The organism is Saccharothrix ecbatanensis (assembly GCF_014205015.1).
Taxonomy (GTDB): Bacteria; Actinomycetota; Actinomycetes; order Mycobacteriales; family Pseudonocardiaceae; genus Actinosynnema; species Actinosynnema ecbatanense.
In genome coordinates, this window is record NZ_JACHMO010000001.1 from 7,059,197 (window position 1) to 7,281,999 (window position 222,803).

The 222,803-nt window shown below is 69.9% G+C and carries 236 protein-coding genes, 5 tRNA genes and 2 pseudogenes (2 of these 243 running past the window's edge); 92 read left to right on the top strand and 151 right to left on the bottom strand.

Annotated features, from left to right (window positions below; genetic code table 11):
* Window positions 1-238: the 3' portion of a membrane protein YczE gene (gene yczE, locus F4560_RS30480; RefSeq protein WP_184925929.1), read on the top strand. Its footprint begins 392 nt before the window's first position; 238 of the gene's 630 nt are visible here — the last part of the coding sequence; its start codon lies beyond the left edge, outside the window; it ends in the stop codon at window positions 236-238.
* Here yczE and F4560_RS30485 read toward each other — a convergent pair.
* Together F4560_RS30485 and F4560_RS30490 are read right to left on the bottom strand one after the other, a co-directional pair.
* Entirely contained in the window at window positions 207-740 is a 534-nt protein-coding gene (locus F4560_RS30485; protein WP_184925932.1) for a Clp protease N-terminal domain-containing protein, read from the bottom strand. The genes yczE and F4560_RS30485 overlap by 32 nt on opposite strands.
* On the bottom strand, window positions 737-949 hold the full coding sequence (locus F4560_RS30490; protein ID WP_184925935.1) for a helix-turn-helix domain-containing protein: 213 nt from the start codon (window positions 947-949) through the stop codon (window positions 737-739). The genes F4560_RS30485 and F4560_RS30490 overlap by 4 nt, the downstream gene beginning before the upstream one ends.
* A 65-nt stretch (window positions 950-1,014) precedes the next feature.
* On the opposite strand from F4560_RS30490, the gene F4560_RS30495 reads away from it, so the two are divergent.
* A complete protein-coding gene (locus F4560_RS30495; RefSeq protein WP_184925938.1) occupies window positions 1,015-1,767 on the top strand; it encodes a protein phosphatase 2C domain-containing protein in 753 nt (250 codons plus the stop codon).
* Window positions 1,768-1,809: 42 nt separating this feature from the next.
* Here F4560_RS30495 and F4560_RS30500 read toward each other — a convergent pair.
* The 4 genes from F4560_RS30500 to F4560_RS30515 all read right to left on the bottom strand — a co-directional run bounded on the left by F4560_RS30500 (window position 1,810) and on the right by F4560_RS30515 (window position 2,556).
* Window positions 1,810-1,886 (bottom strand) — tRNA-Phe (locus tag F4560_RS30500).
* A gap of 35 nt (window positions 1,887-1,921) precedes the next feature.
* Window positions 1,922-1,995, bottom strand: a tRNA-Asp gene (locus F4560_RS30505).
* 42 nt (window positions 1,996-2,037) lie between these two features.
* Window positions 2,038-2,110, bottom strand: a tRNA-Glu gene (locus F4560_RS30510).
* Between the two features lie 200 nt (window positions 2,111-2,310).
* Window positions 2,311-2,556 carry a hypothetical protein gene (locus tag F4560_RS30515; RefSeq protein WP_033436564.1) on the bottom strand — a complete coding sequence of 82 codons (246 nt, stop codon included), beginning with the start codon at window positions 2,554-2,556 and terminating at the stop codon, window positions 2,311-2,313.
* A 164-nt stretch (window positions 2,557-2,720) separates the two neighbouring features.
* On the opposite strand from F4560_RS30515, the gene F4560_RS30520 reads away from it, so the two are divergent.
* A complete protein-coding gene (locus F4560_RS30520; RefSeq protein ID WP_184925941.1) occupies window positions 2,721-3,299 on the top strand; it encodes a hypothetical protein in 579 nt (192 codons plus the stop codon).
* A 271-nt stretch (window positions 3,300-3,570) separates the two neighbouring features.
* The gene (locus tag F4560_RS30525; protein WP_184925944.1) at window positions 3,571-3,879 is read left to right on the top strand and encodes a hypothetical protein; all 309 of its coding nucleotides are present in this window, start codon (window positions 3,571-3,573) and stop codon (window positions 3,877-3,879) included.
* A 120-nt stretch (window positions 3,880-3,999) separates the two neighbouring features.
* On the opposite strand, the gene F4560_RS30530 is transcribed toward F4560_RS30525, so the two are convergent.
* The 4 genes from F4560_RS30530 to F4560_RS45025 all read right to left on the bottom strand — a co-directional run bounded on the left by F4560_RS30530 (window position 4,000) and on the right by F4560_RS45025 (window position 6,235).
* Window positions 4,000-4,203, bottom strand: coding sequence for a cold-shock protein (locus F4560_RS30530; RefSeq protein WP_015105489.1), 204 nt, complete (start codon window positions 4,201-4,203; stop codon window positions 4,000-4,002).
* A 214-nt stretch (window positions 4,204-4,417) separates the two neighbouring features.
* Window positions 4,418-5,245: a glutamate ABC transporter substrate-binding protein gene (locus tag F4560_RS30535; protein ID WP_184929490.1), complete on the bottom strand. Its 828-nt coding sequence runs from the start codon at window positions 5,243-5,245 to the stop codon at window positions 4,418-4,420.
* 145 nt (window positions 5,246-5,390) lie between these two features.
* Window positions 5,391-5,747 (bottom strand): oxygenase MpaB family protein, encoded by a 357-nt coding sequence (locus F4560_RS45020; RefSeq protein WP_376775362.1) that lies wholly within the window; start codon window positions 5,745-5,747, stop codon window positions 5,391-5,393.
* Entirely contained in the window at window positions 5,744-6,235 is a 492-nt protein-coding gene (locus F4560_RS45025) for an oxygenase MpaB family protein (protein WP_312869570.1), read from the bottom strand. The genes F4560_RS45020 and F4560_RS45025 overlap by 4 nt, the downstream gene beginning before the upstream one ends.
* A 146-nt stretch (window positions 6,236-6,381) precedes the next feature.
* Here F4560_RS45025 and F4560_RS30545 point away from each other — a divergent pair, with 146 nt between their 5' ends.
* Entirely contained in the window at window positions 6,382-6,903 is a 522-nt protein-coding gene (locus F4560_RS30545) for an excalibur calcium-binding domain-containing protein (protein ID WP_184925947.1), read from the top strand.
* A gap of 180 nt (window positions 6,904-7,083) precedes the next feature.
* On the opposite strand, the gene F4560_RS30550 is transcribed toward F4560_RS30545, so the two are convergent.
* The 5 genes from F4560_RS30550 to F4560_RS30570 all read right to left on the bottom strand — a co-directional run bounded on the left by F4560_RS30550 (window position 7,084) and on the right by F4560_RS30570 (window position 16,396).
* Window positions 7,084-11,925 (bottom strand): DNA repair ATPase, encoded by a 4,842-nt coding sequence (locus F4560_RS30550; RefSeq protein ID WP_312869571.1) that lies wholly within the window; start codon window positions 11,923-11,925, stop codon window positions 7,084-7,086.
* Window positions 11,922-13,919 carry an SPFH domain-containing protein gene (locus F4560_RS30555; RefSeq protein WP_184925950.1) on the bottom strand — a complete coding sequence of 666 codons (1,998 nt, stop codon included), beginning with the start codon at window positions 13,917-13,919 and terminating at the stop codon, window positions 11,922-11,924. The genes F4560_RS30550 and F4560_RS30555 overlap by 4 nt, the downstream gene beginning before the upstream one ends.
* On the bottom strand, window positions 13,920-14,495 hold the full coding sequence (locus tag F4560_RS30560; protein ID WP_184925953.1) for a hypothetical protein: 576 nt from the start codon (window positions 14,493-14,495) through the stop codon (window positions 13,920-13,922).
* Between the two features lie 80 nt (window positions 14,496-14,575).
* Window positions 14,576-15,796: a hypothetical protein gene (locus tag F4560_RS30565; protein ID WP_184925956.1), complete on the bottom strand. Its 1,221-nt coding sequence runs from the start codon at window positions 15,794-15,796 to the stop codon at window positions 14,576-14,578.
* A gap of 54 nt (window positions 15,797-15,850) precedes the next feature.
* Window positions 15,851-16,396, bottom strand: coding sequence for a TetR/AcrR family transcriptional regulator (locus F4560_RS30570; RefSeq protein ID WP_184925959.1), 546 nt, complete (start codon window positions 16,394-16,396; stop codon window positions 15,851-15,853).
* 56 nt (window positions 16,397-16,452) lie between these two features.
* On the opposite strand from F4560_RS30570, the gene F4560_RS30575 reads away from it, so the two are divergent.
* The gene (locus F4560_RS30575) at window positions 16,453-17,481 is read left to right on the top strand and encodes an FAD-dependent monooxygenase (protein ID WP_184925962.1); all 1,029 of its coding nucleotides are present in this window, start codon (window positions 16,453-16,455) and stop codon (window positions 17,479-17,481) included.
* On the opposite strand, the gene F4560_RS30580 is transcribed toward F4560_RS30575, so the two are convergent.
* Window positions 17,478-18,335, bottom strand: coding sequence for an exodeoxyribonuclease III (locus tag F4560_RS30580; protein ID WP_184925965.1), 858 nt, complete (start codon window positions 18,333-18,335; stop codon window positions 17,478-17,480). The genes F4560_RS30575 and F4560_RS30580 overlap by 4 nt on opposite strands.
* Before the next feature lie 136 nt (window positions 18,336-18,471).
* Between F4560_RS30580 and F4560_RS30585 the strand changes: the two genes are divergently transcribed.
* Window positions 18,472-18,547, top strand: a tRNA-Lys gene (locus F4560_RS30585).
* 201 nt (window positions 18,548-18,748) lie between these two features.
* On the opposite strand, the gene F4560_RS30590 is transcribed toward F4560_RS30585, so the two are convergent.
* On the bottom strand, window positions 18,749-19,192 hold the full coding sequence (locus tag F4560_RS30590) for a helix-turn-helix domain-containing protein (RefSeq protein WP_184925967.1): 444 nt from the start codon (window positions 19,190-19,192) through the stop codon (window positions 18,749-18,751).
* Window positions 19,189-19,563, bottom strand: a complete 375-nt coding sequence (locus tag F4560_RS30595) for a hypothetical protein (RefSeq protein WP_184925970.1) — start codon at window positions 19,561-19,563, stop codon at window positions 19,189-19,191. The genes F4560_RS30590 and F4560_RS30595 overlap by 4 nt, the downstream gene beginning before the upstream one ends.
* Window positions 19,564-19,740: 177 nt before the next feature.
* Here F4560_RS30595 and F4560_RS30600 point away from each other — a divergent pair, with 177 nt between their 5' ends.
* A complete protein-coding gene (locus tag F4560_RS30600; protein WP_184925973.1) occupies window positions 19,741-21,192 on the top strand; it encodes a hypothetical protein in 1,452 nt (483 codons plus the stop codon).
* A gap of 22 nt (window positions 21,193-21,214) precedes the next feature.
* Here the strand turns inward: F4560_RS30600 and F4560_RS30605 are convergent, their stop codons facing one another.
* Both F4560_RS30605 and F4560_RS30610 read right to left on the bottom strand, forming a co-directional pair.
* A complete protein-coding gene (locus tag F4560_RS30605; protein ID WP_184925976.1) occupies window positions 21,215-21,862 on the bottom strand; it encodes an HAD family hydrolase in 648 nt (215 codons plus the stop codon).
* Window positions 21,863-22,540: 678 nt separating this feature from the next.
* A complete protein-coding gene (locus F4560_RS30610; RefSeq protein WP_184925979.1) occupies window positions 22,541-24,922 on the bottom strand; it encodes an nSTAND3 domain-containing NTPase in 2,382 nt (793 codons plus the stop codon).
* A gap of 598 nt (window positions 24,923-25,520) precedes the next feature.
* Here F4560_RS30610 and F4560_RS30615 point away from each other — a divergent pair.
* Window positions 25,521-25,991 (top strand): superoxide dismutase, encoded by a 471-nt coding sequence (locus F4560_RS30615; RefSeq protein WP_184925982.1) that lies wholly within the window; start codon window positions 25,521-25,523, stop codon window positions 25,989-25,991.
* 307 nt (window positions 25,992-26,298) lie between these two features.
* Here the strand turns inward: F4560_RS30615 and F4560_RS30620 are convergent, their stop codons facing one another.
* Genes F4560_RS30620 through F4560_RS30630 form a run of 3 tightly spaced genes read right to left on the bottom strand, consistent with a single transcriptional unit; the run spans window position 26,299 to window position 27,584 of the window.
* Window positions 26,299-26,859 (bottom strand): hypothetical protein, encoded by a 561-nt coding sequence (locus tag F4560_RS30620; RefSeq protein ID WP_184925985.1) that lies wholly within the window; start codon window positions 26,857-26,859, stop codon window positions 26,299-26,301.
* Between the two features lie 15 nt (window positions 26,860-26,874).
* Entirely contained in the window at window positions 26,875-27,267 is a 393-nt protein-coding gene (locus tag F4560_RS30625; RefSeq protein WP_184925988.1) for a PIN domain-containing protein, read from the bottom strand.
* Window positions 27,264-27,584, bottom strand: coding sequence for a hypothetical protein (locus F4560_RS30630; RefSeq protein WP_184925991.1), 321 nt, complete (start codon window positions 27,582-27,584; stop codon window positions 27,264-27,266). Before F4560_RS30630 ends, F4560_RS30625 begins: the two co-directional genes overlap by 4 nt.
* A gap of 198 nt (window positions 27,585-27,782) precedes the next feature.
* Here F4560_RS30630 and dusB point away from each other — a divergent pair, with 198 nt between their 5' ends.
* The 5 genes from dusB to phoU all read left to right on the top strand — a co-directional run bounded on the left by dusB (window position 27,783) and on the right by phoU (window position 34,946).
* On the top strand, window positions 27,783-28,931 hold the full coding sequence (gene dusB / locus F4560_RS30635; RefSeq protein ID WP_184925995.1) for a tRNA dihydrouridine synthase DusB: 1,149 nt from the start codon (window positions 27,783-27,785) through the stop codon (window positions 28,929-28,931).
* A 1-nt stretch (window position 28,932) separates the two neighbouring features.
* Entirely contained in the window at window positions 28,933-29,382 is a 450-nt protein-coding gene (locus F4560_RS30640) for a hypothetical protein (RefSeq protein WP_184925998.1), read from the top strand.
* Window positions 29,383-29,562: 180 nt separating this feature from the next.
* On the top strand, window positions 29,563-30,426 hold the full coding sequence (locus F4560_RS30645) for a GGDEF domain-containing protein (protein ID WP_184926001.1): 864 nt from the start codon (window positions 29,563-29,565) through the stop codon (window positions 30,424-30,426).
* A 210-nt stretch (window positions 30,427-30,636) separates the two neighbouring features.
* Window positions 30,637-34,188, top strand: a complete 3,552-nt coding sequence (locus F4560_RS46320; protein WP_184926004.1) for an LCP family glycopolymer transferase — start codon at window positions 30,637-30,639, stop codon at window positions 34,186-34,188.
* Window positions 34,189-34,268: 80 nt separating this feature from the next.
* On the top strand, window positions 34,269-34,946 hold the full coding sequence (phoU, locus tag F4560_RS30655) for a phosphate signaling complex protein PhoU (protein ID WP_184926007.1): 678 nt from the start codon (window positions 34,269-34,271) through the stop codon (window positions 34,944-34,946).
* Between the two features lie 3 nt (window positions 34,947-34,949).
* On the opposite strand, the gene F4560_RS30660 is transcribed toward phoU, so the two are convergent.
* From F4560_RS30660 to F4560_RS30705, 10 genes are all read right to left on the bottom strand, one after another.
* Window positions 34,950-35,747, bottom strand: a complete 798-nt coding sequence (locus F4560_RS30660; protein WP_184926010.1) for an ESX secretion-associated protein EspG — start codon at window positions 35,745-35,747, stop codon at window positions 34,950-34,952.
* Window positions 35,744-37,309, bottom strand: coding sequence for a hypothetical protein (locus tag F4560_RS30665; protein WP_184926013.1), 1,566 nt, complete (start codon window positions 37,307-37,309; stop codon window positions 35,744-35,746). Before F4560_RS30665 ends, F4560_RS30660 begins: the two co-directional genes overlap by 4 nt.
* An 18-nt stretch (window positions 37,310-37,327) precedes the next feature.
* The gene (locus F4560_RS30670) at window positions 37,328-37,870 is read right to left on the bottom strand and encodes a DUF3558 family protein (protein ID WP_184926016.1); all 543 of its coding nucleotides are present in this window, start codon (window positions 37,868-37,870) and stop codon (window positions 37,328-37,330) included.
* Between the two features lie 12 nt (window positions 37,871-37,882).
* Window positions 37,883-38,284, bottom strand: a complete 402-nt coding sequence (locus F4560_RS30675) for a hypothetical protein (RefSeq protein WP_312869574.1) — start codon at window positions 38,282-38,284, stop codon at window positions 37,883-37,885.
* 173 nt (window positions 38,285-38,457) lie between these two features.
* Window positions 38,458-39,234, bottom strand: a complete 777-nt coding sequence (gene pstB, locus F4560_RS30680) for a phosphate ABC transporter ATP-binding protein PstB (RefSeq protein ID WP_184926019.1) — start codon at window positions 39,232-39,234, stop codon at window positions 38,458-38,460.
* Window positions 39,235-39,244: 10 nt separating this feature from the next.
* Window positions 39,245-40,159, bottom strand: a complete 915-nt coding sequence (gene pstA, locus F4560_RS30685) for a phosphate ABC transporter permease PstA (RefSeq protein WP_184926022.1) — start codon at window positions 40,157-40,159, stop codon at window positions 39,245-39,247.
* A complete protein-coding gene (gene pstC / locus F4560_RS30690; protein WP_184926025.1) occupies window positions 40,156-41,211 on the bottom strand; it encodes a phosphate ABC transporter permease subunit PstC in 1,056 nt (351 codons plus the stop codon). Before pstC ends, pstA begins: the two co-directional genes overlap by 4 nt.
* Window positions 41,212-41,245: 34 nt before the next feature.
* Window positions 41,246-42,364 carry a phosphate ABC transporter substrate-binding protein PstS gene (gene pstS / locus F4560_RS30695; protein ID WP_184926028.1) on the bottom strand — a complete coding sequence of 373 codons (1,119 nt, stop codon included), beginning with the start codon at window positions 42,362-42,364 and terminating at the stop codon, window positions 41,246-41,248.
* Window positions 42,365-42,556: 192 nt separating this feature from the next.
* Entirely contained in the window at window positions 42,557-43,435 is an 879-nt protein-coding gene (gene mshD, locus F4560_RS30700; protein WP_184926031.1) for a mycothiol synthase, read from the bottom strand.
* 146 nt (window positions 43,436-43,581) lie between these two features.
* Window positions 43,582-44,340, bottom strand: coding sequence for a response regulator transcription factor (locus F4560_RS30705; RefSeq protein WP_184926035.1), 759 nt, complete (start codon window positions 44,338-44,340; stop codon window positions 43,582-43,584).
* A 228-nt stretch (window positions 44,341-44,568) separates the two neighbouring features.
* On the opposite strand from F4560_RS30705, the gene F4560_RS30710 reads away from it, so the two are divergent.
* The 11 genes from F4560_RS30710 to F4560_RS30755 all read left to right on the top strand — a co-directional run bounded on the left by F4560_RS30710 (window position 44,569) and on the right by F4560_RS30755 (window position 53,506).
* Window positions 44,569-45,288 carry an alpha/beta hydrolase family protein gene (locus tag F4560_RS30710; RefSeq protein WP_312869575.1) on the top strand — a complete coding sequence of 240 codons (720 nt, stop codon included), beginning with the start codon at window positions 44,569-44,571 and terminating at the stop codon, window positions 45,286-45,288.
* Window positions 45,285-46,082, top strand: a complete 798-nt coding sequence (locus F4560_RS30715; protein WP_184926041.1) for an LmeA family phospholipid-binding protein — start codon at window positions 45,285-45,287, stop codon at window positions 46,080-46,082. The genes F4560_RS30710 and F4560_RS30715 overlap by 4 nt, the downstream gene beginning before the upstream one ends.
* A gap of 2 nt (window positions 46,083-46,084) precedes the next feature.
* On the top strand, window positions 46,085-46,510 hold the full coding sequence (locus F4560_RS30720) for a TlpA family protein disulfide reductase (protein WP_184926044.1): 426 nt from the start codon (window positions 46,085-46,087) through the stop codon (window positions 46,508-46,510).
* A 66-nt stretch (window positions 46,511-46,576) separates the two neighbouring features.
* On the top strand, window positions 46,577-46,654 hold the full coding sequence (locus F4560_RS46720; RefSeq protein ID WP_360462167.1) for a putative leader peptide: 78 nt from the start codon (window positions 46,577-46,579) through the stop codon (window positions 46,652-46,654).
* Window positions 46,655-46,760: 106 nt separating this feature from the next.
* Window positions 46,761-47,213: a DUF4395 domain-containing protein gene (locus F4560_RS30725; RefSeq protein ID WP_184926047.1), complete on the top strand. Its 453-nt coding sequence runs from the start codon at window positions 46,761-46,763 to the stop codon at window positions 47,211-47,213.
* 25 nt (window positions 47,214-47,238) lie between these two features.
* Window positions 47,239-48,084, top strand: coding sequence for a sulfurtransferase (locus tag F4560_RS30730; protein ID WP_184926050.1), 846 nt, complete (start codon window positions 47,239-47,241; stop codon window positions 48,082-48,084).
* Between the two features lie 2 nt (window positions 48,085-48,086).
* The gene (locus tag F4560_RS30735; protein WP_184926053.1) at window positions 48,087-48,386 is read left to right on the top strand and encodes a DUF1416 domain-containing protein; all 300 of its coding nucleotides are present in this window, start codon (window positions 48,087-48,089) and stop codon (window positions 48,384-48,386) included.
* A 206-nt stretch (window positions 48,387-48,592) separates the two neighbouring features.
* Window positions 48,593-49,228 (top strand): heme-binding beta-barrel domain-containing protein, encoded by a 636-nt coding sequence (locus F4560_RS30740; protein ID WP_184926055.1) that lies wholly within the window; start codon window positions 48,593-48,595, stop codon window positions 49,226-49,228.
* A 50-nt stretch (window positions 49,229-49,278) separates the two neighbouring features.
* Window positions 49,279-49,884: a 5-oxoprolinase subunit B family protein gene (locus tag F4560_RS30745; RefSeq protein WP_184926058.1), complete on the top strand. Its 606-nt coding sequence runs from the start codon at window positions 49,279-49,281 to the stop codon at window positions 49,882-49,884.
* Between the two features lie 68 nt (window positions 49,885-49,952).
* A complete protein-coding gene (locus tag F4560_RS30750; RefSeq protein ID WP_312869576.1) occupies window positions 49,953-50,795 on the top strand; it encodes a 5-oxoprolinase subunit C family protein in 843 nt (280 codons plus the stop codon).
* A gap of 149 nt (window positions 50,796-50,944) precedes the next feature.
* The gene (locus F4560_RS30755; RefSeq protein ID WP_184926060.1) at window positions 50,945-53,506 is read left to right on the top strand and encodes a glycosyl hydrolase family 18 protein; all 2,562 of its coding nucleotides are present in this window, start codon (window positions 50,945-50,947) and stop codon (window positions 53,504-53,506) included.
* A 62-nt stretch (window positions 53,507-53,568) separates the two neighbouring features.
* Here F4560_RS30755 and F4560_RS30760 read toward each other — a convergent pair whose 3' ends face one another.
* A complete protein-coding gene (locus tag F4560_RS30760; protein WP_184926062.1) occupies window positions 53,569-54,411 on the bottom strand; it encodes an aminodeoxychorismate lyase in 843 nt (280 codons plus the stop codon).
* A 34-nt stretch (window positions 54,412-54,445) separates the two neighbouring features.
* Between F4560_RS30760 and F4560_RS30765 the strand changes: the two genes are divergently transcribed.
* The 5 genes from F4560_RS30765 to F4560_RS30785 all read left to right on the top strand — a co-directional run bounded on the left by F4560_RS30765 (window position 54,446) and on the right by F4560_RS30785 (window position 58,810).
* Complete coding sequence (locus F4560_RS30765) at window positions 54,446-54,895, top strand: Fur family transcriptional regulator (protein WP_446692415.1); 450 nt, start codon at window positions 54,446-54,448, stop codon at window positions 54,893-54,895.
* Complete coding sequence (gene ygfZ, locus F4560_RS30770; RefSeq protein ID WP_184926064.1) at window positions 54,892-55,983, top strand: CAF17-like 4Fe-4S cluster assembly/insertion protein YgfZ; 1,092 nt, start codon at window positions 54,892-54,894, stop codon at window positions 55,981-55,983. Before F4560_RS30765 ends, ygfZ begins: the two co-directional genes overlap by 4 nt.
* 100 nt (window positions 55,984-56,083) lie before the next feature.
* Window positions 56,084-56,932 (top strand): beta-keto acid cleavage family enzyme, encoded by an 849-nt coding sequence (locus tag F4560_RS30775; protein WP_184926066.1) that lies wholly within the window; start codon window positions 56,084-56,086, stop codon window positions 56,930-56,932.
* A 60-nt stretch (window positions 56,933-56,992) separates the two neighbouring features.
* Window positions 56,993-57,574 (top strand): RsiG family protein, encoded by a 582-nt coding sequence (locus F4560_RS30780; RefSeq protein ID WP_184926068.1) that lies wholly within the window; start codon window positions 56,993-56,995, stop codon window positions 57,572-57,574.
* Window positions 57,575-57,619: 45 nt separating this feature from the next.
* Window positions 57,620-58,810, top strand: coding sequence for an MFS transporter (locus F4560_RS30785; protein WP_221483695.1), 1,191 nt, complete (start codon window positions 57,620-57,622; stop codon window positions 58,808-58,810).
* Here F4560_RS30785 and F4560_RS30790 read toward each other — a convergent pair.
* Complete coding sequence (locus F4560_RS30790; protein ID WP_184926070.1) at window positions 58,763-59,644, bottom strand: DUF8083 family protein; 882 nt, start codon at window positions 59,642-59,644, stop codon at window positions 58,763-58,765. The two genes, F4560_RS30785 and F4560_RS30790, sit on opposite strands and share 48 nt — an antisense overlap.
* Before the next feature lie 162 nt (window positions 59,645-59,806).
* Here F4560_RS30790 and F4560_RS30795 point away from each other — a divergent pair, with 162 nt between their 5' ends.
* On the top strand, window positions 59,807-59,992 hold the full coding sequence (locus F4560_RS30795; RefSeq protein ID WP_184926072.1) for a DUF3073 domain-containing protein: 186 nt from the start codon (window positions 59,807-59,809) through the stop codon (window positions 59,990-59,992).
* A 71-nt stretch (window positions 59,993-60,063) separates the two neighbouring features.
* Here F4560_RS30795 and F4560_RS30800 read toward each other — a convergent pair whose 3' ends face one another.
* Entirely contained in the window at window positions 60,064-61,128 is a 1,065-nt protein-coding gene (locus F4560_RS30800; protein WP_184926074.1) for an NADH:flavin oxidoreductase/NADH oxidase, read from the bottom strand.
* A gap of 324 nt (window positions 61,129-61,452) precedes the next feature.
* On the opposite strand from F4560_RS30800, the gene F4560_RS30805 reads away from it, so the two are divergent.
* Complete coding sequence (locus tag F4560_RS30805; RefSeq protein ID WP_184926076.1) at window positions 61,453-62,160, top strand: Crp/Fnr family transcriptional regulator; 708 nt, start codon at window positions 61,453-61,455, stop codon at window positions 62,158-62,160.
* Between the two features lie 106 nt (window positions 62,161-62,266).
* On the top strand, window positions 62,267-62,638 hold the full coding sequence (locus F4560_RS30810; RefSeq protein ID WP_184926078.1) for a hypothetical protein: 372 nt from the start codon (window positions 62,267-62,269) through the stop codon (window positions 62,636-62,638).
* An 87-nt stretch (window positions 62,639-62,725) separates the two neighbouring features.
* On the opposite strand, the gene iolD is transcribed toward F4560_RS30810, so the two are convergent.
* The 10 genes and pseudogenes from iolD to F4560_RS45760 all read right to left on the bottom strand — a co-directional run.
* Window positions 62,726-64,573 (bottom strand): 3D-(3,5/4)-trihydroxycyclohexane-1,2-dione acylhydrolase (decyclizing), encoded by a 1,848-nt coding sequence (gene iolD / locus F4560_RS30815; protein WP_184926079.1) that lies wholly within the window; start codon window positions 64,571-64,573, stop codon window positions 62,726-62,728.
* A complete protein-coding gene (gene iolB, locus F4560_RS30820) occupies window positions 64,570-65,472 on the bottom strand; it encodes a 5-deoxy-glucuronate isomerase (protein WP_184926082.1) in 903 nt (300 codons plus the stop codon). The genes iolD and iolB overlap by 4 nt, the downstream gene beginning before the upstream one ends.
* A gap of 16 nt (window positions 65,473-65,488) precedes the next feature.
* Window positions 65,489-66,448 carry a Cgl0159 family (beta/alpha)8-fold protein gene (locus F4560_RS30825; RefSeq protein ID WP_312869579.1) on the bottom strand — a complete coding sequence of 320 codons (960 nt, stop codon included), beginning with the start codon at window positions 66,446-66,448 and terminating at the stop codon, window positions 65,489-65,491.
* 19 nt (window positions 66,449-66,467) lie between these two features.
* Complete coding sequence (gene iolC, locus F4560_RS30830) at window positions 66,468-67,487, bottom strand: 5-dehydro-2-deoxygluconokinase (protein ID WP_184926084.1); 1,020 nt, start codon at window positions 67,485-67,487, stop codon at window positions 66,468-66,470.
* Window positions 67,484-68,287, bottom strand: a complete 804-nt coding sequence (locus tag F4560_RS30835) for an ATP-binding cassette domain-containing protein (RefSeq protein ID WP_184926086.1) — start codon at window positions 68,285-68,287, stop codon at window positions 67,484-67,486. The genes iolC and F4560_RS30835 overlap by 4 nt, the downstream gene beginning before the upstream one ends.
* A complete protein-coding gene (locus tag F4560_RS30840; protein WP_184926088.1) occupies window positions 68,284-69,330 on the bottom strand; it encodes an ABC transporter permease in 1,047 nt (348 codons plus the stop codon). The genes F4560_RS30835 and F4560_RS30840 overlap by 4 nt, the downstream gene beginning before the upstream one ends.
* Window positions 69,331-69,332: 2 nt before the next feature.
* Window positions 69,333-70,337, bottom strand: coding sequence for a sugar ABC transporter substrate-binding protein (locus F4560_RS30845; protein ID WP_184926090.1), 1,005 nt, complete (start codon window positions 70,335-70,337; stop codon window positions 69,333-69,335).
* Window positions 70,338-70,359: 22 nt separating this feature from the next.
* A complete protein-coding gene (locus F4560_RS30850) occupies window positions 70,360-71,223 on the bottom strand; it encodes a TIM barrel protein (RefSeq protein WP_446692416.1) in 864 nt (287 codons plus the stop codon).
* Window positions 71,220-71,906 carry a Gfo/Idh/MocA family protein gene (locus F4560_RS30855; protein ID WP_312869878.1) on the bottom strand — a complete coding sequence of 229 codons (687 nt, stop codon included), beginning with the start codon at window positions 71,904-71,906 and terminating at the stop codon, window positions 71,220-71,222. Before F4560_RS30855 ends, F4560_RS30850 begins: the two co-directional genes overlap by 4 nt.
* Window positions 71,883-72,236, bottom strand: a pseudogene (locus F4560_RS45760) (Gfo/Idh/MocA family protein); the annotation flags it as partial. The pseudogene F4560_RS45760 and the gene F4560_RS30855, both read right to left, overlap by 24 nt.
* Before the next feature lie 137 nt (window positions 72,237-72,373).
* Here F4560_RS45760 and F4560_RS30860 point away from each other — a divergent pair.
* The gene (locus F4560_RS30860; RefSeq protein WP_184926094.1) at window positions 72,374-73,369 is read left to right on the top strand and encodes a LacI family DNA-binding transcriptional regulator; all 996 of its coding nucleotides are present in this window, start codon (window positions 72,374-72,376) and stop codon (window positions 73,367-73,369) included.
* Here the strand turns inward: F4560_RS30860 and F4560_RS30865 are convergent.
* Both F4560_RS30865 and F4560_RS30870 read right to left on the bottom strand, forming a co-directional pair.
* Complete coding sequence (locus tag F4560_RS30865; protein ID WP_184926096.1) at window positions 73,356-73,664, bottom strand: DMT family transporter; 309 nt, start codon at window positions 73,662-73,664, stop codon at window positions 73,356-73,358. The genes F4560_RS30860 and F4560_RS30865 overlap by 14 nt on opposite strands.
* A 2-nt stretch (window positions 73,665-73,666) precedes the next feature.
* Window positions 73,667-74,407, bottom strand: a complete 741-nt coding sequence (locus F4560_RS30870; RefSeq protein ID WP_184926098.1) for an SDR family NAD(P)-dependent oxidoreductase — start codon at window positions 74,405-74,407, stop codon at window positions 73,667-73,669.
* An 82-nt stretch (window positions 74,408-74,489) separates the two neighbouring features.
* Between F4560_RS30870 and F4560_RS30875 the strand changes: the two genes are divergently transcribed.
* On the top strand, window positions 74,490-75,050 hold the full coding sequence (locus F4560_RS30875; RefSeq protein WP_184926100.1) for a TetR/AcrR family transcriptional regulator: 561 nt from the start codon (window positions 74,490-74,492) through the stop codon (window positions 75,048-75,050).
* Window positions 75,051-75,078: 28 nt separating this feature from the next.
* Here the strand turns inward: F4560_RS30875 and F4560_RS30880 are convergent, their stop codons facing one another.
* The 3 genes from F4560_RS30880 to F4560_RS30890 are packed head-to-tail and all read right to left on the bottom strand — an operon-like array spanning window position 75,079 to window position 78,144.
* The gene (locus tag F4560_RS30880; RefSeq protein WP_184926102.1) at window positions 75,079-76,614 is read right to left on the bottom strand and encodes a tripartite tricarboxylate transporter permease; all 1,536 of its coding nucleotides are present in this window, start codon (window positions 76,612-76,614) and stop codon (window positions 75,079-75,081) included.
* Window position 76,615: 1 nt separating this feature from the next.
* Window positions 76,616-77,167 (bottom strand): tripartite tricarboxylate transporter TctB family protein, encoded by a 552-nt coding sequence (locus tag F4560_RS30885; protein WP_184926104.1) that lies wholly within the window; start codon window positions 77,165-77,167, stop codon window positions 76,616-76,618.
* Window positions 77,164-78,144 carry a Bug family tripartite tricarboxylate transporter substrate binding protein gene (locus tag F4560_RS30890; protein WP_184926106.1) on the bottom strand — a complete coding sequence of 327 codons (981 nt, stop codon included), beginning with the start codon at window positions 78,142-78,144 and terminating at the stop codon, window positions 77,164-77,166. Before F4560_RS30890 ends, F4560_RS30885 begins: the two co-directional genes overlap by 4 nt.
* 134 nt (window positions 78,145-78,278) lie before the next feature.
* Here F4560_RS30890 and F4560_RS30895 point away from each other — a divergent pair, with 134 nt between their 5' ends.
* Both F4560_RS30895 and F4560_RS30900 read left to right on the top strand, forming a co-directional pair.
* The gene (locus F4560_RS30895; RefSeq protein ID WP_184926108.1) at window positions 78,279-79,826 is read left to right on the top strand and encodes a sensor histidine kinase; all 1,548 of its coding nucleotides are present in this window, start codon (window positions 78,279-78,281) and stop codon (window positions 79,824-79,826) included.
* Window positions 79,823-80,485: a response regulator gene (locus F4560_RS30900; protein ID WP_184926110.1), complete on the top strand. Its 663-nt coding sequence runs from the start codon at window positions 79,823-79,825 to the stop codon at window positions 80,483-80,485. Before F4560_RS30895 ends, F4560_RS30900 begins: the two co-directional genes overlap by 4 nt.
* 56 nt (window positions 80,486-80,541) lie before the next feature.
* Here the strand turns inward: F4560_RS30900 and F4560_RS30905 are convergent, their stop codons facing one another.
* Genes F4560_RS30905 through pdxR form a run of 5 tightly spaced genes read right to left on the bottom strand, consistent with a single transcriptional unit; the run spans window position 80,542 to window position 84,386 of the window.
* The gene (locus tag F4560_RS30905; RefSeq protein ID WP_184926112.1) at window positions 80,542-81,177 is read right to left on the bottom strand and encodes a class I SAM-dependent DNA methyltransferase; all 636 of its coding nucleotides are present in this window, start codon (window positions 81,175-81,177) and stop codon (window positions 80,542-80,544) included.
* A gap of 11 nt (window positions 81,178-81,188) precedes the next feature.
* Window positions 81,189-81,617 carry an alternative ribosome rescue aminoacyl-tRNA hydrolase ArfB gene (gene arfB, locus F4560_RS30910; protein ID WP_184926113.1) on the bottom strand — a complete coding sequence of 143 codons (429 nt, stop codon included), beginning with the start codon at window positions 81,615-81,617 and terminating at the stop codon, window positions 81,189-81,191.
* A 9-nt stretch (window positions 81,618-81,626) separates the two neighbouring features.
* On the bottom strand, window positions 81,627-82,421 hold the full coding sequence (locus F4560_RS30915; RefSeq protein ID WP_184926114.1) for a hypothetical protein: 795 nt from the start codon (window positions 82,419-82,421) through the stop codon (window positions 81,627-81,629).
* Window positions 82,418-82,909 (bottom strand): SigE family RNA polymerase sigma factor, encoded by a 492-nt coding sequence (locus F4560_RS30920; protein WP_184926115.1) that lies wholly within the window; start codon window positions 82,907-82,909, stop codon window positions 82,418-82,420. Before F4560_RS30920 ends, F4560_RS30915 begins: the two co-directional genes overlap by 4 nt.
* A gap of 22 nt (window positions 82,910-82,931) precedes the next feature.
* The gene (gene pdxR / locus F4560_RS30925) at window positions 82,932-84,386 is read right to left on the bottom strand and encodes a MocR-like pyridoxine biosynthesis transcription factor PdxR (protein WP_184926116.1); all 1,455 of its coding nucleotides are present in this window, start codon (window positions 84,384-84,386) and stop codon (window positions 82,932-82,934) included.
* A 46-nt stretch (window positions 84,387-84,432) separates the two neighbouring features.
* On the opposite strand from pdxR, the gene F4560_RS30930 reads away from it, so the two are divergent.
* A complete protein-coding gene (locus F4560_RS30930) occupies window positions 84,433-85,374 on the top strand; it encodes an aldo/keto reductase (protein ID WP_184926117.1) in 942 nt (313 codons plus the stop codon).
* Between the two features lie 74 nt (window positions 85,375-85,448).
* Here F4560_RS30930 and purM read toward each other — a convergent pair whose 3' ends face one another.
* From purM to F4560_RS30950, 4 genes are all read right to left on the bottom strand, one after another.
* Window positions 85,449-86,510: a phosphoribosylformylglycinamidine cyclo-ligase gene (purM, locus tag F4560_RS30935; RefSeq protein ID WP_184926118.1), complete on the bottom strand. Its 1,062-nt coding sequence runs from the start codon at window positions 86,508-86,510 to the stop codon at window positions 85,449-85,451.
* Window positions 86,511-86,605: 95 nt separating this feature from the next.
* The gene (gene purF / locus F4560_RS30940) at window positions 86,606-88,138 is read right to left on the bottom strand and encodes an amidophosphoribosyltransferase (protein ID WP_184926119.1); all 1,533 of its coding nucleotides are present in this window, start codon (window positions 88,136-88,138) and stop codon (window positions 86,606-86,608) included.
* 118 nt (window positions 88,139-88,256) lie between these two features.
* A complete protein-coding gene (locus F4560_RS30945; RefSeq protein ID WP_184926120.1) occupies window positions 88,257-88,988 on the bottom strand; it encodes a maleylpyruvate isomerase N-terminal domain-containing protein in 732 nt (243 codons plus the stop codon).
* Window positions 88,989-89,090: 102 nt separating this feature from the next.
* Window positions 89,091-89,840: a hypothetical protein gene (locus F4560_RS30950; protein WP_184926122.1), complete on the bottom strand. Its 750-nt coding sequence runs from the start codon at window positions 89,838-89,840 to the stop codon at window positions 89,091-89,093.
* Between the two features lie 160 nt (window positions 89,841-90,000).
* Here F4560_RS30950 and F4560_RS30955 point away from each other — a divergent pair, with 160 nt between their 5' ends.
* Together F4560_RS30955 and F4560_RS30960 are read left to right on the top strand one after the other, a co-directional pair.
* A complete protein-coding gene (locus tag F4560_RS30955; RefSeq protein WP_184926124.1) occupies window positions 90,001-90,315 on the top strand; it encodes a DUF2563 family protein in 315 nt (104 codons plus the stop codon).
* Window positions 90,312-92,294 carry an alpha/beta hydrolase gene (locus tag F4560_RS30960; RefSeq protein ID WP_184926126.1) on the top strand — a complete coding sequence of 661 codons (1,983 nt, stop codon included), beginning with the start codon at window positions 90,312-90,314 and terminating at the stop codon, window positions 92,292-92,294. The genes F4560_RS30955 and F4560_RS30960 overlap by 4 nt, the downstream gene beginning before the upstream one ends.
* 4 nt (window positions 92,295-92,298) lie before the next feature.
* On the opposite strand, the gene F4560_RS30965 is transcribed toward F4560_RS30960, so the two are convergent.
* The 6 genes from F4560_RS30965 to F4560_RS30990 form a co-directional block, all read right to left on the bottom strand.
* A complete protein-coding gene (locus F4560_RS30965) occupies window positions 92,299-92,640 on the bottom strand; it encodes a hypothetical protein (RefSeq protein WP_184926128.1) in 342 nt (113 codons plus the stop codon).
* Between the two features lie 14 nt (window positions 92,641-92,654).
* Complete coding sequence (locus tag F4560_RS30970; RefSeq protein WP_184926130.1) at window positions 92,655-93,032, bottom strand: sterol carrier family protein; 378 nt, start codon at window positions 93,030-93,032, stop codon at window positions 92,655-92,657.
* A gap of 58 nt (window positions 93,033-93,090) precedes the next feature.
* The gene (locus F4560_RS30975; protein ID WP_184926132.1) at window positions 93,091-93,897 is read right to left on the bottom strand and encodes an ESX secretion-associated protein EspG; all 807 of its coding nucleotides are present in this window, start codon (window positions 93,895-93,897) and stop codon (window positions 93,091-93,093) included.
* Between the two features lie 73 nt (window positions 93,898-93,970).
* Window positions 93,971-95,305 carry a PPE domain-containing protein gene (locus F4560_RS30980; RefSeq protein ID WP_184926133.1) on the bottom strand — a complete coding sequence of 445 codons (1,335 nt, stop codon included), beginning with the start codon at window positions 95,303-95,305 and terminating at the stop codon, window positions 93,971-93,973.
* A gap of 35 nt (window positions 95,306-95,340) precedes the next feature.
* A complete protein-coding gene (locus F4560_RS30985; protein WP_184926135.1) occupies window positions 95,341-95,733 on the bottom strand; it encodes a transcriptional regulator in 393 nt (130 codons plus the stop codon).
* A 109-nt stretch (window positions 95,734-95,842) separates the two neighbouring features.
* Window positions 95,843-96,430 carry a DUF3558 domain-containing protein gene (locus F4560_RS30990; protein WP_184926137.1) on the bottom strand — a complete coding sequence of 196 codons (588 nt, stop codon included), beginning with the start codon at window positions 96,428-96,430 and terminating at the stop codon, window positions 95,843-95,845.
* A 99-nt stretch (window positions 96,431-96,529) separates the two neighbouring features.
* Here F4560_RS30990 and F4560_RS30995 point away from each other — a divergent pair, with 99 nt between their 5' ends.
* A complete protein-coding gene (locus F4560_RS30995) occupies window positions 96,530-98,377 on the top strand; it encodes a glycoside hydrolase family 15 protein (RefSeq protein ID WP_312869580.1) in 1,848 nt (615 codons plus the stop codon).
* Window positions 98,374-99,396 (top strand): alcohol dehydrogenase catalytic domain-containing protein, encoded by a 1,023-nt coding sequence (locus F4560_RS31000; protein ID WP_184926139.1) that lies wholly within the window; start codon window positions 98,374-98,376, stop codon window positions 99,394-99,396. Before F4560_RS30995 ends, F4560_RS31000 begins: the two co-directional genes overlap by 4 nt.
* A 24-nt stretch (window positions 99,397-99,420) precedes the next feature.
* Here the strand turns inward: F4560_RS31000 and F4560_RS31005 are convergent, their stop codons facing one another.
* A complete protein-coding gene (locus F4560_RS31005; RefSeq protein ID WP_184926141.1) occupies window positions 99,421-101,580 on the bottom strand; it encodes a putative bifunctional diguanylate cyclase/phosphodiesterase in 2,160 nt (719 codons plus the stop codon).
* A gap of 84 nt (window positions 101,581-101,664) precedes the next feature.
* Window positions 101,665-102,486 carry an SAM-dependent methyltransferase gene (locus F4560_RS31010; protein ID WP_312869581.1) on the bottom strand — a complete coding sequence of 274 codons (822 nt, stop codon included), beginning with the start codon at window positions 102,484-102,486 and terminating at the stop codon, window positions 101,665-101,667.
* Window positions 102,487-102,631: 145 nt separating this feature from the next.
* On the opposite strand from F4560_RS31010, the gene F4560_RS31015 reads away from it, so the two are divergent.
* Both F4560_RS31015 and F4560_RS31020 read left to right on the top strand, forming a co-directional pair.
* Window positions 102,632-103,753 carry a pentapeptide repeat-containing protein gene (locus F4560_RS31015; RefSeq protein WP_376775364.1) on the top strand — a complete coding sequence of 374 codons (1,122 nt, stop codon included), beginning with the start codon at window positions 102,632-102,634 and terminating at the stop codon, window positions 103,751-103,753.
* Window position 103,754: 1 nt separating this feature from the next.
* Window positions 103,755-104,744, top strand: a complete 990-nt coding sequence (locus tag F4560_RS31020) for a pentapeptide repeat-containing protein (RefSeq protein WP_184926145.1) — start codon at window positions 103,755-103,757, stop codon at window positions 104,742-104,744.
* On the opposite strand, the gene F4560_RS31025 is transcribed toward F4560_RS31020, so the two are convergent.
* Complete coding sequence (locus F4560_RS31025) at window positions 104,688-105,572, bottom strand: LysR family transcriptional regulator (RefSeq protein ID WP_184926147.1); 885 nt, start codon at window positions 105,570-105,572, stop codon at window positions 104,688-104,690. The two genes, F4560_RS31020 and F4560_RS31025, sit on opposite strands and share 57 nt — an antisense overlap.
* Window positions 105,573-105,722: 150 nt before the next feature.
* Between F4560_RS31025 and F4560_RS31030 the strand changes: the two genes are divergently transcribed.
* Both F4560_RS31030 and F4560_RS31035 read left to right on the top strand, forming a co-directional pair.
* Complete coding sequence (locus tag F4560_RS31030; protein ID WP_184926149.1) at window positions 105,723-106,568, top strand: aldo/keto reductase; 846 nt, start codon at window positions 105,723-105,725, stop codon at window positions 106,566-106,568.
* A gap of 219 nt (window positions 106,569-106,787) precedes the next feature.
* On the top strand, window positions 106,788-107,582 hold the full coding sequence (locus tag F4560_RS31035; protein ID WP_184926151.1) for a lysozyme: 795 nt from the start codon (window positions 106,788-106,790) through the stop codon (window positions 107,580-107,582).
* Window positions 107,583-107,642: 60 nt separating this feature from the next.
* Here the strand turns inward: F4560_RS31035 and purL are convergent, their stop codons facing one another.
* From purL to F4560_RS31055, 4 genes are all read right to left on the bottom strand, one after another.
* Complete coding sequence (gene purL, locus F4560_RS31040; RefSeq protein WP_184926153.1) at window positions 107,643-109,904, bottom strand: phosphoribosylformylglycinamidine synthase subunit PurL; 2,262 nt, start codon at window positions 109,902-109,904, stop codon at window positions 107,643-107,645.
* Window positions 109,904-110,626, bottom strand: a complete 723-nt coding sequence (gene purQ / locus F4560_RS31045; RefSeq protein ID WP_184926155.1) for a phosphoribosylformylglycinamidine synthase subunit PurQ — start codon at window positions 110,624-110,626, stop codon at window positions 109,904-109,906. Before purQ ends, purL begins: the two co-directional genes overlap by 1 nt.
* Window positions 110,623-110,862: a phosphoribosylformylglycinamidine synthase subunit PurS gene (gene purS / locus F4560_RS31050; protein WP_033428368.1), complete on the bottom strand. Its 240-nt coding sequence runs from the start codon at window positions 110,860-110,862 to the stop codon at window positions 110,623-110,625. The genes purQ and purS overlap by 4 nt, the downstream gene beginning before the upstream one ends.
* Before the next feature lie 229 nt (window positions 110,863-111,091).
* Complete coding sequence (locus F4560_RS31055; protein WP_312869583.1) at window positions 111,092-111,574, bottom strand: hypothetical protein; 483 nt, start codon at window positions 111,572-111,574, stop codon at window positions 111,092-111,094.
* A gap of 347 nt (window positions 111,575-111,921) precedes the next feature.
* On the opposite strand from F4560_RS31055, the gene F4560_RS31060 reads away from it, so the two are divergent.
* Both F4560_RS31060 and F4560_RS31065 read left to right on the top strand, forming a co-directional pair.
* Complete coding sequence (locus F4560_RS31060; protein ID WP_184926159.1) at window positions 111,922-112,893, top strand: NAD-dependent epimerase/dehydratase family protein; 972 nt, start codon at window positions 111,922-111,924, stop codon at window positions 112,891-112,893.
* A gap of 51 nt (window positions 112,894-112,944) precedes the next feature.
* On the top strand, window positions 112,945-113,556 hold the full coding sequence (locus F4560_RS31065; protein WP_184926161.1) for an MBL fold metallo-hydrolase: 612 nt from the start codon (window positions 112,945-112,947) through the stop codon (window positions 113,554-113,556).
* Here F4560_RS31065 and F4560_RS31070 read toward each other — a convergent pair.
* Both F4560_RS31070 and F4560_RS31075 read right to left on the bottom strand, forming a co-directional pair.
* Window positions 113,478-114,197: a DUF2334 domain-containing protein gene (locus F4560_RS31070; protein ID WP_184926163.1), complete on the bottom strand. Its 720-nt coding sequence runs from the start codon at window positions 114,195-114,197 to the stop codon at window positions 113,478-113,480. The two genes, F4560_RS31065 and F4560_RS31070, sit on opposite strands and share 79 nt — an antisense overlap.
* A gap of 102 nt (window positions 114,198-114,299) precedes the next feature.
* Window positions 114,300-115,190, bottom strand: a complete 891-nt coding sequence (locus F4560_RS31075) for a phosphoribosylaminoimidazolesuccinocarboxamide synthase (protein ID WP_184926165.1) — start codon at window positions 115,188-115,190, stop codon at window positions 114,300-114,302.
* Between the two features lie 63 nt (window positions 115,191-115,253).
* On the opposite strand from F4560_RS31075, the gene F4560_RS31080 reads away from it, so the two are divergent.
* From F4560_RS31080 to F4560_RS31095, 4 genes are all read left to right on the top strand, one after another.
* Window positions 115,254-116,105 (top strand): ABC transporter substrate-binding protein, encoded by an 852-nt coding sequence (locus F4560_RS31080; protein WP_184926167.1) that lies wholly within the window; start codon window positions 115,254-115,256, stop codon window positions 116,103-116,105.
* Window positions 116,102-116,932 (top strand): amino acid ABC transporter permease, encoded by an 831-nt coding sequence (locus tag F4560_RS31085; protein ID WP_312869584.1) that lies wholly within the window; start codon window positions 116,102-116,104, stop codon window positions 116,930-116,932. Before F4560_RS31080 ends, F4560_RS31085 begins: the two co-directional genes overlap by 4 nt.
* Window positions 116,929-117,678, top strand: a complete 750-nt coding sequence (locus F4560_RS31090) for an amino acid ABC transporter ATP-binding protein (protein ID WP_184926171.1) — start codon at window positions 116,929-116,931, stop codon at window positions 117,676-117,678. The genes F4560_RS31085 and F4560_RS31090 overlap by 4 nt, the downstream gene beginning before the upstream one ends.
* A gap of 90 nt (window positions 117,679-117,768) precedes the next feature.
* Window positions 117,769-118,215, top strand: a complete 447-nt coding sequence (locus F4560_RS31095) for a hypothetical protein (RefSeq protein ID WP_184926172.1) — start codon at window positions 117,769-117,771, stop codon at window positions 118,213-118,215.
* A gap of 90 nt (window positions 118,216-118,305) precedes the next feature.
* Here the strand turns inward: F4560_RS31095 and purB are convergent, their stop codons facing one another.
* The 7 genes from purB to F4560_RS31130 form a co-directional block, all read right to left on the bottom strand.
* Window positions 118,306-119,739: an adenylosuccinate lyase gene (gene purB, locus F4560_RS31100; RefSeq protein WP_184926174.1), complete on the bottom strand. Its 1,434-nt coding sequence runs from the start codon at window positions 119,737-119,739 to the stop codon at window positions 118,306-118,308.
* A 49-nt stretch (window positions 119,740-119,788) separates the two neighbouring features.
* Window positions 119,789-120,592 carry a hypothetical protein gene (locus F4560_RS31105; protein ID WP_184926176.1) on the bottom strand — a complete coding sequence of 268 codons (804 nt, stop codon included), beginning with the start codon at window positions 120,590-120,592 and terminating at the stop codon, window positions 119,789-119,791.
* Window positions 120,589-121,119, bottom strand: a complete 531-nt coding sequence (locus tag F4560_RS31110; protein ID WP_184926177.1) for an RNA polymerase sigma factor — start codon at window positions 121,117-121,119, stop codon at window positions 120,589-120,591. The genes F4560_RS31105 and F4560_RS31110 overlap by 4 nt, the downstream gene beginning before the upstream one ends.
* A 45-nt stretch (window positions 121,120-121,164) precedes the next feature.
* Window positions 121,165-121,749: a TetR/AcrR family transcriptional regulator gene (locus tag F4560_RS31115; RefSeq protein WP_184926179.1), complete on the bottom strand. Its 585-nt coding sequence runs from the start codon at window positions 121,747-121,749 to the stop codon at window positions 121,165-121,167.
* A gap of 13 nt (window positions 121,750-121,762) precedes the next feature.
* Window positions 121,763-122,086: a DMT family transporter gene (locus F4560_RS31120; protein ID WP_184926181.1), complete on the bottom strand. Its 324-nt coding sequence runs from the start codon at window positions 122,084-122,086 to the stop codon at window positions 121,763-121,765.
* Window positions 122,087-122,182: 96 nt separating this feature from the next.
* The gene (locus F4560_RS31125; protein WP_184926184.1) at window positions 122,183-122,938 is read right to left on the bottom strand and encodes a hypothetical protein; all 756 of its coding nucleotides are present in this window, start codon (window positions 122,936-122,938) and stop codon (window positions 122,183-122,185) included.
* A 14-nt stretch (window positions 122,939-122,952) separates the two neighbouring features.
* On the bottom strand, window positions 122,953-123,471 hold the full coding sequence (locus F4560_RS31130; RefSeq protein ID WP_184926186.1) for a SigE family RNA polymerase sigma factor: 519 nt from the start codon (window positions 123,469-123,471) through the stop codon (window positions 122,953-122,955).
* A gap of 153 nt (window positions 123,472-123,624) precedes the next feature.
* Between F4560_RS31130 and F4560_RS31135 the strand changes: the two genes are divergently transcribed.
* Window positions 123,625-124,644, top strand: coding sequence for a threonine aldolase family protein (locus F4560_RS31135; protein ID WP_184926188.1), 1,020 nt, complete (start codon window positions 123,625-123,627; stop codon window positions 124,642-124,644).
* A 90-nt stretch (window positions 124,645-124,734) separates the two neighbouring features.
* Here F4560_RS31135 and F4560_RS31140 read toward each other — a convergent pair whose 3' ends face one another.
* The 8 genes from F4560_RS31140 to F4560_RS31175 form a co-directional block, all read right to left on the bottom strand.
* The gene (locus tag F4560_RS31140) at window positions 124,735-125,475 is read right to left on the bottom strand and encodes a potassium channel family protein (RefSeq protein ID WP_184926190.1); all 741 of its coding nucleotides are present in this window, start codon (window positions 125,473-125,475) and stop codon (window positions 124,735-124,737) included.
* A 70-nt stretch (window positions 125,476-125,545) separates the two neighbouring features.
* Window positions 125,546-125,719, bottom strand: a complete 174-nt coding sequence (locus F4560_RS31145) for a hypothetical protein (RefSeq protein ID WP_184926192.1) — start codon at window positions 125,717-125,719, stop codon at window positions 125,546-125,548.
* Between the two features lie 67 nt (window positions 125,720-125,786).
* Complete coding sequence (locus tag F4560_RS31150; RefSeq protein ID WP_184926194.1) at window positions 125,787-126,953, bottom strand: pyridoxal phosphate-dependent aminotransferase; 1,167 nt, start codon at window positions 126,951-126,953, stop codon at window positions 125,787-125,789.
* A gap of 194 nt (window positions 126,954-127,147) precedes the next feature.
* A complete protein-coding gene (locus F4560_RS31155) occupies window positions 127,148-127,753 on the bottom strand; it encodes an ESX secretion-associated protein EspG (RefSeq protein ID WP_184926196.1) in 606 nt (201 codons plus the stop codon).
* Between the two features lie 102 nt (window positions 127,754-127,855).
* Entirely contained in the window at window positions 127,856-128,623 is a 768-nt protein-coding gene (locus F4560_RS31160) for an ESX secretion-associated protein EspG (protein WP_184926198.1), read from the bottom strand.
* A gap of 1 nt (window position 128,624) precedes the next feature.
* A complete protein-coding gene (locus tag F4560_RS31165; RefSeq protein WP_184926200.1) occupies window positions 128,625-129,914 on the bottom strand; it encodes a PPE domain-containing protein in 1,290 nt (429 codons plus the stop codon).
* A 9-nt stretch (window positions 129,915-129,923) separates the two neighbouring features.
* On the bottom strand, window positions 129,924-130,502 hold the full coding sequence (locus F4560_RS31170; protein WP_184926202.1) for a DUF3558 domain-containing protein: 579 nt from the start codon (window positions 130,500-130,502) through the stop codon (window positions 129,924-129,926).
* A 7-nt stretch (window positions 130,503-130,509) separates the two neighbouring features.
* Window positions 130,510-130,962: a hypothetical protein gene (locus F4560_RS31175; RefSeq protein WP_184926204.1), complete on the bottom strand. Its 453-nt coding sequence runs from the start codon at window positions 130,960-130,962 to the stop codon at window positions 130,510-130,512.
* 239 nt (window positions 130,963-131,201) lie between these two features.
* Between F4560_RS31175 and F4560_RS31180 the strand changes: the two genes are divergently transcribed.
* On the top strand, window positions 131,202-132,476 hold the full coding sequence (locus tag F4560_RS31180; protein WP_184926206.1) for a hypothetical protein: 1,275 nt from the start codon (window positions 131,202-131,204) through the stop codon (window positions 132,474-132,476).
* Here F4560_RS31180 and purD read toward each other — a convergent pair.
* From purD to F4560_RS31205, 5 genes are all read right to left on the bottom strand, one after another.
* The gene (gene purD / locus F4560_RS31185; protein ID WP_184929499.1) at window positions 132,473-133,729 is read right to left on the bottom strand and encodes a phosphoribosylamine--glycine ligase; all 1,257 of its coding nucleotides are present in this window, start codon (window positions 133,727-133,729) and stop codon (window positions 132,473-132,475) included. The genes F4560_RS31180 and purD overlap by 4 nt on opposite strands.
* A 126-nt stretch (window positions 133,730-133,855) precedes the next feature.
* A complete protein-coding gene (locus tag F4560_RS31190) occupies window positions 133,856-135,001 on the bottom strand; it encodes an RNA-guided endonuclease InsQ/TnpB family protein (protein ID WP_246477904.1) in 1,146 nt (381 codons plus the stop codon).
* 114 nt (window positions 135,002-135,115) lie between these two features.
* Window positions 135,116-136,108: a TAXI family TRAP transporter solute-binding subunit gene (locus tag F4560_RS31195; protein ID WP_184926208.1), complete on the bottom strand. Its 993-nt coding sequence runs from the start codon at window positions 136,106-136,108 to the stop codon at window positions 135,116-135,118.
* On the bottom strand, window positions 136,089-138,086 hold the full coding sequence (locus F4560_RS31200) for a TRAP transporter permease (protein WP_184926211.1): 1,998 nt from the start codon (window positions 138,084-138,086) through the stop codon (window positions 136,089-136,091). Before F4560_RS31200 ends, F4560_RS31195 begins: the two co-directional genes overlap by 20 nt.
* A gap of 99 nt (window positions 138,087-138,185) precedes the next feature.
* A complete protein-coding gene (locus F4560_RS31205) occupies window positions 138,186-138,446 on the bottom strand; it encodes a UBP-type zinc finger domain-containing protein (RefSeq protein ID WP_221483699.1) in 261 nt (86 codons plus the stop codon).
* Between the two features lie 28 nt (window positions 138,447-138,474).
* Between F4560_RS31205 and F4560_RS31210 the strand changes: the two genes are divergently transcribed.
* Window positions 138,475-140,028, top strand: a complete 1,554-nt coding sequence (locus tag F4560_RS31210; protein WP_184926213.1) for a Na+/H+ antiporter — start codon at window positions 138,475-138,477, stop codon at window positions 140,026-140,028.
* A gap of 123 nt (window positions 140,029-140,151) precedes the next feature.
* Window positions 140,152-141,258 carry a glycerophosphodiester phosphodiesterase gene (locus F4560_RS31215; RefSeq protein WP_184926216.1) on the top strand — a complete coding sequence of 369 codons (1,107 nt, stop codon included), beginning with the start codon at window positions 140,152-140,154 and terminating at the stop codon, window positions 141,256-141,258.
* 68 nt (window positions 141,259-141,326) lie between these two features.
* Here F4560_RS31215 and F4560_RS31220 read toward each other — a convergent pair whose 3' ends face one another.
* Window positions 141,327-142,613 (bottom strand): adenylosuccinate synthase, encoded by a 1,287-nt coding sequence (locus F4560_RS31220; protein WP_184926218.1) that lies wholly within the window; start codon window positions 142,611-142,613, stop codon window positions 141,327-141,329.
* A 90-nt stretch (window positions 142,614-142,703) separates the two neighbouring features.
* Between F4560_RS31220 and F4560_RS31225 the strand changes: the two genes are divergently transcribed.
* The 3 genes from F4560_RS31225 (at window position 142,704) to F4560_RS31235 (ending at window position 144,413) form a co-directional block, all read left to right on the top strand.
* Window positions 142,704-143,381 (top strand): hypothetical protein, encoded by a 678-nt coding sequence (locus F4560_RS31225; RefSeq protein ID WP_376775432.1) that lies wholly within the window; start codon window positions 142,704-142,706, stop codon window positions 143,379-143,381.
* A gap of 108 nt (window positions 143,382-143,489) precedes the next feature.
* Window positions 143,490-144,146: an HNH endonuclease family protein gene (locus F4560_RS31230; protein ID WP_184926223.1), complete on the top strand. Its 657-nt coding sequence runs from the start codon at window positions 143,490-143,492 to the stop codon at window positions 144,144-144,146.
* A gap of 51 nt (window positions 144,147-144,197) precedes the next feature.
* The gene (locus F4560_RS31235) at window positions 144,198-144,413 is read left to right on the top strand and encodes a hypothetical protein (RefSeq protein ID WP_246477905.1); all 216 of its coding nucleotides are present in this window, start codon (window positions 144,198-144,200) and stop codon (window positions 144,411-144,413) included.
* 50 nt (window positions 144,414-144,463) lie between these two features.
* Here the strand turns inward: F4560_RS31235 and F4560_RS31240 are convergent, their stop codons facing one another.
* Together F4560_RS31240 and F4560_RS31245 are read right to left on the bottom strand one after the other, a co-directional pair.
* Entirely contained in the window at window positions 144,464-145,528 is a 1,065-nt protein-coding gene (locus F4560_RS31240; RefSeq protein ID WP_312869585.1) for an FUSC family protein, read from the bottom strand.
* 13 nt (window positions 145,529-145,541) lie between these two features.
* Entirely contained in the window at window positions 145,542-145,949 is a 408-nt protein-coding gene (locus F4560_RS31245) for a DUF3151 domain-containing protein (protein ID WP_184926229.1), read from the bottom strand.
* A 288-nt stretch (window positions 145,950-146,237) separates the two neighbouring features.
* Between F4560_RS31245 and F4560_RS31250 the strand changes: the two genes are divergently transcribed.
* The gene (locus F4560_RS31250) at window positions 146,238-147,356 is read left to right on the top strand and encodes a hypothetical protein (RefSeq protein WP_184926231.1); all 1,119 of its coding nucleotides are present in this window, start codon (window positions 146,238-146,240) and stop codon (window positions 147,354-147,356) included.
* Window positions 147,357-147,419: 63 nt separating this feature from the next.
* Window positions 147,420-148,583, top strand: a complete 1,164-nt coding sequence (locus F4560_RS31255; RefSeq protein WP_184926233.1) for a serine hydrolase domain-containing protein — start codon at window positions 147,420-147,422, stop codon at window positions 148,581-148,583.
* Between the two features lie 72 nt (window positions 148,584-148,655).
* Here F4560_RS31255 and fbaA read toward each other — a convergent pair whose 3' ends face one another.
* Window positions 148,656-149,690: a class II fructose-bisphosphate aldolase gene (gene fbaA / locus F4560_RS31260; RefSeq protein WP_184926235.1), complete on the bottom strand. Its 1,035-nt coding sequence runs from the start codon at window positions 149,688-149,690 to the stop codon at window positions 148,656-148,658.
* A 94-nt stretch (window positions 149,691-149,784) separates the two neighbouring features.
* Between fbaA and F4560_RS31265 the strand changes: the two genes are divergently transcribed.
* From F4560_RS31265 to F4560_RS31275, 3 genes are all read left to right on the top strand, one after another.
* The gene (locus tag F4560_RS31265; protein ID WP_184926237.1) at window positions 149,785-150,069 is read left to right on the top strand and encodes a DUF427 domain-containing protein; all 285 of its coding nucleotides are present in this window, start codon (window positions 149,785-149,787) and stop codon (window positions 150,067-150,069) included.
* Between the two features lie 114 nt (window positions 150,070-150,183).
* Window positions 150,184-151,116: an aldo/keto reductase gene (locus F4560_RS31270; RefSeq protein WP_184926240.1), complete on the top strand. Its 933-nt coding sequence runs from the start codon at window positions 150,184-150,186 to the stop codon at window positions 151,114-151,116.
* A gap of 71 nt (window positions 151,117-151,187) precedes the next feature.
* Entirely contained in the window at window positions 151,188-152,072 is an 885-nt protein-coding gene (locus F4560_RS31275) for an SDR family oxidoreductase (RefSeq protein ID WP_312869586.1), read from the top strand.
* A 43-nt stretch (window positions 152,073-152,115) separates the two neighbouring features.
* Here the strand turns inward: F4560_RS31275 and F4560_RS31280 are convergent, their stop codons facing one another.
* Window positions 152,116-152,394 carry a YciI family protein gene (locus tag F4560_RS31280; protein ID WP_184926244.1) on the bottom strand — a complete coding sequence of 93 codons (279 nt, stop codon included), beginning with the start codon at window positions 152,392-152,394 and terminating at the stop codon, window positions 152,116-152,118.
* 66 nt (window positions 152,395-152,460) lie between these two features.
* On the opposite strand from F4560_RS31280, the gene F4560_RS31285 reads away from it, so the two are divergent.
* From F4560_RS31285 to F4560_RS31305, 5 genes are all read left to right on the top strand, one after another.
* Entirely contained in the window at window positions 152,461-153,039 is a 579-nt protein-coding gene (locus F4560_RS31285) for a SigE family RNA polymerase sigma factor (protein ID WP_184926246.1), read from the top strand.
* A 264-nt stretch (window positions 153,040-153,303) separates the two neighbouring features.
* The gene (locus tag F4560_RS31290) at window positions 153,304-154,209 is read left to right on the top strand and encodes an ROK family protein (RefSeq protein WP_184926248.1); all 906 of its coding nucleotides are present in this window, start codon (window positions 153,304-153,306) and stop codon (window positions 154,207-154,209) included.
* Window positions 154,206-155,390 carry an N-acetylglucosamine-6-phosphate deacetylase gene (gene nagA, locus F4560_RS31295; protein ID WP_184926250.1) on the top strand — a complete coding sequence of 395 codons (1,185 nt, stop codon included), beginning with the start codon at window positions 154,206-154,208 and terminating at the stop codon, window positions 155,388-155,390. The genes F4560_RS31290 and nagA overlap by 4 nt, the downstream gene beginning before the upstream one ends.
* A 12-nt stretch (window positions 155,391-155,402) precedes the next feature.
* Window positions 155,403-155,588: a hypothetical protein gene (locus F4560_RS31300; protein ID WP_184926252.1), complete on the top strand. Its 186-nt coding sequence runs from the start codon at window positions 155,403-155,405 to the stop codon at window positions 155,586-155,588.
* 10 nt (window positions 155,589-155,598) lie between these two features.
* The gene (locus tag F4560_RS31305; RefSeq protein ID WP_184926255.1) at window positions 155,599-156,348 is read left to right on the top strand and encodes a DedA family protein; all 750 of its coding nucleotides are present in this window, start codon (window positions 155,599-155,601) and stop codon (window positions 156,346-156,348) included.
* A 159-nt stretch (window positions 156,349-156,507) separates the two neighbouring features.
* On the opposite strand, the gene F4560_RS31310 is transcribed toward F4560_RS31305, so the two are convergent.
* Together F4560_RS31310 and F4560_RS31315 are read right to left on the bottom strand one after the other, a co-directional pair.
* On the bottom strand, window positions 156,508-156,693 hold the full coding sequence (locus F4560_RS31310; protein WP_184926257.1) for a DUF397 domain-containing protein: 186 nt from the start codon (window positions 156,691-156,693) through the stop codon (window positions 156,508-156,510).
* Window positions 156,662-156,880: a hypothetical protein gene (locus F4560_RS31315; RefSeq protein ID WP_184926259.1), complete on the bottom strand. Its 219-nt coding sequence runs from the start codon at window positions 156,878-156,880 to the stop codon at window positions 156,662-156,664. Before F4560_RS31315 ends, F4560_RS31310 begins: the two co-directional genes overlap by 32 nt.
* Between F4560_RS31315 and F4560_RS31320 the strand changes: the two genes are divergently transcribed.
* Window positions 156,879-157,448: a DUF5753 domain-containing protein gene (locus F4560_RS31320; RefSeq protein WP_184926261.1), complete on the top strand. Its 570-nt coding sequence runs from the start codon at window positions 156,879-156,881 to the stop codon at window positions 157,446-157,448. The two genes, F4560_RS31315 and F4560_RS31320, sit on opposite strands and share 2 nt — an antisense overlap.
* Before the next feature lie 92 nt (window positions 157,449-157,540).
* Here F4560_RS31320 and F4560_RS31325 read toward each other — a convergent pair whose 3' ends face one another.
* Window positions 157,541-158,917, bottom strand: coding sequence for an FAD-binding oxidoreductase (locus F4560_RS31325; protein WP_184926263.1), 1,377 nt, complete (start codon window positions 158,915-158,917; stop codon window positions 157,541-157,543).
* Window positions 158,918-159,055: 138 nt separating this feature from the next.
* Here F4560_RS31325 and F4560_RS31330 point away from each other — a divergent pair, with 138 nt between their 5' ends.
* Window positions 159,056-159,730: a DedA family protein gene (locus tag F4560_RS31330; protein ID WP_184926265.1), complete on the top strand. Its 675-nt coding sequence runs from the start codon at window positions 159,056-159,058 to the stop codon at window positions 159,728-159,730.
* A 6-nt stretch (window positions 159,731-159,736) separates the two neighbouring features.
* On the opposite strand, the gene F4560_RS31335 is transcribed toward F4560_RS31330, so the two are convergent.
* On the bottom strand, window positions 159,737-160,372 hold the full coding sequence (locus tag F4560_RS31335; protein WP_312869587.1) for a nucleoside/nucleotide kinase family protein: 636 nt from the start codon (window positions 160,370-160,372) through the stop codon (window positions 159,737-159,739).
* On the bottom strand, window positions 160,354-161,175 hold the full coding sequence (locus F4560_RS31340) for a PfkB family carbohydrate kinase (protein WP_184929502.1): 822 nt from the start codon (window positions 161,173-161,175) through the stop codon (window positions 160,354-160,356). Before F4560_RS31340 ends, F4560_RS31335 begins: the two co-directional genes overlap by 19 nt.
* A 77-nt stretch (window positions 161,176-161,252) precedes the next feature.
* Between F4560_RS31340 and F4560_RS31345 the strand changes: the two genes are divergently transcribed.
* Together F4560_RS31345 and F4560_RS31350 are read left to right on the top strand one after the other, a co-directional pair.
* Entirely contained in the window at window positions 161,253-162,209 is a 957-nt protein-coding gene (locus F4560_RS31345) for a LacI family DNA-binding transcriptional regulator (RefSeq protein ID WP_184926267.1), read from the top strand.
* A gap of 28 nt (window positions 162,210-162,237) precedes the next feature.
* Window positions 162,238-163,008 (top strand): sugar phosphate isomerase/epimerase family protein, encoded by a 771-nt coding sequence (locus tag F4560_RS31350; protein ID WP_184926269.1) that lies wholly within the window; start codon window positions 162,238-162,240, stop codon window positions 163,006-163,008.
* Here F4560_RS31350 and F4560_RS31355 read toward each other — a convergent pair.
* The 5 genes from F4560_RS31355 to pyrE form a co-directional block, all read right to left on the bottom strand.
* The gene (locus tag F4560_RS31355) at window positions 162,989-164,068 is read right to left on the bottom strand and encodes a glycoside hydrolase family 76 protein (protein ID WP_184926271.1); all 1,080 of its coding nucleotides are present in this window, start codon (window positions 164,066-164,068) and stop codon (window positions 162,989-162,991) included. The two genes, F4560_RS31350 and F4560_RS31355, sit on opposite strands and share 20 nt — an antisense overlap.
* Before the next feature lie 25 nt (window positions 164,069-164,093).
* Window positions 164,094-164,786: a TrmH family RNA methyltransferase gene (locus tag F4560_RS46325; RefSeq protein ID WP_184926273.1), complete on the bottom strand. Its 693-nt coding sequence runs from the start codon at window positions 164,784-164,786 to the stop codon at window positions 164,094-164,096.
* A gap of 36 nt (window positions 164,787-164,822) precedes the next feature.
* Window positions 164,823-165,212, bottom strand: a complete 390-nt coding sequence (locus tag F4560_RS31365; RefSeq protein ID WP_184926275.1) for a DUF2784 domain-containing protein — start codon at window positions 165,210-165,212, stop codon at window positions 164,823-164,825.
* Between the two features lie 75 nt (window positions 165,213-165,287).
* Window positions 165,288-165,977: a hypothetical protein gene (locus tag F4560_RS31370; RefSeq protein ID WP_184926277.1), complete on the bottom strand. Its 690-nt coding sequence runs from the start codon at window positions 165,975-165,977 to the stop codon at window positions 165,288-165,290.
* Between the two features lies 1 nt (window position 165,978).
* Window positions 165,979-166,533 carry an orotate phosphoribosyltransferase gene (gene pyrE, locus F4560_RS31375; RefSeq protein WP_312869879.1) on the bottom strand — a complete coding sequence of 185 codons (555 nt, stop codon included), beginning with the start codon at window positions 166,531-166,533 and terminating at the stop codon, window positions 165,979-165,981.
* Window positions 166,534-166,586: 53 nt separating this feature from the next.
* Here pyrE and F4560_RS31380 point away from each other — a divergent pair, with 53 nt between their 5' ends.
* The gene (locus F4560_RS31380; RefSeq protein ID WP_184926281.1) at window positions 166,587-167,156 is read left to right on the top strand and encodes a hypothetical protein; all 570 of its coding nucleotides are present in this window, start codon (window positions 166,587-166,589) and stop codon (window positions 167,154-167,156) included.
* A 493-nt stretch (window positions 167,157-167,649) separates the two neighbouring features.
* Here the strand turns inward: F4560_RS31380 and F4560_RS31385 are convergent, their stop codons facing one another.
* The 6 genes from F4560_RS31385 to F4560_RS43795 form a co-directional block, all read right to left on the bottom strand.
* Entirely contained in the window at window positions 167,650-168,084 is a 435-nt protein-coding gene (locus tag F4560_RS31385; protein WP_184926283.1) for a hypothetical protein, read from the bottom strand.
* Window positions 168,081-168,974, bottom strand: coding sequence for a WXG100 family type VII secretion target (locus tag F4560_RS31390; RefSeq protein ID WP_184926286.1), 894 nt, complete (start codon window positions 168,972-168,974; stop codon window positions 168,081-168,083). The genes F4560_RS31385 and F4560_RS31390 overlap by 4 nt, the downstream gene beginning before the upstream one ends.
* Complete coding sequence (locus F4560_RS31395) at window positions 168,971-169,324, bottom strand: hypothetical protein (RefSeq protein WP_184926288.1); 354 nt, start codon at window positions 169,322-169,324, stop codon at window positions 168,971-168,973. The genes F4560_RS31390 and F4560_RS31395 overlap by 4 nt, the downstream gene beginning before the upstream one ends.
* Window positions 169,325-169,391: 67 nt before the next feature.
* Complete coding sequence (locus F4560_RS31400; protein WP_184926290.1) at window positions 169,392-170,171, bottom strand: SDR family NAD(P)-dependent oxidoreductase; 780 nt, start codon at window positions 170,169-170,171, stop codon at window positions 169,392-169,394.
* Complete coding sequence (locus F4560_RS31405; protein ID WP_312869588.1) at window positions 170,168-170,863, bottom strand: TtfA family protein; 696 nt, start codon at window positions 170,861-170,863, stop codon at window positions 170,168-170,170. Before F4560_RS31405 ends, F4560_RS31400 begins: the two co-directional genes overlap by 4 nt.
* 37 nt (window positions 170,864-170,900) lie before the next feature.
* Window positions 170,901-171,488, bottom strand: a complete 588-nt coding sequence (locus F4560_RS43795; protein ID WP_221483702.1) for a transposase — start codon at window positions 171,486-171,488, stop codon at window positions 170,901-170,903.
* Window positions 171,489-172,017: 529 nt separating this feature from the next.
* Here F4560_RS43795 and tnpA point away from each other — a divergent pair.
* A pseudogene (gene tnpA, locus F4560_RS46725) lies at window positions 172,018-172,299 on the top strand (IS200/IS605 family transposase); the annotation flags it as partial.
* A gap of 259 nt (window positions 172,300-172,558) precedes the next feature.
* On the opposite strand, the gene F4560_RS31420 reads toward tnpA, so the two are convergent.
* Complete coding sequence (locus F4560_RS31420) at window positions 172,559-173,203, bottom strand: class I SAM-dependent DNA methyltransferase (RefSeq protein WP_184926294.1); 645 nt, start codon at window positions 173,201-173,203, stop codon at window positions 172,559-172,561.
* A 25-nt stretch (window positions 173,204-173,228) separates the two neighbouring features.
* Window positions 173,229-175,811, bottom strand: a complete 2,583-nt coding sequence (gene clpB / locus F4560_RS31425; RefSeq protein WP_184926296.1) for an ATP-dependent chaperone ClpB — start codon at window positions 175,809-175,811, stop codon at window positions 173,229-173,231.
* Window positions 175,812-176,007: 196 nt separating this feature from the next.
* On the opposite strand from clpB, the gene F4560_RS31430 reads away from it, so the two are divergent.
* Both F4560_RS31430 and F4560_RS31435 read left to right on the top strand, forming a co-directional pair.
* Entirely contained in the window at window positions 176,008-176,388 is a 381-nt protein-coding gene (locus F4560_RS31430; protein ID WP_184926298.1) for a VOC family protein, read from the top strand.
* Between the two features lie 552 nt (window positions 176,389-176,940).
* Window positions 176,941-178,044: an FAD-binding oxidoreductase gene (locus F4560_RS31435; RefSeq protein WP_184926299.1), complete on the top strand. Its 1,104-nt coding sequence runs from the start codon at window positions 176,941-176,943 to the stop codon at window positions 178,042-178,044.
* A gap of 266 nt (window positions 178,045-178,310) precedes the next feature.
* Here F4560_RS31435 and F4560_RS31440 read toward each other — a convergent pair whose 3' ends face one another.
* The 5 genes from F4560_RS31440 to dnaK all read right to left on the bottom strand — a co-directional run bounded on the left by F4560_RS31440 (window position 178,311) and on the right by dnaK (window position 183,469).
* Window positions 178,311-178,988, bottom strand: a complete 678-nt coding sequence (locus F4560_RS31440) for an alpha/beta fold hydrolase (protein WP_184926301.1) — start codon at window positions 178,986-178,988, stop codon at window positions 178,311-178,313.
* Between the two features lie 118 nt (window positions 178,989-179,106).
* Complete coding sequence (locus F4560_RS31445) at window positions 179,107-179,532, bottom strand: heat shock protein transcriptional repressor HspR (protein WP_184926303.1); 426 nt, start codon at window positions 179,530-179,532, stop codon at window positions 179,107-179,109.
* Window positions 179,529-180,704 (bottom strand): molecular chaperone DnaJ, encoded by a 1,176-nt coding sequence (gene dnaJ, locus F4560_RS31450; protein ID WP_184926305.1) that lies wholly within the window; start codon window positions 180,702-180,704, stop codon window positions 179,529-179,531. The genes F4560_RS31445 and dnaJ overlap by 4 nt, the downstream gene beginning before the upstream one ends.
* Before the next feature lie 18 nt (window positions 180,705-180,722).
* Window positions 180,723-181,622 (bottom strand): nucleotide exchange factor GrpE, encoded by a 900-nt coding sequence (gene grpE, locus F4560_RS31455; protein WP_312869589.1) that lies wholly within the window; start codon window positions 181,620-181,622, stop codon window positions 180,723-180,725.
* Entirely contained in the window at window positions 181,619-183,469 is a 1,851-nt protein-coding gene (gene dnaK / locus F4560_RS31460) for a molecular chaperone DnaK (RefSeq protein WP_184926307.1), read from the bottom strand. Before dnaK ends, grpE begins: the two co-directional genes overlap by 4 nt.
* A gap of 210 nt (window positions 183,470-183,679) precedes the next feature.
* Here dnaK and F4560_RS31465 point away from each other — a divergent pair, with 210 nt between their 5' ends.
* Window positions 183,680-184,201, top strand: a complete 522-nt coding sequence (locus F4560_RS31465; RefSeq protein WP_221483703.1) for a DUF5655 domain-containing protein — start codon at window positions 183,680-183,682, stop codon at window positions 184,199-184,201.
* Here F4560_RS31465 and F4560_RS31470 read toward each other — a convergent pair.
* From F4560_RS31470 to F4560_RS31485, 4 genes are all read right to left on the bottom strand, one after another.
* Window positions 184,198-184,986 (bottom strand): DUF4097 family beta strand repeat-containing protein, encoded by a 789-nt coding sequence (locus F4560_RS31470; protein WP_184926310.1) that lies wholly within the window; start codon window positions 184,984-184,986, stop codon window positions 184,198-184,200. The two genes, F4560_RS31465 and F4560_RS31470, sit on opposite strands and share 4 nt — an antisense overlap.
* Window positions 184,987-185,250: 264 nt before the next feature.
* Entirely contained in the window at window positions 185,251-185,820 is a 570-nt protein-coding gene (locus F4560_RS31475) for a hypothetical protein (protein ID WP_184926312.1), read from the bottom strand.
* A 23-nt stretch (window positions 185,821-185,843) separates the two neighbouring features.
* Window positions 185,844-186,377: a TetR/AcrR family transcriptional regulator gene (locus F4560_RS31480; protein WP_184926313.1), complete on the bottom strand. Its 534-nt coding sequence runs from the start codon at window positions 186,375-186,377 to the stop codon at window positions 185,844-185,846.
* Window positions 186,364-186,696: a DMT family transporter gene (locus tag F4560_RS31485; RefSeq protein ID WP_184926315.1), complete on the bottom strand. Its 333-nt coding sequence runs from the start codon at window positions 186,694-186,696 to the stop codon at window positions 186,364-186,366. The genes F4560_RS31480 and F4560_RS31485 overlap by 14 nt, the downstream gene beginning before the upstream one ends.
* A 140-nt stretch (window positions 186,697-186,836) precedes the next feature.
* Here F4560_RS31485 and F4560_RS31490 point away from each other — a divergent pair, with 140 nt between their 5' ends.
* Window positions 186,837-189,110 (top strand): (Fe-S)-binding protein, encoded by a 2,274-nt coding sequence (locus tag F4560_RS31490; RefSeq protein WP_184926317.1) that lies wholly within the window; start codon window positions 186,837-186,839, stop codon window positions 189,108-189,110.
* Between the two features lie 87 nt (window positions 189,111-189,197).
* On the opposite strand, the gene F4560_RS31495 is transcribed toward F4560_RS31490, so the two are convergent.
* Window positions 189,198-189,575 carry a phage holin family protein gene (locus F4560_RS31495; RefSeq protein WP_184926319.1) on the bottom strand — a complete coding sequence of 126 codons (378 nt, stop codon included), beginning with the start codon at window positions 189,573-189,575 and terminating at the stop codon, window positions 189,198-189,200.
* A gap of 95 nt (window positions 189,576-189,670) precedes the next feature.
* On the opposite strand from F4560_RS31495, the gene F4560_RS31500 reads away from it, so the two are divergent.
* Window positions 189,671-190,654, top strand: coding sequence for a cation diffusion facilitator family transporter (locus tag F4560_RS31500; RefSeq protein ID WP_184926321.1), 984 nt, complete (start codon window positions 189,671-189,673; stop codon window positions 190,652-190,654).
* 26 nt (window positions 190,655-190,680) lie between these two features.
* Here the strand turns inward: F4560_RS31500 and dcd are convergent, their stop codons facing one another.
* Complete coding sequence (gene dcd, locus F4560_RS31505; protein WP_184926323.1) at window positions 190,681-191,262, bottom strand: dCTP deaminase; 582 nt, start codon at window positions 191,260-191,262, stop codon at window positions 190,681-190,683.
* 36 nt (window positions 191,263-191,298) lie between these two features.
* Here dcd and F4560_RS31510 point away from each other — a divergent pair.
* A tRNA-Gly gene (locus F4560_RS31510) sits at window positions 191,299-191,369 on the top strand.
* A gap of 82 nt (window positions 191,370-191,451) precedes the next feature.
* On the opposite strand, the gene F4560_RS31515 is transcribed toward F4560_RS31510, so the two are convergent.
* From F4560_RS31515 to F4560_RS31535, 6 genes are all read right to left on the bottom strand, one after another.
* The gene (locus F4560_RS31515) at window positions 191,452-191,613 is read right to left on the bottom strand and encodes a hypothetical protein (protein WP_184926325.1); all 162 of its coding nucleotides are present in this window, start codon (window positions 191,611-191,613) and stop codon (window positions 191,452-191,454) included.
* Between the two features lie 7 nt (window positions 191,614-191,620).
* The gene (locus F4560_RS31520) at window positions 191,621-192,277 is read right to left on the bottom strand and encodes a site-specific integrase (RefSeq protein WP_184926327.1); all 657 of its coding nucleotides are present in this window, start codon (window positions 192,275-192,277) and stop codon (window positions 191,621-191,623) included.
* Window positions 192,278-193,007: 730 nt separating this feature from the next.
* Window positions 193,008-193,139 (bottom strand): hypothetical protein, encoded by a 132-nt coding sequence (locus F4560_RS45775; RefSeq protein WP_281391966.1) that lies wholly within the window; start codon window positions 193,137-193,139, stop codon window positions 193,008-193,010.
* Window positions 193,140-193,257: 118 nt separating this feature from the next.
* Complete coding sequence (locus tag F4560_RS31525; protein ID WP_184926329.1) at window positions 193,258-193,905, bottom strand: HAD family hydrolase; 648 nt, start codon at window positions 193,903-193,905, stop codon at window positions 193,258-193,260.
* A gap of 278 nt (window positions 193,906-194,183) precedes the next feature.
* Window positions 194,184-195,227, bottom strand: a complete 1,044-nt coding sequence (locus F4560_RS31530; RefSeq protein WP_184926331.1) for a toll/interleukin-1 receptor domain-containing protein — start codon at window positions 195,225-195,227, stop codon at window positions 194,184-194,186.
* 311 nt (window positions 195,228-195,538) lie between these two features.
* Window positions 195,539-195,910, bottom strand: coding sequence for a helix-turn-helix domain-containing protein (locus F4560_RS31535; protein WP_184926333.1), 372 nt, complete (start codon window positions 195,908-195,910; stop codon window positions 195,539-195,541).
* Between the two features lie 742 nt (window positions 195,911-196,652).
* On the opposite strand from F4560_RS31535, the gene F4560_RS31540 reads away from it, so the two are divergent.
* Complete coding sequence (locus tag F4560_RS31540; RefSeq protein ID WP_184926335.1) at window positions 196,653-197,024, top strand: hypothetical protein; 372 nt, start codon at window positions 196,653-196,655, stop codon at window positions 197,022-197,024.
* Here F4560_RS31540 and F4560_RS31545 read toward each other — a convergent pair.
* Genes F4560_RS31545 through F4560_RS31555 form a run of 3 tightly spaced genes read right to left on the bottom strand, consistent with a single transcriptional unit; the run spans window position 197,021 to window position 198,842 of the window.
* A complete protein-coding gene (locus F4560_RS31545) occupies window positions 197,021-197,971 on the bottom strand; it encodes a phosphotransferase family protein (RefSeq protein WP_184926337.1) in 951 nt (316 codons plus the stop codon). The two genes, F4560_RS31540 and F4560_RS31545, sit on opposite strands and share 4 nt — an antisense overlap.
* 32 nt (window positions 197,972-198,003) lie before the next feature.
* Complete coding sequence (locus F4560_RS31550; RefSeq protein WP_184926338.1) at window positions 198,004-198,396, bottom strand: DUF5313 family protein; 393 nt, start codon at window positions 198,394-198,396, stop codon at window positions 198,004-198,006.
* On the bottom strand, window positions 198,393-198,842 hold the full coding sequence (locus tag F4560_RS31555) for a MarR family winged helix-turn-helix transcriptional regulator (protein ID WP_184926340.1): 450 nt from the start codon (window positions 198,840-198,842) through the stop codon (window positions 198,393-198,395). The genes F4560_RS31550 and F4560_RS31555 overlap by 4 nt, the downstream gene beginning before the upstream one ends.
* A gap of 52 nt (window positions 198,843-198,894) precedes the next feature.
* On the opposite strand from F4560_RS31555, the gene F4560_RS31560 reads away from it, so the two are divergent.
* The gene (locus tag F4560_RS31560; protein ID WP_184926342.1) at window positions 198,895-199,308 is read left to right on the top strand and encodes a PH domain-containing protein; all 414 of its coding nucleotides are present in this window, start codon (window positions 198,895-198,897) and stop codon (window positions 199,306-199,308) included.
* A gap of 22 nt (window positions 199,309-199,330) precedes the next feature.
* Here F4560_RS31560 and F4560_RS31565 read toward each other — a convergent pair whose 3' ends face one another.
* Together F4560_RS31565 and F4560_RS31570 are read right to left on the bottom strand one after the other, a co-directional pair.
* On the bottom strand, window positions 199,331-199,717 hold the full coding sequence (locus F4560_RS31565; RefSeq protein ID WP_246477906.1) for a hypothetical protein: 387 nt from the start codon (window positions 199,715-199,717) through the stop codon (window positions 199,331-199,333).
* 73 nt (window positions 199,718-199,790) lie between these two features.
* Window positions 199,791-201,305 carry a sodium:solute symporter family protein gene (locus F4560_RS31570; protein WP_184926344.1) on the bottom strand — a complete coding sequence of 505 codons (1,515 nt, stop codon included), beginning with the start codon at window positions 201,303-201,305 and terminating at the stop codon, window positions 199,791-199,793.
* A gap of 245 nt (window positions 201,306-201,550) precedes the next feature.
* Here F4560_RS31570 and F4560_RS31575 point away from each other — a divergent pair, with 245 nt between their 5' ends.
* Window positions 201,551-202,255, top strand: a complete 705-nt coding sequence (locus tag F4560_RS31575; RefSeq protein WP_184926346.1) for a response regulator transcription factor — start codon at window positions 201,551-201,553, stop codon at window positions 202,253-202,255.
* Between the two features lie 736 nt (window positions 202,256-202,991).
* A complete protein-coding gene (locus tag F4560_RS31580) occupies window positions 202,992-204,830 on the top strand; it encodes an acyl-CoA dehydrogenase (RefSeq protein WP_184926348.1) in 1,839 nt (612 codons plus the stop codon).
* A gap of 52 nt (window positions 204,831-204,882) precedes the next feature.
* On the opposite strand, the gene F4560_RS31585 is transcribed toward F4560_RS31580, so the two are convergent.
* The 4 genes from F4560_RS31585 to F4560_RS31600 form a co-directional block, all read right to left on the bottom strand.
* Complete coding sequence (locus tag F4560_RS31585) at window positions 204,883-205,692, bottom strand: DUF1206 domain-containing protein (protein WP_312869591.1); 810 nt, start codon at window positions 205,690-205,692, stop codon at window positions 204,883-204,885.
* Between the two features lie 44 nt (window positions 205,693-205,736).
* Complete coding sequence (locus tag F4560_RS31590) at window positions 205,737-208,094, bottom strand: VanW family protein (RefSeq protein ID WP_312869592.1); 2,358 nt, start codon at window positions 208,092-208,094, stop codon at window positions 205,737-205,739.
* A gap of 99 nt (window positions 208,095-208,193) precedes the next feature.
* The gene (locus F4560_RS31595) at window positions 208,194-208,487 is read right to left on the bottom strand and encodes a GroES family chaperonin (RefSeq protein WP_184929508.1); all 294 of its coding nucleotides are present in this window, start codon (window positions 208,485-208,487) and stop codon (window positions 208,194-208,196) included.
* 36 nt (window positions 208,488-208,523) lie between these two features.
* Complete coding sequence (locus F4560_RS31600; RefSeq protein ID WP_312869593.1) at window positions 208,524-210,359, bottom strand: NHL domain-containing thioredoxin family protein; 1,836 nt, start codon at window positions 210,357-210,359, stop codon at window positions 208,524-208,526.
* Window positions 210,360-210,484: 125 nt separating this feature from the next.
* On the opposite strand from F4560_RS31600, the gene F4560_RS31605 reads away from it, so the two are divergent.
* Together F4560_RS31605 and F4560_RS31610 are read left to right on the top strand one after the other, a co-directional pair.
* Window positions 210,485-210,736 (top strand): type II toxin-antitoxin system Phd/YefM family antitoxin, encoded by a 252-nt coding sequence (locus F4560_RS31605; protein ID WP_221483704.1) that lies wholly within the window; start codon window positions 210,485-210,487, stop codon window positions 210,734-210,736.
* A 3-nt stretch (window positions 210,737-210,739) separates the two neighbouring features.
* Entirely contained in the window at window positions 210,740-211,006 is a 267-nt protein-coding gene (locus F4560_RS31610; RefSeq protein ID WP_184926352.1) for a type II toxin-antitoxin system RelE family toxin, read from the top strand.
* 10 nt (window positions 211,007-211,016) lie between these two features.
* On the opposite strand, the gene F4560_RS31615 is transcribed toward F4560_RS31610, so the two are convergent.
* The 3 genes from F4560_RS31615 to F4560_RS31625 form a co-directional block, all read right to left on the bottom strand.
* Entirely contained in the window at window positions 211,017-211,394 is a 378-nt protein-coding gene (locus F4560_RS31615; RefSeq protein ID WP_184926354.1) for a PIN domain-containing protein, read from the bottom strand.
* Between the two features lie 421 nt (window positions 211,395-211,815).
* A complete protein-coding gene (locus F4560_RS31620) occupies window positions 211,816-211,962 on the bottom strand; it encodes a hypothetical protein (protein WP_184926356.1) in 147 nt (48 codons plus the stop codon).
* 255 nt (window positions 211,963-212,217) lie between these two features.
* Complete coding sequence (locus F4560_RS31625; RefSeq protein ID WP_184926358.1) at window positions 212,218-213,411, bottom strand: ATP-binding protein; 1,194 nt, start codon at window positions 213,409-213,411, stop codon at window positions 212,218-212,220.
* Window positions 213,412-213,534: 123 nt separating this feature from the next.
* Here F4560_RS31625 and F4560_RS31630 point away from each other — a divergent pair, with 123 nt between their 5' ends.
* Entirely contained in the window at window positions 213,535-214,158 is a 624-nt protein-coding gene (locus F4560_RS31630; RefSeq protein WP_184926360.1) for an SIMPL domain-containing protein, read from the top strand.
* A 103-nt stretch (window positions 214,159-214,261) separates the two neighbouring features.
* Here the strand turns inward: F4560_RS31630 and F4560_RS31635 are convergent, their stop codons facing one another.
* Both F4560_RS31635 and F4560_RS31640 read right to left on the bottom strand, forming a co-directional pair.
* On the bottom strand, window positions 214,262-215,392 hold the full coding sequence (locus F4560_RS31635) for an OmpA family protein (RefSeq protein ID WP_184926362.1): 1,131 nt from the start codon (window positions 215,390-215,392) through the stop codon (window positions 214,262-214,264).
* A 64-nt stretch (window positions 215,393-215,456) separates the two neighbouring features.
* Entirely contained in the window at window positions 215,457-216,725 is a 1,269-nt protein-coding gene (locus F4560_RS31640) for an acetyl-CoA C-acetyltransferase (protein WP_184926364.1), read from the bottom strand.
* An 87-nt stretch (window positions 216,726-216,812) separates the two neighbouring features.
* Here F4560_RS31640 and F4560_RS31645 point away from each other — a divergent pair, with 87 nt between their 5' ends.
* Window positions 216,813-218,120: a 3-oxoacyl-ACP reductase gene (locus F4560_RS31645; protein ID WP_184929510.1), complete on the top strand. Its 1,308-nt coding sequence runs from the start codon at window positions 216,813-216,815 to the stop codon at window positions 218,118-218,120.
* Entirely contained in the window at window positions 218,120-218,929 is an 810-nt protein-coding gene (locus F4560_RS31650) for a MaoC/PaaZ C-terminal domain-containing protein (protein ID WP_184926366.1), read from the top strand. Before F4560_RS31645 ends, F4560_RS31650 begins: the two co-directional genes overlap by 1 nt.
* Here F4560_RS31650 and F4560_RS31655 read toward each other — a convergent pair.
* Window positions 218,926-219,621, bottom strand: coding sequence for a TetR/AcrR family transcriptional regulator (locus F4560_RS31655; protein ID WP_184926368.1), 696 nt, complete (start codon window positions 219,619-219,621; stop codon window positions 218,926-218,928). The genes F4560_RS31650 and F4560_RS31655 overlap by 4 nt on opposite strands.
* A 102-nt stretch (window positions 219,622-219,723) precedes the next feature.
* On the opposite strand from F4560_RS31655, the gene F4560_RS31660 reads away from it, so the two are divergent.
* Both F4560_RS31660 and F4560_RS31665 read left to right on the top strand, forming a co-directional pair.
* Entirely contained in the window at window positions 219,724-220,383 is a 660-nt protein-coding gene (locus F4560_RS31660) for an SCP2 sterol-binding domain-containing protein (RefSeq protein WP_184926370.1), read from the top strand.
* Between the two features lie 7 nt (window positions 220,384-220,390).
* A complete protein-coding gene (locus F4560_RS31665) occupies window positions 220,391-221,605 on the top strand; it encodes an acyl-CoA dehydrogenase family protein (RefSeq protein WP_184926372.1) in 1,215 nt (404 codons plus the stop codon).
* A gap of 21 nt (window positions 221,606-221,626) precedes the next feature.
* On the opposite strand, the gene F4560_RS31670 is transcribed toward F4560_RS31665, so the two are convergent.
* Window positions 221,627-222,803 carry the 3' portion of a tyrosine-type recombinase/integrase gene (locus F4560_RS31670; protein WP_312869595.1) on the bottom strand. Its footprint extends 5 nt past the window's final position, so only the last 1,177 of its 1,182 coding nucleotides appear in the window; its start codon lies beyond the right edge, outside the window; it ends in the stop codon at window positions 221,627-221,629.

Sequence of the window (222,803 nt, forward strand, 5' to 3'; positions counted from 1 at the left end):
CATCGGAGCCCGCCTCGGCCCCGGCCCGCGCGACGGCCTGACGACCGGCTTCTGCGCGCGGACCGGGACCTCGTTGCGCCTGGTCCGAACCGTCGTGGAACTGACCGTGCTGGCGATCGGCTGGCTCCTCGGCGGCACGATCGGCGTGGGCACGGTCCTCTACGCCGTCACGATCGGGCCACTGACCCAGGCGTTCCTCCCCCTGGTCACCTGGGCGAACGAGCGACCCGCTTCCTGACCTCCGTGTAACTCACCCCGCGCGCCTCCAGCACCTCGGCCACCAACCCGCGCTCGGCCAGCAGCGCCAACAACAGGTGCTCCTGGCCGAGCGTGCCGTGGCCGAGCTCGCGTGCCTCGACCAGGCTGCGCACCAACGTGTTCTTCGCCGCTGCCGTGAACGGCAGGTGGTTGCCGAAGAACCGCCGCCGACGTCGTGGCGCACCGGCCAGCGCACCTTCACCGTGCGACCGTTCGACCGACGCCACGATCTGGTCGACGTCGATTCCCAGGCCTCGCAATGCCTCGGTGTCGGCGTCGCTGAGCCCGCCCTTGCGCCGTGCCGCCGCGAACGCGTCGACCACTTCGTCGCGTGGCAGCGCGAACTCGGCCAGCACGGGCGCGTCGAGCAGCGCCAACGCCAGGTGTTCGGGCCCGATCTCGGACGAGTCGAGCCGTTCGGCCTGCACCACCGCCTCGTGGACGGTCTGGCGCGCGGCCCTGGTGAACCGTTCCCCGATCATCGGTCTCCCCCGTGCTTCTTGTGGACGGCCTGCCGGGTGACCCCGAGTTCGGCCGCGATCTCCTGCCAGGACCAGCCGCGGGCACGAGCGTTGCGCACCTGCACGACTTCGAGTGTTTCCAGTAGTCGGCGCAGCGCGCTCACCGCTCGCAGCCCGACCCTGGGGTCTTGGTCGCCCGCCGCCGAGGCGAGCTCGGTTGCCTCCGTCATGCCGTCAACTTTGGTTGACAAGCGCCGGTTTGTCAACCCAGGTTGACGCACTAGGCTCGACGTCGATGCCGGAGATCACCACCGCCGAACGGCCCGGAGTGGGCCGGGACGGCTTGCCGCGCCCCACCGAGGACCGCATCGTCCGACTGTCGAACGCCGTGGTCCTGCTGGACGGCGCCACCTCGCCGACCCCGCGCGAACGGGACGGCGGCTGGCATTCGCGGCACTTGGCCGAGGAACTGGGAGCCGACCGGACCTGCCTGGACGGCGATCTCGCCGACGACCTGGCCCGTGCCATCGAACGCCTCGCCCGCCACCACGGCCTGACCCCGGGGGATTCACCGTCGAGCACGGTCGCGATCACGCGCTGGACCGACACCACCGTGGACGTGCTCGTGCTCGCCGACAGCCCGGTGGTGGTGTTCACCGACGCCGGCTTCGAGGTCGTCGCGGACAACCGGCTGCGTGACCTGCGCGGCAAGGTCGACCGGATCACGGACTGGCGCAACCGCGAGCACGGCTGGTGGGTGGCCGAGGCGGATTCGGCCGCCGCACATCGGGCGGTCCGCGCGAGTTGGCCGCGCGATCGGGTGCGGGCAGTCGTGATGGCGACGGACGGCGTGTCCTGCGGCGTGGACGACTACGAGTTGTTCGACTGGAAAACCGTGTTGGACGTCACAGCGAAAATGGGACCGGAAGCGGTCTTGGACGAGATTCGCGCGGCGGAAGTGCGAGATGCCGATCGGCAGAAGTGGCCGCGGCCTAAAGTCCACGACGATCAGGCGTTGGCCGTCATCCGATTTTCTGCGGAGAAATGAGAAAAGCCCCTCGCATCAGCAAGGGGCTTTCTCGAACGGGTCTGGTGGCCAGGGGCGGGGTCGAACCGCCGACCTACCGCTTTTCAGGCGGTCGCTCGTACCAACTGAGCTACCTGGCCAGGTAGCGGCTCGACCAACCGGCCGAACTGCCTTGCGACCCAGACGGGACTCGAACCCGCGACCTTCGCCGTGACAGGGCGACGCGCTAACCAACTGCGCCACTGGGCCTTGCTTTACTGCTTCTCACTGTACTCGACTAACTGTACTACGTGCCCCCAACGGGATTCGAACCCGCGCTACCGCCTTGAAAGGGCGGGGTCCTAGGCCGCTAGACGATGGGGACCTAAGTTCCTCCGGCAGCCCTTGGGCCACCATCTTCCCAGGCCCTCCACGCTGTCCGGTGGAAGCATCGTAAGCATAGGGCACGAGTGTCCACACCTCCAAAACGGGGGTGGCACAAGTTGTTGACCTGCGATTCCACCGCGCGCACGGTGGCATCGGCCCCTCTCGGACGGGTCCGGGAGGGGCCGACGGCCGCACGTCCTACCGCTGCACGGGCGGCGCGCCCCCGTCCTCGCCCGGTGACAACCCGAGCATGTCGAGCAGCAACCGGCAGTCCTCGGCACTGGTGGCACCGCGCGCCACCGAGAGCCTGGCCCGGTGCACCTGCTCGTCCGAGATCCGCGATGGCTCGCCTGTCCGCTGGGTCGGCACCCCACCGCCGCCCGGCCTGGACATCGTGTCGTCCTGGTTCCACAGGAACTGACGCATTTCTAGGGACCCGCTCATGACGCCTCCCCGACTTGAGGTTGGCGCGAGGCTAAGCGAGCCCGTCGGACCACCGCAGCCCCCCGCAGAGTGATTCGGGGGCAACGGAGCGTCACTTTCCGTGTAGGCCAGTCGGTGTCAAGCGTCCCGTGATGTGCTTGACGCGAACGAGGAGGGTGCAACCCATGACCGAACCGGTACCGGGGCAGACGCCGGAACCCGCCGTGACGGATGCCGCGGCCGTCACCCCGCCGGCCGCGGACCCGTCCGCGGCGGAACAGCAGCCGACCGAGCCGACCAAGACACCCGAGCGGTCCGATCAGCCCGAGACGCCCCCGGCGGACGCCGCGGCCACCGGACCCGAGCCGATGGACGCCGCGGCCACTGGACCCAAGCCGGCGGAGCCTGAGCCGGCGGAGTCCAAACCAGCACCTGCCGAACCGGCGGAACCCGAGCAGGCGGCGTCCGAGGCGGACGGAGCCGAAGCAACCGGGCCCGACGCGACTGAGCCAGACGCGACTGGACCCGAAGCGCAAGCCGAAGGCGGAGCGGGCGCGGGAACCGTGCCGCCGAACCCGCAGGAGTTGTTCGGCAGCCTCTCGCTGTCCGCGATCGAGGCGGACATCGACCGGTTGATGAACGACAAGATGAGCCAGCTCGACGGGATGCTCGCGGGCCTGGAGGACCTGGTGCAGCGACTCGAGGGCGAGATCACGAACCTGGAGCCCCCGCCGGACGATCCGACTACCCCGACTACCCCATAGGGGTATCACCGCCGGTGCGGTCCGAAGGGCCACATCGGGGCCGGGTACGGGTTTCCGCCATCGACTACCTGAAGATTTCGGTCCAACCCACTCCCCAGTCCCACCTGCGCGTGCAACAATCCGAATTGCTGACACACCCCCGGTCAGCGCCTGTGGAGATCCCCTCCGGCCCCCGCGTTCCTCCCCCTGGCGCGGGGGCCCCTCCATGCACACATCTGTGACCCAAGCCACAGTTTGAGCGGCTCCGCAATCCAACCGTTATCGTGACGCGGTGCCTCTTGGATCCCTTGGGCGGTCGAAGTCCGGCCGCCACCGCCCGTCCGACCGTGAAGACGAAGTCGTGCCCGCCGACGACGAGCTGGAGTCGTACCTCGCGGCCCTCGCGCCGGAGACGACCGACGCGGAGACGACCGCCGGCACCAGCTTCGGCAACGCGCAGGTCTACCAGCTCCGCCTCCAGCTGATGGCGAACGAGCAGCTGAAGGAACTGGCCGCCGAGCGGCAGACGTCCCCCCAGGCGCTGGCCACCGAATGGGTCATGCAGCGACTGGAGTGGGAAGCCCGCCAGCGCGGCTTCTAGAAGTTCCACACGCAGACAGGCCCCCGACCATCCCGGTCGGGGGCCTGCGTCGTGCTGGAACGTTGTGGTGCTCGAACGTTGTGGTGCTCGAACGTGGTGGTGCTGGAACGATCGCCGCGATCAGACCTTGCGCACGTTCTGGGCCTGCGGACCCTTGGTGCCCTGACCGATCTCGAACTCGACCCGCTGGTTCTCCTCCAGGGTGCGGAACCCCTGACCCTGGATCTCCGAGTAGTGCACGAAGACGTCCGGCCCGCCGTTCTCCTGCGCGATGAAGCCGAAGCCCTTTTCGGAGTTGAACCACTTGACAGTGCCCAGTGCCATGTACCTGCCTCCATCGCAGGGAAGCTTGGGGCTGCACCGTGCAGCCCCGGCCGTCCCGGGGCGTTTTCCCCCACCAACGGGAGCGGAGGCGGCACGCCCGCGTGTCGTTCCGCGAGCGTGAGACACGAACACAGAAACCACGGCCTGCGTGGCTGAGCGTATCGGTTGGCCACGCCCAGCACTACTGCCCGGAAGCCTTTGGTCCACCCAGGATCTACTTCTCGGTCACCTTGGGCGGTTCGGGCAGCTGCACGTCCGCTTGGCCGATGTTCCGCTCCAGCGCGGACCGCCATTCGCCGGAGCCGACCATCTTCTCGATGGCCGCGCTGACCTCCGCGCGGCCCTTCGCGTCGCTCTTGGCGAGGCCGATGCCGTACCGCTCGGTGGTGAACGGTTCGCCGACGAGCTTGAGCAGCTCGGGGTTCTCCGCCACGTACCCGGCCAGGATCACCTCGTCGGTGGTCACCGCGTCGACGTTCTCCGCGAGCAGCGCGACGACGCAGTCGGAGTACTGGCCGTACTCGACCAGCTGCACGTCCTGCGCGAACTGCTCCTTGACCTTCTGCGCGGACGTCGAGCCGGCGACCGAGCACAGCTTCTTGCCGTTCAGCGTCTCGGGACCGGCGATCTGGTCGTCGGTGTAGCGCACCAGCACGCCCTGGCCGGTCTGGAAGTAGGGGCCGGCGAACGACACCTGCTCCTTGCGCTTGTCGGTGATCGAGTAGGTGGCGACGACGAAGTCCACGGCGCCGTCCTCGATCAGCTTCTCCCGGTCGGCGGAGCGGGCTTCCTTCCACGTGATGCCGGATTCGTCGACGCCGAACTGGGCCGCCACGTACTTGGCGACGTCCACGTCGAAGCCGACGTACTTGCCGTCCAGCCTGCGCTGCCCCAGGCCCGGTTGGTCGAACCGGATGCCGATGGTGAGCTCGCCGTCGTCGGCCTTGCCGGCCAGGGTGTCGCCGCTCTCGCTGCCGCACGCGGCGGTCAGGGTGAGGGCGGTGACCAGCGCGGTCGCGGGCAGCATTCTTCGGAACAGCATGAGCTGGGGCCTCTCGGGGTGCTCGGACTCGGGCTCTCGGCGCAGGCGCGGATCGACGCACCGGACGTTGCCCATGCTAAGCAAAGTGACTGTGAAAACAGGTGCCGCAAAGGTCGCAGTGGCCCAACTCACTAGGCCGTTCAGTCTACCTGGGCAGCTGCGAACGCCTGGGCGCCACGTGGCAGCCGAGCCGGCGGATGGCCTTGTTCACGTGACCTTCGGGCATGCTCCAGCGGATCGGCGCGGGCACGAGCAGTGCGGCGGTCCGAAGTCCGCGCAGGAGGGCGGTGGCGGCCGGTTCGGGGTACGGGCGGTGGCCGTGCAGGGCGATGGCCCACGGGGGCAGCACGGAGTACGCGAGGTGGCCCAGCAGCGGTTCGTAGGCGTCCAGGCCAAGGCGCAGCACGCCGGTGACTGGCGGGCGGCGCAGGAACCGGTACACGGTCTCGGAGTCCTCGGTGCGCTTCAGCTCGGGGAGCATCGCGGCGAAGTAGTCGCTCATCTCGCGGGCGCTGCCGGGCACTTCGTCCTCGTGCAGGCCGACGAGGGCGGCGGTGCGGCGCTGCGGCGCTGTTCGTCGTAGTAGCGGTCGACCTGGGTGTCGGTGAGGCGGTAGCCGGCGCGGCGCAGGACCGTGACGAAGCTGTGGACCTCGGCGCAGTGGACCCAGAGCAGCAGGTGGGGGTCGTCGATGCGGAACGTCCTGCCGGTGGCGTCCTTCGCGCGGAGGGTGCGGTGCAGGTCGCGGACCCGTGCGGCGGCCCGTTCGACCTCTTCGGTGGAGCCGTAGCTGACCGTGCCGACGAAGCTCGCGGTGCGCCTTAGGCGGCCGAGCGGGTCCTGTCGGAAGTTCGAGTTCTGCACGATGGCGGCGACGGCGCGCGGGTGCAGGGCTTGGAGGTAGAGGCTGGCGATGCCGGCGACCCACATCGCGGGGTCGGCGTGCAGCTGCCAGGTCACCGTTCCGGGTCCGAGCAGCCCTGCGTCCACTCGGCCGATGGTGTCACGTGCGGCGGTTGACGTCACCCGTTCGAGGCGGCCTTAGCGGGCTGACGGCGTAACGGGCTGGGGCGTAACGCCTTTCGCCTGGCGAACGATTTCACGTGACACCGTGGAGCGTCGAAGCGGGTGCTGGGATGAGCAATGGCAAGAGCGTCGCCTTCGCCGGGGTCGCGCTGTTACTCGCGACCGGTGGACTCGTGTCCGTGGCGCTCACGGTCAACGAGCCCCGGCCGGTGGACGTGCGTCGGGTCGACGCGAGTCCCGCGGTGCCCGGAGTGCTGAGCGCGAGTTACACCACCACGATCCAGGCGACTCGTCCCACGACTCCCGCGGTGATCGCCATCCCGCCACCGCCGCAGCCTCGTCCCGTTCCGGCTACGACCACCGTCGTGCCGACGACCACCGAGCCGCCGCCGCCACCGTCGTCCAGCGTTCCGGAGGAGACCACGTCTTCCTCCCCACCGACTTCGGACGACCACTGCGACCCCGCGTACGTGACCGAGGGCCCGTGCGTGCCGAAGCGCTTCCCGCGTGGGGTGTGGCGCAAGTGCGAGTGGCTGTACGACCAGGGCACCACCAAGATCGAAGTGGTCGGCTGGGACCACCACTACCTCGACCGCGACCACGACGGCATCGCCTGCGAACGCTCCGACTGACCCGCGCCGCCGTCCTGAGCGTTGAATTCAGGGGTCCTGAACGTAGGACACGGTGGTCCTGAACGTACGACTCACGCGTTCTGAACGTAGGACTCACGCGGGTTGGGGGTGAGTCCTACGTTCGGTGCGGGTGAGTCCTACGTTCGGAACGACCGTGTCCTACGTTCGGAACGGGTGAATTCAACGCTCGGGAGGGGCCAGGCGGTCGAGGGCGGTGCCGACGCGGTCGGACAGGAGGGCTACGGCGCCCACCGCGCGGCTCATCGGGTCGTCGTCCGAGCCGCCCAGGGCCTGGGCGCGGAGGTAGCCCGACTTCACCTCCTGCCAGCGGGCGGACTGGGCGGGCGTCAGGGTCCCGCGCAGTTCGGCCAGCTTGAGCAGGTTCGCCTCGGCGCCGGACGTCAACGTCTGCGCTTCACCCACGTAGTGGTCGTCGATCACGGCGGCCAGCTCGGCGTCGTTCATCACCGGCACGACCTTCTCCGCCAGCTTGTTCATGTTCCGGTACGAGCCCTGCAACTGGAACGGCGGCTCGACCCGCGACGCGTCGGACTGGGCGGCCGAGGCGATGTACGCCTGGTTGTTCGCCAGCACGACCCCCTGCACGCGCAGCAGCTTCCGCAGCACGGACAGCACCTGTTCCAACTCCACCGACGTGTACGGGTGCGCCAGCCGGTCCGCCCGCACGTCCTCGCCCCGCGCCATCCGCACCAGCAGCTCGATGTCACCCCGGTCACGGGTGGACAGCGGCGCGAGCACCGGGTTCGACGTCAGCGCGTTCTCGATGTAGCTCAACGCGAACAGGTCCTCGCGCCCGGACAGCACGTCGCCCAGGTTCCACACGTCCGCGCGGTTGGCGAGCATGTCCGGAATCCGGAACCGCTGCCCCGACTCGGTGTACGGGTTGCCGGCCATGCACACCGCGAACCGCTTGCCACGCATGTCGTACGTGCGCGTGCCGCCGTCCCACACGCCTTCCATCCGCCGCTGCGCGTCGCACAGCGAGATGAACTTCTGCAACAGCTCCGGTGACGTGTGCTGGATGTCGTCCAGGTACAGCAGGACGTTGTTGCCGGCCTCCAGCGCGAACGAGATCTTCTCGACCTCCTGCCGCGCGGTGGCGTTGGGCGCGTCGGCCGGGTCGACCGACGTCACGTCGTGGCCCAGCGACGGGCCGTTGACCTTGACGAACACCAGCCCGAGCCGGTTGGCGACGTACTCCATCAACGTCGTCTTGCCGTAGCCGGGCGGTGAGATGAGCAGCAGCAGGCCCATCTGGTCGGTGCGCTTCGAGTCGCCCGCCGCGCCGAGCTGCTTGGCCAGGTTGTCGCCGATCAGCGGCAGGTACACCTCGTCCAGCAGCCGGTTGCGGACGAACGCGCTCATCACCTTCGGCTGGAACTCGTCCAACCTGAGCCGAGCCCGTTCACGCGCCACGACCTCGTTCCGCCGACGCTGGTACGCCCGGTAGGCGGGCACGCGTTCCTCCCGGAACACCCGCGTCCGCGTCAGCAGCTCGTCCAGCCGGATCCCCAACGTCCGGTCGGTGATCCGCGGGTGCGTGCCGAGCAGACCGTCCACAGTGGCCTGCAGCTGGGCGGACGACTCGTATCGCGGCAGGTCGCGGCACAGTTCCAGGGCCACCGCCTCCGGCAGGTCCGGTTCGGCCGAGCCCGCCAGGAACGCCTCGTACCAGCCCTCCACCAGCCGCCGCCGCACGGCGAGATCGCTGAACGCCCGCAGGTCCTCGTCGAACTCTTTGCGCCCGCCCAACGCCTGGTGGAACGCGTCCACCAGAGCGCGCGCTCCGGCACTCGTGGCGAACCCGACCGGCGCGCTGCACAGCTCCTCGAACAGGTACTCGCCGGCCAACGGATCACCGGCCAGCGACGACAGCTCCGCGCACAGCTCGTCGATCGCCGCCGTGTGCCCGAACGCCGACCGCGCCCGCCCCAACGACGCCGCCCGCCGCGACCACGAAGCCCGCGTCTCCTCGGCAGCCGAGGCCCAGAACAGCTGCCCCGCCGCACGGGCGCCGGGCGGGTACCGCAGCACGCCCGCACCAGCGTGCAACCGGAGCAGCACGTCCAGGATCCGGGCCGCGTCGTGGTCGTGCACGCCCCGCTCGTAGCCCTCGTCCAGCCGCGACTCGGCGACCTGCCGCACCAGGTCCGACAACCGCTCTTCGGTGACGGCGGCGTGCAGGTCGTCCAACGGGTGGGTGGCCAGGATCGACGCGGCCAGGTGCTCCGCCCGGTACACGTCGGCGGTCTCCGACACGACCAGCTGGTCCCAGAACGGCTGGGTGTCGGCGAACTCCGGATCACGCACCGGCGCGCGGAAGTCGGTGCCGGTGATGGCGAACGACAGCGCGCCGTCCTTCGGCACCAGCGTCAGGTCCATCGGCTGGGTGTTCACCGCGAACCGGTGCTTGCCGAGCCGGATCGTCTCGCCGTCGAACAGGTCGAGCCGGTCGCGCAGCGAGCGCCCGGCCTCCTGCCGCGCGGCGAGCACCCGGCCGTCCAGCTCCTCGGCCCGCACCTGGTCGCCCAACGCGCGCAGCTCGTCCGCCACCGAGCGGATCTTGGCCACCATCGGGTCGGACGCGAAGTAGGTGTTGACCTCGTCCAACGACGCCAGTGACGCCACCCGCCGGGTGACGCTGACCAGGATCCGGTCGGCGGACGAGGCGAGCCGGTCGGCGCGTCGGGCCCGGTCGTCAAGCAACGCCTGCTTGCGTGACGAGAACGCCTCGTAGACGTCGGTCCGCTTGTCGCCGAGCCGGGTCAGGAAGTCGTCGAACTCGCCGAACCGCGACTCCAGGTTCTCCAGCTGCAGCAGCAGCCGGCCCAGCTGCTCGTCGCACCGCTGGGGGGTGTCCGCGACCGCCAGCGCGCCCGTGATGGCCTGTCCGAGCAGCGCGAACTCGGCGGCGAACTCGGCCCGGCCCTCGGTGGCCAGCAGGGCACGCCTGCGACCGTCCACAGTGGCCCGTGCCCGGTTCAGCCCGCCCAGCACCTCGCCGATGCGTTCCAGGATCGACGTGCGCACGGTGGCGTCCGTGATGTCCAGCGAGCCGACGACCTCGGTCAGCACTTCGAGACCGCGTTGCTGCTCGCCCAGCTCCTCGACCAGCGGGGCGGCCTCGGCGACCGTGCGGATGCCGTCCGCCTTGCCGACCAGGGCCTCGACCTGCTCGTGGTAGCCGGCGAACGCGTCGTCCTGGCGCAGGTGCTCGACCGCGCGCTGCGCCGTCACCCCTAGCTCGTCGTCCAGCGACGACACCAGGGAGTCGATGCGCGCCACGTCGACGTACCGCATCTCCTTCAACGTGACCAGGTGCCCTTGCGCCTGCCGAAGGCCGGCCAGCTGCCGCACCCACGCGTCGGCGGACGTCGGCACCTCGCCGCGCACCCGGCGGACCATGGACGCGATCCGGTCGGCCGCCTCGGTCAACGCCGTGGACGCGTGGTCGGTCAGCGCCTGCACGGTCTCGAACTCGTCCAGCACCTGCTCGGCGGTGGCGCGCACCTCCGTCAACGGGGTGCGCAGGTCCTCCAGCGCCGCCTCGCCCAGCCAGTGGTAGGCGTCGAACACCCTGGTGCACGAGGCGATCAAGTCCTCGAACACCGGCACGGACGGCGCCATCTCGCCGACCATCCGGCTCACCGACAGGCAGTCGGAGATGCCGCGGACCAGGTCGGCGTTGCCCACCCGTTCCAACGGGCCGGTGCCGACGGGCTGCGCCGCGGTGTACGTGTCGGACAGGTACGGCGTCTGCCACACCTGCATCGGGTGCACGCGGGTCGGCTCGTCGCTCGACGCGCGGAACACGACCAGCGTGCCGTCGTCGAACAGGGAGAACCCGTGGCAGGACAACGGGTTCGACACTTCCTTGCGGATCACGTTGTACGGCAGCAGCAGCGACCGGCCGTCACGGCGGGCGTGGAAGACGTACAGCGCGTCCTCGCCGTTGGTGGACCGGATGACCCGCTCGAACTCCAGCTCGTCCACCGGGGTGTCGAACGTCTTGCTGATCCCCGTGGCCAGGTAGTAGCCGCCGGGGAAGATCAGGCCCTGGTCCTCGGGCAGCCGCTGGCACGCCTGGCCGATGCCGTCCAGCTTCACCACGGACCTGGTCCGGGTGTTGAACACCAGGTGCCGCCACGCGGTCTCGTTGTACGGGCGGATGCGCAGCAGGATCAGCGAGCCGACCCGCGCGTAGTGCACCTCGCCGTCCGCGAGCGACTGCAACGGCTCGTCCACCGGCTCCCGGTAGACGCCCTCGCCGGTCTCGGTGTTGTTCTCCACCTTGATGGTGAGGTCGCCGTTGATGGTCTCGACGAAGACCTCGTCCTCGATGGAGATGTGCGGGTGGCGGCCCAGCACGTGGTGCTCGCGGCCGGTCGGGATCCACTCGAAGTCGTGCGACGGCGGGAACACGTGGTCGCGTTCGCCCCGGTTGTCCAGGTACTTGACCGTGCCGTCCACGCCGACCTGCCAGCGCAGCACCCGGATGTCCTCGATCCGGGCGCCGGTCTGGAACACGGCCAGCAGCCTGCCCTCCAGCCGGCGCAGCTGGATCAGCCGGGTGTCCCGGTAGTACCGGTACAGCTCGGCGAAGTCCCGTTCGAACTGCGGGTCGCGGAGCAGGCCGGGCAGCTCGTCGTCCGCCGCGTCCTCGAACCGGAACGCGTCACCCTCGCGGGTGAAGCGGTGCAGCGAGAACACGTCGTCGACCGTCGTCTCCGGCTTGAGGCCGATGAAGACGTTGTAGCCGAACAGCATCAGCCCGGCCACCTGCACGACGTCACGCGGGACGCAGTTGTGCTCGGTGCGGATGCGTTCGGTGCCCAGCAGCGTCAGCTCGGCGCTGCCGAACACCTCCAGCCGGCGCGCGTTGAGGGTTTCCGCCCGGCGGGCGAGCCCGGCGGCCTGATCGGCCAGCCGGGCCCGCAGCACCTCGTAGGTGCCGGCCTCCAAGGTCGCTTCGACCGGCGGTGCCTCCACTGGAGCGGTCACGACAGCGAGGCGACCGGCCGCTCGGCCACACCCAGGTTCTGGGCGGCGGCCAACAGCTCACGCAGCTTGCCCTCGTCCGGACCGCCGGAGTTGATCAGCTTGAGCAGCAGGGCGGACACGGTCAGGTTCTTCACGTCACCGGTGTTCAGCGAGCCGAGCAGCCGGCCGATGTCGTCGGTGAAGCTCGCCGACCCGTCGAGCCAGGGCCCGGCCAGCGACTTCGCCACGTTCGAGTGCTCCATGAACCCGTCGACCTGCTTGCCGACCGTCATCGCGCCGACGATCCGGTCGAAGAACATGCTGTCGCCGCCGATGATGTCGATGTCGGCGTGCTCCAGGCCCGCGGCCAGCACCAGCGCCTGCGACTCCGCGATCTGCCGCTGCACGTCGATCCCGGCGAGCCGGATCTCCTTGTCGGCCTCCAGCCGGAGCCGGTACTCCTCGTGCTCGCGGGTGGCGTCGTCCAACGCGGCCATCGCGCCCGCCTTGTCGGCCAGGCCCTCCGCCTCGCCCTTCAGCTTCTCGCGGATCGCCAGCGCCTCGACCAGCGCCTTCTCCTTGCCCACCGCGGCCTCGGCGCGGCCGACCTTCTCGGTCGCCTCCGCGTCGCGCTCGCGCACCTGCACCGCGGCCAGCCCGGTCGCCGCCGCCTCGGCCTGCTTGCCCTCGGCGAGGCGGATCATGGCGCGGGTGTCCAGCTCGGCGGCCTGCTGGCGTGCCTCGGCGAGCACCAGCTCCTCGCGGGCCTTGTACTTCGCGGCCTGCTCGGCGGCCTCGGCGGCCTTGATGTCCTTGACGAGACCTTCCTGCGCCTTGGCCTCGGCGTGGATCACCATCGTCTGCCGGCTCCGCTCGGCCTCCTCGACCGCGCGCAACCGCTTGATGATCTCTTCCTGCTCGGCCACGGTCTTCTCCACCGCGATCCGCTCGCGCACCACCTCGGCGATGGCCCGCTTCTCGCCCTCGACCTCCTTGTCCGCGGAGATCCGGGACAGCTCGGTCTCGCGCTCGCGGCCGATGACCTCGAGCATCCGGTCCTTCTCGATGCGCTCGGTCTCGATCGCGATCACCCGCTCGCGGTTCTTCTCCGCGACGGCGATCTCGCGCGCCTTGTTCTCGGTCTGGATGCCCAGCTGCTCGTCGGTGCGGATGTGCGCGGTGTTGGCCTTGAGGCGCTCCTCGGCCTGCACCTTCGCGATCTCCGCCTCCTCACGGGCGCGCATCGTCTCGACCTCGCGGTGCTGCTTGATCTCCGCGTCCGCCTGGCGGCGCTCCAGCTCCAGGATCGCCTCGCGCGCCTCGACGTTCTGGCGGGTGATCTCCTTCTCCTCGTGCCGGGTGAACTCGTTCGTCCGGACGTGCTCGATCGCGGTCAGCTCGGTGATCTTCCGGATGCCCTGGGCGTCCAGGATGTTCGACGGGTTGAGCTGCGCCATCGGCGTCTGCTCCAGGTAGTCGATCGCCGCGTCCTCGAGGCTGTAGCCGTTGAGGTCGGTGCCGATGACCTGGATGATCCGGTCGCGGAACTCGTCGCGCTTGGTGTAGAGGTCGATGAAGTCGAGCTGCTTGCCGACCGTCTTCAGCGCCTCGGAGAACTTGGCGTTGAACAGCTCCTGGAGCGTGGTCTCGTCACTGGCGCGCGCGGTGCCGATGGCCTGGGCCACCTTGATGACGTCCTCGACGGTCTTGTTGACCCGCACGAAGAACGTGATGCGGATGTCGGCCCGGATGTTGTCCTGGCAGATCAGGCCCTCTTGGGCGGCACGGCGGATCTCGATGGTCTTCACCGAGATGTCCATGACCTCGGCGCGGTGCAGCACCGGCAGGACCACGGCGCCGGTGAACGTGACGTCCACCTTGCGCACCTTGGAGATGATCAGCGCCTTGCCCTGGTCGATCTTGCGGAACAGGCGGCTGACGAGCATTAGCAGCCCGATCACGACGACCAGGATGACGGCGACGAGAATGCCGAACCCGGTGGTGATGACATCCATCTAGTGGTCCCCCAGTGAGGTCGTAGGGCTTTCGTTCCAGAGGGCGGCGACCCAGAAGAACTCGCCGTCCGCGTCGTAGTCGAAGATCACCGCGGCGGTGCCCGCGGTCAGCGCGTCCCCGCCCGGCTGCCGCACCTGCACGACGGCCGACGAGCCGTCCTCGGCGGTGACCTCGGCCTGGCCGAACGTCTGCGTCACGCTGCCGGTCCGGATGACGCACCGGCGGCCGACGAAGTCCAGTCGGGACGCGGGCGGATCGGCCGGGAACAGCCGCTTCAACGGCGTCATCACCAGCCGGGCCAGCACCAGCCCCACGACGAGCGACCCGGCCAGCACGGCCGCGCCCACCGCCGTCGACGGTCGCAACAGGACGGTGCCCGCCAGGCACGCGAACCACGAGAACACGACCATCAGCGAAGCGCCGACCGTCGCGGGCACGCCGCCGATGTCCAGCTCGACCCAGTCCGTGTCCGCCACGCCGAAAGCGGCCAGCAGCCAGAAGACGAGGACGACGACCAGCAGGATGGTCAGCAGAACGACGGGAAAATCCAGTGCCGCCGTGAAGAACTGCCCCATGTGGCCCCCTTTCGCGGGACTTTAACCCGTTCCTGAGGGGAAACTGAGCGGAATCACGCAACGCGGTTGAAACAACCCGTTCAGTACACGAGCAGGCCGGACACCCTCGTCAACCCGTTGCCCGCGTAGCTGACCACCGCGCCGTCCTCGAACGGCATCGAGCGGATGCTCATGCCCGCGAACCCGCTGTCCGTCACGAACCAGCCCCACACGGTCAGCCACGGGCGGTCGTCACCGGGGACGACATCCGGCGTGGGGCGCACGCGCTCCTGCACGACGTACGGCTGCTTCTCGACGTCGTCGAGGAGTTGTGCCCACTCCTTGTCGGTCATCAGCCAGCCGGGGTGGATGCCGGTGCCCGCGAACTCGCCGGAGGCCTTGACGATCAAGTTCTCCCGGTTGCCGCGGACCTCGTCGCGCGGCACGTCCCGGAGGTAGCGGGTCCACGGCAGGAGCCGGTCCACCAACGCCTTCTCGTCGTCGGTCAGCTTCTCGCGGTGCTCCGACAGCAGCGCGAGGGTGGACTTGTCGCCGTACAGGTAACTGGAGAACGGCGTGTACAGCTCAGTCTTGTGGCCCTTCGCCAGGACGTCCGCCTTGCCGACGGCCTGCTTCGCGGAGAAGTACCGGACCACCACGTCGAGTTTCGTGCCGTGGAGGTACAGGTGGCCGTTGCGTTCGGTCAGCTCGTCCAGCTCGCCGAGCAGCACGTCGACGCCCAGGCGTGCACAGGCTTCCTTGATGCCGGCGAAGCCCTTGGCGAACCGCGCCAGCATGCCGCCCTCTTCGAGGAACGCGATGGTGCGGTCGCGGCCGACGGCGTCGAGCAGCTTCTCGACCGGGTTGAAGAAGCGCAGGTCGTGCTCTTGGACGAACGGCTGGAAGCCCGGGTTCTCGTGGATCGCGCGGGCCAGCTCGCCGAGGTCGGGGCCGCCGAGCGAGGAGCCCGCGTTGATCTCCAGCAGCCGGAAGTCGTCACCGACGCGGTAGATGTCCGCGCGGCCGTGCATCGGCGGGCGGTCGGAGCCCATCAGCGCGGCTTCGGCCGGCGGGATGCCGAGGGCGTCGGCGAAGCGGGTGAAGCTGCCGTCGAACATCTTCTTCGGCAGGGTGAAGAGGAGTTCGAAGAAGTCCATCATGTCGGCCGCGACGCTGTGCGCGGTGTGCTCGTCCAGGAAGAACGGCCGGCCGACTAACCGGTGGCCGTAGGCGGCTTCGAGGTGCGGTGGCAGGTCGAGCCGGCCCATCACCCCGTGCACGCTCTCGTCGTCCAGGTACGCCTGCGTCACGTGGTCGGTCACGTCTGCTCCTCGGTGCCGGGGCGGGTCGCGGCACATGATGTCGGAGCGGACGGGTCAGCCGGCGAAGATCCCCCGCAGCACCCTGCGGACGACCGCGGTGGGGTCGAAGTCCTCGCGCGGGTTGGCCAGGTGGTTCGCCAGCAGGCCGTCGACCAGGGCGAGCACCACGGCCAGGTCGGCCCGCGGGTCGGTCGAGCCGAGGCCGGCGATCAGGGGCACGGCCCAGCCGGCGATCTCGCGGTGCGCCCGGTCCACTTCGGGGCGCAGCTCCGGCCGTTGGGCCACTTCGACGAACAGCGCGTGACGGGCGAGGGTGACCGCGGGGTCGGCGGCCAGGCGTTCGACCAGGGCGCCGACGGTCCGGGCGAAGGCGTCGGGGGTGGTGACGTCGCCGGCGAGGCTGCCCCAGAGCTCGGTCTCCCGTTCGAGGAGGCGGTCGAGGACGCCGGTGATCAACGCGTCGCGGGTGCGGAAGTGGTTTGACGTCGAGCCCTGGGGGAGGCCCGCCGCGGTGTCGACGGCGCGGTGGGTCAGCTGGCGCATCCCACCGGAGCCCAACACGCGGATCGCGGCGTCGAGCACTTGCTGCTGCTTGGTCATCGATCGCCACACTACACCCGTAGTAGATTTACTACATCTGTAGTACGTTGGGACGCATGGGACTTCGACGTGCAGCGGTTATCGGTGGAGGGGTCGGCGGCCTGGCCGCCGCGGTCGGGTTGCGCCGGCACGGGTGGGAGGTGACCGTCTTCGAGCGTTCGGCGGCGCTGCCCGAAGTCGGCACCGGGCTGGGGATCTGGCCCGACGCGATGGAGGCGCTGGACCGGCTCGGAGTGGGCGGCGCCGCACGTCGGGTCGGTCGACGGCAGCCCGACGGCGCCCTGCGCAAACCGGACGGCACGCTGATCGCGGCCCTCGGCGCGAACTCGGTCCACCTGCTCACCCGGCCCGCGTTGCTCGGGGTGCTGGCGGACGCGTTGCCGGCGGGGGTGGTTCGGTTCGGGACGCCGGCGGGGTTGGCCGAGTGCGACGAGTACGACTTGGTCGTGGGGGCGGACGGCATCCACAGCGCGGTGCGCGGTGAGCTGTTCGATGCGGAGATCCGCACCTCCGGCGCGACCGGCTGGCGCGGCACGGTCGACTTCCCGGTCGCGACGGGCGGCGAGACGTGGGGCAAGGGCGTCAAGTTCGGCCTCACCCCGCAGGCCGACGGGCGCACCAACTGGTACGCGATGGGCGACGACCTCTCGCACTTCGCCGACTGGCACGACCCGATCCCGCGGATCCTCGCGTCGGCTTCCGACGTGCTGCGGCACGAGCTGCTGCACCTGGCGCCGCTGCGCCGCTATGTGTCCGGGACGGTGGCCCTGATCGGCGACGCCGCGCATGCCATGACACCGGACCTCGGGCAGGGGGCGTGCCAGGCGATCATCGACGGCACGGTGCTGGCCGAGTGCCTGACGGGTGACGTCGAGGCGGGTTTGCGCGAGTACGACCGGGTGCGTCGGCCCGTGACGCAGCGGCTGGCGGCGCGGTCGCTTCAGCTCAACCGGCTGGCACGGGTGCGTCGGCTGACCCGTGCCCGGGATGCTTGCCTGCGTTTGGCACTGACCCTGGCACTGCGCCGCCGGGCGCGCACCGAGCCGTGGAGTGCCGACCTCGAACCCGACGAGCTCGCGGGCTAGGACTGGGGCAGCTTCACGGACTTGCGGGTGCGGGGAGCGGACGGCGGCGGCACGACCGGGCCGATGTCGCCGTCCGGGGCCTCGTCCAGGTCGACGACCACCGGGGCGTGGTCGCTCGGCCCTGTGCCCTTGCGCGCGTGCCGGTCCACCCAGGCGGCCTTGACCCGTGCGGCGACCGGGTCGGACGCGAGGACCAGGTCGATGCGCATGCCGAGGTCCTGGTGGAACATGCCGGCGCGGTAGTCCCAGTAGGTGAAGACGCGTTCGGTGGGCCAGCGGTCGCGGACCACGTCGTGCAGGCCGGCGGCCTGGAGTGCGGCGAGCGCTTCGCGTTCGGGGGCGGTCACGTGCGTGTGGCCGACGTAGGCCGCCGGGTCGAACACGTCGGCGTCGGCGGGCGCGATGTTGACGTCACCGCAGACGACGACCGCCTCCGGGCCCGCGGCGACGACGTCCCGCAAGGCGGACAGCCAGGCCAGCTTGTAGTGGTAGTGGTCGGAGTCGGGCACCCGGCCGTTGGGGACGTACACCGAGTGCACCCGCACCCCACCGCACGTGGCGGCGACCGCCCGTGCCTCCGGGTGTGGGAAACCCGGGCCGTTCGGCAGGCCGTTGACGACGTCGTCCAGGCCGACGCGGGAGAGGATCGCCACCCCGTTCCAGCGACCCTCGCCGTGCGCCGCCGCCTGGTAGCCGCGGGAGGCCAGCTCGTCGCCGAGGAGCGCGGTGAAGGCGTCGTCGGCGAGTTTGGTCTCCTGGAGGCAGACGACGTCAGGTTGCCGCTGGTCGAGCCACGGCAGGAACCGCGGCAGGCGCTGCTTGACCGAGTTCACGTTCCAGGTAACCACCCGCACCCGTCCCACGGTAGCGCCGATGACCCCTGACCTGCACCGCAAGCCCGTTCGTGCGCACGTCACGTGACGGCACCCACACCGAACACCCCACCACCCCGCTCACCGGTGGACCGGGTCTCGGTAAGCTGTCGCCCGAGGGCTGCTAGCTCAATTGGCAGAGCAGGAGACTTTTAATCTTCGGGTTCAGGGTTCGAGTCCCTGGCGGCCCACCAAACGTGCTGGTCAACGCGGTAGTGGGGAATCAGGTCAGAGCCAAATCCCCCACTTACCCGCCGAATTAATTTCCATCGGTGCTGGTCACGGCCGTGAGCACGTCCGCTGCGGCGGGCAAGCAGCGAACTTGGCCACGGCATGTATGTCCCGCCAGTCGTCATCAGGCCACTTGTCGTCGCCGGCCACCGTGCCCCTGGTTGCTACTCGGCCCTCGCGGACCGCTGGTGAAGTGCCTCCGGCATGTGCCGCCGAGGAATGCCCGCGTAGAGCGCCAGGCCGTCCAGCGCCCGCATGTCCGGTGTCAACGTGGCGCGCAGCAGCGGGTCGAACGGGTCGACCATCTCCCGATGCATCCGCGCCACGTCCGCCAACAGGTCCAGCACCGGCACGCCCAGGACATCGCAGTACATGGCGAGGCTTGCCGGACTCGCCCCACGCCGACCGTTCTCGATCTTGGACAGCAACGCCTCCGACACGTCGAACCGGCTCGCGATCCTGGCAACGGGAATGCCTCGCTGCTCCCGCAACTTCCGCAGGTGCGCGCCCAACACCACGTGGTAGAGCGCCCGTCGTGCGGGCCTGCGCCGCGTCATCTGCCGTCCGACTTCCCCGGCCGCCGCGATCTCCTCACCCACTGCGGTCACCGGGGGTCCTCCGCAGACGTCCCGGTCTCGGCGAACGCCACCGAGTCGACCACGGCGGGCGGCTTGTCGTTCTCCCGTTCCACCGCCGCCGCGACTTCGTCAGGCGTGGTGCCCAGGGTGGCCGCGAGAGCGTCGAAGTCCAACGGCGCGAGCTTCGTCAACGCCTCGCACCGTTCGGCGAACACTCCTGCAGCTTCCTCCAGTTGGCGTGCGAACCGGATGGCCATCTCAGCGCCACCCTCGCGTCCGGCGATCTGCACCGTCATCCGCGCGTCGCCGGACGAGATCACCAAGGACGGATGTCCCTGCGCCCGCTCGACCACGCCCGCATCCGCGTCTTCCTCCGGCTGGAGAAGTACGTACAGCCCCATCGGCCTCACCTCCGCGTACACCTGGGACTTGCTCAACCAGATTCACGCGAACGGAAGGGCGATCCCATACGAATGCCCACTCGGAATAGTGGCGTCACCGTTAACCGCAGGTCAGCCGCGTAATCACCGGGCTACACTCCGACATCTTCAGAGCTTGCGCAGGGGGTGATCGAAGTAGTGACCACGTCCAAACGCCGCTGCCGCACATGCGACACCCTGCTTGCCCATGACAACCGGGGCACCCAGTGCGGAAAGTGCGTCGCAGCCTCTACGCTCCACGCCCCCAAGCTGCCGCCGGAGTTCTGGACGCAGCCCACCCTGCGCGAGGCTTTCGAGTCCCGCAGCATCGGCCAGGTCTTCCGCGCCTACCGCCAGGCCCAGAGCCCCACGGTGCCTCAAGCCACCCTGTCGACCTGGCTCGACCTCACCCAAGGCCGCGTCAGCGAGGTCGAGCGCACCCGCCGCCCGGTCACCGACCTCGAACGTCTCGAACGCTGGTGCAACGCCCTCCACGTGCCGCACCACCTCCGGTGGTTCAACGGCGGAGTGCGCGAAGTCCACGACGTCCAGGCGCTGTACGCCAGCCGCACGGTAGACCCAGCACCCGCCTACACAGCCCAGCCATCATGGGCGCCAGGCGACCAAGGCAGCACACCTCAAGTCCCCCAAGAACTGGACATCGTCCACGTCGGCATCCCACGCCTACGCCGCTCGCTCGACATCCTTGACCTACCCGACGACGGCCCCACGCGAGCCCTGACCGAGCTGCGCGCCGACGTCACCCGGATGAACGAGCACCGACTTGAAGCGCGCTACGGCGAACTCGTACGCCACCTACCCAGCCTGATCGGCGAACTGTCCCGCGCCCGCCAACTCCTCACCGCAGCCGACCGGCGTCACGTCGCCTCTCTGCTGACCCTGGCCCTACGCGCGGCTGACGGGGTGGCCTACAAGTACCGCTACTTCGACCTGTCCGCGCGCATCATCGACCTCATGCGCGTGACCGCCCAGGAGTCCGAAGACCCGTTGCTGCCCTCAGCGATGTCCTACGTGCGCACCGAAACGTTCTTCGCCAGCGGCGACCTACACACAGCCGCCCGAGCCCTCGACCAAGCCGCGGACCAGATCCCCACCCGTGACCTGAAACAGGCCCCGACCGCAGCAGCCTTCGGCGCACTCCACATGCGCGCCGCAGTCGTAGCAGCCCGAGCAGGCAAAGCCGACATCGCAGCCGACCACCTACTCACCGCCCGCTACGCCGTCCACGCCGCCCCGGAAGGCGTCTACCACGGAACCGCATTCGGCCCCGCTTCACTGCGCATCCACGAGCTGGCCGTAGCCGCCGAACTCCGCGACCCCGCAGGCATCCAACGAGCGTCCACCTGGCAGCCACCACAAGCGCTACCCGCCGAACGCCGCTCGCACTACTTCATCGACCTGGCGAGAGCCCAACTAGACCTGGGCCACCACGAAGACGCCTACCTCTGCTTGCAAGCCGCCCGCCAAGCAGCACCCGAACACACGCGCAACCATCCACAGGTCCGCCAAGCCCTATCGGTCCTACTGCGCACCCACCCGTCACTCAGCTCCGGCCTACTCGACCTGGCCGCGTGGGCTGGCGCTCGCTGAGCCGACACACCGGCCTATCCGCTCACGCCTTCACCAATAGCTCCGGCAGCTCGTGCAGCGAGTCGATCACCCAATCAGCATCACGACGCACCAACGGATCATCGGCCCACAGATGCCCCCACGGCCCCCGCCGGATCAACGCAGTACGCAGCCCAGCCGCCTTAGCCGCAACGACGTCGTTGTCACGGTGATCACCGACGTACAGCACATCACCCGCAGCCGCCGCAGGCGTCATGCCCACGACCCGCTCGAAGAACTCAGCCGCAGGCTTGGCCACACCCCACTCACCAGACGTAGCGATCCCGTCCACCGGCAGGCCCAATGCCCGCAGCAGCTCAGCCGCCCGAGCAGTTTGGTTCCCCGCCACCCCGACCCACAGCCCGACCTGCCGCAACCCCGCCAACCCGGTCCGCACATCCGGGTACAGATCCCCGCTCTCGATCTGCTCGCCCACCCCAGCCCGCTCCCGCAACTCCCGCTGGTGAACAACATCGAACCCAGGCCGGAAATACTGGAACGTCTCAGCGTTGTCCCGCCCCGCCGCAGTCACCGCGCCCAACACCGTCGAGAAGGTGTGCCGGGACACCCCGATCCAGTCGGCCCACGCCCCCCACTCTCGTGAGTCGTCCAGCAACGTCTCACCCACGTCGAACACCACCGCAGACACCATGACCTACTCCTACGGCATCAGCACTCGCCGCGCGACAACGACATCAGTCCCGCCCATGCTCAGGTGCCGCGACGTCGGTGTTCAGAGTTTCTTTTCTTCATCAAGGCGGCCCCCTGCGGGGGCTGCTGGCCGTTCGTGTCTGTTCGGGCTGTTGCGGGCAGCAGCCCTCGCAAGCAACCGCGTGAACAGACTTGTTCGTATGGAAGCAGGGCTTGTGGCTTCTGGGCTTGGGACGAGCGCCACGTGGTCACCCTGGTCGGGCTGGTCTTGGCGCTCGGCTGCCACGCTTGCGGACAGCTCGACGCCTCGACGGCATCGACCAGCCCACAAGCTTGCCATCGTCTCTTCTCGGAACTCATTGACATGTCAACAGGTAGAGAAGACCTACGCGCTAGCTTGTCCACGATTAACGTCGGCGAACAATTATAGTGGATGAGAAGCTGCAAATACCGTGCACTGTCAAGTGCACGAAATCTGGTATCAACAACTCGGGTGCACATAATTCAATATCGCGAAGAATCGCGGAAGACTTCAAGGTGTCAAGGCCTTCTTCATCGAGAAGGTTAACCAAACATTCCGTCCGCTTAAAGACTCTCCGAGTGTGACTGCACCCGCAATTGTTCTTGGCTGCAAGAAATCACCTAGACAGACTATGAAAAGATGCGACTAGTTCGACGCTCATTTACCCTCGCCCCCAAGGGTTCCAAAGAGATCCGAGATAGCGTCACCACGGCGTTCCGGATAACTTACAATATCGAAAGTTAGCTGACCTGATTTAATCTCGCGACTTACGCGATCATCCACCTCAGATTCAAGTTCGTATTCCGAGTCAAGAACTTCTTGGATCTCTTCAAAAATGTCGTCAAGAGAGCCATCGACAGTGTAACCCAACTCGTTTGCTGCCTCTTGTATCTCCTCATACGCAGTTGGCAGCTCACTAGGTTCATTCTCATAGAAGCTTCGCCAGTATTCATCGACAAAGTTTCGAAATTCGTCCAAGTACCACTCGGTGGAGTAACCGTGCAGCTCGATTGCGAGATTGACCAGGAAAACATGATCACTAGGTGTATCGAGCGAGGCTTGAAACCAACCTTCGACAGCATCCGCCAACGTGTCGAACGCGAAGCTTCCGCAGAGAGGCGGCCCCGATGAGGGTTGAATTAGTCTAACGGCGTCCAAGGCGCTCGCTTTATCAAGGCGACGTAGATGCGCATTAGACGCACCTGCGTCTAGAAAAAGTGCAAGCTCAATTACAATTGGGTCCATCTCTTCAGCCGAGAGTCCGATATCCAAACCGGCGCGAACTACTTCCTCAACTCTCTCACCTTGATCCACCGGCCACGGTGAGTGGACCATCCCAGATCCCGACACAGCGCAATCCGGCACCGGCAAAAGGCGTAGCATCGTACTTGTCAGCAGGTAGCGTTCGCGCACCAAAATCGCCCGCAGGTCAGGCATTACAACTTTACCATTTCTCGGCCACGACCTGAAGCGACCGTCATAGATCCACCGAGAAACTGCGACGGCCTGCTCAAACCGGACAGCCGACCTTAGAAGGGAATGCCCGATCTCCGGATTCTCATCGATGAACAGATGCAAGTAGTCGCGAAAAGACGGATTGTAGATCGATATCGCCGATTCTTCCTGAAAGAGAAAGATCCCTGTGTAGAGAGTGAGAAATACTCCGTCCAGGTCGGCGATAGCCCTACGGACAACGTGAGGTTCTGACGCAGCCCTCCTATAGTCAGCCTGGAAAGAAGCAAGTGCAGCCTTAAAGTCTTCGATACCGCAGTCTCGCGGCAAGCTCGCTAGTACAAGCAGGCAATCTTGAGCCACCGCAGAGATATGCCTGCTGAATGCGTGTTTCCAAAGTTCAACAGGGTTGTCGAGCACCTTCACAAAGAATTCCGCTAATGAGCCCTTTAGCTGACTAAGCTCAAGGCCAGCGAGCTGGATTGCCAGTTCAATTAAGCGAGGATTGTAATTCTTGTGGCGCACAACCTGACGGTATCGTCCATCTTGCAGCATGGTTCCAACTAGATAGGCCGGAAGGTTGGAATAGTAGAGATGGTTATAGAGAATGTGCGCTCGATGAAGCTCGTTGTAACTGGACAGGTTGAGTACAAATTTCTTGTCTCTCACCAAAGGTGAATCGATTTTCTCATGCACGTGCACGGCTTGTCGATATAGATATTCTCGGGTTGTCAAGATGAGGTAGTGGTCTTCCTCTCGCTGAAGTCGGGCCATAAAAGAAACGAGACGAGAATCTTCATTCTTTGCAAGTTTGTCACCATCTGCAGAGGTCTGGCCAAGGAAGTCGTCATAGTAAAAAACCTGTTTGCCTCCCGGGTTGAATGCCCGTTCAGCTTCCTCGATATCCTTGGAAACCGGAATGCATTCGTACCCCTTTTCGGCAAGTTCCAAGATCAAAACTTCAGCGAGAGTGGACTTTCCAGTTCCAGGCTCTCCCGTTATGATGCAAGACCGCCTAGACTTGAGGATCTCCTTGGCTTTACTCAATGCAGGGGTAGGCACAAACGTCCGAACGCGTTCGCGTGAATCCACGAACAGCCCTCGCTGCCGGAATAGGGTCTCGGCATACAGAAGTCTTTGCATCACCGAAGCGCTCGTCATGTATAGCTTGTAATTATTGATCTCCACCTGCGGGTATTGGTTGAGAAGGTTGTCAACATCTAATCCGGAGACGATTCTTTCGATCGGCAGGAACCCGGCCTCGAAGCAACCGGATAGTTCATCTTTGTTATGAAGCGTAAGATAGCACGACGTGACAAGCCAGTACTCGCCTTTACTGACAGCCTCGGATATGCTGGCCGCTTCTTTCTTTATCGCCGACTGCAACTTAGAGAAACCGCTAACCTCATAATGCTTGCACTGAATGTACACAGGTCGAACCGCAGACCTCAGAACACGCACGTCGATACCGCCATCGGGACCTGGAGGAAAAACTTCAACTGTTTGATCTGACCACTTACTCTGAAACAGGTCGCGCACCAGGCATTCGAAATCGAATGGCGACAGGTCCCTGTAGTTCCTCGACATCAAACACTCCAATCGCGCGTCATCTACGTCACTTACGTGAGACAGTATCGCGCAAGCTTCTCAACTCTGATTGCGGAATGGCCTCTAAAGGATCAAGGTGCTGCCGCTGGCGGCATGTGCGGTCTGGCACTGCACCAACATCCATCCCGCCCTCCCGGAATCCGCTTCGCTGCGGCGGTCGGCCTGGCGGCGCTACGCACCGAACCTCAGGCACTAGCTGACGGCCCACCCGACCCGAGCCCTGTTCGTCCACGACTCCCGACGAGCGCCAGCGCGGTCACCGCAGTCGGCTGTTTTGGCGCTCGACTGATCGACTCCCCCGGCTACCCCCAACTAACGACGACAGACGACCGCGTCATTCGCCCCACAGTGGTGGTTCGCGTTTGGGAATCTTGCAGGTAGTGGTAGGTGCTGGAAGGCGTCGACAGACGACGAGGCCGCAAATCCACAACCTTCGGGTTCAGGGTTCGAGTCCCTGGCGGCCCACAATTATCGGTATTGGCGAGCGCGCGCCCGGTTCGAATTCACCGGGAGGGGATTCCGCCGGACGGGTGACGTCCCTGGAAGTGTCGGCGCGCGGCCCGATAGGAAGATCACCATGCACCTCGCTGTGGCACTTGCTCTCGCGGCCTCGTTCACCCCCGTCTCCGGGGGACTGACCAGCTACGACCCACGCGTGCCCGCCGGGGCACGGGCTTCGGTCGTGTCCGCGCCCGTCGGCGACGGCACGGTCGTGCTCCTCGGCACCACCGGCTTGCTGCCCAACCGTGAATATGGCGCACACGCGCACGTCAACCCGTGCGGCGCGGCGCCGGCTGACTCCGGACCGCATTACCAGCACGTGCAGGGCGGAGCGACCGACCCGGCCTTCGCCAACCCCCGCAACGAGATCTGGCTCGACTTCACCACCGACGCGAGGGGGCGCGGCGTGGCGTTCTCGCGCGTCGACTGGCAGTTCGGCGAACGGCGGGCCCGTTCGGTCGTCCTGCACGAAGAGCACACCCACACCGAACCCGGCCACGCAGGCACCGCCGGCGCTCGCCTCGCCTGTATCAACGTCCCCTTCTGACCAGCAACAACACACCGCTGACGAGCTAGACGACCCCATTGACATCAGCGGTGTAGGCGGCCGGGTCGTTCCGGGTCGTCCGCCAGGCGCGCGCCGTCGATCCGGTTCGGCATCGGATCGGCGGCGCGAACCCGTTCGGCGTCACGCGCCGGCGCAGGCGTTCCGGCAGCTGTGCCGCGAGTTCGGCAGCCCCACCTCGCTCTACGTCTGAGATGGTCACCGCCCGCGCCATCGTCGCCGAGGACCGGGCCGACCACATCGACATGAACTTCGGCTGCCTGGTGTCAACACACTGACAATCTCGCCTTCAGCGTGGGCTGACCTTCGCCTGACGCCGCTGGTGTCGAGCGAGTGCGGACGACGTCTCGGGCGGCATCATCCGGAGGACCTGGTCCGGCTGTACGTAGAAGACGTGAGGGTTCCGGTTGTGCGGCCCCCATCCAGTCGACCCACGCACCAGGAGGATGCTCCCCGGCAACGGCCGGCTCCCCTCGAACCACGAGTCTTGTCGATAGCCGGTTTCCAGCCACACGATCACGGCCTTCGTGCCACGCCGCGCCCACTGGTACACCTGCGCAACCTGGACGAGGTCGGCACCTGGTGCTGCTGCTCGCACCGCGAGCATCTCTTGCCACCGGTTGCTCAGGACAGCATCGTTGGCTGCGCGTTGCCTGTTGATGATCCAGATGATGATCGGCACGATCGAAACAAGCACGATCGCGATCACAAGCTGCGCCAACACGGTCCCCCCTGCGTGTTCCATCACCTGCCCGCTCGGAACTTGACCTTGACCGAAACCGTGAAGATCATCTTCGCCGAAGACCTGGCCGATCACATCGACATGACTTCGACTGTCCGACATCGACACGCTGACGACAACAGTTCAGATGACCACGAGCGGCACACGGACTCCGGCCGCGTCCGCGAGCTTCCCCAGGTCGCCGGGATCGGAGGTCAACACGGCACAGCCGTGGCTGATCGCCCCGATGACGACCGCCGCATCCACGACATCCGCGGTGCCGGCCAAGGCGAGCAACCGGCCTACCGCCTCCGCGACATCTTCACTGAAGGGAACGGACCTGCACATTCGGCGCAGCATCGCGACCGGCGCCTGCCTAGGGCTCGCGCGCCAGACCTGCGCCAGTACCACCGTGGGCAGGAGGGCGGGCACCCCGGCGTCAAGCGCGTCACGACATGCCCCATAAACCCGCCCCCTGGGATTCGCCTCGACGTGGATCAACGCACCGGCATCAAGGATCAGGCCGCGAACGCTCAACCCACTCGCCTCTCGTTCGGCAAGCCAAGCAAACGGGCCAGCGCCGCCGTCCGGGCCGCCGTCTCCTCAGGCGACTCAATCGCACCGACGCCCGCCTCGGCGAGCCGGACGCGGATCTGTTCGAGCTCCGCCTCGTCCGGTTCGCCGAACCTCGCCGCGTACTCCTGAGCTGCGGCATGGGCTTCGGCGAGGTCCGCCGCGGCTTCGGCGGCCTCCGCCAGCCACGCGGACAACGGCATTCCGGCCCGCTCGGCAGCCCGGCGCGCTCGCGCGGCCACGATGTCCGGCAAGGACACGCTCAACTTTTCTACCGCCATGGTCCGATGATAGGCCTTTGAGTGCTACCACGGTAGCACCACACGTGGCTCATTGATGATCCGGGCAAGACTCGTGCCGACACCGATGCTCTCCTCCCGTAACGGCGTCACTTCCCGCGCCGGCGCAGGCGTGGAGGGTCCGGTCGATTCACCGGTGTGGCGACGAGCACTGACCGGGTTGGGTGACAATGGACGGCGATGTCCACCGCGCTGCACGCCACCCAGCCACTGAAGATCGGCCGCTTCCCGGTCGATCCCGCCGTCGTGCTCGCGCCCATGGCGGGCATCACGAACGTGGCGTTCCGGCAGCTGTGCCGCGAGTTCGGCAGCCCCACCTCGCTCTACGTCTGCGAGATGATCACCGCCCGCGCCATCGTCGAGCGCGACGCCAAGACCATGCAGATGATCACCTTCGGCGAGGGCGAACGACCCCGCTCGATGCAGCTCTACGGCGTGGACCCGAAGTCCATGGCCGAAGCCGCCCGGATCATCGTCGCCGAGGACCGGGCCGACCACATCGACATGAACTTCGGCTGCCCGGTCCCCAAGGTGACGCGCAAGGGCGGCGGGGCGGCACTGCCGTACAAGCGGCAGTTGTTCCGGCAGATCGTGCGGGCCGCGGTGCGTGCCGGGGAGCCCGCCGGGGTGCCGGTGACGGTCAAGTTCCGCATCGGCATCGACGACGACCACCTGACCTACCTCGACGCCGGGCGCATCGCCGAGGACGAGGGTGCGCAAGCGGTCGCGTTGCACGCGCGCACGGCGGCGCAGCGGTACTCCGGTCAGGCCGACTGGTCGGCCATCGCCCGCCTCAAGGAGGCCGTGACCGGCATCCCGGTGCTCGGCAACGGCGACATCTTCAGCGCGCAGGACGCGCTCGACATGGTCGCCAAGACCGGCTGCGACGGCGTCGTCGTCGGACGCGGCTGCCTCGGCCGCCCCTGGCTGTTCGGCGAGTTGCAGGCGGCGTTCCGGGGCGAGCCCATCCCGCCCGGCCCCCGGATGGGCCAGGTCGCCGCCATCCTCCGCCGCCACGGCGCGCTCCTCGCCGACTTCCTCGGTGAGGACAAAGGCATCCGTGACCTGCGCAAACACATGGCCTGGTACCTGAAGGGCTTCCCGGTGGGCGCGGAACTGCGGCGCAACCTCGCCATGGTGTCCACCCTCACCGAGCTGGACGACCTGGTCGGCAGGCTCGACCCGACGCTCGAATTCCCGGACAACGCCGACGAGCCGCGCGGCCGGCAGGGCTCACCCGGCAAGGTCGTGCTGCCCGAGGGCTGGCTGGACGACCCCGAGGACGCCACGGTGCCCGTCGGCGCCGACGAAATGCACTCGGGTGGCTGACATGGTCGTACGCGCCGTGACGGCGATGGCGTGTGTCCTCACCCTGGCCGGGTGCACGTCGACGATCACCGGCACCGCGCGTCCGCTGAGGGTCACCGACGTCGAACGGGAACTGGTGACCGGCTACTTCGCCGACCTGAACGAGGCCGGCGGGCAGGGCACGTCCGAGCAGCGCGACCTGCTCAAGGACACCCAGCACCCGGACTTCCGCGACGAGGACTGCGAGCTGCCCGCCGGCACCATCAAGGTGCAGCCGACGATGTCCACGCTCAGACTGGACCCACAGTGGGCGCCGCCCGGCGAGGACGAGCACCCGCGAGGGGTCGTGCTGGTCGTCGCGGTCACGCTGACGGTGGTGCAGGAAGGCACCGAGATCGGCAGCCAGATCGGGTCGCAGCACGTCGTCCTGCTCAACGGCAAGGCCTACGGCTTCGCCCCCTGCGTCAACTGAGGCACGGTTGAGCTGCTTGGACACGCTCGGCGCACGCTGAGGTGTGTTGATCACCGAACGTCACCGGTTCGGAGCAGTGCACGGTCAACCAGTAGAGGGAAATCCCCCGGTGACGTGTCCCGCCCGCTCAAGCGCCGCCTCGTATGAGACGACACCTTGGCAAGTAGGGAGGTGAGCGCGATGACCGCACTGCGACCCGAAGTCGCCGAGCCCGACCGCGACGGCCGGCCCGGGGTGACCCTGCCCGTGTCCGACAGCGAGGGCACCGGGCTGGTCCAGCTGCACGAGTCGATCGCGGCGCTGCTCGCCTCCCGCGGTCAGTGGCGGCAGGCCTACCAACACCTGCGATCCGCGTTCGACCTGGTCTACGCCGATCAGGACGACCAGCCGCAGGTCCCCGAACAGCTGCGCCGCGAGGTCGACCGGCTGCGCCGCGAGCACGCCGAGGCGCGCGAGCAGAGCCTCCGGGACAGCCTCACGGACAGCTACAACCGCCGATACCTGGACGAGCGGCTGCTCGACCTGGTCGCCCAGCGGGGCACGTCGGTGGCCGGGCTCGCCATCGCGTTGATCGACCTCGACTGGTTCAAACAGGTGAATGACACATTTGGTCACCTGTTGGGTGACCGTGTGTTGCAGCGCGTGGTCGAGCTGCTCCAGGAAGAGCTGCCGGAGGGCGGCTTCTGCGCCCGCTACGGCGGCGAGGAGTTCGTCCTCGTGCTGCCCGGTCTCGAAGCGTCGCCGGCGGTGGAGATCGCCGAGTCGGCGCGGCTGCGTGTCGAGCGTCACGCTTGGGCTTCCCTCGCGCCCGGTTTGCGAGTGACCGTCAGCATCGGTCTGGCCTACGAGCCGGCCGCCGCGGAGTCGCCGACCCGTCCGGCGGTCGCGCCCGAGCAGCAACTGCTCCGCGCCGACAGCCTGCTCTACACGGCCAAGCAGTCAGGACGCAACGCGGTCGCCTACCGCGAGAACGGCCGCGTCCGTCTGGCGGGTGCCGCTTCCGGGCGACGCGGAATCGCCGAATCTCGGGTAGTCGGTTACTGACACCTAACGTCCGCTCACCCTTTCGGGCGTAGCCTGCTGCGCGCAACCGAGTACTGCCGACCCCTGTATCACCGGGAGTGGTCGTCAGGACTGGCGGTCGTCCGTAGTATCGCCAAGGCAAGTGACACGCCGTTGGTGCAACCAATGTGTCCTTGCTGTCGTCAACTCGTGATGACGACCGACTATTGACCGAAGCTGAAGGGAGACCGGGTGCCCGACGAGCCCCGCCGTGGCGGCCCCGGACCCGGAGGTGACCAGTCCTCCCAGGAAGACCCGCCGACCGGACGACGCCGGAGGTCCCTGGACGCCGGTGGGCTGAGCGTGTCCGACCTGCTGGAGCAGCACAGCCGCACGAATATCCCACGTCCGGTGCCTCCCGGCCCGTCGGACACCGGCAGGCGTGCCGCGCCCGAGCCGGAGCCGCCCCGCAGACCCGCGCCGCCCCCGAACGGGCAACGCGCCGCGGAGAGCACCGGCCGCCGTGCCGCCCCCGAGCCGCCGCAGAGGCCCGCTCCACCACCGAACTACGCGCCACCCGCGCCTGAGGACACCGGCACGCGACCGAGGCCGACGAACGGCGCACCGCCCGCCGGCCGCCGTGCCGCCGCGCCGCCGCCTCCGAACGACTTCTTCGCCGCGACCGGCGAGGGCACCGGCAACCGGACGCCCCGGCCGATCCCGGAGGACACCCGCCGCCGGCCCGATGTCCCCGGTGACGCCCCGCGCCGTCCGGAAGACGGCGGACGACGCGGCAGCCCACGACCGGCGAACGGCGCGCCGAACGGTTACGCGGGCCGACCGGACGACGTGGACCCCCGACGCCCCGCGCCCACCTCGCGCCCTGACGTGCCGGGCGAGCCGAGCAGGCGAATCCCGCCCAACGGACGGCCCGCAGGCCCTCAAGACCCGACCGCGGCTCCGCGGCGACTCGCGGACACCGGCCAGCGCCCCGACGTCCCCGGCGCCGCGCCGGGTCGACGGCTCCCGGACGGCAGCGGCCCGCGACGGCGTCCCGAAGACCTCGCCCCTGACACACCCGGCCGCCTGGCGGACGGCAGTGGTCCGCGTCGGCATCCCGAAGGCTTGGCCCCGGACACACCCGGCCGTCGGGACGCACCTGGCCGCCGGACCGAAGGCGCGCCCGAGGGCGTCGGGCCGCGCCCGGACGCCCCGCGTCCCGGCGAGAACACCGGCCGGCGCCCGCACCCCGGCCCGCCACCGGCCGACGGTCCGCGTCGTCTCGCGGACGGCCCGCGCCCGGACGCCGGTGACGTCGCTCGCCGACTCGGGAACGGACCCGGGAACGGACCTGGGAACGGCAGTGGACCGCACGACCTGACCGGCGGCCCCCAGACCGGCCGACGGCCGCGGCCCGAAGACCCGGCCGCGGACCCGCGTCGTCCGGCCGACGGGCCGAGGCCCGGTATGCCGGTCGAAGACCCCGCGGGCCGACGTCTGCCCGATGGCAGCGGCCCGCGTCGCCTCGCTGAGAACGGCGCACCGGCCGAAGACGGCGGCCGATCCCGCGGCAGCGGTCCCCGCCGACTCGCTGAAGGCGGCGCTCCGGGTGACGAAGGTGGCCGACCTCAGGGCAGCCCACGCCGACTCGCCGAAGGCGGCGCGCCGGCTGACGACGGCGGCCGACCTCAAAGCGGCCCTCGCCGACTCGCCGAAGGCCCTTCCGGTCTGCCCGAAGACCCGAACGCCCGTCCACGCCGCCTCGCCGAAGGCCCGCCCGCCGAAGACCTCACCGGCCGCCGCCCCGACGGCAGCGGACCTCGTCGTCTCGCGGAGAACGGCGCACCGGTGGACGATCCCGCCCGCCCACGCCGCCTCGCCGAAACCGGCGAACCCGTCGACAGCACCGGCCGCCGTCCCGACGGCAGTGGTCCCCGTCCGGTCGGTGATGTGGCCGGTCGTAGGTTCGCCGCGGACAGCGCCGCCGCGCTCGACCAAGCCCCGCCGGTCATCGCCGACCGCCTCGCCAGCGGACGCCCGGAGCCGCGCGAGACCATCGATCCCTCCAGCCTCACCACGGAGATGGAGGCCATCAGCGACGACGTCAAGAAGCGCCGCGAGGTCGACCACACGCTGGCACGCTTCTCCGCCGTCCACGACGAACTGGCCGAGCAGGAGCGCATCCGCAAGGAACGCCGCCAGAAGCTCATGCCGTGGAAGCAGGAGGAGGACGAGGACGCCACCGAGTACGCCTCACCGGTCGACGTCCCCGACGAGGGCGGCCCCCGTCGCCCCGGTCGCACGGCCAAGCACACCAAGATCGTCCGCTCGATCAAGGCCGTCGCGCTGACCGCCGCCATCCTGGTGTTCGTGTCCACCGGCCTCGGCTGGGGCGCGATGCTCTACATCGACAGCAAGTTCACCGAGATCGACGCACTGAACACCAACTCCGCCGCCGTGCACGAGGCGGAGAAGCAGCTCGGCGACGAGAACTTCCTCATCGTCGGCTCGGACACCCGTGCGGGCGCCAAACCGGAAGACGGTGTCGGCGACCCGAACACCGAGAACACCCAAGGCGCGCGTTCGGACGTGCTGATGCTCGCGCACATCCCGGCCGACCGTAAGCGCATGGTCGTCGTCTCGGTGCCGCGCGACCTCCTCATCAAGCGGCCCAAGTGCGAGCGGTGGGATCCCACCAGCGGCCAGTACACCGGCGACATGCTCGACGCCGCCGAGGACGTGAAGGCCAACGAGCCGTACGCGGTCGGCGGGCCGAAGTGCGTCAGCGCGTTCATGACCGAGCTGACCGGGTTGGAGATCAACCACTTCATCAGCGTGGACTTCAACGGCTTCAAGGGCATGGTCGACGCCATCGGCACCGTCCCGGTGTGCGTGGCGAAGCCGATGGACGACGAAGAGCTCGGCATGCTCTTCGACAAGCCGGGCAAGTACGAGATCAACGGCACCAAGGCGCTCGACTACGTGCGGGCGCGCAAGGTCGAAGGCGAGAGCAAGACCGACTTCGACCGCGTCAAGCGGCAGCAGCAGTTCCTCTCCTCGTTGCTGCGCAAGGCTTTGTCGTCGGAGATCCTGCTGAACCCGGGCAAGCTCAACGGTTTCCTCAACGCGTTCGCCGCCTCCACCGTCGGCCAGAACATCGGCGTGAACGACATGCTCACGCTGGCGCAGTCGTTGCAGAGCCTGGAAGCGGGCCGGGTCAGTTTCGTCACCGTGCCGCACGACACGGCCGAGGGTCCGACGAAGAGCCACGACGACAACCTGGAGCTGTTGAAGGAAGCCGAGACCAAGGCTTTGTTCCAGGCCATCATCGACGGCACGCCGCTGCCGGACGAAACCCCGGACACCACGACGCCGGACCCGAACAAGGCGAGCCAGGCGGCGCCTCCGCCCGGCCCGAAGCAGGGCAAGATCATCGACCCCAAGGGCCTGAAGGTCCAGGTGCGCAACGGTGATCCGGACAACGGCGGCGCGGCGGGCGAGACCAGTACGACCCTGCGGCAGCTCGGCTACGAAGTGGTCATCAGCGACAACGCGCCGCCCGCCGACAAGACCGTCATCAAGTACGGGGTCGGCGGTGAGGACGCCGCGGCGACGTTGCAGTCCTCGGTGCCGGGCGCGACGCTGGTGTTCGACGCGGGCATGGGTGGCGCGGTGCTGCTGCTGATCGGGCCGGGCTGGGACGAAGAGGTCCGGGCGCCGCAACCCGCGGGCGCCGAGCCGAACAAGCCCGCGCCACCGCCGAACCTGGAAGTCACCAACGCGGGCAAGGATCCCTGCGCCTAGACCGACTGGACGTTTTGGGTTCACCACGGGTTCACCGGGGCGGGTCGCTACCGCGACGGCCTCACCGTAGGCTGACGCCCATGCGTGAGGCCTACCACGATCAGCTCGGACACCTCGCAGACCAGCTCGCCGACATGTGCGGGATGGCCGGCGTCGCGATGGAGCGTGCGACCACTTCGTTGCTCGGGGCGGATCTCGCCCTCGCGGAGCAGGTGATCGGTGACGACACCAAGATCGACGATGTGCGCGCCGACATCGAGGAGCAGGCGTACGCGCTGCTGGCGTTGCAGGCGCCGGTCGCCACCGACCTGCGGATCGTGCTCGCGGTGATCCACGCGGCGGAGAGCGTGGAGCGGATGGGCGACCTGGCGCTGCACGTGGCGAAGGCCGCGCGGCGCAGGCACCCGAACCCGGTGCTGCCGGACACGGTGCGGCCGTACTTCTCCGAGATGGGCCGCATCGCGGTCGAGCTGGCGCGTGAGGCGACCGACATCATCCGCACCCAGGACGTGGCGCGGGCGCGGTCGCTGGAGGACGCCGACGACGCGATGGACGACCTGCACCGGCACCTGTTCACGGTGATCATGGACAAGGACTGGGCGCACGGCGTGCCGGCCGCGGTCGACACCACGCTGCTCGGCCGGTTCTACGAGCGGTTCGCCGACCACGCGGTGTCGGTGGCCAAGCGCACCGTCTTCGTGGTCACCGGCCGGATGCCCGGCTACCACGGCAGCGGCAGCGGCGCCGAGTCGACCTGAGCGTCAGTTGAGCAGGCCGTTCAGCTCCTGCGCGAGCTGGGCGGCGATGCGCGCGTTGTCGGCGGGGGCGTGGGTGAGCCACTTCTGGCCGTCCGGCCCCTGCCGGGTCTGGGACATGTAGCGGCCCTGGTCGTTGTCGAACCAGGCGATCTGCGGCGCCCGCTGCTCCCGACCGTGCCTGCCGCGCACCGTGACGCCGAACTGGCCGACCCGCAGGCGCGGGCGTTCGAACACCGATTCCAGCGCGCGGACCTGCGTCGACGCGGTGGAGCGCGGCGCCATGGCCTGGGTGAACCTGGCCTGGCCGAAATCGTCGTCCCGGCGAGGGGGCGCCGGCGGTGCGGACGTGGGCATCGGCACCGTGATCGACTGGCCGGGGCCGGGTCGTGAGGGCGGAACGAGGTCCACGACCGTGCGCAGCACTGCGGCCGAGCGCATCAGGTCGACCTTGATCTGCCGGTCGTCCATCACCGCGAGGGCCGCGTTCTCACCGGCCGCGCCGGCGCGTGCGAGGAGCTGGCGCTCGACGTTGCGGGCGTCGAGCGACGCCACCGCGTTGAGGGAGAAGTCGAAGCGCACCAACAGGGTCAGCGCTTCCTCCACCTCGGGCGCGACCCGGCCGCGATTGGCCAGGCCGCGCGATTCGAGGTCGCGGTAGACGGCGTCGCGGATGCCGCGCCGTTCGTCGATCGTGTGCCCGAGGTACGGGAATTCGAACGGGTAGGGCCGGCTGCCGAGCTTCAGGTCTTCCCAGAGCATGTCGGCCGCCGCGAACGACAGGGCGAACGAGAACACGCTCACCCGCCGATGACGGGCGGGGCGACCATGGTGCCGTCGCCGAAGACGTCCTCGGTCTCGACCAGGTAGGACGCGGCCTTGTGCTCCTTGTCCTCGTCACCCTGACCACGACCGGCGCCCGCGCCGCCCATGCCTGCCGCACCCATGCCGGCCGCGCCGCCGCGACCCGCCGCACCGGCGCCACCAGGACCACCGCTGCCGCCGGGACCGAAACCGCCCGCGCCGGACCGGTGGGAGTCACCGAGCGTGCCCGCGCTGCCGCCGGGTCCGAACCCGCCGCCCATGCCACCGCGACCGGCAGCCGCGCTGCCACCGGGACCGCCACCCGGGCCGCCACCGGGACCGCCGCCTGGGAAGCGTCCGCCGCCGGAGCCGCCAGGACCACCGCCCGGACCGTTGGGGAAGCGCCCGGGGCCGTTCGGCCCGGTGGGACGTCCGTTGGGCGGCAGGTTCGGCCGACCGTTGGGACCGGGGGGCAGGTACGGGCCGCCGCCGGGCGGGTAGGGACCACCGCCGGTGCCGGGCGGGAGGTTCTGGCCGCCGCCGGGGCCGGGCGGGTACGTGGTGCCGCCACCGGTGCCGGGCCCGTTCACACCGGACTGGTTCGTGGTGCCGCCGGGGCCGGGGATGCTGCCGAAGTCGCCCGTGCCGGTACCTGTGCCAGTGCCGGTCCCGGTACCCGTGCCTGTGCCCGTCCCGACACCGCTCGGCATGGTCGGCCGGCCGCCGATCTCGGCCGTGCCCGGCTTGCCCGGTTCGCCAGTGCCGCCGCCACCCTCCATCGGCGGGGGCGGGGAGAAGGCGGGCATGGTCGAGCCCGACTCCTGGAAGCTCGTGGACATGGTCGTCATGACCTCGGCCGCCCGTTCGTGGGCCTGCTGCTTCTCCTCGAACTTCTGCTCGATCTGGTCGATCGTCGCGGCCCACTTGAGGGGGTTGGGCTCGGAGAAGAACATCTTGTAGGCGTCGGCGGTGCTGAACTCGACCGGTTCGGGCATCGCGTTCTTCGCCTGCTCGGCGGCCGTGCTCTGGGAGTAGAGCTTGTTACCCGTGAGCTGCGCGCCTTGCGCCGCGTTACCGGACCAGGTGGCGACGTTGGTGAAGTACCCCTGAGCCGACTCGGCCGCCGCACCCTGCCAGGCGCCCTTGCTGGCGTTGGTCGCGCTCGTGAGATCGGTCTGGAGCTGGGCCAGCGTGTTGCCGATCTTGGTCCAGGCCTCGCCCTGCTCGTTCGCGGTGCTGGGAGCCATGTTGTCGGTGACCATGCCCTTGAGGGCCTTGTGGTCGTGACCCATGTAGAACGCACCGGACGGCGTCAGCGGCGGCCGATAGGTCTCCACGACCTGCTCGAGCTGCTGCTCCTGCTGCGACTGGTACTGCGCGGACTGCGCCTTGTACTGGACGTAGTCGGCAATAGTGTCGAACATGCCGAAGAAGCTTGGATTGTCGCGCTGCCCCGCCACGAACTCGGCATGAAGTGCGGCCTCGTTCTCACCGGCGTAGGTGACCTGGGTCGCCTGGCTGTTGGGCTGCGGCTGCGGCGGCTGCGAATTCGGCGGCGTCACGACGTTCTCCCCCTCGGGTTACTTCGGCAGCTTCGGTTCGATGGCAGTGGCGACCTTGGTGGCGAGCTCGCAAGAGGTCTCCAACGAGCGGGAGGAAGCGACGACGTCGACCCTCGACGTCGGACCGACTTCCACCGCCACCAGGCACGACTTGTTGGTTCCCGGCGCCTCGACGAGCCTGGCCTTGCGCGGGCCGATGGGGATGTCGGACTTCTTGCCGTCACCCGCCGCGTCGGCGATCGCCAACTCGGGTTGAGCCTTGATCGTCACGCCACTGCCCGGCGAGGCGACGGCACCGCAAGCGCCGCGGCTTTCCTCCTCGACCTCGGTCAGGTTCAGCTGTGCCGCGACCGAGTTCAGGACCTCGCACGCGTCGAAGTCCGCGAGCGAGTCCCCGCCGCCGGAAGGCTTCGTCGTGGTGGTGCCCTTCGCCGTCTGCTCCGTCGTCGCCGACGTGGTGGTCGGCCCCGGCGTGGCCGTTCCGCCGGTGCTGCAGCCGGTGACAACGGCACCGAGCACCGTCAGCGACAAGACGACGCGGGCCGACAATCCCTTGATCAACTGCTTCCACCCTCAGTAGCGCTTGTAGGTGCTGGCGTTCGAGCTGTCGACCTCACGATAGTTCTCGATCGCCTTCTGCAACGCCTCACGTGCCTCGCTCAACGCGGACTGCAGTTGCTCGATCGCCGGCACGATTCCCGTCGTGCCCGCTCCACCCTCGACGTTCTCACGGTTGTAGCTCGTCAGAGCGGTGGCGTCGGGGCTGGTGCCGAGCTTGACCTCCTGGCGCAACAGGCTCATCTGGTTGTCGAGCTTGACCAGGTCCTTCTCAGCGGCGTCGATGGCCTTCAGGTAGGCCTGCGCGCCGTCCTCACTGATCGCGAACGAGCCCGACTCGGCGGCCTGCTTCAGGCCGACCATGCTGGCCGTCATCGCCTGCATGGACTGTGCGCTCCACGCACCTTCCACCGCCACGGTTACCCCCTGCGAGTCTGCCGATCCCAACCGTCACGGTACCCCCGAAAGGAGGACCCTGTCTCGATTTTGACGCTAGGGGCGAGCACCCGGTTCCCGTGTCACCCGAACGCGCAAAAGCCCTCCCACCGCAGGTGGAAGGGCTCCGCGGACAGAACCGGGTACCAGCCGGATCAGCCGAAACGGCCGGAGATGTAGTCCTCCGTGGCCTTCTGGCTCGGGTTCGAGAAGATCTTCTCGGTGTCGTCCACCTCGATCAGCCGACCCGGCTGACCGACGCCCAGCAGGTTGAAGAACGCCGTCTGGTCGCTGACCCGCGCCGCCTGCTGCATGTTGTGGGTCACGATGACGATCGTGTAATCCTTCTTCAACTCGGTGATCAAGTCCTCGATCGCCAGAGTCGAGATGGGGTCCAGCGCCGAACACGGCTCGTCCATCAACAGCACGTCCGGCTGCACGGCGATCGCCCGCGCGATGCACAACCGCTGCTGCTGGCCACCCGACAACCCGCCACCAGGCCGGTCGAGGCGATCTTTGACCTCGTTCCACAGGTTCGCCCCGCGCAACGACTGCTCGGCCAGGTCGTCGAGCTTCTTCTTGTTCCGCTCACCCGCCAGCTTGAGCCCCGCCACCACGTTGTCCCGGATCGACATCGTCGGGAACGGGTTGGGGCGCTGGAACACCATGCCGATGGTCCGCCGCACCTGCACCGGGTCCACGGAGGACGCGTAGATGTCCTCCCCGTCCAGCAGCACGGTGCCCTCCACCCGCGCCCCGGGCGCCACCTCGTGCATGCGGTTCAACGACCGCAGCACGGTGGACTTCCCGCAACCGGACGGGCCGATGAACGCCGTCACGTTCTTCGGCGGCACGGCGAGCGAAACACCGTCCACGGCGTGGAACTTGCCGTAGAAGAGGTTGAGGTCTTTCACGTCGATGCGCTTGGCCATGACCGCCCGCTCACTTCGTCTTCGGAGCCAGCCACCGCGAGATCACGGTAGCCAGCAGGTTGAACAGCGTGATGATGATGACCAGGGTGATCGCCGCACCCCAGATCCGCTCGAAACCGGCCTGCGTCGGGTTGTTCCGCTCCGACGTCATGAGCAGCGGCAGCGACGCCATCGGCCCTTCGAACAGGTTGTAGTTGATGTACGGCGCGTAAGCGGCGAGCACGAGCACCGGCGCGGTCTCGCCCATGACCCGGGCGAGGGCCAGCATGATGCCGGTGATGATGCCGGACAGCGCCGTGGGGATGACGACCTTCACGATCGTCTTCCACTTGGGGATGCCCAGCGCGTAGGACGCCTCGCGCAGCTCGTCCGGCACGATCTTCAGCATTTCCTCGGTGGTCCGCACGATCACCGGCACCATCAGCAGCACCAGCGCCAGCGACACCGCGAAACCGCTGCGGCCGAAGCCGAAGTACGTGATCCACAGCGTGTAGATGAACAGCGCGGCCACGATGGACGGCACACCGGTCAGGATGTCGACCATGAACGTGGTGGCCTTGGACAGCTTGGACCGGCCGCCGTACTCCACCAGGTACACACCGACGAACAGGCCGAGCGGCACCGACAGCACACCGCACACGAGGCCTTGCACCAGCGTGCCGTAGATCGCGTGGTAGACGCCGCCGCCCTGCTGGCGGGACAGCAGACCGGACAGCGACTTCTGCCACCAGTCAGCGTTCACCACCACCGGGAAACCGCGTTCGATCACCACGAACAGCACCCAGATCAGCGGCACGATCGCGACGAGGAACGCCAGGTACACCAGCGTCGTGGCGACCGCGTTCTTGAACTTGCGCCCGCCGCTGACGCTCTGGAACGTCGGCGGCGTGGCGAGGCGGTTCAGGTCCGCCGTGTCGGTCGTCATTCGTACTCCTTGTGACCGGCGACGATGGACCGGGCGATGGCGTTGACGCCGAAGGTGAGCACGAACAGCACCAGACCGGCGGCGATGTACGCGCCGGCCGTCCGCGGGTCGTTGAACTCGGGCGCGGCCAGCGCGATCTTCGACGCGAACGTCGCGCCGCCGTCGAACAGGCTCCACGCGAACGCCGCGCCGGTGCCGCTGAGGATGATCGTCAACGCGATCGTCTCGCCGAGCGCCCGGCCGAGGCCGAGCATGGAGGCGCTGACGTAACCGGCCTTGCCGAACGGCAGCACGGTGGTCCGCACGACCTCCCACTTGGTGGCGCCCAACGCGATGGCGCCCTCGACGTGGGTGACCGGCGTGCGGTCGAACACCTCGCGGCTGACCGCGGTGATGATCGGCAGGATCATCACCGCCAGCACGATGCCGGCGGTGAAGATGGTGCCGCCCAGCTCGATGCTGACGGTGCCCTCGGCGAACAGCGGGATCCAGCCGAGGTTCGAGGTCAGCCACTCGCCGACCGGGGTCAGCACCGGGCCGAGCACGAGCAGGCCCCAGAGGCCGAAGATGATCGACGGCACGGCGGCCAGCAGGTCGATGACGTACGCGAACGACCGGGCCAGCCGGCGGGGCGCGTACTGGGTGAGGAACAGGGCGATGCCCAGGGCGATCGGCATCGCGATGATCAACGCGAACGCGGCCGACACCACGGTCACCAGGAACAGGTCCAGGATGCCGTACCGCATGTTGTCGACGTCGCCGGTCGACCACTCGCGGCTGGTCAGGAAGTTGACCTGGTCCAGCGCGAGCGAGGGGATGGCCTGGAGCAGCAGGAAGACGCCGATCGCCGCGATCAGGACCACGATGAAGATGCCCGACCCGGTGGCCAGGCCTGCGAAGATCCGGTCACCCGGCCGGACGATGGTCTTCTGGTCGGCTTCCGTGGTCGGGGGAATCGGAGCCTCCGAGTCGGGTCTGGCAGCCGGAACGCCCGCGCGGGCACCGGTCGAACCGGTGCCCGCGGGGCGTGGGGCCACTGTGCGGTCGTTCATCGCAATGGCGTTCCCGAAGAGTGTGCCGGCCTGGTCAGGCGATCGCCTTGATGGCGGTCAGCAACTTCTCCTGGAAGGCCTTGGGCACGGGAGCGTAACCCGCGGCCGCCAGGCCTGCCTGACCGTCCGTCGCGGCGACCGTGAGGAACGCCTTGACGGCCTTCGCGGTCTCGGCGTCGTAGCCCTTCGAGCAGACGATCTCGTAGGTGGCGAGCAGCAGCGGGTAGGTGCCCGCCTCGGTGGAGGCGTAGATCGAGTCCAGGTCCAGCACCAGGTCGTTGCCGGAGCCCTTGATCTTCGCGCCGTCGATGGCCTTGCCGACCGAGGCGTCGTTCAGCTCGACCGCGCCGGCGCCGTTGTCGATCTTGGCGAGGGACAGCTTGTTGTCCTGCGCGAAGGACAGCTCGACGTAGGTGATCGCACCGTCGATGGAGCCGACGGCCTGCGCGACACCGGCGGACTTCTCCTTGGCCTCGCCGACACCGCCCTTGAACTGCTTGCCCGCGCCCTGCGTCCACGCGCCCTTCGAGGCGGCGTCGAGGTACAGCTGGAAGTTGTCCGTGGTGCCGGACTCATCCGAGCGGTAGACGACCTTGATGTCCTTGTCGGGCAGCGTGGCGCTGCCGTTCAGGGCGGCGATGGCCGGGTCGTTCCACTTCTTCACGGTGCCGTTGAAGATCTTGGCGATGACCTCGCCGGACAGCGTGAGGTCGGTGACGCCTTCCAGCTTGTAGCCGACCGCGACGGGGCCGAACACGAGCGGCAGGTTCCACGCCGGGTTGCCCTCGCAGCGCTCGGCCGCCTTGGCGACCTCGCCCTTGCTCTCGGACAGCGGCGAGTCGGAGCCGCCGAAGTCGACCTGACCGCCGATGAACTGCTTCACGCCGGCGCCGGAGCCGGACGCGTTGTACGCGAGGTCCGCGCCCTGGCACTTCTGCTGGTACGCCTGGACGAACGTGTCCATCGCGTTCTTCTGCGCCGAAGAACCCTCTGCGCTGAGCTTCGACTTGCCACCGCACTCGACCGGGGTCGACGACTCGCCGGTCGCCGGGGCCTGGCCCTGGGGGGTGTTCGCGTCGCTACCACACGCGGTGAGCAGAAGCGCACCGGCCGCGATCAGGCCGAGAACGGCGCCGTGTCGCTTGGTCTTCACCTGGAGTCCTCCAGCTACGGAACGGATGTCGCGGCGTACATCCGCCGCTCGACACGGACGGTAGGTAGCGAGGGTGGACAGGCACCCAGGAGAAGGTGAACGAGAGGTGAACTCCACACGGGAGGTGACCGAGTACACCGCCTTTTGGGTGTCTCGTGACCTGCACGTTTGCATGGCGTGATGGGTTTGTCACTACCGGGCGTATTGGACGTCCGCGTCCCACCGCGTGAAACCCAACCGGTTGTACACGGACAGTGCCGCACCGTTGTCGGCTTCGACGTACAACATGACCTGCTTGAGCCCGGCGTCACGGAGGTGCGCCAGGCCCGCGAGCGTGATCGCCTTGCCGAGCCCGCCGCCCTGCGCATCCGGGTCGACGCCCACCACGTACACCTCGCCGAGTTCGGCGGTGTGCGCCTTGGTCCAGTGGAAGGCGATGAGGCGTTCGTCGCGGTCGATCGCCAGCAGGAAGCCGGCCGGGTCGAACCACGGCTGCTCTTCCTTCTGCCGCACATCCTCGATGCTCATCGCGCTCTGCTCGGGGTGCCAGGAGAACGCGCGGTGGTTGACGTAGACGACAGCCGCCTCGTCCCGGCCGGGCACGAACGTGCGCAGCGTGACGCCGTCGGGGAGCACGGGCTCGGGCAGGTCGGCGTCCAGCAGTCTGCGCAGGCGCAGGAGTTCGCGGACCTTGCGGTAGTCGAACTTGGCGGCGAGGGCTTCGGCGCCGGGATGACCGCCGTGCGACCAGACGCGGAGCGGCTTGGGGCGATCGGCGACCGCTTCGACCAGCGCGGTGCCGACGCCACGACGGCGGTGGTCCGGGTGGACGGCGAGTTCGGCGACCTCGTTGCCGTCCGCGTCACCGAAGACGTCCACGTGCAGGTAGCCGACCAGCGCGCCACCGTCGTGGACCAGCAGGTGGTTGCTACCGCGTGCGCCGGGGTGCAGCCGCAGCACGACGGCCTCACCTACGGGGGCGACACCGTCAACGGCTTGGGCAGCCCCGAGCAGACCGGAGACCTCGCCGGCCTGCTCGGGGGACAACTCCTCGAACCAGCTCAATTCCACACGACAAACCTACTCAGCCGCGACGCGAGGTCGCGTCGGTAGGTCGAGACTCATTTCGCGGCGATCACGCTCTTCGATCGTCGCGAAATCAGGCTCGAACTGCCGACTTCCGGGCGACCTCGCCGCCGTCTGCGGAGCAGCGGCAATCAAGCACGGTAGATCAGCTCGGCTTCGTCGATCGTGGTCTCCGGGATGTCCAGCGCGGAGTGCTCGACGCGGCGGGCGCTGCCGGGGCGCGGCGGGCGGACGAACTTGTAGCCGACGTTGCGCACGGTGCCGATGAGGGACTCGTGCTCGGGGCCGAGCTTCGCGCGCAGGCGCCGGACGTGCACGTCCACGGTCCGCGTGCCGCCGAAGAAGTCGTAGCCCCAGACCTCCTGGAGCAGCTGCGCCCGGGTGAACACCCGGCCGGCGTGCTGCGCCAGGTACTTCAGCAGCTCGAACTCCTTGTACGTCAGGTCGAGCGGACGGCCGCGCAGGCGGGCCGTGTAGGTCGCCTCGTCGATGACCAGCTCGCCGAGCTGGATCGAGCCGTCGCCGCCGGGCTGCGTGGTGCCGCGACGGGAGCGCACCAGGCGCAGTCGGGCGTCCACCTCGGCCGGGCCGGAGGTCGGGAGCAGGATCTCGTCCACGCTCCAGTCGGAGTTCACCGCGACCAGACCACCCTCGGTGACGACCGCCACCACTGGCACGTCCACCCCGCTGGAGTCGAGCAGCCTGCACAGGCTGCGCGCGGCGGCCAGGTCGGTCCGCGCGTCCACCAGCACGATGTCGTGGGGACCGGCTTCCAGCAGCGCCGAGACCTCCGGGCGCAACGGGCGCACCTCGTGCGGGAGGAGCGACAGCGCGGGGAGAACCGCCTCGGGGTCGGAGTCGGTGGTCAACAGCAGCACGTCGATACTCATCGCGGCGCCCTCTCGTTCGGCCGGTGCTTGGTCACCGACCAGGCACAGCGAAGTACGGTGACCGGGCCCCGTTGCCTGCGGATGACGGAGACAATACCGGTGCACACCACGAAAGACCCAGGTCAGCAGGTCAGAGTCACAGTTGTTTCCACAAGCGTCACGCCTGTTACATCCATGTCACACGACGCTGTCCTCCTGCACGGTCTGCATGTGAGATCCACACCGTCCGTGACGGATCTCGCTTTCGTGGTGGGTCACGGCTTCACGAACCACGTCCGCAAACCTTTCGTCAGCCGGGTGTTGCGGCGGTTCGCGCACCACGGCGGAGTCGTCGCGCTCGACTTCCGCGGTCACGGCAGGTCCGCCGGACGATCTTCGGTGGGTAGTGACGAAATCCACGACCTGGCGGCCGGCGTCGCACTTGCGCGCGGGCTCGGGTACCGCCGTGTGGTGACGGTCGGCTTCTCCATGGGCGCGTCCATCGCCCTGCGCCACGCGGGCCTCCACGAGGACAAACCGGACGCCGTGGCGGCTGTCAGCGCGCCGTCACGCTGGTGGGTGCGCGACACGGTGGCCATGCGCCGCGTCCACTGGCTGCTCGAACAGCCGCACGGCAGGCTCGCCGCCCGCGCGCTGGGCGTCCGCCTCGGTCCGCCGTGGGTGACGACGCCGGAGAGCCCGCTGGAGGTCGTGCACCGCATCACCCCGACACCGCTGCTCATCGTGCACGGTGAGCAGGACCACTACTTCGGCCCCGCGCACGCCGTCGCTCTGCACAAGGCGGCGGGCGGCGACGCGGAGCTGTGGCTGGAGCCCGGCATGAGGCACGCCGAGTCCTCGATGACGCCCGCTCTGGTAGACCGGGTGGCGATCTGGCTGGACGAGCACACGCGGCCACTCGGGGGCAGCGACCACACCGCAGACGATCGGACAAAGGGCAGGCGATGACCGCGACCGAGACGAAGCGCCGTCCCACCAGGGGCCGCAAGCTGATCATCACCGCGCTGGTGGTGGGCGGGCTGCTGGTCGCGGCCGACTTCGGGTTGGCCGCGGCGGGCGAGTACCAGGTCGCCCAGAAGATGCGGCAGAAGTTCGCGCTGGACGAGGACCCGTCGGTCCGGATCAACGGCTTCCCGTTTGTCGCGCAGGCCATCGCGGGCGACTACCGGGACATCGAGATCAGCGCCACCGGCGTGCCCGTGCGCGACCAGCTGCGCGACCTGGAGATCCACGCCAACCTCCGCCACGTCCGCATCGGCCTGTCGGACCTGCTGGCCGGCAACACCCGCGGCGCGAAGATCGACCTGGTGCAGGGCAGCGTCAAGATCAAGGCGAACGACCTGAACCGGGTGGTCAACCAGGTCACGCCGTTCACCGACATGGCCATCGAGCCGGACACCCGCACCGAGCTGCCCCCGGGGCAGCAGGCGGACCCGGCGGTCGCGGCGGTGAAGCTCTCCGGCAACACCACGGTGGCGAGCCGCAAGATCCGGATCACCGCGTACGGCACGGTGACCCTGGTCAACGGCGACGTGGTGATCGCGATGAACGACGTCGAGCTGGACGACGCGTCGCTGGCCGGCCTGGACGCGGTGCTCGGCGTGGTGCGCGAGGCGTTGAGCGTGACCATCCACCCGGGCGAGCTGCCCTTCACGGTGACGCCGACCGCTGTCAAGGTGGAGAGCGGCGCGCTGACCGTGGAAGGCGCCATCAGCGACATCCCGCTGGACGAAGGCAGCTGACGATGACCGGGGTCTGGGCACTGCTCGGCGCGATCGCGGTGGTGGCCGTGATCGGCGTGGTGCTGCGCGCGCGGAACGGTCGTGTGCGAGCGGCCAGGCCGGGCGTCCGCCTGCCCGACCCGGTTCGCGCCCTCCTCGACCCGAACACGCACGTCACGCTCTTGCAGGTGTCCACGACGTTCTGCGCCACGTGCCGCCAGACCAAGGCGTTGCTCGAAGACCTCGCCCACCGCACCGAAGGACTGCGGCACGTCGAGCTCGACGTGACCGACCTGCCGGACGTCGCGGCCGAACTCGGGGTGCTGCGCGCGCCGACGACGCTGGCCCTGGACGGGACCGGCGCGGAACTGCTGCGCGTCGGCGGCCTGCCGAAGCGGGACACGCTCATTGCGGCTTTGCGACCACACCTGCCTGGACCGATCGGGTGAACCTGCCAACTCCCACCAGATGGACACCACTCCCGACAGCAGGGATGAGCGGCTAGTCTCGATCGCATGACCACGCTGCTGACCAAGCGACTCGCGGTGGACCTGTGCCGCGTGCGCAGCAGCCTGTGTCGCGCGGCGCGCTGACCGGGCGGTCTCCGGCAGTCCCCACGCCCTTGACGGACGTGTGCGCCTGCGCCTACCACCGCCTGAAGACGGACTACCCAGTCTTGTCCACCGTCAGGAGGTCGCCGTGCCGAAAGATGCCCCAGTGGACCCGCGCGGTCCGCGTTTCAGCGCCTGGATCACCACCGCCGTGCTGGCGGTAGTCCTGCTGACCGGGTCGTGGCGATTGCTCGCCGCACAGACCGTGCTCTTCGCGATGTGCGCGTTCATCTCGCTCAAGCTCAACCCGTGGGGCCACGTCTACCGGTACGTCGTCCAGCCGCGGATCACACCGACCACCGAGCGCGAGGAAGCCGCCCCGCTGCGGTTCGCGCAGGGTGTCGGGTTCGTGTTCGCCCTGGTGGGCACGATCGGGTACGCCTCCGGACTGACCGCGCTCGGAGTCGTCGCCACGTCCGCCGCACTGGTCGCCGCGCTGCTCAACGCCGCGCTCGGCCTGTGCCTCGGCTGCGAGATGTACCTGCTCCTGCGCCGCTTCGCACCCGCACTCGCCCGACCCCAGTCGACACCGTCGCAGTAAGTACGCAGAAATTGGAGCAGCTTCGATGAGCCGTGAAGACGTCCTGGTCTCGGCCGCTTGGGCCGAGGAGAACCTCGCCACGCCCGGCGTGGTGTTCGTGGAGGTGGACGAGGACACCTCCGCCTACGAGGGGGGCCACATCCCGGGCGCGGTGAGGATCGACTGGAAGACCGAGTTGCAGGACCCGGTGCGCCGCGACTTCGTGGACCGCGCGGGCTTCGAGAAGCTGCTGTCCGCCAAGGGCATCGCCAACGACGACAACGTCATCCTGTACGGCGGCAACAACAACTGGTTCGCCGCGTACGCGTACTGGTACTTCAAGCTGTACGGCCACGACAGCGTGAAGCTGCTCGACGGCGGCCGGAAGAAGTGGGAACTGGACGGGCGTCCGCTGGACAAGGAGCCGGTCGAGCGCGACGCGACGAGCTACACCGCGCAGGAGCAGAACCTGGCGATCCGCGCGTTCCGCGACGAGGTCGTCGACGCGATCGGCAACAAGAACCTGGTCGACGTGCGGTCGCCCGACGAGTTCTCCGGCAAGCTGCTGGCCCCCGCGCACCTGCCGCAGGAGCAGGCGCAGCGCGGCGGCCACATCCCCAGCGCGATCAACGTGCCGTGGAGCAAGGCGGCCAACGAGGACGGCACGTTCAAGTCGGACGAGGAGCTGGCCGAGATCTACGGCGAGGCCGGGTTCGACGGCTCGCGCAAGACGATCGCCTACTGCCGCATCGGCGAGCGCTCGTCGCACACGTGGTTCGCGCTGCACGAGCTGCTCGGCCACGAGGACGTGAAGAACTACGACGGTTCCTGGACCGAGTACGGCTCGCTGGTCGGCGTGCCGGTCGAGCTCGGCAGCGGCAAGGAGGCCTGACCATGAGCAGCAGCTGCGGTGCGCCCGAGCAGGGCGCGGAGATCCAGGTGGGCGCGAACGAGGTCGTGCTGACCGGCAAGGTCAGCGCCGAGGGCGCCCCGGTCGGTGGCGCGTTCGTGCGGCTGCTGGACTCGTCCGGCGAGTTCACCGCCGAGGTCGTGTCCTCCGCCGACGGCGACTTCCGCTTCTTCGCCGCGCCGGGCACGTGGACGATCCGGGCACTGCACCGGTCGGGCAACGGGCAGGCGTCGGTCAACGCGGACGGGCCGGGCGTGCACCCGGTCGAGGTCGCGGTGGCCTGAGCGGATCAGGACCAGGAGCGCACGGGCTCGCCCGGCGCTACCTCCCGACGACCCCGGTGGCGTTCGCCACCGGGGTCGTCGCTGTTCGGGGCGGATGCCTAAACTGGATGGGTGGAACACTTCTTCACAGCGCTCCTGGTCCTCGTGTCCTTGATGGTCGTGTGGTTCGCCGGGTACGTCGTGTACCGGCTGTTCTCCGACCAGCGATGAGCGGCGACACGCCGGTTCCCGGCAGTGGTGACGAGGCCGTCCGGGCCGCCGTTTCGCGCGCGGCCGTGACGGGCGCGCGGAACCTGCCGCAGTTCGACGACCTGCCGATCCCGGCGGACACCGCGAACCTGCGCAGCGGGCCTTCGCTGCACGACGGGTGCCTGGCGCTGCTGCCGCTCGTCGGCGTCTGGCGCGGCGAAGGCGAAGTCGTGTACCCGACGATCGACGGCCCGTACCGGTACGGGCAGCAGATCACCTTCGCGCACGACGGCCGGCCGTTCCTCTACTACGAGGCGAGGGCGTGGCTGCTGGACGAGAACGGCGCGGTGATCCGCCAGGCGGCCCGGGAGACCGGCTTCTGGCGTCCGCAGGCGGACGACACCATCGAGGTGTTGATCACGCACAACACCGGGATCGTGGAGCTGTACTACGGCAAGCCGCGCAGCCAGACGTCCTGGGAGCTGGGCACCGACGCGGTCATCCGCACGGCGACCGCCAAGGAGGTCACCGGGGCGCAGCGGCTGTACGGCATCGTCAACAACGGCGACCTGGCGTACGTCGAGGAGCGGGCCATGGTCGGCCAACCCCTCCAGCCGCACATCTCGGCCCACTTGCAGCGCATCGTCGGCTGAGAGCCGGCTCCGGGTTGGATTGTTGAACAATCCGAACCTACGCTGTGCCCATGCAACTGCGGCGGTGCGGCACGGACGCGGTGCTCGTCGAGGTCGACTCGCTCGACGAGGTGGAGGCCGTGCGCGCCGCGGTCGCGGCGGCCGGGTCGCCGGACGTGGTCGAACTCGTGCCCGCCGCCCGCACGGTCCTGATCGTCGCCAGGCCCGGTGGGCTGCCGTCGATCCGCAGGATCCTGGCCGGCGCCTCGCTGGTCCACCACCCGGGCACGGACTCGACCGAGGTCGTCATCCCGGTCCGCTACGACGGCCCCGACCTGGACCTGGTCGCCGACACCGCGGGCCTGACCACCGCCGAGGTGGTCGAGCTGCACACCGGCGCCACCTACCGGGTCGCGTTCTGCGGCTTCGCCCCCGGCTTCGCGTACCTGACCGGCCTGCCGGAGCCGCTGCGCCAACCCCGCCTCCCGTCGCCGCGCACCAAGGTTCCTGCCGGCTCGGTGGCCGTGGCCGGCGAGTTCACCGCCGCCTACCCCCGGGCCACCCCCGGCGGCTGGCGACTGATCGGCCGCACCGACGCGCCGCTCTTCGACCCGTGCCGCCCCACCCCGGCCCTGCTCGCCCCCGGCCACCGCGTCCGCTTCGAGGCCCTCCCGTGAGTCCTACGTTCAGAACGCGTGAGTCCTACGTTCAGAACCCCCGAATTCAACGCTCGCGCACCCTCACCGTGCTGAAAACCGGACCGCAGACCCTGATCCAGGACCTCGGCCGGCCGGGTAACGCGCACCTCGGCGTCCCGCCCTCCGGCGCCTTGGACAAGCCGTCGTTCACGCTCGCCAACCGCCTGGTCGGCAACCCCGAGAACGCCGCCGGCCTCGAAGTCATCCTCGGTGGACTGTCCTTGCGCGCCAACGCCTCCTGCACGATCGCCGTCACCGGCCCGGCGACCCCCACGTCGGTCAACGGCGTCCTGCGCGACTCGCCGCTTCACCTCGCCCCCGGCGACACGCTGACCCTCGGCACACCCCGAGGCGGCCTCCGGTCGTACGTCGCGGTCTCCGGCGGCATCACCGTCCCGGCCGAACTGGGCAGCCGGTCCACCGACCTGCTCTCCGGCCTCGGCCCGGCGCCGCTCCGTCCCGACGACGAACTACCCCTCGGCGACCCGACCGGCGTACCCATGGGCGTCGACGTCCTCGTGCCGGTCCAAGTGCCGGACGAGGTGGTCGTACCCGTGTTCCTCGGCCCCCGTGACGATTGGTTCCACGACCCGGCACGTCAACTACGCGCCGGCCGCTGGACGGTGTCCGACCGCAGCAACCGGGTCGGCATCCGCCTCACCGGCACGACCGTGGACCGGGTCACGGACCGCGTCGGTCAAGAGCTGCCGAGCGAAGGCCTGATCACCGGCTCGGTGCAGGTCCCGGCCGACGGCCACCCCGTCGTCTTCCTCGCCGACCACCCGACGACCGGCGGTTACCCGGTGATCGGCGTCGTCCCCCAGCACGCCCTCCCGCTGCTCGGACAGGCCGCGCCGGGCACACCGCTCCGCTTCGCACCCCAAGGCTGACCGCGGACCACAGGGCCGAACGGACGCAATTGGTCTAGACCCATTGTCAACGCCCGCCGCACGTCTTACGTTCGGAAGCGCCAGAAAGCTCGACCAAGCACAGGCCGCCGTGGTTCTCGACTGTCCCTGTCAGCGAGAGGCACACCCTGATGCGCCGAACGATCACCGTGCTCGTGGCCCTACTCCTGGCCACCGCCGCACTGTCCGCACCGGCCACCGCCGCCACCGGCCTGACCGCCACCTTCAGCAGAACGGGCGCCACGGCCAAGTTCGTGGTGGCCAACCCGACGACCACCGCCATCTCCGGCTGGTCGATCAAGTTCGACCTGCCCACCGGCGTCACGGTCAGCGGCGCCCAGCACGCCACCACCACGCAGACCGGCACGCGGGTGACCCTGACGCCCGCCTACTACATCGGCACCATCCAGCCGGGCCGCGACACCGAGCCGTACAGCCCGACGTTCACCCTCAGCCAGGCCGTCGACCCGACCACCTGCACGATCAACGGCGCGAGCTGCGACGGCAGCGGCCCACCGCCACCACCGCCCGCGCCGGTCACGGCCGACTTCAGCGTCACCGGGTCGGCCGGCAAGTTCGTGGTCAACAACAACACCGACGCGGTGCTGACGGACTGGTCGATCACGTTCACCCTGCCGGCCGGCGTCACGGCGGGCGGCGCGCAGCACGCCACGGTCAGCCAGACCGGCAACGCCGTCACGCTCAACCCGGTGCACTACAACCGGAGCGTGGGCGCACGCCGTTCCACCGAGCCGTACAGCCCGACGTTCACGCTCAGCAGCGCGGCCGAGCCGGTCACCTGCCGGATCAACAACGTCAACTGCGACGGCACGCCGGACACGCCGCCCACCCCGCCGGGCAACCTGCACTCGCCGGTGAAGACCACCAAGACCGTCTCGCTCGCCTGGACCGCCTCCGCTCCAGGCTCCCTCCCGATCGCGGTGTATGAGGTATACAACGGCGCCACCCTCGCCACCACGGTCACCTCCACGAGCGCCACCGTCGCCGACCTCATCCCGAATACTGCATACAGTTTTACGGTCAAGGCCAAGGACACCAAAGGCACACGGTCGACTGCATCCAATGTGCTGACCGTGACCACCAACAACCCGGCCGACGACACCCAGCCCCCGACCGCGCCGACGAACCTGCGCAGCACCGCGAAGGACGCCGGCAGCATCACGTTGAGCTGGGACGCGTCCACCGACAACCGCGGCGTGGCCAACTACGACGTCCAACTGGGCAACACCGTGAAGACCACCGTCCTCGGCACGACGGCAAAGGTCGACGGCCTCTCGCCGTCCACCGCGTACACGTTCACCGTCCGGGCCCGCGACCTGTACGACAACACGTCGACCCCGAGCAACGCCGTCACAGTGTCCACTTCGGACATCGTCAACGGCTACGCCCGGGTCGGCTACTTCGTCCAGTGGGGCATCTACGGCCGCCAGTTCTTCGTCAAGAACCTGGACACCAACGGCACCGCGGCCAAGCTCACCCACCTCAACTACGCGTTCGGCAACATCGACCCGACCAACCTGACCTGCCTGCACGGCGTCACCAAGGGCACCTCACCCAACCCCCAAGACCCCAACCAGGGCGACGGCGCGGGTGACGCGGAAGCCGACTACAGCAGGCCGTTCAGCGCGGCGCAGTCCGTGGACGGCGTCGGCGACACGGGCTGGGAACCGTTGCGCGGCAACTACAACCAGCTCCGCAAGCTCAAGGCCAAGCACCCGCACCTGAAAATCCTGATCTCGCTCGGCGGCTGGACCTACTCGAAGTACTTCTCCGACGTCGCCGCCACCGACGCGGCCCGCAAGAAGTTCGTCAAGTCCTGCCTGGACATCTACATCAAGGGCAACCTGCCCGTCTACAACGCGGCGGGCGGTCCCGGCACGGCGGCGGGCATCTTCGACGGCATCGACCTCGACTGGGAGTGGCCGGGCGCGGAGGGTCACCCGGGCAACCACATCGGCCCGGACGACAAGCGGAACAACACCCTCCTGATCGACGAGTTCCGCCGGCAGCTCGACGAGCTCGGCGGGCAGCACGGCCGACGGTACGACCTGACCGCGTTCACCCCGGCCGACCCGGCGAAGATCGAGGCCGGCTGGGACCTCCCGCAGGTGGCGAAGTCCCTGGACATCTTCAACGTGCAGGGCTACGACTTCCACGGCGCGGGCAGCGACAACTCGTGGGAGCCCAACCGCACCGGCCACCAGGGCAACCTGTACGCCGACGTGGACGACCCGTACCCGTTCCACTTCAGCGTGGAGAACGCGGTGAACGCGTACACGTCGGTCGGCGTGCACCCGCGCAAGATCACCATCGGGCTGGCGTTCTACGGCCGCGGCTGGCAGGGCGTGCAGGCCGGTGGGAAGAACGGCGAGTGGCAGTCCGCGACGGGCGCCGCGCCCGGCCAGTTCGCCGAGGAGGCGGGCACGCGCGGCTACTCGAACCTGCTGGCGAGCGTGCCGGGCTGCGCCGTCCACCACGACGAGGTGGCCGTGGCGACGTCGTGCTTCACCGGCAACGGCGGCCAGTGGTGGACGTTCGACGACGTCTGGGCGATCCAGAAGAAGACCGCGTGGCTCAAGCAGCGCGGCCTGCTCGGCGCGATGATCTGGGAGATGTCCGGTGACACCGCCACCGGCACCCTGATCAACGCCGTGGACGCGGGCCTGAAGTAGCGGGGTAGCCGGCCTGAAGTAGCGGGGGTGGCGGCCCTGGACAACCCCAGGGCCGCCAACTCCTAGTACTCGGACTCGTACAGGTCGGCGACCTCGGCGTGCAGCTCGGCCGAGTCGGGCAGCGTCTTGCCGTCCAACGTGTGCACTCGGGTGATCTTGCGGACGCTCGACACCAGGAACACGCCGTCCGCGGAGTACAGCTCCTCCACCGGGATCGGCCGCACCTCGACCGTCCAGCCCTCGCGCCCGGCGGCCCGGAACAGCGCGGCCTGCGTCGTGCCGGGCAGGATGCCAAGCTCGGCCGGCGGCGTGGTCAGGGTGCGACCGCGGGCCATGATCAGCGTGGACGTCGGGCCTTCCAGCACCGACCCGGACGACGTGGTGAACACGACCTCCGCCGCGCCACGCCGTTCCGCCTCACGGATCGCCGCCATGTTCATCGCGTACGACAGCGACTTGGCGCCCAGCAGCAGCCACGGCGCGCGGTCCATCAGGCCCGGCTCGATCCCCCGGTCCAGGGTGACCGCCGCGATCCCCTCGGCCCGCTGCGCCATCACCTTGGGCGAGATGTCCATCGCCAGCGCGAAACCGGTGGGTGTGCCGTCACCGCCTTCGACGCCGCGGGTGTAGACGAGCTTCAACGCGATCTCCGCGCCGCCCGTCCAGTTCGCCAGCACGAGGTCGACGGCGTGCTCGAACGCGGCACGGTCGGGCTCGGGCAAGTCGAGCATCGCCGCCGAGCGGGCCAGTCGGTCCAGGTGCGGACCGAGTTCCCGGGGCTTGCCGTCGACAACCAGGATCGTCTCGAAGACCCCGTCGCCGCGCATGAGGCCGAAGTCGTCGACCCGGATCAGCGGGGCGTCGGGGTCGGCCAGGGTTCCGTCCAGTAGTGCGAGCACGCGCATACCGTGAGACTACTCACGGCCTACCATCGAATTCGTGGACACCGCCAGCGCCCCGAAAGCCCTGCGCAAGACGCTGCACGACCGCGGTATGCGGATGACACCGCAGCGCCAGCTCGTGCTGGACGCGGTGCGCGAACTGGGCCACGCCACACCGGAGCAGATCTGCCAGCGAGTGCAGGTCACCGCGCCCACGGTCAACATCACCACCGTCTACCGCAACCTCGACCTGCTGGAGCGGCTCGGCCTGGTCCGGCACACGCACCTCGGGCACGGCGCGCCGAACTACTCGGTCGACGAGCACGAGCACGTGCACCTCGTGTGCCACCGGTGCGGGCGGATGGACGAGGTGCCGTGCGAACTCCTCTCCCCGCTGGGGGGAACACTCCGGGCGGAGTACGGGTTCGAACTTGATGCGAGCCACCTCGCGCTGTCCGGCACGTGCCGCGAGTGCCTGACCCAGAGTGCGTCGAAGGAGTCCGAGTGAATTCACCGCTGTTGACCGCTCCGGGTGCGGTAGCCCCGTTCGAGGGCGTCCCCGACCAGGGCGTGCCGTGGCACTTCGGCGACCCGTTCGCCGAACAGCGCTCGGCCGCGCGGTCGGTCGCGGTGTTCGACCGGTCGAACCGGGCCGTCGTCGCGGTGCCGGGTGACGACCGGCTGCCGTGGCTGCACTCGCTGACCAGCCAGCACTTCACCGCGCTGGGCGAGGACGAGGGCACCGAGGCGCTGATCCTGGACGTCCAGGGCCGGGTCCAGCACCACGTCGTGGTGGCGAACGTCGGCGGTGTCGTCTACCTCGACATGGAGCGGGAGCAGGTCGCCGAACTCCAGTCGTACCTGGGCAAGATGGTGTTCTGGTCGAAGGTCGAGCCGCGGGACGCGACGGCCGAGCTGGCCGTGCTGACCGTGGTCGGCCCGGAGATCGCCGGATTGTTCAACAAACTTGCCCTCCCCCTCCCGGACGGCCCGCACGGCGTCGTCGCGCTGGAAGGCGGCTTCGCCCGGCGCATGACGTGGCCCGGCCAGGACGCGGTCGACCTGGTGGTCCCGCGGCCGGACATCGCCGACTGGTGGCAGAAGCTCACCGACGCGGGCGCGCGCCCGGCCGGGAGCTGGGCGTTCGAGGCGTTGCGGGTCGAGTCCCTGCACCCGCGGCTGGGCGTCGACACGGACGAGAAGACCATCCCGCACGAGGTGAACTGGATCGGCGACGCCGTGCACCTCGACAAGGGCTGCTACCGGGGCCAGGAGACCGTCAGCAAGGTGCACAACGTCGGCCGCCCGCCGCGCCGGATGCTGCTCCTGCACCTGGACGGCTCCATGGAAGTGCAGCCGGAGACCGGCGACCCGGTGCTGGCCGGCGACCGCGTGGTCGGCCGGGTCGGCAGCGTGGCGCTGCACCACGAGCTGGGCACGATCGTGTTGGCGCTGGTCAAGCGGTCGATCACACCGGATACGGAACTGCTGGTCGGCGCCGAGGACCGCCGCGTGCAGGCGTCCGTCGACCCGGACTCGGTGCCGCCGGACACCCCGGGCCTGGGCCGTGAGGCGGCCCGCAACCTGGGCCGCTGATCCGGTCCGGAAAACCGGCGACTTCGCCTGCCTGCGGTTCCGTGCCGAACGGGTGTCGCCGAGGCGGTGGACCGGGCGGGTTGTGTGTCAGGATCACGGCATGTCCCGACCCGGATCCCACGGCACGCTGCTGACCGTCGCCCCCACCGGGGCCGAGCACGCGAAGGCCGACGTCCCCCAGCTGCCGGTCACGGTGGCGGAACTGGTCGGCACGGCCGAGGCGTGCGAGCAGGTCGGCGCCACCATGATCCACGTGCACATCCGCGGCGCGGACACCAAGCCGTCGCTGGACCTGGGGCTGCTCAAGGAGACGGTCGCGGCGCTGAGGGAGCGCACGAACCTGATCGTGCAGCTGTCCACCGGCGGCGCGGTGACCGACCCCGAGGCGGACCGGCTGCGGGTGCTCGACGCCCTGCCCGACTCGGCGTCCTGCACCATGGGCACGGTGAACTTCGGCGACGACGTCTTCCTGAACCGCTGGGAGTTCGTGGTCGCGTTGCACAAGGGAATGCAGGAGCGGGGGATCGTCCCCGAGTACGAGATCTTCGACATCGGCCAGCTGGCGTCCCTTCGGCGGCTGCTGGACCAGCACGGGCTGCCGGCGGGCGGCAAGGTGCACGTCGACCTGGTGATGGGCGTGCCGGGCGGCATGCCGGGTGACGCGGAGACGCTGGTGGCGGCGTTGCGGCTGCTGCCGGAGGGCGCGTCGTTCTCGGCGACGGGGATCGGGCGGACCACGCTGCCGGTGATGCTGACCGCGCTGGCCGCGGGCGGTCACCTGCGGGTGGGCATGGAGGACACCATTTCGTACGCGAAAGGCCAGCCGGTGCGGGACAACGCGCAACTGGTCGCCCGCGCCGCCGGGTTGGCGAAGATCGCCCAGCGTCCGCCGCTGTCGCCCGCGGACGCACGTGCGCTGCTCGGCGTGCGCAGTCCGGTACAGGTTTGAGACAACTTTGGAAGCAGGTTTGTGTTGGCGGGTGGACACGAACTACCGCAGGATGAGTACGTGATCGAGGTGCGCCCCGGCGGGCGCCGCCGTATCGACCGGGTGCTCGCCCCCGACTACGCGGAGGGGGTCGAGCGGCTTCCGCTCGCCGAGGTGCGCGCGTTGCGCGACGAGGCGGCGCAGGAGGAGACCGACCTGTCGTACCTCCGGAGACTGCTGCACGCGCGGATCGACATCGTGCGGGCCGAGCAGGAGCGGCGGACGTCGGGCGGTTCCGCGGTGGTCGATCAGCTCGCGACCATCCTGGCGTCGAACGCGGTCGGGCCGGCCACCGGTCTCGGCCGGTACCAGACGCAGGAGCCGTCCCGGGCGGAAGCGCACCGGCGGCACGTCGAGGCGCTGGTGTCGGACGTCGACCTGTCGGACGTGAGCGCGCTCTCGGACGACAAGCTGGACCTGGCGCTGCGCGTGTTCATCGGCGAGGAGGCCTCGGTGTCGTCACGGCGGCGCGAGGTGCAGGCCGTCGTCGACTGCCTGAACGCCGAGATCGCCGGTCGGTACCAGAACGGCAGCGCCTCGGTGGACGAGCTGCTGGCCGCGGAACGCGGTTGGCCGACCAACCCCGGTCGTTCCAAGCAGTAAGATCACAGTCCCAGATTCTGAACCGGCCGCCTAACGTGGCCGGTGATGGCACTACGACGATCCGCCGCGCCGAGGTACCGGTGGGTGGTGCTCGCGGTCGGCGCGGTCGCGCAGGGCACCAACGCCGCGGTGTTCCTGGGCCTGCCGGCGATCACCCCGCAGCTGCGGGCGCACTTCGGGCTGTCCCTGCCGCAGGTCGGGCTGCTGCTCGGCGCGGTCAACCTGGGCACGATGCTGACCCTCGTGCTCTGGGGCGCGGCGGCCGACCGGCGCGGTGAGCGGCTGGTCATGGCCATCGGCGGGTTCGGCGCCGCCCTCTGCCTCGCGTTGGCGGCTTTCGACGGTCCTGTGGTGGCCGGCCTGGCGCTGGTCGGCGTCGGGATGTTCGGTGCGAGCGTGAACGCGGCCAGCGGCCGTGCGGTGCTGACCTGGTTCCCCGCCGAACGCCGGGGGTTCGCCATGGGCCTGCGGCAGACCGCCACCCCGCTCGGCGCGGCTCTGGCCGCCGCGGTGCTGCCGGTGATCGCCCTCCAGGCCGGGGTGCCGGTGGCGTTCCTCGCGCTGGCGGGTTTCACCGGGTTCGTCGCGGTCGCCGTGGCCCTGTTGGTCCGGGAGCCGCCGTGGGCGGTGCGATCCGGCCGGGGTCGGCACGGGATCGTGCTCAAGGACCCGGCCCTGATCCGACTCAGCACGGCCAGCGGGCTGCTGGTCGTGCCGCAGTTCACCGCCGCCGCGCTGATGGTGGAACTCCTGCACGACCACCGGGGCGTCGCCGTGGGGCTGGCGGCCGGGTTGTTCGCCGCCGCCCAGGTCGCGGGCGGCGCGGGTCGGCTGGTGGTCGGGGTGTGGTCGGACCGGTCGGCCACCCGGGTCCAGCCGCTGAAGGTGCTGAGCGTGCTGGTCGCGGTCGGGTTCGTGCTGTGCGCGGCCCTCGACCAGGCGCCGGTGTGGCTGCTGGCGACCGTCCTCGTGCCGACCGCCGCCCTGGCGCTGAGCTGGAACGGGGTCGCGATCACCGCCGCCGGTGAGCTGGCGCCGCCCGGTGGGATCGCACTTGGTATGCAAAATACCGCCAACTACCTGAGCGCCACCGTGACGCCTCCGCTCGCCGGCTGGGTCGCGGTGACCATCGGCTGGCCCGCCGCCCTGCTGATGGCCGCCGCGGCGGCGGTGGCCGCCCGCGTGCTGCTAACCGTGCCGTTCCCGGCTCGCCAGCTCGCCCCAGAACTCCCGTAGCCGCTCGTAGCGGAGGGCGACCTCCTCGGCGTCACCGGCCTCCAGCGCATCGACGATCGCGTTCACGTCCGTCGCCGAGCTGTCCTCCAGCAGGTCCTTGTCGTCGATCAGCTGGACCAGGCCGCCGTAGTCGAGCTCCACCGCCGAGTCGGACGAGAAGTGGTCGAGCCAGCGCTTGGTGTCCGCGAGGACCTTGGCGGGGCCTCCCTCACCCAGGGACCGGGACACCACGCCGTGCGCCCGCGCCACCCGTTCGAGGGCGTCCGCCATGGACACCCGCCACGACACCTGACGCTCCGGGTCGTCCTTCGGCGCCAGCACGACCCGCCGCGAGGCCGGCTCGACCAGGGCGAACCAGGGCAGCGGCACCGTCCAGGTGGTGGAGATGACGTGCACCGCCCCGCCGGTCAGCTCGGCCATCACCGAAGACGCCCGCGCCCGGATCTCCTCGGGCTCGACCGCCACGGCTTCGTCCTGGAGCGGTCCGGTGGACGTGGCGAGGAAACCGACCAGCGCGGCGGCCGATCGGGCTCGGAGGTCGAGGGGGCAGACCAGGGGGCCGGGGCCGACTTCGCCCGGTACCTCGGCTGGACTGATGGTCATCACGTCGAACGGCGCGTCAGGGGAGACGCGTCCGTCCGACCGCTCACCGGGCAGGAGGCGACGCGGCCGGGCCAACTGTGATCGCAACCACAGCTCCCGTTCGCGCTCACCGACGTCCGCACGGCTCAACGCCCCGTTTTCCAGGGCTTTTCGCACCTGATCTGCCAACGGTGCGTCAAGAGCCGACAGCGGTTCGTACACCCTGAGGTAGGCGACGAACGGTCGAGGCACCCGCGCATCCTCCCATGGCGGGATTTGGCGGTACGTGTCACGCCTACCGCGTCGCGGGGAACCCCTTCGACACGGTACGGTAGTTACCAGGAACTAGTTGTCGAGACGAGTGGGGCCGCCGTTCCCCCGGCCGCCCCCGTCCCTGTGCGAGGGGGTCGAGCCATGGGGCGCGGCCGAGCGAAGGCCAAGCAGACCAAGGTGGCGCGGGAGCTCAAATACAGCTCTCACAACATCGACGTCGACGCCTTGCAACGCGAGCTGTCCAGCGGCGAGTCCGCCGCAGGTCGCCGAAGCGATGAACGCTTCGACGAACCGTCGGACGATGAATACGACGACTACCGTCGCTGACGTATCCACTACCCGCTGCTGAGGTTGGGCTGCCGGTGCTCTTGCCGGCAGCCCAACCTTTGCAGCGGGCCCTAGAACGCCCTGGCGTACTGCACGGGCGGGTCGACCTGCACCCCCAGCTGCCTTGCCGCGTGCAAGGGCCAGTACGGGTCGCGCAGGAACTCCCGCCCGAGCAACACCAGGTCGGCCGAGCCATCGGCGAGGACCTGCTCAGCCTGCCGGGCGTCGGTGATCATGCCGACTGCCCCGGTGGGCACGTCGGCCTTCCGTCGTACCGCCTCGGCGAACGGCACCTGGTAGCCGGGTCCGGTCGGGATGTCCGCCGCGGGCACGTTGCCGCCGGTGGACACGTCGATCAGGTCGGCGCCCAGGGCCGCGAGGTCGCGTGCGAGCTCGACGCTGTCCTCCGCGGTCCACCCGCCCTCGACCCAGTCGGTGGCGGACACGCGCACGAACACCGGCACGTCCTCGCCCACCTCGGCCCGGACGGCGGCGGTGACCTCCCGCGTCAGCCTGGTGCGGTTCTCCGCCGAGCCGCCGTACGCGTCGGTGCGGTGGTTGCTGAGCGGCGACAGGAACTCGTGCAGGAGGTAGCCGTGCGCGGCGTGCACCTCGACCACCCGGAAGCCGGCCGCCAGCGCGCGCCGGGCCGCCGCGGCGAAATCGGCGACGACCTCCGCGATGCCGGCGGCGTCCAGTTCGGCGGGCGTCCGGTAGGTCTCGTCGAACGGCACGGCACTCGGCGCGACGGGCGTCCAGCCGCCGTCGGCGTCCGCGACCCCACCCCGCTGCTCCGCGAACGGCGAGTAGGTCGAGCCCTTGCGGCCGGCGTGCGCGAGCTGCACACCGGCGACGGCGCCGTGGGCGTGGATGAAGTCCACGATCGGCCGCCACGACGCGATGTGCGCGTCGTCCCACAGGCCGGCGTCGTCGGGCGAGATGCGGCCGACGGCCTGGACCGCGGCGGCCTCCGTGAAGACCAGTCCCGCGCCACCGGCCGCGCGCGAGCCGAGGTGCACGAGATGCCACTCGTTCGGGTGGCCGTCCACGGACGAGTACTGGCACATGGGGCTGACCGCGACGCGGTTCGGCAGGGTGACGCCGCGGAGGGTCAACGGGGTGAACAGCAGGCTCACGTGAAGCTCCTCGGAACGGTCCGGTACCGGGACGGGGCCATCGGCCCGTCACCCGGTTCCAAGCCCTTGATCCGACGCCTTGTTCCCGGTGTGGTGTCCGTCCCACCCGACAGGAGCTGCGGAATTCCATTCGATTCGGTATTGCGCGTGCATTCGCACGTGATCTTCGCCGAGAGGTCGGTGACCAAAACACCGGAGAAGAGGCCACCAGTTACGCCCATTCGGGTGTACTGTCCGCACCACGTTCGGGGAGACCATCCACTTGCGCCCGACGCAGGTCGGCCCATTCGAAGTCCCGCCGGTCACGACAGTAACAGGATCCACATGCTGCCCATGCCGACCACGATGACACCGGATCCAGGGTGGCCCAGCAACAGCCTCCTGGGCCGACTCCGAGACAACACCCGACAAGAGCTGTTGAACATCGGCACGGTCGTGCGGTACACGGCCGACCGCGAGGTCATCGAGCAGGATGCGAAGGACACTCATGTCCTGTTGTTGCTCGAGGGCGTGGTCAAGGTGCAGACCACGGACGAAACGGGTGACACGGCGCTGCTCGCGATCAGGGTCGCGGGCGATCTCGTCGGCGAAATGGCGGCCCTGGACCAGAAACCCCGTTCGGCCACCGTCGTCACGTGTGGTGACGTCGTGGCGAAACTGATCACCAGCGGTGAGCTGATGACGTTCCTGCACCGGCGCAACGACGTGTTCGTCGAATTGATCGGGATGATCAACGACCGGTTGCGCTGGGCGAACCAGCGTCGGCGCGATTTCCTGTCCCACCCGGCCGCCGAGCGGGTGGCGCGGGTGCTGGCCGAATTGGTGCAGACCTACGGGCGGGAAGAGCCGCACGGGTGGACGCTGGGAATTCCGTTGACGAAGGTGGAACTCGCGTCCATTGCCGGGATGAAGCCCAGAACGGCCGAGAAGGCGTTCGCGGATCTGCGAAAAGCGGGGGTCGTGGTCAGCCACCTGAGGCGTGACGTGCTGGTGCCGGACCTCGACGGACTGCGCAAATTCGCCGGGTTCTGACGCGAAACCGCAATTCTGCGGAATTCGCGCGGGTGCGGCCGGGTTGGGGCACGGACGACCGGGGTTGGGGCGCCAGACGACCGGGTTGGGGCACGGACGAGAGGGCGTGAAGGTGCGCGAGGAACCGCTGAGACTGCTCGCCGGGGCGGCCGCGGGCGCGCTCGTCACCGCCGTGGACACCGAGCAGTGGCCCGATCTGCGGGCACGGGTGGCGGCGGTCGTCGCGCCCGGACTGTCCGACCTGGTCAGCGCGCGGTTGGACGAGGCGCGGCGGAGGCTCGTCGCGGTGCCGCGGGTGCGGCTGGACCTCGCGCGGTCCGAGTTCGCCACCGAGTGGCGCGGCTCGATCCACGCCATGCTCGGGGAACACCCCGAGGCCGCCGGCCCGCTGCGCGCGGTGTTGGCCGAGGTCAGCCCCGACCTGCCGCGGACGGCCGGGGATTTCGGCGTTCCGGACGTGACGTCAGCGGTCCCCTGACCTGCCCCCGGTCGGCCGGAGGGGTTTCGGCGTTCCGGACGTAACTTCAGCGGTGCCCTGACCTGCCCCGGGTCGGATTCAGGGCGTTCAGAGATAGCGGATTTGCTTGACCTTGCCGGTGGCCACGTCGTCGTGCGCGGCGGTGATTTGCGGTCGGTGCGCGACTTCCGGGACGCCGATTTCCCACCACGCGCCGGCTTCCGTCCACGCGTCCGGGTGAGTGCGAATCACGATCACGGCCGGGCGGTGTTCGGTCTTCGCCACCTCGCGGGCTTTGCCGTAGGCGTCACGGAGGCCTTCGAGGTCGTCCACCGGGAACGTCGCACAGCCCATCGAGGCGGCGTGCGCGGCGAAATCGGTGCGCGGCGGTCGGGCGTGAGCGGTCCGCACGTCGTCGTAGAGGTTGTTGAACCCCGCGCCGCCCTGGCCGGTCTGGAGGCGGTGGATCACCGCGTAGCCGTCGTTGTCGCACACCACGGCCACGAAACCGTGCCCGGCGAACGCCGCCGAGAACAGCTCCGAGTTGAGCATGAGGTACGAGCCGTCGCCGAGGAGCGTGGTGACCACGCCGTCCGGTCGGGCGATCGCCGCGCCCCACGCGCCGGCCAGTTCGTAGCCCATGCAGGAGAAGCCGTACTCGACGTCCATGGTCGCCTCGCCGACCGCGCGCCAGCCGCCGATCAGCTCGCCGGGCAGGCCGCCGGAGGCCGTCATCACGTAGTCCTCCGGCGTGGACAGCTCGTTCACCACGCCCACTACCTGCGCGTACGTCGGCATGTCGGTGGGTGCGCGCAGGCCGTCGACGTGTGCGTCCCACTTCGCCCGTTCCTCCACGGCTCGTGCGGCCCAGGTCCGGTCGGCTTGCCAGTCGCCCAGTTCGTCGGTCAGCTCGCGCAGGCCTTCGTCGGCGTCGGCGACCACGGACAGGGCGCCGTGCTTCACGGCGTCGTACCGGGCGGCGTTGAGCGAGACGATCCGGACATCCGGTGCGAACACCGTCCAGGAGGCGGTGGTGAAGTCCTGGAGGCGGGTGCCGACGGCGAGCACGACGTCGGCCTCGGCGGCCAGGGCGTTCGCGGAGGTCGAGCCGGTGATGCCGAGCGGGCCGGCGTGCAGCGGGTGGTCGTGCGGGACGAGGGTGCGGCCGGCGGTCGTTTCGGCGATCGGGATCGCGTGCTGCTCGGCGAAGCGGATCGCGCGGCCGGCGGCACGGGAGTAGCGCACGCCGCCGCCCAGGATCAGCAGCGGCTTGCGGGCCGCGCGGACGGTTTCGGCCGCTTGGGTGAGGGCGCGGGTGTCCGGGCGGGGGCGGGTCGGGCGGTGGACGACGGTCGCGAAGAGGCTCTCCGGGAAGTCGAACGACTCGGCCTGGACGTCCTGGGGCAGCGCGAGGACCACCGGTCCGCAGTCGGCCGGGTCGGTGAGGACGCGTGCGGCGTGCGGCAGGGTGTTGAGCAGCTGCTCCGGTCGGGTGATCCGGTCGAAGTACCGGCTGACCGCGCGGAACGAGTCGTTGACGGTGGTCGTCGGGTCGCCGAAGTGCTCCACCTGTTGCAGGACCGGGTCCGGCGCGCGGCTGGTGAACGTGTCGCCGGGGAGGAGGAGCAGCGGGAGGCGGTTGGCGTGGGCGACGCCGGCGGCGGTGACCATGTTGAGCGCGCCGGGGCCGATGGACGAGGTGGCGACGCCGACCTGGCGGCGGTGGGTGGCCTTGCCGATGCCGACCGCGGCCAGTGCCATGCCCTGTTCGTTCTGGCCGCGCCAGACCGGGAGTCGGTCGCGCACTTCTTCCAGGGCGTTCCCGAGACCGAGGACGTTGCCGTGGCCGAAGATCGCGAAGACGCCGGGGAAGAGCGGGCCTTCGGCGCCGTCGGGTAGTTCGGTGCGTTGCGCGAGCAGCCAGCGGACCAGGGCTTGCGCGGTGGTGAGCCTCATTCCACCCGTCCTTCCGCGGTGGTGACTGGACAGCGGGGGTCGAGTCGCTGCTTCGGCCAGGTGTCCCGGATCCAGGTGTGCGCGGGGTCGTCGCAGAACGCCATGGATCGTTGGTCGGCCGGGCCGGCGAGCACGTTCAGGTAGTACATGGGGTAACCGGGGGCGGCGACGCAGGGGCCGTGGTAGCCGCGGGGGATCAGGAAGACGTCGCCGTCGCGGACGGTGACGTCCTCGTCGATGTCGCCGTCGTCGGTGTAGGTGCGGTGGAAGCCGAACCCTTCACGCGATGGGGTGATCTTGTCGCGGCCGGCGATGCGGAAGTAGTAGATCTCCTCGTTGGCGACGTCGCAGGTGTGGTCGTGCTTGTGCGGCGGGTAGGACGACCAGTTGCCGTCCGGGGTGATCAGCTCGCAGGCCATGAGGCGGTCGGCGTGGTCCCAGACGCCGGGGACGCCGAAGTTGGTGACCTGGCGGGTGGCGTTGCCCGCGCCCCTCACCTCGACCGGGACGTCCTCGGCCGGCCCGTACTTCGGCGTGAGCCTGCGCTCGCAGCGGGCCATCGGCAGCGCGACCTCCACGCCGTCTTTTGTAGACAATCGGATTCGTGCATCCCGTGGAATGTATACAAAATCCGTAACGCGACTGAATACAGAATCCCGTCCACGAACGTCGAACCGCTCCCCGTCCACCTCCACCACACACCCGCCGGAGAGGGGCAGGACGAACGCCTCGCAGTCGCCGGTGTCGAACTCGGCCACCCCGCCAGGGTGCAACAACAGCACCCGCAGCCCGGCGCGTTGCCACCCGGAGGTGTCGGGCGTGAGCTTGACGGTGTCGGGGCTGAGCTCGACGGCGTTCTCACCGTCCGACAAGGTGCCCAACGGCCGATGCAGACTCATCCGCCCACTCCCCTTCTCATGCATGGGCTTCTCCCGCACGGGCTTTTGCACCGGCCCGCTCGCGCGTCTCGCGGGTCCCGTCCACTGACTCCCGCGCCGTGCGCAACACCTGCGCAGCCGCCTCGACCGCAGCGGCGACATCACCGTCCGGCGGGTACAGCAAGGCCCGCCCCACGACCAACCCGCGCACGGTCGGGTGACGGAGCGACCGTCCCCACGACGCCAGGTCGTCCTCCGGCCGCGCCGACGGCACACCGCCGAGCACGAGCGCGGGCAACGTCGTCGCGTCCAACACCTCGTCGGCCGACGCGGGCAACTTGAGCCACGTGTACGCCGACGTCGACCCCAGACCGGCCGCGACACTCGCCGCCCGTGCCAACGCGACGGCGTCCTTCTGCAACACCAGGCTTCCCACCGCGTTCCGCGCGTACGGCAAGGGCTCGACCATCGCCATCAGCCCGCGTTCCGCCAGCGCCGACACCGCCGCGGCGCAGCTCTCCAGCGTGGGCACGGTGCCGGCGTCGGCGTCGACCATCCGCAGCAGCATCTTGCCGCCGTCCAAGCCCTTGCCCGCGATGGCGGTGGGGTCGTAGGCGGTGAACCGGTCGTCGATCTCCCAGTCCGCACCGGCCAGGCCGCCGCGGTTCATGGAGCCGATGACGACCTTGTCGTGCAGGCCGTGGAGGAGCAGCAACTCCTCGATCACGTCCGGCGTCCCGAGCACCCCGTCCACCGCCGGGTTCGCCAGCGCGGTCAGCAGTCGGTCCAGCAGGGAGCGGCGGTCGGCCATCGCGAGCGGATCGGCGCCCACGCCCAGCGCACCGCGCGCGGGGTGGTCGGCCGCGACCAGGAACAGCGTGCCCTGGTCCGACAGCAGCCGTTGGCGGCGGCGGCGGGCTTGGTAGGCCCGGTGGACGGCGGCCGGGTTGGTCGCCCTGGTGTCCAGCAGCTGCCGCCACTGTTCGTCGGTGATCACGGCGCACCGCCAACGGTTTTCACAGGTGGGCCTCGATCTCGCTCGGGGTCGGCATGGCGTCCGCGCAGGCCAGGCGGCCCGCCACCAGGGCGCCGGCGACGTTGGCGTAGCGGGCGATCCGGACCGGGTCCCACGCCGACAGCAGACCGTGGGCCAGGGCGCCGCCGAACGCGTCACCGGCGCCCAAGCCGCACACGACGTCCACCGGGTGCGGCGGGATGGTCCACGACTCCTCCGCGGTGGCGAACAGGACGCCTTCCGCGCCCTTCTTCACCACCGCGAGCTCCACGCCTCTCGCCAGCAGGCGGGCAGCGGCTTCGTCGGGGTCGGACGTGCCGACGGCCACCTCGACCTCGGAGCGGTTGCCCACCGCCACCGTGACGTGGTCGAGCATCCAGCCGATCTCACGGCGGGCGGTCGGCACGTCCGGCCAGAACATCGGCCGGTAGTCGAGGTCCAGGACGGTGTGGGGACGGCGGGCCCGGTGTTCCAGGAGCTGCCGTTGGGTTTCACGGGCGGGTGATGCCGATACACCCGTTCCGGTCACCCACAGCAGGGGGACGGACTCGACCACGTCCCACGGCACGTCGGCCGGGGTGAGGGAGAGGTCCGGGGCCAGGGGCGCGCGGTAGAAGAGGAGTGGTGGGTCCTCGGGCGGGTCCAAGGCGCAGAAGACGACCGGGGTCTGGAGGTCAGGGGCGGTTCCCACGAACGATGACGAGACGCCGAAGGACTCCAGCGCGGAGCGGACGTACGGGCCGAAGCCGTCCGGGCCGACCTTGGTCAGCACCGCCGACGACCGGCCCAGCCGCGCGGCAGCGACGGCCACGTTCGTCGCGGTGCCGCCCAACGACTTGGCGAACGTCCGGACTTCCGCCAACGGCACGCCGCTCTGCTCCGGGTACAGGTCGACCCCGACCCTGCCGACGGTCAGGATCTCGACGGTCGGGCTGCCGGCGCTCGGGACCTCGGCGCTCGGGATCTCGGCGCTCGGGACCTCGGCGGGCAGGACCTCGGCGGTCGGGCTGTCGGCGGTCATTCGCCGACACCCTCGACGCCGCGAAGCTCGTGGGCCAGGGCCTCCAGCTCCGCCCCACCGGCCATCTGCCTGGTCAACTCCTCCAGGCTGATCTGCGACTTCTCGTACGTCCCCAGCGCACGCCCCCGCTTCAGCAGCAGGAACCGGTCACCGACGGGGTAGGCGTGGTGCGGGTTGTGGGTGATCAGCACGACCCCCAGCCCACGGTCCCGAGCCTGCGCCACGTACTTCAGCACCACTCCGGCCTGCTTCACCCCGAGCGCCGCCGTCGGCTCGTCCAGGATCAGCACCTTCGCGCCGAAGTGCACGGCCCGCGCGATCGCCACGCACTGCCGCTCCCCACCGGACAACGTGCCGACCGGCTGCTCCACGTCCCGCAGGTCGATGCCCATCTCGGCCAACGCCGTCCGCGTCACCGACCGCCCCCGCCGCCGGTCGATGAACCGGAACGGCCCGAACCCGACGGTCGGCTCCGACCCGAGGAAGAAGTTCCGCCACACGCTCATCAGCGGCACGACGGCCAGGTCCTGGTACACCGTGGCGATGCCCCGGTCGAGGGCTTCGCGCGGCGACGAGAACCGCACCGGCGAGCCGTCTACCAGGAACTCGCCGGCGTCGTGCTGGTGCACCCCGGCCAACACCTTGATCAGCGTGGACTTGCCCGCGCCGTTGTCGCCGAGCACGCACGTCACCTCGCCGGCGTTGACGACGGTCGAGACGTCCTTCAACGCGATCACGCTGCCGTACGTCTTGCCGATCCCGCGCACTTCGAGGAGCGCTTGTCCTTTCGCGGAACTCATCGCCGCACCCTCTCCGCCCGCCGACGCAGGGCGTTGTTGACCAGCACGGCGGCCAGCAGCATCACGCCGAGGAACAGCTGGAACCAGTCCGAGTTCCAGTTCGCGTAGACGATCCCCTGCCGGGCCATGCCGAAGATCAACGCGCCGATCGCGGCCCCGACCGCCGAGCCGAACCCGCCGGTCAGCAGGCACCCGCCGATCACCGCGGCGATGATGAACTGGAACTCCAGCCCGATGCCCTGGTTCGCCTGCACGCTGGTGAACCGCAGGATGTTGATCGACCCGACCAGCCATGCCGCGCCCGCCGTGGTCATGAACAGCAGGATCTTGGTGCGCACGACCGGCACGCCGACGGCCCGTGACGACAGCGCCGACCCGCCGACCGCGAAGATCCAGTTCCCGAACCGCGTGCGCACCAGGACGGTCGCCGCGATCACCGTGAACAGGATCCACCATACAATCGACACGTAGAACGACGTGCCGCCGATGGTGAACGTCGACGCGAACAGGTACCCGGCCGACGAATAGCCTTCTGCAGATCGCATACCGGATACCTGGACGGTTCCGGTCACCAGGCGGGTGATGCCGAGGTTCAGGCCCTGCAACGCCAGGAACGTCCCCAGCGTCACGATGAAGCTGGGCAGCCCGGTGCGCATCACCAGCCACCCGTTCAGCGCACCGACCGCCAGCGCGAACACCAGTGACACGAGCAGCGCGAGCCACACGTTCCAGCCGAGCTTGGTCGCGAGGATCGCGGTGACCAACGCGCTGGACGCGGTCATCACACCGGCGGACAGGTCGAACTCGCCGCCGATCATGAGCAGCGCCACCGCGACCGCCATGATGCCGAGCGTGGACGCGTCGTCCAGCCACGTCGCCACCCCGCCGGTGCTGAGGAACTGCTCGGTCACCGTCGAGAAGAACACGAAGACCAGCAACGCGCCGAGCAGCGCGCCGATCTCGGGCCGCAGGACCAGCCGGTCGAGCAGCCTCGGCGAGCCGACTCGCTCGTCCGCCGGTGGAGCCGAAGTCACGGGCGTCATCCTCAGCGGGTGCCGCGCTCGGCGTACTCGGCCACCTTGTCCACATTGGACTTGTCGACGAAGCCCGGCCCGGTGAGCACCGGCTTGCCGCCGCCGACGGTGTTGGCGTTGTCGCGGTAGAGCTTGAGCATCACGATCGGCAGGTAGCCCTGCTCGTACTGCTGCTGGTCCACGGCGAACAGCACGTCACCGGACTTGATCGCGGCGGTGACGTCCGCGTTCAGGTCGAACGTGGCCACCGCCGCCTTGGACGACGCGCCCTTGACCGCGCTCACCGACGACACCGCGACCTGCGGGTTCAGCGCGAGCACGGCGTCGACGGACGGGTCGGTCTGCAACGCGCCCTTGATCCGCGACTCCACGTCGGTCGGGTTGTTGATGTCGACCTGGAGGTTGCTGACGGCGCCGCCGAACCCGGTGCGCGCGCCGTCGCAGCGCTGGTTGAGGCCGACGTTCCCGGCCTCGTGGATCACGCACAGCAGCTTGGTCTTGCCGGCTTCCTTGAGCTTGCGGCCCGCTTCCTCGCCGGCGACGCTCTCCTCCTGCCCGACGTGCGCGAGCGCGCCGAACGACGAGCTCTTGTCCGACCCGGAGTTGATGGTGATGACCGGGATGCCGGCCTTGACCGCGTTCTCGATCGAGGTCTTCAGCGCGTCCGGGTTGGCCATCGACACGACGATGCCGCCGACCTTCTGCGACGCGGCGTTGTCGATCAGGGTGGACTGCCGGCCGGGGTCGCCGTCGGAGTTGTAGTCGACCGTGACGCCGAGCTGCTTGCCCGCGTCGGTGGCGCCGTTCTTCACCACGTTCCAGAACGCGTCGCCCGCGCTGCCGTGGGTGATCACGGCGACGCGCAGGTCGCCGGTCGGCGCCTGGGCGGCGGCGGTGCCGGTGTTGGCGCTCGTGTCCCCGCCGGGACCGCTGCACGCGGCCAGCAGCACGAGTCCGGACAGCGCAAGGCCGAGTCGAACGGGGCCGGTGCGCAGGCCCTTTCGAGTGGACGTCATCGTCTCTCCTCGCTGGGAATGATCAGGCGGTGGTGATCTGGGTGAGGTGCGCGAGGCTGCGCCCGGTGTCCCGCACGGGGGTGTCGAGCGGGCTGTCGTCACCGAGCGCGGTGTCCTGTTCGAGGACGTACCAGCCGGTGTAGCCGGCGTCCGCGAGGAACGCCACCAGGGCTGCCACGTCCACGTCTCCGTCCCCGAGCGGCACGTACATCCGCTGCTGGACGGCGGCCATGTAACCGATGTCCCCGGCACGCACGGTGACCGCGATGTCCGCCCGCACGTCCTTGAGGTGCACGTGCCCGATCCGCTCGGGGAAGCGGCGGGCCAGGTCGACCGGGTCCGTGCCGCCGATGAGGAGGTGGCCGGTGTCCAGGCAGAGCGGCAGGTCGGAGTCGGCGAGGAACCGCTCGACTTCGGCGGTGCGTTCGACGTGCGTGCCCACGTGCGGGTGCAGCACGGTGCGCAGGCCGTGGCGTGCGGCGTTGTCGCGGATGGCGGCGGCGGTGTCGATCAGGGTGCGCCACTCGTCGTCGGTGAGCGCCGGGCGTTCGTCGTAGCCGTCGAGGCCGGTGGCGGCGGCCAGCACCAGCACTTCCGCTCCGGCCGCGGCGAGGAGTGCGGCGACGCGGTCGGCTTCGTCCACTGTGGACTGCGCGCCGGTGTGCAGCGGGACGGCCAGGAATCCGCCGACCAACGACAGGCCGTGCTCGTCCAACACGGCCTTCAACGCCTGCGGTTCGGCCGGCAGGTAGTCGGGCGGACCGAGTTCGGTAGCCCGCAACCCGAGTGACGCCATTTCCGCCAGCACGGTCGCGGGTTCGAGCACGCGACCCCAGCCGGGCACTTCGCAGACACCCCACGAGATGGGCGCTCCGGCGATCTTCACGCGACGACCTCCGTGGTCACTCGAACCGGGGCGCCGGAACGCCGGGACTGCTCGCACGCCTCGGCGAGCCGGAGGCTGATCAAACTCTCCCGCGCGGGCGACGGGTTCGCCACCCTGCCCGCCACCACCTGCGTGAACACGGCCATCTCGTTCAGGTAGGCGCGGTGGAAGCGTTCCGGGAAGCCGGGGTACGCGTCGGCCGCGACCTTCGGCCCGTCGGGCTCCAACGACGTCAACGGCGTGCGCGGGTCGAGGCCGACGGTCAGCGAATCACGGCTGCCCATCACCTCGATGCGGTGGTCGTAGCCGAGGGGGTCGTGCCGACCGCCGGCCAACACGGCGTGCGCGCCGCCCGCGAACTTCAGCAGCACCACGGCGTTGTCGACGTCGTCGGCCTCGGCGAACGCCTGGTCCACCAGCACCGATCCCGACGCGTACACCTCCACCACCGGTTCCCCGACCAGCCACGGCACCGCGTCCAGGTCGTGGATCAGCAGGTCGCGGAAGATGCCGCCGGAGTGCGGCAGGTAGGAGAAGTCGGGCGGCTGGGCGTCGTTGCCGAGCGCCCGCACCAGGTAGACGTCACCGACGTCGCCGGCCCGGATGCGCCGGTGGAGTTCGGACACCGCGGGGTCGAACCGGCGCTGGAAGCCGACCAGGACCTCCACACCGGACGCCTCCACGTCGTCCACCAACGCCCGCATCTCGCCCTCATGACTGGCGATGGGCTTCTCGCACAGCGTCGGCACGCCCGCTGCGATGGCTTCGCGCAGCAACGCGGGGTGCGTGGTGGTGGGCGTGGCCAGCAGGATTCCGTCACTGGCGGTGAGCAGCGCGTCGAGGTCGTCCACGCTCCTGGTGCCGGGCAGCGCGGCGGACGCCTGTGCCGCGCGGCCGGGCACGGGGTCGAACAGCAGCACTTCGTCGACCTCGTCGAGGGTGGCCAGGTTGGTGGCGTGCATGGTGCCGATCCGACCGACTCCGGCAACTCCGATGCGCATCCCGCTGGTCTCCGTCCTGGTAGAGGCGGTCTCACGTTAGAGCGCTCTATTTGTTGGAGCGCTCTAAGGCTGTAGCGTCCGTCACACGGGTGTCAAGGGTGCGTTTCCCGCTCGTGACGTCCGGCGGCGGTCGCAGGAGGGGAGGGACGGTGGTCAGACCGACGATGGAGGACGTCGCGGCGCGCGCCGGGGTGTCCCGCGCGTTGGTGTCGCTGGTGATGCGAGGATCACCGAAAGTGAGCGATCAGCGACGGGCAGCGGTGCTGAAGGCGGCCGAGGAGCTGGGGTACTCGCCGCACGCCATGGCGCGGTCGTTGGCCAGCCGCACGTCGCACGTGCTCGGCGTGATGGTGTCCGACCTGCACAACGCGTTCTTCGCGGAGGTCGTGGACGGGCTCGACGCGGTGGCGAACGAGCAGGGCTTCGAGCTGATCATCAACACCGGCGGGCGCAGTCCGACGCGGGAACGGCGGGCGTTGCGGAGCCTGCTGTCGTTCCGGCCGGCGGGGTTGGTCCTGCTGTCACCGGTGGTGCCGGCGGCGGACATCGGGCAGGCGGCGGACCAGACGCCGGTGGTGCTGGTGGCGCGGTCGTCCCGGTTGTCCACTGTGGACACCGTCAACGACGACGGCGAGCGCGGCATCGGACTGGCGGTGGACCACCTGGTGTCGTTGGGGCACAAGCGGATCGCGCACCTCGATGGTGGCGAGGGCACGCAGGCCGCACCACGCCGACGCGGCTACCTCACCGCGATGGCGTCCCACGGCCTCCCGCCGCGCGTGGTGGGCAGCGAGTACACCGACGCGGCGGGGGCGCGTGCGGTGCAGGGACTGCTGGGCGACATGCCCACCGCGATCATCTCGTGCAACGACTTCAACGCGATCGGCGCGATCTCCGCCTTGGAGGAGGCCGGTTTCCGCGTTCCGCAGGACGTCTCGGTGGTGGGCTACGACAACACCTCGCTGGCCGCGTTGCGGCACGTCTCCCTGACCACGATCGACCAGCCGCGCAACGAGTTCGGCCGCCTCGCCGCCGAAGCCCTGCTGCAACGCGTGCGGGGTGAGCGCGACGAGCCCGTGCGCCACCTGCTCCACCCGTCCCTGGTCGTCCGCGCCACCACCGCCCCGCCGGTCAGGCCAGCTTGAGCCCGACCACCCCGAGGACGATCAACGCCAGGCACGCCAGCCGCAGCGGTGACGCGCTCTCACCTGCGGAGATGCCCACCAGGACCACGCCGACGGCGCCGAGCCCGACCCACACCGCGTAGGCCGTGCCGACGGGCAGGTCGCGCATGGCGATCGCGAGCATCACAAAACTCGTCACCGCCGCCGCGATCCCCACCGCCGTCGGCCAAGGACGCGTGAACCCGTCCGACCGGCCGAGCGCCGTGGCCCACACGACCTCCAGCAACGCCGCGCCGAGCAGCAGCAACCAGGCCATGGCTACGCCACCGCGCCCGCGTCCACGACGAGCGCCGCACCGGTGACGTTGCGCCCGCCGTCACCGACCAGGTACGCCACCGCCGCGGCCACGTCCTCCGGGTCGCAGTACCGGCCGAGCGCGGTGTGGCGGCGCTCCCCGTCGGCGTCCGGGCCGTCGGCCGGGTTCATCTCCGTGTCGGTCGAGCCGGGGTGGACCAGGTTGACCGTGATGCCGCGCGGGCCGAGGTCGCGGGCCAGGCCCTTGGTCAGCCCGATCAGCGCCGACTTGCTCATCGCGTAGAGGGCCCAGCCCGGGTCCGGCACCCGTTCGACCAGGCTGCTGCCGATGCCGACGATCCGACCGCCCGCCGTCATGTGCGGCACGACCGCCTGGACCAGCACGAACGCCGCGCGGGCGTGGATCGCCAGGATCCGGTCGACGTCCTCGACGGTGACGTCCTCGAACGGCCCGTAAGGGGCGATGCCCGCGTTGTTGACCAGGATGTCCACCCCGCCGAACGCGGTCGCGGCACGGTCGACGGCGGCGCGGAGGGCGGCGACATCGGTCGCTTCGGCTTCCACCGCGAGCGCCCGCACGCCCAGGGCCGTCATCTCCTCGACCACCGCACGGGCACGGTCGCCGGACCTCGCGTACGTGATCGCCACGTTCGCGCCCTCACGCGCCAACCGCTTGGCGATCGCCGCCCCGATTCCCCGGCTGCCGCCCGTGACCAGCGCGGACTTTCCTGCCAGCTGTCCCATCGCATCCCCCGTTAACCGGAACTGGTTCCGCTTCAGCTTAAGCGGAACCCATTCCGGTTGTCGAGGTCGTTAAGCTGCCGGCGTGACGCGCGAGCGGGCCGACGCCGCCAAGAACCGGGCGAAGATCCTGGCCGCCGCCGCCGACATCGTGGCCGAACGCGGCATCGAAGGCCTCGCCATGGCCGAGGTCGCCGCCGCGTCCGGGGTGGGCGTCGGCACCCTCTACCGCCGCTTCGGCGACCGTTCCGGCCTGGCCCACGCGTTGATCGACGCCTCGGAACGCGAGTTCCAGGCCGCGTTCCTGACCGGTCCGCCGCCCGTCGGCCCCGGCGCGCCTCCCGCCGAGCGGATCAGGGCGTTCCTGCACGCGTTGGTGGACCGCACGCTCGCCCAGCTCGACCTGCTCCTGATGGCCGAGACCGCCGGACCGTTCGCCCGCTTCGGCGGCGCGTACGACGCGCACCACCACCACCTGGCCTTGCTGATCGCGCGGGCCCGACCGGACGTGGACGCCGCGTTCACCGCGGATGCCCTGCTGGCCCCGCTGGCAGCGAACCTGGTCGCCCACCGCGACATCGGGTCCGCGGCGATCAAAACCGGCCTGGACACCCTGCTCGACGGACTGCTCGCCCCGACGGACTAGGCGGTGTTTCGGAAGTCCGAAACACCGACTAAGCGTCCACCTTCGGCCGTTCCACCTGCACGGGCGGTTCGGTGGGCGGTGCGGGCTTGCGGAACAGGCGGCTGATCAGCGGCCAGGCGAGCAGGACCACCACGATCGCGTAGACGACCAGCGAGAACGGGGTGTTGACCAGACCGGTCAGCGAGCCGTCCGACAGCTGCAACGCCCGGCGCATCTGCTGCTCGGCGGCCGGCCCGAGGATGACGGCGATGATCGCGGGCAGCACGGGCAGGCCGTACCGGCGCATCACGAAGCCCAGCACCCCGATCACGAACATCACCAGCAGGTCGAACACGTCCGCCTTCACCGCGTACGCGCCGACACTGGCGAAGAACAGGATCCCCGCGTACAGGTACGGCCGCGGGATGCGCAGCAGCTTCGCCCACACCGGCGCCAACGGCAGGTTCAGCACCAGCAGCAGGCACAGGCCGATGAACAGGGACGCGATCAGGCCCCAGACCAGCGCGGACTCCCGTTCGAACAGCAGTGGTCCGGGCTGGATGCCGTACTGCTGGAACGCCGCCAGCATCACCGCGGCCACCGCCGTCGTCGGCAGGCCGAGCGTCAGCATCGACACCAGCGTGCCCGCCGCGGACGCGCTGGCCGTCGCCTCCGGACCGGCGACGCCCTCGATCGCGCCCTTGCCGAACTCGTCCCGGTGGTTCTTGGACAGCCGCTTCTCCGCCACGTACGACAGGAACGTCGGGATCTCCGCGCCGCCGGCCGGCACCGCGCCGAACGGGAACCCGATCAGCGGACCGCGCAGCCACGGCTTCCACGCCCGCTTGAGGTCCGCCCGACCCAGGAACGCGCGGCCGACCGGGATCGCCGAGCCGGGCTTGCGCCGCAGGTGGGCGGCCACCCACAGGGACTCGCCGACGGCGAACAGCGCCACCGCGACCACCACCACGTCGATGCCGTCGGCCAAGTGCAGCGAGCCGAACGTGAGCCGCTGCTGGCCGGTCATCTCGTCCAGCCCGACCAGGCCGATGGTGAGGCCGATCAGCAGCGACGCGAACCCGCGCACCCTGGACGCGCCGAGCACGGACGTGACCGCGATGAACGCCAACACCATGATCGCGAAGAAGTCCGGCGCGCCGATGTCCACGGCGAGCTTCGCCACCGTCGGCGCGAGCAGCACGAGCAGCGTCGTGCCGATGATCCCGCCGATGAAGTGCCCGATGGCCGCCGCCGCGAGCGCTTGCGCACCGCGACCCTGGCGTGCCATCGGATTGCCGTCGATCGCCGCGACCACCGCCGCGCTCTCACCCGGCGTGTTGAGCAGGATCGACGTGGTCGAGCCGCCGAACATGCCGCCGTAGTAGATGCCGGCGAACATGATGAACGCCCCGGTCGGCTCCAGGCCGTAGGTGACGGGCAGCAGCAACGCCACCGCCATGGCCGGACCGATGCCCGGCAGCACGCCGATCGCCGTGCCCAGCAGCACGCCCAACGCGGCCAGCGCGAGGTGCGTCGGCGTCAGGGCGGTCGCGAATCCTTCGAGGAGGTTGTTGAACGAGTCCACGTCAGAACATCCCCACCAGAGGCCCGCCGGGCAGCGGCACGCCCAGGAGGTTGTTGAACAGGACGAACGTGAGCACCGACAGCCCCGCGGCGATCAACGGGTCGCGGACGAAGTTCCGGCTGCCCAGCGCGTACGCCGCGCCCCAGAACAGGATCGCCCCGGAGATCGGGAAGCCGACCACGCCGATCAGCGCCGCGTTGGCCAGGAACGCGCCGCACAGCAGCAGCACGGTCCGCCAGTCCGCGGGCGCGGTGAGGTCGACGTCCTCGCCGCCCTCCGCCTCACCGCGTCCACCGCGCAGCACGTCACGTGCGAGCAGCGCGGCGACCACGATCAACCCGACGCCGACCACCATCGGCACCGCCTTCGGGCCGACCGGCCCGCGCTGCGCGAAGTCGGTGTGGATCCGGATCGCGTCGACCAGGACCAGCACGCCCAACCCGACCAGCACCGCCGACACGCCCAGCTCCGACCGCTCCCGGAGCCATGCCCGGCTCAGGGTTCTGCTCGGCGGCTCGTTCACGACCTTGTGCACGTCCAACCCTCCACTCATGCCAGCCCCAGGTCCTTGAGCACGGTCGCCACCCGGTCGTTCTCCGCACGCAGGAACGCGCCGAACTCGTCCCCCGGCGCGAACGCGTCCGTCCAGCCGTTGCGGGCCAACGCCTCCCGCCACTGCGAGGTGCCGTGCAGATCGGTGAACAGGTCGACCAGCCGGGCCCGGTCGGTGTCGCTGATCCCCGGCGGCGCGACCACGCCGCGCCAGTTGTTGAACTCGACGTCCACGCCCGACTCGCGCAGCGTCGGCGCGTCCACACCGGACAGCCGTGAACCGCTGGTCACCGCCAGCACCCGGATCTGCCCGGCCTCGATCTGGTCCCGGTACTCGCCGACGCCGGACACGCCGAACGCGACCTTCCCGCCCAGCACCGACGCCAGCAGCTCGCCACCGCCGTCGAACGGGATGTAGTTGACCGTCCGAGGGTCCAGGCCGACCGCCTTCGCCATCAGCATCGGCGCCAGGTGATCCGGCCCGCCCGGCGACGAACCGCCGCCGACCTGCACCGCGCCCGGGTTCGCCTTCCACGCGTCGACCAGCTCGGCCAACGTCCGGTACGGCGAGTCCTTGCCGACCACGACGATGTCCGGCTCCTCGATGAGCTTCGCGATCGGCGTGGTGTCGAGCAGCGACGACGGTGCCTTGTTCGTGTAGACGCTGCCGACCACGCCCAGGCCCATCGACATCACCAGCTTGCCGTTGCCGCGCTCGCTGACGATCCGGCCGAGCCCGACCGTGCCGCCCGCGCCGGGCAGGTTGAACACCTCCGTGTTGCGGATCAGGTCGGCGTCCTCCATCACCTTCGCCGCCGTGCGCGCCGTGACGTCGTAGCCGCCGCCCGGCGAGTTCGGCACCAGCACGCGCAGGCTCCGCAACGACGCCGTGTCGCCCGTGCCGGACGTCAGCAGCGGCGGCACGAGGACGACGACCGCCAACGCGCCGACGACCGCGAGCCAGTTCGTGATCCGCACTGTGATCCCTGCCTCTCTTCCGCGTGGTTCGACATGTTGCTCTCGTGTAAACAGAGAAGTCCCGCTTGCGCGCCTAAGGGTTCTTTTGTTCTTTGTGGTCACGGACGGCGCCGATCCGCCAGGAGGTCTTCGTCATGGGGCGTCGCGGATCCCTGGCCCGTCAGCTGCTCGTGTGGCAACTGGTAGTGGTCGTGGCGCTGTTGTGCGCGGTGGGTGTGCTGTCCGTCGTCCAGGCGGGGAACAACTTCCGCACTACCGAGGGACGCCGGATGCTGTCCGTGGCCGAGGACGTGGGCGCGACGGCGGGCGTGCGGGTGTCGTTGGCCGACCCGCTGCGGCACTACGCGCTGGCGCCGTTCGCGGAGAGCGCGCGCAGCCTGTCCGGCGCCAGTTACGTGATCATCACCGATCCCGGCCGCAAGGTGCTGACCTCGCCCGATCCGAGCCAGGTCGGCGGCACGCTGGACGTCGGCGACAGCACCGCGTTGCAGGGCCGGTCGTGGGTCGGGGAGCTGGACGGCGCGACCGTGGCGCACGTGCCGGTGATCGGTGACGACGGCACGGTGATCGGGCTGGTCGCGGCCGGGCAGCAGGCGCCGGGGTTCTGGGAGGGTGTGCTGGACTCGCCGGACAACGCGCTGCGGCTGCTCGGCGTGGCGCTGGTCATCGGCGTCGCCGGGTCGCTGCTGCTCGCGCGGCGGGTGAAGAACCAGACCCTCGGCCTGGAACCGCACGAGATCACCGCGCTGGTCGAGTACCGGGAAGCGCTGCTGCACGGCATCAAGGAGGGCGTCGTGGCACTGGATCCGCAGCACCGGATCACGCTGGTCAACGACCACGCGCGCGACCTGCTGGCGTTGCCGCCGGACGCCGTGGGGCGGTCGCTGTCGGAGCTGGACCTGGACGAACGGCTGCGTGACGTGCTCACCGGGCGGGCGACCGGCGTGGACCAGCTCGCGCTGACCGGCGGCCGGGTGCTGACCCTGAACTACATGCCGCTCGACGTGCACGGCGCGGTGGTCACCCTGCGGGACCGGACCGAGTTGACGACGTTGCGGGACGAGCTGGACGCGAACCGGCACGCCACCGACACCCTGCGGGCGCAGGCGCACGAGTTCAGCAACCGCCTGCACACCATCGCCGGACTGGTGGAGCTGGGCGAGTACGACGAGGTGCGCGGGTTCATCAGCCGCATCAACACGGCGCAGGGCGCGTGGCGGGCCGAGGTCGGCTCGAAGGTCGCCGACCCGGCGGTGGCGGCGCTGCTGATCGCGAAGTCCAGCCTGGCCGCCGAACGCGGCATCGGGCTGCGGATGGCGCCGGACAGCTCGTTGGGCGCGGTGGACGAGGAGTTGTCCACGGACCTCGTCACGGTGCTCGGGAACCTGGTGGACAACGCGTTGGACGCGCTGTCGGAAGGCGGCTGGATCGAGGTGTCGGTGCGGTCCTCGCCGGACGAGGTCGTGGTCGTGGTGCGGGATTCCGGGCCTGGTGTCGCGGCCGGACTGGCCGAGGAGGTGTTCCGGCACGGGTTCACCACCAAGGCCGCCGAACAGGGTCAGCGCGGGCTCGGTCTGGCGCTGATCCGGCAGACCTGCCTGCGGCGCGGCGGAAGCGTGCGGGTGCGCAACGAGAACGGCGCGGTGTTCACCGCCAGGCTGCCCGTGGAGGTGCCGGTGTGATCAGGGTTCTGGTGGTAGACGACGACTTCATGGTGGCGAAGGTCCACAGTGGATACGTGGCGCGGACGCCCGGGTTCGAGGTGGTCGGCGTGGCGCACAACGGCGCGGAAGCGGTGCGGCTGGTGCGGGAGCTGCGGCCGGATCTGGTGCTGCTCGACGTCTACCTGCCGGACATGGACGGGTTGACCGTGCTGCGGGAGTTGCGCGGGTTGCGTGACGACGTGGATGTCATCGTGATCACGGCGGCGACGGACGTGGAGACGGTGCGCAGCGCCATGCGCGGCGGGGTGCTGCACTACCTGATCAAGCCGTTCGAGTACGCGGCGCTGCGGGACCAGTTGGCGCACTTCGCGGCGTTGCGCCGGCGGCTGGACCAGCTGGCGTCGGCCGGTCAGGCGGACGTGGACCAGGTGTTCGGGGCACGTCCGCGCAGTACGCCCGTGCTGCCGAAGGGGTTGACCGCGCAGACGGCCGCGCTGGTGGAGCGCGTGCTGCGGGAACGTCCCGTAACGGCGAGCGAGTGCGCGGACGCCACCGAGCTGGCCAGGGTGTCCGCGCGGCGGTACCTGGAGCACTTCGTGAGCACCGGCAAGGCGGAGGTGCGGCTGAAGTACGGCGGGACCGGGCGGCCCGAACGGCTCTACGTCTGGCTGGGCTGACCCGGTTCGCGCACGATCAGCCGGGTTTGCGGACGATCAGCCGGGTTTGCGGACGATCAGCCGGGTTTGCGCACGATCAGGTAACCCTGCGGCGTCTTCTCCGGCCCGGTCGGCTGACGCTCCAGCCGCGTGTGCGGTTCGAACCCGGCCTCGGTGAGCTGGGCGAGCACCCGGTCCGGGTTCAGGCGGTAGGCGTCCAGCGAGATGTCGTGCCCGTAGCCCTGCTCCAGCCGGCGGACGTCGTCGCCGACCTGGAACGCCATCAGCAGCAGGCCGCCGGGCGCGAGGACGCGGTGGAACTCGGCGAACACCGCCGGGTGCAGGTCCCACGGGACGTGGATCACCGAGTACCAGGCCAGCGCGCCGCCGAGTGAGGCGTCCGGCAGGTCGAGGTCGAGCATCGAACCGACCTCGAACCGCAGGTCGGGGTGATCGCGGCGGGAGACGGCGACCATCTCGGGCGAGAGGTCGAGACCGGACACGTCCACGCCGAGCCGCTTGAGGTGACCGGAGATCCGCCCCGGGCCGCAGCCGATGTCCACCACCGGGCCGCGCACCAGTTCCGCGAACAACCCGAGCACCGCGCGGTCCGCCGGGCTCTCGGCGAGGTTGTCCCGCAGCACGTCGGCGTAGCTGTGGGCGACGGTGTCGTAGGCGGTGCGCGTCGTGGTGAGGAACTCAGGCTCGGTCACGCCCTGGGACCTTAATCCCAGCCGCCGCCGCGACGACCGTGCTTCGTCTGGGCGCGGCGCTTCTTCTCCGCGATGCGGCGTTCCTGCGAGCCCTTGGTGGGCTTGGTCTTGCGCCGGACCGGCGGTGGAGCGGCAGCCGCGTCACGCAGGGTGTTGGTCATCCGCTCACGGGCCGCTTGACGGTTCTGGAGCTGGGCCCGGTGCTCGCTCGCGGTGATCGTGAGCACGCCGTCCACCAGGCGCTTCTCCAGCCTGGACAACATCCGGACGCGCAGCCACTCGGGCACGGACGGCGAGGCAGCCAGGTCGAAGCTCAGCTCGACCCGGCTGTCCGCCGTGTTCACGCCCTGGCCGCCGGGGCCGGAGGACCTGGAGAACCGTTCGCTCAACTCGGCCGCCGGTATCACCAGCGTCCGCGTCACGGTCAAGTCCTCAGCCACCCGTACAGGTTAGAAGACCAGACCCGGAACGGTCGCCAGCTTTACCACCTCGGGCACCGTCAGCGGCTGCGGCCCACCGCCCGGCATGGGCGTGGTGTCGTAGGGGCCGTTGCTGCGGTCCTCGATCCCTTGAGCCTGGACGTCGAGCATCTTCCCGTCCGGGAGCTTCACGGTGACCCGGATCATGTTCCCGGGAGTGTCCGGGGAGAGTTCTACCTTGTAGTCGCGGCCGTCGTGCGTGGTCCGCTCTTCGCACGACTTGGGCGGCGTCCGGTACTCGGACTTGTCGCAGCCCTTGTAGGGCCGCGGGACCAGCTGCAACGACACGATGGCGCTACCTCGCTCGTCGAACACCTCCGCGTGGCTGTTGTAGAACTCCCCCCACGCCTCGAACTCCCAGGGGACGGAGCCTTCCGGGCTGTGCGTCTCCATGGCGGGAAGCGCGCCCGAGGTGCGCAGGATCCTGGTCAGCTCGGCCGCACGCTCTTCCGACATGCCCGGACCGAGAGGGGTGGCGGTCCCGAGAGGGGCGGCGGTTCCGAGTGGGTCCGTGGTCCGCTGGACCAGGGTCTGGGACTCGGTCATGCTCGCCTGTCCCACGTCCGGACCGCCGCCGCCTCCACTGCCGAGGTTCACCATCGCCGGCACGGACACGACGACCGCCGTGACGAGCACCGCCGAGCCGATGGACGCGTAACGGGTGGTCACCTTGCGCCTGCCCGCCCGGTGGATGGCGTACTTGTCGATGGTCAGCGGCGGTTCGTCGGTGAACGCCGTGGCCAGGGTTTCCTTGATGTCGGTCATCGCTGCTCCTCCAGAACGTCGTGACCGAGAAGTTCGCGCAGTGCGGCCAACCCCTTGGCCGCCTGGCTCTTCACGGTGCCTTCGGTGCGACCGATGAGGCGTGCGGTTTCCGTGACGCTCAGGTCCTCCCAGTAGCGGAGCACCACCACCGTGCGCTGCCCTACCGGCAACGACGCCAGGGCGCCGCGCACGTCGAGATCGGACCCGGCGCCGGCGACCGCCGTGTCCGGGACCGCGTCGACCACCGTCTCCCGACGCCGGAACGCGCGCCGTGAGTCGTCGATGGACGCACGGACCAGCACTTTCCGGGCGTAGGCGTCCACCGATCCGTCCCGCCTGACCCTGGGCCAGGCGACGTACAGCTTGGTCAGCGCCGTCTGCACCAGGTCTTCGGCGCGGTGCCAGTCGCCGCACAGCAGGTACGCGGTTCTCCGCATCACCAGCGCGCGGGCGTCGACGTACTCGTCGAACTCACGATCGCGATCCACTCGGCCCCTCCTCGGTCGCCGCTTAGTACGGATCAGCGACCGCCGGAGGTTGCCGCGACGTCCCAACCGCAGAACGCAGTGCTTCCCGCAGGAGCGCGACGGCGGCGGGGATCTCGATGTCGCTGATGTTGCCGTACCCGAGGACGAGCGCGCGTTCCGCCGACCGCTCCACGCGGTAGTCGTCGAGGTCGGACAGGCGCAGACCGGCGGTGCTCGCGGCCTTGACCGCCGCACGGGTGTCCACGTCGTCCGGCAGGTGCAGCAGGATGTGCAGCCCGGCGGCGGTGCCGGACACCCGGCCCTCCGGCACCCGTTCGGCGAGGGTGCGGACCAGCAGGTCACGGCGGGAGCGGAACCGTCGTCGCGCCGCACGCAGATGGGCGTCGTACCACCCGCGGTCGATGAAGGTGGCGAGTGCGAGCTGGTCCAGCACGGGAGGCGCGGCGGCCACCGGGTTCGCGGCGCGGAGGGCCGTTGTCGTCACGGCGGGGGCGACGAGCCAGCCCAGGCCTAGGGCCGGCGAGAGCGTCTTGCTGACCGAGCCGAGGAGGAATACCCGGCTCGGGTCCATCCCCTGCATGACGGCCACCGGGTGGTGGTCGTAGCGGAACTCGGCGTCGTAGTCGTCCTCGATGACGAAGCCGTCCACCTCACGCGCCCAGCGCACCAGCCGTGCCCGACGGTCCGGGGACAACACCGTGCCGGTGGGGAACTGGTGTGCCGCGCCGACGACGACGGCCCTGGCGGGCGTGCGCGCGAGGTCGTCCACGCGGAGGCCGTCCTGGTCGACGGGCACGGGGTGCACGCGCAGGCCGGTGCTCGTCGCGGCGTCCCGCAGCCGCCCCCAGCCCGGGTGCTCAACGGCCAGGTCCGCGATCCCCCGGGCGACCAGCGCTCGACACGTGCGCACCAGACCGTCCGTGACGCCCGCGCACACCGACACCGACGCAGCGTCCGCGTCCGCACCGCGCGAGCGCCGCAGGTACTGCGCCACGGTCGTCCGCAGCACCGCGTGCCCGGCGGGATCGGGCAGGCCCAGGTCGTAGTGGACGGCCGAGCCGGTGACCGCCCGGACGGCGTCCGCCCAGCGGCGGCGGGGGAACGCCCGCAGGTCAGGCAGGCCGGGAGCGAGGTCGTACCGGATCGGTGCGGGCTCGGGTGCGCGCGGCGTCCGAGGAGGAGGCGGCGGCACGGTGTCCGGCGACCACGAGACCCGCGTGGCGGAACCCACCCGTGCGGCGAGATAGCCCTCCGCGATGAGCTGCCCGTACGCCTCCGTCACGACCCACCGCGAGCAGCCGAACTCCTCGGCGAGCGCCCGGCTCGGCGGCACGGCGGCGCCTTCCACCAGCCGACCCTCCCGGATCGCGGTGCGCAGCGCGTGGGCCAGGCGATCGTGCAGGCGACGTCCGCCGCGCTCCGGTGGACCGACGTCCAGCAGCGTCGCCCACGCGAAATTGGTCTGGGGAACAGCCATGGGATTGGAGCGTAATGCCGATCCGAATCGACCTACCGTGACGGACATGATGGACAACCTGGCTCTGGGCGCCATGCTCTTCGGCACGGTTCAGGACGAGCGCCGATCGTTCGAGCTCCTGGACCGCTTCGTGGACGCCGGCGGCGTCTGGATCGACACCGCGAACTGCTACTCGTTCTGGGAGGACCCGACCGGCTTCGGCGGGCAGAGCGAGACCGTGCTCGGGCACTGGCTGGCCGCCCGCCCCGGCGTCCGCGACCACGTCAAGATCAGCACCAAGGTGGGCTGCGAGCCGACCGTGGCCGGGAAGTTCCCGGAAACGGCCGAAGGGCTCTCCGCCGTGGTGATCAAGAACGGCATCGAGGGCAGCCTGCGCCGACTCGGCACGGACCACGTCGACCTGTACTGGGCGCACAAGCCCGACCGCGTCACACCGCTGGAGGAGACGGTCGCCGCCTTCGCCGAGCTGGTGTCCGCGGGCACGGTCGGCCGCCTCGGCTGCTCCAACTACCCCGTGTGGCAGGTCGAACGGGCACGGCAGATCGCGCGGGCCAATGGCGGCGCCGGCTTCACCGTCGTGCAGCAGCACCACACGTACCTGCAACCGCGCCCCGGCACCCGACCGAGCGTGGGGCACCGGTTCGGCGCGGTCACCGACGAGGTCCTCCACTACCTGGAGCACAACGCGGACATGGCGCTGTGGGCGTACACGCCCCTGCTGACCGGCCGGTACACCCGCGCCGACAAGCCGCTGCCGGCGGAGTACGACCACCCCGGCACCGCACGCAGGCTCGCCGTGCTGGACGAGGTCGCCGCCGAGACCGGCACGAACCGCAACCGGGTGGTGTTGGCGTGGCTGACCGGAGGGCACCCGGCCGTGACACCGATCGTCGGCGTCAGCACGGTCGCGCAGCTGGACGAGGCGGTCGCGGCGATGTCGCTGGAGTTGACCGCCGACCAGCGCGACCGCCTCGACGCCGCGGCATGAAATGGGACGGCCTCGGTGATCCGATTGGATCACCGAGGCCGTCTCGTCCCGTCTCGTCTCGTCCCGGAGCGGGACTAGAAGCGGGGGTGGTCGCCGGTCAGGGCGGCGCCCGGCTCGTCCGAGCGGACCACGTCACCCAGCACCCACGCGGGCACGTGGCGGGCGGTGAGCACGGCCAGGGAGCGGTCGACGTCCTCGGGCGCGACCACGGCGACCATGCCGACGCCCATGTTGAACGTCTTCTCCATCTCCTCGCGCTCCACCCGGCCGCGCTGGGCGATCAGGGCGAACACCGGGGCGGGCGTCCAAGTGCCCCGGTTCAGCTCGGCGCGCAGGCCCTGCGGCAGCACGCGGGCCAGGTTGGCGGCCAGGCCACCACCCGTGACGTGCGCGAACGTGCGCACCTCGGCCTCGGCGGCCAGCGCCAGGCAGTCCTTGGCGTAGATCCGGGTCGGCTCCAGCATCTCCTCGCCGAGGGTGCGGCCGAACTCCTCGACGTGACCCTCCAGCGGCATCCGGGCGATCTCCAGCAGCACGTGCCGCGCCAAGGAGTACCCGTTCGAGTGCAGGCCGGACGAGCCCATGGCGATCACCACGTCACCCGCGCGCACCCGGTCCGGGCCGAGCATCGCGGACGCCTCGACCACGCCGACACCCGTGCCGGAGATGTCGTAGTCGTTCGCGCCCATCAGGCCGGGGTGCTCGGCCGTCTCGCCGCCCAGCAGCGCGCACCCCGCCAGCACGCAGCCCTCGGAGATGCCCTTGACCAGCGCCGCGATCTTGTCCGGCACGACCTGGCCGATCGCGATGTAGTCCTGCATGAACAGCGGCTCCGCGCCGCACACCACGAGGTCGTCCACGACCATCGCGACCAGGTCGATGCCGACCGTGTCGTGCTTGTCCATCGCCTGCGCGACCGCGATCTTGGTGCCCACACCGTCCGTGGAGGCCGCGAGCACCGGCTCCTTCCAGCGGTCCAGCTTGAGCTGGAACAGCCCCGCGAAGCCGCCGATGCCGCCGAGCACTTCGGGACGCTGCGCCTTCGCCGCCCACGGCTTGAGCTTCTCCACCGCCTCGTCGCCGGCTTCGATGCTTACCCCAGCTGCGGCGTAGGTCGCCTTCGCGCTGTCCGTCACGTCTCTGTGCTCCACACTTTCAGGGCATCTGTGTTCTTACGGGCGCGGGTACGTGCGCGCACCCGGCTTACCGGCGCTCAGGGCCGTTGCCGCTCTCAGGGCCGTCGCAGAGCGTCTTCGGCACCGTACCCGTTCGTCAGAACAGGGGTGGCCGAGCCCGCGACGCCCCGGATTCCTTCGAGCAGGTGCTTGCCGATGAGCGCGTCGTCGGGCAGCGCGATCGGGTAGTCGCCGTCGAAGCACGCGCAGCAGAGCCGCGTCTTGGGCTGCTCACTGGCCGCGATCAGCTCCTCCAGCGACACGTAGCCCAACGAGTCCGCGCCCACCGAGCGGCGGATGCCGTCGGTGTCCAGGCCGTTCGCGATGAGCTCGGCCCGGGAGGCGAAGTCGATGCCGTAGAAGCACGGCCACTTGACCGGCGGCGACGCGATCCGCACGTGCACTTCGAGCGCGCCGGACTCGCGCAGCATCCGGACCAGCGCGCGCTGCGTGTTGCCGCGGACGATCGAGTCGTCCACCACCACCAGGCGCTTGCCGCGGATGACGTCGCGCAGCGGGTTCAGCTTCAGCCGGATGCCCAGCTGGCGGATGGTCTGCGACGGCTGGATGAACGTGCGGCCCACGTACGCGTTCTTGACCAGGCCCGAGCCGTACGGGATGCCGCTGGCCTGGGCGTACCCGATCGCGGCGGGCGTGCCGGACTCGGGCACCGGGATGACCAGGTCGGCCTCGACCGGGTGCTCCACCGCGAGGCGGCGGCCGATCTCCACGCGGGTGGCGTGCACCGAACGGCCGGCGATCGTGGTGTCCGGGCGGGCCAGGTAGACGTACTCGAAGATGCAGCCCTTGGGCTCGGGGGTGGCGAACCGGCTGGACCGGAGGCCGTTCTCGTCGATCGCGATCAGCTCGCCCGGCTCGACCTCGCGGACGAACGACGCGCCGACGATGTCCAGCGCCGCCGTCTCGCTCGCGACGACCCAGCCGCGCTCAAGCCGGCCCAGCACCAGCGGGCGCACACCCTGCGGGTCACGGGCCGCGTAGAGGGTCGATTCGTCGGAGAACGTGAGGCAGAACGCGCCGCGCAGCGTCGGCAGCAGCTGCAAGGCCGCCTGCTCGATGCCGATGTCGGCGGCCTGCGCGGCGAGCAGCCCGCAGATCAGGTCGGAGTCGGTGGTCGCGCCGTGGCTGGTGTCGACGCCCACCTCGCGGGCGCGGGCCATCAGCTCGGCGGTGTTCACCAGGTTGCCGTTGTGGCCGAGGGACAGGCCGGAACCGGTGGCCGTGGTGCGGAACGTCGGCTGCGCGTTCTCCCACGTGGTGGAACCGGTGGTCGAGTAGCGGCAGTGCCCGACCGCGACGTGACCGCGCAGCGACTGGAGCACCTGCTCGTCGAACACCTGGCTGACCAGGCCGAGGTCCTTGAAGACCACCACCTGGCTGCCGTCGCCGACCGACATGCCGGCGGCTTCCTGGCCGCGGTGCTGGAGGGCGTAGAGGCCGAAGTAGGTGAGCTTGGAGACGTCTTCGCCGGGTGCCCAGACGCCGAACACACCGCATTCTTCGCGGGGTTCACGTTCTTCCTGGGTTTCGGGGTCAGTGCGGCCGGTTTCGGAATGGTCGGTGACCACCGGGGTGCTCCCTAGCGACGAGGGTCGGGGCTGCACCATCGAGTGTACGGCTGATGGGGGTGGTACTACCCCCATCAGCACCCCCGCGACGTGACCAAACGCACCTTCAGCCGGGCCTTCAGTCCAGCTTGAGGGCATACCTGACCTGGTCGTCACCGGTGTGCTTGAGCGGCAGGCGACCCCACAGGCCGTAGTGGACGAGCTGGGCCTCGCCCGAGATCCGGAGGTCCGCCTCCTCGCCCGGCCACGACGACCGCACCTCCGGCACCACGCCGGGCGCGAACGTCACCATCCACGCCTCGGGCACGTCGGTGAGCTGGATGAGGGCGGTGCCCTTCGCGGTCGGCGGCACGTCGGTCGAGTGCTTGGCGGCGAGCAGGGTGGTCAGCGACTCGTCGATGCCGTCCACCGCGAAGTCCGCGTCGCCCGACACCAGCTCGCGCAGGGCCGCCTGGGCGTCCCAGCGGCGCAGGTCGAGCTCGTGCGCGATGCGGCGGTGCCAGACCCACGCCAGGTCCGGCGCGGCGGGGGAGAACGTCCAGGCGGTGCGGTTGCCGGGGACGGCGGGCAGCAGTTCGGCGGCCTTCGCCAGCTGGGCGTCCAGGTACTCCAGCGGCGCCGCGTCGGCCGGTGGGCGGGGCAGGCGCAGCTGCACGGTGCTGCCGGTGCGGAGGTACTCGAGCGACGTCTCCAGGAACCTCCCGACGTGCAGGGTCAGCTCGGTGAACGTCCAGCCGGGGCAGCTCGGCACCTTGGCGGTGGGATCGGCCTTGCCGACCGCCGCCCGGAACATCGCGGCCTGCTCGGTGAAGACCCCGGTCCACCGCTGGGTGGTCCAACCTCCTGGCACGTCCAGCCTCCCGCGTCGCGTCGATCGGTGCGGTCATCGTGCCGCACCGGCCGGCCCCGCGACGCACGAAGCCCGAGATTCGCCCGCTCGGCTCCCGCCCGGTCACCACGGACGTCGACCGGAGATGCCGCCGGGCGCCATGAGGCGCGCTTCGATGTCGTCGAACCACCGCGTGAGCTCACCCGGGGTGAACTCCCACGCTTCGGTGCCCCCGACCGCCGCGTGCACGGCAGTGGGTTCGTCGCAGTCCGCGAGGGAGCCGGCGATCCGCATCGCGTTCCGGACCCCCGGCGACGGGACGAAGTCCTCGGGCGGCCATTCGACGGCCGTGTCGCCGACGGGCAGCGGGTGGTCGACCGAAGGGTCGGCGAAGGCGGTGCCCTGGGCCGTTCGGGGTGACGGGTGGTCGACCGAAGGTTCGGCGAAGGCGGTGCGCTGGGCCGTTCGGGGTGGCGGGTGGTCGACCGAAGGTTCGGCGAAGGCGGTGCGCTGGGCCGTTCGGGGTGGCGGGTGGTCGACCGAAGGTTCGGCGAAGGCGGTGCGCTGGGCCGTTCGGGGTGGCGGGTGGAAGGAGTTCCAGGTGTCGGTGCGCGGGACGTCGAACGCGGGTGTCGCGGGTTGGGCCGAGTAGGCCGGGTACCGGGTGCGCTCGGCTGGCGGTGGTCGGACCGGGAGGCCCACGACGGCGGATTTCCATTGCCGCAAGCGGACTTTCAGCGGCGACGGCGCGCGGTGGCGTGCCCGGCACGTCGTCGGGGTCAGCATGGCGATGAGGAAGTCGAGGACTCTGGCAGTGGCTCGGCGGAGGGCGTGGAGAGCCACGATTTCCGGCGTGGGGACCATCGTTGTCATGTGTCTATGGTCGAACTGGCGTTCGACGCCGGCAAGGTCACCTTCGAGTGATCTCCAACGGGGGAGTTTTTTGGGCCTTTTGGCCAGTGGGGCGTGGGAACCGAAGATGATGAACGCGCGTCGCACTCGAAGCGGCTAGCGGCACGGAGGGTGGGAAATCGTGTTCGGTGTGCAACCAGAGACGCTGCGCGCGGCGTCGAAGCAGTTCCACGACGGCGCGGACGCGGCCGGGGACGGTGCTGAGCTGATCTCGATGCTCAGGCTGGACGCCGACGCGCTGGGGCAGGTGCCGGCGGCGGCGGAGTTCGTCGACGCGCTGGCCAAGTGGTCCGGTGAGCAGTCGGACGACCTGCGCCGCGGCAGCGCCTGGTACCACGACGCCGGTGACGGCCTCACCGAGAACGCCGACACCTACCAGCGCGCGGACGACGACTCGACCAGCTCGTTCCGCGGCATCGAAGGGGGCACGGCGTGAGCTACACCGACCCCGAGGTGCTGTACGGCCAACTGGCCGCTGGCGACGCCGGCCGTGTCGCCGCCGCCGCCGACCCCATCACCGGCGCGATGAGCGCCGTCAGCCGCGCGGGCGAGTCCGTGGCCGGCGGCGGCGCCACCGCGACGTCCAGCTGGCAGGGCGACACGGCGACCGGTTTCGGCGCCCGTGCCGAGCTGTCCGTGAAGTCCGCGACCGTGGCCGGTGAACGGCTCGGCGCGGGTGCGGACATCGTCCAGGCCGCCTCCCGCGCGTACACGCAGATGCGCGGCAGCGCGGACCAGCTGATCGACTTCTGGCGCGGCCGGTCGCCCGCGTTGGACGAGGCGCAGACCCGTGACCTGGCCAACCGCGTCAACCAGCAGCTGAACACCGTCAAGTCGAGCTACGAGGGCGTGCTGCGGCAGTACGCGAGCGCGCTGACCACCGTCCGGCCGGGGTTCGAGGAGACTGCGGGCAAGGACACCGGCTGGAGCACCGCCGTAGCCGCCACCCGCACCAACGCCACCGTGCCCGCGCCGGGGACCGACCCGAAGCAGGTCGCCGCGTGGTGGAAGTCGTTGACGCCGGAGCAGCAGGCCGAGCTGCTCCGCACCAACTTCCAGGAACTCGGCCAACTCCGCGGCCTCCCGTCCGAGGTCCTGGACCAGGCCAACCGCTTGCGCATCGACGATGACATCCAGCGGTTCGGCGAGCAGCGCGACCAGCTCGACGGGCAGATGGCCGAGCGGGCGCGGGAGTTGGGTCTCGACCCGAACAACTCCGACGACATGACCGCGCTCATGAACGACTCGCAGTACGCGTCGCTCAGCGAGCAGCGGCAGGAAGCCGCCACCAAGGCCGAGAACGCCGAGAAGGCCCAGGGCAGCCTTGCGAACGCGCAGGACATCGCCGGGGAAAAGGGTTGGCAAGCGAGCGACGTCCGTGTGCTCGCCTACGACCCGTACGGCCCGCGCGGTGACGGCGGCATGGCGATCGCGTACGGCAACCCGGACACGGCGGACAACCTCGCGGTCTGCGTTCCCGGCACCGGTTCCGACCTGGGCAGCTTCGGCCTGAGCCAGGCGGCGAACCTGCGCGAGCAGATGGGCGCCGACGGCAACGCCACGATCCAGTGGCTCGGCTACGACGCGCCCGGCTGGGCCGTCGGCGAGGTGGACAACCCGGCCCAGGCCCGTGAGGGCGGGGCGAACCTGGTCGCCGACGTCAACGGCTACCGCGCCGCCGCCGAGGCCGCGGGCAACGACCCGCACGTGACCGTGATCGGCCACTCCTACGGCTCCACGACCGTGGGCTATGCGGGCATGAACGGCTTGGCGGCGGACGACATCGCGTTCGTCGGCTCGCCGGGTGTGGGTGCTTCGAACGTCGACCAGCTCTCTGCCGGCCCCGGTCACGTCTACGTCGGCGCCACCGAGCACGACCCGGTCGTGCAGGGCACGAGTTCGGACTGGTTCACCGAGGACGGCTCCTCGACCGGCCCGTACGACGACCGGTTCGGCGCCACGACCTTCGGCACCACCGACGGGACTTCCCTGCTGGGCGCGCACTCGCAGTACTACGCGGAAGGTTCGGAGTCGGTGCAGAACCTCGCCAGGATCGCGACCGGCGACGGCGGGTCGGTGACCCGGCAGGAGTGGGACGAAAACCCGCTCGGCCCGTCGCTGCCCGGCTCGGACATCCCGGTCGTCGGCCCGGCGATCGACCTCGTCAGCGGCACGGCCGTGGGTGCGGCGGACCTGGTGGTCGACGCCGGAACCGGGCTCTACAACGCCGGCGCGGACCTGGTGAACGGCCGCTGGTCCGACGCGGGCAACGGTCTGGTCGACACCGGCACCGAGATCCTCAACGACGCCGGTGACGTGGTCGTCGGCGCCGTCGGTGACGTGACCGAGTTCGGTCGGGACGCGTGGGAGGGCGCCGGCAACGCGTGGGACAGCACCGTCGGGTCCTGGTTCTAGCCGCTCACGGCTTCCGGCACGGCCCGACTTCGGACTCGGGCTCAAGGCCGTCGAGGTTGTTCTTCTCGTCCTGGCGAACCTCGCAGATCACCACGTCACCGACCTTGATCCCCGCCGGGAACTGGTCGATCTCCGCGGACGCCTTGTTCAGCGGCACGAGGGCGTCCGGATCGTCTTGGTCGAGAGCCATCACGACGCGCGGAGGGGAGGTGTGTCCGGGCGTCACCTGTCGCTCAGGAGTGATGCTGGTGACCTTGAACCGGACTTCCTCTTCCCACGAGTTGCTGCAACCGACGAGGAGAGCCCCGGCCGCGAGAACCGCGACACACGCCTTGAGCGCCTTCACACGATCGAGCTTAGCTAGAAGCGGAGGACGGGGAGGAGGGTTGAGAGATCGGCCCTGCTGCCCGACGCGGTGACCCTGGCGGTGTCCAGGGCTTCCGTCCACCCCAACCTGCCCACGGCCAGCTCCAGCCACGTGCGCGGGTCGGTTTCGATCACGTTGGGTGGTGTCCCACGGGTGTGGCGAGGGCCCGCCACGCACTGCACGGCGGCGAACGGCGGCACCCGCACCTCCACGCTGCGGCCCGGGGCGACCTGCTCCAACGTCCGCAACGTCAAGCGCACCGCCGCGGCCAGGACAGGGCGGGACGGCTGGTCCGACTCGCCGGCCAGCCAGGGCAGCACGGCCTCGACCGCGGCGCGCAGTTCGTGGGGGTCGACGGGTTTGGACGGCATCCGCTCAGGTTAACGCCAACGGGCTGTCCATAATGGACAGAACAGGATCAGAACAGGATCAGATCTTCGCGGAACGCACGGCTTCGCCGAGCAGTTCTTCCAGCTGGTGCGCCAGCCGGCGGGAATCGGTCGGGGTGAACGTGCTCCACGGCTCCGACCCGCTCGTCGCACGCCGTTGCTGGAGGTAACGCCCTTCCTCCGTGTCGAAGAACGCGACCACGCGATCCGGTCGGCACCGTTTGCCGTACTTGTCCCGGGCCGCCGCGCCGAAGTTCCCCGTGTGCACGAGACCGGTGAACATCTTCACCAGCGTGACGGCGTCCTCCTGCCGCACCCCGAACTCCCGCAACGAGTTCTCCAGGCTCTTCGGCGAACCGTCGGACTTCTTGACCGCCGCTTCCAGATCGGCGCTGGGCATCGTCACCGAGTGCCCGGTCCCGGCCGGGTGCGCGGGCAGCGCGCCCAGCACGGCCGACGGCAGGCCACCGCCCGCCGCGCGCCTGAACGTCAACCGGTTGTCCGTCAACGTGGCCACCGCGCCGAAGTCGCCGTTCGCCACGGCCAGCACCCGCACGCTCTTGCCGATCCACACGCGACCGTCGAGCTCGCGCTCGGGCCGGGAGAACAGGCGCAGCAGGTAGTCCAGCTCCGGGTGCAGGCCGGTCGGCCCGCCGAGCCCCCGCGCGCCGATGTTCGCCCACACGCGCCGTTCCAGCTCGGCGCGCTCCTGGTGGGTCTTGCCGGGCGAGGGCACCTTGATGACCAGCGGCATCTGCCCGAGGTCCAGGCGCTCCCAGAGCACGTCGAACTCCTCGGCGGCGAGCTCGATCGGCTCCCGCTCGGCAGGCCCCCCGAAATACGTCACCCGATATCCCCGTCCCCTGAACACCGGACGACGGGCCCGCGCCGGAATCGACGCGAGCCCGTCCTCCGGACGATCACTGCTGCGGCGCTTCGCCGATCACCGGCGGCGCGACGAGCCGGTCGTCGCCGAACACGTCGTTCGTCTCGACCAGGTAGTCGGCTGCCTTGTGCTCGATGTCGTCCTCGCCGTTGCCGCCCTGGGCGCCGGCCATGCCACCGGCCATGCCCGCGCCGCCCGCACCCGGACGACCGGCGGCGCCGGGGCCACCCGCGCCGGGACCGAACCCGCCGGGACCCGCCACACCACCGCGACCGGGCAGACCGGCCGGGTTACTGGCGCCGGGCATACCGCCGGGACCACCGGGCATTCCGGGCATACCACCCGGCATACCGGGACGCATGCCGTTGGGACCACCGGGGCCACCGGGCATGCCCGGCATACCGGGACGCGGACCGTTCGGCACACCCGGACGCGGACCCTGGACAGGCCCGGTCGGAACCCTCGGCGGGACCTGCGGGCCGGTGGTCGGGGGCTTCGGCGGGGTCCAGGCCGGTGGCGGGAACGCCATGGGCGGCTTGGCGGTCGGGACGGGCTGGTTCACCGGCGGCGTGAACGTCGGTGGAGGCGTCGGCGGCGTGCCGGTCGGCGGGGGCGCCCACGAGGTGTGGGTGGTGCCGCCCGGCGTGCCGGGGATCTGGTTGACCGGGGCGACGGGCGTGCCGGTCGGCGGGGGCGCCCACGACGTGTTCGTGGTGCCACCCTTGTCGCTCGGCGACGTCCACGTCGGCGTGTTGTTGTAGCTCGCGCTCGTGTTGTTGTACTCGCCCGCGCCCGCCGGCGGCGGAGTGTCGACCACGACCTTCGGCGGCGGGACGAACTTGCCCAGCGTGTCGGCGTTCCACTCGCTGCTGGACTGGTAGTTGTTCATCACCTCGACGGCCTTGGCCTCGGCGTTGTCCTGCGCCGCTTCCTGCCGCTCGTGGTCCTGCTGCTGCTGGATGACGTGCATCATGCCGACCGGACCGGTCAGCCCGCCGACGATCGCGTCACCGATGGACGGCGCCTCGGTCGTCACCGGCAGCGGCTCGGGCATCTCCTTGCGGGCGTTCGCGATGTAGTCCGCCTGCAACTGGGCGGACGTCTCCATCGTGCTGGAACCCTGCTGGGCGTCCTCCGCCCACGCAGCGAGCGGCGACAGCGTGGCCGTCGTGGTGTCGGCGGCGTCGCCTTCCCAGCTCGCGCCGAGCTTGGCGAGCCCTTCCTTGATCGAGACGTCGATCTCGCCCAGGGCCTCGGACAACCCCTTCCAGGAGTCCTCCAGCGGCCGGGACGCGGCAACGCCCGGACCCTCGTTGATCATGCGGTGCAGATCGGGGTGGGCATACCCGCGCCAGCGGTGGTCACCCATAGTGCTCGCCCCCCTCGGGTGCGTAGGTCAGCAGGTCAGCCGTTGTGGACGCGTCCCCAGGACGCGGTGTTGTCGCCTTCGACGCGCCGGTAATCGGCTTCGATGGCGGTGAGCTGGTCGACCACGCCCTTGAGCTGCTCGCGGTACGCCTTGAGCGCCACCACGCCGGCCGTGTCACCGGACTGGAAAGTGTCCTGGTTGAACCGCTCGGCGGTCTCGTTGCTCACCGGGTCGCCTGCCCAGGGCCTGGCCTGGAGCTGCGTCATCGCATCGGAGAGCTTCGTGTCGAGCTGGTCCAACGCCCTGACGAACACCTCACGCGCGGCCGGGATCGCCGACGGATCGATGCTGAGCTTCCGCTGCGCACCGGCGTAGTCGGGCAGCGTCGTCGGCGTCGATCCTCCGCCACCACCATCCGCGATGAACACGGCACACCCCTCCTCAGTGCTGCACATACCCCAGCGTGTGCATCTGGGATGACTTTAGCTCTGATGTACGACACGAGTGAGCGGTTCCCTCTGCAAAGGGGAAAGTTTTCTACTTGCTCACATTGGCCACGACGGCCGCCGCGACCGGCTGGACGACCTGGCACAGCGTCGTCATGTCGGTCTCGCCCACGCTGCTCGCCCGCACGTCGACCACCTGGCCGTCGGAGACGTCCACCGCGACGGAGCAGGAGACGCCGAGCTCGGTGGTCGACTCGGTCATCAGCGCGGGGAAGCCGCCGACCTCCAGCTTCGTCACCTTGCCCGCGGACTTGGCGTAGTCGTCGACGCCCGCGGTGGAGTCGGTGATGAGGCCGACGAAGTACTTCCGGTCGTCGCGGCTGATCGTGCAGCTCTCTTTGTCCGGCACGCCACCCGGCTGCGGCGGCCGGTCCAGGCCGAACTCCAAGCGCTGCGGCTCAGTCAGCAGCGTGCACGGGTCGACGGCCTCGATGTTGATCGTCTTCGGGCGCTTGACCGGCTCTTTCGAGGTCGAGGACGAGGACGGCCTGCCCGACTTGGACGTCTGGCCGGCGGTGGTCGTCGGCGTCGAACCACCGGCGTTGGCGTTCCCGTCCGTGGATTGCGAGCAGCCCCCGAGCAGGGCCAGAGCGGCGATGAGCGGCACGACACGGCGCATGGGGCCTAACGTATCGGATCGACGTCACCCGTAAGACGACTTGCGGACAACGCGCTCGACAGCGCGCACGGTCAAACGCGGGTACGTAGCCTCGGCGAGGTGGGAGACACAGGACCTGGACGGATCGAGGATTACGCGCTGCTGTCGGATCTGCGGACGGCGGCACTGGTGGGGCTGGACGGGTCGATCGACTGGCTGTGCATGCCGCGGTTCGACTCGCCGTCCTGCTTCTCGCGGTTGCTGGGCACCGAGGACGACGGGCACTGGCGGATCGCGCCGACGGGCGAGGTGGTCTCGGTGCGACGGTCCTACCGGGACGGCAGCCTCGTGCTGGAGACGGAGTTCGAGACCGTCGACGGCGTGGTGCGCCTGATCGACACGATGCCGCCCGAGCAGGAGCACTGGGACGCCGACACGCGCGTGGTGCGGGTGCTGGAGGGCGTGTCGGGGCAGGTCGAGATGTCGATGCGGTGGGTGCTGCGGTTCGCCTACGCCGACTCGGTGCCGTGGGTGCGGCGCGGTGAACGGGACGGTCAGGAGTGCATCGTCGCCCTCGCCGGACCGTCGGCGGTGGCGCTCTACGGCGACCGGCTGCCGTTCCGGGTGCAGGGCCAACGGGCGCACGAGGCGGTGTTCACCATCTCCGCCGGCCAACGACTGTCCTGGGTGATGGAGTTCGCCTACTCGCCCGACGAGCCGCCCGCGCCGGTGGACGCGGTGGCCGAGGTGGCGCGGTCGGAGGCGTTCTGGCTGGCCTGGTCCTCGAAGATCGGGTACGACGGGCCGCACGCGGACGTCGTGCACCGGTCGCTGATCACGTTGAAGGGCCTGACGTACGCGCCGACGGGCGGGATCGTGGCCGCGCCGACGACGTCGCTGCCGGAGACGTTCGGCGGCGAGCGCAACTGGGACTACCGGTACTGCTGGCTGCGCGACGCGACGTTCACCTTGCTGGCGTTGGACAACTTCGGCTGCACGGACGAGGCCGCGGCGTGGCGGAAGTGGCTGCTGCGTGCCGTGGCGGGTGACCCGGCGGACCTCCAGATCATGTACGGCATCGGCGGCGAGCGGCACCTGGTCGAGTGGGAGGTCGACTGGCTGCCGGGGTACCGGGGCGCGAAGCCCGTGCGGGTCGGGAACGCGGCCTACCGGCAGTTGCAGCTGGACGTCTACGGCGAGGTGATGGACGCGCTGCACCTGGCACGGGAGCGCGGGCTGGGTGAGACGCCGGACTCGTGGGCGATGCAGCGCGGCATGATGCGGCACCTGGAGAAGGTGTGGGAGCAGCCCGACAAGGGGTTGTGGGAGGTGCGCGGGCCGGACCGGCACTTCACCCACTCCCGGGTGATGTTGTGGGTGGCGTTCGACCGGGCGGTGCGGGCGGTGGAGGAGTTCGACCTGCCGGGTCCGGTGGAGCGGTGGCGCGAGCTGCGCGACGTGGTGCACGCCGAGGTGCTGGCGAAGGGCTGGAACGCCTCGCTGGGCGCGTTCACCCAGTACTACGGCGGCACGGCGTTGGACGCGGCCACGTTGCTGATCCCGGCGGTGGGCTTCCTGCCGGGTGACGATCCGCGGGTCGTCGGCACGATGGACGCGATCGCCGGTGTGCTCAAGCGGGGCGATCTGGTCGACCGGTACGAGACGGAGGTCGGCGAGTCCGAAGTGGACGGGTTGGCCGGTGTCGAGGGAAGCTTCCTGGCGTGCTCGTTCTGGTACGTCGACGCGCTCGCGTTGGCCGGGCGGCGCGAGGAGGCGGTGGCGATGTACGACCGGCTCGTGGATCTGTGCAACGACGTGGGGTTGTTGGCCGAGGAGTACGACGCGGATACCGGGCGGATGTGCGGCAACTTCCCGCAGGCGTTCAGCCACCTGGCCCTGGTGAACAGCGCGGCCGTGCTGTTCGGCGGCCACACCCGTGACGAGCGGCACCGGGGCGGGGCGGCGTGAGGGCGGCGGAGGTCGTGCCGGGCAAGCCGGAGGCGTGCCGGGTGGTGGACCGCGAGGATCCCGACCGCCCGGACGAGCTGCTGGTCGAGGGCCTGCTGGTCGGCATGTGCGGCACCGACGTGGAGATCATCCGGGACGGTTTCGGTTGGCTGCCGCCGGGCCGGGACGCCATCGTGCCGTTCCACGAGTCGCTGGGCCGGGTGATCAGCAGCCCGACGCCGGACTTCGCGCCCGGTGACCTGGTCGCCGGTGTGGTGCGCCGGCCGGACCCGGAGCCGTGCCCGGCGTGCGCCGTGGACGCGTGGGACTTCTGCCGCAACGGCAAGTACACCGAGCGCGGCATCAAGGAGATCGACGGCTACGGCATGCAGCGCTGGACCGTGCCGCCCAAGTTCGCGATCAAGCTGGACCCGACGCTCGGCGACGCCGGTGTGCTGACGGAGCCCGCGTCCGTGGTGGCGAAGGCGTGGGCTCAGGCGTCGGCGGTCGCCGCGCGGTCCCACCTGCCGGTGCGCTCCGTGTTGATCACCGGCGCCGGGCCGATCGGGCTGCTGGCGGCGTTGCTGGGCGTGCAGCGCGGTCTGGAGGTGCACGTGGTCGACCGGGTCACCGAAGGCCGCAAACCGGACCTGGTCACCACGTTGGGCGCGACGTACTACTCCGACCTGGCCAAGGTCACGGCCGAGGTGGACGTGGCCATCGAGTGCACCGGGGTGGCCCAGCTGATCTGGGAGTGCACGCGCCGGGCGTCCGTCACGGTGCTGGCGGGCATCTCCGGCGAGCACGACCCCGTGCCGCTGGACCCGAGCGTGTTCGACGGGATGGTGCTGGGCAACAAGACGATCGTCGGCACGGTCAACGCGGGCCTGCCCGACTACGTCGCGGCGGCCGAGGCGCTGTCCGACGCCAGCCGGCCGTGGCTGAACGGCCTGATCACGCGGCGGGTGACGTTGGACCGGTTCACCGACGCGCTGGTGCGGGAGAAGGACGACGTGAAGGTGGTCGTGGACCTGGCCTAGCGGCCTGGCGGCCCGGCGTTCCGCTCAACGGCGCAGCAGTTCGTCGATCGACTCCGGCTTCATGGGCTTGGCGAAGAACCAGCCCTGGCCGGTGTCGCAGCCGAGCCGGTGCAGGCGCTTCGCCTGCGCCGGCGTCTCCACGCCCTCCGCGGTGACGCCGAGCTGCAACGCGTGGGCCAGCTGCACCAGCGTGGACACGATCTGGACGTCCACCGCGTCCTCTTCGTCCGCCGCACGCAGGCCTTCCATGAACGAGCCCGCGATCTTCAGCTCGTGCACCGGCAGGTGCTTCAGGTACGCCAGGTTCGAGTAGCCGGTGCCGAAGTCGTCGATCGCGATCCGCACGCCCATGTCCGACAACGCCCGCAAGGCCTCCAGCGGCTCGTCGGCGGTGCCCATGATCGCGCTCTCGGTCAGTTCGAGTTGCAGCTGGTGCGGCGGCAGGGCGCACTCGTCCAGGATCCGCTTCACGTCCCGCACCAGCTCCGGGTCGCGGGACTGGCGCACCGCCAGGTTGACGCTGACGAACGGCGCGGACTCGCCGAACTCCGCCCGCCACCGCTGCGCCTGCTCGCACGCGCGCCGCAGCACCCACCGTCCCAAGGGGACGATCAGCCCGGTCTCCTCGGCCAGCTCGATGAACCGGTCCGGCGCGAGCCGCCCGAACTCCGGGTGCTGCCAGCGCACCAGGGCTTCCACGCCCACCACTTTGCTGTCGTCGAGCCGCACCAACGGCTGGTAGTCCACGTAGAACTCGTCCCGCTCCAACGCCGCCGGCATGGTCGCGGACAGCGTGAACCGGGCGACCTCCTTGGCGTTGCGCTCGGGGTTGTACAGGGCCCAGCGCGACTTGCCGTCCGCCTTCGCCCAATACAGCGTGATGTCCGCGTCGCGCATCAGGTCGGCGGCCGTGGTGCCGGACAGCGCGCGCTCCACGATGCCGATCGACGCCGACACGGTCAGCTCGTGCCCGCCGATCCGGATCGGCGACTCCAGCTCCCGCAGCACCCGGTCGGCGACGTTGACGATGTCCTGGGTGTCCTTCGAACCCTCCACCAGGATGACGAACTCGTCCCCGCCCATCCGCGCGACCAGCTTGCCCTCACCGGACACCGAGTGGTCCAGCCGCCGGCCGACCTCGACCAGCAGCTGGTCGCCGATGTCGTGGCCGAGGCTGTCGTTGATCACCTTGAACCCGTCCAGGTCCAGGTAGCAGAGGCCCGCGCGGTGGCGTGCCTTGTTGTTGAACACGCGGCCGAGGCGTTCCAGGAACAGCGCCCGGTTCGGCAGACCGGTCAGCGGGTCGTGCAACGCCTGGTAGCGCAGCCGGTTCTGCAACAGGTGGCGGTCGGTGACGTCCTCGATCATCGCCACCTGGTACTGCGGGTCGCCGTGGTCGTCGCGCACGAGCGACAGGGTCAGGTGCGTCCACACCTGCTCGCCGTCGGCCCGGCGGAACCGCTTCTCGGCCCGGTAGTGGTCGCACTCGCCCGCGGTGAGCTGGTCGTACAGCCGCCAGACGCTGCCGCCGTCCTCCGGGTGCATCAGGTCGCGGATGTTGTACTGCCGCATCTCCTCGACGCTGAACCCGAGCATGTCCTGCAACGCCTGGTTCACGTCCAGGATGCGGCCCTCGATGTCGGCGATGCCGATGCCGATGGCCGCCTCGGTGAACATCGCCCGGAACCGCGCCTCGGACGCGCGCAGAGCGGCTTCGGCCTGGTCACGGGCGTCCAGCACGGCCGCGCGGATCGCCTCCTGCTCGGCCAGCGTCCGTTCACGCAGGGCACGCGCGTACCCGGCGGCCAACGCGCCTTGCAGCGCCGCCAGGCGGGACCGCATCAGCTCGTCGGGCCGGATGCCCAGCTCGCCCAGCAGGTCGTCGCCGAGCAGCTGCACGGTGCGGCCCAGCGTGTCCGTGCCGGTGAAGTGCGCCTCGACCAGGCGTGCGCCGATCTCGTACCCGGGCGCGGTGCGGAACGGGGTGGCGTGCAGCGCGTGCACCAGCACCTCGGTCAACGCCTGGAGGTGGTCGGCGACCTCGGCCCTGGTCATCGGCACGTAGCTGCTGCCGATCACCGCGGTGGCCCAGGTGCGGGCGAAGGCCTCCGCCCCGGCCAGTACGGCGGGGTCGAGGTTCGATCGGCCCGGTGCTGCCACCCGATGGTCAACCTGTTCCGTCATGTCCGCCGGCCTACCGCCACAACCGAGAGGATACGGCCGGTCGCCGACCGGGGTCGACAGCGGCGTTCCCGTTCAGGCCCGTCATCAGGGCTTCCGCCCGACTCCAGCGAAGCCGAGGAAGTGCGCGGCGCCCTCGTCCACGTCGTCCGGCGACTCGGGATGCCACAGCGGCAGCCGCGCCACACCCGGCTCCACCAGGTCGAATCCGCCGAACAGGTCCTCGACCTCGCGCTTCTTGCGGTACCGCATCTCGCCGACGCCGCGGTTGTACGTCGTCTTGGCGTCGTCCCAGGCGGGATCCCACTCGCCTTCCTCGTACCCGGCGTGCGAAATGGCCAGGTAGCTGCCGGACGGGACGGCCTCGCGGTAGGCGGCCACCACGCCGTTGGGGTCCTCGGAGTCCTGGACGAAGTGCAGCAGCGCGACCATCAGCACGCCGATCGGCCGGTCGAAGTCCAGCAAGCCCTGCACCTCGGGCGACTTCAGCACCCGCTGCGCGTCCCGCACGTCGGTCTGGAGCACGCCGACCAGCTCGTTCCCGGTCAGGATGGCCCGGCTGTGCGCGACCGCGACCGGGTCGATGTCCACGTACACCACGCGGGCGCCCGGGTCCGCGGCCTGCGCGATCTCGTGCACGTTGCCGACCGTGGGGATGCCGGAGCCCAGGTCCAGGAACTGCCGGATGCCCTGCGACAACATGTACCGCACCGCCCGGCGCAGGAACGCGCGGTGGTTGAGGATGTTGGTCCTGAGCACCGGCACGTCCGCCAGCACCTTGTCGCCCACGGCCCGGTCGACGGCGAAGTTGTGCGCGCCGCCCAACCAGTAGTCGTAGACCCGCGCGATGCTCGGGCGGCTCAGGTCGATGTCGCCTGGCGCCCAGGTCGGCCGCTCCACGCTGTCCACCCGACTCACTCCTCGGCCACTCGTGTCCCACCGTTGCGGTGACACCCACATCATGGGCCAATCCGGTGAGTTATCACACCGTTCCGTCACCGCGAGTTCCGAATCAGCCCTCCCCGACGTGATCACCGGTAAGAATGACCGCCTTGTGGGGTACCTGTGGATCGCGGGCGCGGTCGTCGTGGTGGTCGCGGTCGTGCTGCTGGTGGTGCAGCACCTCCGCAAGGGCAGCCTGCTGATGCCGACGCTGGCCGGGGCCATCGGGGCGTTCATGCTGGTCGCGGGCTGGTTGGTCCTGGTCGATCCCACCGCGCCGAAGAACGAGGCGGTCAAGACCGGTGGGCTCGCGGGCGGTGCGCTGGTGGCGCTGTACGCGCTCTGGCTGAACGACCGGCGGCGGCGCACCGACGAGGAGCGGCAGCGGATCGAGGTCGCCCGGCAGCAGTTGGAGGACGCGCGGGCCGACCACGACCGGTCGAGGGTCGCCGACGAGAGGTTCGCCCGATCGGTTGAATTGCTCGGGCACGACGCCGAGCAGGTGCGGGTGGGCGCGATGCACGCGCTGGCCGGCCTGGCCCGGTCACGCGGCGAGTACACCCAGACCGTGCTCGACGTGCTGTGCGCGTACCTGCGGCGCCCGTTCGCCGAGAAGGACTCGATCAACCCGAAGTCCAAGGACGAGCGTGAGCTGGAGGTCCGGCTCACCGCCCAGCGGTTGATCGCCGACCTGCTGCCCCACGACGACGCGAAGGCCGCCGGGACCCCGCACTACGACCTCGACCTGACCAGGGCGTACCTGGAGTACTTCGACATCTCCCACCGCCAGGTCGGCAGCCTGACCCTGCGTGCGGCGCACCTCAAGCAGTCGAACTCGTTCCACCACACGGTCGTGCACGGCGGCGCGTGGTTCACCGACGCGACGAGCGACGGGCGGCTGTACCTGCACCACATGGTCTTCCACGGCAAGGCGTGGTTCAGCCGGTTCACGTGTCACGACAACATCGACTACACCGCCACGAGGTTCCTCGGCCCCAACAAGTTCGCCGGGGTGGAGTTCACCGCGCCGGTGAGCTTCGAGGGCTGCGAGTTCGCCGAGCCGATCGACTTCGAGAACGCCCGGTTCAGCGGGGGCCTCAAGCTCGACCTGGCGAAACACGCGGTGGCGCGCACGCACGCCATGTACGTGTCGCTGGAGCACGAGAACGTCCTGCCCGATGGCTGGGTGGTGGAGCGCCGCGAGGGCGGCGTCGTCGGACTGGTCAGGAGCTGACGTGCGCGGACGCTGGTTGTTGGTCGCGAGCGTGCTCGCCGCGATCCTCGTGACGATCGTGACGACCGCCGTGCTGATCATGGTGGACCCGAAGCAGCCCAAGGCGGAGGCGATCAAGACCGGCGGGCTGGCCGGTGGCGCGATCGTCGCCCTGTACGCGCTGTGGCTCAACGACCGGCGGAGGCGCACCGAGGAGGCACGGCACGAGCTGGAGGGGCAACGGCTCGGGCTGGAGAGCGAGAAGGTCGCCGACGAGCGGTTCGCCCGTGCGGTCGAGCTGCTGGGCCACGACGCCGACCAGGTCAGGGTTGGTGCGATGCATGTCTTGGCCGGGCTGGCCCGCACCACGCCCCGGTACAAGCAGACCGTGTTGAGCGTGCTGTGCGCGTACCTGCGGCGGCCGTTCACGCACCCGTCGTTCGACGAGAAGGCCGACGACCCGGACCAGGCCTATTTCGGCGAGAAGGAGCGCGGCGACGTCGAGCCGGAGGACGACCGGGAGATGACGGTCCGGATGACCGCGCAACGGCTCATCACGGACCTCCTGCCGTGGGGCAGCGATCCGGACGAGACCCAGTACCACCTGGACCTGACCGCGGCGAACCTCTCGTACTTCCGGCTGGAGGGCCGCCGGTTCGGCCGGCTCGTCGCCCGGCGGGCCCAGTTCTACGGGATCACCGCGTTCCGCGAGATCGTGCTCACCAAGCCCGCGCTGTTCTCCGGCGGCACGTTCCACGGCCGGGTGGACTTCCGGGACGGCCGGTTCGAGGGCGGCATCTCGTTCCAGGACACCACGTTCAAGTCGAAGGTGGACGTCACCGGCGCGAAGGTCGGCACGTTCCTGCACGTCGCGCCCCAGCCGCCCGACGTGCAGATCGGCGACCTGGAAGTGCTGGCGGGCACCGCGTTCCGCGTCGACCCGGCGGGCTGGCGGCTAACCGGCGACGGGCAGGCCCCGGCCGGCCTCGACGACCATGTCCAGCAGGACTGACGCGGCAGCGCTCACGGTGGACGCGGTGACGACCGCGGTCTCGGCCATCGGGGCGTCGACCAGGTCCACGAACACCGCACGGGTCGGCTTCCCGGCGAACGACCGGGGCACCAGCGCGACGCCGAGGCCGAAGCCGACGAAGTCGAGCAACGAGTGCACGTCGTTGACCTCGACCGCGACCTTGCGGTCCACCCCGGCGGTGGCGAGCGCGCGGTCCACGTCGTCGCGGGTGCCCCAGTCCGGGTTGAAGTCCACGAACGGCTGACCGGCCAGCTCGGCGAGCCGCACCGACTCGCGTCCCGCCAACGGCAGCTCCGGCGCGCACGCCAGCACCAGCGGCTCACTCGACAGGGTGGACACCTTCAGGTCGTCACCCACCCGCCCGGCCGTGACGAACGCGAGGTCCAGCCGTCCGGCTCGGACGAGGTCGACCAGCTCGCCCGACCCGGCCTGGCGGAGCCGGAGCTCCACGCCGGGGTGCAGTTCGTGGAACCTGGCGAGCACGGCGGGCAGGTGCACGGCGTGCAGGCACTGGATGCTGCCGACGGACAACGTGCCGCGGAGCAGCCCTTGCACCGCGGCGACCGCGTCACGGGCCGCGTCGATCGTGCCCAGCGCACGCCGTGCCTCGACCAGCAACGCACGGCCGGCCTGGGTCAGCTCCACCTGGCGCGTGCTGCGCACGAACAGCGGCGCGCCCAGCTCGACCTCCAGTGCCCGGATCGAGGCGGAGAGCCCCGATTGGGCGACGTGCATCCGCCGGGCCGCCCGGGTGAAGTGGCACTCCTCGGCCACGGCCACGAAGTACTCAAGCTGTCGAAGCTCCACGATTCATCACCCATACTGCTGAATGGCATCAGGTCCTTCTGTTGGACAGCTTAATGCGTACCGCCCAAGCTGGTGGGGCACAAGTTGACCGCGAGGTCGCGGAGCAGCGGCAATCCAACACGGGCAATCCACCACAGGAGGGACTTACAGATGCTGACTCGTCGTATCGGAGGAGTCGAGGTCAGCGCCATCGGCCTGGGCGCGATGCCGATGTCGCTCGAAGGCCGCCCCGACCGCGCCCAGTCGATCGAGACGATCCGCACCGCGGTCGACAAGGGCGTGACGCTGATCGACACGGCCGACGCGTACTCGGCCGACGACAGCGACTTCGGGCACAACGAAGAGCTGATCGCCGAAGCCCTGAAGGGCGTCGACGGCGTCATGGTCGCCACCAAGGGCGGCCACACCCGGACGTCCGGCGGCGGCTGGGACGTGAACGGGCGCCCGGAGTACCTGAAGGCGGCGTGCGACGCGTCGTTGCGCCGGCTGGGCGTCGACGCGATCGACCTGTACCAGTTCCACCGGCCGGACCCGGCCGTGCCGGTCGCCGAGTCGGTCGGCGCGCTGGCCGAGCTGCTCGACGCGGGCAAGATCAAGCTCGCGGGCGTGTCGAACTTCGACCCGACGCAGATCCGGCAGGCGAACGAGATCCTGGGCGGTCGGCTGGCGAGCGTGCAGAACCAGTTCTCGCCCGCGTTCCGGTCCAGCGAACCGGAGCTGGAGCTGTGCGCCGAGCTGGACATCGCGTTCCTGCCGTGGAGCCCGCTGGGCGGCATCAGCGCGGCCGGTGAGCTGGGCGCCCGGTTCACCGCGTTCGCCGAGGTCGGCCGGGCGCACGGCGTCAGCCCGCAGCAGGTGTGCCTGGCGTGGATGCTCGCCAAGGCGCCGCAGGTGGTGCCGATCCCCGGTTCCTCGCGGCCGGCGAGCATCTCCGACTCGGCCGACGCGGTGCACCTCGAGCTGTCCGAGGAGGAGTTGCGGCGCCTGGACGGGTGAACAGCGGATGCGGAACCGGACGAATGGCCTGACGATCCAAGCCTGACGTATCAGTACCGCCGGCCGAATGGGGTGCGTTGATGGCGACGCAGGGTGGCACTGGGCCAGTCGGGGTTGCTCCGTTTTCGTGACCAATTCACATAAAGCTTGGCGAATTGGTTAGAGGTGCAGCACACTGCCCAACGAGTCAACACCCTGCACTGGCTCAAGGAGTAACCCATGAAGAAGCTCGCACGCTCCGCCACCGTCCTCCTGGCCTGCGTCGGTCTGGCCCTGCCCGGTTTAGCCGGCACCGCGCAGGCCGCGCCCGTCGTCGAGGACCACGCCATGGGTTCGCAGATCGCCAAGCACGAAGGACGCGGCGACCAGCGGATCGTCATCAACACCGACCCGAGCGCCCAGGCCGTCGTGTACGGCATCGACGTCAGCGGGCACCAAGGCAACGTCAACTGGACCTACTGGTGGGGCCAGGGCAAGCGGTTCGCCTACGTCAAGGCCACCGAGAGCACCACCTACCGCAACCCGTACTTCGCCCAGCAGTACAACGGGTCCTACAACGTCGGCATGATCCGCGGCGCCTACCACTTCGCGCTGCCGGACCGGTCCGCCGGCTCGACCCAGGCCGACTTCTTCGTCAACAACGGCGGCGGCTGGTCGCGTGACGGGAAGACCCTGCCCGGCGCGCTGGACATGGAGTACAACCCTTACGGCTCAACCTGTTACGGGTTGTCGAAGGCCAGCATGACGACGTGGGTCCGGTCGTTCAGCGACCGCTACCACTACCGCACCGGGCGCTGGCCCGTCATCTACACGTCCACCAGCTGGTGGAACCAGTGCGTGAGCGGCGACTTCAGCTCCACGAACCCGCTGTGGATCGCGCGCTACTCGTCCACCGTCGGCACGCTGCCATACGCGTGGGGCTACTACACGTTCTGGCAGTACTCGTCGTCGCCGATCGACCAGAACCAGTTCAACGGCGCCTACGACCGTCTCCAGGCGCTGGCCAACGGCTGACGCTCGCCGAGGTGTGGTTGAGGAGCACTTGGCCGTGCTCCTCAACCACCTCCATCGGACTCAGTCGAACAGCGCGGGGAGGGTGCCCTCCCAGGCCTCGCGCAGCTCGGCCAGCGGCAGCGAACCCAGCTCCTGGAACTCCAGCGCGTCGGACTCCGGGTCCACCACGCCCACCTTGTGCCACGGCAGACCGCGCGCCGTGCACATGTCGGTGAACCGCAGTTCCTCCGTGCGCGGCACGGCGACCAGCACGCGGGCCGTCGACTCGCTGAACAGCTCGGTGAACAGGTCGCCCTCCAGGAAGACCCGGGCGCCGACCTCGCCGATCAGGCACGTCTCCACCAGCGCCTGCGCCAGGCCGCCGTCGGACAGGTCGTGCGCGGCGGACAGCATGCCGTCACGCGACCCCGCCACCAGCACCTCACCCAGCAGCTTCTCCCGCTGGAGGTCCACCTTCGGCGGCAGACCGCCCAGGTGACCGTGCACCACGTGGGCCCACTCCGAGCCGCCGAACTCAGCGCGCGTCTCGCCGAGCAGCAGCAGCGTCTCGCCCGCTTCCGCGCCGATCCCGGTGGGGATGCGGCGGCGGACGTCGTCGATCACGCCGAGCACGCCCACGACCGGCGTCGGCAGGATCGCCGTGGCGCCGGTCTGGTTGTAGAAGCTGACGTTGCCGCCGGTGACCGGGATGCCCAGCTCGACGCACCCGTCCGCGAGGCCCTTCACGGCCTGCTCGAACTGCCACATCACCGCCGGGTCCTCGGGCGAGCCGAAGTTCAGGCAGTTGGTGACGGCGACCGGCGTGGCGCCCGTGGTCGACACGTTCCGGTACGCCTCGGCCAGCGCCAGCTGCGCGCCCGCGTACGGGTCGAGCTTGGCGTAGCGGCCGTTGCAGTCCGTCGACAGCGCCACGCCCCGGTTGGTCGACTCGTCGATCCGGATCATGCCCGAGTCGGACGGCTGCGAGAGCACCGTGCCGCCGCGCACGTAGCGGTCGTACTGCTGGGTGACCCACCGCTTCGACGCCAGGTTCGGCGACGCGGCCATCGTCTTGACCAGGTCGAGCAGCTCTTCCCGCGCGGGCTTCGCCAGCTTGTCCGGCGTGTCGGCCTGGAGCGCGTCCTGGTCGGCCGGGCGCTCGATCGGCCGGTTGTACACCGGGCCCTCGTGCGCGACGGTGCGCGGCGGCACGTCCAGCACGATCTCGTCGTGCCAGGTGATGACCAGCCGGTCGCCCTCGGTGACCTCGCCGATCTCGGTGGCGATGACGTCCCACTTCGCGCAGACCGCCATGAAGGCGTCCAGGTCCTCCGGCCGCACGACCGCGCACATGCGCTCCTGCGACTCGCTGGACAGGATCTCCGCCGGCGTCATGCCCGTGGCGCGCAACGGCACCCGGTCCAGGTAGACGTGCATGCCGCCGTCACCGGCGCTGGCCAGCTCCGACGTCGCGCACGCCAGGCCCGCGCCGCCCAGGTCCTGGATGCCGACCACGATGCGCTCGGCGAACAGCTCCAGGCAGCACTCGATCAGGACCTTCTCGGTGAACGGGTCGCCCACCTGCACGCTGGGCAGCTTCTTGCGCTTGCCCGCCGTGTCGTCGAACGTCTCGCTCGCCAGCACCGACACGCCGCCGATGCCGTCGAGGCCCGTGCGCGCGCCGAACAGGATGACCTTGTTGCCGGTGCCCGAGGCGTGCGCCAGGTGCAGGTCCTCGACCCGCATTGCACCCACGCACAGGGCGTTGACCAGCGGGTTGCCCGCGTAGCTCGCGTCGAACACGACCTCGCCGCCGATGTTCGGCAGGCCAAGGCAGTTGCCGTAGCCGCCGACGCCGGCCACGATGCCCGGCAGCACGCGGCGGGTGTCCGGCGCGTCGGCCGGGCCGAACCGCAGCGGGTCCATCACGGCCAGCGGACGCGCGCCCATCGCCAGGATGTCCCGCACGATGCCGCCCACGCCCGTCGCCGCGCCCTGGTACGGCTCGACGTAGGACGGGTGGTTGTGGCTCTCGGCCTTGAACGTGATCGCCCAGCCGTCGCCGATGTCGACCACGCCCGCGTTCTCGCCGATGCCCGCGAGCATCTTCTCGCGCATCTCGTCGGTCGTGGTGTCGGAGAAGTACTTGAGGTGCACCTTGGAGGACTTGTAGGAGCAGTGCTCGCTCCACATCACCGAGTACATGGCCAGCTCGGCGTCCGTGGGGCGGCGGCCCAGGATGTCCTTGATGCGGGCGTACTCGTCGTCCTTCAGGCCCAGCTCCTTGTAGGGCTGCTCCTGGTCGGGCGTGTTCTCCGCGTTCTTGACGGTGTCGACGGTCATCACGCCTTCACCACCGAGTCGACGAGGGACAGGAAGATGCCGAGCCCGTCGTCGGTCGGCCCGGTGAGCGCGTCGATCGCGTGCTCGGGGTGCGGCATCAGGCCGACGATCCGGCCGTTGGCGCTGGTGATGCCCGCGATGTCGTTGCGCGAGCCGTTCGGGTTCTCGCCGACGTAGCGGTTGCGATCCCCACCAGCCTCGCCCGGCTGGTGCTGGTCCACAACGTAGCGGAACACGACCCGGCCTTCGCCCTCAAGTTCGTCCAAAGTGGACTGATCGGCCTGGTAGCCGCCCTCGCCGGACTTGAGCGGGACGAGGATCTCCGCGCCGTTGTCGTAGCGGGACGTCCACGCGGTGGCGTTGTTCTCGACCTTCAGCCACTGGTCGCGGCACACGAAGTGCAGCTTGTGGTTGCGGATGAGCGCGCCGGGCAGCAGGTGGGCCTCGCACAGGATCTGGAAGCCGTTGCAGATGCCGAGGACCGGCATGCCCTTCTTCGCCGCGTCGATCACTTCCTGCATGACCGGGGCGAACCGGGCGATCGCGCCGCAGCGCAGGTAGTCGCCGTAGGAGAACCCACCGGGCACGATGACCGCGTCGACGTTCTTCAGGTCGTGGTCGGCGTGCCAGAGCCTGACCGCCTCCCCACCCGCGTACTCGACCGCGCGGGCCGCGTCGACGTCGTCCAGCGTGCCGGGGAACGTGATGACCCCGACCCTCATGCCTCTACCCGCCTCACGACCCAGTCCTCGATCACCGGGTTGGCGAGGAAGGTCTCGGCGATCTTGGCGAGTGTGGCGTCGTCGACGTCGTCGGCGACCTCCAACTCGAAGTGCTTGCCCTGGCGGACACTGGTGATTCCGTCGAACCCGAGACGGGGCAGCGCGTTGGCCACCGCCTGTCCTTGCGGGTCGAGGATTTCGGGCTTCGGCATGACGTCGACGACGACTCGGGCCACGACAGGCTGCTCCAAGCTAGGAGGGCTGGCGGTACTCGCGGAGCCTACCTGACCTGGGTGTTCATCATCTTCACAGGTGGCGGGCAGCACACGTTCACCTAGGATCACCCGATCGTGATGCGGCGTTTCGGAGCAGGTTCCTGCTAACCTGATCTCGCCAAGGCCCCGTAGGCCGAGGAAGTGAGCACGGCACCCGTCCGGACGGTCGGCGGCCGTGCTTCGCGCTTTCCTAGGGCCAGTCGAGCCGGATCACCGAACCGATCACCGGGGTGACGCGACGCGTCCAGTCGCCACCTGCGCCGTAGCTCCATGCTGCGATATCGGCCAACCACACCAATGGATCACTCGCACTGTCGAAGTGCTCGTACAGCAGGCCGCTCTCACGCGGGCGCTTACCCAACACGTCCCGAATGGTTCGGATGTCATGCTGGTCTCGGCCCGACCTGCTGTCGAGCACAAGCCGCCGGGCATCGACGTCGAGCAGGTCGTCCACCAGCCGCGTCAGGCAGATTCGGCGGGCGATCTCCTCGCTTCGGCGACAATCGGCCCGATAGATGTCAACGCGCACTTCGAGTTCCACCACGCGCGACAGGATCAGCTTCCGCCGCTGCGGTGTCTCTCGCTGAAAGTGCAGCTCGCGCTGGCCGGGAAAGAGCAGCCCTCGCAGCGCTTTGCGCAGTGGGGCCAGATCACCGAGGTCCACCAATGCCACAGCCAGGAGGTAGGTGTCGTTTCGACGGGACTCGTCAACGAAAGCTTGCACACTCACGGCGGTCTATCGGCACCTCTGCTGCGCACCTGGAACAGTTCCGCCCGAACGTGTGTTCGGTCGCCCCAGTGGTCCCATATCAAGGCAGCTTCACCCGTCGGGAATTGGATTTCCGGCGCATTCCTTCGCTAAGGTCAACGCAGCCGAGGCCCGTAAGCCGAGGAAGTGAGCACGGTCCCCCTCCCGGACGGTTGGGCGGCCGTGCTCGCGCTATTTCCGGACAGTGTTCGGGTGTTCGCTTTCGGCGGACGCGGTGGCGGGCGGGGCTGGGGCGACGCAGGGTGGGGATCATGCGCATCCTGGTGCTCGGTGGCACGGTTTTCCTCAGCAAGGCGACTGCCGTCGAGGCGGTCCGGCGCGGGCACGAGGTGGTCTGCGCGGCGCGTGGGGAGTCGGGGCGGGTGCCAGACGGCGCGACGCACGTCGCCGTCGACCGGAACGTCGGGCTCGGCCCGCTGGTGGGCTCCCACTTCGACGCGGTCGTGGACGTGGCCAAGATGTCCGTCACCTGGGTCCGGGACGCGCTGAGATCGGTCACCGCCGACCACTGGACCTTCATCTCCAGCTGCTCCGCCTACGCCGACCACTCCACCCCCGGCAGCACGGCCACCTTCGCCCCGCTGGAAGACGACGCCGACGCTCCTTCGTCCCCCGACCGCTACGGCGCGATCAAGGTGGCAAGCGAGAACGCCGTCCATGACGCGCTCGACGGCCGCGCCTTCATCGTCCGCGCGGGCCTCATCACCGGCCCCGGCGACCCGAGCGACCGGTTCGGCTACTGGCCCAACCGGCTCGCGCGGGGCGGCCGGGTCGCGGTCCCCGACGCGCCCGACCAGGCCGCCCAGCACATCGACGTGCGCAACCTCGCAACCTGGATCGTGGACGCCGCCGAACACCGCGTCACCGGCACCTACGACGCCATCGGCCCGGCCAACCCGCTGTCCCTCGTCCTCGGCGAGATCGCGGGCGCGGTGGCGCCGCAGGGCACCGAATTGGTCCGCATCCCCGAGCCCGTCCTCCAGCGGCACGGCGTCGCGCCGTGGGTCGGGCCGCGTTCACTGCCGCTGTGGCTGCCGCCGACCCACCGCGCGATGATGTTCCGCGACGCGGGACCGGCACTGGCCGCCGGCCTCCGGGTCCGCCCCACGTCCGACACGGCGCTGGACACGCTGGAGCACGAACGCGCCCTCGGTCCCGACCGCACCCGCCGCGCGGGGCTGACGCCGGACGTCGAGGACGCGCTCCTGCTGGACGTCGGCTGAGCGAGCACCCGCCAACCCGGGTAGAACGACACGCAGAGGAGGTCCACCCCCATGCTGATCATCCACTTCGGACACTCGTGCCTGCTTGTCGACACCGGCGAGGCCCGGCTGCTGTTCGACCCCGGCACGTTCTCGACGGGGTTCGAGCTGGTCGAAGAGCTCGACGCGATCCTGATCACGCACGACCACCCCGACCACGTCGACACCGGGAAGCTGCCCAGCCTGCGCGCGGCCAACCCCGGCGCCCGGCTGATCGCGCCGTTCGACCTCGAAGGCGCGGAGATCGTCAAGCCCGGCGATTCCCTCGACATCAAGAACACCGCGGTGAACGTCGTCAACGCGCCGCACGAGGTCATCCACCCGACCATCGAACGGCCGTTGAACGTCGGCTACCTGGTCGACCACGGCGCGTTCTACCACCCCGGCGACTCGCTGACCGTGCCCGACCAGCGCATCGACATCCTCGGCCTGCCCACCGCCGCACCGTGGATGAAGGTCTCCGACGCGGTGGACTTCCTGGCAAAGGTCGGTCCGCGCAAGGCCGTGCCGATCCACGAGGCGATCCTGGCGAAGACGGAGCTGTTCTACCGCGTCCTCAAAGGCACCGCGCCGGAAGGTGTGGACGTCGTCGTGCTGCCCCGCGGTGAGGCGATCGAGTTGTAGGTGGTCGGGGACGCGCCGTGGTGCAGCGCCAGGTCGACGGCTTCCAGCAGCACCTCGCGCTGCCCGATGTGGTCGAGCGACGCGGCGTCCACCCCGATCCGCACGAGCCCGCCACGCCGCGCCGCCCGGCCGACGCCGAGCAGGTAGCTCCAGTGCTCGCTGACCATCCGCACCCGCCCCGGCTGGACCGAGCCGGTGCGCAGGTTCCGCACGCCCGCCATGTCCGCGCACACCACGAACCGGTGCCGGCGCAACGCGACCACCGTTCCCGGTGAGGCCAGCCAGCACGGCGGCGCGAACACGTCGGTGGCCAGCCCCAACCGTTCCAACCCGGTCCGCGCGGCGACCAGCCGCAGGCCGGCCTCGTGCGCGGGCAGCGCGGAGAACTCGGCACGGCGGCGCAGCGACACCGCCCGGTGCGTCGGGTCCGGCTGGTGGTCGAAACCGTGCAGGACCAGCGCATCGCCCGCCGCCACGCGGTGGCGGACCCAGGTCAAAGCGTCACCGGGCACGGCCTTGCGGGGCGCGAGGAGCAGCGACAACGGCACCCGCCGCCGGTCCAGTTCGTCGGTCAGGTCGGCGCATCGGGCGAGCGTGCTCGGTCCGATGCCGGACAGCGAAACCACGAGGTCGGCGACCATGCCACCCAGTGCGCCGCACCGGCGTGTCGGCCGCTCTACGACCAGGTGACCAGCCGATGCGGAACCGGCGAACTTATGCCGGACCGGGCCTCGTCCGGGGCCTTATTCCGGGCTGGGCCACTCGGCGAACGAACGGCCGGTGATCCGCTCGTACGCCTCGACGTACCTGGCCCTGGTGGCGGCGACCACGTCGTCCGGCAGCGGTGGCGGCGGGGTGTCGGAGGCGCGGTCCCAGCCGGAGGCGTCCGAGGTGAGCCAGTCGCGCACGTACTGCTTGTCGAACGACGGCTGCGCGCGCCCCGGCTCGTACCCGTCCGCGGGCCAGTACCGCGACGAGTCCGGCGTCAGCACCTCGTCGCCGAGCACCAGCGTCCCGGACCGGTCCAGCCCGAACTCGAACTTCGTGTCGGCCAGGATCACGCCGCGCGACCGGGCGTACTCGCGCCCCGCGCCGTAGACCTCCAGCGTGGTGTCCCGCAGACGGGTGGCCAGGGAAGCGCCCACCGCCGCCTCGACGTGCGCGTACGACACGTTCTCGTCGTGCGACCCGAGCTCGGCCTTGGTCGCCGGGGTGAAGATCGGCGGGGTCAGCTCGGACGCCTCGACCAGGCCCGACGGCAGGTCGATGCCGCACACCGACCCGGTCTGCCGGTACTCGGCCATCCCCGACCCGGTCAGGTAGCCGCGCGCCACGCACTCCACCTGGACCATCTCCAGCCGACGCACCAGCAGCGCCCGGCCGCGCACCTCGGCGGGGATGCGCGGGTCGTCCCACGCCACCAGGTGGTTGGGCACCAGGTCCGCGAACTTCTCGAACCAGAACACGCTCATCGCGGTGAGCACCCGACCCTTGTCGGGGATCTCCGTGGTCAGCACGTGGTCGAAGGCGGAGATCCGGTCGGACGCCACGAACAGCAGCAACTCGTCGTCCACCTCGTGGATCTGACGGACCTTGCCTGCGGCGACCTGCCGGTATTCAGCGAGCTTGGGCACGGCCCGAAGAGTACTTGTCCCATCACGCCGATGGCCCTTCCCTCCTGGTGCAAGATTCGTGCCATGCGCGCACCCGGACTGATACTCGCCGTCACGGCCGCCCTCGCGGTCGCCTGTGCCCCCGCGGACCAGCCGGCGCCGCCCACCAACCAGGTGGACGGCGTGGACTGCACGAAGGACAAGCTCGCCACGCTGACCTCGGGCAAGATCACCTTCGGCACGGACCAGCCGGTGTACGAGCCGTGGTTCGTGGACGACGACCCGGCCAACGGCAAGGGCTTCGAGTCGGCCATCGCCTACGCGCTGGCGGACGAACTGGGCTACGCGAAGACCGACGTGGTGTGGACGCGGGTGCCGTTCCTCGCCGCCATCCAGCCGGGCAAGAAGACCTACGACATGGACCTGAACGAGTTCTCCATCACCGAGGAGCGCAGGCAGGCGGTCGACTTCTCCGCGCCGTACTACGACGTGGACCAGGTCGTCATCACGCTGAAGTCGGCCAAGGCCGCCTCGGTGAAGACGCTGGCGGAGCTGAAGGCGGTCAAGATCGGCGCGCAGGTCGGCACCACCAGCTACGAGGCCGCGCTGCGCCTCCAGCCGGAGGAGGACGTCGCGGTCTACAACACGAACGAGGACGCCAAGGCCGCGCTGCGCGCCGGGCAGATCGACGCGCTCGTGGTGGACCTGCCGACCGCGTTCTACATCACGTCCGCCGAACTGGAGGACGGCGTGATCGTCGGCCAGATCCCGCGCGGCGACGGCAAGCCCGAGCAGTTCGGCATCGTGCTCGACAAGGGCAGCCCGCTCACGGCGTGCGTGTCGACGGCGGTGGAGAACCTGCGTGCGGACGGCACGCTGGCCAAGATCGAAGAGGAATGGCTGTCCGCCGCGGGCACCGCACCCGAGCTGAAGTGACGAGCGAGCTGCAACGGGAACGCCTGGCCTACAAGCGTTCCCGTTCGCGGCGGTCCACGCTGGTCGCCCTGCTGTCGACCGCCGTGTTCGCCGTCGCCGCCACGGTCACCGTCACCGGTGCGCCGGGCTGGCCGCGGGTGCGGCAGTCGTTCTTCAACGCCGAGGTCGCGTGGCGCTCGCTGCCCGCGATCCTCGAAGGGCTCTGGCTGAACCTGCGCGTGCTGGTGGTGTGCGGCGCGGTGATCCTGGTGCTCGCGCTGGGCATCGCGGCGTTGCGCACCCTGCGCGGCCCGGTGTGGTTCCCGTTGCGCGTGTTGGCGACGGGGTACGTGGACCTGTTCCGCGGCCTGCCGTTGATCATCCTGCTGTACCTGGTCGGTTTCGGCCTGCCCGCGTTGCGGCTGACCGGCGTGCCCAACGACTTCGTCGTGCTCGGCGGGGTGGCGCTGGTGCTCACGTACACGGCGTACGTGGCGGAGGTGTTCCGCGCCGGGATCGAGTCGGTCCACCCCTCGCAGATCGCGGCGGCACGGTCGCTCGGCCTGAGCCCGCGCAAGACGCTGCGGCTGGTGGTGCTGCCGCAGGCCGTGCGGCGGGTGATGCCGGCGCTGCTGAACGACTTCGTCGCGCTCCAGAAGGACTGCGGGCTGATCTCCGTGCTGGGTGCGGTGGACGCCGTGCGTGCCGCGCAGATCGAGCAGGCGCGGGCGTACAACTTCACCCCGTACGTGGTGGCGGGACTGCTGTTCGTGCTGCTCGCGGTGCCCACGGCCCGGTTCGCCGACGCCATGGGCAGGCGGGCGCAACGCCGTCAGGGGGGACGATGACCGACCCGGTGCTGAGCGTGCGCGAGGTGGTCAAGCGCTACGGGACCAACACAGTGCTGGACGGGATCAGCCTGGACGTGCACGAGCACGAGGTCGTCACGGTGATCGGGTCGTCCGGGTCGGGCAAGTCGACCCTGCTGCGGTGCGTGAACCTGCTGGAGGAGTTGGACGACGGCCAGGTGCTGCTCGACGGCGTGGACGTGTCCGACCCGCGGGCGGACGTCGACGTGGCCCGGCGCGGCATGGGCATCGTGTTCCAGGCGTTCAACCTGTTCCCGCACATGAGCGTGCTGGACAACATCACCCTCGCGCCGCGCGTGGTGCACGGCGTGCCGCGCGACCAGGCCGAGCAGAATGCCCGTGACCTGCTCGAACGGGTCGGGCTCGCGGGCCGGGCGGGCAGCTACCCCGAGCAGTTGTCCGGCGGGCAGCAGCAGCGGGTGGCGATCGCCAGGGCGTTGGCCTACTCGCCCCGGTTGCTGCTGCTGGACGAGATCACCAGCGCGTTGGACCCGGAACTGGTCGGCGAGGTGTTGGCGCTGGTCAGAGAGCTGGCGGAGGCGGGCCGGACGATCCTGATGGCGACCCACGAGATGGGGTTCGCGCGGCAGGTGGCGGACCGGGTGGTGTTCCTCGACGGCGGTCGGCTGGTCGAGTCGGGGCCGCCCGAGCAGGTGCTCGGCGAACCGGTGCACCCGCGCACCCGGCAGTTCCTCCGGCGGATCATCGACGCGGGCCGTCTGTGAGTCGGCGTGAGGCCCTTGGAGGGGGCAGGCCTTAGGCCACTCGGGAGACGCCACTTGGGGTATCGGACGAGTGGCCCTAGTCTGCTTGCCGTGGTCCATCGGAAGGCATTCGCAGCACCGGTCGCGGCGAGCGGCGGGCTGCTACTGCTGCTGCTCACCGGCGCGTGCGGCAAGCCGTCGGCGAACCCGGAGCCGGTCGTGATCCCGACGATCTCCAGTTCCGCGTCCGCCACCCCGACGTCGATCCCGGCGGTGGCCAACATCTCGGTGCGACCGATGACGACCACCACGCTGCCGCCGACCGTGGACGCGACAACGGAACCGCCGCCGCCCCCACCGCCGCCACCTCCGGTGCAGGTCGAGCCGGTGCCCGAGCCGACCATCGCGCCGCCGACCACGACCACGCCCCGGTACGACGAGGTGGCCCTGGAGGGCTTCCCGTGCGACGAGCAGGGCGCGAAGGCAGTCGACCCGGCGGGCCGCAAGCTGGTGTGCAAGCAGACCCGCCGGGGCTGGCTCGTCTGGGATCGGGACTGAGTCTGATCGCCGCTGCTCCGCAGACGGCAGGCTCAGTCGCCTACGCCGACCACCACGCGAGGTCGCGTCGTCTGCGGAGCAGCGGCCATGTCACAGGATCGGTTCTGGGGCGTAGCCCGCGGCGGCGGGGTGCTTCGCCACCACGTCCTCCACCTGCCGGACCACGTCCGCCACCTGCTGTTCCGCCACACCGGTGAACGACAGGCGGTCGGCCAGCAGCGCGTCCAGCGCGGCCCGGTCCAGCGGCAGGCGGTCGTCGGCGGCGAGCCGGTCCAGCAGGTCGTTCCGCGCCAGGCCCTGCTCGCGCATGGCCAAAGCCACCGCGACCGCGTGCTCCTTGATCGCCTCGTGCGCCGTCTCCCGCCCCACACCCGCCCGGATCGCGCCCATCAGCACCTTCGTGGTGGCCAGGAACGGCAGGTAGCGGTCCAGCTCGCGGGCGACGACGGCCGGGTACGCGCCGAACTCGTCCAGCACCGTGAGGAACGTCTCCAGCAGCCCGTCGAACGCGAAGAACGCGTCCGGCAGCGCGACCCGGCGCACCACCGAGCACGAGACGTCGCCCTCGTTCCACTGGTCGCCCGACAGCTCGCCGACCATGGACAGGTAGCCGCGCAGGATCACCGCGAACCCGTTCACCCGCTCGCACGACCGGGTGTTCATCTTGTGCGGCATCGCGCTGGAGCCGACCTGGCCCGGCTTGAAGCCCTCGGTGACCAGCTCGTGGCCCGCCATCAGGCGGATCGTCTTGGCCAGCGACGACGGCCCCGCGGCCAGCTGCACCAGCGTGGAGACCACGTCGAAGTCCAGCGACCGCGGGTAGACCTGGCCGACGCTGGTCAGCACCTTCTCGAAGCCGAGGTGGCCCGCGACGGTCCGCTCCAGCTCCACCAGCTTGTCCCGGTCGCCGCCGAGCAGGTCGAGCATGTCCTGGGCGGTGCCGACCGGGCCCTTGATGCCGCGCAGCGGGTAGCGGGCGATCAGCTCGTCCAGCCGCTGGAACGCGACCAGCACCTCGTCCGCGGCGGACGCGAAGCGCTTGCCGAGCGTGGTGGCCTGGGCGGCGACGTTGTGCGAGCGGCCCGCCATGACGAGGTCGGTGTGCTCGGCGGCACGGCGCGCGAGGCGGGCGAGGACGGCGGCCGTCTTGCCGCGCACGTGCTCCAGGGACCGCAGGACCTGGAGCTGCTCGACGTTCTCGGTGAGGTCGCGCGAGGTCATGCCCTTGTGCACGTGCTCGTGCCCGGCGAGCGCGTTGAACTCCTCGATGCGCGCCTTCACGTCGTGCCGGGTGACCCGCTCGCGCTCGGCGATGGACGCCAGGTCGACCTGCTCGACCACCCGCTCGTAGTCGGCGACGGCCGCGGCCGGCACGTCGATGCCGAGGTCGGCCTGCGCCCGCAGGACGGCGAGCCACAGCTGCCGCTCCAGCACGATCTTGTGCTCGGCGGACCACAGCGTGGCCAGCTCGGTGGAGGCGTAGCGACCGGCGAGGACATTGGCGATGCGGGGCTTGACCGTCACGTGACCAGCATATTTGGCCCGGGTGGCGGGCCGTGCGCCGGGGAGCGCGTCACCAGAGGGACAGCTTCGGGTCCTTGGCCAGCTGCAGCAGCTGTTCCGTGCTCACGGCCACCTCGGGTCTCCAGTCGCCGCCCGTGGTCGGGTCGTGGTTGTAGCTGCTGACCCGCACCACCGACCCGTCGGCGCGGAGGTGCACCACGGTCCGGGTCGTCACGTTCGTCTCCGCTTCGGTGACCGTGGTGGACACCAGGTGGCTGCCGTCCGCCTGCGGCAGGAGCTTGCCGCACTCGGTCGTGCCGCAGAACTCCTCCGGGGTCAGCCGGAGCGGGGGTGTGCTGAGCTGCACGACGACCGCGCTGGTGGCGACGCGGTCCTGGAAACGCACGATGCCGGTGAGGTACCCCGCCCGATCCTGCTCGTACGGCTCGGTGAAGTCGACCTTCACGACCTTCACCTCCGGCACGACCTCGGGGAACCGCGCGGCCAGGTACGTCATGAGGTACGTCCCGGCATCCTGCGGCCTGGTGGTGATGGGCGGCGGCGCGAACAAGGTCGACGGCGCCACCTGGGCCCGCGGCGTGGACGGGGCGGTGGACTGGTCGGCGGACGGCGACGCGGTGATCGTCAGCACCGGCCCGCGGGCCGCGTCGATCCCCGGCCCCCGGTCGAACACACCGGGCAAGGACAGCACCGTCCCGGTGAGGGCGAGCGTCGCCACCGCCACGGCCACCAGCGCACGACGGCGCCGACGCGCGTGCTCGGCCCGACGGATCAACTCGTCCGCGTCGAAGTGCAGCGGCGGCTCGTCACCGACCGCCGCCCGCAGGCCTTCCCTCAGGTCCCCTTCGCTCATGACGCCACCACCACCCCACGCTCCAGTTGCTCGACCGCCGCCCGCAGCGCCACCAGGCCCCGCGACGTCTGGCTCTTGACCGTGCCCTCGGTGCACCCCATCGCCACCGCGACGTCGCTCACCGGCAGGTCCTCGAAGTACCGCAGCACGAGCACGGCCCGCTGCCTCGGCGGCACCCGCAACAACGCCGCGTGCACCAGGTCGCGCGCCCACAGCCGCTCGCCCGACCGTTCCGGGTCGGCGGACGAGTCGGCCACGTCCGGCAGCTCGCCGTCGCGCTGCTCCACCCGCCGCCACGGTCTGCGCTTCTCGTCCAGCCACGTGCGCAGCAGCACCTTGCGGGCGTACCCCGAGGCGTTGTCCCGCCACTCGATCCGGTGCCACGCCTGGTAGAGCTTCAGCAGGCTCGCCTGCATCAGGTCCTCGGCCATGTGCCAGTCGCCGCAGAACAGGTACGCCGTGCGCCGCAACGAAGCGGCATGGCCCACCGCGAACTCACGGAAGCCCTGCTCCTCGGCCTTGCGCATGCGATCCCCTTCCGCGCCCTCCACCCCTTCAAACGCGGTTGGGGGTCAGCGGGGTTGCATCGCTTTCCGGAGCATGCGCCGAGCGGCGGCCCTCGGGTCCGGGCTGATCTCGATGAGCGCGTTCACCACCGCGCCGTCGACCAGCGCGATCAGCTCCTCGACGCGTTCGCGGCTGACCCGCTGACCGGCTCGGGCGAAGATGTCGAACAGCAGGGAGTGCAGCTCGCCGGACATCTTGCGCATCAACGGCCGCAGGTACGGCCGCCGACCGGTGGCGACCAGGCGTTCGTACCGCAGCAGCACGGCTTCCGCGTCACGGTCGCCCGCGGGCCCGAGCAGCAGGTCGAGCACGAGCTCGATGAACGCGTCGCCGCCGCACTCACGCGGGTCCAGCTCGTCCAGCCGGGCCTTGCCGTAGGCCAGCTCACCGTTGCCCTGGAACTCCAGCGCGGCGGTGACCAGCTCGTCCAGCGAGTCGAAGTAGTACGTGGTGGAGGCCAGCGGCAGGCCCGCGCGCTCGGCGACGGCGCGGTGCCGGATCGCGTCGAAGCCGCCGTCGACCAGGAGGCCGGCGGCGGCTTCGACCAGCGCCTGGCGCCGGCGTTCGCCCTTCGGCGTTGCGGCTGTCATTGCAGGAAAGGTACTAGTGCGTGCCGCCGGCCAGGTTGAGGCCGACGACACCGCTGACGATGAGGGCGATCGAGACGAGCTTGAGCGTGCTGACGCCGTCGCCGAGCCAGAGCATGCCGATCACGGCGGTGAGCGCCGCGCCGATCCCGGTCCACACCGCGTACGCCGGTCCGGCGGGCAGCTGCTTCATCGCCCACGCCAAGCCGGCGAAGCTGACCAGCGCCAACACGGCGAACGACACGGACCACCACAACTTGGTGAAGCCGTCCGACAGCTTCAGTGAAACCGCCCACCCGGCCTCGAACACGCCGGACACGATGAGCACGATCCACGCCACGTGGACCACCTCCCCAATCTGGCACGAGCGTACCAAGTTACTGGTACACCTGTACCAGAATGGGTGGTGATCCTGATCTCCGCCGGCCGGGGCGCTTCAGAGCCGCGCCGCGAGCCGTTCGGCCAACGCCTGGAGCCGGTTCGCGAACGGCTTGTCCGACGAACCCTCGGCCGCCTGGCTGACCACGTGCAACTCCTCGCCGTCGGACGTCTTCACGCCCGCGTAGCTGAAGGTGTCGTCCGGTGCCGGACCCATCGTGCCGAGCGGTGCGACCACGACGGAAACAGTGCCGTAGACCGCGCCGTCCCGCACCAGGAAGCTCGCTCCGCGCCCGCCGGTCGGGCACTCCGCGGTCGCCGGCGCCGCCTGCGAGGCGTTGGCGACCGAGAGCTCGTCGGCGAGGGCGACGGCGAGCTCCCGGTCCACCTCAACGCACCCGCGTTGGGCGCTGCCGACCCGTGGGTCGGCACTCCCCGATGGCTCGTCCCCCTGCGTAGACGGGTCTTCGGGGATGCTCTTGGGCGGAATTCCACCGCTCCGGTCAGGTGACGCGTCCTTCGGGATCATTTCCGGTTCGGCGGCGGTGAAAGGAGAGACGTTAGGGGACGAGGAGTCCTGGAAGGAACCCACCGCCGCGGTATCGCCGCCCGAATCCGACTGCACCAGGTTCGTCGTGGCGACGACGCCACCGAGCACCAGCACGAGGGCCATGGTGGAGCCGAGCGCGAACGCCGACCGCCGCTTCGCGGTCGCCCGTGCCGACGCCGACCGCACGCCGTCCACGTCGAAGGACGGGGGCGGCGCGTCACTGGCCGCGTCGCGGAACAGCTCCGTGAGCTTCTGCTCGTCCACCTACCTCCTCCTGCTCACGACGCCGGCCGCAAGTCTTCGATCGAGTCGCCCAGCGCCTCGCGCAGGGCTTCCAGTCCCCGTGAGGTCTGGCTCTTCACCGTGCCCTCGGAGCACCCCAACGCCTCGGCCGCCGCCGCGACGTCCAGGCCCTCCAGGAACCTGAGCACGAGCACCGCCCGCTGTCGTGGGGGCACCCGCCGCAAACCCGCGACCAGTGCCTCGCGCGTCGCCACCGAGTCCCCGATCTCGCCGTCACCCGAGGGCGTCTCCGGGACCTCGTCCACGAAGCGCTCCCGCCGCCACGGCCGCCGCGACTCGTCGATCACCGCGCGCACCACGGTCCGGCGGACGTAGGCGTCCAGGGCCTGCTTGTCCCGGACCTTGCGCCACCTGCGGTGCAACGCGACGAACGCGGTCTGCGCGAGGTCGTCCGCCCGGTGCCAGTCACCACAGAGCAGGAACGCCGTTCGGCGCACGGCCTCCCGGCGAGCCACGAAGTACTCCGCGAACTCCTGCTCGTCGCGCTGATCCACGCGGACTCTCTCCGCTCGTCGTGCTTGCACTTACCGGACGGAACCAATGGCGCTCACGGTTGCACGCCCGTTCCGGGAGACTTGGGTCACCCCCCATCGTGGTACCGCCGGCGCGACCGGGACAGGGCTTGCCCGGTGTGATGTGATCCATTCGTGACCCAGCTCGCACCGCTCGACTTCCGCTCCGACACCGTCACCCGGCCGGACGAGGCCATGAGACTCGCCATGTCGGCCGCCGAGGTCGCCGACGACGTGCTCGACCACGACCCCACCATGAAGCTGCTCGAAGAGCGCGTCGCGGACCTGTTGGGCGTGGAAGCGGCGTTGTGGGTGCCGTCCGGATCGATGGGCAACCTGATCGCGTTGACCGTGCACCTGCGTCCCGGCGACCGGTTCCTGGCGCCGCGCGGCGCGCACGTGCTCGACAACGAACTCGGCACGGCCGCGTGGATCGCGGGCGGTATGCCGCATCCGCTGGAATGCGACGCGGGACCTGGCCGTGTGTCTCCCGATGCGGTGCGTGCGGCTGCGGGCACGTCCGGGCCGTACTACACGCTGCGCACCACGCTCTTGTGCCTGGAGAACACGCACAACGCGTCCGGTGGGTCGGTGACGCAGCCCGATGAGCACGCCCTGCTGGTGTCGGCGGCGCGGGAGACCGGCCTTCGGGTGCACCTGGACGGCGCGCGGTTGTGGAACGCGGCCGTGGCGCTGGGCCTGCCGCCGGCGGCGTTGACGGTCGGGGTGGACACGGTGCAGGTCTGCCTGTCCAAAGGGCTCGGTGCGCCGGTCGGATCGGTGGTGGCCGGGTCGTCGTCGTTCGTGGCGGAGGCGCGGCGGGTGCGGAAGATGCTCGGCGGCGGCGTCCGGCAGGGTGGCGTGCTGGCCGCCGCGGGCCTGATCGGGCTGGACCGGATCGACGACTTGGCGCAGGACCACGCGAACGCCCGCACGTTGACCCAGGGCCTGGTGGAGCTGGGCTGGCTGGTGGACCCGCCGGAGACGAACATCGTGCTGGCCGGCGTGCCGGACCTGGAGAGGACGTTGACCGGGTTGCGGCACTTGGGCGTGTACGCCGGGCCTATGGCGGGCAAGGTGCGGTTCGTGTTGCACCGCGACTTGCGCACGGAGGACGTGACGGAGGCTTTGCGGCGGATCGGGTCGGCGAGCTGAAGTTCTTCGGCCCTGGGTCTTCGCCTCAGGTCTTCGCCTCAGGTCTTCGCCTCAGGTCTTCGCCTCAGGTCTTCGCCTCAGGTCTTCGCCTCAGGTCTTCGTCGCCCGCAGTTCCTCGCGCAGTTCGGCCAGCTCCGCCCGGACCAGGCGTAGTTCGGCCAGCGTGGCCTGCTCGGCGTCGGCCACCGAGTCCTCCACGCCGCTCATCCGCTCGACCAGCCAGGACGCGATCGTGCCGGTGATGACACCCAGCAGGGCGATGCCGCCGATCATGAGCAGCGCGGCGACCAGGCGACCCTCCCAGGTGAGGGGGTAGCGGTCGCCGTAACCGACGGTGGAGATCGTGGTCAGCGTCCACCAGGCGGCGTCGCCGAAGGTGGTGATGGTGGCGTCCGGGTGGTTGCGTTCCGCGTCCAGCACGGCCAGTGACGCGCACACGCCGACCAGGAGGGTGATGCCCGCGGCGTAGACGCCGACGCGTTGCCGGAAATTGCCCGCGATGCGGCGGTTGAGCACCTTGAGGACGCTGATCAGCCGCAGCACCCGCAACTGGCGGACCATCGGCAGCAGCACCGCGAGCAGGTCGAACCAGTGGGTCAGGAGGAACTTCCGCTTGTCCACGGCGAGCTTCAGCCGAACGGCGTAGTCCACCGCGAACACCAGCCAGACCAGCCAGAGGACGACCTCCAGCACCTGGTGCAGGCCGGACGTCGCGCGGTTGTCGAGGACCTGCCACCCGTAGACGAGCAGGAAGACGACGGCGAGGGCGGTCAGCGGCCACTCGGCCCGCTGCTCCCATCGGGCGAGGCGGCGGTCATCGGTCTCGAACACCGACCCATGGTGCGGCCCAGGTCGGCGATTTACCACCTCGGGGCGGAAATCCCGGCCCGATCAGGCCTTGTCAGGGCCCTTTGATGCCCTTCGGGCGCTTGCCGCTCTTGATCGCGCCGTACGCGGCGGTGCCGAGGAACAGCACGCCACCGACGACGGCGAGCCAGAAGACGCCTTCGATGACGGCGCCGAGCACCGTGATCACGAGCCAGATCCCGAGCAGCCACAGGATTATGCGCACCATGCCACCCGAACGTGTGGCACCCGTGATCAGTTCCCCCAAACCCGGCCGATCACGGGTACAACTGTCATCATGATGACGACAACCAAGGCCCCAACCGCCGCAACGCCTCCTCGATGTCGTGGGCCGCGCCGGCGAAGGACAGCCGGATGTGCTCGTGCCCGCGCACCGGGTCGAAGTCGATGCCCGGCACGATCGCGACCCCGGTGTCGTCAAGCAGGCGGCGGCAGAAGTCCATCGAGTCGTCGGTGAGGTGCGAGATGTCGGCGTAGGCGTAGAAGGCGCCGTCGGCGGGGGCGACTTTGTCGATGCCGAGGTCGGCCAGGCCCTTGAGCAGCACGTCCCGGTTGAGGCGGTACCCCTCGACCAGGCGCTCGGTCTGCGCGTACGACTCGGGCTCGAACGCCGCGACGGCCGCGTACTGGGCCAGCGCGGGCGGGCAGAGCGTGAAGTTGCCCGTCAACCGGTCCACCGCCCGGCGCAGGTCGGCCGGCAGCACCATCCACCCCAACCGCCAGCCGGTCATGGCGAAGGTCTTGGAGAAGGAGTTGACCACGATGGATTCCCGGGAGGTCTCCCAGGCGCACGCGAGCGGCGTGCCGTAGCTGATGCCGTGGTAGATCTCGTCGCTGACCAACCGGACGCCGTGCTCGGCGCACCAGCCGGCCAACCCGGCCAGCTCGTCGGGCGCCAGCACCGTGCCCGTCGGATTGGCGGGACTGGCCACCACCAGCCCGGCTAGCGGCCCGGTCTCGCGCACCACGTCGTCCAGCATCGCCACGGTGGGCTGGAAGCGGGTCTCCGGCCCGCAGGGCAGTTCGACCACGTCACACCCCAGCGCCCGCAGGATGTTGCGGTAGGCCGGGTAGCCGGGCCGGGCCAGCGCGACCCGGTCACCGGCCTCGAAGGAAGCGAGGAACCCCAACAGGAACGCCCCGGACGACCCGGTCGTCACCACGACGTCGTCAGCCGAGATCTCCAGGCCGTACTGCCGGAAGTAGTGGCCCGCCAGGGCTTCGCGCAGCTCCACGATCCCGAGCTGCTCGGTGTACCCGAGGGTCTGCTCCCGCAGGGCGCGCTGAGCGGCGGCCAACACGGGCGCGGGCGCGGGGCTGGACGGCTGACCGGCCGCGAGCGACACCACGTCCCCGACCGTCCGCTGCCGCCGGGCCGCGGCGGACAACACCTCCATGACGTGAAAAGGAGGCACATCCGCCCGCCCGGCAACACTCAGCATGCAGGTCAGGCTAATAGACGGGCTGACGGACACCGGCCCGGCCAACCGCCGCCCGCACCGGAACCCGTCCGTCCCGTCCCCGCCTCGTCCCCGTCCGTCCCGCCTCGTCCCCGTCCCGTCCCGTCCCGTCCCGTCCCGTCCGTCCCATCCGTCCCGTCCCCGTCCCCGTCCCGTCCGTCCCTTGCGGACCATCCCTAGAGGAGTTGATCAAGCAGCGCGGTGATCCTCGCCCGGAGCACGTCGGGATCGGCGGGGCCGTGGAAGTCGACCACGTCCGCCGCCCGTGTCCGCCGTCCACTCCGGTCGATCGCGGCGGCGCCGAACTGGCCGCGGAGGTCCGGCGCGCCGACCCGACCGTCCGGCAGGCGCGGCAGCAGCCCGACGAGCGCGGTGGCAAGGTCGACGTCCACCTCGCTCACGGTGAGGACGTCACCGGTGAGGACGGCCAGCAGCGACCCGGTGCTGCCCGTGGACGCGGTGGTGCTGGACGTGGTCGCGCTGGGCGCGTTCGCGCTGGACGTGGTCGCGCTGGGCGCGTTCGCGCTGGACGCTGCTAACGCCCTGACCGCCGATCTGCCGATGCCCAGCCGCAGGTCGGCCGAGCGCGGCGGGTACGCGATGAGCTTGAACGCCGCGCCCAGCCAGGGGTCCAGTTCACCGCCGCGGGCCAGTCCCGGTTCGGTCAGGTGGCTCCACGGCGCGGGCTCGTCCTGGACGTGCAGGACGATCGGCATGGCGCCGAGGTCCAGGTGTTCCCAGGCGGTGCGGAACGCGGTAGCGCTGAGGGTCGCTTTGGTCACCAGACGTCACTCCCGGATGACAGCGGGCATTGCTCCGGCCCCCCAGGCCCGCACGGAACAGACGTACTGGAGGACGTCCGGGTTCCGTATCTGCCGGGGAACTCAAATTTCTTGCAGCAACTCCCACACGCAGCCGGCAAGCCGGGCGTTGTCGATCGGGGTGATGGTGCTCCAACTGCGACCGTCCGAACTGGGCCGGACCTGGTGCAGGTAGCGACCGGACGGGGTGTCGTGCCATGCGACCACCCGGCCGGCACGCACGGGCGGCCCACCGCGTTGGGCGCGTTCGACCCCGAGCTGGCCGCGGGTGCTCATCCCGTCGCACATGCCGGCCAGTTCCTGCGCCTCGTGCAACGGCAACCCGTGCCGCTCCAACGCGAGGACCAGTTTCTCCGCGTCCCGGCCGGCCTCGTCGGACGCCGTGCGCAGCAGGTCGTTCGGCAGGCTGATGGACCGTCCCTGGCCGGCGGGCATGTCACCGGCCACCGACACGGCCGCCTCGGCCAGCGCGCCGGCGCGTGACTCGATCAGCCACACCTCGTCGCCGTCCACCACCGCGAGCATGCCCGCGTCACCGGCCGCCGCCGCAAGACCCTTGATCTTGCGGCGGTCGACCCAGATCCAGAGGTCGATCGACATCTGCGGGTTGGCCAGCAGGGAGAACGCGTCGGCCAACTCGGGCGTCAGCCGCCGGTTCTCCGCCAACCCGCGCGACGCGAGCGAGTGCCAGGCCTGGTCGACCAGCACCGCCCGCTCGGTGTGCGTGATGCCCGGGCTCGGCACGTCCAACGCGACGTTGCGCCGGGCAAGCCGCTCTCCCTCCCACGCGACGTCGAACTCCAGCGTGGAGAGGACAACCGTGCCGCTCACTTCACTTCTTCTCGGGCTCGTCGCCGATGACCGACTGCACAACCATCCGCTCGTCGCCGAACACGTCGTCGGAGTCCACGCCGTACTTGCGGACGTGCTCGCCGTCCTCCTCGCCAGGGCCGCCCTTGGCGGTCGCGGCGGGCTGCATCATCGAGCCGCCGACACCGGCCTTGCCCGCCGCGGCGCCCGCACCGCCACGACCGTGCAAGCGCTCGTCGGGGTCGATGGCGCCGATGGTCGCGGAGATGCCGGACTTGCCCGTCAACGGGATGGGAGCCCCCGGAGCGCCACCCTTGCCGCCGCCGGCGCCACCGGTACCGCCGCCAGTGCCCTTGCCACTGCCAGGACCGTCAGGCGCCTTGCCGCCACCGGGCACGGCCGTGGACGGGTTGCGCACCAACCGCGACCCACGCGCCTGAGTGGCCGCGAGGCCCAAGCCCAAGCCGGCGGTCAGACCGAGCCCCAGCCCCAACCCGAGGTTGGAGGGAACGGCCTTGCCCAGCGCGGTGGGCGGCACGACCGGCGGGACACCCGTCGTGCCGGGCGGCAGGAGACCGGTGGAGCCGCCAGGCAGCTGACCGGGCACCTGCGGCGGCAGCCCGACCGTGCCACCGGGCGTGTACCCCGTGCCACCCGGCACCCCGCCGCCGGGCAGGCCACCGGTGACCCCGGGCACCCCGCCGCCGGGCTGGACGACCGGCGCGACCGGCGTGCTGACGCTGGAAGCCGTCGTCACATCGAACTGCGGCGGCTTGTTCATGCCCTGGTACTGGTTGAGCGCGTCACGACTGGCATCGGTGTACTGATCGAGCCCGCGGATCGTCTGCTCACGCGCGGCCTGCGTCGCCTTGACTTCCTGGGCGTGATCGGTCTCGTACCCGAAGAAACCGCCGACGTCGTCCATGAAGTTCGTATCCGTGTCACCACGCAACTTCTGCGGCTCAGGCATACTATTGCGCGTTTGACTGTGGTTAGCGCCCTGCACCGCAGTCGCCTGCGAATTCTGCTGGGCCGCTTCGGTGCCGGTGGTCGCCACGTCAGCCGAAACGGTGACCGCCTGCCCCGCGTTCTCGCCCGCCGCACCCTGCCAGTCGATGCCGAGCTTCTTCAGCTCGGTGCGCAAGGTCTCGTCGGTCTCGTCCAAGGTCGCGGCCAACTGGCGCAGCGCGTGCGAGGCGCTGCTGAACTTCTGCGCGGCGTCTCCGGACTTGAACTGCTCCACCAAGGCGGCGAGCCCCGGGTTGTCATACCCCTGGAAGCGGAAATCCTTGATCTCCCTGAAGCCGGTCACAACTCCCCCTCACTTCAGCGTTTGCAAGGTCGCAAGCGCCAACTCAGCGCCCTTGGCGGCGTTCTGACACATCTGGTCCTGCGTGAAGCCATCACCGATCGGAAAGAACTGAACTACGAGTTGCTGCTTGTCCGCCACGTCGACGGCGTAGGAGCAATAGGCCTCGGAAGTCCCGGCCAGCTTGTACTGGTAGGCCGCAAACCCGGCGACAGTCTTGGCAACGACATCGAGGTTGCTACCGCCTTCCCAGTGATCGATCCCCACTCCGGAGATCAGGGAGACGTTGTAGCTGGACATCGTGTCGCCATCGGCCCGGTTACGACAAGTCGGCACCGGCTTGTCGTTGGTCAGCACATCGAGCGGCTTGGTCGACGTCTCGTTGATCTTCAGTTCACTCCGCTGTGCGGCTGTGAACGTCGCGCAGGGATCGATTCCATCGACCTTGAGTTCCTTCGGCCGCGCCGGCTTGGACGTGGTCGGCTTGACCGACTCGCTGGTCGTGGATCCGGTTGACGGAACAGGCTGGGCTTCACCAGGCTCACCGGTCGAGCACCCGGCGAGCACGGCGATCAGGACACCGGCCGACACCACCGCACTACTTGGACGCACCAGCAGCCCCCAGAGCAGCGGTCACTTCTTCTTCGGTGAACTTGTACTGGATGGCCGCACCACGCAGCTGCTTTACCAGGCCGCCGAGGCTCAGCGTGTACTGCTCGATGCGCGCCGCGTACGAGTCGTCGCCGTCGACCAGGCGGGAGTTCCACGCGGCGGCGATGTCGGCGTTCACTTCGTCGGGGTTGTTCAGGTTCACGGTCAGATCTGTGACCGCGCCCTCGAGCGCTTCACGGAGCGCCACTCTCTGATCATTGATGATCCTTGCGGCCTGGAGGACGGTTTCCTCGGTCACTTCGAACTTCTGGCCGGAGCCGGGACCGGCGGCCATCGTCGCGCCCAGTCGCTTCTCAGCCGCGAACATGTCGCCGACTGCCTTGCCGATGGTCCCTCCCACCGCGGCGACGGCTCCTAGTAGGCCGCTCTCCTGTTCCACGACGTCCTACCCCCGTACGGTCGGTGACGGATCGAACCCGGTCCGAGGCTACCAACGACCACGTGAGCCGAGCCTGAGGTTGGACGAAGAAACCCCCACGATGGTTCCCGCCGGGTCCGCGGCCGCCTGTTGATCATCCGTTGGCGAGAACCACTGGCCAAAGCGCTGCGCGAAACGCGGGCTGTTCGCCATGATCGCCGCACCTGCCGGGGGGCAGGCCGTGTCGCACAGGGGGTCGGATGAACGCACCGCAGTACTACCAGCCGTTCAACTACGGACCGCCGCCACCGCCACCGAAGAAGAAGGCCGGGAAGATCGTCGCGGCACTCGTCGCAGTCGTGGTGCTGGCGGCTGGGATCACCGCCGTCATCGTGCTCCGGTCGTCCGACGACCCGAAAGCCACACCCACCACCACACCGGTGGAGGACGTGCGACCTCCGGAACGGAACGTGCTCGTCCAGCGCATCGAAGAAGGACCCGTCACCTACGGCACCACGCCGGCGTTCGACGCGTGCGCCGTCCTCCCGCGCGCCGGGCTGGCCGATCTCGGCTTCCCGGAAGACACGACCGACTACCGCGAAGCGGCCTACCTGCCCACCTCGCTCACCCCGGACCGCGCCACGCTCAGCAAGGTCCACGACCTCGATCCGCTGACCGACTGCGGCTACTGGATCCGCACCGGGGACCGCGACGACGCCTACATCACTCTCGCCATCGCGCAGCTGCCCTTCAACAGCATGCCGAGCCGCCGGCCGGGGGAAACACCGCGCTCCTCCGGGCTGGACGTGGTCGCCGAACACGAGGACGACCAGTTCTTCGCCGAGATCGGCAACGTCGACTCACGGTTCGCCGCGACCCTGATCATGGGCCGGATCACCGGTGACGTCGCGGGTGTCCCCGTCGCGACGGTGTTCGGCAAGCTGACCGACCTGGTCGCCGCCGCCCTGGCCAAGGGCCCGAGCAGCCACAGCTCCTACGCCTTCACCGGCGGCTACGAAGCCCTGCCGTTCGCCTGTGACGTGCTCACAGCGGAACTGTTCACCGAACTGACCGGCAAGCCGGACTCGGGCCGGGTCGAGGTCGACGACACCTCGGCGCACGAGACCGCCCGCGACTACCACGGCATCGGCCGCCTCCCGGCGATCGAGCAGCAGTGCACCCGCAGCTCCAGCGACCGCTTCTCCACCAGCCGGGACGCTTCGCGCATCCTCACCGTCACGTTCGAGACGTTCCGCACGGACGCACAGGCCAAGTCGGCCCACTCCTACCAGTGCGACCCCGACAACCCGGCCGGCGCGATCCTCGGGGAGCCGGTGCCGGTGGACCAGGAGATCGGTGACGCCAAGCCGTGCGTGCGGCCGATCGAATACCTGAACTACACGTTCCTGATCGGCCGCACGTCGGTGCGCCTGCGACCCAACGAAAGCTGGGCGGGCACGGACCCCGACGACTTCGGCCGGGAGTTCGCACCTGTGGCGAAGAAGCTCGCCGAGGAAGTCCGCGAGCGGTTCTAGGGGACGTCGATGTCGCCGGTCGCCGCACGCAACGCGATGTCGGTGCGGTGGTGCGAGCCGGTCAGGTGGACGCCTTCCAACCGGCGGTAGGCGTCTGTCCGTGCCTCGGTCAGCGTCGCGCCCGTGCCGACGACCGACAGGACCCGGCCACCGGTGGACACGACGGCGCCGTCCTCGCGGCGACGGGTGCCGGCGTGCAGCACGCCGTCCGCCTCCGCGCCGGTCACCACGTCACCCGTGCGCGGACGGCCCGGGTAGCCCTCGGCCGCCACCACGACCGTCACCGCGTAGCCCTCTGCCCAGTCCAGCGCGGGCGCGGTGCCGAGAGTGCCGGTCGACGCGGCGTGGAAGAGACCTGCCAGCGGGGTCCGGAGCAGGGCCAGCACGGCCTGGGTCTCCGGGTCGCCGAACCGGCAGTTGAACTCGATGACCTGCGGCCCGGTCGTGGTCAGGGCCAGGCCCGCGTACAGCAGGCCGGTGAACGGGGTGTCGCGGCGCGCCAGTTCGTCCACGACCGGCTGCACGCAGGTCGCCACGATGGAGTCCACCAGATCGGGTGAAGCCCAGGGCAACGGGCAGTACGCGCCCATGCCGCCGGTGTTCGGGCCCGAGTCGCCGTCGCCGACGCGCTTGAAGTCCTGCGCGGGCAGCAGCGGGACCACGGCGGCGCCGTCCACCAGGCAGAACAGCGACACCTCCGGCCCGTCCAGGAACGACTCCAGCAGCACGGGGTGACCGTGGTCGAGCAGCGTCATGGCGTGCGCGCGGGCCACGGCGCGGTCGGTCGTGACCACCACGCCCTTGCCGGCCGCCAGACCGTCGTCCTTCACCACCCACGTCGGGCCGAAGCGGTTCAGCGCCGAGTCGAGCCGCGCCGGGTTGTCCACCACCTCGGACGTCGCCGTCGGCACGCCCGCGGCGGTCATGACGTCCTTCGCGAACGCCTTGGACCCCTCGATCCGGGCCGCCGAGGCCGACGGGCCGAAGCAGGGGATCCCGATCGCGCGCACGGCGTCCGCCGCACCCGCCACCAGGGGCTGCTCCGGCCCGACCACGACCAGGTCGGCGTTCCACTCCTTGGCCAGCGCCGCGACGGCCGCCGCATCGGTGACGTCGACCCCGTACGTCTCGGCGACCCCGGCGATACCGGCGTTGGCCGGCGCACAGGCCAACGCGACCACCGAAGGATCCCGCGACAAAGCGAGGACAAGGGCATGTTCACGGGCGCCAGACCCGATGACCAGGACACGCAGCGACAGCACGGTGCGGAAGCCTAGTTGACTCCTCCTCTCCCTGACGGGAGGGGATTGCCCATCGGGCTCGCGCCCGGCAGTTCCTGCTTCTTCTCCCGAGGGAGGTTGTGACGGTTGCCTCGCCGACTAGCGTCGGGTCGGTCTGACACCGTCTCCACAGGCGGTGACCGCCAGCCCGGCGGCCAGGACGTTCTTCGCGGCGTTGACGTCGCGATCGTGCAGTGCCCCGCAGTCGCAGGCCCAGACCCGGACGTGCAGCGGCAGCGTGTCGAGCAGATGCCCACAGTCCGAGCACGTCTTCGAGCTGGGCAGCCAGCGGTCGACCACGACCAGGTCACGGCCGTACCAGTCGCACTTGTACTCCAGCATCGACCGCAACTCCGACCATGACACGTCGGAGATCGCACGGGCCAACGACCGGTTGCGCAGCATGTTGCGGACCGCCAGATCCTCGATCACGACCAGTTGGTTCTCCCGGACGAGTCGAGTGGTCAACTTGTGCAACAAATCCCGACGCCGGTCGGCGATACGGGCATGGACACGCGCCACCCGCAGCCGCGCCTTGGCCCGGTTCGCGGAGCCCTTCTCCTTGCGGGCCAGCGCCCGCTGCGCGCGGGCCAGGCGTTCCCGATCCCGCCGCTCGTGCCTCGGGTTGGTGATCTTCTCCCCGGTGGAGAGGGTGACCAGGGAGGTGATCCCCGCGTCGACGCCCACGACACGGTCGACGGGTGGGGCGTGGGCGACGGTGGTCTCGACCAGGATCGACACGTGCCACCGCCAGGCCGGGTCACGCGACACCGTCACCGTGGACGGCTCGGCACCCTCCGGCAACGGCCTGGACCACACGATCTCCAGCGGCCCGTCCATCTTCGCCAACGTCAACGGCCCGTCACGCCAACGGAACGCCGACCGCGTGTACTCCGCCGACGCCCTGCCCCGCTTACGGGACTTGAACCGCGGATAGCGGGACCGCTTCTCCCAGAACGCCGCGAACGCCGACTGCAAGTGCCGCAACGACTGCTGCAACGGCACCGACGACACCTCGTTAAGAAACGTCAGCCCTTCGGTCTTCTTCCACTCCGTCAGCAGCGCCGACGTCTGCACGTAATTCACCCGACGGTGCTCGCCGAACCACGCCGCAGTGCGGGCCTCCAACGCCCGGTTGTACACCACCCGCACACACCCGAACGTCCGCAACAACTCCACTTCCTGCGCCGAAGTCGGATGGAAGCGGAACCGGAACGCCCGCTTCACCACCGACCCCGCCACCATGCTTCACACACTAACGTCGTAACTGCTGAAGCGACGCCACGGGTTCAAGGCGCCGGCTTCCTCCTCGGCATGGACGCCGAGGTACGTGCCGACGTGAACCGATGACCCGGCCGGTCAGCCGCCCAGTGCGTCCAGCGAGCCGGGGTGCAGCGGCACCGGGTCGGTCATCCCGGCCTTCTCCTCGCGGATGTCCTTCGCCGCCGGGTGCACCGCTTCCAGCTCCGACTTCTTCGCGTAGATGAGCTTGGTGACGGCGCACGCGTTGGCCTCCGGGAAGTCCGACCGCACGAGCAGGACGTTGGGCACGACCACGGTCGCCACGCCCTCCGGCTGCCCGTAGGTGGTCGCCGGGATGGTGCCCCGGTCGTACACCTCGTTGACCTTCTTCAACGCGTCCAGCTGCGGCGTGATGTCGATGAACTTGACCTTGTCCTTCAACGACGTGGTGAGGTCGGTGATCTGCGCGGTGGGCAGGCCGCCGGACCACACGAGCCCGTCGATGCTGCCGTCCTTCATCCCGTCCGCGGTCTTGGCCAGGTCGAGCCGCTGCGCCTGGACGTCGGTCTCCGGGTTCAGCCCGGCCGCGGTCAGCAGCCGGTTGGCGATCACCTCGGTGCCCGACTTGGGCGATCCGGTGGAGATCCGCTTGCCGCGCATGTCGGCCACCGAGTTGATCCCGGCGTCGGCCCGCACGAGGACCTGCGTGTAGTTCGGGTAGAGCCGGGTCAGCGCCTGCACCTGCTGCGGCTTGCCCTCGAACGACCCCTTGCCCGCGACCGCGTCCGCCGCCGTGTCGGCCAGCGAGAACGCCATGTCGTAGTCGCCGGCGACCAGCTGCTGGATGTTCTGCACGGACGCGCCGGTCTCCGCGGCGGTCGCCTTGAGCTTGGTGTTCTCGCTGATCAGCTTCGCCAACCCGCCGCCGACGACGTAGTACACGCCGCCGGAGTTGCCGGTCGCGATGGTGATCCGCCCGTCCGCCGCCTCGCAGGCGGGTCCGCCGGCGTTGCCGTTGTTCGCGGCAGGCGTCTGCTTGCCACCGCAACCGGCGGCGAGCAGGCCGACCGAGAGCACGCCGACGGCGGCTTTAAGCGTCCAGCTGCGCATGCTGTTCCTTTTCCGGTTTGACGATCTTGGGTAGGACGATGTGCACCGCGACGGCGACCACGAGGAACCCCAGGCCGACGGCGATGGTGACGGGTTGCAGGTAGAGCAGGGCCACGGCGGCGGGCACGCACAGCACGCGCTCCGGCCACCGGGCACGATGGAACAGCCATCCGCCGGTGACGACGGCCAACGCCGCCACCCCCAGCGCGGAGACCGCGAACACCCACAGCGCGTCGACGAGCGACGTGCGCAGCAGCAGCCCGGCGCCGTTGTCGGACAGCACGAACGCGAGCGGCACGAGGAACGCGGGCAGCGTGTACTTCCACGTCCGCCACATCGTCTTCATCACGTCGCCGCCGGTGATGGCGGCGGCGGCCACGGCGGCGAGCGCCGTCGGCGGCGTGACCTCGGACAACACCGCGTAGTAGAAGATGAACATGGCCGCTTCCTCGGGCGCCACGCCCACCTCCATCAGCGCCGGCCCGATGACGACCCACGAGATGATGAACGACGCGGTCACCGGCACGGCCAGCCCGAGCAGGCTCACCGCGACCGCCGACAGCACCACCGTGACGAACAGGACCACGGTCGGGTCGGACGAGATCGCGGCCGCCAGGTCCACCAGCGCCGACGCCAGCTCCAGGCCCAGCCCGGTCCTGGTGATGGTGGACGTGATCACGCCCGCCGCCGCGCACACCGCGATGACCGGCAACGCCGACCGCACGCCCGCCGACAGCGAGTCCGCCATCGCCCGCAGCCATTCCCGCACGTCACCGCGCTTGGCGATCAGCGCGAACAGCGCCGCCACACCGGTCGCGTAGACGACGGCGGAGAACACCGGAATGTCCAGCGCCAGGAACACCACGATCACCGCGAGCGACAGGAAGTGGTACCCGCCGCGCTTGAGCAGCGCCCACGGGCTCGGCGAGTCGATGTCCACCGGCTTGGCGCCGAACTTCCGCGCGTCGATCTCCACGGCCAGCGCGATGCCCAGGTAGTAGAGCAGCGTCGGCAGGATCGCCCAGATCAGCACCTGGAGGTAGGACGTCTCCAGGAACTCGGCGATGATGAACGCCGCCGCGCCCAGCGTCGGCGGCGACAGGATCGCCCCGATGCCGGCGGCGGCCAGCAGCCCGCCCGCGTTCTCCTTGGGGTAGCCCGCCTTCTTCAGCATCGGCCACGTCACCGCGCCCAGCGACACGGTCGTCGCGGTGCCGGAGCCGGACACGGTGCCGAGCAGGAAACCGGCCGTGGCGGCGGTGCGGCCGGGCGCGGTCCGCGACTTGCGGAACGCGGAGAAGCTGATGTCCACGAAGAACGCCCCGGCGCCGGACGCGTTCAGCACCGACCCGTAGATGGTGAACAGCACGATGTACGTGGCGGCGACGTCCAGCGGCGTCCCGTAGAACCCGGTGGCGGCGTTGTAGAAGCCGCTGATGATCTGGCTGAAGTCCACGCCCGCGTGCGAGATCGACCACGACTGCGGCAGGAACCCGCCGTAGTAGGCGAACGCGATGAACCCGAGGCAGACGATCGGCAGCACCCAGCCGGTGGTCCGCCGGCACCCCTCCAGGATCAGCACCAGCAGCACCGACCCGGCGATGACGTCCAGCGTGGTGAGCTGCCCCTGCCGGTCGAGGAACGCGTCGAACCCGCCGAACAGGGGGTACGCGCCCACCACGAACGCGAGGGCCGCCGCCACCCAGTCCACGACGCCGGGGTCGTCACCCTCGCCACGCCGCCCGCGCGGCCGGTAGCAGAGGAAGACCAGCGGCAGCGTGACCGCCAGGAAGATCACCAAGTAGTACTGGCTGCCCTTGCTGAACGGCCAGAACACCTGCTTGAGCACGAGCACCGCGATGACGAGACCCGCCACCCACACGCCCAGCTCCCACCGGCGGGACAAAGCGCGCGACGGGCGCTCCTCGTCCAGCTCGGCGAGCAGTTCATCGACATCGACCTGTGGTTTGGTCGCCACGCGCACCCCTTCGTGTCGCGCTGGTTCAAGCGCACCCGAAGCTACTTGTGTCGCGGTTCACAGCCATAGACCGACCGTCTAAAGGGACTGTAAAGACGTTCAGACGACCCTTGAGTCGAGGAAGCACCAGCGCCAGTCCTCGCCCGGCTCGAACGAGCGCATCACGGGGTGGCCGGAGGCGGCGAAGTGCGCGGTCGCGTGCCGGCGGGGGCTGGAGTCGCAGCACGCCACGTGCCCGCAGCCGAGGCAGATCCGCAGGTGCGCCCAGCTGCGCTCGCCGGCGGCGAGGCAGTCCCCACAGCCCTCGGGGTTGTCCGGGTCGACCGACGGCGGCAGGTCTGAGACGTGAGGACAGGTCATACCGGCCATCATCACGCAAGATTGCGCCATGCACGGACCGGAACTGCTCCTTCTGCTCGTGGGCGCGCTGCTCGTCGGGGCGGGGGCCAAACGGCTCAACTGGTCGGCGCCGCTGGTGCTGGTGGGCGTGGGGCTGGCGGTGTCGTTCATCCCCGGGCTGCCGGAGTTCGCCCTGGACCCGGAGCTGATCCTGGTCCTGGTGCTGGCGCCGCTGCTCTACTCGGCCGCGCTGGACAGCTCGTTCCACAACATCCGGGCCAACCTGCGGCCGATCGGCCTGCTCGCGGTCGGTCTGGTCCTGGCCACCACGCTCGCCGTGGGCTGGGTCGCGCACCTGGTCCTGCCGGGACTGTCGCTCCCGGCGGCCCTGGTGCTCGGCGCGGTGGTGGCGCCGCCGGACGCGGTGGCGGCGGTCGCGATCGGACAGCGGCTCCACCTGCCGCGCCGGGCGATGACGCTGCTCACCGGCGAGAGCCTGATCAACGACGCGACCGCGTTGACCGCCTACAAGGTCGCCGTGGCCGCTGCCGCGGGCGCCACCGCGACCTGGCTCGACGGCACGCGCACGTTCCTGATCAGCGCGGGTGGGGGCGTGCTGGTCGGGTTGGTGATCGGCTTCGGCGTGCGGTGGATCCGGGACCGGCTCGACGACGGGGTGATGGAGAGCGCGCTCGGGATGCTCGTGCCGTTCGGCGCGTACATCTTCGCCGAGGAGCTCCACGCCTCCGGTGTGCTCGCGGTCGTCATCGCCGGCCTCTACATCGGACACCACGCCACGCGCAGCTCGTACTACACGCGCCTCCAGGACACCGCGGTGTGGCGGTCGGTGGACGTGGTGCTGGAGTCGTTCGTGTTCGCGCTGATCGGCTTGCAGCTGAGGAACGTGGTGCGGGACGTGGACATCACCGCCGGGCTGCTGTGGGCGGCGGCGGCCGTGCTGGCGGCGACGATCGTGGTGCGGTTCCTCTGGATGTACCCGGCGGCGTACCTGCCGCCGCTGCTGTCCCGACGGATCCGGGAACGCGAGGGTTCGCCGGGGTGGCGTGGCGTGACCGTGCTGTCGTGGGCCGGGATGCGGGGCGTGGTGTCGCTGGCCGCGGCGAGCGCGCTGCCGCTCGACCTGCCCGGCCGGGACGTGATCGTGTTCTGCGCGTTCGTGGTCACGGTGGGCACGCTGCTGATCCAGGGACTCTCGCTGCCGTTCGTGATCCGCAAGCTCGGGTTCCGGGGCGACGAGGAGCGGACCGACGCGCTGGCCGAGGCGCAGGTGCAGCACGCCGCCGCGCAAGCCGCGGTGCGGACCCTGGACGAGGTGATCGGCGGCGAGAGCGGCACGCCGGAGCACGTCGTGGAACGCCTGCGGATCATGGCCGAGCACCGGGGCAACGCGGCGTGGGAGCGGCTCGGCCGGCAGGAGGACGAGAGCCCGGCCGCGTCGTACCGGCGGTTGCGCCGCACCATGCTGGCCGCCGAGCGCAAGGTGTTCGTCCAGGCCCGCGACGACGGGCAGATCGACGACGAGGTGCTGTACCGGGTGCTCCGCGAACTCGACCTGGAGGAAGCGGCCATATCCAGGGAGTGACGATCACGCCTTCGGCCCCACGCGTTCACCGTGACGTGGCCTGCACTTCCCCCTACGGTGACCAGGACGTCGCGGTGCGCGACGAGGCTGCCGCGCGTTCAGGTATCTCTGAGGAGGTCGTCGATGGTGCGGACGAAGATCGTCGGGGCAGCGCTCGCGGCGCTTGCGGTAGCGGCAGCGGTGGTGGTGCTGCCTTCGGCTTCGGCGAGCGGTGACGCCGAGGTGGCGTCGTCCCGCAAGGGCCCGCTGGTGATCGGCCACCGGGGCGCGTCGGGGTACCGGCCCGAGCACACGCTGGCCGCGTACGAGCTGGCGGCGCGGATGGGCGCGGACTACATCGAGCCCGACCTGGTCGCGACCAAGGACGGCAAGCTGGTCGCGCGGCACGAGAACGAGATCGGCGGCACCACGGACGTGGCGGCGCACCCGGAGTTCGCCGCGCGCAAGGCCACCAAGGTCATCGACGGCGACGCGATCACCGGCTGGTTCACCGAGGACTTCACGCTCGCCGAGCTGAAGACCCTGCGGGCCAAGGAGCGCATCCCGCAGGTCCGGCCGCGCAACACGCTCTACGACGGCCGGTTCCAGGTGCCGACGCTGGAGGAGGTCATCGACCTGTCCCGGCGGCTGTCCCGCGAGCTGGGGCGCGACATCGGCCTCTACCCGGAGACCAAGCACCCGACGTACTTCCAGGAGATCGGGCTCCCGCTGGAGCAGCGCCTGGTCGACGTGCTGACCCGGGCGGGCCTCAACCGGCCCAACGCGAAGGTGTTCGTGCAGTCGTTCGAGGTGGCGAACCTCAAGCAGCTCAAGTCGAAGCTGCGGGTGCCGCTGGTGCAGCTGATCAACTCGTCGGGCGCGCCGTACGACTTCGTGAAGGCCGGTGACAAGCGCACCTATCGCGACCTGGTGACGGTCGAGGGCCTGCGGGAAATCCGTTCGTACGCGTCCGGCGTCGGCACGGCGAAGGACCTCGTCATCCCGCGTGACGCGGCGGGCTTCCTCCAGCAGCCGACCACGCTGGTGCGTGACGCGCACGCCCAGGGCCTGGTCGTGCACGCCTGGACGTTCCGCAACGAGAACACGTTCCTGCCGGCCGACTTCCGCTCGTCGACCGACCCGGCCGCGTACGGCAACGCGTTCGGCGAGTACGCGAAGTTCTACGCGGCCGGGCTGGACGGCGTGTTCGCCGACAACCCCGACACCGCCGTCGAAGCGCGCAACGGCTGACCTCTGAACGGGAAGTGCCCCCGACCGCTTCGGCGTCGGGGGCACTTCCCGTTCAGAGGTCAGCAGGGTCAGATGATGTCGTGCCGCACGATGGTCTGCTCACGGCCCGGCCCCACACCGATCGCGGACATCCGGGCGCCGGAGATCTGCTCCAGGTGCTCGACGTACGCACGGGCGTTCGCGGGCAGTTCCTCGTACGTGCGGCAGTGCGTGATGTCCTCGAACCAGCCCGGCAGCTCTTCGTACACCGGCACGGCGTGGTGCACGTCGGTCTGCGTCATCGGCATCTCGTCGACCCGCTCGCCGTCGATCGTGTAGCCGACGCAGACCGGCACCTTCTCCAGCCCGGACAGCACGTCCAGCTTGGTCAGGAAGTAGTCGGTGATGCCGTTGACCCGCGCCGCGTAACGGGCGATCACGGCGTCGAACCAGCCGGTGCGCCGGGACCGACCGGTCGTCACGCCGAACTCGCCGCCGGTCTTGCGCAGGTGCTCGCCCATGTCGTCGTTCAGCTCGGTCGGGAACGGCCCCGAACCCACCCGCGTCGTGTACGCCTTCAGGATGCCGATCACCGTGGTGATCTTCGTCGGCCCGATGCCCGAACCGGCGCTCGCGCCGCCCGAGGTCGGGTTGGACGACGTCACGAACGGGTAGGTGCCGTGGTCCACGTCGAGCAGCGTGCCCTGCGAGCCCTCCAGCAGCACCGTCTCGCCGCGCTCCAGCGCCTGGTTCAGCAGCAGGCGGGTGTCCGCGATCCGGGAGGTGAACTTGGTGCCGTGCTCCAGCACGCTGTCCACCACCTGCTCGGGGTCCAACGCCTTGCGGTTGTAGACCTTGACCAGCACCTGGTTCTTGAAGTCCAGCGCCGCTTCGACCTTCTGCCGGAGGATCTTCTCGTCCAGCAGGTCCTGCGCGCGCACGCCGACGCGGGCGATCTTGTCCTGGTAGCACGGGCCGATGCCGCGACCGGTGGTGCCGATCTTGGCCTTGCCCAGGTACCGCTCGGTGACCTTATCGATCGCCACGTGGTAGGGCATGATCAAGTGCGCGTCCGCGGAGATGAGCAGCTTGCTGGTGTCGACGCCCTGGACTTCGAGGCCCGCCAACTCCTCCAGCAGCACGCCCGGGTCGACCACGACGCCGTTGCCGATGACGCTGGTCACACCGGGGGTGAGGATGCCGGAGGGGATCAGGTGCAGGGCGAACTTCTGCCCGGTGGGCAGCACGACGGTGTGACCCGCGTTGTTGCCGCCCTGGTACCGGACGACCCACTGCACCCGGTCACCGAGCAGGTCCGTTGCCTTGCCCTTGCCCTCATCGCCCCACTGGGCACCGATCAGCACGACGGCCGGCATGTGAAACTCCAAGCGGTTGGGACGGACAGAGAGCCGAATGCCTGCGACGGCCGAGCCGTCAGTGGACGGCTGTTGAGGGTAGACCAGGAGATGATGGTGCGCGGAATCGTGCTGGCCTGCGGAAACTCGCAGTCGCCAATGATCACTGACGGTGACCGTTTCGAGGTCCGCCGGGTGGCCACACGGCCGGGAAAGGCCGAAGTAGACCCGATTTTCGCCGATTCGGGTGACAAACGTCTCGTCGTCAACGGTACGGACGCCGACCTCAACGCCGTCGTGCTGAGGCTGCTGCGGACCGAGCGGCTGGCCGACGTCCCGCTCGGGTACGTGCCGACCGACCCGCGTTCGGAGGTGGCCGCGCTGTGGGGCCTGCCGACCGATCCCGGCCGCGCGCTGGACCTCGCCCTGTCCGGTGAGCCCGACCGGGTGCCGCTCGTCCGGGACGACGTCGGCGGCGTGCTCGTCGGCCTCGGCTCGCTCGGTCCGGTGCGCGGTGTCGGGTACGGCGACGACACCGTGGTGCTGCGCGGCCAGGCGAGCCGGGTGGAGGTGACGCCGGACCCGGACGGCGGACCGGGTCTCGTCGTGCGGGTCATCCACAAGCGGCTGTTCGGCCGCAAGGTGACCAGCACGCCGGCGCGCGCGTTCCAGCTCGGCTGCCTGCCCGTGCAGGTGAACTCGGACGGCATCGCGCACCCGCGGCCGATGGGCAAGTGGACCTGGTACCGCCACACGGAGGATTTGCGATTGGTCCGCGGAGTCCAGTGACGGAGGAATTTTCTCCCCCGCCATTCAGGCGTCACTCGAAAGCGTTGTAACCGCAGCAGGATTGACCCAAGGTAATTCCGAAAGCTTCCAACTAGGAAGGTCGGAATTATGTCAACGGTCAACTTAGCCGGGCGATTCCGCTCAGTGCGACTTCCGGCTTTTTCCCTGCTCCTGGCTGGTGTGCTGGCAGTCGGCCTGGCCTCCCCGGCCCAGGCGACGCCGCCGAACATCCCGAGCACCACGACCGCGCTCTCGGAGCTGGCCGCGCTCAGGGTGGCCTCCGAGGGTTCCATGACGGGCTATTCGCGGGACAAGTTCCCGCACTGGATCACCATCTCGGGCGCCTGCAACACGCGGGAGACGGTGCTCAAGCGCGACGGCACGAACGTGGTCACGGATTCCAGCTGCGCCGCCACCTCCGGCCGCTGGTACAGCCCGTACGACGGCGCCACCTGGACGCTCGCGTCCGATGTGGACATCGACCACGTCGTGCCGCTGGCCGAGGCGTGGCGTTCCGGCGCGTCCTCGTGGACCACGTCCCGGCGCCAGTCGTTCGCCAACGACCTGTCCAACCCGCAGCTGATCGCGGTCACCGACAACGTGAACCAGTCCAAGGGCGACCAGGACCCGGCGTTGTGGAAGCCGCCGCTGAGCGGTTACTGGTGCACCTACGCGAAGATGTGGACGCATTCGAAGTACCGCTGGGGTTTGACGGTGAACTCCGCGGAGAAGTCCGCGCTGCAAAGCATGCTCGGGAGGTGCTGACGACCGATGGCTGACCGCTCGTCCCTCTTCGTGGCCGGACCCGGTGGCGTTATGACCGACGAAGTCGGTGTGGTGACCGGAGACCTGGAGCTGCGCACGTCGCTGGTCGACGGCGAGCTGCGCGCGACGGTGCGCTACGAGGGTGCGGAGGAGTGGTACGCCATCACGGGCGCGTCATACCGCCTGGCCGACCCCGCCGAGCAGGACGCCGTGCATGAAGCCGTGCACACCGTCCTGCTCGGCGTCCTGAACCGACCAGAAGGTTGACCCACCCCGCGAGGTCGCGTCGAGCCCGCCGTCTGCGGAGCAGCGGCAATTCAATACGGCGGTAGTGATTCTGCGGCCTCTGCCCGTGATAGACCCGTGGCCTGCAACAGGTCCACCGCCACTGACCGGACCTGGGCCAGCACCACCTTGGTCGAGAAACCCTCGCCGCCCAGCTGGTGCGTAGTGGCCGAGGCCACCGCGTCCCGGACCGCCGCACGGGCCTCCTTCGGCTCGTCACCCCGCGCCAACTCGGTGCGCAGCACGTCCACCGCCGCCGCGTACTGCCGCAGCACGGCGGGCAGCACGTCCGGCATCCGCTCGTCGTCCCGCAACGCCGCCAACGCCCGCCGCGCGAGCACCCTGGTGTTGCGCAGCGCGTAGTCCATCGGCACGGCGGCCGTCTCGTACCGGCCCAGCTCGTGCCGCCGACGCCAGCGGATCGGCGCGATGGTGGCGATCTCGCCGCCGGTCTTCAACGCCGACGCGAACTCGTCCACCGCCTCCTGGCTGGTGCGCAGGCGCGCCAACACCCCGGCGGCCTGCACCGCGTCGTGATCGGCCACCGCCGTCGCCACACCGCGCAACGCCTCGGTCAGCTCGCCGAACACCACCTTCGCCTGCCGTTGCGCCACGGTCAGCGGGTTCGCCGGCAGCAACGCCGTCACCGCGAGCCCGACCAGGCCGCCGATCAGCGCGTCCACCATCCGGTCCAGCCCGCCGCCCTCGCTGGGCGGCAGCAGCGTCGCCACCAGCACCGCCGACGAACCGGACTGGAGCGCGATCACCGCGCCACCGTCCAGCAGCACCGCCGTCGACATCGCCAACGCCACGACGAGCGCGATCTGCCACGGCCCCGAGCCGATCATCGAGATCAGCACGTCACCGACGCCGACGCCGACGGACACGCCGACGACGAGTTCGACGACACGCCGCAGCCGCTGCCCCAGTGACACACCGAGGCAGACGACGGCGGCGATCGGCGCGAAGAACGGGTGCGCGTGGCCGACCACCTCGGTGGCGACCAGCCAGGACAAGCCGGCGGCGAGCGCGGCCTGGCCGATCGGCAAGGCCGTGCTCTGCCACCGCTTCAGCCTGCGCGCGATCTCGTCGCGCACGGCTCCCACCCGGTCAGCTCAGACCGAGAGCGGCGGGCGCCGAGGGGTCGCTGTCGCCGAGGAACTTCTTGCAGCGCTCGTACTCCTCGGTCTCGCCGATCTCGTCGGCCGCACGTGCCAGGGCCGCGAGCGCGCGGAGGAAGCCCTGGTTGGGGCGGTGCGACCACGGCACGGGACCGTGGCCCTTCCACCCCGAACGGCGCAGCTGGTCGAGGCCGCGGTGGTAGCCGGTGCGCGCGTACGCGTAGCCGGCGACCGGGTCGCCGGTCTGCAACGCCCGCTCCGCGAGCAGCGCCCAGGCCTCGCTGAAGTCGGGGTACGCGCGAACGATCTTGGCCGGGTCGGTGCCCGCCTCGGCGGCGGCCTGCGCCTCCGGGCGGTCTGGCAGCAACGTGGGTTCGGGCCCGAGCAGGTTGTCCATGTGGTCAGCTTAGGAAGACCCGGGCCACGGCAGCGACCAGTGCCAGCACCAGCGCGGTCACGATGACACCGGCCACGACCTTCTTGCCCATGAAAGTGCTCCTCGGGTTCTCAGCCGACTCTCAGGGCGGCACCTTGCCGGGCTGAGCCATCCAGAGCAATGAAGCTCACCCGTTCGCATGAAAAACGAGGAAAAGGCCTGGTCACCACGAGCCCTTAGGGGTCGGTCCGCGAAACACCAGGGAGGGTCACCCTTCCAGGGGATCCGATCGAGCCGCATCATGGGCGGGTGAACACGGGGGTAACCAAGCGCGTCGCACATTTCCGCGACCAGTACTGGGAGCGAGGCGAGCCGGGACGCGAGGCGCCGCCCGCTCTCGTCACCGCGCTCTACCAGCTCTGGCTGGTCGGTCTGCTGCTGAAGCTGATCGGCTCGACGTGGGACGTGGCCTGGCACTTCAAGTGGCTGCGCGACGAGCTGGCGCCACCGCACCTGCTCAACACCGCGGGCACGGTGATCGTGGTCGGGCTGACCCTGTTCCACACCTACACGGGCTACGGCGCGGACAAGACCTCGTTGCGGCTGATGCAGGCGGGCACCGGCGTCTTCCTGATCGCGCTGCCCATCGACCTGATCAACCACCGGATCAACGGCCTGGACATCACGTCGTGGAGCGGGTCGCACGCCCTGCTGTACCTGGGCACCGCGATCATGCTGGCCGGCGCGATCCGGGGGTGGATCAAGCTGTACCCGGCCGGCCGGTGGCGGCTGCCCGGCCTGGCCGCGCTGTGGTTCTTCTTCCTGGAGAACATGTGGTTCCCCAACCAGCACCAGGAGTACGGGGTGCTGGAGATCGCCTCCTGGGACCGGGGCGAGCCGTACGCGGAGCCGATCCTGCTCCAGTTCGCGGCCGACCAGATCGGCCGCCCGGTGGACCGCGAGTCGATCGTCCAGTTCTCACTGCCCATCCCGGACTGGGTCTACCCGGTCTGGGGCCTCGTCGCGGCGGCTCTCGTGCTGGTGATCGCACGGCGCACGCTCGGCACGAAGTGGGCCGCGACGGCGGTGGCCGGCGGTTACGTCGCCTTCCGCTGCCTGGCCTGGCCGCTGCTCGCGGGCGCCGACTTCCCGCTGTCCGCCGTGCCGCTGTTCCTGGTGCTCGTCGGCCTCGCCGTGGACGCCGCCCACCTGGGCCGGGTGCCCGCGCCGGTGGCCGCGATCCTCGGCTCGGCGGCCGTCACCGGGCTCGGCTACGGCGGGATCTGGGCGCAGCAGGCGTTGGACGCCGCCCCGCCGATCCTCTACCCGTCGGCGGCGGTGACGTTCGTGGTCCTCGCCGTGCTGTGGGTGCTGGCCGACCGGATCAAGGTGGGGCAGGCCCCCGCACAACCACTGGTGACTGCCTGATTCACCCGAAGGCGACTTCCCCGAAGGATTGATCACGTCAGATCAATCCTTCGGGGGAGTCGAATGCGGACACTTCTACGCACCACGACGGCGGCCGTCGTCGCCGCCGCGCTGCTGACCACGGGCGCCGTCACCGCGTCCGCCACGGACCGGCTCACCGGCCTCGCCGACGGCCTCGTGGCGGCGGGCGCGCCGGGGGTCATCGTCCGGGTGGACAACGGCCGCCGGGTCACCGAGCTGGCCCGCCAGGCGCGCTGGACCGTCCAGGACCACCGCCTGCGCCCGACCGACCAGTTCCGGATGGCGTCGAACACGAAGACGGTGACGGCGACGATCGCCCTCCAGCTCGTCGCCGAGGGCACGCTGGCGCTGGCGGACCCGGTGGAGAAGTGGCTGCCGGGCGCCGTCCCGAACGGCGGGGCGATCACCGTCGAGATGCTGCTCAAGCAGACCAGCGGCCTGTTCGACTACCTCGACGACCCGCGGCTGGTACCGCTCATCATCGGCCGGGAGCAGCACGACTGGCAGCCCGCCGAGCTGGTCGCCGTCGCCGTCGAGCACCCGCCGCTCTTCGCCCCGGGCGAGCGCTGGGACTACAGCAACACGAACTACACGCTCGCCGGCATGGTCCTGGAGAAGGCGTCCGGCCGGACCTACGCCGACCTGGTCGGGCAGCGCGTCATCAGGCCGCTCCGGCTCACCGACACCCGCGTGCCGACCGACGCGACGTTCCCCGGCAGGCACGCGCACGGCTACGAGCCGGACGCCGAGCACCTGGCGCCGCACCTGCCGCCCGGCACGCCTCCGGGCACCGGTTTCGCCGGTCCCGAGCACGACGACCACGTGGACGTCACCGGGATCGACATCAGCCCGGCGTGGGCGGCGGGCGGCATGACGTCCACGGCCCGTGACTGGCAGCGCTTCCAGTCCGCCCTGTTCTCCGGCCGGCTGCTCCCGCGCGAGCAGCTGCGGACCATGCTCGCGACCGTCCCGCAGGACCAGGGCGCCGACCGCTACGGCCTCGGCGTGATGGAGATCAGCACCCCGTGCGGCACGGTTTGGGGCCACACCGGCGGCCTGCCGGGCTACTCCAGCTACAACTTCGCCGACCGCACCGGCGCCCGCACGGTCTCCGTCCTCACCACGAGGATGGAACTCTTCGCCCCTGAGAACACCGCGGCCGAAAAGGCTCTCTTCGAGGCAGCGGTCTGCCGCATGTACTCCTGACAAACGCGCGTACAGCACGTGAAACGGCCCCCTCCGAATCCCGGAGGGGGCCGTTCCAGGTCTCGCGGAACGTCAGCCGGCGATCATGCGGCCGGACGACTTCAGGTGCTCGCACGCCTGCGCGATGCGGGCGGCCATGCCCTGCTCGGCGGCCTTCAGGTACGACCGCGGGTCGTAGGCCTTCTTGTTGCCGACCTCGCCGTCGATCTTCAGCACGCCGTCGTAGTTCGAGAACATGTGACTCACGATCGGCCGGGTGAACGCGTACTGCGTGTCCGTGTCGATGTTCATCTTGATCACGCCGTACGTCAGCGCCTCGTGGATCTCCTCCAGCAGCGAGCCGGAGCCGCCGTGGAAGACCAGGTCGAACGGCTTGGAGCCGGCCGGCAGGCCCAGCTTCTCGGCCACCACGTCCTGACCCTGCTTCAGGATCTCCGGACGCAGCTTCACGTTGCCCGGCTTGTACACGCCGTGCACGTTGCCGAACGTCGCCGCGACCAGGTAGCGGCCCTTCTCACCGGCGCCGAGGGCTTCCACCGTCTTCAGGTAGTCCTCGGGCGAGGTGTACAGCTTCTCGTTGATCTCGTGCGCGACGCCGTCCTCTTCGCCGCCGACGACACCGACCTCGATCTCCAGGATGATCCTGGCCTTGGCGGTGAGGTCGAGCAGCTCCGAAGCGATCTTCAGGTTCTCGTCCAGCGGCACGGCCGAGCCGTCCCACATGTGCGACTGGAACAGCGGGTTGAGCCCGCGGTCCACCCGCTCCTGGCTGACCGCGACGAGCGGGCGCACGTAGCCTTCGAGCTTGTCCTTGGGGCAGTGGTCGGTGTGCAGCGCGATGTTCACCGGGTACTTCTCGGCGACCACGTGCGCGAACTCCGCCAGCGCAACCGCGCCGGTCACCATGTCCTTGACCTTGGTGCCCGAGGCGAACTCGGCACCACCGGTCGAGACCTGGATGATCCCGTCGCTCTCGGCTTCTGCGAAACCACGCAGGGCCGCATTGAGGGTCTCGGACGAGGTGACGTTGATCGCGGGGTAGGCGAACTCGTTCGCCTTCGCGCGGTCGAGCATCTCGGCGTAGACCTCGGGGGTTGCGATGGGCATCGGTGGGTCCTCCTCGGGTGCCCGGAACGCGGTGTCGGCAGCATCCTACGGGCACCGCCCGGCGAGAGAAGTCGATCAACGGCATAGTGGTCCCATGGCGATCGCACGATGGAACGGCGAGATCATCGCCGAGAGCGAGAAGACCGTGGTGGTGGAGGGGAATCACTACTTCCCCCCGGAGTCGGTCCACGCCCAGTACCTCAGGCCGTCGGACACGATCTCGATCTGCCCCTGGAAGGGCACCGCTAGCTACTACACGCTGCACGTGAAGGGCGAGGACAACACCGACGCCGCGTGGTTCTACGCGGAGCCGAGCGCGGAAGCGACGAACATCAAGGGCCATGTCGCGTTCTGGAAGGGCGTCGAGGTCTCCGCGTAGGAGACCGCCCGACCTGTGACCGACTTCACCCTGTTCAGCCGGTGTCCCGACACCGGCATTTAGCCCTGACTGCTCCATTCGGCACGGGCGAGCCGCCGGTTCTAGCTTCGCGGCATGACGAAACTCGGAACCAGCGACCTCGAAGTGTCGCGCCTGTGCCTGGGTGGCAACGTCTTCGGCTGGACCGCCGACGAGGAGACCTCGTTCGCCGTGCTGGACGGGTACGCCCGAGCCGGCGGCACCTTCGTGGACACCGCCGACTCGTACTCGGCGTGGGCGGAGGGCCACTCCGGCGGCGAGTCGGAGACGATCATCGGCAAGTGGCTGCGCAGCTGCGGCAACCGTGACGGGATGGTCGTCGCCACCAAGGTCGGGATGCTCACCGGCATGGACGACCTCAAGGCGGCCACCATCGAGCGGGCCGCCGAGGACTCCCTGCGCCGCCTCGGCGTGGACCACATCGACCTGTACTACGCGCACCGGGACGACCCGGACACGCCGCAGGAGGAGACGCTGGCGGCGTTCGACCGGCTGGTGCGCGCGGGCAAGGTCCGGCACGTCGCCGCGTCCAACTACACCGCAGAGCGCCTCACGTCCGCGCTCGCCGTGTCCGAGCGCGAGGGCTTCGCCAAGTTCGTCGCGCTCCAGCAGGCCTACAACCTGGTCGACCGCTCCTACGAGGGCGAGCTGTCCCGGGCGGTCGCTGACCACGGTCTCTCGTCCGCGCCGTACTGGGGCCTCGCGAAGGGCTTCCTCACCGGCAAGTACCGGCCGGGTGTCGCGGTGGAGAGCGCACGGGCCGTCGGCGCCTCCAAGTACCTGGACGAACGCGGTCTGCGGATCCTCGACGCGGTGGACGAGGTCGCCGGGAACCACGGCACCACGCAGGCGGCGGTCGCGCTGGCGTGGCTGGCCGAGCAGCCCACGGTCGCCGCGCCCATCGCGTCGGCACGCACCGCGGAGCAGCTCGCTGACCTGGTGCCGGCCCTCGACCTGGAGTTGAAGGCGGACGAGATCGCGGCCCTGAGCGCCGCGAGCCGAGTTTAACTCTCCAGTAGCTTACTCACGGTAAGTTGCGTTACGGTGGCCTCCCGGCACAGCAGCCTGAGGAGGCCACCGTGGACGTTGCGGGCAAAGTCGTCCTGATCACCGGCGCGGCGAGGGGCATCGGCGCGGAAGTGGCGCGGCGCCTGGCCGCGAAGGGCGCGAAGCTCGCCCTGGTCGGCCTGGAGGGCGATCGGTTGCGCGAGGTCGCCGAGGAGTGCGGCGGCAGGGCGTGGGAGGCCGACGTCACCGACTGGGCGGCGTTGGAGACCGCGGTGAACGGGGTGGTCGACCACTACGGGGGCATCGACGTCGTCGTGGCCAACGCGGGCATCGCCGCGACGGGCTTCGTCCGCTCGATGGACCCGGCCGCGTTCGAGCGGGTGATCGAGGTCAACCTGCTCGGGGTGTGGCGGACGGTCCGGACGTGCCTGCCGCACCTGATCGCGAGCCGGGGCTACTGCCTGGTGGTGTCGTCGCTGGCGGCGATCGTGCACATTCCCGGCAACGCGGCCTACTCCGCCGCGAAGGCGGGCTGCGAGGCGTTCGCGGACAGCCTGCGGGCCGAGGTGCGGCACCTGGGCGTGGACGTCGGCGTCGCGTACTTCTCGTGGATCTCCACCGACATGGTCGAAAGCGCCGACAAGCACCCGGTGTTCGGGCCCCTGCGCAGTGCGATGCCGGGGCCGGCGGGCCGGAAGTACCCGGTGTCCGACGTCGGCAAGGCCGTGGTCCGGGGCATCACGCGGCGGTCCAGGGCGGTGCACGTGCCGGGTTGGGTCGGCGGCCTGAAGCTGTTCCGGGCGTTCACGCCGAAGGTGGTCGACCGGCAGTCGACCAAGTCGGTGGCGGCCGCCGACCGGGAGATGGCGGCGAACGACCTGTCCGGTCTGGTCGGACCGGGCGGCTCCGCCGCTTCCGCCGCTTCCGCCGCGAAGAACTCCGACCCGGCCGCTTAGGTCCGGGCGCGCTCATCTCCGGGCGCTTGGATCCCTCGCGCGCTCAGACCCAGGCGCCCATCAACGTCTGCCACTCGTGCACGCGCGTCTCGGCGATCACGCCGGCGGCCGTGTACGGGTCGGCGGCGATGATTTCCCGCAACTCGTCCTCGTCCGCCGCCTCGTAGACCAGCAGGGCGCCGGTCTGGTCCGCGTAGGGGCCCGAGACGAGCAGCGCACCCCGTTCCACCAGCGACGCCAGGTACTCCCGGTGCGCGGGCCGGACCTCCAGCCGCGCGCCCTCGTCGTGCCCGTAAACCAACTCGACCGCGAACCTGGCCATCGAAACCTCGTCTCCGTTGTGCAGCGCCGCGCCGAAGCTACCCGGCGAGGAGGTAACGTCACGTTCGTGGTCGGTCCGGAGGCGAACAGCGGCGGCATCGCGCGTGTGCAGGACACGCTGACGAACCTGCGCATCCAGGACGGCGCGGCCCCGGCCCCGACCGGCCCGCTGACGCTGGAAGACCTGTACCGCCAGCACCGGATGCGGTTGGTCAGGCTGGCGCTGCTGCTGGTCGACGAGCCGGCGACGGCGGAGGACGTGGTGCAGGAGGCGTTCACCGGCCTGCACCGGAACTGGTCCAACCTGCGGGACGCGCAGGCGGCCGTCGGCTACCTGCGGACAGCGGTGGTCAACGGGTCGCGCAGCGTGCTCCGGCGCCGCAAGACGGCCCGCGACTACACCCCGCCGCACGTGGCCAACGCGAGGTCGGCGGAAAGCCTCGCCATGCTCACCGCCGAGCACCAGGCGGTGGTGGCGGCGCTGTCCCAGTTGCCGCCGAGGCAGCGTGAAGTGCTCGTGCTGCGGTACTACGGCGACCTGTCCGAGGCGGAGATCGCCGAGGCCACCGGCATCAGCAAGGGCACCGTGAAGAGCACCGCCAGCCGTGCCCTGGACGCCCTCCAGAAGATCATGGCCGGCCGCTGACCCGGTAACGCCTGCCAGGGGTCCCCTCGATCGGGGATCCCCTCGCGGCATAGCCAACCACAAGGGTCGGACGTTGCGCGGCTGCGAACGCGCGCCTGTGGATAACTCCCGTTGCGGCGTTCCCGCGCGCTGACGGCACTGCCCACCGCGGCCTTCCAGACCCTTCCGACGCCACCCGTCTCGACGTGTGCCGCCGCACTGGACTAGCCCAATCCGCTACTTGGTATAGACCAATGGCGGTCGCATGCCGCACTATCGGTCCTCGTGGCGCGCACTAGACACGTAATAGCCGTCGACGTAGGCGGAACCGAGACCAAGGCCGCTCTGGTCACCGGCACCCCCACCGGGGTGCGGCCGGTGAAGCAGCAGCGCCGTCCCACCAGGCACGGCGGCGACGCCGTGGTCGAGGACGTCACCGCCTTGGTCGACGAACTGCGCTCCGCGTCCGAACACCCCGTCGACGCGATCGGCGTGGTGGTGCCGGGCATCGTGGACGACGCCACCGGCACCGGCGTCTACTCGGCGAACCTGGGCTGGCGGAACTACCCGTTCAGGTCACGCCTGGAGGCGAGCACCAACCTGCCCACCGCCTTCGGCCACGACGTCCGCGCCGCCGCCCTGGCCGAACTCCGCCAGGGCGGTGCCCAAGGCCTGCTCAACGCGGTGATCATGCCGATCGGCACCGGTATCGCCGCCGCGCTCGTCCTGGACGGCCGGGTCTCCACCGCGCCGGGCGAGATCGGGCACGTGGACGTCGGCCACGGCGACCCGTGCGGCTGCGGGCAGACGGGGTGCGTGGAGGCGAGGGCGAGCAGCGCGGCCATCGCCCGCCGCTACACCCAGCGGACCGGACGGCCCGTCAAGGGCGCCGCGGACGTAGCCCGGCTGCTCGATTCGGGCGACACGGACGCGGCGGCGGTGTGGGGAGAGGCCGTGGACGCGCTGGCTAAGGGCATCCTGCTGCTAGCCGCATTGTTGGGACCGGAAGCCGTGGTGCTGGGCGGTGGCCTGGCACTGGCGGGCCCGTTGCTGACGGACCCGCTGGGCGGACGACTGGACGAGTTGACCACGTTCCAGCGACGCCCGGAACTGCGGCCGGCGGCGTTGGGCGACGAGGCCGGGTGCCTCGGAGCCGCGCTGCTGGCCATCGACATGCTGGAGGACAGATGAGCACGTGGGGTGGACCCGTGGACGTGACCCTGACCGGTGGTCGGGTCGTCACGCCCGACGGGGTGCTCGAACAGGGGTGGGTCGCGGTGCGCGACGGCCTGATCGCGGCCGTCGGCGACGGGGTGGCGCCGGACGGCCCGACCCGTGACGTGAACGGGGGGTGGCTGGTACCGGGCTTCGTCGACATCCACTGCCACGGTGGCGGCGGTGAGGCGTTCACCAGCGCCGACCCGGCCCGGGTGATCAAGGCGGCGAACGCGCACCGCAGGCACGGCACCACCACCATGCTCGCCAGCCTGGTGTCCCGACCGATCCCGGAACTGGCCGACCAGGTCAAGGCGCTGACCGAACTCGTGCGGGACGGCGTCGTCGCCGGCATCCACCTGGAGGGGCCGTTCCTGTCCGCCGCACGCTGCGGCGCGCACGACCCGGCCATCCTGTGCCCGCCGGACCGGGCGTCGATCGACCGGCTGCTCGACGCGGGCGACAACACCGTCCGGATGATCACCGTCGCACCCGAGCTCGAACACGGGGTGGACGCGGTACGCCACCTGGTGGAAAGCGGTGTCCTGGCCGCGATCGGCCACACCGACGCGACCGAGGCGCAGATCCGCCCGGCGGTCGAGGCCGGCGCGACCGTCGCCACCCACCTGTTCAACGGGATGCGCCCGCTGCACCACCGCGAGCCCGGCCCGATCGGCGCGCTCCTGGACGACGAGCGCGTCACCGTCGAGCTGATCTGCGACCTGGTGCACCTGCACCCGACCGCCGTCCGCCTGGCCGCACGGCACGCGGGCGTCGGGCGGACGGTCCTGGTCACGGACGCGATAGCGGCGGCGGGCGTGGGCGACGGCGTCTACGACGTGGGTGGCCTGGAAGTGCGGGTGGTGGACGGTGTGCCGACGCTCGCCGGCGGCGCGGCCCTCGCGGGCAGCACGCTGACCATGGACGCCGCGTTCCGCAACGCGGTCCAGTCGTGCGGCCTCACCATCGAGGAGGCCGTGCACGCCACGTCCACCCGGCCGGCGCGGCTGCTCGGCCTGGAGGAGCAGACCGGTGAGCTGCGGGCGGGTCTGGCGGCGGACATCGTCGTGCTGGACCCCGAGCTGAAGCCGCGCGAGGTCATGGCCAGGGGCGCGTGGGTAGCCTCGGGTGGAGCAGGCGTCCAGGTGAAGGACTGAGAGACCGATCACGTGCCAGATGACCACGAGAAGCTGGTGGCCGACGCCCTCCGCGCGCAGGCCACCAGCTCCGGCGCGCACCCGCACCAGCCCGTCCGCGAGGCCCGCCCGTCGCTCGGCGCGGGGTGGGTGCTGTTGCTCGCGGTGCTCCTGGGACTGGCGGCCGGCACGGTCGTCGCGGTGATTACGCTCAGTTGATGCCTGTAACGTGGTCGCCGTGACGGTCGCGCCCACTTCCACGGTTGCCCTCGGCCCGGACTGGCTGGACCCGCAGATCCTGCTCCAAGGACTCGGGCCCTACATGCTGGTCGGCCTGTGCTTCATCATCTTCGCGGAATGCGGCCTGCTGGTGGGCTTCTTCCTGCCCGGCGACTCGCTGCTGTTCACCGCGGGCCTGTTCGTGTCCACCGGGTTGATGGACTACCCGTTGTGGCTGGTGTGCGTGCTGCTCACGGTGTGCGCGCTGGTGGGCAACGTGGTCGGCTACTGGATCGGCTACCGGGCCGGCCCGGCGCTGTTCAGCAGGCCCGAGTCGAAGATCTTCAAGAAGGAGTACGTCGAGAAGACGCAGGAGTTCTTCGAGCGGTACGGCGCCCGCGCGATCGTGATGGCCCGGTTCGTGCCGATCGTGCGGACGTTCATCACCGCGATGGCGGGCGTGGGCAGGATGGACCAGCGCCGGTACTTCACGTACTCGCTCATCGGCGGCATCGTGTGGGCCGCGGGCCTCACGGTGCTGGGCTACTTCCTCGGCCAGATCCAGTTCGTGCGCGACCAGCTCGAAGTGATCGTCGTCCTGATCGCGTTCCTCTCGATCGTCCCGATCATCATCGAGGTGATCAAGTCGCGCCGGGAGAAGAAGGCGCTGCTCGCCCAGGAGGCGGACGACATCACCCAGATCATCGACATGGTGGACGACCGGATGGACGAGACCCAGCAGATCAAGCGGATCGACTAGCGCTCCGGCTCGAACATCGAGCCGGGTTGCACCGATGATGCCTGTCATGCGCTCGAACCATGGTCGTGGGACTCAGGTGGGATGTCCTGCCATAGCGAACGGCCCCCGGCGTCCGAAGATGCCAGGGGTCGCTACGTTCGCACCGGGGTGCGCGCCGTTCTAGCCATCGCGCCGGGCGGTCCGCGCCACCGTGAGGAACGCATCGAACTTCTCCGGCGCGAACGACAGGGTCGGCCCTGGGTGCTTGCTGTCGCGCACCGCTGCACGCCTCGCGCTGCGGTCCACCTCTACGCAGTCGGACGTCGAGCCGGACCTAGTCGACTTCCTCCACCGCGTTCCGTCCATCCGCTCGGCCCTCCATCGCCTCGGCCATCGCGACGATGACCCGGAGCGATTCTGTCTCGGTCATCGAAACAGCGAGCAGCCGGGTTGCGGCGAGATCGGCGCGCTGCTCGGCCGCCTGGGCACCGCCCCGCCCACCCGCGACCGGATCCTCGCCATCGCCCGGCGAGCCCGCCACCGGCAGCTTCATGCGACTGCACGGCCCCGCCCCGGACACCCTGGTCGCCCTGGCGTTGCACGAGCGGATGGCGCGGACCATCACCGGCTACGAACCGTTCACCGTCCCCAGCCTGGCCCAGACCGAGGACTACGCCCGCGCCCTGACCGGTGACAGCGCGATCGCCGCCGCCCGGATCGCCCGACAGGAGGCGCTTCACACCCTCAACCGGCCGGACACCGTCCTTTACGTCCTCGAGGCCGCAGTGCGCGGGGTGGTCGGCGGCCCGGCGGTCATGCGGGACCAGATGCTGCGACTGGCCATGATGTGCGAGACGACACGGGTCACGCCGCGACTCGTCCCGATGGATGCCCCGTTCGACGATGCCGTCGTGCGCAACGGCGCACTACTGACCTTCACAGAGCCGATCAAGCCGTTGGCCTACGCGGAAACCGACACCGCAACCGTGTTCCACGAGGCCCCACAGATCGTCGCCCACTACGAGACGAAGATGCGGCGTCTCGATGCGCTGGCGTTGCCACCGGCCCAATCCAGGGCGATCTTCACCCACTGGGCCGACGTGTACGACCGCCTCGTGTGAAGTATCCGTCCCGCCGGCTCTACGCAAGGGCGCCAACGGTGCCTCATGGACACCTTCACGGTCCACGAGGCTCGTTCAGTCAACGTCTCAGGTCACAACAGCTCGAACATCGAGCCGGGGTTGAACAGGTTCTCCGGGTCCAGCGCGCGCTTGATCCCGCGGTGGACCCGCAGGCCGACCGGCCCGATCTCCTTGGCCAGCCACTCGCGCTTGATCTTGCCGACGCCGTGCTCGCCGGTGATCGTGCCGCCGAGCGCGAGCCCCAACCCCAGGATCTCGTCGAACGCCCGCTGCGCCCTGGCGAACTCGTCCGCCGACGACGGGTCGTAGACGATCGTCGGGTGCATGTTGCCGTCACCGGCGTGCCCGACCACCGCGATCCGCAGCCCGACCGACTCGCTGATCCGCTCGCACCCGGCGATCAGGTCGGCGATCCTGGTCCGCGGCACGCACACGTCGTCGGTGAGCCACGCCCCGTAGACCTCCAGCGCGGTCAGCACGGCCCGCCGCGCGGTCAGCAGGTCACGGCCCTCGCTCAGGTCCTCGGTCGCGTAGACGAGATCCGCGCCCGCCGCCACGCACGCCTGCTCGATCGCGGCCAGTTCCCGGCGCCCGGCCTCACCACCCGAGTCGGACTGGCAGAGCAGGAGCGCCGCGTCGGCGTTCAGGTCGGTCTTGAGGTACTGCTCGACGGCCTTGATGGACGTCCGGTCCATGATCTCCATCAACGACGGCACGATGCCCTCGGTCACCACCCGGCTCACCGCCACGCCGGCGGCGGCCGTGCTGCCGAACGCGGCCACCAACGTCGCCGGAGCCTGCGGCAACGGCCGCAACGCCAGGGTCGCGCGGGTGATCACGCCGAGGGTGCCCTCGCTGCCGACGAACAGCTTGGTCAGGTCGTACCCGGCCACGCCCTTGACGGTCCGCCGGCCGGTCCGCAGCAGCTCGCCGTCCGCCAGCACCACGTCCAGCCCGAGCACCGAGTCCGTGGTGACGCCGTACTTCACGCAGCACAGCCCGCCGGCGTTGGTGGAGAGGTTCCCGCCGATCGTGCACCAGTCGTAGCTGGACGGGTCCGGCGGGTAGAACAGCCCGTGCTTCTCCACCGCGTCACGCAGGTCGAGGTTCACCACACCGGGCTCGACCACGGCCAGCCGGTTGTCCGGGTCGATCTCCAGGATGGCGTTCATCTTCGTGGTCACCAGGACCACGCAGCCCTCGACGGCGTTCGCGGCGCCCGACAGGCCACTGCCCGCCCCGCGCGGCACGATCGGCGTCCGGGCCGCCGCACACGCCCGGACCACCGCCTGGACCTGCTCGGTCGACGTCGGCAGCACGACGGCAAGCGGCTGCCCGTGAGGCGCCAACGGCATCATGTCGCGCCGGTAGCTCGCGGTGACGTCGACGTCGGTCAGCACCGCGCCGGCGCCGACGGCGGTGCGAAGTTCGGCGAGCAGGGGCTCCATCCGTCCACGCTAACCCCGGAACGGCGATGGCTCCAGCACGTGTTCGGGCCCGTACGGAGTGCCACGACTTCGAGGCTTCGGCAAGGCGTTATCCCCATGTCGCCCAGACGACACCGCGGTCCCACGTAGGCTGCCCTTGTGGTGTTGTCCGCATCGAGCGAAGCAGCAGCGTTCATCGACCTGGATTCCGCAGGCCCGTTGGCCGTGTGGCTGATCACGCTGAGCTTCATCTTCTTCGAGTGCGCGTTCATCTTCGGCCTGTTCCTGCCGGGTGACTCGCTGCTGTTCGCCGCCGGTGTGGTGCTCGCATCGCACGACGGTGAACTGTCGGCTTGGTTGCTGTCGCTCGCCGCGCTCATCGTGGCCGTCGTCGGCAACCAGATCGGCTACTACATCGGCCGGCACACCGGGACGCGACTACTCGCCCGGCGCGGTGGCAAGGTGCTCAACAAGGAGAACCTTGCCAAGGCCCGGGACTTCCTGGACCGACGCGGCTTCTGGGCCATCGTGCTGGCCCGCTGGATCCCGTGGGTGCGCACGCTCGCCCCGATGATCGCCGGCGCGGCCCGGATGGACCCGAAGCGGTTCATGCTGGCCACGACCATCGGCGCGATCGCCTGGGTGCCGACGCTGGTGCTCGCGGGCTACTACGGCGCCGGCCTGCTGACGGCCGTGCCGTGGCTGGAGACGGCGGCCGTGGTCATCAGCATCGCCTTCTTCGTCGGCGGCACCGGCTACGGCTTCTACCGCTACCGGCAGGAGATGAAGAAGCCGGTGGACGAGGACGCCGTCGTCGTCGTCCCGCAGAACTGACGGGGCTCACAGCACTTCGGTGATCAGCAGGTCCGCGGCGGACTTGGACGCGTTCACCATGAGCGCGTTCACGTGGTCGGTCCCGTGCAGCACGCGTTCACGGGCGTCCTCCTCCGACCGCCCGTAGCGGACGTGCCGGTCGATCAGCCGGGCCACCCGCAGCTCCTCGTCGATCATCAGGAACCACGCCTCGTCCAGCACGACCCGCACGCGCTTCCACCGGTCGTACTGGAGCAGCAGGTAGTTGCCCTCGGTGACGACCAGCGGCACGGACGGGTCGACCGGCACCGCGCAGGCGATCGGTTCCTCGATCTCCCGGCGGAACTCCGGCGCGTACACGACGTCCGGCCCACATGCCTTCAACCGGCCGAGCATGTCGACGTACCCGGGGATGTCGAACGTGTCCGGCGCGCCCTTCCGGTCGGCGAGGCCCAGCCGCTCCAGCTCGCGCTGGGCCAGGTGGAAGCCGTCCATCCCGACCAGCACGGCGTCCTCGCCGAGCGCGTCCGCCAACCGGCGGGCCAACGTCGACTTGCCCGAGCCCGGCGCGCCGCCGATGCCGAGGAGCCTGCGTTCGCCGGTGTCCACCAGCCGTCGCGCCCGGTCGACCAACTCGTCGAACCTCACCCGCTGTCCCGCCACCGTCCCAGCTCCTCCACCCAGTCCCACGCGGTGTGGCGCACGCGCACCGCGGCAACCTCGTTCGCCCAGCGGACGGCTTCGTCCACCGCCAGCCCTTCGGCGACCGCGACCGCCAGCGCGCCGTGCCACACGTCGCCCGCGCCGTTCGTGTCGCGCACCTCGACAACAGGTACCGGTCGCGCGCCGGTGACACCACCGCGCGACCAGGTGACGGGACGCGGGCCGTGCGTCCGGATCACCAGCGGCACACCGCGGGCGTGCACCTCGGTCTCGGACAGCTCGAAGGCGGCCGAGCACGCGGCGACGTCCACCAGGGGCAGCAGGTCGTCCAGCACAGGCTTCCAGCTGCCCGCGTCCAACACCACCGGCACGCCCGCGCGTCGGGCCAGGCGGGCGGCTTGCAGGGCGAGCGGCCCGAGGTGGCCGTCCACCAGCACCACGTCCGCCGCTTCGACCAGCGCCGGGTCCACCTCCCCGGTGAGTTCGGACTCCGCCGCGTTGCGCGAGATGACGGTCCGCTCACCGTCCCGCTCCCGCACCGCGACCATGCTCAACGCCGGACCGGCCCCGAGCGAGCGCACCTCCACCGGGTGCAGCCGGGACCGCGCGAACCCGCCCAGCTCACCGTCCAACGCGGTCAGCAGCACCGCCCGGTGCCCCAGGGCCGCCACCGCGCGGGCGGCGTTCGCGGCCGGGCCGCCGGGCGCCAGGTGCACGCCGAGCGACTGCACCTTCTGCCCCGGCCCCGGGAACTCCGCCACCCGTTGGCTGACGTCCACGGTGGTCAGCCCGACACACAGCACAGAAGCCACGGCACGCCCCTCCTACCAGGTAAGGTCCCCACGCAATCGCTTGCGCCAGCCCGAACGGGGACGAGTCCATGGTCACCATGAAGGAGGTCGCCAGTCTCGCCGGCGTCTCCATCACCACGGTCTCACACGTGATCAACGAGACCAGGTCGGTCGCCGCCGCCACCCGGGAACGGGTGCTGAAGGCGATCGAGGAGACCGGCTACACCGGCGACGCCATCGCGCGCTCGCTCGTCACGGGCGGCACGAAATCGCTCGGCCTCGCCGTGTCGCTGGTGTCGCACCCGTACTTCGCCGAGCTGATCGCCGCGATCGAGAGCGAGGCGGCCAGGTCCGGCTACACGCTGGTGCTGATCGACACCCGGGACACCGCCGAGTCGGAGCAGGCCGCGGTCCGGATGCTGCGCTCGCGCCGGGTGGACGGGGTGCTGCTCACGCCGACGTCCGGTTCGGCCGCGCTGCCCGAGTTGCGCCGGCTGGGCGTGCCGACGGTGCTGGTGGACCGGCTCACCGTGGCGCAGGAGGTGGACCAGGTCGGCCCGGAGAACGTGCAGGCCACGTCCACGCTCGTGCGGCACCTCGCGGAGTTGGGGCACCGGCGGATCGGCCTGGTGTGCGGCCCGACCGGCGTGCCGACCACGGACGAACGCGTGCTCGGCTACCGGCTCGGTCTGGGCCGGGCCGGGTTGGCGTGGGACGAGGAGCTGGTCCGGCCGTCGCTCGACCCGCTGCTCGGGCGCGTCACGGGCGTGGTGGTGAGCGACCACCAGGTGCTGATGGACGTGCTGCACACGGCTCGCGCGCGGGGCGTGCGGTTCGGGTCGGAGTTGGCGCTGGTGACGTACGGCGAGGTCGAGTGGGCCGAGCTGGTCGACCCGCCGCTGACCTCGATGGCCCAGCCGGTGGAGGAGATCGGGCGCACGGCGGTGCGGCTGCTGCTGGCCCGCATCGAGGACCCGACCCGGCCGCCGGAGACGAGCCGCCTGCCGCCGACGTTGCGGCACCGCCAGTCCTGCGGCTGCCACTGACCTCCGCGCCGCGGGTAGCGTGGCCCTCGTGCTGCTGCCCGGCCTGGTCTCGGTGACTTTCCGCGCGTTGTCCGTCCCCGAAGTGGTGGCGCTCGCGCGCGACTGCGGTCTTCGGGCCGTCGAGTGGGGCGGTGACGTGCACGTGCCGCTGAACGACCTGGCGGCGGCACGGGACGCGCGGCAGCGGTGCGCGGACGCCGGGTTGACCGTCTCCTCCTACGGCTCGTACTACCGCGCGGGCGTGACGGAACCGGCCGAGTGGGACGCCGTGCTGGCGACGGCCGTGGAGCTGGGCGCGCCGCAGATCAGGGTGTGGGCGGGCAACACCGGGTCGGCCACCACGTCCGGTGGGCAGCGGGCCGCCGTGGTCGACGCGATCCGTGCGGCGGCGGACGCTTCAGAGGCGGCCGGAGTGCGCGTGGCGTTGGAGTACCACCCGGACACGTTGACGGACACGTTGGAGTCCGCGAAGCGCCTGTTCGCCGAGATCGGGCACGGGTCGGTGGTGCCGTACTGGCAGCCGGGCGGCGCGCAGGACGTGTCGGACGCCGTCGAGGAGGTGCGGGCGCTGCTACCGGCGTTGACGACCGCGCACGTCTTCTCGTGGGGTCCGGGCGGCTGGTCGGACCGGCTGGCGTTGGCCGCGCGCGACGACCTGTGGTCGCCGGTGCTGCGGGAACTGGGTCGGGACGGCGTGGACCGGTTCGTGCTGCTGGAGTTCGTCGCCGACGACTCGCCCGAGGTGTTCCGCGCCGACGCCGCGACGTTGCTGGTGTGGCTTAGCTCCGCGGCGGCGTGATCCCGTTGCGCTCCAACAGGGCGGCGGCCTCCAGCGCCATCCACCCGCCCAGTTGGACGGACAGGTCCCGTTCCGGTCCGCCGCGCGCGGGCCGGACCGCCGGCTTCGTCCACTCCGGACCGAACAGCGGCCCGCTCACCACCGCGGTCCGGTTCGCCCACACCGCCTCGGCCGAGCTGAACACGATGTCCGCCGCCCGTGCCGCCTGGGGTCGGTCGAGCCGCAGCGCCGCCTGTGCCAGGTACCGGGTGAGGATGCCGCCGAACAGGCCGCCGTCACCGCCGCCGTGGCCGCGCAGGACGCCGTCGGTGGCGAGGTGCTTGTCCACCGCGTCGACGATCCGCGCCGCGGTGTCCCGGTAGTGGGCGGAGTCCAGCTCCACGCACGCGCCGAGCAGCACGCCCTGGCAGTAGGTGTAGACGTTCTTCTCGACCTCCCGGACCGAGCCGTCGGGGTGGACGTGCAGGCCGTCCCACGCCAGCCCGGTCTCGTCGTCCACCAGGCAGTCCTCGATCCAGTCCACGACGGACCGCGCGCGGCCGACGTCCGCCCGGGTGCCCAGCCTGGCGAACAGGATCGCCGCCGGGCCGTTCGCCGGGACGTTCTTGAAGTCGTCGTTCCGCTTCCACCAGATCCCGCCGCCGCCGTGGTCGGTCCAGCCCGCGCGGAGCCGGTCCGTGATGGCGGCGACGGCCTTCGGTTTCCCGATCCCGGCTTCCCGTTCGGCGCGGAGCAGCGCCAGCCCCAGCCACGCCACGTCGTCGTAGTAGTCGTTGGTCCAGCCGACCAGGTTGCGCACCCGGATGCCGCGCACGAGCCGCTTCACCAGCGCCAGCCGTGCCGGACGGGGTGCGCGGAGCTGGGCGTCGAGGACGCAGTCGAGCAGGTGCGCCTGCCACCAGTAGCTGAACCGGACGTGCAGCCGGGCGGCCCAGTCGACCGGCCACCCGACCGCGCCGAGGGCCGTGCCCGGCACTCCCCAGACCCGGCGCAGGTGCCGGGACTCGACCGCACGTTCGGCGACACCGGCGCGTGCGGCGAGGAGCTTCGGCGTAGTCACCCGACCAGCCTGCCTACTGAACCGTTCAAGAAGCTCGTCGGAACAGTTCCCAGTGGTAGAGGCCCATGGCGACGCTGGTGGTCAGGTTGTAGCTGGAGACCTTCGGCCGCATCGGCAACGAGACCACCAGGTCGGCCCGCTCCCGCACGTCGTCCGAGAGGCCGTGCCGTTCCGACCCGAAGGCCAGCACCGCGTCGTCCGGGATCCGCACGTCCCGCAGGTCGTGCCCGTCGGCGTCGAACGCGATGACGGTCCCCTCGACGTCCCCGACCCCGTCCAACCGGCCGACCGGCAACGCGAAGTGCAGCCCCGCGCTCCCGCGCAGCACGTTCGGGTGCCAAGGGTCGACGTCGCCGAGCGAGACGACCCCACCGGCGCCGAGCCCGGCGGCCACCCGGATCACCGCGCCGAAGTTGCCCAGGTTCCGCGGGTTGTCCAGCAGCACCAACGGCGCGGACCGGTCGGTGGTCACGACGTCGGGCCGTGCGGCGAGCCCGCCGACCCCCGTCGGGTGCGACCGCCCGATCACCCGCAGGAACTCGGCGGCGTCCACCACGTCGGCCCGGTCTTCGAACACGCCGACCAGGTCGGGCGCGTGCGACCTGGTCAACCCCAGCGCCTTCGCCCGGTCGAGCACCACCACCCGGTCGACCGCGGCCCCGAACCGGACCGCGTGCTTGACCGCGTGAAACCCTTCGAGGACCACTCGCTCGGCCACGTCACCCCCGGCGTTGGAAGACCGGGGCGATCGTAGTCAGGCCGACTCGGCGCCGCGGTGGCCCGGTGCGGTCTGCTCGACGCGGCGTTTGACGTGGTAGCCGACCCAGGACGTGATCACGACGAGCCCCACCAGCACCTGCACCAGGCGTGCGGCGGAATCCGGGTACAGGACGCCGTCGATGTAGGTGTCGATGAAACCGGACGCGAGGGCCGGCTGGCCGGCGGCCGTGCGGAGGGTGTTCTCCAGCCAGGTCAGGGGGCAGGCGATCGGGAACATCACGACCAGCAGACCCCACGTCGCCATCGCCAGGTGGAACCGCAGGACCTTCGGCCACCGCCAGGCCATGAAGCCACCGGCGACCAGGAACAGCAGGACCCCGAAGTGCACCACCATGACGAGCTCGGCTAACGCGCGCGCGTTCATAGCGACCTCCCTGTTTCCCAGAGTAGGCCGGTACGCGATCACACGCCCCTGAAATACGCAGGTGTGACGCAGTGGTCAGCCGCGGGGCAGTGCCTGCCAGGGCACCCGGCCCGCCACGTCCAGCAGCAGGTCCGCCAAGTGGGCCAGCGGAGCCTGCAACAGCGGGCCGGGCACGGCGGCGGCGAGGTTGTGCTCGTCGAACGCGATCGCCACCCCGTTCGCCCGCGGGTCGTGCAGCAGCGCCTGCGGCAGGCCGGAGCCGAACAGCGCCGTGGCGAACGCCGGATTCCGCCGGCGCACCTCGTAGCGCTCGTCCAACGCCGGGTCGCCGCTGGGCACAGGCTGCTCGAACAGACCCCACACGGTGTCGTCGCGCGGGCTGATCAGCACCCACGGCCCCGGCATCGGGCGCGGCACGACGACCACCGTGTAGGTCCGGTACTCCGACGTCACCACGTTGTCGGCGCGGAACACCACCTCGACGGCCAGCACCGGCACACCGCGCCAGTGGCCGACGAGCTGGGCCTTCACCCGGCTCCGGTCGGCCTCCAGCATCCGGCCGACCTGCGGCACGCGTTCCTGGAACCCCTGGTCCTCGGCGACGAACCGCCAGCCCAGGGACGCCTCCAGCGCCCGCATCTGCTGCTCCCACGGGCTCACGAACTGCCGGTCCGCGAACGGTCCCCGCTTGCGGCGCGACAGCCCCACCGCGACCCCGACACCGAGGATCGCCATGATCACCAGGAGCAGGACCAGCGAGAGCATGTCAGGCCAGGCCCAGGTCGGCGAGGTCGAGCAGGTACCGGTACGGCAGCCCGGCGTCCTCGATCACCTCGCGCGCGCCGGTGCCCCGGTCCACGACGGTGGCGACGCCGATCACCGTGGCGCCGCCCTCGCGCAGGGCCTCGACGGCGGTCAGCACGCTGCTGCCGGTGGTGGACGTGTCCTCGACCGCCAGCACCCGCTGCCCGGCCACCTCGATGCCCTCGATGCGCCGCTGCATGCCGTGCTGCTTGGCCGCCTTGCGGACCACGAACGCGTCCAGCACCTCACCAGCACCGGCCGCGGCGTGCATCATCGCGCACGCCACCGGATCGGCCCCCAACGTCAGACCGCCCGCCGCGACGTAGTCCCAGTCGGCGGTGAGCTGCCGGAGCAGCCTGCCGATCAGCGGGGCGGCGGCGTGGTGCAGCGTCGCCCGGCGCAGGTCGATGTAGTAGTCGGCCTCTTTGCCCGAGGACAGCGTGACCTTGCCGTGCACCACGGCCAACTCGCTCACCAACCGCGCCAATTCGGCTTTCGCGTCGGCGTCCAGTACCACTTCAGCTCGCACAGGTCCCAAGAGTGTCATACCGGGCCGTACGCTGGCACACCGTGACCCTTCCCGGCACCGACACCCTCGTCATCGAGCAGCCCTGGGGCGTGCTGCGGCACGTGCTCAGCACCAAGTACCGGAACGACGTGTACGACGGGCGCGGCGGGCAGATCGCGACGGTCTCCGAACGCAAGTTCCTGGGGCCACTGCGGAAGCTGTTGCGCGCCACGGCGTTCTCCGGCCGCACCCAGTTCGACCTCGTCCTGTCCGGGCACGGTCAGGAGCTGCTGCTGATCCGCAAGGGTGCCGGGAAGCCGCCGACGCAGGTGCTGTGGCCGAACGGCGTGGTGGCCGGTTCGGTGCGGCACGAGGGTCATGGTGCGTACGGGCTGCTCGACGCGGGTGGGCAGCGGTTGTGCCTGCTGCACGAGGTGGCTTCGTTCAGCCCGGGAGCCGTGGTGAAGCGCGACGGGCGGCGGGTGCGGCGGGACGTGCTGAACATCCGTCCGGGCACGCCGGACCCGGTCCGGTCGTTGGCGATCGCGGCGGCGGTGGCGTACGACGTGGTGCGGGGGATCGGGACGAACCACACCAGCGGCGGCAGCTTCGACTTCCCCACGCTGACCTGATCCAGGTTCACGCACCCTGACCTGAACCGGGTTCACGGATCACGCGCGCGTGATCAGCCGCAGTCCACGGGCCGACCACGCACGCACACCCGCCACCCAGACCACGGCGACGCACACCGCCACCCAGACCACCGCCAACCGCCACGGCCACGGGGCCACAGGCCACAGGCGCGGGCCACGGGCGCGGGCCACGGGCGCGGGCCACAGGCGCGGGCCACAGGCACAGCCAACCGACCACGGGCCACGGCTACCGACCCACCCGGACCATGGCCAACCGCCACCGACCGCCCCGGACCACGGCCAACCACTACCGCCGCCGCCCGCCCGGACCACGGCCACAGGCCGCCCAGATCACCGGCTACGCAGGCGTCCCCGCCAAGGGGACCCCTGCTTTAACCCTGCCACAAGGGTCCGACAATGTCGGGGCCTGTGGACAAGTCCGGCGGGGCTGGGCGGCCCCGGCACCAGCAGTCGGCTGGACACCAGCAGCCGACTACCAGGCGTCCTCGCTGAACTTGTTCGGCTCGTCGTCGTCATCGTCACGTCGCCCACTCGGCCGAGGCGTGCCCGCCGAGGCGACGTCCTCGGGGTCGTCGCCCGCCTGGATCGCCGAGTACGCGCGCTGCAAGTCCGGCACACCGGTCTGCAAAGCCTGCTGCACGCCCTCGTCGTCCACCGCGCGCCCGGACGCGATGTCCTCCCAGGACATCTCACCCGCGTCCACCCGCCGAGCCAGTTCCTTCAACTCCCGGGGCGCACCGGGGCTGTTGGCGAACCGCGAGATCTCCGCGAAATCGGCCTGCGTCAGCCCACGCGACCGCATCTGCACCTGGCTCGCCGCCCGAGCGGTCTGCTCGACGTTCGCCATGCGCTGTTCCACATCGGCGACCAGCGCGTCCAGCCGGGCCTTGTCATACGGGAACGTCACTGCCCTCCACCTCCACCTGAGCCCGTGGGCGCGGGTGCCGGCGCTGTCGGCGGAGGCGTGCTGGAGCGGCCGTTCGCCGCGTTCCCCGCCTTGCCGAGGCCGTAAGCGCCCAACCCGACACCGATCGCGCCGGACTTCGCCGCGGCCACGCCGTTGTCGTACTTCTCCTTGCCGTCCTGGTACCCGTCGACCACGTCCAGCAGGTCGCCGACGTCGCGCACGTCCTTCAGCTTCGACAGCGCGGTGCCCATGGCGACGACGCCGTCGATCATGCCCTGGACGCCCTCGATCAGCGTCTCGATGGCGATGATGATCTTGCGGATGGCGTCCACGATCTGGATCGCGTCGTACACCATCCACACCGCGCGGCCCCAGCCGACAACCGGGATCCACGCCGTCATCGCGGCTTCCATCAGCTTGCCGACCAGCATGTCCAGCAGCGTCAACGCGAGACCGCACGCCGTGCGGCACGTGCTCGCGGTCGACCGGAACTGGTTGCCGATGATCCGCGCGATCTGCGAGTCCGCCTCGATGGCGATCACCCACATGGTGCCCATGCGCGTCTCGAACGCCTTGGCCGCGTCACCGTCCCAGTGCGACGCCAGCTGCTCCGCGCCCGCGTCCACGTTGTGCCGCACGGAGTCCAGTGCCTTGGCCACCCGGTCCCACGAGTTGGCGTTCTCGTCGATCTTCTCGAAATCGCCGAGCAGCGGCTTGATCAGCGCGTCCAGCAGGTTCTCGCCGGTGACCTTCTCGTAGATCCAGTTGACGCCCTGGATCTTCCAGCCGGCCTTCTCGATGAGCTCCTTGGTCGACTGCCGACCCGGCCGGTCCTCCGCCCCCGCGCTGAGCGCGACCGACGGGTCTTCGACGTCCGCGTACGCGGTCATCGGCCACCTCCGAGCGAGGGCGCCTCGGCGACGGTGTGGAGCTCGGCGAGCACCTTGTCGATCAGGGTCATGACCTGCTGTTCGCCCTTCTCGTACATGTCGGCGGCCTGGTTGAGCGATTCGGCTTCCTTGACCATCATCTGGTTCGCGAAGTCGAGCGTCTCCCCGTAGAGGGACGCGACGCCGGTGACGATCGGCTGCAACAAGGAGAGAAGACCGGTGAAACCGGAGGTGTCGCCGCCCTTGGTGACAGCGTGCTCCTTGATCGTCATGAAGTGCTGCGCGTTGCGTGCCAGCAACTCGCCGTACCCGCGGAGCTCCGGCGGCTCCACTTTGAACTGTTCGCCCATGGACGGTTCCTCCCTGTTCCAACTAGTGGAGTGGGACGGGCCGAACCGGGTTCAGGTTCCCAACGATCTAAGTGCGACCTCGGCCGCCCGCTGCGCGCGAGGCCAGCCGCCGCAGCAACGAGCGCGGGACGAAACGTGAGAGCACGGTGATGGCCTTGTACTGGGCGCCCGGAATGGACAGCGGCTTGCCCGCGCGGAGGTCGGCGAGCGCGTCGTGCACCACGCGGTCCGCGTCGAGGTAGAGCAGGCCGGGCGTCCTGGACATGTCGATCTTCGCGCGCTCGTGGAACTCGGTGCGCACGAAACCCGGGCACAACGCCATCACGCGCACACCCGTGCCCGCCGTGGCCATCGCCATGCCTTCGGAGAACGCCGTCACCCACGCCTTGTCCGCGCTGTACGTCGTGCCTCGGCCAGGCAGGAAACCGGCCACGCTGGACACGTTGACCACCGCTCCGCGGCCGCGCGCCACCATGCCGGGCAGCGCGGCGCGGGTGAGTCGGAGCACGCTCGTCACGTTCACGTCGAGCTGGGACTGGAGCGCGAGCGGGTCGGCGGCGAAGAACTCGGCCGAGAGGGCGAAGCCCGCGTTGTTGACCAGCAGGTCGACCTCGCGCTTGGCCAGGAAGTCCTCGACCGCGGCACGGCCGTCCTGGCTCGCCAGGTCGGCGGGCAGCACCTCGGCGGTGATGCCGTGCGCCGCGCGCAGCTTGGCCGCCGTCTCCTCCAGCCGCTCCACCGTGCGGGCGACGAGCACCAGGTCGTGGCCCTCGGCGGCGAGGCGGCGGGCGAACGCGGCGCCGATGCCGGACGTCGCGCCCGTCACCAGGGCGGTCGGCGGCGTCACGGCTTGCGCCCGAACTGCGGGCGGTGGACTTCGCCGCCGGTGTCCGATTCGGGGTCCACCTCGAACGGGTCGATCACGTCGGCGAGTTCGCCGAGGTCGCGCAGCAGGCGTTCCAGCCGGGCGGGGGTCGAGTTCGGCGGCGCGGCGGCCAGCACCCAGTCGTCCTCCAGCCAGACCACGGTGACGTCCCCGCCGATCTCCTCGGCGGCGTCGACCAGGTCCGGGGTGATGAGCTTGCGGGCGGCGGGCAGTTCGCTGACGAACGCGTACCGCGAGCCGACCGGGCCGAGCAGGTCGGGCATCTGGTCGCGCTGGAACGGGACGCTCGGCAGCCACAGCTCGATGACCACCGACAACGCACGCCGGCAGCGCACGCCGACCAGCACCGAGTTGACCTTGCCGCCGGTTTCGTGGTCGAGCACGTAGACCTGGCGGCGGCCGTCCGCGGTGAAGGTGGAGCCGGCGACCACGTCCTTGGCGACGCCGGTGCCGTAGTAGGCGATCGCGCCGCTCTCCCAGCGGGTGGGCAGCACGTGGTCGGTCTCCTCGAACTGCCAGCCGCGCAACGCCGCCCATCGGCGACGTTCGCGGTTACGCGCGGTTCGTTGCGCCCGGTCGGTGGCGAGCAGGGCGAACCCCGCGACGCCCGCTACCGCGGCGACGGTGAACCAGACCCACGCCGGTATGCCCACGGTGCGAGAGTAGCGGGCTGCGGGGAACAAACGAAGATCACTTGGGGCGTGGTTCGCGCAAACGGATCAAGCTGTTACCCGGATCGCGGAGGTCTGCCGGCGACGTCAGGGCGTGCCTCAGTTGTCCACAGGCCCGAACCTTGTCCACAGGGCAGCCCCGGACAGCTCGGGCGTGTCGGCCCCGCATGGCAGTGGTCAGCTTCTCGGCGTTCCATGCGACTTCGGCGGCGTGGCCGATGTCGCGGGAAGCGTTGTGGTCGGCGTTCGCGGTGTGGCCGCAGCGTCGGCAGGCGAACACGGCCTGGTGGGGCCGGTTACCGCGTCCGGTGCGTTGCGCGGTCGTGACGAGCTGCTTGGACAGGACATGGTTGACGTCGGTGGCGAAGCGCGCCTCCCGACGACGGAGGCGTTTGAGGGCACGGCGTGCGGAGGTGGTGCGTTTGGCCTGCAACTTGCGCCGCAATGCCCGCATCCCGGCCCGATGGCGGTTGAGGCGGCGTCCGGCCGCGCGAACCTCGTCGGCGGTGGTGGTGATGTTGACGATGCCCAGGTCGACACCGAGCCACCCGGCCGGCTCCGACAGCTCCGGTTCCGGCACGTCGATCGTGGCGATCAGGAACCACATGCCGTCCCGGAACACCTGGTCGGACTAGCCCCGCCGATGCTCGCGCAGCAGATCCAGGTGGTCGCCTCGGCCGGTGAACCGCACGCCCTTCAGGCGTCCACACACGGTCCAGATCGACACCGTGCGCTCGTCGTGGTCCCACGACAGGCAGCGGTCGTCGAACGCCTGGGCCGCATCCGGTCGGAACCGGACCGGCGCCGACCCGGCCTTGACCCGCCGCGCGATCCCTCCGGGCCGAGGTTGCCGGCCCGGAGATTGCCGGTCAGCGTGGTGTAGGCGTCGGCAACCTTGCGGATCACGTGCAGCGCCGGCTGCGCGGACAACCCGAACTCCGCTTTCACCTGCGCGTAGAGCAGCTTCTGCAAGCCACGGCGCGAGTACACGTCGCGTTCGCGGGCGAGTACCGACACCCGGTCGGCCGCCGCATTCGCCGCGTGGAGGGCGGACGTCAGCGCCGCCGTCTGGTCCGGCGTCGGCAGCAGCCGCGCTCACCGACACGCTCCTCACGCGATGTGAGGTGATCATGCTCGAGGTGTGCGCCGGGTTCGACGCCGAGCTGCGCGAGTTCAACGGCGAGACCGACCACGTGCACCTCCTCGTCCAATACCCGCCCAGCGTCGCGCTGTCCCGCCTGGTCAACAGCCTCAAAGGCGTCTCCGGCCACCACCTGCGCCGCGAGTACCCCGACCACATCCGGCAGTACCTAGGGGGCAACCACGTCTGGTCGCCCTCCTACTTCGCCACCTCCTGCGCAGGTGCACCACCCGACATCGTCAAGCACTACATCCAGCGACAGAAACGACCGGACTGAAACCTGCCTGCAACGACAGGACCGCAACCACCGGATCGCATTCCTCCCGGCCGTGAACGGCCGGGATCCCTGCGATTAGCGCGTTGAAAACAGGGGCCCTCCGCGGGGGACGCCTGCGAAGCGGACTTGCGGCCTGGGGCAGATCACTCGCCCGCTCGACCCGGGCCGCGTCGACTCGCCCCGCTCAACCTGGCCCGCTCACCACGCCCGCCGTTGCCTGCCGACGCCGGCGAGCTCGGCACACCGGACCACCGCAGAGCTAAGCCAGGCGGCGCGCGAAGAGCATCGCGCTCGGTTTGCTCTCGTCCGGGTCGAGCAACGTCTGCGCCTCGACCACGAACCCGGCCTCACGCAGCCAGGCCCCCACCCGTTCAGGCCGCCGACGGTGGATGTAGACGTTCATCGGATGACCGCCGTAGCCCTCCGTCTTCAGGTGTGACGCGTCCCCGACGTGGAAGCCGAGCAGCAGCGGCCCGCCAGGACGAAGCACCCGCCGGAAGTGCGCGAACACCCCCGGAACCTCCTCGTCCGGCACGTGGATCAGCGACCACCACGCGAGCAGCCCGGCGACCGACCCGTCGGCGAGGTCCAGGTCCGTCATCGACCCGACCTCGAACCGCACGCCGGGGTGGTCACGCCGAGCCGCCTCGACCATGCCCGGCGACAAGTCGACACCGAAGGCGTCGGCCCCCAGCCCGCGCAGGTGCGCGGTGACGTGCCCGGGGCCGCAGCCGACGTCCGCCACCGGCCCACCACCCGCCGCTGCCACCGTGTCCGCGAACAACGCCAGAGCCGACATCAAGTGCGGGTACTTGGCCAAGCCGTCGCGCAGCATGTCCGCATAGCTCTCCGCGACCGTGTCGTACGAGGTCCTGGTGTCGGCCAACCAGCCGTCAACGCTCATGGCCGACACCGTATTCACCCCGACATCACGCCCTGCCGACGATCAGGCCCGACTGGTCGTCCAGCACGTCGACCCGCACCGTGTCACCGTCCCGCACGTCCCCGGCCAGCAGTTCCTTCGCCAGCTGATCACCGATGGACGACTGCACCAGCCGCCGCAACGGCCGAGCCCCGTACACCGGGTCGAAGCCGTTCAACGCCAGCCACTCACGCGCGGCGGGGGTGACTTCCAGGGTCAGGCGACGTTGCGCAAGACGACGGGCGAGGCGTTCGACCTGGATCTCCACGATCGAGGTCAGCTCCTCGGTGGCCAGCGAGTGGAACACCACCACGTCGTCCAACCTGTTCAGGAACTCCGGCTTGAAGTGCGTCCGGACCACCGACATGACCGCGTCACTGCGCTGCCGCTCGTTCAGGTTGGCGTCGGCGATGACGTGCGACCCGAGGTTCGACGTCAGCACCAGGATGGTGTTGCGGAAGTCGACCGTGCGACCCTGGCCGTCGGTGAGCCTCCCGTCGTCCAACACCTGGAGCAGCACGTCGAACACGTCCGGGTGGGCCTTCTCGACCTCGTCCAGCAGCACGACCGAGTAAGGCCGGCGGCGCACGGACTCGGTGAGCTGACCGCCCTGGTCGTACCCGACGTAACCGGGGGGCGCGCCGACGAGCCGGGCCACCGAGTGCTTCTCGGAGTACTCGCTCATGTCGATCCGGATCATCGCCCGCTCGTCGTCGAACAGGAACTCCGCCAGCGCCTTGGCCAGCTCCGTCTTGCCGACGCCGGTCGGTCCGAGGAACAGGAACGAGCCGGTCGGCCGGTCCGGGTCCGCCACGCCCGCACGGGTCCGCCGGACCGCGTCCGACACCACCCGGACCGCCTCGGCCTGGCCGACCACGCGCTTGGCCAGCTCGTCCTCCATGCGCAGCAGCTTCGCCGTCTCGCCTTCGAGCAGCCGACCCGCCGGAATGCCCGTCCACGCGGAGACCACGTCGGCCACGTCGTCCGGGCCGACCTCCTCCTTCAGCATCACGGCGGCGCCCTGCGTGGTGCGGGTGGCCGCCTCCAGCTCCTTCTCCAACGCCGGGATGCGCCCGTACCGCAGCTCGGCGGCCCGGCCCAGGTCACCGTCCCGCTCGGCCCGCTCCGACTCGCCGCGCAGCTGCTCCAGCTGCTCCTTGAGGTCGCGGACCTTCTCGATCGAGCCCTTCTCGTTCTGCCAGCGGGCGGTCAGCCCGGCCAGCGTCTCGCGCTGCTCGGCCAGCTCGGCTCGCAGCGCGGCGAGGCGTTCCACCGAGGGCGCGTCCGACTCCTTGGCCAGCGCCATCTCCTCGATCTCCAGCCGGCGCACCGCGCGTTCGACCTCGTCGATCTCGACCGGCCGGGAGTCGATCTCCATGCGCAGCCGGGACGCCGACTCGTCCACCAGGTCGATCGCCTTGTCGGGGAGGAAGCGGGCGGTGATGTACCGGTCGGAGAGGGTGGCGGCGGCGACCAGGGCGGCGTCGGTGATGCGCACGCCGTGGTGCACCTCGTACCGGTCCTTGAGGCCGCGCAGGATGCCGATGGTGTCCTCGACGGACGGCTCGCCGACGAAGACCTGCTGGAAGCGGCGTTCCAGGGCGGCGTCCTTCTCGATGTGCTCGCGGTACTCGTCCAACGTGGTCGCGCCGACCATCCGCAGCTCGCCGCGGGCCAGCATCGGCTTGATCATGTTGCCCGCGTCCATGGCGGACTCGCCCGTAGCGCCCGCGCCGACGATCGTGTGCAGCTCGTCGATGAACGTGACGACCTGGCCGGCGGAGTCGGTGATCTCCTTCAGCACGGCCTTCAGCCGCTCCTCGAACTCGCCCCGGTACTTCGCGCCCGCCACCATCGAGCCGAGGTCGAGCGCGACGACCTTCTTGCCGCGGAGGCTCTCGGGCACGTCGCCGGCGATGATCCGCTGGGCCAGGCCCTCGACGATGGCCGTCTTGCCCACGCCGGGCTCGCCGATCAGGACCGGGTTGTTCTTCGTGCGACGGGACAGGACCTGCACGACGCGGCGGATCTCGGTGTTCCGGCCGATGACCGGGTCCAGCTCGCCCTTGCGGGCGCGTTCGGTCAGGTCGACGCCGTACTTCTCCAACGCCTTGTAGGTGCCCTCCGGATCCGGGCTGGTGACGCGGGCCGAGCCGCGGACCTTGCCGAACGCCTCCTTGAGGGATTCGGGGGTCGCGCCGTGGCGACGCAGCAGGTCGGCGACCTGGCCGCCGTGGTGGGAGAGGCCGACGAGCAGGTGCTCGGTGGACACGTACTCGTCACCCATCTCAGTGGCGAGTTCCTGCGCCTTGCCCAGCACCCGGGCCGCCTCGCGGGAGAACTGGGGCGCGGACACGGAGGAGCCGCTGGCCGCGGGCAGGCCCCTGGAGATCTGGTCGAGTTCCTTGTGCACCTGCGTCGGGTCCGCGCCGACGGCGGACAGGAGGGGCGCGGTCAGGCCGTCGCCCTGGGCCAGGAGGGCGCCGAGGAGGTGGACCGGGCCGACGTCGGGATTGCCCGCGATGGTCGCCGCCTGCACGGCGGCGGACACGGCCTGCTGGGTCTTCGTGGTCGGGTTGAAAGCGTCCATTCCTCACCTCGGTCGGTGTTCGTGCGCGCGTTGGCCAGCGTTCCGCACCAGCCGTCATCCCGCTCAACGTCAGAAAAGTTGAGTCAGTTCCGCTCAACCTAGTGGAAGTGTGTGGTGTGGGCCACGGCCCGGCGCGGCGTGACGGCGGCCGTGAAACTCGGGTGCAGCCGAGAGGTCCGCACATGAGGATCTGGGCATGAGTTCCCTCGTGCACCACATCACGGTCGACTGCAAGGACGCTTACGCGCTGGCGCAGTTCTGGAGCCAGGTCACCGGGCAGCCGGTGAGCGACGAAGACCAGCCGGGTGACCCCGAAGCGCTCGTCGAACTGCCGGAAGGGCCGGGACTGCTGTTCATCCAGGTCCCGGAGGGCAAGACGGTCAAGAACCGGGTCCACCTCGACCTCCGTCCCGACATCGCTCGGGATGCCGAAGTGGAGCGGCTGCTCGGGATCGGGGCGACGTTGGTCGACGACCAGCGCCGGCCGAACGGTCGCGGGTGGGTCGTGCTGGCCGATCCGGAGGGCAACGAGTTCTGCGTCGAAGTCAGCGCAGCGGAGCGTGCCGCACTCTCCTGACGCCGTCACCCACATGTCGCAGCGGGTTGTCCACACCTGTGCCTGAGTTGTCCACAATTCGCAGGTGAGCATCCACAGGCCGGTGCGGCAACCCGCACTTGCGCGGTCCGCCGGCCGCCACTGGGGTGAACGTCCCGCCCGTCGCGCTCACCGGCGGGCGGAGCGTCTCAACCGGCCGTCTCAGCTGGACGCTGGGAGCGATCCCGGACACGGTCGCGTGCGCAGTCGTGCGCGTTGCGTGGGCAAGCCGTTCACCTGGGAGTGGGCGATGAGCAGCGCATTAGGTATACGTGGAGGGGAATGTCCACCCTTTCGCCGGAGCCGTGCGTAACCCGCTGTAACCGCACTGCACTCGAAGGTGGCATCAAGGAACCGACCGGCCAGTTGGCGGGTTAGTGTCGCCTCGTCGGGGATGGAAGCTTGACGAGGACGTAGCGCCCTTGCTGGCGCCGCCAGAAACGTGGAGACTGCGCCCGGACCATGACTGCGAACGCTGTGTTGAGCCCCATCCCAAGCCCCCCACACCGAGAACCTCCTCCTGGTGTCACCGCTATGGTGCGGATGATCCGGGAGAGCTTCGCGGTGGTGGAGCCGCGCCAGGACGAAGTCGCGAAGTTCTTCTACGGCATGCTCTTCAGTCTCGCGCCGGCGACCCGTGAAATGTTCCCCGCGAACATGGAGGTCCAGCGCAGCCGACTGCTGCGCGCCCTGGTCCACGTCGTGCAGATGGTGGACCGCCCGGACGACCTGATCCCGTTCCTCCGCCAACTCGGGCGTGACCACCGCAAGTTCGGTGTCGTCAACGTGCACTACGAGTCGGTCGGCATGGCGCTGCTGTCGGCGGTCAAGAAGTTCGCCGGACCGGCGTGGACGCCGCAGGTCGAGATGGCCTGGGCCGAGGCGTACACGATCATGGCGCGGGCCATGCAGGAGGCCGCGGCCGCCGACGACGGGCCTGCGTACTGGCACGCGACCGTGCTGGAGCACCAGCGGGTGAGCTGGGACCTGGCCGTCGTGCGGTTGCAGCCCGATCACCCGGTCGGGTACCAGGCCGGTCAGTACGTCAGCGTGGAGACGCCGCAGCGCGCGCGGCTGTGGCGGTACTACTCGCCCGCCAACGCGCCGCGCGACGACGGCATCATCGAGTTCCACATCCGTTCGGTCGAGGGCGGGTGGGTGAGCCGGTCGATCGTCGGGCACACGCAGCCCGGTGACGTGTGGCGCATCGGTCCGCCGATGGGCCGCCTGAGCGTCGACCGCAAGAGCGGGCGGGACGTGCTGATGGTCGCCGGTGGGACCGGTGTGGCGCCGATGCACGCGATCATCGACGAGATGGCGCAGTGGGGCGAGAACCCGCGCGTGCACCTGTTCATGGGTGGGCGGACGCGGGAGGACCTGTACGACTTGGACAACCTCCAGCGGTTCGCCATGACCAACCCGTGGCTGACCGTCGTGCCGGTGCTGGAGTCGGATCCGGGTGCGCGCGGTGTCGAGCAGGGCACGCTGGCCGACGTGGTCACGCGGTACGGGGCGTGGGAGGAACGGGACGTGCTGGTGTGCGGCTCGCCGTCGATGATCCGGGCGACCGTGTCGCGGATGCTCGTCGCCGGGACGCCACTGGACCGGATCAAGTACGACCCCTTCACCCTGGACTGACCCGCTAGCACCGGTTCACGCGCCCGTCGCGCCGATTCGCGCCAGTTCACCTGGTCGCGTCGGTTCGAGCCGTGCCTGCGCGCCGGTAGGCGCACGCGGTTCACGCGTGGGTTCTCGCGGTTCACGCGTGGGTTCTCGCGGTTCACGCGTGGGTTCTCGCGGTTCACGCCGTCCGTCGCGCCGGTTCACGCACGCGGTTCAGGTCCGCCGGGGGTCAGGTCTGCAGGGTCAGGCGCGCAGGGTCAGGCGCGGTCAGGCGCGCGGAGTCAAGCGGGACCCGACCACGCCGCGCCGAGCACCGCCGCCAGCGTCTCGGGCCTGCTGGTCTGCGGACAGTGGCCACCGTCGACCTCGATCGCGTCGACCCCGAGCCGTTCCCGCGCGGCCCGGCGCATCCAGGACGGCCGCAGCGTGCGGTCCTCGCGGGGCAGGACGTAGGTCGACGGCACGTCCGGCAGCTCGTGGACCTCGCGGTACGTCGCGGCGGGGTAGAAGAGGCGGAGGGACCGCAGGCCGGCGCGCACCCCGGCCAGGTCGCAGTCGTGGAACAGGAAGTACGCGGCCACCACCGGGTCCGCAGTGGGCGGGTCGGTGAGGGCGCGCCACTCCGGGTTGAACATCTCGCCGGTGTCGGCGGCGAGCTCGTCGGCCAGGGACACGGGGCCGGGGATCATCGCGGCGATCCAGGCCAGGTGGGACGCGGCGACGGCGCGGGCGATGGCGGGCATCAGCAGGCCGGCGCCGGAGTGGCCGACCAGGACCGGGGCGAGCATGTCGCCCGCCTGCGCGCGGGCGATCGCGGCGTAGTCGACGGCGCGCAGCTCAGGCTGGTCCGTGGGCAGGTCGACGGCGACGGTGCGGTGGCCACGGCGGCGGAGGAGGTCCTCGACGGGGCGCCAGGCGGTCGGCGACTGGGTGGTGCCGTGCACGAAGACGTAGTCCACGGCTCCAGTGTGGCCGCGGGTTCGGCGTCGCGGGGTTCCTCATGGTTTAACCGAGTAACGGGAACAGTGTTTCCGTACATATTTCGGCCATGATCACCCCATTGGGCGACGCCGCCGGTCAGCGTTTGTTCGGTTTCCAGACGACCAGGGCGGTCTCGTGGCGCACCGGGACCAGGTCACGGCGGTACGACGCGTGGACCGAGGCTGCGGCGTGCTCGGCGGCGGCCATGGCGGACGCGAGCTGTTCCGCCAGCTCGTTCACCTGGGCGCGCAGCGCGCCGACCTCGTTCTCCAGCTCGATGATCCGCTTGACCCCGGCGAGGTTGACGCCCTCCTCCTGCGAGAGGCGCTGCACCTCCCGCAGCAGCACGATGTCGCGCATCGAGTACCGGCGCCCACCGCCGGAAGTGCGGCCCGGCGACACCAGACCCAGCCGGTCGTAGGACCGGAGGGTCTGGGCGTGCAAGCCGGACAACTGGGCCGCCACGGAGATGACGAAGAACGGGGTGTCCTCGTCGGTGCCGGGCGGGAACGGGAAGCTCACACCGACCTCTTCTCCAACAGGGCGTTGAGCTCAGCGCGCGGGTCGTGCTTCGCCGTCGCCGACGCGTAGTTCTCCAACGCCTCCCGTGCTGCGGCGTCCGTGTTGTTCGGCACCGCCACGTTCAGCGTGATGAGCAGGTCGCCGACCTGTCCGTCGCGCTTGGCGATGCCCTTGCCCTTGGCCCGCAGCACCCGGCCACTGGCCGTGCCCGCGGGAACCTTCAGAGTCACCTTGCCCTCAAGCGTGGGCACGGTCAACGTCGTGCCGAGCGCCAACTCGGGGAACGTCACCGGCACGGTCAGCGTCAGGTCGTTGCCCGAACGCCCGAAAAGCGGGTGCGGGTTGACGTGGACGCGCACGAACAGGTCGCCGTTCGGCCCGCTGTTGCGCCCCGGCTCACCCTGCCCGGCCAACCGGATCCGCTGACCGTCGTCCACGCCCGGAGGGATGCGGATGGTCAACGTGCGGCTCTTCGTGCTCACGCCGTCGCCGCCGCACTCCGGGCACGGGTCGTCCACGATCCGCCCGGTGCCCCGGCAGTCGGTGCACGGCTCGGAGAACGCGAACGCGCCCTGGCTGCGGGTCACCAGACCGGCGCCACCGCAGTTCGCGCACGTCCGGGGCGTCGTGCCGGGACGCGCGCCGGAACCGGAGCAGGTGCCGCAGGCCGCCGGGCTGGACAGGCGCATGGGCACGGTCGCGCCCTTGACGGCCTCGGTGAAGTCGATCCGCACGTCGGTCTCGACGTCCTCGCCGCGCCGCGGTCTGGTCGCCGACCCCGCCGTGCCGGCCCGGCGGTTGAACAGGCCGCCGAGCAGGTCGCCGAGCCCGCCCATGCCGCCGGGCTGCTGCGCGCCCGCGCCCTGGCGGCCGAACAGGTCGCCGACGTCGAACCCGCTGCCGGTGCCGAACCCGCCGGGGAACCCGCCGCCTCCGGAGAAGAGGCGGCGGGCCTCGTCGTACTGCTTGCGCTTCGCGGTGTCCGACAGCACGCCGTACGCCTCGGACACCGCCTTGAACCGCGCCTCGGCCTTGGCGTCACCGGGGTTGGCGTCGGGGTGCAGCACCCGCGCCAACTTCCGGTACGCCTTCTTGATGTCGTCGGCCGAAGCGTCGGAGGTGACGCCCAGCTCGCGGTAGAAGTCCTTCTCGATCCAGTCACGAGCGCTCACGGACGCCGCCCCCCTTCATCAATCCTGCTGGTGCTGCTCTTCGGCGGACTTCTCGGCGGACTCCGACGCGGGCTTGCCGGCGGACTGGTCGGCGGACTCCTCGACCGGCTCGGCCACGGGCTCGGCGACGGACACGGGCGCGGGCTCGGAACCCGGCTCGTGATCGGTCACCGCGACCAGCGCGGGCCGCAGCACGCGCTCGCCGAACCGGTAGCCGCGACGCAGCACGGCGGTGACGGTCGGCCCGCTGACGTCCGGGGACGTGCTGTGCTGCACGGCCTCGTGGACGGACGGGTCGAACTCCTCACCCTCGTGCCCGAACGGCGCCAGACCGGTGCCGTGCAGCGCGCCGACCAGCTTGTCGGCCACCGCCTTGAACGCGCCGGTCAGGTCACCGTGCGCGCCGGCCCGCTCGATGTCGTCCAGCACGGACAGCAGCTCGCCGGCCACCTGCGCCTTGGCGGTGGTGATCACCACTTCCCGGTCGCGGTCGACGCGCTTGCGGTAGTTGGCGTACTCCGCAGTCAACCGCTGGAGGTCGGCGGTCCGCTCGTCCAGCTGCGCCTTCAGCTCGACGCTCGGGTCGGTCACGGCCTGGGCCGGGTCCGGCAGGTCGGGGGCGGCGTGCTTGCCGCCACCCGCCGGGCCGGACGCCGAACCGGGCTCCGAGTCCGAGAGCGAGCCCGACACAGAGTCCGGCACGGAATCCGACGCAGAGCCGGACGCAGAGCCGGACTCGGGGCCGGTCTCAGCGCCGTTCTCCGCGCCCGACCCGGCACCTGTCTGGGCGCCCGCCTGGGCACCCGTCGACTCGGCCGGCGTCTCCTCGGGCGACGGGGTGCGCATCTCACCGGTGTCCGGGTCGACGCGCCTGCGGTCGCGCACCACGACGTGGGGCTGTTCCTCGGGCTTGGTCACTTCTTCTCGTCCTCGTCGACGATCTCCGCGTCCACGACGTCGTCGGCCTTGGGCGCGTCACCGGTGGGCGCACCACCGGCGGCACCGGCCGCGTCGGCCGTGGGGGCGTTGGCGTACAGGGACTGGCCGATGGCCTGGGACTCCGTGGCCAGCTTCTCCACCGCGGCGCGGATCGTGGCGATGTCCTCGCCCTTCAGCGCCTCGGTGGTCTCGGCGACGGCCACGTTGACCTTGTCCTTGACCTCGGCCGGGATCTTGTCCTCGTTCTCCTTGAGGACCTTCTCCGTCTGGTAGACCAGCGTCTCGGCCTGGTTGCGGACCTCGGCCTCGTCGCGGCGGCGCTTGTCCTCCTCCGCGTGCGCCTCGGCGTCCTTGATCATCCGCTCGATGTCGTCCTTCGGCAGCGCGGAGCCGCCGGTGATCGTCATCCGCTGCTCCTTGCCCGTGCCCATGTCCTTCGCGGACACGTGCACGATGCCGTTCGCGTCGATGTCGAAGGTGACCTCGATCTGCGGGACGCCGCGCGGCGCGGGCGGCAGGCCGGTCAGCTCGAACATGCCGAGCTTCTTGTTGTCCCGGGCGAACTCGCGCTCACCCTGGAAGACCTGGATCTGCACGGACGGCTGGTTGTCGTCGGCCGTGGTGAAGATCTCCGAGCGCTTGGTCGGGATCGTCGTGTTCCGCTCGATGAGCTTGGTCATCACGCCGCCCTTGGTCTCGATGCCCAGGGACAGCGGGGTGACGTCGAGCAGCAGGACGTCCTTGACCTCGCCCTTCAGCACACCGGCCTGGAGGGCGGCGCCGATCGCGACGACCTCGTCCGGGTTCACGCCCTTGTTCGGCTCACGGCCGCCCGTCAGCTCCTTGACCAGCTCGGCCACGGCGGGCATGCGGGTGGAGCCACCCACGAGCACCACGTGGTCGATGTCGCCGACGCTGACGCCGGCGTCCTTGATCACGTTGTTGAACGGCGAGCGGGTGCGCTCCAGCAGGTCGTTCGTGATGCGCTGGAACTCGGCGCGCGACAGCGTCTCGTCCATGAACAGCGGGTTCTTGTCCGAGTCCACGGTGATGTAGGGCAGGTTGATGGAGGCGTTGTTCGAGCTGGACAGCTCGATCTTCGCCTTCTCGGATGCCTCGCGGATCCGCTGCAACGCCATCTTGTCCTTGGTCAGGTCGATGCCGTTGGTCTGCTTGAACCGCTCGACCAGCCAGTCGACGACGCGCTGGTCCCAGTCGTCGCCACCGAGGTGGTTGTCACCGGAGGTCGCCTTGACCTCGACCACGCCCTCGGCCAGCTCCAGCAGCGAGACGTCGAACGTGCCGCCACCGAGGTCGAAGACCAGGATGGTCTGCTCCTTGTCGCCCTTGTCGAGGCCGTAGGCCAGGGCGGCGGAGGTGGGCTCGTTGACGATGCGCAGCACGTTGAGGCCCGCGATCTGCCCGGCCTCCTTGGTGGCCTGGCGCTGGGCGTCCTCGAAGTAGGCCGGGACGGTGATCACCGCGTCGGTGATCTCCTCGCCCAGGTACGCCTCGGCGTCACGCTTCAGCTTCATCAGCACACGCGCGCTGATCTCCTGCGGCGTGTACTTCTTGCCGTCGATGTCGTCCGTCTTCCAGTCCAGGCCGATGTGGCGCTTGACGGACCGGATGGTGCGGTCGACGTTGGTCACCGCCTGGTTCTTGGCGGGCTGACCGGTGAGCACTTCGCCGTTCTTGGCGAAGGCCACGATGGACGGGGTGGTACGCGACCCTTCGGAGTTGGCGATCACCGTCGGCTCGCCACCCTCGAGAACGGCGACGACGGAGTTGGTCGTCCCAAGGTCGATGCCGACCGCTCGCGCCATTGGATTCCTCCTGGTAGTGCGTGTGTGAGAGCCCCGCGTTGAGCGGCACCGGCTCAAGTTTGCCAGTACTGGCGGACTTGAGTCCACCCGGCTCAATCTTTCTGCCTGTCCAACGGCCGGGGGCGTTCCGGTGTTCCCGGGGCGGCGTGATCCGGGACACTCGTGGCATGGACTCACCCGCCGACATGACGGCCGCCGTCAGCCCGGTCGATGCAGGCGCTCACCGGGCGCACGCTGGACGAATGGGTCGCGCTGGTCGAGCAGACCTCACTCGATCCAGTGGACCGGAAGGCCGTCCGGGCGTGGCTGCGGGACGTGCACGGCGTGCCGCAGAACTCGCAGTGGGCGATCGCGGACGCGGCGGCGCGGCGGGCCGGGTGGGTCGAGCCGACGTTCACGGAGTACGTCGAGTCGCAGTACTCGGGGCGCAAGGAGGTGCTGCGGCCGTTGTTCGACCGGATCGCGACGCTGGTCCTCGGGTTGGGCGAGGACGTGCGGGCCGAGGGTCGGGCGACTTACGTGCCGTTCGTGCGGGGCCGGCAGTTCGCGGCGGTGCAGGCGTTGGCGTCGCGGATCGACCTGGGACTGCGGTTCACGTCCGCGCCGGACAGCGCGCGGTTGACGCCCGGCGGCCCCGGCCAGTCGACCCACAAGGTGTCGCTGACCGGGGCCGACGAGGTGGACGGCGAGGTGGAGGCGTTGCTGTTGGCGGCGTACGAGCAGAACGCCTAGACGGTGTGCAGCGTGACATCGCCGCTGCCGGCGCGCAGGAACAGTTCGGCGGAGGCGTTCGGGTCGTTCGTGACGCCGACCTCCTTGTCGCCGCTGTCCGCGTCCACGTTCACCTTGTAGGCGCCCTTCGGGACCTTGACGGTGAGGTTGCCGCTGCCCGACTCGGCGCGCACCGAGAGCGCGGCGGCCATCTGCACCTCGACGTCACCGGAGTTGCTGTCCACCGTCACCGCGCCGCGCATGTTCGCCAGCCGGGCGTTGCCGGAGCCGATCACGGTCTGCGAGTCGCCGCCGACGTCGGCCACGTCCAGGTCACCTGAGCCGATGTCGACGCGGACCACGCCGGCGACGTCGCGGACGGTCGCGTTGCCGGAGCCGACCTCGACCTCGACGGCGGCCACGCCTTCGAGCTGGACGTCACCGGAGTCGTTGAGGCCGGTGATCCGGACGTCCTTCGAGGGGACGGTGACCTCGTAGTCCACCGAGCAGCGGTTGCCGCAGCCGTCGAGGACCAGGGTGGAACCCTCCATGCGGTGGCTGACGCCCTCGGGCTTGTTCTCGTCCTTGGGGTACGCGACGTACCGCCGGATCTCGGTGTCACCCCCGCCGCCGGCGCGGCTGCGGACCACGACGTTGCCCGAGCCGTTCTGGAGCCGGACCTCGGTCACCTGGTCGGTCACCGGGTGCTGGTCCCTGAAGCCCGACTGCACGAGCCGCACGCACGAGGTGAGCCCCACCGCCGCGGCCACCGCCACGACGGCCGCCAACGCGATCCCCTTTACCACCACTGCCCCCTCGAACCTCAATGTTGATGAGGTTCAAGGTAGGCGTGCCCGACCGGCCGTCACACCAGGAAGACCCCCGACCCCGTACGGGGGTTGGCCCTACCCCTCGACTCGACGACCGGCGGTTTCGCGGTGTCCCAGCGAACGGCTCGCCCCGCTCAGCGTGTTCTGAGCGTTGAATTCGGGGGTCCTGAACGTAGGACACGGTGGTCCTGAAGGTACGACTCACGCGTTCTGAACGTAGGACTCACGCGGAGGGGTGGGTCAGGCGAGGGATTCGACGACTGTGCGGAGGGCGGGAGCGGAGCGGGCCGGGTCGCTGAGGAAGCGCTGCGAGGCGATCACGTGCGTCTCGGTCATCCGCTCCCACACCAGGCCCTGCACGGGCACCTCTGTGATCACCAGGCGGAACGGCTTCACGTACCGCCCGATACGGCTCTCCACGCCGCGCACCACCTCGCCGATCGGCAACGCGCCCCGCGACTTCACGTGCCGGTGTTCGTACGCCACCGCAGCCGCCCCAAGGGCCATCACCGCGGCCCGCAACCCGGGCCGGATCTGCAACGACGGCCCGGCCGGATCATCCGGCGCACCACCCGGCAGATCGGCACGGGCGTGGTCGAGCACGTCCGCCCACCAGCCCAGCCACTCCTCGGCCGCCGCCACGCGGTCCACCCCCGGCGGCACCACCACCGGCACCGACGGGTCCAGCCCGGGCAGTTCGGGGACGGTGTCGACCGAGAGCGCGAGCGTGTCACGGATGAACAGCGCGGTGTTGACCGTCTGACTCGTCCCGTGCGACACCTGCCACGACTCACGACCGGCGAACCTCATGCCACCAGTGTCCCGCGTGAAGGTCATCCGCCAAGCATCAGAAGGGACACAACGGGCTCCAAATCCTGCGCCATTGGGGGGAAATCCGCGATCAGCGCCTGGATCAGCAGCCCGTCGAGGCCCGCGAGGAGCGCCCGCAGCGCCACCGGGTCCCACGGCCCGACGACTTCCGCCATGAGCGAGATCCACCGACGTGCCGCCGGACGGAGCTCGGGTCGGCGGGCCGCCAGCAGGTACAGCTCGTACTCCGCGAGCGTCCTCCCGCGGTGCTCGCCGGCGGCGTCCGCGATGAACCGCGCCACCGCCGCCGGCGTCAGCTCCACGTTGCGGAAGCTCGAAGCCATCTGATCGGCCGACCACGTCAGCGTCGCGATCAGCAAGTCGTCCAACGTCGCGTAGTAATAGGTGGGCGACGTCGTCGGCACGCCTGCCTCACGCGCCACGGACCGGTGGCTCACCCCGGCCACGCCATCCCGTTCGACGACCCGCAGCGTGGCTTCCAGGATCGCCTGCCGACGCCGGTCGCCGCGCGCACGCCGGCCGTCAGGCGCTCGCACCGCTGCCCAGCTCGATGGCCACCACGCCGGCGATCACGAGCACCAGCCCGACGACCACCGTGGCGTTCAACGGCTCCTTGAACAGCACGACCCCGATCCCCGCGACCGCCGCGATCCCGAACGCGCACCAGATCGCGTACGCCACGCCGATCGGCATCCCGAGTTCCAGCACCTTCGCCAACGCCCCGAACGCGATCACGTACCCCACGACGACGACCGCGGACGGGATCGGCTTGCTGAAGCCCTCGGACAACTTGAGCGAAACAGTGGCGGTGACCTCCCCGATGATCGCCACGGCCAGCGCCAGGTACACGAGCACGCGTCCACCCCCAACAAGTTGAACGTCTGTTCCACAATCGTACCGCCCGTATGTGATCGGCCACGTCCAAGTGGTTACCGGCCAGTAATCGGGCGTAGGCTGCCGCTCCAGGAGAACGGACGAGAAAGGCCGCCACCACAATGGGAGCCCTCCAGCTCACCCTCGGCGCCATCGGCGTCGCCGTCAGCGTGTACGCCTGGGGCCTGTTCGTCGCCGGTGTCCTGCGGATGATCAAGATCATCCGACTGGGGCAGCCCGACGCGACCCGCAACGGGCCGTTCGTGCCCCGCATGCGCACCCTGATCGTGGAGTTCGTCGCGCACACCAGGATGGCCAAGCTCCGCAAGGTCGCGCCCTGGCACTGGATGGTGATGTGGGGCTTCCTGATCGGCTCCGCGGCGCTGTTCGAGGCCTACGGCGAGGTCTTCTACCCCGGCTTCCACTGGCCGATCATCGGCACCTGGTCGCTCTGGTCGCTGCTGGTCGAACTGCTCGGCGTCGGCACCGTGGTCGGCGGTGTCGCCCTGGCGATCATCCGCCAGCTCAACCACCCGCGCCGCGCCGACCGGCTGTCCCGGTTCGCGGGCTCCGACTTCAAAGCCGCGTACTTCGTCGAAGCGGTCGTGATCATCGAGGGCCTGGGCATCCTCGGCGTGAAGGCGTTCAAGCAGTCCTCCGGCCTGGAGGACCCACCGCTGTGGTCGTCGTTCGTGACCGCGCCGCTGGCCGAGATCCTGCCGTCGAACCCGGACTGGGTCTCGATCATGGCGATCATCAAGCTGCTGTCCGCCATGGTCTGGCTGGTCGTGGTGGCGAAGAACCTGACCATGGGCGTCGCCTGGCACCGGTTCAGCGCGTTCTTCAACATCTACTTCAAGCGCGAGGACGACGGCGGTGTCGCGCTCGGCGCGCTGAAGCCGATGATGAGCGGCGGCAAGGTCCTCGACCTGGAGGAAGCCGACCCCGACAAGGACGTGTTCGGCGTCGGCAAGGTCGAGGACTTCTCGTGGAAGGGCTGGCTGGACTTCAGCACCTGCACCGAGTGCGGTCGCTGCCAGTCCCAGTGCCCGGCGTGGAACACCGGCAAGCCGTTGTCCCCGAAGCTCCTCATCACCCAGCTCCGCGACCACGCGTTCGCCAAGGCGCCGTACCTGCTCGCCGGCGGCAGCAAGGACATGGCGGGCGACGAGGTCGGCCTGACGAGCGACAAGTACGAGGACTACAAGAAGCGCCTCGAATCCATCGACGTGCTGGCGATGGCCGAGTCGGAGCGCCCGCTGGTCGGCACCGCGGACGAGCTGGGCGTCATCGACCCCGAAGTGCTGTGGTCCTGCACGTCGTGCGGCGCGTGCGTCGAGCAGTGCCCGGTGGACATCGAGCACGTCGACCACATCGTCGACATGCGCCGCTACCAGGTGCTGATCGAGTCGAACTTCCCGTCCGAGCTGGGCGGCATGTTCAAGAACCTGGAGAACAAGGGCAACCCGTGGGGCCAGAACGCCAAGGACCGCCTGGCGTGGACCGAGGGCCTGGACTTCGACGTGCCGGTGTTCGACGGCGAGCTGGGTGACGCCGAGTACCTGTTCTGGGTCGGCTGCGCGGGCGCGTTCGAGGACCGGGCGAAGAAGACCACCCGGGCGGTGGCCGAGCTGCTGCACACCGCCGGCGTCAAGTACACCGTGCTGGGCCCGGAGGAGACGTGCACCGGCGACCCGGCGCGGCGTGCGGGCAACGAGTTCCTGTTCCAGATGCTGGCGCAGCAGAACGTCGAGGTGCTGAACACGGTCTTCGACGGTCGTGAGCCCGGCCAGCGCAAGGTCGTCGTGACGTGCGCGCACTGCTTCAACACGTTGGCGAACGAGTACCCGCAGGTGGGCGGCACGTTCGAGGTCGTGCACCACACGCAGTTGCTGAACAAGCTGGTGCGCGAGCGGCGGCTGGTGCCGGTGGCGGAGGTCGCGGAGGACATCACCTACCACGACCCGTGCTACCTGGGCCGGCACAACAAGATCTACGAGGCGCCGCGCGAGCTGGTCGGCGCGTCGGGCGCGACGTTGCGCGAGATGCCTCGCCACGGCGACCAGTCCATGTGCTGCGGCGCCGGTGGCGCCCGCATGTGGATGGAGGAGCGGATCGGCAAGCGCATCAACCTCGACCGGGTGGACGAGGCGCTGGGCACCGCGCCGTCGAAGATCGCGACGGGCTGCCCGTTCTGCCGGGTGATGTTGACCGATGGTGTGACGGCACGGCAGAACGAGGGCACGGCGGGATCGCACATCGAGGTCGTGGACGTGGCGCAGCTGCTGCTGACGTCCGTGCGCCGGGGCCAGGCCCTGGAGCGCGGCGACGTGCCGACGGACGAGACCCCCACCGGCACCCCGCTGCCGAACGAGGACAAGGCGCCGTCCAGCTAGTCCCTTGTGGCCGGTCTCTTTGGACGGCGAACGCCCCTCGGTCCTGTTCGGACCGAGGGGCGTTGTCGTTGTTCCAGAACTGGGGTTTCAGTCGGTGATGCGGTCGTAGACGAGGTTCAGGATCCAGCTCGTCAGTGCCACGATGATCGCGCCGAAGAACGCCGGCCAGAAGCCGCTGACGTCGAACGGCAGGCCCAGTTCGCCCGCCAGCCAGCCGGTGAGCCAGAACAGCAGCGCGTTCACCACCAGGCCGATCAGACCCAGCGTGACCAGGTAGAACAGGCAGCCGAAGAACTTCACCAGCGGCTTGACCACCGCGTTGACCAGACCGAAGAGCAGCGCGACGCCGATCAGCGTGCCGATCTTCGCCGGTGTCGACGCGCTCGATTCCAGGTCGATGCCGGGAATGAGCGTGGCGACCCAGACCGCCACCGCCGTCAGCAGTACGTGCACCAAAATGCCCATGCCGCAGGCTAACGGTGGTGGCGGCTGTCCAAAAGGGTCGGACGCGAGGGCCGTCACATCGCGCGGGACGTGCCGTCGCGCCCTAACGTCGGGCCATGGCACCTGACCAGTCGAAGGGCGGCGAGAGCACGGTCACCGTCCTGCTCGCGCTGGCGGTGAACCTGGCCATCGCGGTGATGAAGGCGATCGCCGGGGTGATCACCGGGTCGGCGGCGATGATGTCCGAGGCGGCGCACTCGGTCGCCGACACGTTCACCGAGGCCTTGTTGCTGACGGCGCTGCGCCGGTCCGCCCGGCCCGCCGACCGCAGGCACCCGTTCGGGTATGGGAAGGACCGGTACTTCTGGTCGCTGCTCGCGGCGGTGTCGATCTTCGTGTCGGGCGCGGTGTTCGCGTTCTACGAAGGTTTTCGGACGGTGTTCGGCGCGCCGGAAGAGCAGAACAGCCCGGTGGTCGGGTACGTCGTGCTGGCCGTCGCGTTCGCGCTGGAGTCGGTGTCGTGGACGCAGGCCGTGCGGCAGGTGCGGCGGGAGGCGCGGGCCGAGGAGCGGTCGATGCTCGCGTTCCTGCGGGTGTCGGACGACCCGACGGTGAAGACGGTGTTCCTGGAGGACTCGGCGGCGCTGGTCGGGCTGCTGCTCGCGTTCGGCGGGCTGGGGCTGCACCAGGTGACCGGGTCGTCGGTGTGGGACGGCGTGGCGTCGTTGGCGATCGGGGCGCTGCTCGCGTTCGCCGCGTACACGTTGGCGGCGACGAACCGTGGGCTGCTGATCGGCAGGCAGGCCGACCCGGTGCTGGTGCGGGCGGTGTGGTCGCAGCTGCGGGCGGCGCCGGAGGTGGAGCGGGTGGTGGACCTGCTGACGATGGCGGTCGGCACGGACCGGGTGCTGGTGTGCGCGCGGCTCGACTTCGACGACTCGTTGGGGGCCGCCGACCTGGAGCGCGCGTGCGTCCGCATAGACGCCGAACTACGCGCCGCGCACGTCGAGTTGGACGAGGTGTTCCTGGAGCCCGTGCCGCGGAACGACCCGGACCTGCGGTCGCGGGTGCTGGCCCGGTACGGGGAGCTGAAGCTCTAGCGCTCGGTGTTCTAGCCCTTGGCGCTCTAGCGCTTGGTGTCGGTGCGGTGGAAGTTGAGGTACGCGCGTGACGGCGTCGGACCGCGCTGGCCCTGGTAACGGGAGCCGGCCTGCGACGAGCCGTACGGGAACTCGGCCGCGCTGCTGAGCCGGAACAGGCACAGCTGGCCGATCTTCATGCCGGGCCAGAGGGTGATGGGCAGGTTGGCGACGTTCGACAGTTCGAGCGTGATGTGGCCCGAGAAGCCGGGGTCGATGAAGCCCGCGGTGGAGTGGGTGAGGAGGCCGAGGCGGCCGAGCGAGGACTTGCCTTCGAGGCGGCCCGCCAGGTCGTCCGGGAGGGTGACGAGCTCGAACGTCGAGCCGAGCACGAACTCACCCGGGTGGAGCACGAACGGCTCTTCGTCGGCCGGCTCTACCAGCGAGGTGAGGTCGTCCTGCTGCATCGCCGGGTCGATGTGCGTGTAGCGGGTGTTGTTGAAGACGCGGAAGAAGCGGTCCAACCGGACGTCGATGCTGGACGGCTGCACCATGACGTCGTCGAACGGCTCCAGCACCAGCCGGCCGGAGCCGACCTCCTTGCGCAGATCACGGTCGCTTAGCAGCACGGTGACAGCCTATGTGTATGATCGGGCACGCAACACGCGGGTGTAGTTCATTGGTAGAACGACAGCTTCCCAAGCTGTAGAGGCGGGTTCGATTCCCGTCACCCGCTCAAGTGAACGAAGGCCCAGGTCACGTCGACCTGGGCCTTCGTCGTAGTCGGGCCAGAACGTCACCGTGCTGTCTACGTGCGGTTAGTCGACCAGGGCCAGGACGCCAGCGGTGCCGTCATCCTCGCCATTTCCGCCGCCACGTTCCCGGTCGACCAGGCCGCTCAGACCGGCCGCGATCTCGCGAGACGCCTCTGTAGTCGCGTGCTGGTAGATCAGCGCCGCCCGAGGACTGTCGTGCCCCATCCGCGCATCAGGTTCCGCGTGCTGGCCTTGGTGCGCGCAGCCAAGGGTGTTCCCGGTGCTGGAGGTCGTGGAAGTGCAGGTGGGGCACGCTGATGTCAGCGACCGCCTTCTTCCAGCCGGTACGCAGGTTGAAGTCGCCCCGGCGCAGCGGGTTGCCACGCTGGCCCGTGAACACCCGGGCATCGGGAGCCGAGTCGGTGAACTCGTCCAGGTGAGCGAGCAGGTCAGCCCTGATCGCCTCCGGGATCGCGACGGACCGCAGGCCAGCTCGTGACTTGGGAGGGCCATAGACCAAGCCCCGACCGGGCAGCTCCACGAACGCCCCAGCGACGCGGACAGCACTCGCGTCCGGCGCGATGTCCATCCGCCTGGGAGCTGTGATCTCGTCCCACCGGAGCGTGGCGAACGCCGCCAGGAGCACGAAGTCCCGGTACCGCCGATCAGCCATCCGCGACGCCAGGTCGAACACCTGGGCCACGGTCAGCACCGGCCGTTCGTCCGGGTTCTCCGGGCCAGCGCCGCGCACCTGGCACAGGTTGCGCGGGATGATCCAGTCCTCGTTCGCCGCCGTCATCAGCACGGCCCGCAGCAGTCGGTACGCCTTGGCAGCCATCGACTGCGAGACGCCCGCAGCGAGCAAGCCCGCCCGCCACTTCCTGATCATGGGCGTGTCGAGATCATGGGTGTGTCGAGTTGGCCGAGCTGGAACGCGTCAAGGGGGGCAGATCCGGCCCAACAGGCCAGAATGGACGGAAGGTGTCCCCTTGACACGCGCGTTTGGGACGAGCCAGGTCGGAGGGATGACCCGAAACCCTCTGCTAGGACTTCAACCCTCCGTAAGCAGAAGGCGATACGGCCCCGTATTTTTCGTAGTAGAGCCGAGATCGGACGGGCAGGAAGGCTTGGATCCCATCCGTATGGTGGTAGATGGCGCAGCAAATGTCATCGTTCGACTACGCATTGAATGTGCAGCAGTGGCGAAACAAGCCGAAAGGCGGCCTAAAGGCGGCCCAATCAGAGTAGAGCGTGACCCCTCGTAGTCGCCCCGAGGTGGCTGATTGCAGGTGGATCGAGGAACGCGACAAGCTATGAGAGTAATCGAGCTCGCGCCGTTTCCTTCCACAGTCGCGGCGCGCGCTCTACTCCCCAGACCATCGAGGAGCAGTCCTAGCATGTATCACCTTGAACCTGTCACGGTAGCCGCCTTCGGCATGATATGGATGATCGTCACTGTTAGCGCCCTTGGAGCCGTTGCCGTGCTGTCCCCCCACCGATGGCAGCGACAGGCGGCACGTGACGTCCTCGTTCTCCTTCTCCGAGGACGATCCTGACGCACAGGTACCTGTGTCGAGGCAGGCATCCAACGAGCGTCCACCTGGCAGCCACCGCAAGCCCTACCCGCCGAACGCCGCTCGCACTACTTCATCGACCTGGCGAGAGCCCAACTCGACCTCGGCCACCACGAAGACGCCTACCTCTGCCTGCAAGCCGCCCGCCAAGCAGCCCTCGAACACACGCGCAACCATCCGCAGGTCCGCCAAGCCCTATCAGTCCTACTGCGCACTCACCCGTCACTCAGCTCCGGCTTACTCGACCTGGCCGCGTGGGCCGGCGCTCGCTGAGCCGACACACCGGACTATCGGCTCACGCCTTCCCCAACAGCTCCGGCAGCTCGTGCAACGAGTCGATCACCCAATCAGCATCACGACGCACCAACGGATCATCGGCCCACAGGTACCCCCACGGCCCACGCCGAATCAACGCAGTACGCAACCCAGCCGCCTTAGCGGCCACAACGTCGTTGTCACGGTGGTCGCCGACATAAAGCACGTCACCCGCAGCCTCCGCAGGCGTCATGTCCACAACCCGCTCGAAGAACTCGGGTGAAGGCTTGGTCACACCCCATTCACCAGAGGTGGCGAGCCCGTCCACCGGTAGGTCCAATGCCCGCAGCAGTTCAGCCGCCCGAGCAGTTTGGTTCCTCGCCACCCCGACCCACAGCCCAGCCTTCCGCAACCCGGCCGACCCGGTCCGCACATCCGGGTACAGATCCCCGCTATCGATGCGCTCGCCCACCCCCGCCCGCTTCCGCAACTGCCTCTCGTGAGCGACATCGAAGCCAGGCCGGAAATAGTGGAGCGTCTCAGCGTTGTCCCGCCCCGCCGCAGTAACCGCACCGAGCACCGTCGAGAAGGTGTGCCGGGATACCCCGATCCAGTCGGCCCAAGCACCCCACTCCCGCGAGTTGTCCAACAACGTCTCACCGACGTCGAACACCACCGCAGACACCAAGCCCTGCACCTACGCCATCAACGCCCACCACGCGACGACCACACCAGCCCCACCCACACTCAGATGGCCTGACCACGCAGTCAAGGCGTTCGTGCCCTACGCCGCCGCGGAGGCTTCTTCACTGCCGGCAAACCACGTGGTCAGTGGTCGCCGGCGCCCTTGCGCTGTTCGGTGGTGTGCCTGCCGCCCTCGAGCCTGCTGACGGTCGAGGGGTCGCCGACGGATCGCTCGTTCGGCGACCGTTCAGGTGGCTCGGCACAGCCGCACCAAGCAGGGGGTTACATCCCGTATCGGTCGCAGTTTCGGAGGACTGCGGTCAGGTTTGGCAGTGCCTGGTCGGCGAACTTGACGGCCTCGGCTGTCAGGTCTTCCGGTGGGGGATCCACTTTGCCGGCCAGGCGGGTTGGTGGCAGCAGGGCACGGCTTAGGGCTGTTCCGTAGCGGATTTCCGGGTTCGGGCTGGTGTAGAACACGTTCAGCACCTTTCCCAGCCTTTCGGCGATTTCCCAATCGGTGACGCCGTCGAAGTCCGCGAGCGCCTCGCTGACCTCGGGGCTGGTTTCGGCGATCGTGTTGATCTTCTCGATCAGGTAGCGGCTGTCGCGGAGCAGCGTGGTGCAGAAGGCGAGCAGGCCCGAGTCGGCTCTCATCCGCATCAGCGTCTTGAGAGCCCGCTCGATTGCGGATACGCCCCAGGTGTTCAGGGCGCGTTCGGTCACGACGACCACCGCTTCGGGGCCACCGATCTTGCGCAGACCCTCCAGCGCTGCCTTCTCCACGGTCTGGTCGTGCTGGTGCAGCGCGTACGGCCGCAGGACCGCCGCCGACCTGAACACGTCCTTGGGATCGCGCAGCCGGTTGAGCAGTTCGGCGCGTTGCCGGCGTTCGGGTTTGACCAGGTCGACTAGCTCTTCGACGCTCGCCCGGTAGTTGTCCGGGTCCAGCAGCAGGCACTTCTTGGCTCGTAAGTCCACCGGGAGGCTGCCGACGCTCAGCCCGGCCACGAGGGCAGGCACGACCCGGACGCCCGCCCGCTCGATCTCCAGCAGCATCCCTGAGGTGAGTTCGTACTTCACCCAATTCGACCGCAACGCAGAGGGGGACAGGACCGCGAGGAAGTAACCGGCCGACGTGATGCCGTCGTTGATCCGGTCGCGGATGAAGTCACCGGGCTTCATCTCCCAGGCATCCCACCACACCCGGACGCCGAAGCGGTGCAGGTCTTCGGCCAACTCGCGCACCAGGGGGCGGTCTTCGGTGTTGTAGCTGATGAACAGGTCGTACTTGGTCCGCCTGCGCAATGCCGCTCCCGCCTCGTGCATGTGCCACGCCGACCGGGCCCAGTCTGCCGGCTCTGCGCCCGTCCCGGACCGGGGTGCGCACGGGTGGCCCGGCCGCCTAGCGGGAATCTCGAGCCGTGGCTGCTGGAGCGGAAACCCGTCACCGACGAGGTGCTTGCACTGAACTTGGACGGCAACGCCCACAGTCCGCACCACCAAGCGCTGACAGAACTTCGCGCTCGCCACCGGGCCTCTGCACGGGTGCACAAAGGCCCAGGTCGGTTGACCTGGGAGGCCCTCGTCATCAAGGGGAAGGTCGGCCGGTCCGGCCGACCTCCCGGTCCACAGCGGGGTCACACGCCCCGCAGTGGCGGGTAGGGCTCTCCGGGTGGGTGCTGCGACCTGTTGGCGTCCTTGGCGTCCTGAAGCTGGTCCTCCAGGGTGACGATGCGGCAGGCCGAGTCCAGCCCTGTGCCTCGGTCCACCATCACCCGGACGCGGGCGGCCAAGCGCAGTTGGCTGCGGGAGTACCGGCGGTGTCCGCCGGCCGAGCGCTGCGGCTCGATCAGCTTGGCCTCGTCCAGGCTGCGCAGGAACCCAGCCGAAGTGCCGAGCATCTCCGCGGCCCGTCCCATGGTGTAAGCGGGGTAGTCGTCGTCGTCGAAACGCTCGGCCGTGGTCTGCGCGTCCGGCAGCTGGTGGTCGTGGGCTTCCTCTGGGTTCATCGCACCTCCGCATCACGAGGGGCCCCGGCGCAGTAGCGCCGGGGCCCCAGGGTGTTGGGTTCCACTTCCACCTAGCCGACCGTGAGACCGGCTTTCTCTGTCCGCGCCACCCGCACTAGAAGCGGGCGCTGCGGGGATCGCATGTGCGTAACCGAAGACCACCTTCCAAACCGATGGAACTGCGGTACCCGTCCGGCCGAGTTCAGCCGAAGCCGGGCGATCCGATGGTGTACAACCCTGCCCTTTTCCTCTGATTACTACTTCTTGCACTCTCACGCAACGGTCGGCACCGGTCCTGATGCACATGCCGGAATCACCTCACCGACCACCCTTGGCCACCTACCTGGAGCCCCGTCCACTGATCGGCTCCGGCACACCTGGCCGTACTGCACACGTACTGCCATTCATCAAAACTGCTTTAAACGCTTGCCATTTCACCCGGTCGTCGGCACCGGGATCGTTCCTCCGGTCGTAACCGCCGATCAACCCTTGGCCCACTGCCGAGGAGCCCCTTCACCGACTGGCCCCAGCACGTCCGACCGTCAAGCCTCTAGCTCACGGGCAGTTCGTCATCTCCCGTGTCACTGACTTTCTCTCTTCCAACGAGGTGAATACTACGCACACGGACAGACGAATGTCTACCTCGGCTGGCACAGATTTCCTGATTCGGGCAACAAAGGCCTCTCACCAGCGAAGATCGCTCCGGCTGGTGCCGGGGGCGACGCGCTCGTGCCATCCCGTCGTGTTCCGGGCAACCGCCCCCCGGCTCGGGCGTCTTGAGGACGAGATCCACTTGGGGGACATGATGCGCAAGATCGCCCTGATGTTGGCCTGTCTCGCCCTGACCGGCTGCTCGAACATCGAGGCCGACCCGACGTTCCTGGTCCTCGGCGTGTACGACACCACGTACGAGGTAAACGTCGTGAGTGGCCGGCCGCGGGATCTGAGGGCGGACAACTGGCACCGGCAGCACGTCGACAAGGGTCAGTTCGCGACCGAGGTGCAGGAGGGCGACCACGTGATCTGCCACCTGGAGGAGGCGGCCACGATCCTGCTCACGGACTGCCGCAAGACGGAGTTGCCGACGTCGTCTCAACCCGCCTCCCGCGGCTAGCGCAGCCGGTCGACCCAGGTGTCCAGGCGGCCGAGGGACGTGCGGAGGTCGGCCAGTAGCTCCAGCGCGTGCGTGTGGGCGGCGGCTTGTTCGGGCGGGGTGACGGGGCGGTGGCCGAGTGCGCGCCAGACCATCCACGCCGCGCCGCCCAGGTAGACGCGCAGGAGGCCCGCGAACGCCGCCGGGGACGCCGACGGGCGCCGGCCACCTGCCGTTTCGTACGACCTGATCACGGTGTCGAACGCGGTCCGGTCCTCGCCCAGCCCACTGAAGTACAGCGCCGCACGGGTCAGTTCCCACTCCGCGTAGTCCGGGCCCGCGCCGTCCCAGTCCACCAGCAGCGGTCCGTTCGGGGTCTCCAGGACGTTGTCCGGCTTCACGTCCCGGTGCGTGCTCACCAGCGTCAACTCACCTACGTCCGCAGCAATCACCAGAGCCTCGGCGATGTCGGGCAGATAACCGCGCACGGCGTCGGTGAAGTCGTTCGGCGCCTCGTCCAGCCACTCCAACCACTCCTCGACCGGATGCGGTTGCCCGTCAGGCCGCCCGGCAGCGGGCAACGTGTGGAGGGACGCCAGGGTCGCACCCACCCACGCCGAAACGTCCGAGGTCAGCGGCCCGCCTTCATGCCACTCGTGCACCAGGTAACTGGCGACCTCGTCACCGACCCGGACGTCCGCCAGCAGCGGCGCGGCCGGTTCGAGCGGGTGGACGGGACGGGGCATGGGGAAATCGCGCGAGTGGGCGGCCAGTTGGATCTCGGCGGACACCAGGTAGTCGCGCATCCACCAGTCCTCGCGCGACCGGTTCAACCGCTTGACCGCCCACGTGCCCCGGGACGTGCGCAGACGCCACATCAGATGCGAACGCCCACCCGCCACCGGCGTCCACGGCTCAAGGACGTCACCGAGCCCGAACGCCGCCGCCACACCCGTCTGCCACTCCACACCGTCAGACGCTAAGCGACCCGCCCCCGCGTTCACGACCCGGTCGAACGCCACACCTGCTCGTAACGCTCCTGGTCCCGCTTCGTCCGCTCCTTGCGCACCGCAGCCGCCGCGCCCGCCGGATAGCCGTACTTGGTCATCCGGTGGTCGGTGCTCTCGATCGCGTACGACACACCGAAGTACACACCCACCACCAGCCCCAACGACCCGCACGCGATCGCCAGCGGCAACGGGGAACCCAGGCCCAGCACCAACGCCAGCGTGATGGCCACCGTCAACGGCAGCACCTGGAGGAACATCCGCACGGCGAACCAGGCCAGCCACGTCGGCTTGGTCGCCTGCCGGAACACCCACTCCCGGTGGTGCATGGGCAGCCTGCCGCCGAGCAGGTACCACGCGCGCAGCGGCACGGCGGGCCGGTTCACGTCCGCTCCGTCGCGGCGATCACCCTGGTCAGCACGGAGTGCAGGTCGCGCAACTCGTCCAGCGACATCCCCAACCGCTCCACCACCGCGGGCGGGATGGCCAACGCCTGTTCGCGCAGCGCCGCACCGGTCTCGGTCAGCGTCACGGCGAGCAGCCGCTCGTCCGCCGCGTCCCGCGACCTCGTCACGTACCCGATCGCCTCCAGCCGCTTGAGCAGCGGCGACAGCGTCGCGGGCTCCAACGCCAGCAACCGGCTCAGCTCCTTCACCGACAACGGCGCGCGGCCCCACAGGGCGAGCATCACCAGGTACTGCGGGTGGGTCAGCCCCATGGGCTCCAACAGCGGCCGGTAGAGCGCGACCACGTTCCTGGACGCGATGGACAACGCGAAGCAGACCTGCCGTTCCAGGTCCAGCGGGTCCTCGACGTTTTGTGCACTAATCATTAGTACACACACTATGCCCTCACCAGCGGTTCTCCCATGCGACCATCACCACATGGGGGAACGATTACGCAGCGGACGGGCACGCGCCCGACTAGTGGTCGGCATGACGTGTGGGCTGATGATCGCCGGCTTGTACTGGTTCCGGTACGAAGGACCGTACGAAACGGTGGACGGATACCTGGCCGTCGGCACGGCCGCACTCCTCAACATGGCAGTGCGTGCGTGGTTCGTGTCGCTGGAGTTCACGCCGGACGGGATGGTCGTGCGCAACGTGTGGCGCACTCACCGGCTGCGGTGGGACCAGGTCGTGGACGCCTGGTACGTGCACCGCACCAGCTGGAAACGGGAATGGGTGTACCTGCGGCTCGACAACGGCCACGTGATCCGCGTGGACGCGTCCACCGAGGCGCACTTCGCCTGGTACCTCGCCCTGGACATCAAGACACGGCTCGACGCCCGACGCTGATCAGGCCGACGCTGATCAAGCGTCAGCGGGCTTCCAACTCCGCCCAACCGCCGCCGCGCGCCAGCACGGCCCGCACGTCGGCGACGTGCTCGACCACACCCGCGAGATCGCTGTGCAGCAACGCCGCCCGATCCGCGTCGACTTGCAGCACGTCGTCCCGCCACAGGTCCATCGGCAGGCTCACCACGAACACCACCGAGTCGACCAGCCTCAGCACCGCCGCCGCCCGGTCACCGGCGTACGTGCCGCGGATCCGGTCGCACTCGGCCAGGACCGTCCGCAACCCGCACACGGCCTCGGCCGGTGTGCCGTCCCACTCGGTCGACGGCCACAACCGGCTGCTCAGCGCCAGCCACAGCCGCCACCCGGCGGCCGACTCGGCCTCGTCCCGCGGTCGCCAACTGTCCATGCGCCCCACTGTGCGGGCGCGATTGGCGCCCGCACAGCGGAGATGACCGATCCCACAGATCAACAGGTCGGCGTCACGCGCGCGCGGACACCTTCTCCTCGTCCGGGTCGGACCGCAGGGAGTCGATCAGCTCGTCCCGGTCGGCCGACGGTTCCGGCTTCAGCAGGAATCCGATCCCCAGGTAGAGCACCAGCGACACCAACAGCGGCGAGGACACGATCACCGCCTGGGTGACGAACTCGACCTTGGACTGCTGCAACACGTACAGCACCGCCCACGTGCCGAGGCCGCCGATCACCGAGGCCTTCGCGGCGGTCGGGCCGACCTTCCGGAACCACGGCAGCATGCCGAGCATCAACGGGATCGCGACCGGGCCCATCGTGGCCGCCACCAAGGCGATCACGACCTTGAGCACGAATCCCTTGGTGTCCGCGGTCAACGCGATCGTCATGCTCAGCCCGATGAACGCGAACGTGGTGATCCGCGCCAGCTGCAACTGCGCGGGCTCGCTGAGCCTTGTCGCGCCCTTCCACAGCCTGGGCAGCATGTCCCGGGTGATGACCGCGGAGATCACGTTGGCGTCCGACGACACCATCGCCATGGTGTGCGAGAAGAACCCCGCCAGCACCAGACCGATCATGCCCGCGGGCAGCATGAGCTTGCCCATCTCGACGTACGCCTGCTCGGCGTTGGCCTCCATGCCCGGCACGATCAGCGGAGCCGCCCACATCGGGAAGAACAGCACCAGCGGCCAGAGCAGCCACAGTGCGCTCGACAGCAGCGCGGAGCGCCTGGCGGCGGCGCCCGACGGCGCGGCCATGTAGCGCTGCGCCAGGTTCCACATGCCGCCGTTGTACTCCAGCGTCTTGATCAGGAACAGCGCCATGAAGAAGATCAGCGTGTACTGGCCGGACAGCGGCTCGGAGTTCCGCTCCGGCAGCTGGTCCCAGATCTTCCACATGAAGTCGATGCCGCCGAAGTGCGCGGCGACCGCGACGAACATGGCGATGCCCGCCACGCCCTGGATGATGAACTGGCCGAAGTCGGTCAGCGCGTCGGCCCACAGGCCGCCGAGCACCGAGTAGACCATCGTGACGACGCCGACGATCGTGATGCCGAGCCAGATCGGGACGCCCGCGAAGCCCTGGAGCAGCAGCGAGACCGCGACCCACTTGGCCGCGATGTCCACCACCTTCAGCGCCGCGCCCGCCCACGCCATGATCTGCTGCGTCGGCACGTCGTAGCGGCGGGCCAGGTACTCCAGCGGCGACTTGACGCCGTGCTTGGAGCGCAGCCTGTTCCAGGCGCCCGCCCAGAGGAACGCGCCGATGCCGACGCCGAGCCCGATCGTCAGGGCCCACCAGATGTAGACGGTGAGCCCGAGGCGGTAGGCCTCGGCGGCGAAGGCCACGAACATGACCGCGCTGTAGCCGGACATGTGGTGCGAGATGCCGGACAACCACCAGGGCATCTTGCCGCCCGCGGTGAAGAAGTCGGAGATGTTCTTGATCCGCCCGCGTGACCAGTAGCCGATCGCCACCATCACGAAGAAGTACCCACCGACGACGACCCAGTCGAGGGTGTCCATGAGGCCTCCACGAGTGTTCGGCCCACGGGTGGCAGCGCGTGTACTCCGGCGGCGGGTGCGCGGCGTCCCACATGGGTGTGTGACGTACGTCTTACGAGGCTGTTGCCTCTGACGGAAGGCCGTAGGCCGTCATTGAGTCACATTCGTGACTGTTGTTCATGTATGTGACCAACGAGACCGCGTATGTACGGAAAGTAGTTCGCAGAATCCGCGTCATGGCCGGTTCGCCGGAAGGTCGCACCGGCATGCGAACCGTTCTCAACGCGCGCCCGCTCATGCCCAGCGCTGAGCGGCGAGGCCCCGGGCCGGGGATCGCCCTGGTCGACCCCCTGCCCCTGTTCCGCGAAGGACTGGCCGCCGTGGTGCGGCGGACGCCCGCCATGCACTGGCTGGGCGCCACCGGACACCTGAACACGGCGGTGCGGATGCACGAACGGCTGCGGCCGGACGTGCTGCTGGTCGACTCGATGCTCGATCCGCAGGGCCACCTGGCGACCCTGCTGACCGGCAACGACTCGTCCTTGGTGGTCATCTCGCTGGTGCGGGAGCCGCATCGGACGGCGAAGTTCGTGCGCGCGGCGCTGTCGGCCGGGGTGCGCGGGATGGTGCCGAGGTCCGGTGAGATCGGCGAGGTGATGCAGGCCATCGCCCGGACGCACCTGGACCGGACCTACCTGGACCCGACCCTCGCGCCGCTGGCCGCCGGGTTCACGCCGACGGCCGAGGCGGGCACGCGGCGGTCGCTGTCACGGCGGGAGTACGAGGTGCTCCAGCTCATCGCGGACGGGCTGGAGAACCAGGCCGTGGCGAGTGAGCTGTACGTGTCGGTGGAGACCGTGCGCACGCACGTGAAGAACATCCTGCGCAAACTCCGCGCCCGCGACCGCACCCACGCCGTGTCCCTGGCGTACCAGTCGGGCCTCTTGTCGGGTGGCGTCCTCCAAGCCTGACCACCGCGCGTGACCACAGCGCCTGACCTGTCACGCCCGGCCGACCACCTGGCTATCCACAACCCGGCCATCCACAACCCGGTTGTCCACAACCTGGTTGCCCGCTGACCGGTTATCCACAGCCCGCCGCCGACGACCCCAGACCGTCGGTGCCACCTGGCAGGATCAAATCAAGGGATCCCCTTGCCGGGGACCCCTGCGAAGCACACCCACGCCAAACCTCACCCCTCCACACACCCCACCACCGCGCGAGCCATCCACTCCGGCACCGCGAGTCGTCCGCGCGCGCACCGCGAGCCATCCACTCCGGCACCGCGAGTCGCCCACTCCGGCACCGCGAGTCGTCCACCCCACCGCGACTTGTGCACTGCCGCACAGCGAGTTGCACTCAAACTCCGGCACCCCGCAAGTTGCGCACTGCGGAACCGCTGGTTGCGCATTGCGGCCTTCTGCCCGCTCCGGCACCGCTCTGAAACCCGACACTGCTCCGATGCCGCCCCGGCACCGACCCGACCCCGCCCCGGACCCCACACGCAGCCCCCGACTGCGCCGCCCGTTCCGGCACCCCCCACCGGCCGCTCCGGCACCGCGAACCTTCCGAACGAAACCCCGCAGCTCACAGCCGTCGGATTCGCCACAACCCGTCAACCGGCCTTGCCGAGGTTACTGACAGGTAATACCCTGTTGTTACCGGTCAGTAGGGGACCGCCCCGACCAGCATGGAGTGAGCGACGAGATGGGTCACTACAAGAGCAACGTCCGGGACCTCGAGTTCAACCTCTTCGAGGTCTTCAACGTGCAGGACCACCTCGGCACGGGGCCGTTCGAGCAGTCCGACGAGGACACCGCGCGCGGCGTGCTTGCCGAGCTCAACAACTTGGCGGTCGGGCCGCTGGCGGACTCCTTCGCCGACTCCGACCGCAACCCCCCGGTCTTCGACCCGAAGACCCACTCGGCAACGCTGCCGGAATCGTTCAAGAAGTCGTACCAGACGCTCTGGGACGGCGAGTGGTACCGCCTCGGCCTGCCGAACGAGCTGGGCGGTTTCGGCATCCCGCCGTCGGTCCAGTGGGCGGCGTCCGAGCTGATCCTGGGCGCCAACCCGGCCGCCTACATGTACCTGGCCGGCCCGAGCTTCGCCTCGGTCGTCTACCAGAACGGCACCGAGCAGCAGCAGCGCTGGGCCGAGATCATGATCGAGCGCGGCTGGGGCGCCACGATGGTGCTGACCGAGCCGGACGCCGGTTCGGACGTGGGCGCGGGCCGCACCAAGGCCACGCTCCAGGACGACGGCACGTGGCACATCGACGGCGTGAAGCGGTTCATCACGTCCGCCGACCAGGACATGACCGAGAACATCATGCACCTGGTCCTGGCCCGTCCCGAGGGTCCCGGCATCGAGCCGCGGCCCGGCACCAAGGGCCTGTCGCTCTTCCTCGTCCCCAAGTGGCACTTCGACCCCCAGACCGGTGAGTCGACCGGCGAGCGCAACGGCGCCTTCGTCACCAACGTCGAGCACAAGATGGGCCTCAAGGTCTCCACCACGTGCGAGCTGACGTTCGGCCAGCACGATGTCCCGGCCAAGGGCTGGCTGCTCGGCGAGGTGCACGACGGCATCGCGCAGATGTTCCAGGTCATCGAGTACGCCCGCATGATGGTCGGCACGAAGGCCATCGGCACCCTCTCCACCGGCTACCTGAACGCCCTGTCCTACGCCAAGGAGCGGGTCCAGAGCGCCGACCTGACCCGGATGACGGACAAGACCGCGCCGCGCGTCGCCATCACGAACCACCCGGACGTGCGCCGCAGCCTGATGCTCCAGAAGGCGTACGCCGAGGGCCTGCGCGCGGTCTACCTGTACACGGCCACGCAGCAGGACAAGATCGCGCTGGGCGGCCCGGACAAGGAGCTGGCGGAGAAGGTCAACGACCTGCTGCTGCCGATCGTCAAGGGCGTCGGCTCGGAGCGCGCGTACGAGCAGCTGGCGCAGTCGCTCCAGACGCTCGGCGGCTCCGGCTTCCTCCAGGAGTACCCGATCGAGCAGTACATCCGGGACTCCAAGATCGACTCCCTGTACGAGGGCACCACGGCCATCCAGTCGCTGGACTTCTTCTTCCGGAAGATCATCCGGGACAAGGGCCAGGCGCTCGGCTTCCTGAACGGCGAGATCCAGACCTTCCTGGACAACGAGGCCGGCAACGGTCGTCTCAAGGAGGAGCGCGCGCTCCTCAAGCAGGGCCTGGAAGACCTCCAGGGCATGCTCGGCGCGATGGTCGGCTTCCTGACCAGCTCGCAGGAGGACGTCCGGAACCTGTACAAGGTCGGCCAGAACACCGTCCGCCTCCTGATGACGGCGGGCGACGTGCTGGTGGGCTGGCTGCTGCTGCGCCAGGCCGACGTGGCGCTGGCCAAGCTCGACGGCGAGGTCTCGGCCAAGGACAAGGTGTTCTACGAGGGCAAGGTCGCGGTGGCGTCGTTCTTCGCCAAGTCCGTGCTGCCGGAGCTGACCGCGCGTCGCAAGATCGCCGAGGCCACCGACAACGCCCTGATGGACATCGACGAAGCCTCCTTCTAAGGCTCCGCAAGGCAAAAGGGCGGCACCTCCGGGTGCCGCCCTTCGGCTTTGGTCAGCCCTTGTGCGCCTTGGCCGCGGCGAAGCAGTACGCGCCGAAGCCGAGGAAGCCGAACGCGATCACGGCCAGCGCGAACAGCCCGTACGGCTGCGCCGCCAACGTGTGCAGCGCCTTGTCCATCCCGCCGGACTCGGACGGGTCGGCGTTCACCGCGGCGAAGGCCACCAGGATTCCGATCAGGACGTACGACGCGCCCTTGCCGATCCAGCCGATCCGGCCCAGCCGCTCCACCAGGCCCCGGCTGCCGTCGGGCAGCTCCGACATGTCCAGATCGTCCTCAAAGGACTTCTTCACGCCCTTGCGCGCCACCATCACGCCCAGCCCGAGCACGAACAGCGCCACCGCACCGACGAGCACCTGCCCGAACGGCAACGCGAGCACGCGGGCCGTCCACGTCTGGGACTGCTCGGTGCCGCTCTTCTGGGACGTGCCGGTCGCGTAGTTGATCGCCGCGATCCCGATGACCGTGCCCGTGATCGCGCGCCCGACCGAGCCGCACTTCCGGTAGAAACGTTTGCGCTTCTTGGCGACCCACCCATAACCCGAGACCGCCATGGTGAGCTGCCAGCCCGCGAACGCGAACAGGCCGATCGCCACCACCCACAGCAGGAGCGGACCGAGCGAGGTCTGGGCGAGGGACGAGACCGCGCCCTTCTGGTCGGTGCGCTCCCCGGCGTCACCCAGGACCACCTGCGCCGTCAACACCGCCAGCAGCACGTGGACCAGTCCGTAGCAGACCATCCCCGCACGTCCGAGCAGTTGGACGGCGGGATGTCTTCGTACCTCTTGCCCAGTGGTAGCCACGATCGGGTGATACCCCGCCGTGGCTACCGCGAACCGCGGGAGCGTCAGCCCCCCGGCGGCGTCTCCGGCTTCGGCTCACAGATGATCTTGTGCGAGGGGTCGTACCGGACCGTCCGGCTCTCCGAGCGGCTCACGCCGGTGCGCCGGTCGGTGATGGTGCGGGTGTCGGTGACCGAGAAGCCCTGGGCGCCGTTGCTCGGGGAGCACGGCTGGGTGGTGACCTTGCGCTCCTCCGGCTGCGTGTGGTTGAACTCCGCGCTGGTCGAGCCGGTGACGTCGTAGTTCTTGGTGCCCCACAGGACGATCTTGAGCGACGACGGCGTCCAGATCGTCTGGATCGCCACGCCCGTCTCGTCCGGGTTGGTGAACTTGATGTCGATCACGCTGTTGCCCGCCGGGTCCTGGAACACGGTGGCCTCGCGCCCCTTGGGGTACCGCGAGATCCAGTAGCTGTGCTCCTTGTGGCCCGCGTCCTTCATACCCGCGTAGTAGTAGGCGTTGTAGAGCGTGGTGGCGAACTGCGAGATGCCGCCGCCGACCGCGCGGCCGGGGATGCCGTTCTCGATGATGCCCGCGTCGACGTAGCCCTGCGCCCTGCCTCGGGGGCCGGTGTAGCCGTTCAGGCTGAACGTCTCGCCCGGCTTCACGATCGCGCCGTTGACCTTCTCGGCCACCACGCGGATGTTGACGCCGGAGTCCGCCGCGAAGCCACCGGTCTGGAACTCGCCGATGACCTCCTTGATGCCCATCTTGTTCGCCTGCTCGGTGGTCACCTTGGCGGGCGTGTGCTTGTACTCGGCCTTGATCGCGCGGTCGTTGTCGCGCTTCAGCACGTCGAGGACGGTGGTCAGGGACTTCTCCCAGTCGATGCCGAGGCCGTCGACCGACTCCTTGACGGTGGGCCGGCCGCCTTCGAACACGATCTCGGCGTCCTTGCCCTCCTTTTCCGTCTCCTTCAGCTGCGGACCGGCGTGCTCGACGAGCTTGGCGTTGTCGACCTTCGCGGTCAGGCTGCCGTCGTCGGCGGGCTCGAACACCAGCACGGTGGCCAGGTGCTCGGGCGTGAGCGTCGCGTCCTTGCCCTCACCGAGGATGATCAGCGGCGCGGCGGTGGCGGGCTTGGCGACCTCTGCGAGGGCCTTCTGCACGCCCTCCTTGGTCGTCTTGACCGGGGTGGTGGCCACCGGCAGCTCGATCGTGCCGCTGTCGGCCCAGTCGGCGAGCAGCTTCTCCGACGCGCCGGGCACGTCCAGCTTCTGGCCCTGCTTCGGCTCCACCGCGATTGGCGTGGCCCCCTCGAACCGGATGCTGCCCTCGGCGGGCTCGTGGTCGGTGGTGGCGCGCAGACCCTCCAGCGCGGCGGCCAGCTTGGCCTCGTCGCTGCGGGTGGCGAAGCCGACTTCGCTGGACGTGAAGAACGAGGTGACGCGGGTGATCGGGGACAGCGGCTGGGTGCCCGCGCGGTCCAGCGTGGCGGTCCAGTCCAGCTCCAGGCCGGCCGCCTTCGGGTCGATCTCGGTCTCCACGTCGCCCGCGCGCGCCTTCACCGGCGCGGCCAGGCGGGGGCCGATCTCGTCGCGCAGCCGCTGCTCGGCGTCGTCACGGCTCATGCCGCCGACGTCCACACCGGCGACGGACACGCCACGCGGCACGTCACCGCCGGAGATCAGGATGTCCAGGCCGTAGAGGAGCACCATCACGCCGAGCACGGCGGCGGCGATCAGGCCGCCCTTGCGCAGGCGCTTGCGGCGGGTGTCGGCCTCGTCGGCCTCCGTGCCGCTGTCGACCATCACCGGGCCGTAGACGGTGGCGTCCGGTTCGGGCCCGCCCACCGGCGCGGCGAAGACCGTGGTGGCCTCCGAGGGCGACGGCGGCCGATTGAAGCCACCGGGCGGGGTGTTGACCGGCCGGTTGAAACCACCAGGCGGGGTGTTGGCAGGCCTGTTGAAACCACCGGGCGGCGTGTTGACCGGCCGGTCGAAGCCACCTGGCGGGGTGTTGATGGCGCGGGTCTGCTCCGCGGCGGACGGCGGCATGTGGGCGCGCGTCTGATCACCGGCCGGGGTGATCGCCTGGGTGGCGTCCGCGCCCCGGGCCGGGGCGTTGTGCTGCGCGTTGCGCGTCGGGTGCTGCTGCGTCACGTTGTGAGAGACGTCGGGAGTGGCCGTCGCGTTGTCGTGGTCCGCCGAGGGAGTGGTCACGTTTCGGACGGTGGGCGCCGGATCGGTGTCCGCGTCCGGCTCGTCCTGCGGCCACGCGGCGTCCTCCTGGGGCCACTCGGCCTCGTCCACCGCGCCGGCGGAGACTTTGGTCGTGCGCTCCGAAGCGGTGCCCGACGGGCGGACCGGCTGCATCGCCGTGGTCCGCTCAGCGTCGTACTCCGGTCGCTGGTTCTCCGGCACCGCTCCCCCTCTTGCTCTCCGCAAGGTCCTGGGACTGCTTACCCGACCGTCGTCACACGCCGGTCACGGGCGGGCGGATCACAGGTTTCACCACAGTTGTCACAGGTAAAGCCCGGTCCCGTGGTCCGTCCGCTCGGTCGCGGTGGCGTGCACGTCGCGTTCCCGCATGATCAGGTAGGTCTGACCCTGCACCTCGACCTCGAACTGGTCATCCGGGTTGAACAGCACGCGGTCGCCGACCTTGACGTGCCGGACGTTCGTGCCGATGCCGTGCACATCTCCCCAGGCCAGCCGCTTCGCCATCTGGGCCGTCGCGGGGATCACGATGCCACCGCTGCTGCGACGTTCGCCGTCTTCGGGCGAGATCCGCACCATCACGCGGTCGTGCAGCATCTGGATCTCAAGCTTGACATCGGGCACCGGCAGAGTCTAGTTGTCGTGGTCGAGGCCACCCATCATCAGGGGTAGCCGGTGCGGTCCGTCCCTTACCACACGGACCGGCACGCCCCAGTCCTGGCGGGCCAGCTTGCACACCGGGTGCTCGACCGCCGGGTCGTCCGTGCAGCTCGCGGCCTGTGCGACGACGTGCAGCACGCCCTCGGTGAAGCCCTCCGCGATGCGCAGCGTGCGGACCAGGTCGGCGCCGACGCCCGCGCCCGACTCCAGCAGTCCGGGTGGGGAGCTGGTGATCTCCAGGCGGGTGGACGGGCCGAACCGGTCGTCCAGCTTCTGGCCGGTCGGCGGGGTGAAGACGACGGCGAGTTCGAGGTCGCCCGGCGCGATCTCCGACGGTGGCCGGCGGACCTTGTGCGCGTCGCCGCTGACCAGCTTCGTTCCGGGTGCGACGGGGCGTTCGAGGCGGTGCGCGGCGGAGGCGACGACGACCAGTTCGCCGTCCACCAGGACCGCGTCGGACGGCTCGGCGATGTCGGTGGCGAGGGTGGAGACCTCGCCGGTCGCGGGGTCGTAGCGGCGGATGGCGCCGTTGTACGTGTCGGCGATGGCGATCTGGCCGCCGGGGAGGACCGTCACACCGAGCGGGTGCTGGAGGAGTGCCTGGTCGGCCGGGCCGTCGCGGTGGCCGAAGTCGAACAGGCCCTTGCCGATGGCGGTGTGGACGGTGCGGTCCGCGTCCAGGCGGCGCAGGGCGGACGTTTCGGAGTCGACCAGCCAGAGCCGGTCGCCGTCGGCCGCCAAGCCCGAGGTCTGGGCGAAGAACGCCTGGTCGGCCGGGCCGTCGTGGAGGCCTTCGACGGTGGTGCCGGCGAGGCGTTCGAGGCGGCGTTCCAGCGGCTTGAACAGGCCGAGGGTGTGGTTGCCGGCGAGGGCGATGACGACGCCTCCGGCGGGTTCCCACCAGGCGACGTCCCACGGGCTGGTGAGGTGGATCTTGTCGGCCGGGCCGTCTGTCTCGCCGTCACGCCACTGCTCGCCGGTGCCCGCGATGGTGGTGACCTCGCCGGTGTCCAGGTCGAGGCCGCGCAGCAGGTGGTTGACGGTGTCGGCGACGACGGCGTGGTAGCCGACCTGCGCCGCGACGTCGTCGGGCAGGAGCGCGATGCCGGCGGGTTCGGAGAAGGTGGGGTTCAGGCCGTCCTGGCGGCCACGCTCGCCGGTGCCGATGCGGCGGATCACCGTCTCGCCGTCCAGTTCGAGCTCGACCAGGCCGTGGTGCGCGGAGTCACTGACCAGGAGGGTGTTGCGGCTGGTCAGGACAGCCTTCGCGGGGAACCGCAGCTCAGTGGCCTTCGGCGGCGGCGCGACGTACGGCCCGTCACCGCGGTGGAGGGTGCCCTTGGCGTCGTGCTCGGCGACGATCTCGGACACGATCTGCCGCAACGCGTCCAGGTGGCCCTCTCCTGCGGCGACGTGCACGACGTACCCCTCGGGGTCGACCAGGACCAGCGTCGGCCACGCCTTCACCGCGTAGTTCTGCCACGTCGTCAACTCAGGATCGTCAAGCACCGCGTGTTCCACGGCGTACCGCTCGACGGCTGCTTCGAGGGCTTCGGGCTCGGCCTCGTGGACGAACTTGGGCGAGTGGACGCCGATCGTGACCAGGACGTCGGCGAACTCGGCTTCGAGGGGACGCAGCTCGTCGAGGACGTGCAGGCAGTTGATGCAGCAGAAGGACCAGAAGTCGAGCAGGACCACCTTGCCGCGCAGGTCTTTGAGCGCGATGTCCTGCCCACCGGTGTTGAGCCAGCCCCGGCCCACCAGCTCGGGGGCGCGGACACGGGCGCGGCGGCGTTGAGCGGTCGTCACGTCGGGAGTCAACACGAGTCGCCCACCGCCCTATTTCCCCGTCCAGGATGTGGACAGCAGGCGCAGGATCGGCTCGATGCGGCCGGGCCTTCCGGAAGAGTTCCCCATTTTGTACAATCTGGAGAATGAGCGAGATGCCGATCAGTGTGGCGAGAGACCACCTCGGCGAGGTCGTCTCCAGGGTCGAGCACGCTCACGAACGCGCCGTTCTGACCAAGCACGGCCGACCGGTTGCCGCCGTCGTCTCCATGGACGACCTCCGGCGACTCGAAGCGGCCGAGGACGAAGCCGACCTCGCGGCGGCACGAGAGGCACTGGCCGCTGCCGAACCACGGGTCGCGCACCACGACGTGCTCGCCGAGTTCGGTGACGACTGACCTGTGTCGTACGAGATCGAATGGACGGCTTCGGCAGTTCGGGAGCTTCGCAAGCTCGACAAGCAGACCGGACGCAGGATCGTGTTGGCGGTGACGGCACTGGGAGCCGACCCCCGCCCACCCGGATGCCGTGAGCTCACCGGTCAACCGGCAGGCGTGATGCGCATCCGGGTCGGCGACCACCGGGTGGTCTACCAGGTCGAGGACGCCAAGGTCCAGGTGACGGTCGTGCGGGTGGCCCATCGACGCGAGGTGCAACGGAAGTTGTGACCGCGATCGCCTAGCGGGGACGGCGGACCGTGCGGGGGCCGAGGACGGTGGCGTTGAGGGCTGACACACGGTCGCGGAGGGCGCGGTCGGCGGTGATCACGGCGCAGGGGCGGTCGGGGTGGGCGCGGACCACGTCCACGATCGCGTCGTCGCCGGAGCCGGGGGCCGAGACGACGCGGACGCCGGGGATCGACTCGACGTGACGGGCCTTGCCCTCGACCACCAGGACCACTTCGAGTGGGCCGGGGAGGGTCGGCAGGCCTTGTTCGGCGACCTCCACCAGGTCGTCACGCAGGCGGGTGGCGGCGCCGGCGCGGTCGCGCCACCAGCCGTCCGGGACGGAGCCGACGACGTTGGCCGCGTCCACGACCAGGAGCGGGGGCGTCATCGGGTCATGCTCTCAGCAAACCCACAAGAAACTGTCAGACCCCGATGGCACGATGGTGTTGTCCACATGGGGGACGCGCCAAACCAGCCAGGGGGAGCAAGTGATGATCAGGGGTGCCCGGAAGACGGACTACGCCTGGAACGGCTCGGCCACGGCCAGGTAGCCGGACATGGGAAACCCCGCGGTGCTGCCAGGTCGGGGGTCCGACAGCATCGCGGGGTCATCTGAAACATCGATACACGATCGTGGACTGTTACATCCACCAACGGGTGTGACCCAGATCACGTTTTGATGTGACGAAGCCCTGCCGCGCGGGAGGTGCGGCAGGGCTTCGTCATTTCCCTTCGGCGATGCGCGGACGACGGGGCGGCACACCCGGTGTCGATCGGGTGGTCGTCACGCGCGCGCCGGGAGGTCCCCCTTAGCGGAGGGACGACACCTGGGCCTGGGCGATCGCCATCAGCTCGTGCCGCATGGCCGGGGTGGAGGCCATGTCGATCGCGCGGGCGACAGCCTTGCGGTTGCGAGCCTCGACACGACGAGCGCGGAGCTTCGCAGTGAAGTTCATCGGGGATTCATCCCTCTCAAAGTTCTTCTTCGGTGGTGTGCCTCAAGTATGCACCCTTACCACGCCGCACGCACCCGATTTTCCGGTGAGGTGCCGCACATACCGACGAATCATCGGCCGTTGCCCAACAAACCCCGTTGATTCGCCTGGCGTACACCTGCTGGGCCGGACGCGTCGAAGCCGGCTCTCTAGCGTGCACGCTAGACCACACAATGCGACCGAAGCGAACGAATAACCGCAGGTCAGCGCCGGACGTCAGTCCTCGCGCCCGAGCAGGAACCGGCCGAAGTGCGGCACGGTGAACGCGATCTGCCCGCGTTCGGCCGAGTACACCAGGCCCTTCTTGATCAGGCTGTCCCGCGCCGGCGACAACGACGACGGCTTGCGCCCCAGGTGATCGGCCACCTGCGCGGTGTTCACGCCCGCGTCCTTGCCGTCGGTCAGCTCCGCCATCGCCCGCAGGTACTCCCGCTCGGCCGGCGTCGCCCGCTCGTACCGCGACCCGAAGAACCCGACCGCCAGCTCGGCGTCCGCCTCCGGTGCGGCCACCGCCACGTCCATCGCGGTGATCGGGTCGGCGGGCGCCGCGTCCCACGCCGCCTTGCCGTAGGCCTGGATGAAGTACGGGTAGCCGCCCGACGCGTCGAACAGCGCGTCCAACGCCTCCGGCTCGATCCCCGCCTCCTCGCGGTCGACCGGCGCCAGCACCGCCCGGTCCGCGTCCTCCCGCGACAGCCTGTCGATCCGCACGTACCGGAACAGCCGCTCCGAGTACGACTTCGACGCCGACAGCACGGCCGGCAGGTGCGGCAGCCCGGCGCCGACCACGACCAGCGGCGCACCGGACTGCGACAGCTCGTGGCACGCCGCGCACAACGCCGAGATGTCGTCCGCCTGCACGTCCTGCATCTCGTCGATCAGCAGCGCGACCCCGGTGCCGACGTCCTGCGCCAGCTCGGCGACCTCGGTGAACAGCTCCACCAGGTCGATCTCGATGTCACCGGAGTCCGCCCGGCCGACCGCCGCCGGCACGTCGATCCCCGGCTGCCACCGGTCGCGCAGTTTCGCGTCCTCGGGATTGGCCCGCAGCGCGAACGCCTTCAGCACCCCGAGCACGGCCTCCACCCGGTCCGGCGCACGGTGCCGCACGGCCAGATCGCGGATCGCCCGGTGCAACGCCGCCGACAACGGCCGCCGCAACCCCGCTTCGGGCCGTGCCTCGATCTTCCCCGCGCCCCACCCACGCTTGACCGCCATCGACCGCAGCTCGCCCAGCAGCACCGTCTTGCCTACGCCACGCAGCCCGGTGAGCACGAGGCTGCGTTCCGGCCGACCGCGCGCCACCCGTTCGAGCACGACCTCGAACGCGCCGACTTCCTTGTCGCGTCCCGCCAGCTCAGGTGGCCGTTGGCCCGCGCCAGGGGCGAACGGGTTGCGCACCGGGTCCATCCTCGGACGGTATCGAGGTGTCTACGACGGATCCAATACTCCCGCCGTGTCGTCCGGTATTCATTAATCTAGGGAAAAATCTATACCGCGCTATCGAGCGTGATGACCGGTAGCGTCGGCGTCATGGCTGAGGTGGTGACGAAGGGCGTGGGCAAGGTCGAGCGGACCGCCGACCGGGCCGAGGTGCACGTGAGCTTCGAGACGACGGGCTCGACGCGCAACGAGGCGGTGGACGCGTTGACCGCGCGGGTCGCCGGGGTGGAGCCCGCGTTCGAACGGCCGGGGGTCGAGGTCCGGTCGCGGCGGCTCAACGTGCACGACAACTGGGACGGCAAGCGCCGCTCCGGCAGCCGTGCCGCGCAGAACTACCTGGTCCGGGTCGACGACGTCACGGCTCTCGACGACCTGCTGGCCGCCCTCGTGGTGGCCGAGCCGACGTGGCTCAACGGGCCGACGTGGCAGCTCAAGGACGACGCGGACGCCGTCCGGGAGGCGCAGCGCGAGGCCGTGGTGGACGCGCGCCGCCGTGCCGAGGGCTACGTCGAAGCGCTCGGCGCACGACTCGGCCCGCTCCAGCGGCTGACCGACGGTGACGCCGAGATGTGGGCGACCGAGTCGACACGGATGAGGACGGCCGCTTACGGCGGCTCGCCCGGCGTGCCGCCGCAGATGGAACAGCTCAACCTGGAGGCCCAGCAGATCGTGATCACGGTCCGCTGCACGGCCGCGTGGACGCTCCTCGACTGACCTCCGCCGTGTTCTGAGCGTTGAATTCGGGGGTCCTGAACGTAGGACACGGTGGTCCTGAACGTAGGACTCGCGGGGTCTGAAGGTAGGACTCGCGCGGGGGTCAGCCGCTGGTCTTGGGTTCGGCCAGCTCGACCACGACGGAACGGTTGCGGGCGGCGGCGGCCGGGATCAGGTCGCCCGCGCCGTCGAGGTCGACGGCCAGGGGCGCCGTGAAGCCCGCGCCGACCACCTCGATGAACGCGGACCGGCTCACGCCCAGGTCCACCAGCTCGGCCACCACCCGCTGGCCACGCCGCTGCGTCAGGTCGAGCGCCGCCTCGGCCGACGAAGAGTTGGCCGTGCGGGCGATGACCCGCGCGGTGGTGCGGCCGTCGAACTTCTTCGCCACTTCCTGCAACGCCTCACGCGCACCGGGCGCGAGCTGGTCGGTGCCCGCCTTGAACAACACCGCGGTGGGCAGGTGCACCAGCGATTCCTGGTGCACGACCTCGCCGAGGTCCACCGTCGGCACCTCGCCACGACCGATGGACGCGCCACCGGGCACCGGCTCCGTGTCGTGCGTGCAGCTCTTCGCGTCGAACTTCGCGCAGATGCCCATCCACAGGTCGACCAACGCCTCCCGCGCGGCCGGCGGCAGCGGCTTCTGCGCGCCCGTGACCTGGCCGAGCCCGGAGAAGATCACGTCCTTGCCGGTCAGCTCGGGCAGCGCGTCGTCCGGCACCGACGCGACCACGGTGGGCACGTCCAGGTCGAGCCCGAGCCGGGTCAGGTCGATCGGGTCGGTGTTCTGCAACCCGCTGGTCTGCAGCACCAGCACGGCCGGTCCCGCGGCGGAAGCCATGTCCGCCAGCACGGCCAGCGGGTCGAGCCGGGGGCCGCTGCCGCCGACCTGCGCGAGCTGCCCGGTCAGCCGGGTCAGGTTCTGCTCGAAGCCGAGGCGGCGCAGAGCCGAGTCGCTCTCCACCTCGTTCCCGTCTCGAACGGTGAAGTCCTCGTCCGAGTACGCGCCGCCGGCGGCATCACCCTGCCGGTAGACGACGACCCTGGTGACCCCGCTGTCGACGGCGTCCGACATCCGGTCGATCACCGTCCTGGTGAGCTCGACCCGTGGTTCGTTGGCCGACGCGGTGACGCCGATGCGAATGGTGGTGGCTTCGCGGGACGTCTCCCCGCAGGCAGCACAGGATGCCGCCACAAGCACGACTGCGGCGAAGAGCCGTGAGTGGTTCATGCATTGGAAACGGAATGAGAACGCGTTGTGTTACCACTAACACCCGTTTGGAGTAGTGAAGGGCCTAGCGCTCCACGATCGCCGTAACACCCTGACCACCCGCGGCACAGATCGAGACGAGCCCCCGACCCGTTCCGCGCTCGGCCAGGAGCTTCGCCAGCGTGGCCACGATCCGCCCGCCGGTGGCCGCGAACGGGTGCCCGGCGGCCAGCGACGAGCCGTTGACGTTCAGCTTCGACCGGTCGACCGCGCCGAGCGGGCCGTCCAGCCCGAGCCTGCCCTTGCAGAAGTCCGCGTCCTCCCACGCCTTCAACGTCGCCAGCACCTGTGACGCGAACGCCTCGTGGATCTCGTAGAAGTCGAAGTCCTGCAACGAAAGCCCGGCTCGCGCGAGCATCCGCGGCACGGCGTAGGCGGGCGCCATCAGCAGGCCCTCGCCGCCGTGCACGTAGTCGACCGCGGCCGTCTCGGTGAACGTGAGGTAGGCAAGCACCGGCAGGTTCCGTGCGGCGGCCCACTCCTCGGACGCGAGCAGCACGGCCGACGCGCCGTCGGTGAGCGGCGTGGAGTTGCCGGCGGTCATCGTCGCGCCCTCACCGCGGCCGAACACCGGCTTCAGCTTCGCCAGCTTCTCCACCGACGAGTCCGGCCGCAGGTTCTGGTCCCGGGTGAGGCCCTGGAACGGCGTGACCAGGTCGTCGAAGAACCCGCGGTCGTACGCGGCGGCGAGGTTGCGGTGGCTGGCGGCGGCCAGTTCGTCCTGGTCCTCGCGCGCGATCCCCCACTCCAGAGCGGTGATCGCGGCGTGCTCGCCCATCGACAGGCCGGTGCGCGGCTCGCCGTTGCGCGGCACGTCCGGCACCACGTGCTTCGGGCGCAGCTTCAACGCCGCCTTGACCTTCGCGCCGGCGCTCCTGGCCCGGTTGAACTCCAGCAGGACGCCGCGCAGGTCCTCGTTCACGCCGATCGGCGCGTCGCTGGTGGTGTCCACACCGCCCGCGATGCCGACGTCGATCTGTCCCAAAGCGATCTTGTTCGCCACCGCGATCACGGCCTGGAGACCGGTGCCGCACGCCTGCTGCATGTCGTAGGCCGGTGTCTCGGCGGACAGTCGGCTGCCCAACACGGCCTCGCGGACCAGGTTGAAGTCGCGGCTGTGCTTGAGCACCGCGCCCGCGACGACCTCGCCGAGCCGTTCGCCTTGGAGCCCGAACCGGCTCACCAGCCCGTCCAGAGTGGCGGTGAACATGTCCTGGTTCGACGCTGTGGCGTAAGGGCCGTTCGAGCGGGCGAAGGGAATGCGGTTGCCGCCGAGGATGGCTACACGGGCCATGTCGTCCTCCAGGTGGTGGGCGTGGTGGGACCAATGTTACCTACTCGTCAGTAGACTTACCTGCAAGTAGGGAGTGTGATGGTGCGCATGGATCGGTACCAGTCGTTCGCCAGGTCCGCCCTCGGGCGGTTCGTCGTGGGCAAGGTGGGGTTGCCCGACCCGTACCCGCTGCGTCGCCACTCACCCGACCAGCCTCCACTCGACGGGCCGGTGCTGCTCGGCGGGAGCGGTCGGCTGGTGGAGCCGGTCGGCGCGATCGTGAAGTCGATGGGCCTGGACCTGGTCACGACGGGTGACCGGTACGGGGCGCTGGTGTTCGACGCGTCCGGGATCGACACGGTCGAGCGGTTGCGTGAGCTGCACGAGTTCTTCCAGCCGGTGATCCGGGCACTCGGGCCGTGCGGGCGGGTGGTCGTGCTCGGCACTCCACCAGAGCGGGCCGAGTCGCAGATCGCGCAGCGCGCGCTGGAGGGGTTCACGCGGAGCGTCGGCAAGGAGCTGAAGCGGGGTGGCACGGCGCAGCTCGTGTACGTCGCGCCCGGCGCCGAGGGTGCGATCGCGTCGACGCTGCGGTTCCTGCTGTCCGGGCGGTCCGCGTACGTGTCGGGGCAGGTGATCCGGATCGGGCCGGCCGACGTGGTGGCGCCGGAGGACTGGGACCGGCCGCTGGCCGGGAAGGTCGCGCTGGTCACCGGCGCGTCGCGGGGTATCGGCGCGGCGATCGCAGAGGTGCTGGGTCGGGACGGCGCGCACGTCGTGTGCCTGGACGTGCCCGCACAGGGCGAGGACCTGTCGGCGGTGGCGAACCGGGTCGGCGGCACCACGCTGCAACTCGACATCACCGCGCCGGACGCGCCCGCGCGGATCGTCGAGCACGTCACGCAGCGGCACGGGGGCGTGGACATCGTCGTGCACAACGCGGGCATCACGCGGGACCGCACGCTCGGACGGATGGACGAGGACCGGTGGGACGCGGTGATCGCGGTGAACCTGGGCGCGCAGGAACGGGTGAACGAGGCGTTGTTCGCGGCGGAAGTGGTGCGGCCCAACGGGAGGATCATCGGCGTGTCGTCCATCGCGGGCATCGCCGGGAACGTCGGCCAGACCAACTACGCCACCAGCAAGGCGGGCGTGATCGGCATGGTCGACTCGCTGTCCGGGCGGGTCGCGGGCCGGGCCACGGTGAACGCGGTCGCGCCGGGGTTCATCGAGACGAAGATGACGGCCGCCGTGCCGTTGTTCATCCGCGAGGCGGGGCGGCGGATGAACAGCATGTCGCAGGGCGGGCTGCCGGTGGACGTCGCCGAGACGATCGCGTGGTTCGCGAGCCCGGCGTCGGCCGGCGTGAACGGGAACGTCGTGCGGGTGTGCGGCCAGAGCCTGTTGGGGGCGTGATGGCGAACCTGACCTTGTTGTACGCCAAGGCCGCGCTGACCGGGTTCAGGCGGCACGGCGACGCCCTGCCGGAGTCCTCTTTGGACGCTGAGGTCTCGGTCGACTCCGAGCACATGGCCCGGTACGCCAAGGTGTGCGGGTTCGGCGTGCGGGACGAGCTGCCGATCACCTACCCGCACGTGCTCGGGTTCGAGCTCCAGCTCCGGCTGATGACCGGGCCCCTGTTCCCCTTTCCGCTGGCCGGTCTGGTGCACGTGGCCAACCGGATCACGCAGCACCGGCCGTTGACGGTGGCCGAGCCGCTGTCGCTGCACGTGGCGTTGGCGAACCTCCGGCCGCACGAGCGCGGGCGGCAGTTCGACGTGGTGACGACGGTGTCCGTGGACGGCGAGGAGGCGTGGGTCGACGTGTCGACTTATCTCCGGCGGACCGGCAGTGCGGTGTCCACGCGGGACGAGTTGGAGCCACCCGTGCCGACGGCGCAGTGGCGGTTGCCGGGCGACCTCGGGCGGCGGTACGCGGACGTGTCCGGCGACCGGAACCCGATCCACGTGAACGCGTTGGCGGCCAAGGTGTTCGGCTTCCCCCGTGCCATCGCGCACGGGATGTGGTCGAAGGCGCGGTGCCTGGCCGCGCTCGAAGGACGGCTGCCCGACGCGTACGAGGTGGACGTGCGGTTCAAGGCGCCGATCCTGTTGCCGGGCAAGGTCGACTTCTCCGCCTCGCCCGGCGGTGACGGCTGGAGGTTCGCGCTGTGGTCTCGGCGACCGCACCTGGAGGGCGTGATCAGCCCGGTCCGACGGCCTTAGGCGTCTTCCGCGACTTGCTCGGCCTGCTCCGTCCTCCGTGACGGCGGGTGCCACACGTCGCCCGCCACGAGGTCGCCGAACCCCATCCAGACCAGGTTCATCAGCCGGGCGGCGACCACACCGGCCGGTTCCTCGGGGTTGTCGAGCCACCAGTCGGCCAGCGACTCGCCCGCCCCGACCAGTGCGGCGGCCAGCGACTCGGCCTCCTTGCCACCCGCGCGCGGCACGTTGGCGAAGTCCGACGAGTGCACCAGCAGCGCCGCCACCAGGCTGATCGCCCGGCCGCGCATGTCGGCCAGCTCCGCGGCGAACGGGCCGCCCTGCGAGGACGCCTGCCGGTGCAGGACCTGCCAGCCGGCCCGGTTGGCGCCGACGAAGCCGAAGAAGGCGCGAAGTCCGCTCCACAGCTGGACGTCCGGGGGTTCCTCGGCCTCGACGCCCTGCGCGATCGCGTCCATCATCCGGGTCGCCTCACGGCGGATGCAGGTCGCGAACAGCTCTTCCTTGGAGCCGAGGTAGGCGTAGAGCATGGGTTTGGAGATGCCCGCGACCTCGGAGATCTCGTCCATCGACGCGGCGTGGAACCCCAACCGCGAGAACACGTCCACCGCGGCGTCCATGATCTGCCGTTCGCGCACGGCGCGCGGCAGTCTCTTGGCCCGACCCGAGCGGACCGGTTGCTCAGCGTGCATCGCACCCCCTGGATGGCTGGGACAAGATTACTCCGGGGCACTTGCCGCCTTACCTACTCACCAGTAGGCTTACCACGCAGTAGGTAGCCGGAGGTGTCACACATGACCATCGACCTCACCACCGAGGCGATCTCGAAGCTCAGTCCTCGGGAGCTGATCTCCACGCTCCAGCAGGTCGATCCGGGTGATCCGGCGCTGAAGGACGTCGACATCGACGTGATCGCGCGCGGTATCGACCCGAAGAAGCTGGGCCAGGACGAGTTCGCGGATCTGCTCGCCGCGCTCGGCGTGTTGGCCGACGGCGGCGCCGACCTGGACCTGGCGAAGATGGACGCGCAGAACTTCGCGCGGATCATCTCGCGCGCGTCCAAGGAGCAGGTCGAGGCCGTGACGTCCCGGCCAGGTCTGCGCGAACGCGTGCTGGACGAAGTGTTCCGCCGCATGGAGGTGCACTTCCGCACCGAGCGCGCGGGCGCCACGCGTGCCGTCGTTCACTTCCGTCTGACCGGCGGTGCATCGGGTTCGGCCTCGGGTTCGGAAGACGTGTACGAGGCGGTCGTCGAGGACGCCACGTGCAAGATCAACAAGGGCGAGACCCGTGATGCCAGGGCGACGGTGACGTTGGGGCCGGTGGAGTTCCTGAAGCTCGCGACCGGCAACGCGTCCGCGCCGGTGCTGTTCATGACCGGAAAGCTGAAGGTCAAGGGCGACTTGGGCTTCGCGGCCGGGTTCATGACCCTGTTCGACATTCCGAAGGCGTGAGGGGACCATGGGCGGTTTTTCGCTGGAGCTGAACGAGGACCAGGTCGACCTGCGCGAGTGGGTGCACGGCTTCGCGAAGGACGTGATCCGGCCCGCGGCGTCGGAGTGGGACGAGCGGGAGGAGACGCCGTGGCCGGTGATCCAGGAGGCGGCGAAGATCGGCCTGTACGGGTTCGAGGCGCTGGCGACGTGGTTCGCCGACCCGATCGGGTTGTCGTTGCCCATTGCGACGGAGGAGCTGTTCTGGGGTGACGCCGGGATCGCGTTGGCGCTGATGGGGACCGGTCTCGCGGCGGCGGGGATCTTCGCGTCCGGGACGCCCGAGCAGCTGGCCGAGTGGGTGCCGGAGTGCTTCGGTTCGGCCGACGACCCGAAGCTGGCGGCGTTCTGCGCGTCCGAACCGCAGGCCGGTTCCGACGTGGCCGGATATAGGACGCGGGCGGTGTACGACGAGGCCACCGACGAGTGGGTGCTCAACGGGCAGAAGGCGTGGGCGACGAACGGCGGCATCGCGAACGTCCACGTCGTGACGGCGGTGGTGGATTCGGCGCTGGGTTCGCGGGGCCAGGCGGGCTTCGTCATCCCGCCCGGCACGCCGGGGTTGTCGTCGCCGGGGAAGATCAAGAAGCACGGGATGCGGGCTTCGCACACGGCGGACGTGTTCTTGGACGACGTGCGGGTGCCCGGTCGGTGTTTGTTGGGCGGCAAGGAGCGGTTGGACGCCAGGCTCGCGCGTGCCCGTGAGGGGCAGAAGGCCGGTGGGCAGGCGGCGATGGCGACGTTCGAGACGACCCGGCCGACCGTTGGCGCGATGGCAGTCGGTGTCGCGCGGGCGGCTTACGAGTATTCGCTGGAGTACGCGAAGGACCGTTCGGCGTTCGGCCGGAAGATCATCGAGAACCAGGCCATCGCGTTCGACTTGGCGAACATGAAGATGGAGATCGACGCGGCGCGGTTGTTGGTGTGGCGGGCGGCTTGGATGGGGCGCAACAACGTTCCGTTCACGGCCGGTGAGGGGTCGATGTCGAAGCTCAAGGCCGGTGAGGTGTCGGTGTGGGCTACGGATCGTGCGATCCAGATTTTGGGCGGGGCGGGGTACACGCGAGAGCACCCGGTGGAGCGGATGCACCGTGACGCCAAGATCTTCACCATCTTCGAGGGGACGTCGGAGATCCAGCGATTGGTAGTGGCCAGGGCGATTTCCGGCATGCACATCAAGTGAGTTGATCTTCCCAGGCCGTCATCAGGCCGTCTGGGAGGCGGACGGGGTCTTCAGGACGCGGAAGACCCCGTCCACTGCTTTCCGGGCACGTTCGTGACTGGACGGCATCAGGTGCGTGTAGGTGCGGAGCGTGAAGCCGGGGTCGGCGTGCCCGAGGTACTCGGCCAGCTCCTTGATCGAGACGCCTTGGGCCAGGAGGACGGACGCGTACAGGTGCCGCATGGCGTGCATCCCGTCCTGCCTCTTGGTGTAAGTCAGTCCGGCCTGCTTGAACGCGGACACCCAGACGACCTTGTTGAACAGGTCGCCGTTCCAGGGCTTGCCGTCGTCGCGGACCATCAGCAGGTCCACCGTCACCGGATCGCCGTTCGGCCGGTCCCAGGGCAGCGTCACCGACGTTGGCGGGAACATCGCCAGGTAGGCGTCAACGGCCGCCAGGACGCCTCTCGACAAGGGCACCTGGCGTGTCTTGTTCCGCTTGGGCAGCGAGAACACCAACGCGCGATTGATCATCCTGACCTGCCGCTGGACGTTGATCACCATGGCGTCCCGGTCGATGTCATCTGGCGAGAACGCCAGGATTTCACCTTGCCGCAGGCCACATCCCGCCCCGAGCGGAGCCGTGATCTTGAAGCGCGGGTCCAAGGCCATCTGAAGCTTGTGGACCCGCGATTCCGCCCACGGCACGACCTTGCGCGACGACCGCTGAGGCCGCTTGATGCTGTTGACCTTGCACGGGTTCCGGTGGATGCGCTTGTCGTCCACAGCCGAGTTCAGGATCGAAGACAGCGTCTCGAACAGCACGGCTTGATAGGTCGGCCCGAGGCCCTTCTCCTGCATGTCGCCCAACCAGTCGCGGACGAGCTGGGGAGTGATCGCGCCGAGCTGGCGGTGCCCGAAGAACGGGTGGACCTGACTCCGGAGCCGACTCTCGATCGTCTGCCTGGTGGCCGCGTCCGCCGAGTACCCCTTGAGCCAGCTCTCCGCTTGCGCTTTGAACAGCACCTTCCCCGCGTTGGGATCGATGTACTTCCCTTCGCGCTTGTCCGACTCCATTTCGATCAGGAAGTCTTCGGCCTTTTTCTTCTGCCGGTCCGGGAAGCTCTTGGACCGCTCGACGCCGTCCGGGTCGACGTATCGCACCTTGTACCGCAGGCCGACGCCATACGTAGAGGTCTTGACCCTGGTGACCTGGTCA

What these genes read in the sequence shown, in the direction of transcription:
- F4560_RS30485 (WP_184925932.1), bottom strand. Translation starts at nt 740, where the DNA reads ATGATCGGGGAACGGTTCACCAGGGCCGCGCGCCAGACCGTCCACGAG.
- F4560_RS30490 (WP_184925935.1), bottom strand. Translation starts at nt 949, where the DNA reads ATGACGGAGGCAACCGAGCTCGCCTCGGCGGCGGGCGACCAAGACCCC.
- F4560_RS30495 (WP_184925938.1), top strand. Translation starts at nt 1,015, where the DNA reads ATGCCGGAGATCACCACCGCCGAACGGCCCGGAGTGGGCCGGGACGGC.
- F4560_RS30515 (WP_033436564.1), bottom strand. Translation starts at nt 2,556, where the DNA reads ATGAGCGGGTCCCTAGAAATGCGTCAGTTCCTGTGGAACCAGGACGAC.
- F4560_RS30520 (WP_184925941.1), top strand. Translation starts at nt 2,721, where the DNA reads ATGACCGAACCGGTACCGGGGCAGACGCCGGAACCCGCCGTGACGGAT.
- F4560_RS30530 (WP_015105489.1), bottom strand. Translation starts at nt 4,203, where the DNA reads ATGGCACTGGGCACTGTCAAGTGGTTCAACTCCGAAAAGGGCTTCGGC.
- F4560_RS30535 (WP_184929490.1), bottom strand. Translation starts at nt 5,245, where the DNA reads ATGCTGTTCCGAAGAATGCTGCCCGCGACCGCGCTGGTCACCGCCCTC.
- F4560_RS45020 (WP_376775362.1), bottom strand. Translation starts at nt 5,747, where the DNA reads ATGAGCGACTACTTCGCCGCGATGCTCCCCGAGCTGAAGCGCACCGAG.
- F4560_RS30545 (WP_184925947.1), top strand. Translation starts at nt 6,382, where the DNA reads ATGAGCAATGGCAAGAGCGTCGCCTTCGCCGGGGTCGCGCTGTTACTC.
- F4560_RS30555 (WP_184925950.1), bottom strand. Translation starts at nt 13,919, where the DNA reads ATGGATGTCATCACCACCGGGTTCGGCATTCTCGTCGCCGTCATCCTG.
- F4560_RS30560 (WP_184925953.1), bottom strand. Translation starts at nt 14,495, where the DNA reads ATGGGGCAGTTCTTCACGGCGGCACTGGATTTTCCCGTCGTTCTGCTG.
- F4560_RS30570 (WP_184925959.1), bottom strand. Translation starts at nt 16,396, where the DNA reads ATGACCAAGCAGCAGCAAGTGCTCGACGCCGCGATCCGCGTGTTGGGC.
- F4560_RS30575 (WP_184925962.1), top strand. Translation starts at nt 16,453, where the DNA reads ATGGGACTTCGACGTGCAGCGGTTATCGGTGGAGGGGTCGGCGGCCTG.
- F4560_RS30595 (WP_184925970.1), bottom strand. Translation starts at nt 19,563, where the DNA reads ATGGGGCTGTACGTACTTCTCCAGCCGGAGGAAGACGCGGATGCGGGC.
- F4560_RS30605 (WP_184925976.1), bottom strand. Translation starts at nt 21,862, where the DNA reads ATGGTGTCTGCGGTGGTGTTCGACGTGGGTGAGACGTTGCTGGACGAC.
- F4560_RS30610 (WP_184925979.1), bottom strand. Translation starts at nt 24,922, where the DNA reads ATGTCGAGGAACTACAGGGACCTGTCGCCATTCGATTTCGAATGCCTG.
- F4560_RS30615 (WP_184925982.1), top strand. Translation starts at nt 25,521, where the DNA reads ATGCACCTCGCTGTGGCACTTGCTCTCGCGGCCTCGTTCACCCCCGTC.
- F4560_RS30630 (WP_184925991.1), bottom strand. Translation starts at nt 27,584, where the DNA reads ATGGCGGTAGAAAAGTTGAGCGTGTCCTTGCCGGACATCGTGGCCGCG.
- dusB (WP_184925995.1), top strand. Translation starts at nt 27,783, where the DNA reads ATGTCCACCGCGCTGCACGCCACCCAGCCACTGAAGATCGGCCGCTTC.
- F4560_RS30640 (WP_184925998.1), top strand. Translation starts at nt 28,933, where the DNA reads ATGGTCGTACGCGCCGTGACGGCGATGGCGTGTGTCCTCACCCTGGCC.
- F4560_RS30645 (WP_184926001.1), top strand. Translation starts at nt 29,563, where the DNA reads ATGACCGCACTGCGACCCGAAGTCGCCGAGCCCGACCGCGACGGCCGG.
- phoU (WP_184926007.1), top strand. Translation starts at nt 34,269, where the DNA reads ATGCGTGAGGCCTACCACGATCAGCTCGGACACCTCGCAGACCAGCTC.
- pstB (WP_184926019.1), bottom strand. Translation starts at nt 39,234, where the DNA reads ATGGCCAAGCGCATCGACGTGAAAGACCTCAACCTCTTCTACGGCAAG.
- pstA (WP_184926022.1), bottom strand. Translation starts at nt 40,159, where the DNA reads ATGACGACCGACACGGCGGACCTGAACCGCCTCGCCACGCCGCCGACG.
- pstC (WP_184926025.1), bottom strand. Translation starts at nt 41,211, where the DNA reads ATGAACGACCGCACAGTGGCCCCACGCCCCGCGGGCACCGGTTCGACC.
- F4560_RS30705 (WP_184926035.1), bottom strand. Translation starts at nt 44,340, where the DNA reads ATGAGTATCGACGTGCTGCTGTTGACCACCGACTCCGACCCCGAGGCG.
- F4560_RS30715 (WP_184926041.1), top strand. Translation starts at nt 45,285, where the DNA reads ATGACCGCGACCGAGACGAAGCGCCGTCCCACCAGGGGCCGCAAGCTG.
- F4560_RS30720 (WP_184926044.1), top strand. Translation starts at nt 46,085, where the DNA reads ATGACCGGGGTCTGGGCACTGCTCGGCGCGATCGCGGTGGTGGCCGTG.
- F4560_RS46720 (WP_360462167.1), top strand. Translation starts at nt 46,577, where the DNA reads ATGACCACGCTGCTGACCAAGCGACTCGCGGTGGACCTGTGCCGCGTG.
- F4560_RS30730 (WP_184926050.1), top strand. Translation starts at nt 47,239, where the DNA reads ATGAGCCGTGAAGACGTCCTGGTCTCGGCCGCTTGGGCCGAGGAGAAC.
- F4560_RS30735 (WP_184926053.1), top strand. Translation starts at nt 48,087, where the DNA reads ATGAGCAGCAGCTGCGGTGCGCCCGAGCAGGGCGCGGAGATCCAGGTG.
- F4560_RS30740 (WP_184926055.1), top strand. Translation starts at nt 48,593, where the DNA reads ATGAGCGGCGACACGCCGGTTCCCGGCAGTGGTGACGAGGCCGTCCGG.
- F4560_RS30745 (WP_184926058.1), top strand. Translation starts at nt 49,279, where the DNA reads ATGCAACTGCGGCGGTGCGGCACGGACGCGGTGCTCGTCGAGGTCGAC.
- F4560_RS30755 (WP_184926060.1), top strand. Translation starts at nt 50,945, where the DNA reads ATGCGCCGAACGATCACCGTGCTCGTGGCCCTACTCCTGGCCACCGCC.
- F4560_RS30760 (WP_184926062.1), bottom strand. Translation starts at nt 54,411, where the DNA reads ATGCGCGTGCTCGCACTACTGGACGGAACCCTGGCCGACCCCGACGCC.
- F4560_RS30775 (WP_184926066.1), top strand. Translation starts at nt 56,084, where the DNA reads ATGTCCCGACCCGGATCCCACGGCACGCTGCTGACCGTCGCCCCCACC.
- F4560_RS30785 (WP_221483695.1), top strand. Translation starts at nt 57,620, where the DNA reads ATGGCACTACGACGATCCGCCGCGCCGAGGTACCGGTGGGTGGTGCTC.
- F4560_RS30795 (WP_184926072.1), top strand. Translation starts at nt 59,807, where the DNA reads ATGGGGCGCGGCCGAGCGAAGGCCAAGCAGACCAAGGTGGCGCGGGAG.
- F4560_RS30805 (WP_184926076.1), top strand. Translation starts at nt 61,453, where the DNA reads ATGCTGCCCATGCCGACCACGATGACACCGGATCCAGGGTGGCCCAGC.
- iolD (WP_184926079.1), bottom strand. Translation starts at nt 64,573, where the DNA reads ATGAGGCTCACCACCGCGCAAGCCCTGGTCCGCTGGCTGCTCGCGCAA.
- iolB (WP_184926082.1), bottom strand. Translation starts at nt 65,472, where the DNA reads ATGAGTCTGCATCGGCCGTTGGGCACCTTGTCGGACGGTGAGAACGCC.
- iolC (WP_184926084.1), bottom strand. Translation starts at nt 67,487, where the DNA reads ATGACCGCCGACAGCCCGACCGCCGAGGTCCTGCCCGCCGAGGTCCCG.
- F4560_RS30835 (WP_184926086.1), bottom strand. Translation starts at nt 68,287, where the DNA reads ATGAGTTCCGCGAAAGGACAAGCGCTCCTCGAAGTGCGCGGGATCGGC.
- F4560_RS30840 (WP_184926088.1), bottom strand. Translation starts at nt 69,330, where the DNA reads ATGACGCCCGTGACTTCGGCTCCACCGGCGGACGAGCGAGTCGGCTCG.
- F4560_RS30845 (WP_184926090.1), bottom strand. Translation starts at nt 70,337, where the DNA reads ATGACGTCCACTCGAAAGGGCCTGCGCACCGGCCCCGTTCGACTCGGC.
- F4560_RS30865 (WP_184926096.1), bottom strand. Translation starts at nt 73,664, where the DNA reads ATGGCCTGGTTGCTGCTGCTCGGCGCGGCGTTGCTGGAGGTCGTGTGG.
- F4560_RS30870 (WP_184926098.1), bottom strand. Translation starts at nt 74,407, where the DNA reads ATGGGACAGCTGGCAGGAAAGTCCGCGCTGGTCACGGGCGGCAGCCGG.
- F4560_RS30885 (WP_184926104.1), bottom strand. Translation starts at nt 77,167, where the DNA reads ATGAGTGGAGGGTTGGACGTGCACAAGGTCGTGAACGAGCCGCCGAGC.
- F4560_RS30895 (WP_184926108.1), top strand. Translation starts at nt 78,279, where the DNA reads ATGGGGCGTCGCGGATCCCTGGCCCGTCAGCTGCTCGTGTGGCAACTG.
- F4560_RS30915 (WP_184926114.1), bottom strand. Translation starts at nt 82,421, where the DNA reads ATGACCGACATCAAGGAAACCCTGGCCACGGCGTTCACCGACGAACCG.
- pdxR (WP_184926116.1), bottom strand. Translation starts at nt 84,386, where the DNA reads ATGGCTGTTCCCCAGACCAATTTCGCGTGGGCGACGCTGCTGGACGTC.
- F4560_RS30930 (WP_184926117.1), top strand. Translation starts at nt 84,433, where the DNA reads ATGATGGACAACCTGGCTCTGGGCGCCATGCTCTTCGGCACGGTTCAG.
- F4560_RS30950 (WP_184926122.1), bottom strand. Translation starts at nt 89,840, where the DNA reads ATGACAACGATGGTCCCCACGCCGGAAATCGTGGCTCTCCACGCCCTC.
- F4560_RS30970 (WP_184926130.1), bottom strand. Translation starts at nt 93,032, where the DNA reads ATGCCGTCCAAACCCGTCGACCCCCACGAACTGCGCGCCGCGGTCGAG.
- F4560_RS30980 (WP_184926133.1), bottom strand. Translation starts at nt 95,305, where the DNA reads ATGGGTGACCACCGCTGGCGCGGGTATGCCCACCCCGATCTGCACCGC.
- F4560_RS30990 (WP_184926137.1), bottom strand. Translation starts at nt 96,430, where the DNA reads ATGCGCCGTGTCGTGCCGCTCATCGCCGCTCTGGCCCTGCTCGGGGGC.
- F4560_RS31005 (WP_184926141.1), bottom strand. Translation starts at nt 101,580, where the DNA reads ATGACGGAACAGGTTGACCATCGGGTGGCAGCACCGGGCCGATCGAAC.
- F4560_RS31030 (WP_184926149.1), top strand. Translation starts at nt 105,723, where the DNA reads ATGCTGACTCGTCGTATCGGAGGAGTCGAGGTCAGCGCCATCGGCCTG.
- F4560_RS31035 (WP_184926151.1), top strand. Translation starts at nt 106,788, where the DNA reads ATGAAGAAGCTCGCACGCTCCGCCACCGTCCTCCTGGCCTGCGTCGGT.
- purL (WP_184926153.1), bottom strand. Translation starts at nt 109,904, where the DNA reads ATGACCGTCGACACCGTCAAGAACGCGGAGAACACGCCCGACCAGGAG.
- purQ (WP_184926155.1), bottom strand. Translation starts at nt 110,626, where the DNA reads ATGAGGGTCGGGGTCATCACGTTCCCCGGCACGCTGGACGACGTCGAC.
- F4560_RS31060 (WP_184926159.1), top strand. Translation starts at nt 111,922, where the DNA reads ATGCGCATCCTGGTGCTCGGTGGCACGGTTTTCCTCAGCAAGGCGACT.
- F4560_RS31065 (WP_184926161.1), top strand. Translation starts at nt 112,945, where the DNA reads ATGCTGATCATCCACTTCGGACACTCGTGCCTGCTTGTCGACACCGGC.
- F4560_RS31070 (WP_184926163.1), bottom strand. Translation starts at nt 114,197, where the DNA reads ATGGTCGCCGACCTCGTGGTTTCGCTGTCCGGCATCGGACCGAGCACG.
- F4560_RS31080 (WP_184926167.1), top strand. Translation starts at nt 115,254, where the DNA reads ATGCGCGCACCCGGACTGATACTCGCCGTCACGGCCGCCCTCGCGGTC.
- F4560_RS31090 (WP_184926171.1), top strand. Translation starts at nt 116,929, where the DNA reads ATGACCGACCCGGTGCTGAGCGTGCGCGAGGTGGTCAAGCGCTACGGG.
- F4560_RS31105 (WP_184926176.1), bottom strand. Translation starts at nt 120,592, where the DNA reads ATGAGCGAAGGGGACCTGAGGGAAGGCCTGCGGGCGGCGGTCGGTGAC.
- F4560_RS31110 (WP_184926177.1), bottom strand. Translation starts at nt 121,119, where the DNA reads ATGCGCAAGGCCGAGGAGCAGGGCTTCCGTGAGTTCGCGGTGGGCCAT.
- F4560_RS31115 (WP_184926179.1), bottom strand. Translation starts at nt 121,749, where the DNA reads ATGACAGCCGCAACGCCGAAGGGCGAACGCCGGCGCCAGGCGCTGGTC.
- F4560_RS31145 (WP_184926192.1), bottom strand. Translation starts at nt 125,719, where the DNA reads ATGGTGCGCATAATCCTGTGGCTGCTCGGGATCTGGCTCGTGATCACG.
- F4560_RS31150 (WP_184926194.1), bottom strand. Translation starts at nt 126,953, where the DNA reads ATGCTGAGTGTTGCCGGGCGGGCGGATGTGCCTCCTTTTCACGTCATG.
- F4560_RS31180 (WP_184926206.1), top strand. Translation starts at nt 131,202, where the DNA reads ATGAACGCACCGCAGTACTACCAGCCGTTCAACTACGGACCGCCGCCA.
- F4560_RS31190 (WP_246477904.1), bottom strand. Translation starts at nt 135,001, where the DNA reads ATGGTGGCGGGGTCGGTGGTGAAGCGGGCGTTCCGGTTCCGCTTCCAT.
- F4560_RS31195 (WP_184926208.1), bottom strand. Translation starts at nt 136,108, where the DNA reads ATGCGCAGCTGGACGCTTAAAGCCGCCGTCGGCGTGCTCTCGGTCGGC.
- F4560_RS31205 (WP_221483699.1), bottom strand. Translation starts at nt 138,446, where the DNA reads ATGACCTGTCCTCACGTCTCAGACCTGCCGCCGTCGGTCGACCCGGAC.
- F4560_RS31210 (WP_184926213.1), top strand. Translation starts at nt 138,475, where the DNA reads ATGCACGGACCGGAACTGCTCCTTCTGCTCGTGGGCGCGCTGCTCGTC.
- F4560_RS31215 (WP_184926216.1), top strand. Translation starts at nt 140,152, where the DNA reads ATGGTGCGGACGAAGATCGTCGGGGCAGCGCTCGCGGCGCTTGCGGTA.
- F4560_RS31220 (WP_184926218.1), bottom strand. Translation starts at nt 142,613, where the DNA reads ATGCCGGCCGTCGTGCTGATCGGTGCCCAGTGGGGCGATGAGGGCAAG.
- F4560_RS31225 (WP_376775432.1), top strand. Translation starts at nt 142,704, where the DNA reads ATGATGGTGCGCGGAATCGTGCTGGCCTGCGGAAACTCGCAGTCGCCA.
- F4560_RS31230 (WP_184926223.1), top strand. Translation starts at nt 143,490, where the DNA reads ATGTCAACGGTCAACTTAGCCGGGCGATTCCGCTCAGTGCGACTTCCG.
- F4560_RS31235 (WP_246477905.1), top strand. Translation starts at nt 144,198, where the DNA reads ATGACCGACGAAGTCGGTGTGGTGACCGGAGACCTGGAGCTGCGCACG.
- F4560_RS31245 (WP_184926229.1), bottom strand. Translation starts at nt 145,949, where the DNA reads ATGGACAACCTGCTCGGGCCCGAACCCACGTTGCTGCCAGACCGCCCG.
- F4560_RS31255 (WP_184926233.1), top strand. Translation starts at nt 147,420, where the DNA reads ATGCGGACACTTCTACGCACCACGACGGCGGCCGTCGTCGCCGCCGCG.
- fbaA (WP_184926235.1), bottom strand. Translation starts at nt 149,690, where the DNA reads ATGCCCATCGCAACCCCCGAGGTCTACGCCGAGATGCTCGACCGCGCG.
- F4560_RS31265 (WP_184926237.1), top strand. Translation starts at nt 149,785, where the DNA reads ATGGCGATCGCACGATGGAACGGCGAGATCATCGCCGAGAGCGAGAAG.
- F4560_RS31270 (WP_184926240.1), top strand. Translation starts at nt 150,184, where the DNA reads ATGACGAAACTCGGAACCAGCGACCTCGAAGTGTCGCGCCTGTGCCTG.
- F4560_RS31280 (WP_184926244.1), bottom strand. Translation starts at nt 152,394, where the DNA reads ATGGCCAGGTTCGCGGTCGAGTTGGTTTACGGGCACGACGAGGGCGCG.
- nagA (WP_184926250.1), top strand. Translation starts at nt 154,206, where the DNA reads ATGAGCACGTGGGGTGGACCCGTGGACGTGACCCTGACCGGTGGTCGG.
- F4560_RS31310 (WP_184926257.1), bottom strand. Translation starts at nt 156,693, where the DNA reads ATGGACGGAACGCGGTGGAGGAAGTCGACTAGGTCCGGCTCGACGTCC.
- F4560_RS31320 (WP_184926261.1), top strand. Translation starts at nt 156,879, where the DNA reads ATGCGACTGCACGGCCCCGCCCCGGACACCCTGGTCGCCCTGGCGTTG.
- F4560_RS31315 (WP_184926259.1), bottom strand. Translation starts at nt 156,880, where the DNA reads ATGAAGCTGCCGGTGGCGGGCTCGCCGGGCGATGGCGAGGATCCGGTC.
- F4560_RS31325 (WP_184926263.1), bottom strand. Translation starts at nt 158,917, where the DNA reads ATGGAGCCCCTGCTCGCCGAACTTCGCACCGCCGTCGGCGCCGGCGCG.
- F4560_RS31345 (WP_184926267.1), top strand. Translation starts at nt 161,253, where the DNA reads ATGGTCACCATGAAGGAGGTCGCCAGTCTCGCCGGCGTCTCCATCACC.
- F4560_RS31365 (WP_184926275.1), bottom strand. Translation starts at nt 165,212, where the DNA reads ATGAACGCGCGCGCGTTAGCCGAGCTCGTCATGGTGGTGCACTTCGGG.
- F4560_RS31370 (WP_184926277.1), bottom strand. Translation starts at nt 165,977, where the DNA reads ATGCTCTCGCTGGTCCTGCTCCTGGTGATCATGGCGATCCTCGGTGTC.
- F4560_RS31390 (WP_184926286.1), bottom strand. Translation starts at nt 168,974, where the DNA reads ATGACCGCGTACGCGGACGTCGAAGACCCGTCGGTCGCGCTCAGCGCG.
- F4560_RS31395 (WP_184926288.1), bottom strand. Translation starts at nt 169,324, where the DNA reads ATGGGCGAACAGTTCAAAGTGGAGCCGCCGGAGCTCCGCGGGTACGGC.
- F4560_RS43795 (WP_221483702.1), bottom strand. Translation starts at nt 171,488, where the DNA reads ATGTGGTTCCTGATCGCCACGATCGACGTGCCGGAACCGGAGCTGTCG.
- F4560_RS31420 (WP_184926294.1), bottom strand. Translation starts at nt 173,203, where the DNA reads ATGAGCGTTGACGGCTGGTTGGCCGACACCAGGACCTCGTACGACACG.
- clpB (WP_184926296.1), bottom strand. Translation starts at nt 175,811, where the DNA reads ATGGACGCTTTCAACCCGACCACGAAGACCCAGCAGGCCGTGTCCGCC.
- F4560_RS31430 (WP_184926298.1), top strand. Translation starts at nt 176,008, where the DNA reads ATGAGTTCCCTCGTGCACCACATCACGGTCGACTGCAAGGACGCTTAC.
- F4560_RS31435 (WP_184926299.1), top strand. Translation starts at nt 176,941, where the DNA reads ATGGTGCGGATGATCCGGGAGAGCTTCGCGGTGGTGGAGCCGCGCCAG.
- dnaK (WP_184926307.1), bottom strand. Translation starts at nt 183,469, where the DNA reads ATGGCGCGAGCGGTCGGCATCGACCTTGGGACGACCAACTCCGTCGTC.
- F4560_RS31465 (WP_221483703.1), top strand. Translation starts at nt 183,680, where the DNA reads ATGCAGGCGCTCACCGGGCGCACGCTGGACGAATGGGTCGCGCTGGTC.
- F4560_RS31475 (WP_184926312.1), bottom strand. Translation starts at nt 185,820, where the DNA reads ATGAGGTTCGCCGGTCGTGAGTCGTGGCAGGTGTCGCACGGGACGAGT.
- F4560_RS31490 (WP_184926317.1), top strand. Translation starts at nt 186,837, where the DNA reads ATGGGAGCCCTCCAGCTCACCCTCGGCGCCATCGGCGTCGCCGTCAGC.
- F4560_RS31495 (WP_184926319.1), bottom strand. Translation starts at nt 189,575, where the DNA reads ATGGGCATTTTGGTGCACGTACTGCTGACGGCGGTGGCGGTCTGGGTC.
- F4560_RS31500 (WP_184926321.1), top strand. Translation starts at nt 189,671, where the DNA reads ATGGCACCTGACCAGTCGAAGGGCGGCGAGAGCACGGTCACCGTCCTG.
- F4560_RS31515 (WP_184926325.1), bottom strand. Translation starts at nt 191,613, where the DNA reads ATGGGGCACGACAGTCCTCGGGCGGCGCTGATCTACCAGCACGCGACT.
- F4560_RS31520 (WP_184926327.1), bottom strand. Translation starts at nt 192,277, where the DNA reads ATGATCAGGAAGTGGCGGGCGGGCTTGCTCGCTGCGGGCGTCTCGCAG.
- F4560_RS45775 (WP_281391966.1), bottom strand. Translation starts at nt 193,139, where the DNA reads ATGGTTGCGCGTGTGTTCGAGGGCTGCTTGGCGGGCGGCTTGCAGGCA.
- F4560_RS31530 (WP_184926331.1), bottom strand. Translation starts at nt 195,227, where the DNA reads ATGCACGAGGCGGGAGCGGCATTGCGCAGGCGGACCAAGTACGACCTG.
- F4560_RS31535 (WP_184926333.1), bottom strand. Translation starts at nt 195,910, where the DNA reads ATGAACCCAGAGGAAGCCCACGACCACCAGCTGCCGGACGCGCAGACC.
- F4560_RS31555 (WP_184926340.1), bottom strand. Translation starts at nt 198,842, where the DNA reads ATGATTAGTGCACAAAACGTCGAGGACCCGCTGGACCTGGAACGGCAG.
- F4560_RS31560 (WP_184926342.1), top strand. Translation starts at nt 198,895, where the DNA reads ATGGGGGAACGATTACGCAGCGGACGGGCACGCGCCCGACTAGTGGTC.
- F4560_RS31565 (WP_246477906.1), bottom strand. Translation starts at nt 199,717, where the DNA reads ATGGACAGTTGGCGACCGCGGGACGAGGCCGAGTCGGCCGCCGGGTGG.
- F4560_RS31570 (WP_184926344.1), bottom strand. Translation starts at nt 201,305, where the DNA reads ATGGACACCCTCGACTGGGTCGTCGTCGGTGGGTACTTCTTCGTGATG.
- F4560_RS31575 (WP_184926346.1), top strand. Translation starts at nt 201,551, where the DNA reads ATGCGAACCGTTCTCAACGCGCGCCCGCTCATGCCCAGCGCTGAGCGG.
- F4560_RS31580 (WP_184926348.1), top strand. Translation starts at nt 202,992, where the DNA reads ATGGGTCACTACAAGAGCAACGTCCGGGACCTCGAGTTCAACCTCTTC.
- F4560_RS31595 (WP_184929508.1), bottom strand. Translation starts at nt 208,487, where the DNA reads ATGCTGCACGACCGCGTGATGGTGCGGATCTCGCCCGAAGACGGCGAA.
- F4560_RS31605 (WP_221483704.1), top strand. Translation starts at nt 210,485, where the DNA reads ATGAGCGAGATGCCGATCAGTGTGGCGAGAGACCACCTCGGCGAGGTC.
- F4560_RS31615 (WP_184926354.1), bottom strand. Translation starts at nt 211,394, where the DNA reads ATGACGCCCCCGCTCCTGGTCGTGGACGCGGCCAACGTCGTCGGCTCC.
- F4560_RS31620 (WP_184926356.1), bottom strand. Translation starts at nt 211,962, where the DNA reads ATGAACTTCACTGCGAAGCTCCGCGCTCGTCGTGTCGAGGCTCGCAAC.
- F4560_RS31625 (WP_184926358.1), bottom strand. Translation starts at nt 213,411, where the DNA reads ATGGACCCGGTGCGCAACCCGTTCGCCCCTGGCGCGGGCCAACGGCCA.
- F4560_RS31630 (WP_184926360.1), top strand. Translation starts at nt 213,535, where the DNA reads ATGGCTGAGGTGGTGACGAAGGGCGTGGGCAAGGTCGAGCGGACCGCC.
- F4560_RS31635 (WP_184926362.1), bottom strand. Translation starts at nt 215,392, where the DNA reads ATGAACCACTCACGGCTCTTCGCCGCAGTCGTGCTTGTGGCGGCATCC.
- F4560_RS31640 (WP_184926364.1), bottom strand. Translation starts at nt 216,725, where the DNA reads ATGGCCCGTGTAGCCATCCTCGGCGGCAACCGCATTCCCTTCGCCCGC.
- F4560_RS31645 (WP_184929510.1), top strand. Translation starts at nt 216,813, where the DNA reads ATGGATCGGTACCAGTCGTTCGCCAGGTCCGCCCTCGGGCGGTTCGTC.
- F4560_RS31650 (WP_184926366.1), top strand. Translation starts at nt 218,120, where the DNA reads ATGGCGAACCTGACCTTGTTGTACGCCAAGGCCGCGCTGACCGGGTTC.
- F4560_RS31655 (WP_184926368.1), bottom strand. Translation starts at nt 219,621, where the DNA reads ATGCACGCTGAGCAACCGGTCCGCTCGGGTCGGGCCAAGAGACTGCCG.
- F4560_RS31660 (WP_184926370.1), top strand. Translation starts at nt 219,724, where the DNA reads ATGACCATCGACCTCACCACCGAGGCGATCTCGAAGCTCAGTCCTCGG.
- F4560_RS31665 (WP_184926372.1), top strand. Translation starts at nt 220,391, where the DNA reads ATGGGCGGTTTTTCGCTGGAGCTGAACGAGGACCAGGTCGACCTGCGC.